The following is a 230,686-nucleotide window of genomic DNA, read 5'->3' on the forward strand; positions in this document are numbered from 1 at the left end:
AAAACACCCAAGAGCTATCAAAGGTGTTACTTCGCCTGTTCAATCTCATACAGCAAAACGGGCGGAAATCTCATCGATATGAGAAAAAAACGGTCTTTGATATATTAGGTGTCGTTTACAATTGTACCATGTCTGATAAACAAGCCGCTTAATTCAAAAAAGTGAAACCCGTTAGGGTTTATTTCGTATGCAAATCTTTCAATCAACTAAATTTACCCTTTAGAAAAAAGAAACAATCTAGCCTAAAATTGACTTTGTATAAGCTTAGCTTGATGGTGATGTGGCGGTACCCCATTGCTATCAAGTTAAAAAATCTGTTGTTCCCCAAAACGATAAAAATAAACTTCGGTGCTATAAAAACACAAAATTTCCATTTAGGGGGTACTTTAAAATATTAGCTTGATGGGCATGGGGTAGCGTCAGGAAAATGCGAATTTACAACGTTAAGGAAATTTCAATATTAAAAAGCCTAATTTCTCAATTTAATGTGAAGAAATTAGACTTTTTTCATTGCTCCATTCTATTTATCAGATCGGGTGCTTAACCTGTTCCCCCAGCCGATAAGAGATATAAACTATTCTTCTGTATAAAGCATATCCTTATTGGTCGACTTAATCTCCATAAAAAGTCCCTCCAATAAATTTCTTAATAAAGGGATTCATCTAAGATAGTAAATTTCACCGGTGATTAGCTCAACTTAATGATGACGGGATCTGTCCCCACTTAGTGATGAAACCCATTATCACATTTCGTATCATGTGGCATAGGCCCGTCCAGGGAATCCAGAAAGGCAACGGCCTGTTTGAGGTTCCTCAAAAATAAATGCGCGAGATCCATGGAAAATCCATTTCGAACCACAACGCGCATAATCGTCACCGCTTCCATATCTGGAGGCAATGGATAGGCGGGTACTTGCCAGCCGAACACACGTAATTGTCGAGATAAATCATAAAGATTCCAGTTTAATGTGTAACCATCTTTCAATCGCCAAGCGAAAACCGGAATATCCGAACCATCGGACAAAAGTTCGAACGGTTCCATCTTCTGAATCGCCTTGCTAAGAAAAAGAGCGACTTTCTGAGAAGCCCTTTGGACATCATAGTACCCACTTTTCCCCAAACGCAGGTAATTGTAATATTGCAGGAGCACTTGTGCGCCAGGACGAGAGAAATTCAGGGCAAAAGTCGGCATGTTCCCGCCCAAATAGGAGACGCGGAAGATTAGATCCTCAGGGAGATCTTCAGCTTCCCGCCAAATTATCCAACCCAACCCAGGGTAGACTAATCCATATTTATGTCCGGATACATTGATGGACTTCACCCTCGGTAATTGAAAATCCCAGACTAAATCTGGTTGAAGAAACGGTGCTATAAATCCCCCCGAAGCAGCATCCACATGCATGGGAATGTCGAGGCCCGTCCTCTCCTGTAAATCGTCCAACGCTTTCGCAATGGCGGCAACCGGTTCGTAAAGCCCGGTATAAGTCTCACCGAGAATCGGTACCACACCAATCGTATTTTCATCCACGGCAGCGAGGACCCCCTGAGGATCCAATCGGGGATGCTCTGGGCTAACCTTCACATAGCGCGGTTCAACCTCCCAATAGTTCGCGAATTTTTCCCAAACGACTTGAACAGCAGAACTAAACACAATATTAGGCCGATCCACCGGCTTCCCTTCGCTTTTGCGTGCGTTTTGCCAGCGTCTCTTTAACGCAAGCCCCCCGAGCATACATGCTTCCGACGATCCAGTTGTTGAAACGCCCATAGTCGTAAGGGGGGTGGGCGAATGCCAGAGGTTGGCTAAAATACGGACACACCGCTCCTCAATTTCGGCTGTCTGTGGATATTCATCCTTGTCAATCATGTTCTTGTCGAAAGATTTGGCATATAAGTGCTCTGCGGCAGGCTCCATCCATGTGCTAACGAATGTTGCAAGATTCAAGCGGGCATTGCCATCAAGAGCAATTTCATCATGGACGATTTGATACGCTGTTTCTGGTAACATGCCTTCATCACGCATGTGAAAGCGCGGAACGACTGATTCTCCTTCGCGGGCAAACAGAGGATTTACAGAAAATTCGTGAGGCAGCTCCATTTGCACGTGACGCGGTAGATATTGTGGATTATCTGGCATGATCTCTTTTCCTTCGTATGCATCGTTTTGAACTTCTGCTTTTCGATCCTGTGGCATACAAGTCCCCCTTAATTAATTGTTTAACAAACATATTATTTACCAAAAAGCATTTGTTAAACCAAGGGGACAATTCTAATAAAAGGTACTGCCACCATTCAAATTAAAGGAACATATTAACGTTAGTCATTCAAATAACAAAACAGCACCTCTCCAACAAATTAGAGGGTGCTGTTGTTTTTTCGCTAAAACCTCATTTACTTATGATACGGTTCACCACTATTAATGCTGGACTATATCCTCTACAACCTGCCCTAAACATGAAACAGGCACGCGCGTTCATCTTTCGATAATCGCGTTAAAATATTAACTACCCCCAAGAGTAAAAATGCTATCCCTTCTTTATATTTTTACTAAAAGAATAGCGTTTTTTCATTATTTAAATATGATTTCATCTGAATTTGATGGAGATTTCTCCTACAAAAGTAGTAGAATTTTCATTTGAATTTGCTACCTCAGTTGGGTTTATCATATTTCAATTTCGATAGAATAGTAAATAGGTATATCGGATATGGAGATACATTACAATGATTATACATACTTCAGATTTAGAATTACAGTAACTACTCAACCCGTAGTTACTAATAAAGAAAGGAAGGAATAAGCAGAATGATACAGAACATATACGAAACTCATTTACATGTAAGAGATTTAGAAAAGGCGATAGATTTCTATCAAAATAAGTTAGGGTTAGCATTAGCAAGAAAACTATCCAAAAGAAAAGTGGCTTTCTTTTGGGTAGGAGAAAGTAAAGAGCAAATGCTTGGACTATGGGAAGTACATAATATTGAAGATTTTGAGATGAAACACTTTGCTTTTGGTGTAGATTTAGAATTTCTAAAGACTTCTAAATTGTGGTTAGAGAATCGTGGAATAGAAGTGGTAGGAAGCCAAGGAAAAGGAAATCAAGAGCCAATTGTCCAAAGATGGATGCCAGCTGCGAGTGTATACTTTCTGGATTGTGATGGAAATAAATTAGAGTTTATTTCTATGTTACATGATAATCCAGATGAATTAGAATATGCATCCTATTTAAGTGAATGGGATGTGGAACACCAAGAAAAATAAATGAGATTGTATCTATAAAACGAAAAAAACGTTATTCTTTTTGTAAAAATATACAGAAAAAATAGCGTATTTTTTCATTTCAAGGAAATTTAGTTTTGCTAGCTTGATAGCGATGGGGTGGTACCCCATGCCCATCAAGCTAATATTTTGAGAAACCTCCCATAACAAAAATTTTACCTTTTCACAGTTATTTATAAGAGTTCGGCTCAATTTTTCTTTTTTGGGGGTATTTGCTCTTCTTAACTTGATGGTGATAGGGTAGCACCATCAAAACGCAGATTTCATACGCTAAGTAAAATTTTATAATGGCTTGTTAAACTAAAATAATGATAACTAGTTTCTTTTAACTAAACGGCAATACATTTTCGTATTACCTTGAAATATTATATTAAAATTTTAATTTATTTTTTCTAAGGTACTCTTCCATACTATTTATATTTTGAGTTTCATCTGCCAATGCGATATAACCGTCCGGTCTAATTAGAAAAGCAGAACCAAATTTAATTCCTGCTTTCTGTACTCCTTGGCTATACGGGAATGTATGCAAAAGAAGATTATTTTCTTTTGCAAAGTTACTTAAATCAGGAGTTACATCTCCATATACATGTAACTGCCAATCAAAAGATTCAAGTGGTGCAAAATTATCTGTATCATCAAAAGGAATCCATGGTAAACGATCGCCTCCATGAATTTTACCTACATTCCCTTTAGCGAGCTTACTGTTTCGATAGTTAATCCGTATTTGCGAAACAACTTTAAACATCATTTTCCTAACTATTGAAAACTTAGTCATCTTAGGGATAATAACTGGAATTAAGTATTGGCGATTGAACTTTTTACATACGCCGTTACCAACAATAGAAGTAAATACTCTATCTGTCGTTGCGACTAAAGTTTTGGCAAATTGTATTCTTTCTTGTTCATAAGAATCTAGAATAGATTCATCAGCCTTTCCTTGAATCACAGCCCCAAGTTTCCATGATAAATTTACTGCATCACCAATACCCGTATTCATTCCTTGTCCCCCTGCTGGACTATGTATATGTCCAGCGTCTCCTGCAATAAAAACACGTCCTTTTCTAAAATGTTCACTTACCCTATGGTGTACTTTGTATGTTGAATACCAATTCAATTTCGTAATCTTTAACTCCGTGTTTTTCTTTATATATGGTTCAATTAAAGAAAAGCCGGATTCCTTGTTTTCTTCTTTCATTAAATCCTCAGGTATTATTCCAATTAAACGTAAAGATCCAGAAGTACGAATCGGCATAACAATCATCAATCCATCTTCAAAAAGCCTCATTTGAAAACCAATATTTTCGCTGTTTTCAGTTTGTACATCTGCTACATAAAAGGTTTGTTTGTATGTGCCACCAGGAAAAGTCAAGTCTAATCCCTTTCTTACTGAACTATGTGCACCATCACATCCACACAAATAACTATAAACATTTTTTTCTTCAACACCATTCTGTATTGTAACGACGTTCACATGATCATCTTTCTGATTAAATGATACAAGCTCAGTATTCCATTCTACATGGACCCCTTTAGCTTCTAACTGTTCAATTAAAAACTTTTCATGTTCATCTTGTGGGAAGCTTAGCATAAAGGGATAACGACTTTGGCCTTTCCCCATATTCTCAAAGTTGAATTTAGCCTTCAATGTTGTATTCCTATAAAATTGCATATTAACAAATTTAATTCCTTTTTGTACGACCTGATCTGCAAACCCAAACTGACGATAGAACTCTAATGTTCTTGCTTGCACACCCATAGCTCTTGAAGTTTCTCCCGGGCCTTTATTTTTATCGATAATTCTAAAAGGGATTCCTTGTTTTGTAAGTCCAATAGCTAAAACTAATCCAGTTGGTCCAGCTCCAACAATTAACAATTGATTCTTCATAAACTTCCCTCCCCATTTCCAAGCGAAATAATGAACAACGTGTTGTTTTATTTTATTTCAAATTATAATCTTGAATAAAACTCTTAACAATAATCAAAAATGATGGATGTGTCGTATATCCGACATATATTCTTAATGTGTTTAAAAAATTCAGATGGAATATTGCTTGCGTAATATATATAGCGATTTACGAGTCGTTCGTACAAAAGAAGCCATCTGAGATGCATTTGTGGAATTGATGGAAGAAAAAGCAACTATACCGTGAAGGGTCACCCTATCATTTCAGGAAACTGTGACACAAATTAACCGGTACCTTATACGTCAGGAACCGGTTAATGAAATGAATGAGCCAAGATTATTTATATTGTATAAACTTCAGAAAACATATGGTTACACTCTTCTTACACATAACCCATTTCTTCCCTTGCTAATTTAACTTCAACACTGCACTAACCGGATTATGATCACTGTTTTCAAACTTCAAATCATGCCCTTGTACGCTTACAATCTCCACATTTGGAGAGACTAAAAAACCATCAATAATCGTAACAAAGTTCTCACCTTCAACATAGCTCTTCACATTGTCACGAACTGTCCAAACGGTGTTATCAACAGCCCACTGGAACCCACCATCAGTGAAATCTTCTGGTAACTGTACTAACCACTCTGGCCAGTCTTCTTTAAACCTCGGATCCTTTAACTGCACATCAGATAATAGTTGATTCCAGTCTCCACCAAGCACAATATAATCGCCATTTATGTAATGTTTATTCATATACTCTTTCAAAAACTCAACTTGTTGCTTTCGAATGTTTCCACCCTTATCATATGCAGATAAATGAACGTTCACCATTCGTAAATATTTTCCGTTATTAACTGGAACCTTATGCTCAACAATCGCTCGATCTACGTCGAATAATTGACGAAGCCACATTTCTCTTCCAGGAAGCTGATATCTCGTCACTTCTTCTACTTTATATTTTGAAAACGAACCAAGTCCACTGTTCGTATATCCGTGAGGCTTCTTAATTGGTACCGGCACCCACTGCACATTAAAGTTATCACCAAACGTAGACGTATGATCTTTCAGTCCATCTTGAAACACCTTATACTGATTCACATCAAATGAACGAAGTGACTTCTCATCCATCTCTTGCATTAATATAAAATCAGAATCTTCCTTTTGCAAGAAAGTCAGCATACTGCTAATATTCTTTTCTGTTTGTTCTTTACTACTAGAACGCGAACCTTTCCCTCCGTCTAAGAAAAAATCTTGATCTTTATCTAAACCGCCGTAGCCAATATTAAACGTTGTCACCTTAAACTCTTTCCCGACTTTAAGAACGCGCTCGTTATTATTGGTCACCTTCAATTTCTCAACATCCTTATGCTTCACATTCTTAATTGCCACATAAGTAATAAATGCTGTGAAAGCACCAAATACCGAGCCTGTCCCCCATAATAAACATTTCATTGTCTTTTTCAATCTCATGGCTCCTTTATTCTCTTTTTATAGTTTGTATATGTAATATTTTAATATGTTTCTACATTTAAAATATATAACGTAACTCTAAAGGATTCAAATACGATAAAAGGGATTGAAACGATTCACGCATTAAATAAACGAAGTCGAACTCTGATTTGTTCGCAATTTCAATCGCTTGTTCGTCAGAAGAAACAGCTGTGCCGAGAAATAAATATATATAATATCCCCTATAGAATAGACACTAAAAAAAATCTATCCTATAGGGGATTTCTTGTGTAATAAGAGGATTCGATTGACTGAAGATACATATATACGTTCAGGTCTAAAAAAGAATTCAAATTAACCCCAAACAACACCTCGTCTCTCGTATTCCATTCTGTATTCAACGGCAGCTGCAATTTTGGAGCTTGCGAACCTTTCCGTGATCCAAAGTCCCAAATCAAGTCCTGAAGTGACTCCTCTTGCAGTAATAATATTCCCTTGATCCACAATTCTGTAATGAAGAAGCTCTGCCCCGTATTCACTCATTTCATTCTGCGCCAAATGGTGCATCGTTGCCTTTTTACCATCCAATATGCCAGAGGCAGCTAGTAACATACCTCCTGTACAAACTCCAGCAACGATCGTTCCTTCGTTGTGCATCTCTCTAATCATTTTGGTCAAGGCTCCAAGCTCAGCTTGCTTTCGTGCCCCATGTTCAGCTTTATGATTCCAGCCACCACCAGGTACAATTAGCAGATCTGGACGATTATCCATTCGTAAAAAATCATTTAATTTGACCGTAACTCCAAACGAAGTAGTAATTTCTTGTTTTGGTTCACTTGCTATTAGTTCAACCGTAAATGGAGCCCCTTCTTCTATCGCTCTTTTAAGTACCTCAAAAGGTGCGAAAGAAACAAGCTCTCCGAAGCCGTCAAACAATACAATTTGTATTTTCATTTTTAGAACACCTCATATGCTTTCTTTTGTGAATCGTAGACATATAAAACGATTCGGCGATTATTTAATTAAATTACAAAAAACTCATCCAATAGAAAAAGCAATACCTCTATAAGCACAATAGATCATAGTTAAAAATAGAAGTAAGTCTATGAGAAGCTTGCAAGGCACGCCTAAATTATTCAAATGAAAAATAATATCCTACATAATTAAACACATTTGCAAACCCTACATTTTCTACAACTGCGACAGAAGGCTTGTTTAATTCCATACAGTCCCAATATGGAATTATGTCATTCTCCAAACAGTCTTTTACAAAACTATGAGTTATCTTTTGAGCTAATTTTCTTCCCTGATGACCTTCTATCGTTTCAATATCTATACAATGTATATTTTCAAAGATAAATCCTGAAAAACAAATACTTACAATCATATTGTCATAAACAATACAATAGCCAATTCCCTCATTGAAAAAGCGTTACGGTGAAGACCAAAACTCTAAAATTTTTGATTGTAAAAATTCAATGTTCTTAAATGAATTTCCATTATTTTCATAGAGAGTTTTACTCACTTTCAATACTGTATACCCTTGTTCAGTTTTAGGTTCATAATTATCTTTATAATCCTCTTTTTTTAGCGTATACACTCTTTGATCCCAACTTTTTAATTGACGATGCTGAAATATTCTTTCGATTGTTTTATTCCACTCTGAATGATTACCGATTTCTTCAAAGCAATTTAGTCCAACCTTTCTCGCTTCAGGTACTATTACATTATCAATAAAACTATTAATTTCTTTATTAAACTCTTCATTTTCTGCATTTCCAATAAAAAAGAAGCCATCATTATTTCCTAACCAAATAAGTCCTGAATTAGGAGAAGAAATGTTATCTACAAATATACGACCAGGATTAATCCCTACAATTACAGCTTTTACTTCTAATTGCCCTTGTTCATTTACTTAACCGCTATATTTACAAATTTTTTTTTTGCTCAATTCAGAAATCATAAGTTAAACCGCCTTTCTGAAATCGTTCTATTCTAACTTTATCATCCCGACAGAATATTCTCTATTTTTTTCGATAGTTTGTGTAAACCAATGCAGTAGTGACTATGTATAGTAAAAAGAGCCAATCTCCTATACAATAGAAGATTGGCTCTTTACTTTATTTATTCACCGGTTTCAGAAAATCGTTTAATCCGTTCACCGATTTCATTACGAACACGTTGAAACTCAGACCACTCTTTTCCTGCCGGATCATCAAATCCCCAATGAACACGATTCACATGCGGAGGTGTAGAAGGACACACAGAATCAGCATGACTACAAAGAGTAACAACTAAATCAGCATTATTTAAAATGTTTGAATCAATCATATCTGATGTTTGATTTGTTATGTCGATATTTACTTCATTCATCGCTTTAATAGCATTTGGATTTACTCCATGCGCTTCAATCCCAGCAGAGTATACATTCCACTTATCTCCTAAGTATTGTTTGCCCCAAGCTTCTGCCATTTGGCTTCGGCATGAATTTCCTGTGCATAAAAAGTAGATCGTCTTTTTGTTTTCCATGTTGTTTTCCACCTTTGTTTTTAATTTCATACTGGTTGATCATTAAAATATTTACGTTTAAACCAAAAAGCGACATTTACAAGTGCAATCATTACAGGTACTTCAACTAACGGTCCGATGACGGCTGCAAATGCCGCACCTGAATGAATACCAAACACACCAACTGCTACAGCAATCGCTAATTCAAAGTTATTACTACCTGCTGTAAATGCTAACGTTGTTGTTACCGGATAATTTGCACCAATTTTTCTTCCCATAAAGAAAGAAACGAAAAACATCACGATAAAATAAATGAATAACGGAATTGCTATTCTTACTACATCTAGTGGTACGCTAACAATCATTTCTCCTTTTAAAGAGAACATAACGATGATCGTAAATAGCAATGCAATTAATGTAATTGGACTAATCTTAGGTATAAACACCTTTTCATACCACTGTCTTCCTTTTAGCTTCACTAGTACAAAGCGTGTCAACATACCTGCAATAAAAGGAATTCCCAAATAGATAAATACTGATTTCGCAACTTCTACCATTGTAATACTAACGATAGCCCCTTCAATTCCTAACCATTCTGGGATTACTGTTACAAATACGTATGCATAAATCGAGAAAAATAACATTTGAAATACCGAATTAAAAGCAACTAAACCTGCTGCATATTCTTTATCACCATCAGCAAGATCGTTCCAAACAATTACCATTGCAATACAACGTGCTAAACCAATCATAATGAGCCCGACCATGTATTCTGGTTTATCAGGAAGAAAAATAATTGCTAAAACAAACATAAGTACAGGCCCAATAATCCAGTTTTGTACTAATGATAGAACTAACACTTTTACATCTTTAAATACCCGGCCCATTTCTTCATAACGAACCTTCGCCAATGGTGGATACATCATTAAAATTAAACCAACAGCAAGCGGAATAGACGTCGTTCCAACTTGTAATGTATTCAGTCCGTCTACTACACTAGGAAACATAAATCCTATACCAATTCCAACAGCCATAGCTAGAAAGATCCATAGTGTTAAATATCGATCTAGAAAAGATAAACGTTTCATTTTATCCCCCTTCTCTCATTAACAACACGAATTTTTATCTACTACGTTAGAAGTCGTACAACACGATGAATCTTCTATTTTATGAACATCACTATCTGCTTTTGTATAAAAGAACTCCCACTCATTACCATCAGGATCCGTTACCCAAAACTTATCTTGTACCGCATAGCAACAAGTAGTATCCATTTCATCACGTGCAAAGAAACCTTCTTTCTCTAATCTTTTTTTATGAAATGTAATTTCTTCAGCTGTATCCACTTGGAAACCAAAATGATTTACCTGATTTCCATTCACTTCATCTCGTACATTCAGCGTGAAATTAAGTCCTGGCGTCTCTAATAAAAATTTTGCATAATCTGTTTTCACTTTAACTGGTGATACACCAAATACCTTTTCGTAAAATTCAACAGACTTCTCTAGATTAGTAATATTTATACCAACATGAACATATCTCATAGCTTATTCCTCTCCTTAAAATGCTATTAATCAATTTTTTTTGATTAATAGCGCAAAATTTTAACAACAGCTACCTTTGCCTGTTTTTCTAAAGATACAGCACAATTCTTCTGATAATAAATTATTTACTGCCGCATCATTTAAATCATAATAACTCCACGTACCTTTTGTTTCTTTTACAATTAAACCTGCATCTAATAAAATTTTCAAATGATATGACAACTTAGATTGCGTCATTTCAAAAACCTCTGTTAAATCACATACACACGTCTGTCCTCGTTGACAAAGTTCATACATAATCTCTAAACGCTTCTGATCAGCCAATGCTTTAAATTTTTTCTCATACAATTGAAAATCTTGTGCCACTATAATTCACTTCCCTTCATCAATTTTTTTTGATGTTTATAGTATATACGCTGGTGAGTTATTTATGCAACTGGTTAATCAATTTTTTTTGTTTAATATACAAACCTTTTCTCCTATCATAAATTTTCTGCAAATAAAAAGAACCGTAGCCTTCCCGAAATGGAAAAATTATGGTTCATATCGTAATTTGATCTATTTCCAAACGGTAGTGCTCCATAACTATCAAACTAATAAAATGCGAAATCTAAAGCTGATGGTTATGAAGCGCCCCCCCTTTTCTATAGACAAAACCCTCCAGAAACATCTAAAATCTGTCCCGTTACCCAACGACTATCAGAAGAAGCAAGGAATGCTACTGCATCTGCAATATCTTCAACTTGCCCTATTCGTCCAAAAACAGATGAATTCGTAGCAAAATTTCGTATTTCTGGATTATCTAGCAATTTCGCATTAATATCTGTCTTCGTATATCCGGGCATAATTGTATTAACAGTTATACCTCTTTCTCCAAGATGTTTAGCTAGAGGAAGTGTCATCGTATTTAGTGCACCTTTACTTAAACCATATGCAATTGATCCCGTAAAACCAAGTCGTACTTCGGCTGATGAAATGTTGATAATGCGCCCTTCTGCTCGTAGTAATGGTAATGTTTGCTGGATTAAGAAGAACGGTGCCTTCATATTTACGGCCATAATTTCATCAAAAACTTCTTCTGTCGTATCTTCAATTGTCCCTTGCGTACCTATACCTGCATTGTTAACTAAAATATCAATCTCTGATGTACCAACTCTTGTTTGCAGTTCATTCTTTAATTGATCTACTAACTTGTTGACACCATCAATTGAATTGAGCTCAGCTTCAATTAAGAACGCTTTTCCTCCATTAGATTCAATCTCTCTAACCGTTTCATCTGCAGCTGTTTTATTTCGGCCGTAGTGAATCACAACTAATGCCCCATCTTTCGCCAATCTCATTGCAATGGCACGACCGATTCCACGACTCGCCCCTGTTACTAACGCTATTTTCCCATCAAGATTTTTCATTTTTTCCATCCTTCCTAAATTTCCGTTTAATAAATCCTATACTTATATTTTTATTCAAACACCAATAATTTTAAATATAGATTTATAGGGAATTCAGTTTGTTAACTTATGATATTATAGTTATAATTCACTATTTACTTTAGAAAATAAAACAAGGAGGCTACACAATGCAAAATGCAGTAAAACTGGATGAAATCGATCATAAAATTATGAACCTGTTATATGAAAATGCGAGAATTTCCGTTTCAGAAATAGGACGGATTATATCCATGACGCAACCTGCTGTAAAAGAACGGATTAACAAGCTTGAAGATCAAGGCGTTATAGCTGCTTACCGAACGAAATTTGAGCCTTCCAAAATTAATAAAAACATTCAAGCTTTCATTATGTTTAAAACAAGCCAATGCTCTGATTTTATCCAATTTTGTAATGCCGCTCCTGAAGTAACAGATTTATATCGAATTAGCGGGGAATTTAATTATATGATGAAGGTCATGAGCGATTCGATGGATTCTCTCGCTACATTTTTAGATTCTTTAATGCAATTTGGATTATCGTCTCCTTTAATTGTTTTAAAGAGTGAATTTGAAGAGAAATTGTCGTTCTGATAAAGGGATAAGAGAATTAACACCTCAATGTGAAAATGAACAATTTATTTAAGGTGATAAGCACAAACTTTCCTCAAAAAAGAAAAAGGAGTGGGTCATCCACTCCCTTTAATCCCCTATCCCTGATTCCTCTGCTCCTCCCTAAACTCCTCCTTCACCTTCTCTAACAACCCTTCTTCCGTAATTAATCGATACGCTGTATTTGCTAATGCCTTTGCCGATGTAATTAACGCTTTGTCTCCTAGTTCTGAACGAGCTGCTTCTCTGAATTCATTCGTATGCGCAATTAAATCGTCTGGTCCGATTTTAATGTACGGATGAATTGTCGGTACGACTTGGCTTACGTTTCCTGCGTCGGTTGAACCGATGCCGATTCTTTCTTTGCGATGTACGTCTTCACCTAATAGTTCTAGTTCTTCGGCTACGACGGCATTAAATGTTTTTGTTACGAGTAATTCATCGATTTCATTTTGGAATTGATGAATTTTCACTTTTGTACCTGTTGCTAATGCTGCCCCTTGCGCGATGTTTCTTACTTTTTCCGTTACTTCCGCACATCTTTCTCTCGTTGCTGCGCGAATAAAGAAGCGTGCCGCAGCATAATCCGGAATAATGTTAGGTGCTTTTCCGCCCTCTGTAATGACTCCGTGAATTTTCACATCTGACGGAAGTTGTTGGCGAAGTGCATTAATGCTGTTATACAGCTGGATAATCGCATCTAATGCGTTAATCCCTTCTTCTGGCGAAGCTGCGGCGTGAGCTGTTTTCCCATAAAAATGAAAATCAAGTGGATCAACTGCTAGTGAAGGGCTCGTTGGAGCTGTTTTTCCGCTCGGATGAATCATAAGCGCCGCATCAATGTTTTTAAATAAACCTGCCTTTACATAACTTGCTTTCGCACTACCGTTTGGTCCCCCTTCTTCAGCTGGTGTCCCGAACACTACAACTTCCCCGCCGATTTCTTCAAGTGTTTCTGACAATGCGATCGCTGCTGCAACGCTAATTGTTCCGATTAAATTGTGACCACACGCATGGCCTAATCCTGGTAAAGCATCATACTCAGCTAAAAATGCAATAACTGGTCCTTGTTTCCCTGAACTTTTTCGCGCAATAAAACCTGTTTCATGACCAGCTATATTATGTTGCAGCTGAAAACCTGCACTTCCTAGCAATAAACTTAACGTTCTTGATGCGTAAAATTCTTGATTACCAATCTCCGGATTCGCATGAATATCATGACTTGTTTTTATGTACTTTTCCTTATTTCTTTCTATACTCCGGGCAATTGTTTTTCTTTGTGACGTTACTCCTGTCGCTCCCATTTTTCTTCCTCCTTTATTTTCACGTAAAAAAGCCTCTTTCTAAAAGATAGAAAGAGGCTTTGGCATATACAGTCAAAATGAGCTTCTTTCTTATCTTTCAAGTTAACTTGCTGGAATTGGCACAGTATTCATATAGAATCCGCTGCCGAGGTTTCGTAGGGCCAGTCCCTCCACCTCTCGTGATAAGAATTTTCATAAAATTGTATTAAATTATTTTCATTCTAAGTTTATTCCGACTAAAAGTCAAGGAATTCCTATCCGAATTTACCGAATATCTAAAAACCCTTTTAATACACCAATTGTTTCAGGTGCTTGTAGTCTTGCACATATATACGGAAATTCCGTACTACCTTCAAACATCATTTGAGCTGTTAACGGTGCTCCTGCCCAAAAAATTTCATCATCGATTAATATAAACGGGAACGATTTGTTTTGCCTTTGTAACTTTACATTTTTTAATGGAACTGGTCCATCACTATATACCGTTACTTGTGCATTCGTACGCATTAACGCTTGCCATACTCGTTTATCAACTTGCCTTGTACTTGGAAGTGAAATGATAATTTTTCGCTTTGCCGCTAAAATATCTTTTAATAGTCCTTTCGGCTCCTCAAGATTCATTTCCATAAACCAGCGTAAACGTTTCGAAATTTTTCGCTCCCACACTTGTCTTGATGTCGTGCGATCATACACATCTCCGTGACGTTCTATATGAGCTGTTAATTGTGATAACGCTTGTTTTCTCGAAAGATTTTTACGCATGTAGTGGCAATCTGATAATTGAATGAACTTCCCTCTCGCCCTCGTTACTGCTACATTGACGAGACGATGGTTTTTATGATCAAAGAATAACACGCCAGGGCGTTCTTGCGGATAACTATCCACCGTATCAAAGATCATCATATCTCTTTCAGAACCTTGAAACTTATGAACTGTTGCGGCTAAAACTGGTACGTGTTGATATTTCGTTCTCTGCAACATTTCTCTAATACACGTTGATAAAAAGCGGGACTGTGCTCGGTACGGCGTAACAACACCGATAGATTGAACACCGTCTAACAGTCCAATTAAAATCATTTGCATCGCTACTAAGCCAGACATAATATTAAAACGCGAACCTGAAGCAGCGTCTTTTAAAGAAAATGCTCCCATTAAGCTCGTATCAAATAAAACATTCGCCTCATTTGCGAACGGTTGTAGTTTCGCAAGTTCTTGACGCTCTGAAACAGATGGATGATCATACACTCTATTTTTATAAATAAATGAGTTTGTAAACTTAGATATATCTGCATGCATACGTCTTTGTTCCTGCAACATAAAAAGGTTGGGATGTGCTTCTGATTTATTTACAGAATCAACAATCCCTGCGTGATAAAACATATCTTCACCGAGCCATTTTCGAACGAGTTCGTGGTTCGCCATTGCAATTGGAGGTAACTGTAAAAAGTCGCCACAAACGACAATACGTTTTCCAAGAGAAGCAGCTAATGCGATTTGCGGAACATATGCCATACTCACTTCATCTACGACAACTAGATCAAATGTACGCTCATAAATAAGCGCATCAATTGCACATTTCGATAAAGTCGCACCGATTACTTTCGCATTTTCAATGTATTCTTTTTCTACTTCTTTAATTTTCGCTTTTTGTTTTCGAAGTTCACTTTCTATTTCTTGCATACGCTTCTTATCAGAAGACGTCGCCTTATACGATAGAATTTTTTCACGAAGATCTTGGCGTGTTTCTTCTAAATAAAGCCTTTCCTCTCCCCATGATCCATTCGTCGTTTCTACTAGCCTCGATGCAAGTAACGTTTCATGATTTCGTATATGTTCATGTTGGCTAAAGCCGTAACGAACGATTTCACCAGGTGTCCATTTCTTTTTCTTTTCAATTTGCTTCGTAACTTCGCTCATTAATACGTCTACTGCCGCATTACTATGAGCTAACACAAGTACCGATTTTCCTTTTTGATAATGAGCCGAAATAATACGTGATAAATTGTAAGACTTCCCTGTTCCGGGCGGTCCCCAAACGTACGTTGTCGGATTGTAAAATGAGCGATACGCCAATTCATTTTTCGTATTTTTCATCTTCTCAATATGCTTCGGACTGCTCGTTCCATCTACAAGACGCTTTATACGATTACGTTTCAGCTTATCTTTACGAGCTTCTTTCAATCTCTCTTGCAGTTGTTCTAGCAATTGCCACGGTTCACTGTATAAAACAGCTTCTCTTATTTCACCTTGTATATAATCATTTAACTTCAGTTCTATTTCTAATCCATGTACAGATAATACTTCCCCCGTCGCTTCCTCACCATCGAACTCAATTCGAATTGGTGATCCTTCAGGTAAGCTCACTTCCGAAATAAGCTGAAATACGTATACTGTACTTTCATAATCTGTATATAAGAAACGACCGTTAATGATAGAGATTTTACTACCACCTATCGTTTTCCAATGTTTAATTTCATATGCTAATGCATAATGCCACTCTTTCATCGTTTCCGTTAATGAAGGAGTTTGAGTAGTTGTATTCATAAAATAATCTCCTTCCTTCTCCCCAAACATACTTTCTCACTATACCATATAACGCTCTAAAATTTGTAACAATTATATCTTGCTTATTTTCTTAATTTTCAATATTATGTAATGTATATAATTTTCAGAAAGAAGGATTACATATGCCAGTCAGAAGAATTGAACACGTCGGACTTATGGTCTCAAACTTAGAAACATCCATCTCATTTTATGAAGAAGTAGTCGGCTTACAACTTATTAAGCGTATGGGACATCCAAACCCAGACTTAAAACTCGCTTTTTTAGGCGTAGAAGAATCAAAAGAAACGATACTCGAATTAATTGAAGGCTACAACTCTTCTCTTCCGGCAGAAGGAAAAGTACATCACATTTGTTTTAAAGTAGATTCATTAGAAGATGAAATCGAAAGACTACGAAAACACGAAGTAACCTTTTTACTAGGAGAAGAAATCGAAACATTACCGGATGGAACACGTTACATATTTTTCGCTGGCCCTGACGGGGAGTGGATTGAGTTTTTTAAAACGGAGAGATAAAGTGAAACTTTAATCAGAGGGGGTTTTGTCCATCCCCTCTGATTATTAGTTGAACCAATCGGGCTTTTACGGGCAGTTAATCTCCCACCTAACTTCCTCGCATGTGCCGAATTTTGAGGTGGGAGTCTTACTGCCCGTTAATGCGGGATAAAAAGGAGCCGGAATTCTGGCTCTTTTTTTATTACAAGTTAAAACCAGCAATAAATTAACATATATTCCAGTTCCTTACACAACGAAATTAGAATAAAATGTAAGCAAGCAGAAATAAGCATTGAGTTAGGGAGATAGACTGATGAATATAGTCTATATTGCTGTTTTTTGGGTACTTATACTAATTCCAATCCTTTACTTAATCAAGATAAAAAATTGGAGTATAAAAGTGGCAGCCGTATTAGTTGGAAGAATCATATTGAGTATCGCCTTTTTCTTCAATGGAATTGATTTAGGACTGCGACGCAATTGGATAGATCCTCCCTATGAAAAAGAGTGGGATTTCTTTATAAAATCTTTGCAAAACGGGAAAACTGAAGCACTTATACACTTGTTACTTCTAATTATTGTTGTAACTTATGACTCAATTATTCTTATTTACTATAGAAATAAAAAGAAATAGGGTGTTTTCCCCTATTTCTTTCCTTACTGGGGTTCATCAAGCTAATATTTTGAAGTATCCCCTAAACTGAAATTTTGTGTTTTTTTAAAGCTTTTATTTATTTTTCGTATATGACGTAATACTTTTTAAGAAGATTCCCAACCCTGCAAAGAAGAATCCTAAGCATAATAAGCTGGCTGGCGTTCCCCAAGTAATTTGATCTAGCATTTTTATCCCATCCCATTTATTATTATATAGTGTTTATTAGGGTTTTTCCAGATTTCCCCTTAAAACATCCGAAAATAATAAAAAAAGAGCCTATTCAGATCACATCAAAATCCGAATAGGCCAACTCAAGAAGATGTATTAGGCTAAAATATCCATGTTTAACTAATCAACAAAAAGAACTTGTAGGAATCATTATCTAGAGTTTTGTTTTGCTCTACCGATTTAACTTCTCGACAGCTTCCGCGCTTGTATCTACACGTTTAACGAAAAAAACTAATAGTAGTGCAACAACATTCATGCCAAGCGCTACATAGAATGAATATTGAATTCCAGCTAATAAAGCTTTCTGAGTTAGTAATGCCTTTGTGGCTGCTGTAAAGGTTGTTGGATCTACATCAGACATTAAACTTTCAGCTTTTGTTTTTGTTACAGAATTCATAATCGTAACAAGAATAGCCGTACCAATCGAACCGGACACTTGTTGAGCAGTATTATTAATAGCTGTACCGTGCGGATTTAAGCGAGTTGGCAATTGATTAAGGCCATTTGTCATAAGTGGCATCATCACCATTGCCATCCCAAACATACGCAAAGTGTAAACAAGAATAATATGTGTGTGACTAGAGCCGAGTTGCAGGTTTGCCAACATGTAAGTTGAAACTGCTGTAATGCTAAGTCCTACTATACCAAGAATCCTGGGGCCATATTTATCAAATAGTTTACCTGTAATTGGTGACATAACTCCCATTATTATCGCACCCGGAAGCATCATTAGCCCAGAGTTCAGCGGTGAAATACCGCGGATGTTTTGTACATAAGCTGGTGTTAGAATCATACCCGAAAACATGGCCACCGCGTTGACAATTGCAATTACAGACGCAAGTGCAAACATTGGGTACTTGTAAACACGTAGATTTAATAAAGGCTCATTCATTTTTAATTGACGGATAATGAAGGCAATTAGGGTAATAGCGCCTATGATTAAGGTTGTTAAGACAATTTTATCCGTCCAACCATTTGAGCTTGCAGAACTGAATCCATATAGCAAACCGCCAAAACCGATAGAAGATAATAGTACTGAGAGATAATCAAGTTTTGCATTTTTGTTTTGTTTCATGACATTCTCAGATTTCCAAATCCCTAACAGTAAGCTAATGATCGCTAACGGTAAAATCATTTCAAAAAGCAAACGCCAGTCATAATATTCTACAATATAACCTGATAGTGTCGGTCCAATTGCTGGAGCTGTAATCATAACTAATCCAAAAATCCCCATTGCTGTTCCCCGTTTTTCTCTCGGGAAACTTACTAGCATAATATTCATTAACAAAGGCCCCATGACCGAAGAACCTGCTGCTTGAACCATCCGGCCGGTAAGTAATAAACCAAAGTTCGGCGCTAAAGCCGCTAAGGCAGTACCTAGAATAAAAATCACCATGGATGTAATAAATAAGCTCCTATTTGAGAAGCGGGTTATTAAAAATGCTGATGCCGGAATTAATATACCACTAACAAGCATATAGCCTGTAGAAAGCCACTGGATCGTTGAATAATCTTTAATGTTTAAATCTTTCATAATTGATGGCAAGGCTACATTTAAAAGCGAGTTATTTAGAAATGAAACAAATGCCCCAATAAAAAGAATTACAAGCATTAAATATGGTGGTTTTCTTTTATGTAATGTTTCACTCATATATTTGTTTGCTCCTCCATTATAAACTTCATCGATTAGTTTAGATCGTTTGCGTATCTGTACAAAAATACTTTATCCTTGCAGTATTTTGCCAAACTCTTTAAATAGATATTCTCTTTTTAGCAATTCCATTTGCTCAACATAACATTTTAACGAATTTATCGAAAGAATTCTCCTTCCTCAAGCGTGTGAAGGGCGATAGCCCAACGGTAGGTGGGAGATGAATTTCGGTTTAGCATAGCCAAAAACTTTTGATAAACTAGCTATATGAAGTTCCTTGATAACTTGATATAGGAGGTTACAGGAAGAAAATAGAGTGCGAGGACCAAGCCATTTGGTTCCTATGTAAAATATCAACCGTACGAAAGTAACGCTCAGGGAGACGAAGGGTTACTTTCGTCGTGGAACTGAGAAGCTCCCACTTCAAGCTTTGCTAAGTGGCGAGTAGTTCACAAAAGCGTTATTGTTCAAAACGATGACCTTATCCATTTGGACACATTTACCAGTATTTTTACCAAAAAATTCATGATATGGTTAATTAGTCGAGTACGTCATTACTTGACGATTACCCTTAGAAGCCCCGCAGACAATCGGGGTTTCTTTTATTAACATTTTAATTTTAATATATAGTTGTTAAAATAATCAGTTAAGTATCAAAATGTCATAGATACTCCTAAGGGAGCTCTCATGTAATTAAGCAAGAGTTTAAAAATTATCGAATCTTAGCCCCTTGGAGCGCCCTTCAAGGGGCTGAGTCAATTAAAATAAGGATTTTATTTAAACTTCATAAAGCCTCTCTTTACCTAAATAGGTTCAAAATTACCTATTTAGCATATATAATACTTTTAAGCAATTTAAATTCTATAATTAGTAATGGAGGCATCAAAATGGGTAGCATCCCAAATTTACCACAACAACAATCTATCCCTAAAAAACAAATGAATCCTGATAAGTACCTACAAACGAATAAAAAGCTACGACGTCGTCTTTTATTAGCGCTAGCTTTTATGCTACCTATGGTTATTTCCATTCAAATCTCCATTTATAAGCAAGAACAAATGATTAAAGGAAAACAAATTATACTTAATAATGAAAAACAAAAATTATCTTATTTAAAGAATGTTGGACATTTTTTTGAAAATGATATTAAGACCTTAACAGGAAGTGAAGAAGGTATTTTAAAGTTCGCAAGGAAATTATATGGATTTTCTAAACCTGATGAAACTATATTTCATATAGCCGAGTAACCTTTCAATATATAAGCAATTATTAAATAGTGATTTTGTTCACTTTTTCGTTACATTTATGAAACATCCATATGTTATCTTTAATAAGCCCTTTTAAGAATCATATTCATTCTGTCAAAAAGTCCTAGTCCCTCTAGGGCTTTTTACATTCAAATAGCATTTTTATCCATTTCTATTGTATATATAATTATATATCCTCACATTAAATTATTAGTGTGATTCTAATGTAGTTTCACATACGACTTTTTCTCTGTTTATGGAGCTCTTACGTAATAGTACGAGCCCTTTCTTTATTCAATTATCATTTTCACCTCTTCGCATTCTACAATTCGATAAGCAATATTACATATTCTGTATGTTCGATTCACAAACATGAAATAATTATTTTATAAGAATATTTAAAGTTAATATTGAGAGGGAGAGAAATTCAATATAAAACCAATAATGTGTTGTACAACATCCTATATTTAGGTATCATTGCTATTATTATTTTTCAATCGATAGATATTGTTCCTTCAGAATTTCTACCTGATTTATTGTTATATTTTGTACTTTCATTAAGTGTGCTAGGCAGTATTTTTATATTTATCAACAGAAACAGGAAAAATTACTAATATGAGTTAGGCTTTTTATCTTGTTCTGTTAGGTGATTGAACAAAATGTTTCTTTTAAAAATTGAAATTTATATGCTATATCATGAAGGAATATAGTTAAACTGAAAACTGTATTTATTTAAGTAGGCCACATAAAATGATCAATCTTTTTTATAAAAACTTAAGGAATCCAAAATTAAAACCCACACATTTTGATCAAACTTTTTCAAAGTGTGTGGGTTTCTTCTATTTATAAAATCAATATTTGCAGCAATACTTTGATCAAACTTTAATTCAAACTAACATCTATAACTTATTGAATTTCATTGGATTTATTTCATGCTAATATAGTAATAGAATACTGAATACCAAACAAAATAGTAGCAAGCAGAACGAACTTTATACATACTAAGATCCATCCAACAATATTTTGAGGTAATTGATTATGATATATGAGTATCGTATATACGATCTATTTTAAATTTGAACTCATATAATCCTCCTCTCACCCCCCTTTCAATTCCAGTATATAACAAAAAACATTGGATACCCAATGCTTTTTTACACTTACGCAAATAGAGACGTATTCGCATATAAAGCTGGTGAACCACCTGAATGCACGAATAAAATGTTGTCTTCTTTATTAAATTTACCTTTTCTAATTAAGTCGATTAATCCTGCTACTGCTTTACCTGTATACACTGGATCAAGTAAAATACCTTCTGTTTTCGCAAGTAACTGAACTGCTTCCACCATTTCCGGTGTTGGTAAAGCGTAACCTGGTCCTACATATTCATCAAAGCATGTAACTGCTTCGCGAGGAATAAAGTTTGGAATACCAACGTGAGCTGAAGTTTCATCTACAAGTTTTGCTACTTTCTCTTCTTGTTCCGCTTTTCCTCTACTTACATTTATTCCGATTACCGGGATTTTACTTTGTGTTCCAGAAAAACCAGTAATTAAACCTGCATGCATACCAGCGCTACCACTTACACAAACAACTGAACTGAAATCAATTCCTTGCTCAAATGATTGCGCCATAATTTCTTGCGCACAAGCAATGTACCCCATTGCGCCAGTAGGATTTGATCCACCAACTGGAATTACGTACGGTGTATTCCCTTTTTCACTTACTTCTTTCGCGACTTTATGCATTTCTTCCATAAGGTCTGTTCCGTTCGGTACAACAATTACGTTTTCAGCACCTAATAAGTGATATAAGAAATAGTTTCCGTTAAAGTCAGGCTTTTCTTCTGGCTCAAGCCCTTCTTCTAATACAAGGATACATTTCATTTTTTCTTTTACCGCAGCTGCAAGTGTTAGACGGCAATGGTTTGACTGAATACCACCAGCTGTAATTAACGTATCTGCACCTTTTTCCTGCGCATCCGCAACTAGAAACTCTAACTTTCTCGTCTTATTACCGCCAGCTGTTAAACCAAGTAAATCATCTCGTTTAAAATAAATAGTAGGTCCACCAAGTGCTTCAGAAAAATTGTTTAACTTTTCAATTGGTGTATATGATTCTGTATATTTTTTTCTCGGAAATTTAGCTAAATTCATCAATAACGCTCCTTTTATACTCTTTCACAGTAAATGTAACCATACTATTATTACATGGAAAAATGATGAAGTCATCTTTCCTGATTAAAAATGTAGAGAATTACAGTAGCGGTATTACTATTTTCAAGCAAACCCTCTCTTTATCCAAACAATAGATAAAAAATAGACATAGAGATTTCTCCCCATGCCTACTTAGTTTTCTACCTCTTCACCGCATGAACATAATGCACCGTCTCAAAAGCTTCTAAATAATCGTTTCGTCCTTCAAAATATAATTTATTAATGTCCTCTGGTGATAAGTGCTCATAAATGAGTAAGCCCGATTTCTCTAACAGTGCTTCCATTTCCGCATAAGAAAAACATGATTTCATCGGTTCTCCGCCTACTTCAGCCATTTTCACCATGTTTTCAACTCGATTGGACAACCCTTTTTCCGTAAATAAGTTTTCATCAGGGTAATCGAAAACGATAGAACTCCCTGCTGGAACCATCGCAAATAAACAGTCTATTAAACTAGAAAGTTCCTCTTTCGTTAAGTAATAAGTAACACCTAAAAGACTAAAGAAAGTCTTCTTATTTTCAAATCCTTCATTTACTAATTCTTGCTTAGAGAAACCCTTAGTGAAATCCATCGAAACAAAATGAAGATTATTTGGAACTTCAAGTTCTGCTTCTTTCACTCTTTGCTTCTTAAACTCCTGCGTAGAAGGATGATCCACTTCAAATATTTCAATACTGTTTTCTAATTCTCGGTGTCTGAAACTGAACGTGTCCAGACCTGCACCAAGTATGACGTATTGTTTTGCTCCTAGTGTAACTTCATGTAACAATACTCTTTCACAATATGCCGCACGTGCCAAAGGTGTTGGTGACAACTGAACTTGTGTAATCCATTTTAATATTTCTTTCGGATTGTCTTGAAACCGCTCTGCAATGTCTTTATTGAAAAAATGTATCCCTTGAACCATGTTCATTTCAATATCATTACGTTCTTTTTTTGAAATTAAATCTTTAGCTACATAATCATCAAAAATTTTAGGGGTATCAGATTCACTATGATACGCCCTTCCGAAAGCTGATACTAACGACGTTATACTTGCTTCACCTTTTTTCACGCACATACACTCCTTCATTTTCACAACAAAAATAGGGTTCCCCTGGCCAGGAGAACCCTATTATACACCTTATTTCTATATTGGTAAATTATAGCATAAATAAGTTTTTTTGTCAAGTTTTCAGCCCGCCACCACTCCAACAATTTGCATATTCTCTAGCAGGAAGATTTCATCCTACACAGAATATTCCTGTTTATAACAATATAAATGGAGGCCATTATGAAAAGATTAGTCATTATTACAGTAGGAAAAACACACAGCGGGAAAACTACATTTGCAAGGACGCTAGAAAAAGAGTTACCAAACTCTTTCGTTATGGATCAAGATAACCACGCTGAATTTATTAACACATATTATGAAAAATTACAGCCAACAGAAGGACCGAATACACTAAAGCATGGTCTTTCAAAATTCATTGTTGATTATGCAAAAGAATATACAAATTTACATCTTATTATTTGCAACTCAAATAGAAGCCGAAACGGACGAATGTATTTGCTGAATGAATTGTTTAAGAAAGAGGAATATGTACGCATATTAGTTCATTTTGACATTCCAGATGATGTACTTTATGAAAGAGTGGCACGTAGTCAGCGAAGTACAAATATATTTAGAGGTAACTATTCCAGTTTTGAGGAAGTACTCGTTCGGCAACAGGACGAATCACTGCACGAGGATGTAGTAGATCCTGTAGAAAATGAGGCTGATTATTTGTTTGTTATTCGCAATTGTAAGGATGTAAACTCTACTATAGAAGAAATTATTCATCTTGCTGAAGATTTGTCCCCTACCCCCAAATAAGAGATTATAAAAATTTCATAATCATAGATTATTATGCAAATACTTCCTCTTGGCGACACACATGGTATATAATGATAAAATAATCTACTTCTATATGCTCAAGTCTACACAAAAAAGCTCACGCATATGAAAGAAAAGAGGTACAAAAATATGAAAACAAAACAAACGATTGCTGCGTCTACACTAGCTTTAGCAATGATTGCTGGCTCTAACTCAGCTCATGCGGAAGTAAATGATACTACTGCTCAGCAAAGTACTGGAGATCGATTAGCTGAAATTAAGCAACATAGACAAGAATTAGATGCAAAACTTCAGCAACACAAAGAAAATGTGGATCAAACGTTAAATGAACTTAACCAAGTTAAGAAAAATGCTGATGAAAAAGTAAACGAAATTAAGCAGCATAAACAAGTTGCTGATGAAAAAATCGGCGAAATTAAACAACATAAACAAGAGTTAGATGCAAAACTTCAGCAAGACAAACAAATCGCCGATGAGAAAATCGCTGAAATTAAAGAGCATAAAAAACAAGTAGATGACAAAGTTGCTGAAATTAAAGAGCATAAGCAAAATATCGATGACAAGGTTAATGAACTTAAAGATCATAAACAAACAGTCGATGAAAAAGTGAATGAAATTAAGCAGCATAAAGAGAACATCGATCAGAAGGTTAATGAACTTAAGGAAGTAAAAAAACAGGTAGATGAAAAATTAGCTGAGTTAAAGAAAGCGAAACAAACTGCTGAGGAGAAACTTGCTGAGCTAAAAGAAAATAAACCGAATACTGGTAACACGTTAGAGGAACTTAAGAAAATTAAACAAAATTTAGATAGTCTTTCATCTAACTTAGAACTAGCTAAACAAGATGTAAAAAATAAACTAGCTGAGTTACAAGAGGCTAGACAGAACTTAATAAATAAATTGAACGAAATTAAACAATCAAAACAAACTGTTTCAGATGATTTAACAAAGAAAAAACAAGACTTAGATATCAAAATAAACGATTTTAAACATACTGAGAAAAAAATTGACGACAAATTAGCTGAGTTACATACAACGAAGCAAAATGTAGATAACAAAATTAATGAAGTATCACAATCGAAACAAACAGAGACAAATACTGGTACTACAAATGCAAACAATAACACTAGAGAACTTCCTAAAGCTGGTAGTGAACAATCAAGTAACGTGCCACTAGGAATGTTATCCATCATTGGTGGACTTTTATTATTAACACGCAATAAAATTAAAATGTTTTTCTCAAAATAAAGCAATTATAACTATTTTAAAATAATCTATGAAAATGACAACCGCACATATATATACGGTTGTCATTTTTTCTTTATATTAACTTTTTATATTAACTGTCCATCTCTAAGTGTCAATATACGATCACATACATCAAGCATTCTTTCATCATGTGTAATCATAATTGCTGCTTTTTGGCTTTCTTTCACTTCACGTTTCATCATTTCAACGACTTCACGTGCGCGCTTTGAGTCTAAGCTTGCAGTTGGTTCATCAGCTAATATTAAATCTGGGTTGTTCATGAAAGCACGAGCGATTGCTACCCTTTGTTTTTCCCCACCAGATAGTTGATTTGGATAATGATTTTTTCTTTCCCCTAATCCAAATGCCGCTAGTAAGTGATCCGCACGTTTTTCAGATTCTTTTTTGTTTTCTTTTTTTAGCTTTGCAATGTAAAGCAGTTGTTCTTTTACATTTAAATATGGAACAAGATTTGCGAACTGGAAAATGAAGCCGATTTTTTTCAAACGAATGTCTGTCATTTCCTTTTCTGATAACTTCGTAATATTTTGCTCACGAATGTAAATATCCCCATTTGACGGTGATAATAATGCACCCGCGATTGATAATAATGTACTTTTTCCTGATCCAGAAGGACCAACAATTCCGATAAACTCTCCAGCTTTCACATCAAGCGACATCGGATGAAGGGCCGTTACTTCAGTATTCCCTTCTCCGTACACTTTACTTACTTTGTCTAATTTTAATAATGAAGTCATTACATCCCGCCTCCAATTGCTTCTAATGCATCAACTTTTAATACTTGGTATAACGAAATAAGTGTTCCTAAAATACTAATTACGATAAAGATTGCTGCATATTGTGCAATCATCGGTGTTGTTAATAAGAACGGCATACTCGCTGGTAAGATTTGTTCCAATCCTTGCACAAGAACAATACTGATTACCATCGCAACAACTGATAAGAATAACGCCTGCACGACTAAGCTATTTGCTAAATAAGAATTTTTCGTACCGATTGCTTTTAATACACCTAATTGCTGTGTTTTTTGTAGTGTAATTACGTAGAAGAATACACCGATTAGTAACGCAGCGATAACAAGTAAGAATGCAATGATCATCGTTAATGTTCCTTGCTCTTCTTTAAATCCTGGAATGCTTTGTAATACTTCTTTTTTGTCGATAACATGTGCATTTTTAATTTCTTTATCTGTATTAAGCGCAATTGCACTATAATCTTTTTGGTTTGGTTGTGAAATATCACCCCATACATTTTCATTTACATAAACGACCGGTGTATGGCTAAACATTTGATCTTTCGTAAATCCAACGATTTTAAATTCTTTCTTTGAAACAGGATCGATAATTGTATCCCCAATATCGACTCCTTTTTCTTTAATTGATTCGTCAGCAACCATTTCGTTATTTGCTGTACCTAATTTCTCACCTTTTACAATTTTCGGTTCTAAAAATGAATCACGTTCACTTGAGAAAATAGCGACATCAACTTTTTTCGAGCTATCTTTCTTTTCATAAGTTGAAACTTTCACGCGAAACGGAACTGCCTCTTTCTCGCCTGCTTGATTTACTACGTTATCTACATCTTCTTTCTTAATTTGTGAACGAAGTAATTTATTTTCCGCATCATCTGCTAATACAAACTTATTCGCATCCATATTTTGAATTGACGATGCATTATCATACGACAACCCATTTGCTAATCCTGAAATTACAAGGACTAAAAATGATAATAACACCATAATAAGTCCGATTAATCCGTATCTTAATTTTGATTGTTTTAATTCACGCAGAGCTAAAAACATTTCGCTCGCTCCTTCCTCTTTCTTTCTATGCACTTATAATAAAAAAGAAATATGAACGGAATATGAACAGAAGATTACAGAGTGAAAATTAAATTTTCAGAAAGTATTGAAAACAAATAGAATCCTTGATACAATTCAGTCAAATAATATTGACCGAGTAATTTAATTTGAGGAGTTGATCATTTTGAAGCCCATGTTAACACTAACTACTTATAGCCAACTAAAAGCAATCAGCGATCCACTACGTGTCGAAATGATGATGCGTCTATGCGAACGTCCTTATACAGGACAACTACTATCTGAGAAATTCGGCATTCCAAGGGCGAAAATTCATTATCATTTAAAAGAATTAGAAAAGAATGGTTTTATAGAGATTGTTTATACAGAAGAAAAGAATGGCATCGTTCAAAAGTTTTATCAATCTGTCGCTAGAGGCTTCACCCCTGCCGCGGACCTATTACCTCATTTAGAAATATTAAGCGAATCAGGTCGCCAAATCTTTTTACAAATGACGGAAAGAACGAAAAGCCATATTCTCGCTGCACCAGAAGAAGCTTTTACATTACGAAAAGTAAGTGAAGACCCAGCTGAGTGGAATTACGTTTCATCCTGCTGGGAGTTTGATGCCACGCCAGAACAATTTCAAGTGTGGGTGAAAAAGTTTTATGAATTGATGGCTGAATTAAACGAGATCGCAAAAGACGCGGATAAAGATCCAAATAGTAAATCTTATTACATTTCTACTACTGCACTACAAATCGACGAACGAGCAATGCAGCGATTTGTTAAAAAAGAAGAAAAATCGTAATACGATTTTTTTTACATAAACGGTCAATTTTATTTTACCGAATAAATTTATTATAAAGGAGTAGATAAAGTGGACGTATTAAAAAACCGGAATTTCCTCTTATTATTTTTAGGGAGAATTTTTACAAACATCGGAGATAGTTTGTATTATGTAGCAGCGATGTGGCTCGTATATAAGCTGAGTGGTAATCCTTTTTATTCTGGATTAGCAGGTTTTCTTACGTTATTACCTTCTGCACTTCAATTTCTTACTGGTCCATTCGTTGATAGATGGTCGATTAAAAACACCCTCGTAATCACACAAGTTCTGCAATGCATTCTTATTTTGATTATTCCTATTACACACTACTTCGACCTACTAACAGTCCAACTACTACTCATCATTATGCCAATCGTAGCCTTTATCGAACAATTCGCCTATCCCGCACAATCAAAAGCTTTACCACTTCTACTGAATAAAACACAATTATTAAAAGGAAATTCACTCTTCTCATTTGCGTATCAAGGCATTGATTTAATTTGCACGACTCTTTCTGGAATATTAGTAGCACTACTTGGCGCAATCACTTTATATGTGATCGACTCCTTTACATTCGCGATTACTGCCATTTTGTTTATTTCATTAAAAATACCGAAACAAACAGACACCAATACAGGTTTCCCTTCTGAAGATAATACATCATTTTCGGTTAAACAATATTTCTCTGATTTAAAAGAAGGTTTTTCGATCGTCTTTCGTTCATTAATGGGCGTATTCTTAATCGGTTCAGTTGTCGCTAATTTTTCAATTGGTATGACGATGGCAATACTTCCTTCTTTCGCTGATTCTTTAGGAGGCGTGAAATCATATGGCTTCTTCTTAGCTGCTATATCAGCAGGAAGTCTCATCGGTGCATTATTCAGTTCATGGGTTGGCAAACGTAATGTTGGCCGTGTCTCCATTATTAGCTTTGCGACTGGCGCTGTCCTTTGGTTTCTCTCTACGCTTGTACCGTTTCAATGGCTATCTATTTTCTTATTCGGCCTAGCTTGGATTCCAATTGGTGCCACCAACATATTATTTGCGACAATTAGTCAAATTGTAATTCCAAATCAATATATTGGACGCATCAATTCAGTCATGCGAAGTATGGGCACAATTGCTATGCCGTTTGGTTCTTTAATTGGTGGATATACTGCAAATGTATTTAGTAGCCAACTCATTTTCGCGCTCGCTAGCATCGGCATTTTATTTATTTCTATAGTATGGCTACTTCATCCGAAATTACGTTCATTACCGAAAGCTAATGAAATTACAGCGGATACTTTTGGGGTTCGGTTTAAGGAAGAACACGGGAAAGGTGCGGCTTTATAGCGGAAAGACAATATTATCTAATCCGTAATGTGTAGAGATAGTAAAATTATTTTATTTTAAAAGCTCAAACAAGCATAACCCCGTTCTAAATTTGGGACGGGGTTAAAAATATAGTTATTTAATTTTGGATGTAAGATACTTCACTAAAAATATAACAATAAAGTCGTTTAAAAATCTAAGTTTTATTCAACAATAGCGCCCTTTAATGGAATAACTAAAACGTTCAGTTAACGATTTGATGGCCAATACCCCTGCATTTTCCTTAATTGAATAATTTGGCCTGTATGATAAGCATCATGAAGCATGATGTCCAGTAATTTCCCCTCAAGTGAATTTTGCTCAAGCTCTCTTTCGGAAATTACACTTAATACCTGTCTTAAATTACGTTGAGCACTTTCAGAACGTTCAACGACTTCCTTCCATTCCTTATCATCATTGGATTGTTCGGTAAGATAAAAGGTTTCATCACCGTCGAGATTATGTGTCCATTCACGGCCTTCCAAGTTTGCAGCAAGTCTCTCTTTGTAATAAATGAGATGATTAACGTTCTCCCAAATGGTTTTCGTTCCCTCTCCAGATGGTTTCCAGATAGCCTGTTCGGCTGTAAGTCCTTCTATAGCATGTTTAAACGGTGCATACCAACTCTCTTTATCGAATGTTGAATCTAGCACGTTTAACAACAAGTCAATTCGCTTCAAAGTAATCTCCTCCCTAAAAAGTTAAAGTTTCAAAAAAATCCTTATAACTCTGTAGAGATTCTACATTTTTAAATAATCTTCCTGCTAGTCTTTTCCCCACAAACTGGCTCAATTATGGAATAGAATGACTCGCATTTTTCAAACAACTTTTTTCACTTTACACGTAAGTGAAAATACATCGGTGATTTTTCAAATATATCGACCAATCGAAAAAAAAATTAACTACAAAAAGAAGAGGCTGTTCCAAAAACAGCCTCTTCTTTTTCATTTATTTAGGAAGCTCAACCTGAACAGTCGTCCCTTCCCCTTTCGTGCTATATACCGAAACGTTTCCGTTATGAAGTTCGACGATTTTCTGTACGATGGACAATCCTAAACCGCTACCTTCTATATTTCTCGTTCTTGCTGTATCCACTTTATAAAAACGATCAAATATACGGTCCATCTCTTCTTTTTCCATACCAATTCCGTTATCTGATATAGAGATCATAACGCTAGACTCTAATTCTTCTACAACAAATTCAATCGTACCGCCATCGTTTGAAAACTTAATGCTATTCGTAAAAATATTACTCCATACTTGATGAAGTAAGTTTTCATCACCTTTTATGACGATGTCCGGCACATCAAATTCAACGGCTATATCTTTCTCACGCCACTTCCATTCAAGCATAAAAATGACGTCTTTAATTTGCTTCTGTAGATGGAATTCTTTTATTTGTAGAACTTTCTCTTCTTTATCTAAAGAAGCTAGCGTAAGTAACTGTTTACATAAACTAGACATTCGCTTACTTTCGCCCTCAATAATTTTCAAATAACGTTTTCTTTCATCTTCACTCATACTTTCTGACTGTAATGTTTTCGAAAAACCTTGTATCGAAGAAAGTGGCGATTGGAATTCATGAGAAACGTTAGAAACGAACTCTTGTCTCATTTGGTCTAATTCTTTTATACTTTTCGTCATCTTTTGAAAATTAGTTGCTAGCGTACCAATTTCATCTTTTCGATTTTCATCTAATTCGATATCATATTCACCACTTGCAATCTTTTTGGTAGCTTTCGTAAATGTTCGAATTGGACGAACGATATAACCTGCTGCAATCGCTATAAAAATGATACTTAATACAACGATAAAACCGAGTAGTACCGCTAGAAAAATTCTCATTTCACCAAATTGTTGCTGAATGTCAGGGCGAATGAATAAAGCATACTGTTTATCACCATGTTTTAATGGGACACCTACACTATTAATTAATTCATTATCGAAAAACCCTGTAATAAACAAGCGGGTTGGATATGTGGAAACGCCATTAAACGTTTCACCTTGCAATACTTTATGAACTGTATCATCACTAATAGTTATCTTACGAAACGCATTCCCGATACGCTTTCCATTCTTTTGATCATCTACAATATAAATTTCATATCCTAACTTCGCAATAGATTGTAAGTATGCCTCTTTATTTTCTTCGCTTTGCTTTTCGTATAATGATTTGACTTCTTCAGCATACTTTAAAATCTTTTCACTATTATAAGGCTTTAACTTCACTTGATAATATACATTCGTTAATAAAAAGCCAATTATACTACTAAGTAGCATAATGCCAACTGTCATAAAAACAAATCTAGAATACAGTGATTTCATCTTATTTCAACTCCAACTTATAACCGAGTCCACGTACTGTTGTAATTTGAAAATCATCTGTTCGTTTTGAGAAACGATCTCTAAGTCGTTTCACATGAACGTCAACTGTCCGTTCATCCCCTTCAAAGTCCATTCCCCACACTAACTCAATTAATTCTTCTCTCGAAAATGTTCTTCCAGGATAACTAGCAAGTTGCGATAATAATTCGAATTCCTTTAATGGAAGCAAAATCGTCTGACCGTTACACTTCACTTCAAACCCTTTTCGATCAATTGTCGTTCCGTGCAGCGTAATAATATCGGCACTAAGCATTTGATAACGACGTAATAAAGCTTTCATACGGAAAATTACTTCAGCTGGCTCAAATGGTTTTACAATATAATCGTCGGTACCAGAAATGAATCCTTTTTCTTTATCAACTAACTGATCTTTTGCAGTTAATAAAATAACAGGTATATCATGATACTTTCGAATTTCTTCGCATAACGTATAGCCATCAATAAACGGCATCATAATATCCACTATCGCAAGGTGAATATTTTCTTCCTCTAATATGGACTGTGCTACCTTTCCATCTTCAGCCTCAAAAACTTTAAACCCCTCTTTTTGTACATGGTAATGTAATAACTCTCTAATATGTTTGTCATCATCAGCTAATAAAATATGTATCATCTTCATTAAACCCTCTCTTGTTCATCCTTCTACATTCTTACATTAAGAAAGAATTGTACTTTTTGCAAGAAAAAGAAAAACGGATTCCTGTGAAAAAGTTGTTGGTTTGGAATAAGGTTGATTAAAAGTATGTTAAAAGCGTTGATTTATAAAGCAGTATATCAAAAAAGATGTAATATTCATGAAACAAATTCCTTTTCAAGTTTCTCCCATCGAATTATTACATCTTTTTCCTTTGATCCCTCAGCCTAATGATTAAAGAATTATTCCTGAAAAACTTCCCTTTAACACTTCTTTTTCAAGTTGGTTCATACATGTAAACGCCGCAGTAATTTTTGTACGATTTTTTTCATCTGGTTCAAATCGTTCAATCATTACGTCACAACGAATCGTATCACCGCTAAAAACAGGACGTAAAAATTCAAAATCCATTTTACGGGCCAATACATTATAATCACCACCAACTTTTGTAGGCAGTGTTGATGTTAAAAGGCCTTGTACAACAAATCGCCCTTGTTCATCTGGTGTAACATGATGAATTCCCTCATCCTTAGATACCTCTGTGAATAAGACAACATCCTCTTTTGTAAAAGTTCGCTCAAAGGTAATTTTTTCGCCTACTTGTAATGCCATCAATCTTCCTCCTCAAAAATATTCTCGAATACACAGTTAACTAAAATAATGTTTCATTTGGTAAATAAGAAAACCCGAAATTCAAAATCATTTCGGGTTTTCAAAACTACAGAGGTCTATTTTTCTATATTTACTTTAACGAATGAATAAACAACCCACTACGAAGTTTCGGTTCAAACCACGTTGATTTCGGCGGCATAACTTCTCCGGCATCTGCAATCGCTAATAAATCTTCCATTGATGTTGGATATAATGCGAATGCTACTGTATAATCACCGCTATTCACGAGACGCTCTAGTTCTTCTAACCCGCGTATTCCACCGACGAAATCAATGCGTGAATCTGAGCGCGGATCATGTATTTCAAGCACCTGGCTTAATAAATGATCTTGTAAAATAGATACATCTAAACGTCTAACAAGATCATTCGCATCAAATGTTTCCTCTTTCACAGTGAGCTTATACCATTTCTCGTTTACATACATTCCAAATGATTTTGGCTCATTTGGTTTATATGGAGAAACAGTTGCTTCTTCCACATAAAAATATTGCGCAATTTGCTTTAAAAATTGTTCTATTGATAAGCCATTTAAATCTTTCACAACACGATTATAATCCCAAATAGATAGTTCATCATGAGGGAATAAAACAGATAGGAAGAAATTAAACTCCTCTTCTCCTGTATAATCCGGATATTGTTCTCTTCGCATTAGCCCAACTTTTGCCGCGGATGCTGAGCGATGATGCCCATCCGCAATATAAAGATTAGGAATCTCTTCAAATGCTGCTACTAATTTCGCAATCGCATCTTCATCTACAATCTTCCATGCTACATGCTCGACTCCGTCTTCTGCCGTAAATTTATAAATTGGTGCATGTTCCTCTTTCCAACTTGCAATAAATTGCGTCACTTCTTCTTTTGTACGATACGTTAAGAAGATAGGACCTGTATTTGCGTCACACACATCTACGTGGCGAATACGATCTTGTTCTTTTTCATGGCGTGTTCGCTCATGTTTTTTAATTGTATCATCCTCATACTCATCAATTGATGTACAAACAACAAGTCCAGACTGTGTTCTACCTTGCATCGTAAGTTGATAAATATACAGTGCTGGCTCCTCATCTTGAATGAATACTTCTTCTCGTATAAAGCGTTGTAAATTCTCGCTCGCTTTTTCGTATACACTACTATCGTACGGTGAAATCTCCGGGTTTAAATCAATTTCTGCTTTATCAACGTGTAAAAAAGAATATGAATTTCCCTTTACAACTTCTCTCGCTTCTTCACTATTTAATACATCGTAAGGTAAAGCTGCAACTCGCACTGCTTTTTCTTCTACTGGACGGATGGCCCGAAATGGTCGGATATTTGCCAAGTTCCTCTCCCCTTTATACAATCATTCGAACGGCTACAACACCTGTAATTTTTCTTATATTCTCAACAATGTTTTCTTTTATTATATCATCAATTCCATTATCAATATCAATCATTGTGTATGCCCATGAATGCTTACTACGATTAATCATATCAGCAATATTAATATGATGTTCTGCTAAGCACCCTGTAATTTGTCCTACCATGTTCGGAACATTTTCATGCATAATCGTAATTCTTTTCTTTCCAATGTACGGAAGTTCTACGTTTGGATAATTTACTGAATTACGAATATTACCTGTCTCTAAATATTCACGTAATTGGCGTGCAGCCATTACCGCACAATTTTCTTCAGACTCAGACGTAGATGCACCAAGATGAGGAGTCGCTATTACATTTTTCATCTTTATAACATTTTCATTTGGGAAATCCGTTACGTATTGTTTAACAATCTCTTCATCTAGCGCTTTTCGAAGGGCTGTTTCATCAACTAGTTCTCCTCTTGAGAAATTGAATAAACGCATCCCTTTTTTCATTGTTTCTATAGCGTGTTCACCAATAATCCCCTTCGTTTGATTCGTAAGAGGAATATGTAATGTAATATAATCACATGTTGCGAAAATTTCATCTAAGCTAAATGCTCTCTGCACCTGCGTAGAAAGGCGCCATGCTGTTTCAACTGATATATATGGATCAAATCCAACAACGTCCATACCTAAAGATAACGCATCATTTGCAACGAGGGCACCAATTGCACCAAGGCCGATAACCCCTAAACGTTTCCCTGCAATCTCTGATCCAACGAATTGTTTTTTCCCAGCTTCAACAAGTTGTGGTACTTCTTCTCCGTCTAATCCTTTCGTCCAGCTCACTCCGTTTATAATATTACGTGAAGACATAATAAGACTTGCGATAATAAGTTCCTTTACTGCATTCGCATTAGCTCCTGGCGTGTTAAACACTACAATTCCCTTTTCCGTACAACGCTCTACAGGAATATTATTTACACCTGCACCAGCTCTTGCAATCGCCTTTAAATCTGCTGAAAACTCCTCTTGATGTAAAGAATAACTGCGAAGTAACATACCATCTGGGTGCGCTACTTCGTCTCCTATTTCATAGCGATTTCCATCAAAAATTTGCAAACCCTTTTCCGCAATTTGATTTAACGTTTGAACACGAAACATATTCCCATCTCCCTATCTATTCTCAAGCTCAAATTCCTTCATATAATCTACTAATTTTTGTACACCTTCAATCGGCATTGCATTGTAAATACTAGCGCGCATACCTCCAACTGATCGGTGGCCTTTCAACGTAACAAGTCCATGACCTTTTGCTCTTTGTAAAAACTGTTCATTAAGCTCTTCTGACGGTGTTGTAAATGGAATATTCATAAGTGATCGATACGTAGGATCAACAGGTGAAGTGAATAATTGGGATTCATCTAAAAAACTATAAAGAAGTGACGCTTTCTTTCTATTTTGTTCTTCAATCGCAGATACCCCGCCTTGTTCTTTCAACCACTCTAGTACAAGTTTCGTTACGTAAATACTAAAGGATGGCGGCGTATTATATAAGGAGTTATTTTTACTGTAAGTTTCATAGTTTAACATCGTAGGACAAGAGCTATTTGCACGGCCAATCAAGTCTCTTTTTATAATTGCAATCGTTAAACCAGCTGGCCCTAAATTCTTTTGCGCACCTGCATATATAAGGCCAAATTTCGTAACATCATATTGCTCTGATAAAATATTTGAGGACATATCCGCAACGAGCGGAATCATTTCTACATGCGGTAACTCCACATACTTTGTCCCTTCAATTGTATTATTCGTTGTAATATGTACATAATCTAGTTCTAAATCATTATTTAAAACATCTATTGTAGGAATGGCTGAAAACTTCTCTTTTTCAGAAGAAGCAATTATTTGCACTTCCCCTACTCTCTCCGCCTCTTGCAGTGCCTTTTTAGACCATGAGCCTGTCAGTACGTACCCAGCTCTTTTATACGTACTCATTAAATTTAACGGTATCATAGAGAACTGTAATGACGCACCACCTTGTAAAAATAAAACTTCATAATCATCAGGTATGTTCATTAATTCACGAAGCAAACTACTCGCTTCATCAATAATACTTTGAAAATAAGAAGATCGATGACTCATTTCCATAATAGACATGCCTGTCCCATTATAATTTACAAGCTCCTTTTGCACCTTCTCTAAAACTGGCAAAGGGAGTATAGATGGTCCTGCTGAAAAATTATACACTCTCTCCATCACCCGGATAACCTCCCTAATTATAATTTTTATTAATTTTAAACTTTCTGAATTATAACCCATATACAATATACGGTCAATTTGTTTTCCATTATTACGGCGTAAGACGCAATGGAATCGCTTGCAGTTACATTGCATTTTTTATAAACATACAAAAAAGTGTTAAGTACATAATCGTACTTAACACTCTAGTAATAAAAGTATAATAGCTACTCGTTCATAAAGAACCGATCAAAAATTTGATAAATAGCTGAAAGACCAAAGAGCCAATAAATGGTATCCACAAGCGCCGGCATAGAACCAAACCATTTCTCAACTACGTTATAATCTAACGCTACAAATAACCAATTCAAACCGCCAAGAATCACCAATATAACTGTAAGGTAAGACAAAAATTTCATTATGATTGCCCCCTAGGTGATAAGATGGTGAAAGGCCTTTCACTAAAATATATGTAACCGATTTTAAAACTTACCTATTTTTTGAAAATTATTTTTTATACCAGCCATTAATAACTGTCTCTGCTTCTTTACTATGTATTTGATATGAATGATCGCTATCATTAGAGCCAATAAACCAAATTGAAAATCCTTTAAAATATGGCTTCGGTTCTAATACATCTCGGTAAGCACGCCATCCGTTAAGTTGTACATCTTTTGAAAATACATTCGTAACATCTGGATTCCATGGGTTTTGTAGTCCTAGTTCACGTGCCGGAACGTTAAATCCACCAAAATAAACTGGCTTTCCTGTTGTTTTATGTAATTGCTCAAGTTGCTGAACGACGTTTTGGCCACGATTATATACTGTCGTCGCAAATAAACTTTGTTTCACTTCTTCGTATGATGGATTTCTTTTTCCTGAAACTTCAAACCAACTATCAATACTTACAATGTCCACCTTTTTTAAATACGGACGATTGATTTTTCCGATAAACTTCACTTCATAAGATGGATCCCAACTTGCAGTTAACCACCAGTTCATCTGATACAAAATATTTCCTTTATACTGCTGGCGAACAAAATCGATTGTATCATTCCAGTACCCTTCTGCGTATTCCATATTGACGAAATTAGAAGCAATCTTTAACCCGTAAATATTGTATTTACTTGTAATTGAATTAAAAATATCTTGTAAAACAACCGTTTTCCAATTCCAGAAGAAATCGTTAATATTACTCGGGTTCCACTCCGTTTCTCCAATATTTCCTTGCTGAATATATGGGAACGGTTCCACTATAACTTGTATATTACGCTTTAATAATTCTTGAATTAAAATAATAGCTTGTTTCTTTTGCGCCTGATTGATTACCATATTAGCAGAATTCACATTCGGAATATCAACTTGAATAGGTACATTCACAGTATTTAAATTTAAGCGCTCCACATCTTCTAACACTTTCGCTACATTTCCAACTTCCCACACCGTTACGTTTCCTGACTTAATTTTTCCGGATTGAACAGTATTTACATCTGCCTGTACATTTCCTTGAAAACTAAAAGAAAACAGCATAATTAACACTCCTAAAACACTTATTAAACTCTTACTTTTCTTCATAAGCTTCCCCCTATAATTTTTGGCTTTCTTGATTATTTTATACAAATTTTCACATATATTCCAGAAGAAAAACAATTCAAAAAAAGAGCGGTTCTCCCGCTCCTTTACAAACCATTCCAACTCAAAATATCCACACATTATTTAGGGACTAAATTTAACACTTTTCCTTCAATCCCATCTGTATTAAGTGTAGTTGTATGATACTCTCCATTCACCCAGTCATCTATTTGATCATGATACCAATCACTTCTAAAATGTCCTGATTGTCCCGGCCCCACTATATGATAACCATTTGACATATCTTTCGTATCAATGACGAATCTCCAAGAAGCCCCATGATAGACAATACCGTTCTCTCCGTAACTCGCTGCTTGAACCGTAACTTGACTTCCTCCAATCGGAACTGGTTTCTCACGATTAAATGCGAGTAATGCTAATATGCTAGATGATCTCGAAACTGGATGTGTAAAAGCCAGTTGATGGTAATCGCCCCACTTCCACTCCGCTACATTCGATCCATACTCCTTCTGTAATTTTTTCATTACATTTGCGTACGATGTATGCACAACTTCTGTGAAGCCTCCGTACTTCGTAAACCAAGCGCTATTTTTACCGTTTACTTGCTTACGAATTAATTCATCGACAACTTGTTGTTTCCCTTCAAATAACTCCATCACATCTTTCGGTATTTCTTTTGAAAATAACGTATTAGAAATCTCTTTCATTAACAAATGAAAAATTAATGGGGCTGCTTCATCTTTACTATCGTAAAAATTCCACTTCGCTAACTCTTTCACCCCTTCTTTCTCTACTTCAGTTAAAGCTGTTTTATTTAACTCCTTTAAAAATATTGGGGCAAACTCTTTCCCGTATAAATTTTTTTGATCCATCTGTAATTCTTCTAAATCTTTCACCGTATACTTATCCTTCTCTTGCAAAAACTCTTGAATACGCATTTGCCGATATGGCTGCGCCCACGTATTACTAATATGGTACGGGTAATCATCATCAACAATTTTATTGTTCGCAGTCGAAATAAACCCTTGTTTTGGATTGATTACTTTCGGAAGCTGATCAAACGGGATATACCCCTCCCATTCATATTCATCTGTCCATCCAGGTACAGGTAGACTACCATCACCTTTTTTACGAATTGGTATATTTCCATTCGCTTTATACGCAATTGTTCCATCGTTTGATGCAAACAAAAAGTTTTGAGTCGGTGTGTGAAAATCTTGAAGGGCAGCTTCAAACTCATTCCAGTTTTTTGCTTTATTCATATTTAAAACTGCCTTTAATTCAGCTGAAGGTTCTAAAGCAGTCCATTTCAGAGCGAATACTGTTTTCGTCTTCTCCTTACCCTTATCCGCAAATTCCGAAATAACTGGACCATGCCTCGTAATTGTAACGTTATAAGGAATTGTTTTTCCGTCCTTCACTTTAATAGATTCATCAACAACAGTAGCCTTTTCCCACTTATCGTTATACAAAAATTCATTTTCATTATTAGGATTTCGCTTTTCAATATATAAATCTTGTACATCTGGTCCTGTATTCGTAACGCCCCATGCAATTTCCTTATTATGCCCTAGCATAACACCAGGAACACCTGCGAAAATAACTCCACTCACATTTACATCTTTCATTTCTAACTCTGTTTGATACCAAATGGACGGTGTTGCGAGAGAAAGATGCGGATCATCCGCTAAAATAGGCTTACCGGAAGCGCTCTTCTCACCACTCACGACCCAGTTATTACTCCCATTAAACTCTGGCGGAATAACCGTCTTTGAAAAACTTTGCGCTACATTCACATTTGTATTTTTTAGTTCAGCTAGTAATCTAGGTGCATCTTTCGGATATGTAGGAAATAGCTCATTTGCTTGCTCTTTCGGAAGATCTTTCAGCGCCCAATATCGAAACGCCTGCCCGTGCCAATGCCCTCCTAAATCAAAGGCCATATACTTTCCAATCGTTAAAGAATCAACGATTGACCATTCAGCAGGTTCATAACCTAATAGAGTAAACTCAACTGGCAATTTCTTTTCCTCTTTTGCCTCACGTATAAAGGCATTCACCCCATCGGCAAATGACTGTAAAGCGTATTTTGCTTCCCCATCATATTGACTTACAGAAGCTTCTGCCGCTCGCCGTAAACCAAGTGTTCGAAACAACTTATCTCTATCAACAGCCGCTTCACCAACAACTTCACTTAACGTCCCGGAAGCTTGTCTTCTACTTAAATCCATTTGAAACAAACGATCTTGCGCTTGTACATATCCTTGCGAAAAATATAAATCATGTGCATTTTCCGCTTTAATATGTGGTACACCTTTACTATCTCGCTTCACCGCAACAGCATGTTGTAAATCATCGAGGCTTATCGTTCCATCTATCTTTGGCATAGATCTCAGCGTATATACGTTCACAAAAATCGCAGCGCAAATAAACAAAAAAAGAACGATACTACTAGACCAAATAAAAATCCTTTTTCCCCTATTTCGTTTCTTCTTTATGGCGATTTCCATAAAACCCCCTCCTTTCTCAAACTATTCGCTTCTATTACGGAAGAACCTTTAAGAAAAAGAAAGAAACCTTACTTGCTCCTGCTATGGATCATACAAACTGAATAATCCTTTCTTACGCACTACATCCTTTACTTCACTGAACTTTACACATCCTTCCCTATACCAATCCCTCAAGATCCCCTTTACATAAGCAAGTGTTCCCTTATTATTTTCAAACGCAATTTTTAGTGCCTCTAGTACTGTATCTACTGAAATCCTTTGCATCCATTCCTTTAATTCCTTCACGATATATGGAGATAGGCTACTTATATTTTGTTCGTAAAACTTGTAAACTTCACTATGTGAAGTGGCCTCCTCTATTCTTTCTACCTCTTCCACATCTTCCTTCTCTTGAATAACTGCTTGTGAACTACTATTAACCTCTTCTTTTGGCATACCAAAATGCTGCAGTAATAATGGAATCTTGCATTCTTCTTCAAGACATTTACGTAAAAACATATGTATGAACTCTTTACTTTTCACCGCTTTCAGCTCACGTAATACACATTTCTCTACGTTCGTATTTAAAATAGGATTATAGCGTAGCCAATTTATAATGAATAACTCTTTCGTTTCCGCATTATATAAAATCTTCCCGTATTCAACAAACCGGTTCAATAGCTTCTCAACAGTCTCCATACTGTAACCAGTTTCTAACTCTGCTAAACGCTTCGGTAATATGTAAATACCACATTGCTTCGTTTTCGTACCAGTTAACAAATATATGTAAAAATAACGCTCTTCTGGCGTTAAATCTAAGATGAATTCATCTTGCCAAAACTTCACCTGCATATTACGGTACACCGCCATATGTTCCCCTCCTCCCTTTATTAGCAAATAGGAAAATTTCAATCCTTCAATATAAATATAGGGATGAGCAAACGGTTTTGGCATTCGAATTTCAAATTTTTTTACTACTACGACGACGGTTTATTTTTTTTCGCGCTTTTTTGTTCTTGTAGTTGTTTTTGTTTTGTTTTTTCTTAGTGATTTATTACTTGGTAGGTGCTTATGAAGGGCTTGGAAGGGGCTTATATAGTGTTTTTTAATAAAAAGTTAAATTTTCATCTCCTGTATGGTTTCTAATTACGTATGCCTCCTATACTCTTCTTACAATGTACAAAAATATATTTACTGGATTTATTAATCTTCTTAAAACCTCGCTATTTTGAACTCTCTCACTTAACACTCTAACGAAATGATGATAGATGGAAATAGATGTATTTATAGACGCTGATGAAACTCTTTATCGTGTACAAGGGACTTCGGAAAACTATTTCATATACAAAAGTCGATTTCTTACTTCAATAAGAAATCGACTTTCAAATAAAGAGAAACTTGAATCAGCGAGGTTTTTGTTCCTCCCCACTGATTATTAGCCCGTACCAATCCGGCGTTTACGGGTAGTCTGACTCCCACCTAACTTCTTTGCGCCAACCCCATTTTGAGATGTGAGTCTTATTGCCCCAAAATAGCGGGATACATCATATATGCTTTCTATTACCGACATGCATATATTACAAATTACCTTTAACTTGTCCGACAATCTCATTTATCGTATTTCGATCAAACTTGTCACTAATTTCGTATGGCTTACGATCTCCTACGAATTGCACGCCTACTATATCATTACGATCCTTACCGTATTGCACTTCAATAATAGATCCACGCTCTAGTTGTTTCCAAATATGGCTTGCTTCTTCTTTATTATTCAAAGTAATACAGTCCTCGATATTTTCATCAATTCCAATTAACATGTTATCGTCAATATACCCAATCTCGTATTGTTGACGTTCTTTCGCTTTTCCGCTTACTAATATACCCGCGCTACCATATGAGTAATCCATATAGTCCTTTTTATCCGTTTGTACCGCTTTCGGCTCTTGTGCTTCAGTTTTTTCAGCATTCGCACAACCAGTAATAAGACCGATTGGCACAACCACAGTTAATACTACTCTAGTAAATTTTTTTATCATTTATAACCAACCTCACATACTTAATGTAAAACTCCATTTATTACCTTATTAAAGAATAACATGATACTACAGAGAAAGTGCCAAAGATAACACATTTTTTTACATTCCGGCACTTCAAAAATCTATGTGGAAAGCTATACATTTGTATTGTCCCCCCGTTTATTTTCATGTTGTATCCTCACAATTATAAATAGCTAGACTTTCAAAAGCACTAACTGAATTGTCGAGGAATTATAGAAAGTAGACATCCTACTCACATACAATTAGTATTAAAATTGAGAAGTATGGAAGACTTGATAAAAAATATAAATTAGATAATTACAATTAAAAGGGTCTTTATATTAAGGAAGGAAGTGCACAGCTATGGATTTTAAAACAGTTATGCAAGAACTTGAATCCCTCGGTAAAGAGCGAACGAAAAAAATATACATATCTAATGGTGCGCACGAACCGGTTTTTGGCGTAGCTACAGGGGCTATGAAACCGATCGCTAAGAAAATAAAATTAAATCAAGAGTTAGCTGAAGAACTTTATTCCACAGGCAACTACGATGCTATGTACTTTGCAGGTATTATTGCAGATCCAAAAGCTATGAATGAGTCGGATTTTAATCGTTGGATAGATGAGGCTTATTTTTATAGGCTTTCTGATTATGTAGTAGCAGTAACTTTATCAGAATCAGATATTGCACAAGACGTTTCCGATAAATGGATTGCAAGTGGGGACGAGCTGAGAATGTCAGCAGGCTGGAGCTGTTACTGCTGGCTTTTAGGGAATCGCAAAGACAATGAATTTTCCGAAAGCAAAATTTCCGCTATGCTTGAAATTGTGAAAAATACAATTCATGATTCGCCAGAACGAACAAAATCCGCTATGAATAATTTTCTAAACACTGTGGCAATTTCATATGTGCCACTACACGAAAAGGCAGTCGAGACAGCAAAAGAAGTTGGTATAGTAGAAATAAAACGTGACAATAAAAAAAGCAGTTTGCTAAATGCTCACGAAAGTATTCAGAAAGAACTTGATAGAGGAAGACTTGGTTTCAAACGTAAATATGTAAGATGTTAAAAGTATAAAGGTGTCAATCTAGGAAAGATTGACACCTTTTTGTGGAAATTACTGAACTGGCGGTACTGAAAGTTAAAGATAACCAATCATTCATTTCCCTCAGTACATCTTATACTTCTTCTTTCAATTTATATACCCTATCTCTTTTCTCATCATTTTTGATAAAAGTAAGCTTTCCTTCTGTAACAAAGCCTTCTAATATTAAGCATACTTGTCCATATGCTTTCGGCTTATTCGTTGTAAATCTTTCATCTGATATTTTACCAGATCGTATTAATTCTTCGCATAGCTCTAATGCACTTATTTCTTCAGAATTAAATAATCCCAATATATCTTTTTGCAGTGGCGATAAAGGTACTGGTATCTCAGCTACCTCCACCTTTTCTTTTTCTTCTTCAAATAAATCTTCAAATGAAATTTGATTCATTACATCTTTTCCTTCCTAACAATGGATTTGTATAACATGAACTGAATTCTATATGTACTGGAACTTTTTAATTTAGTTATTGTCATGAATTCCTTATCTCATTACATGAATTCCATAAACTATGCACATCGTTTCAAGTAGTATGTTTCGATTATACCAAATATACGTTCTACTATCTATTGTAGAATTCTTTATAGCAGAAATGAAAGTAGTAGTGAACATTATCTTATTTATTAGTTGCATAAAACATGTAACCAAATAAAAAAACACTGCCAATCGCAGTGTTTCAAATCTTTCTCTATTACTCAATTCGTCCGTAGTTTTTGAACATATTCATTTAAATTGTTGCTTGAGAGAAAGACCAATTCTTTCTTATCTCGTCAACAACTATTTCAGGATAATCCCAATGAAGCATATGGGTAGAATCTGGGATTCGTTTTACTGTCCCCTTTGTTTTTTCTTCAAAAATTTTAGCTGTTTTACTTCTATATTCATTCCAGCTATTAGGCTCAGTCGCTCTTAATAGAATGATAGAAGAAGGTAACTTTTCATAGATGCCTATCGTCTCATGCTTGTGCATAGCTTTAATAATATTAACTGCGGTAGTGCCACTTGCATGCCAATGAACTTTTCCTTCCTTTTCAACAGCAAGATCTTTTACTGCTGCTTCAATCATTCGTGACCACCGTGTATACGCTGCTTTTTCGGTTTTGAAGAAATCATCCCAACTATCAAATATGTATTCATCAAAGTCTTTTTCATAATGAGCTACTTCTTCTTCCAATGTTTGAACTTTTAACCTCTTCGTTTGATACCCGCCATCAATAAGCATTGTACCTTTGACCCTGTGCGGATATTTCATTACATAAAACAAGGATACAAAACTCCCCCAAGAATGCGATAAAGAGTAAAATTGGTCAATCTCAAGAATATCTACTATTTCATTCAACCAATCTATTATATTTAGCATCTCATATTCTTCAGTTAACTCTAATGGTTCTGTTTTCCCATGACCTGGTGCATCTATTGCAACAAATCTATACTCATCTTTTAGTTTGTCAGCTACTTCTTTGAACTACCCCCACTTAACACTCTAACGAGCTGTTTGAAGTGGGGGATTCCTACGAACACCAAGGTATCCCTCAGTTTTATGAGTAGGCGATCCCCGTAGTCCCTACGGTTAGGAGCCTTACGGCCTCTTTTCTCAGATTTTCCGCTGCGTTCACATCTCTATCATGATACATACCACAAGAATGACACTTCCATTCACGCAGGTTCAGGCTTTTCACGTCTTTGTTTTTGTAGTCGCAATGCGAACAAGTTTGGGAACTAGCGAATGTTTTCGACACCACAATCACTTGTTTCCCATACCAGCGTGCCTTATACAACAACATCGCTTTGAATTGTGACCATGATACTTCTTGAATCGCTTTCGCTAGTTTGTGATTCTGTAACATATTCGAGACTTGCAAATCTTCTATCCCAATCACATCGTGGTTTTTGATGATCCTAGTAGAGAGTTTTTGCAAATAGTCCGTTCTTGCCTGTTTAATTCGTTCATGAATACGAGCGACTTTCATTCGCTGTTTCTGCCAGTTCGTTCCACCTTTTGTACGTCTAGATAGAATACGCTGGGCATGAGCAAGTTTCTTTTCTAATACCCGAAACCATTTTGGATTACCGAATACCTCACCTGTTGAAAGAATAGCAAAGTTTTTCACACCAACATCTATACCAACAGTGGAATCGGTCTTCGGTAATTCTTGTACTTCTGCTTCAGCAAGAATCGAGACAAAATATTTTCCACTTGGATTCCTTCTGACAGTAGCACTCAAAATTCGTCCTTCTACCTCACGACTTTTGACAAATTTGACAAGACCAAGTTTCGGTAACTTCAATTTATTATCTATAATCGCAATGTTTCCGTTTGTATGTTTCGTTGTATAGGATTGGACTTTATTGTTTTTCGATTTAAACCGAGGAGCTGTGTTTTGTTTTTTGAAGAATCTTGCATACGAGTCAGCAAGGTTGTGAAGAGAAGATTGAAGAGCGATACTGTCCACTTCTTTTAGCCATACAAATTCTTTTTTGAGAGTAGGTAATTGCGAAGAACAAGTGCCATAGGATAACCCTTTTCCTGTTTCTTTATATCTATCATTCCACTTTTCCAAAAAATAGTTAAATACAAAACGTGAACAACCAATTGTTTTCGTAATAGCTATTTTTTGTTCTAAACTAGGATAGATCCGAAACTGATACGCTTTATGGGTAAGCACCGCTTTTCACCTCACTTCCTTTTTTTATTTGTTTACAATCTTTTTCATGATATGTATGAGAACGATATCATGATGTAGCAAAAAAATACTGATCACGTATCATTTCTTCTTTTTTGTCGAAAGTCCTCTGTCCCTTTCAAAAAAATATACAAATGAAAGAACTTTTACAATGAAACAATTTCGTAGATGTAAAAATGCCTCGGAGCTGCAACATTTTCTTTCTATAGGAACGAACTGATTACGATACCAGTACCTTATACTGATTCTTCACCAAGAAGAACCTTTAGGCTTTTGCCTAACCGCCATTCAGCTCCCACCTACTCATTGGACCATGTCCTACCCATTCCTTGAGGTGGGAGTTTTCTGTCGGGAAATGATAAATTTAAGTTCTTGATACATACATCGCTTCACACGAGGTTGCTATTTACTAGTACACGATAACCGGTTCATACGTGCTTAAATTATCATACACAGTTTTTGCAATACTAGGAGGAAGATTAACACATCCTCCTAATCCGCCTTTTCCGGTAGCAGTGCATAATTTATTTCCTTTGAGGAAGGGAATAATGTCCACTGGCTTTTTAATAAAATCAAATTGTATTTTTACTTGTCAGACTTAATTTTTTGGCAATACTCTTCTAAAGTTAACCCATTTTCTTTTAGATAAATAGCAACTTCTTTTCCTACATAACGATAGTGCCATGGCTCATACTTAATGCCAGTAATATTCTCTTTATCTTTTGGATAGCGGAGAGTAAACCCATACTCTGCAGCATTCTTATCTAACCATTTGAATGCATCGGTAGTATCAAATTTTGCATTTAAATCTTCCACAGTATTCTGCCATTCAACTGAAATAATGTCTAATGCTAATCCAGTGTGATGTTCACTTGCCCCAGGATACTGAAGATATTCCAATGCCTTAGCACTAGCCTCTTCATCCGACAACCCCTGAGATTTATAGCTTTTAACTGACGCATCATAATAAGTTTGTTGTAATTTTATAGCTCGATAACCTGACCTTAAATAAAGATTGATCCCCTCTTTTTTTGCAGCTGTTACCATATCCTGATAGCTAGTTGCAATTCTGCTATCTATTTTCATATTTGGCTTAGCATTTTGGGTGATACTTGTTAATTCAATCCCTAGTTCCTTTGATAACATTTGTTCTCTATTTACAAGAATAATTCTCCAATCATTAAGATCAGAGATAGGTAAAACCTCTTTTTTATTTGCATTTATCTCATTTTTATTGTTATTTTTAGTATTTTCCTGAGATATTTGTTTTCCACTACAAGCAGCAAAACTCCATCCCAATGCTAATACCAATGCTAACATTATAAATTTTTTAATTGTATCTCATTCCCTTTTTGTTTATTAGTCTTTATACCAATTTCCCAACACATCTCTAGGAATATCCTTGAAATCCTTCAAAGAAACGGGGCCGACAAATTCTTTAATCCCATGATTTTTAGAATTTTCATCCGAATAATCTTTTAAAAATTGAATTTTAAAATGTTTCTTACCATCAGCATAGTCGGTTACTGTCGGTACGACTGCCGCTTGTCGTATACCAAAAGTTTTATCTTCATACTTGACGAATTGTATATAAGATAGTCCTCCAACCAATGTTTCTAATTTTTCTTGAGCAGAAATAAGATTTCCAAGAGAATAATAGATTAGCGTTTGATGTCCATCTTTATTTTGTTTCCACTCAATTGGTTGAATTACATGTGGATGATTTCCAATTACTACATCTACACCTAAATCTGTTAAATATTGAGCAACTTCTTTTTGTTGCTTTGAAGGTGTAGATGTATATTCAACTCCCCAATGCACCATAACAATCACCATATCAGAGCTATTCTTTGCCTTTTCCACATCATTTTGTATCGCTTTTTTATCAATTAAATTTAATGCCCAAGACTTATCAGCTGGAATTTTAATTCCATTCGTACCATATGTATAATTAAGTAGCGCAAAACGAATACCATTTTTTGTAATCGTTTTTATTTCATTACGTTCGTTTTGACTCTCATTAATGCCTACCGGGATAACATCCGGATATTTCTTCCAGTATTCTCTTGTATTCATAACACCTTTGATACCCATATCCATAGCATGATTTGTCGCTTGAGTCACTATATTGAATCCAGTGTCCACTAAAGATTGCCCTACTTCTTCAGGTGTATTGAAAGTTGGATATCCCTGTACTTTTAAATTATTTCCTGCAATTGGAGTCTCTTGATTCACTATAGCAAGATCACTTGATTGAACAGCACCTTTTATATTTTCATAAATATAGTGATAATCATATGAACCGTCTTTTTGTTTGCCATCTGTAATTACTGCGTCATGATATAAATTATCACCCGTTGCTATTAAATTCACAACCGATTTTACTTTTTTATCTTCAATAAAATTAGGAGACTGTTGAATAGGACTTTTATCTACCCAATTTGGCGCTTTTAATGATTTATCTGTATTTGATTGAGACGGTGCTAATGAAGCTTTAGATGTCTTAACATCTGTATTACCACAAGCGGTTAAAAGCACTAAAAAAATAAGACATAATAAAAAAAATTTTTCACTTCTCTGTAAATTATCTAACATGTGATCCTCTTTTCTGTTTTATTACTTATAACCAGTTCTAACAAATAACTTTTTAAAACAGCGTATTTTGGTTTTACACTTAATTATGGAAGGACAATCTGTTACATCTGCTTCGGAATATGCGGATAATCGTTTTCCACTTTCTAACAATCTATCGATTCCATCAGAATTGATAGATTGCTAGAAAAACATTATCCACCAGGATGTCGACTAGATTCTAATCAGCATCCTCCAGATATTGAATTTGATATACCTGTTCCAATTGTAGTAGCTGGTTAATCTATACAAGAGAGGAGAATAGTTCATATAGCCTCCTCTCTTGCTTTACGTTTGTGAGTGGCTCCAAAAAGAGGGAATCGTTGCCGTACCCCCTTTAGATATTGCGAAATCTTTGTAACTAATTTCTTTATGTTGAGCGACAATCATTATACTGATAACAACAAGTAAGACCCAAGAACTTATTTTACCAATATCCGAGAAAAGTAGCAATATTTTCTGCGATTCATATAAAGAAGCCAATTAGGAAAAATGAAAAAGGAAGTGGCGTTACGATATTGAAGTTTTCTTTCAAACGACAAAATCGATGCAATAGAGATTAAGAAACAAACGGTGGACTTTACAACTGCAAAGTTTAAATAGCAAATTATTATAGTCATGGCTCTATAATTCATATCCCAACTCCAAAATTCTATAAATTTAGCATTCTCCGGATTACTTTTAGATTTTTGTTTAGTAAGCCCCTCTCCGTACCACCTTTATTAACGAAGCTAGAACAATTAATGTCTTTTCGTTCTTCCCAGAAAATATATTTTCCTTCACTGATCAATTGTAAAAAAACAAGCCATCCAACTCATAAAGGATGAATTGGATGACTTGTTCTGTATCAAAAAGAAAATCTGTTATTTGATTACTTCAATTTCCCCTCAAAAACAATTTTTCTACCGCACGGTTCAACTTCTGTTTTCCCGTCTTTCTTCACTTCATGAAAGATTGGCTCTTCCATACGACGAGAAGGTGCATATCCTTCTTGTTCCATACGTGCTAAGCAATCTGTAATTGTTTCGTTTTCTAGTACTTCAAATTTTTTCTTATTAGGTTGTTTTGTCATGCCCTAACCTACTTTCTATTTTTCTTGATGCGAATTGATTTTTCATGTGAATAATATATAACAGTGCGAGAATTCCCATTATAATCATAACCGCAATAAAAAAGCTTGTATACTGTATTTTTTCTATAAATACGCCTCCTAATACAGGCCCCATAATACTTCCTATACTAAAGGCGATTCCGCATAATATATTACCTGCTGGTAGTAAGTGTCTCGGTAATAAATCGGTCATAAATCCAAGACCTAATGAGAAACATGATCCAATGACCATACCTGCTATAAGCATACATGCAAAGACAATCCAATAATATTGATCAAATACTGCTGCGAGTAAGAAAATGCCGGTGCTTATGCTAAATGTCCACGTTAAAATACGGTCTCTTCCGTATTTATCACTTAACATGCCGAGCGGAATTTGTGTAATAATGCCCCCAACTGCGAATGCTGGTAATAAGAAGGAAACATCTGATATAGACCACCCTTTACGAAGTGCGTATACTGGTAAGTTACTATTTAGCATCGCTTCAAGCACACCGTATGCGAGCGGACCGATTAATGCAATCCAAGCTAATCCAACGACTTGTTTATAACGAGAAAATGATGATTCACTTTCAGCTTTCGTTTCATCTTGTGCTGGAAATGCATTTTTCGTTGGTAGTAGTAAAAGCCATCCTATTAAGCAAAGTATAGTAGATACAATAAATGGTGTTGCTAGACCGTACTGAACAGTGCTTGCTAAATACGGGCCAACTGCAAAACCAATTCCGAAGAATACACCGTATATCGATACTTGCCTACCTATTTTACTCGGATCTGACGTTGTCGTAATCCAAGTTTGTGTTCCGACATGAAGCATATGGTCTCCAACGCCAACTAGGAATCTAAGAATAAACCATACCCAAAATGAAAATGTTTGTGTAAAAAAGAATAATGAAATAATAACGAGAAAACCACCAATTACAATAATTGGTTTCATTCCAAACCTTTGCATCGGTTTTTCAAGAAACGGTGAAATAAATAATATCCCAATGTATAATGCCGTCGCATGAATACCATTAACGCTCGATCCGACTCCTTCTTGTTCGAATATCATGGCAATCGCAGGTAGTAACATTCCTTGTGATAAACCGGAAATTGCTACAATCCCAACCATAATCCAAAATGTAAATCGTATTGACATCCCTAACCTCTCCCTTTTCCAATTCACCATACTCATTATAAACGTTTTATTATATAATAAGAAAGAAGTTAGATATGTTTTATCTAACTTCTTTGCCATACCTATTTTTTAATTTTCCAACCAATTCTCCACATGTTGTATAAATACATCTAAACAATCAATAAACGGTGAATGTCCACAATCTTCTAATATCGTCAATTTCGCGGTTGGCAAATGTTTTGCCAATTCCTCGCCAACTACTTGCGGGACAACATAATCGCGGTCACCTTGTATAACGAGGGTTGGAGCTTGAATACGATGAATATGCCCATTTCCTTGTACAACACCATTATGTTCATCTGAAATATTAAATGTAACTAACGAATAATTTACATCAACGAAATTGCGCTGCGTTAACATATCATCTAAATACTTTTCATAACGCTCTGATTCAGGTTGATTATGTGTATATATTAATAGATTCCATACTGTACGGTAATATACTTTATTCATATTTTTTATCGCATCTACAACTGGTACGATTTGCACTGGATCTTGCGCGATTTCTTCTTTCGTTTTTAATAAACTCGATACAATTGGTTGCCCATTAATATCTTTTTTAAAGATTGGATATCCTTTCATTCCTACCGATTCTACTAAAATTAGTTTTTCTACAAAAGTTGGGTGACTCGCTGTAAACTCCATCGCCACACCGCCACCCATTGACCATCCCATTAATGAAAATTTCTCTAGCTTTAATTGATCTGTAAATAGCTTCACATCTTCTGCAAAGTCTTGTAATGAATCTATCGACTTATTATACGTTGATTGTCCAAATCCTCTTAAATCAATTGCGTAAATATGATATTGATCTTGCAGTTGCTCAATAACTAAATCCCAATGTTGTGACGATGTCATATTCCCATGAATGAGTACAAGTATTTCTTTATTTTGCCTTCCAACCTCTTGATATGCAATCGTTTCTCCATTCGATAATGAAACAAACTCCATCGTTGCAGGCTTAATCATCACAAGTCCCCCCATTCTTTTAATAGAAAGAAAATTATTTACTTATTTCAAGGATACCATGTAGAATGTATGTTCTCAATATAAAATCTATACGAAATTTTTACATAAAACAACATGTCTATTACTAGACAATTATTATAAAAAAGTATATAGTTAGCTAGGTAACTAATTTGAAAGGATCAAACTACATGGACGAAAAACAACATTTTTTTCACATCGTCAGTCAAACTTCTCGTAAGTTTACGAAGAAATTTAATGAACGTGTATCTCCAACTGGATTATTTAGCGCACAATGGGCTGTTATTTTCCGCATTAATCAAACTGGATCTTGTACCCAAACAGAATTATGCCAGTATTTAAATGTTGAATCCCCAACGATGACTCGCACGTTAACACGTATGGAAACGATGGGCTGGATTATTCGTACAGAAGGAAAAGATCGCCGTGAGAAACTCATTTCCTTATCGGAAACAGCAATAGAAATGATTCCAGTATGGCAAGAAGAAGTTGATGCCTTTGAAGAAAAAACTCTAGAAGGTATTAAAGAAGAAGACTTACATCAAGCATTTCAATTGTTACAACAAATTATCAAAAACTTAGATCATTAATATGGAGGGATGACGATGCAAAGTGAGAGACTTTGGACGAAGGATTTCCTCGGAACTTGTTTTAGTAGTCTGTTTCTCTTTTTAACGTTTTACATGCTTATGACTACTCTGCCTGTCTATGTTATAGACGGCCTAAAAGGAAAACCTGAGGAAATTGGTTTAGTTGCAACTGTTTTTCTTATTTCTTCTGTTTTATGTAGACCATTCACAGGAAAATGGCTCGATGATTTAGGAAGAAAAAAAATATTATTCATTTCACTTTCATTATTTTTAGCCGCTACTGTTATGTATTTCGGAGCGCAAAGTTTATTTTTATTACTTGCCCTTCGCTTCTTACATGGTATTGGCTTCGGAATGGCAACGACAGCAACTGGAACCATTGTAACTGATGTTGCACCCGCTCATAGACGCGGTGAAGCACTTGCTTATTACGGCGTATTCATGAGTCTGCCGATGGTAATTGGTCCTTTTTTAGGTTTAACAATTATTTCTCATTTTTCATTTACTGCACTATTTATTGTTTGTTCGGTATTTTCATTACTCGCATTTTTATTAGGATTAGTAGTAAATATTCCACATGAAAAACCAGTAAGTAAACACAAACGCGAAAAAATGAAATGGAAAGACTTAATTGAACCATCCTCTATTCCGATTGCTCTGACAGGATTTGTTTTAGCCTTTTCTTATAGTGGTATTTTATCCTTTATTCCTATTTATGCGAAAGAGCTCGGTTTAGGAGAAGTTGCTAGTTACTTCTTTATTTTATACGCACTTGTTGTTGTAATTTCTCGTCCATTCACAGGAAAAATCTTTGATCGTTTCGGTGAAAATGTACTTATTTATCCAGCTATTATTATTTTCACAATTGGAATGTTCATTTTAAGCCAAGCGCAAACTTCATTTTGGTTCCTTGGCGCAGGTATGTTAATCGGTTTAGGTTACGGAACATTAATTCCAAGTTTCCAAACGATTGCAATTTCTGCCGCTCCAAACCATCGACGTGGTTCTGCGACAGCTACTTACTTCTCGTTCTTTGATAGTGGTATCGGCTTTGGTTCTTTCATTTTAGGTATAGTCGCCGCCAAATCAAGTTATCATAATATGTATTTTATCGCAGCTATTATCGTTGCGTTCACTTTACTTCTTTATTATGGATTACACGGACGAAAACAAAAATTCAAAAAGCAACGTACAGACGGACAAATATCCGCGTAACGTTAATAAGGAAAGTAAACTTCCCCGTTTACTTTCCTTATTTTGTATTTCTTTCAAGACGAGCGTATACTTATAATAGAAACAAAAGGAGGTACATACATGAATATAAAGAAATCTCCCCTGCTATTATTGCTATTAGTATTACTATTCGTAGTTACAGGGCTTGGGTTTACTTTCTTCAAACATAATAAAACGACTCCAACTAAAGATAATGTCACGAAAGAAAACTGGTTAAATGACCCTTACTTACGTTGGTCGTATACACATATGAAAGAATTCACTTTAATTAATGAAGTAAAAAACAATCCTGACCAAATTGCTCACTTCCCTACTGCGTTACAGAACTTAGACAATTTTGCAGTTGAACGCGGATTTGGAAATACGATCCCTCTAAAGAAGCTTTTAGACGAAAACAAAACAGATGCTTTTGTCGTTGTACATAATGGACAACTTGTTTATGAACGATATTTCAATGGATATAACGGGAGCGAACCTCATGGAATGGCATCGTTAGCAAAGATGTTTACTGGTGCAATCATACAATCTCTCGCTGAAGAAAATCGTATTGATGTAGAGAAAACGGCTGATACGTACATAAAAGAATTAAAAAATACACCGTTCGGCAAAGCAACACTTCAGCAATTAATGGATATGCAAGTTTCTGTAGAATACCCTACTCACGGATATGTACAGCCTGGACTAGAAAATCAAGATGCACAACTATATTTAGCTAGTAATATTTTACCCCGAGGTCAAAGCTACAGCGGTCCTATGAAAATTTATGATATGTTACTAGAAGCAGAAGAAACTGCACCGCCTGGTTCAGCTTTTTCTTACAATAACGGATCAACAGAAACACTCGCTTGGATTATTCGAACAATCACTGGTAAATCGTTAGCTGAAAATGTAAGCGAACGAATTTGGTCTCAAATAGGTATGGAAGAAAACGCTTATTACGTTACAGATGAAACAAAAGTAGAACAAGCAAGCGCTGGTTTAAATGCAACTGCTAGAGATATGGCCAAGTTCGGTCAACTACTATTAAATAACGGTCAATATAACGGCAAACAAATCATCCCTTCTTCTATAACAGAAAGTTTGAAAAATGTACAAGAAGGTGAACTCGCAATTGACCGTGGTGCTTCTATTTCTTATCATAATCAGTGGTGGATTCCCCACAATGAACAAGGTGCTTTCGAAGTGTTAGGCAGTTACGGACAAACACTTTACATCGACCCGAAAGCAAATATGGTGATCGTCCACTTCTCTTCTAACGCTACGCCAAGTAATGAAATACATTCGATTTATTCAAATATGTATGTTGATATCGCAAATCATTTAGAGAAGCTTTCACAATAGTGGAAGCTTTCTTCTTATTGGAGTGTTTTATTTACACCAATCCTATTCCAGTTATCATTTCGCTATTAGGAGATGCTGAAAGAATTACTATTCGAAACACGCCAATCCCCCATTAATATTGATAATATTTTATAAATTTGAAAACACTAGTACTTAGGAAAGGAGGGATTGCGAATGTCTGTGAAAAAGAAATTAACTGTATTGATCATTTCACTTGCGATGATTGTAGTTATGACTACTTTAGGATCACTCCGTTTATTTGCCGAATCCGACGTTGTAACACAGCCTATTGAGGTCGAATTGAATGATGATTACTTTAATCCGAATGTCATCACTGTTCCGGTTGGAAAGACGACAACTTTACTATTGAAAAACAAAGGAAATAGAGATCACACCTTTACGGTGAAAAAGCTCGGAATCGACGCCGAAGTCCCGTCAGGAGAAGAAAAAAACATTACCATAAAACCTGAAACTCCCGGTACATATGAACTAATCTGTCGGTTCCACTACCTGAAAGGAATGGATGGAAAAGTAATAGTCAAATAACAAGCAGTACCAATTGATCCTCTCTTTTTAATAAGGTGAAACTTAGATTAGCGGAAAAAGTCAAAGAAAAGTAATAAATAATTCATCGTCCATACTTATAAAACCAACAACTGATACAAAAGAAATTCAACAGGATCAAAAGAAAAATGTTTAATTAAAAAAGTCAGGGGAAGACACTCATATAGGAGTGTCTTTTCTTTATTTTCAAAAGGACCTGCTCAATTAACGCGTAAAAACATAAAGTAAAGTGAATCCATTAAAAAACATGAGTGAACCCTAGTTTTCCCCTCTTATCTAAAGGAGGAACTATTATGGGCTTTGGTGGTAGTTGTGGCTGCGGCTTTTCTGGAGGATTTGCTTTATTAGTTGTATTATTTATTTTATTAATCATAGTTGGAGCTGCTTGCTTCTGCTAAAAAAACTATCGGAAAAGACACCCATATAAGGGTGTCTTTTCTTCATAGGGTGCTGACGTATCGCCATCAAGCTAAAAGAACGAGTTATCCCCAAACAATAAATACGAGTAAAATGCACAAACTTTTCGTTCTCAGGGTGGTATGAGATTTTAACTTGATGGGCATGGGGTACAGCCGTCATTTCAAAGGTTTGCGTATCAAAAATTGTGATTAAGTATGAATTTACTAAAGCCGACAGCAATCAGATAATATTCATCCCCCCGATTGCTGTCGGCTTTAATTTTAAAGTTTAATTAAAAAATTTTTTCTTGTTATTTTTGATGTAGCTAACGACAATTACAAAGTAAATAACAGCTATGAGATTAATTATGCTTAATGTTAGACCTGATGGATTGGACCAAGGAAGTACAAAAAGCCAAAATACTACTAAAATTGAACTCAGTACATATAACCATTTGAATTGATCTGTCATTTTTAATTCCCCCATTTTTCCTTCTTTGATGATTTTATTTTTCAAGAAATCATCTCCTTTAATTAATTCATCAATGCTAATATTGAATAAATCACTTAATGTAATAAGTGTTTCAATATTTGGATAACCTTTTTCAAGCTCCCATTTAGAAACTGATTGTCTACTTATGTTTAATTTAAGAGCTAGTTCTTCTTGGGATAAGTTATGCTTTAAGCGTTCTTCTTTTAGCTTTTTATAGAATTCCATGATTTCAACTCCTCTAATTTTATTTTTACTATAAATTACAAAAAATCGTAAGAATCAAAAAGTAGAATGATGTAACCTACGAGTAGCAAATGTTTGAAACAGGTGGTTGCATTATGTGTTAAAGATATTTATTATCTTCCGCAATCGAGCGCTTTGGCGGAACAACAAATTTTGAGGTTCTTACAAAATTCTTTATTTGATGGGCATGTAGCTTTATCCTCCTTTGAAATACTCCAACGCAAAATGAAATAACATTTCGACATAGAATATCAATCTATACATTATGACAATTACCTTTAATATCTGAATTTTCCGTAAATTGGAGGATATCACTCAAACAACCTCGAATATTGTAATAAATATACATAAGGAGGTTGATTTATTTTGTTTCGTTCCTTTACAAATGGTTGCGTCGCCTTAGTGCAACGCTTCTTACCAGAACCGTTTATTTTATCCTGTTTATTGACGGTTTTCGTTATCTTCTTCGGCATGTTTGCAACACATCAAACACCAGTTGAAATGATTACCCACTGGGGTAATGGTATTTGGGGCTTACTTGCCTTTTCTATGCAAATGGCTCTTGTACTCGTGACAGGATCTGCTTTAGCAAACGCTCCTCTTATTAAAAAAGGATTAACGAAAGCGGCGAAACTACCCAAAACAAATGGCCAAGGTATTATTGCCATTTCTATTATTAGTTTACTAGGAGCATATATAAACTGGGGATTTGGCATTGTTGTATCTGTTTTATATGCAAAGGAAGTCGCAAGGCAGTTAGACGGACTTGATTATAGACTAGCAATCGCTTCTTCTTACTCCGGATTTCTCATTTGGCATGCAGGTCTTTCTGCTTCTATCCCTCTTACGTTAGCTACAGGCGGCGAAACGTTAATCAAAACGACAGCTGGAAGTATTAAAGAAGCGATTCCAATAACAGAAACGTTATTCTCACCATACGCTCTCGTTCCAGTTATTATCTTTTTAATTACGATGCCTCTCATTAATAAAGCAATGCATCCAGATGAAAAACATACGATTACAGTAGATCCAAGTGTGTTCCATGAAGAAGCTGCTGCTCAAGAAGTAGAGCAAAACACATTCGCTGAAAAAATGGAGAATAGTATTGTCATTACACTTTGCATCGGATTATTAGGTCTTATTTATATTTTTAACTATTTTAGTACGAAAGGCTTTAACCTTACGCTTGATATCGTCATTTTTATGTTATTAATTGCGGGACTTATTTTCCACCGTACTCCGATTCAATATATTCGTGCTTTTTCTGACTCAACAAAAAGCGCTTCTGGTATTTTACTTCAGTTTCCGTTCTACGCAGGAATTATGGGGATGATGATTGGAGTGAATAGTGAAGGTCTTTCACTTGGAGGAGCTATTTCTACTTTCTTTATTAGCATTTCAAATGAAAACACATTCCCGCTCTTTACATTTTTAAGTGCTGGAATTGTTAATATTTTCGTTCCATCTGGAGGCGGTCAATGGGCAGTGCAAGCACCAATCATGATTCCAGCTGGAGCTGAACTTGGTGTACCTGCTGCAAAAACAGCGATGGCAATCGCATGGGGCGATGCTTGGACAAATTTAATTCAACCTTTCTGGGCGTTACCAGCATTAGCGATAGCTGGTTTAGGAGCTCGTGATATTATGGGATTTTGTGTTGTTAATTTACTTTATGCCGGCGTAATTATAAGCCTATGTTTCCTTTTCATTTAAATAATTAATTACCCGAAAAGCTAGTTTTATACTAGCTTTTTTATATGATAAATCATTCACTTTCTATACAATTTATTATCTTTCTCCACACTATCTCTGTATGATTTAACGCTTTATATGCAAACAAATCTTCGCACACTTTTTCAATCATATGAGGATTGTTCTTCAAGAAATTCCACCGTAGCACTTTAGGAAGAAAATATTTTTCATATTCTTTACTTCCCCTTATCACCTCATCAACTTCTCTTTCACAAATCCCTCTTATTAGATAATCATTTCTTAATTGTATCTGAATTTGTTTAAACGTTTCGCTGCATTTCTTCAATTGGACTAAACACTTTATATATGTACGAAAAAGTTCGTCCTCATAATTACAACACTTTATAATACGATCGATTTCATTCATAATTTACGAGCCTCTCCTTCTATTTGTAACAGCCATTTTTCACGCTTCGTTACTTTACTCGTTTTCACAGATTGAAAAACAGAACGCTTTATATTACGAATGCCACAAAAGCGTAAAACTCCTCTTTTCATCATAATCCAATCCGCCGATCGATATAATAGTGCCACGTACCATAACGGTGAGTCTAACGTGTTAATAACCCACGCCTTCTTTCCTTTAAATAAACCTTTCGGTAATGCCCCCTCATATTTATAAGCAAATCCAGCTACAAAAATACGATCGATAAATCCTTTTAAAATAGCAGGCATGCCCCACCACCATATCGGATATATGAATAGAAGAGTATCGGCCTTCTGTACTAATTCCCTATATCGCTCTGTCTCTTCTTCATATAGTAAATCACGTCTTTTCTTCTCCTCATTAAATACAAGTACTGGATCGAATTGTTCCTTATATAAATCGAGTAGTGTAACAGAATGATTTGTTTCTTGCAGTCCTTTTTGAACATGCTCCAAAATCGATGCATTAAAACTTGAAGGACTAGGATGAGCGTATATAATTAATATATTCACTACAAAGCACCCCCTTCTACAGTTAAATTTACCCTTTCTTTAACATCTTCTCTACGATTTGCACATTTTTAGAACTTTGTAATAAACGATTTAATACCGTTAGTAACTCTTCTTTTTCTAAACCTTTCAGTTGCTCTTTAACTGTACTCTCGCCAGCATCTTGAATTTCATAAACAACCGCCACCATATGCTTGCAATAATTTTCATAAGGACACTCGCAGCTACTTTCTGTAAAATCTTCAAGATCAATAATCACTTCATAATTCCCTGCATTTCCAGTAACGAAAGCAAATACTTTCTTGTCGTGTATTTCAACATCTTCTACATGTCCATCTTCATAATATTCATAGCCTCTATCTATAATGTACTTTGGAATCCATTTCGTTATATCTTTTAATAAATAAGCATACATAACAGCACCTCTTCCTTTAATTCCCTTTTGACTTCCAAAACCCTGCGTGTTATTCTAATTACTGTCAAGTAGCAAGTCTACGTGACAAAACAACTGACACCTATTCGGCGAAGGTGTCTATTTTTATTTGTAGCCGATATGAAGTGCCTCTTTCAGGCACATTCAATTTTTGACACTACACACTCAACACCATTCCCTTGTATCAGGCTGCTTTAGCAGTCTTTTACTCTACATACTTCGTTATTCCAAGAAAAAAAAGAGAGCTTAGCTCCCTTTTCTCGCTTTATAAAATACCCCTTTTTCAGCATAGAGATATTCATCAGAAGCTAAAGTAATTTTCCCATCCAGTTTGAGTTCATCTAATAGTCTTGATAAATAAAATTGATGTAACATTTTTTTCGTGAATTTTCCTTCATGATGCGAAACGATATGTTCTTGAATATCTAACAATGATATTGGCTTATCTTGCTCTATCATATATTCATAAACTGCATTACGCAGTTTTACGTATTTTTCGAGTGTCACAGTACTTCGCAACCCCTTTCTTCTTATTATGTATTTTCGTAATCGGTTTTTTTGCAACAAAAAAACCTCTCCGATAAGAAGAAGTTACGTATATATCTTCGTCTTATCTCCCAGAACAAATATGTTCTGCTGGAATTAGCACCTGCATCGCGGTTGCTGGGTTTCATCGGGCCAGTCCCTCCACCTCTCTGGATAAGAAAATATTCACTTTGAATCTAACTATACGTATCTTTATTGTAATTGTCAAATAAATTATATTTTCTTCTTTATTGTTCATACTACAAACAGATGTACAAAAGGAGGTTACTACGTTGCAAAAGAACGCCCGTGGATACGTACAAGATTCATTTCATTCGCTACAAGAAGCGAAGCATTGTTTAGAAGATGCATTACAAACTGTTGAAAAAGAAAGTAATCGCGCACGTATTGAACAATCCCTTTATGCTGTAGAAGAAGCATTACAAAGATGTGATTATACCGTTCATATTTTAGAACAAGAATGAAAACTTCCCATCAAAAGATGGGAAGTTTTTTTCAAATGGCATACTTCATCATTATTGCCGTTATTATTAAAAAATATACAGAATTAACAATTTCCAAAATCCCTACTTTTAATATAGAAATTTTTTTACCATACAACATAATTGCTCGAATGACACTTGGTACGAATATGAGAGAACACCATGGATTTATAGCAAATACGATTACCGTTAATACAATATGATATCCCCAAGATATATAACGATACTTCGGATTATTTTTTTCACGAATCATTGTTTTCACGTAAAACGTGCTTCCTAAAAAATATAAGAATGAAATAAGCGCAATGAATACTGCTGTTCTATCAATAAATTTCATTGAGAAATAATAACTGATTAAGCCGCCTATACAAAACACAACAATCGCGCAAATGTCATTTAGTAATGCTCTTTCATTTTTTTGACGAGCGTAATACATGTTTACAATAAACAAAGGAATCAGTAATACTACGAATAAAAGAATTCGCCATTCATATAATAAAGAAATCATCCCAAATACGAATGCACAAATAAAATATACAATTGCAGCGTGTAGAAACTCTTTTTTTCTTCTTTGCTTTATGTACATGAGAAATGGATACGTAGCTAAATAGATAAAAAACCAAGCTAAAAACAATGGAATATGATAAAAAGTAGGTTTGCCAAGTAATAAACTTAATAGAAATGGAATGACAAGCATCGCCCATGCTCCATGCTGTTTCGGAATAACTAACTTCATTAACTATACACCTCCCTTTTGAAAATAATTCTCACCTATTATTATACAAATAACTTCATATAAAAACGAAGATATATTAAATCTATTCTTTGACACTTTTACAATAAAGTGAAACTTTAATTAGTGGGGGTTTTGTTCGTCCCCCACTGATTATTAGCCCACACCAATCGGGCGTTTACGGGATAAAAAAATGCTTCTTACAATTTGTAAGAAGCATGAAAGAGGCAAACGAATATGTAAGTCGCGACCCTACCTTATATGAGTATGCTTTTCTATGTCACCTTATGCTCATCTAATATACCATATTTCTTTTTAAATCTTGTGAGGATCGTAATCCATGAAGTACTGAATAGCAGTAGGAAAATAACATTCGATATCGCATGACTAAGATCGAAAGAAAAACTTGCGACATAGTAGGCAATAACTGTTTCCCACGTTGCTTCTCGTATAAAACCAAGAAGCCCCCAGAAATTCATAATCCATCCAAAAACGAATCCAACGACAAAGCCATATATGAGCCTTCCCCAAAGCTTTTTCATTAAAAATGTGTTGCGCAATAGTCCAGCTATAAATCCAATCATGCCCCATGAAAACATTTGCCACGGTGTCCACGGACCTTGTCCTAAAAAAATATTAGATACAATGGCCGCTGTTGCACCAATCATAAAGCCAGTTTCACTCCCAAAAACAATTGCAGAAACGATAATGACAAAGGAAGTCGGTTGTACACTCGGTAAAATAGAAAATGGTACTCGACTAACCGCTGCGATTGCTGCTAACACGGCAACGATAACAATTTCACGTGAAACAAACGCTTTCCGTTCAAAGCGGACATAGAAAGGTAACATAATGACAGCTAATAAAAACAAACTACTTACCATGTAATAACCATCCATAATAAGAGTGGTAAAGAGTAGTGTACATATTACAACAGTAAAAATAAATGTTATGAATGCAACATATCGTTTGGACACGCTTCGTACACATCCTCCCACGTTAATGCAAATGGCAACTCTTTTCGAATGAATCGATTAATAGATGTTGTATAAAAGAAATTGCCACTAAAGAACTCTTTCGGTGTATCATTCATAATGACTTTCCCATCAAATAACATCATGCATTGATCTACATATTTTGCTGCAAACTCAATATCATGCGTTGCCATCACAATCGTTGTACCTTCTTTTTGCAACTGCTTAAATAGCTCTCCTACTCTTGCTTTCTTCCATGGATCCAGGCCTTTCGTTGGCTCATCAAGTAATAATAAAGTTGGCTTTGATAATAACGTTGTACATAATGCGAGTAGTTGCTGCTCTCCCCCGCTACAATCATGCGGATGCCGATCGATAAGTGCTTCTAGCCAAAAATTCTTTAACATTTCTTCTGCTATTGCTTTTCCCTCTTCGCCATATAATTCACGAGCACGCTCATAAACCTCTTCCCACACTGTATCAAATGTGAAATGATAGTACGGATGTTGTGATACATATCCTATACTTTTAAATCGTTCTTTCGAATCGATTTTATGTATCACTTTTCCACTCCACTTTACTTTCCCCCTTCGAGCTTTTTGTAATCCTGCTAAAATCGTTAACAGTGTAGACTTCCCGGTACCATTTTTTCCAACGAGAGCTGTCCATTTTCCTTTTTCGATATTCACTGTCAAATCTCGCAAAATGATTGGACTATTTTTTTCATATTGAAAAGATATATGTTCTGCACTTAAAATTACTTCTTGCTTCTCACGTTGTTCCACTTGCTGATCCGTATATTGTATCGCCTTAAAATCATTCATTTTCATTTGTGCTTCTCGCACTGTAAACGGAATATCTTTCACATTCCACTCTAAAAACAATCTTGGAATTTGCGGAATGAATGGACGGAATTTGTCTACTTCCCACATTTTCGCTATCACACTTTTAGGCGTACCATCATAAATGATTCTTCCGTTATCCATACAAACGACACGAGTTGCTAGCGGTATCACTTCATCTAAACGATGTTCACTTAAAATAATCGTAATTCCAAGTTCTTCATTAATACGCTTTAACAATCCTAAAAACTCTTTCGCAGCAATCGGATCTAGTTGTGCTGTCGGTTCATCCAGTAATAATAGCTTCGGCTGCATGACTAATACCGCAGCCAAATTTACTAGTTGTTTTTGCCCACCAGATAAAGTATGGACAGATTGGTGTAACAAATCTTGAAACCCTAAAAAACTAATGAGCTCCGCTATTCTTTTTTGAATAATATGTGATGGTAATCCGATATTTTCTAAAGAAAATGCTAGTTCTTGAATCACTGTATCCATTACGAGCTGATTTTCTGGATTTTGAAATACCATACCAATTTCTTGTGCAGATAATAAATCTGGTACATTTTCTAATAAAGCACCATCATAATATGTATGTCCAGAACGCGTGCCAATTGGAAGTAACTCCTTTTTGAAATGTTTTAATAAAGTTGTCTTCCCAGAACCTGAACCGCCAGCAAGTACGATAAATTCTCCTTTTTGAACAGAAAGAGAAATATGCTGTAACGCTCCTTCATTTTCATCAGTATATATAAATGATAAATTCTTTATTTCTGCATGCGCCACCATATCCATTCCCACCCTTCCATTACAAGCGGTAAGCTAATAAACATCATAAATAACAAAAACATAATTCCATCGTATTGCTGGAATAGTATTGATTCCACTTTCGGATAAATGATCAATTTCCCTCCGCCGTAATAACTACATATGAATGAAGTTATTAATAGAAAAACTAAATAACTCAACGTATACCAGTCACGTCTTTCCATTCTATATCGAATATATGTAGTACGCTTCGTTACACCAAACCCACGAGCTTGCATAGAATCCGCCGTTTGAAGTGCATCTTCTAGTGAACAAATTAATAATACTTGCAGTAACTTCATCCCATTTTTTATACGCTCAATGAGTGAACCTGAATCTAATTGTACACCTTTCGTTTTTTGGACGAGTGTAATTTTCTTTAACCGCCTAATAAATAAAGGAACAAATCGCACTGTAATCATCGTTAATAGTGAAACTTTCGGTGAAATTCTTGAAAACAAATATAAAAATTTATGACTTGAAATAATATCGTTATAAGATGCAAAAGTAAACATTACCGCAACTAATAATAATCCCATAACAAGTCCATACATACAGGCCTCAAGCTTAATCCGGCTATCTCCTAAATGAAATAACGTAGTCGCTCCTCTATGTGTTAATAAAGAATTAAATAAAATAACCATTAAAAAGAATACAATAGTACTCGGTAGCATCTTTCTTATTTTCTCGCCATTCCCTTGTACTATATTTATGGTTACTATTAGTACAATCGCTCCAATTAAAAAAAGAGGATGAAGACACATCATACATAGTATCATCACCCCAATATAATAGAAAAAATTCACAAAAGGATGTAAAGAAGAAAAGCTTATTTTCATAGTCCTTTACCGAAGATCCTTTCCTATTTTAATACAAACACCCACTCAATTGTATCTCCTGGTTTTACTTTAACTACACCAGCACTATAATTTGGAAAAGCACCGTTCACACGATATTTCCACCCACTAGTAGCAGTAATATCTTTTTCGTACAAATCATTAATACCTTTTACATAAATACTGTCTTTAGAGCCCATTGCATCAACCTCTAGTCCTGTACTCTGTAGCACACTGTAAACTGTATCGCCTTCTTGTACGTCAACCTTTTTCGCACCTAATAAGTATCCTTCATGACCTTTTACGGAGATAGTAACTTGTTTCGCTTGCGGTTTCGGTGGTTCTGGCGGATTAGGTGGCACTGGTTTCGGTAGTTCTGGAACAGTTACGTCTTTTCCACCTTTATTCGGATCAACTTTTTGCTCCTGCTTTGGTGTTTCTTTCGGCTGATTAACAACCTTTGCTTCTTCTTTAACCTCTGGAGCTTTCGGTTGCTGCTTATCTTCTTGTACTTTTTGTTGTTCCGGTTGTTTATTTGCAGCAGGTTGTTCTTTCGGTTTCTCTTCTTTCTTTACTTCAGGCTGTTCCTGCGCTTTTTCTTCTTTTTGTTCTTGCTTATCTTTCTGCTCTTCTTGTTGTTTCTGTTCCGGCTCAGTTTGTTTCTCTTCCGGTTTCGTTTCATCTTTTTGTTCTTCTTGTTTCGCTACTTCTTTTTGCTCTTCTTGCTTTGGTTCTGCCTTCTTCTCAGGCTTTACAGCCGTTTCTTCACATCCGGCTAATAATCCCAAAGAAAGAAATAAAGAAATGAACCATTTCATCTTACTCATGCTGCCCCTCACCTTTCATAATAAAATTAGGAGCAAATAATTGCTCCTAATTTTTGTTAAGCTACTTTACGTCTCCATAATACATATGCAGAAGCAATACATAATACACCCATACCTACTTCTGTAGCTGTACTATGAGAAGATGCTCCTGTTTGTGGTAATTGATTCTTATTCTTGTTTGTTTCTTTATTAACTCGTTCGTTATCTACAACAACTTTCAGATTTTCATCTTTTGGTTGTTTTTGTAACTCTTCTTGTTGTTTCGGCTGTTCTACAACTTCTTTTTCTTCTACAGTTGTTTCTGGTTCTACAATTGGTTTCGTATCGATTTCATTACCTGATACATTTGACAAATCATAAATCGATTTCCCAAGATCTTTAAACTGAAGTAAAGCTAAAAATGCTTGCTCTGTAGCCATTCCGCTACCTTTTTGATCTTTTGGTAACCATTTGAACTCACCATTTGGAAGCTGGTATGACAGTAAATTTTGTACTGCTTTATTAAGACGATCGTGATCTACATCTTTAACTAGCGATAGTCCAATAATTGCTTGTGCAGTACTATTAGAATTCTCTTGTCCATCAGCAGCAAAGCCACCATTGTCTAACTGCTGCTTGTATAAGTAATCAACAGCTTTTTGAATAACTGGCTTAACATCTTGTTGTTCTTGGTAAGGAGCTAATGCTGCTAACACCATACCTGTTACATCAATGTTACTAGCACTTTCTTTTTTACTTGAACTATCATACGTCCAGCCGCCATCTGTATGTTGCGCCTGTAAAAGTGCTTGTACTAATGCAGCTCGATTCCATTTCGCTTCAACTGGAACCTCATATTTCTTTGTATCAAATGCAAGTAAAGCAAATGCGTATCCTGTAACAGAATCCACTTTATCTGATTCAAACAAATTTTGTACTAAGTTTTGTCCCTCTATCTTTGTAGGATCTACATTCATTGCATTCATCATGATAATCGTTCTAGCTAAATCTGTTGCTGAAAAACGATTTAAACGCTTCTTAACCTTTTCGGCTACTGGCTTAACATAGTTTACTTTCGTTTCCACCGGAATGTTCACACCTGAACGAGCAAGCCCAATCGCTACCCAATCACTACCAATTCCATCTTGTAACATCTTTTCTGACGTTTTAGAAATTGCTTCGTTTAATTGTGCTGCTGGAATTTGAATATTCTCTTGCTTTGGTTGTTCTGTTGTTTTATCATTTGTTTGCGTTCCGTCTGTCGGTTTACCATTTTCGCCTTCTGGTTTTGTTTCGCCTGTTGGTTTACCATTTTCGCCTTCTGGCTTTGTTTCGCCTGTCGGTTTACCATTTTCACCTTCTGGTTTTGTTTCGCCTGTCGGTTTACCATTTTCGCCTTCTGGTTTTGTTCCGCCGTTAGGTTCTTCCGTTTTACAAGTTCCGAACTTATCTAACGTTTCTTTCAATGTTTCTTGACTCATATTGCTCCAGTCTGAAACGAAACGGAATACAACAACATCCCCAGATTTTAATTTATAACTATCTGCTCCAACTTCTGCAGATTTATCATTTACATCGTACACCCAACCGCTTGTAGCCCCAGCCGTTAAGCCGTCAATGCCTTTTACATACGTTCCAAACGACATCGTTTCAGATGCCACTTTGTCCCCCATGACTTTTTGTAGCAAACTTAAAGCTGTTTCCCCATCTTTAATTTTCGCTTCTTTCGGACATAACATAATGCCCTTTTGTGATTCACCAATAATTGCAAGTTTTGCTGTATTTCCTTCAGCAAACGTAATATGTACTGAATTCGTAAAAGAAACAAATACAAGTGCCACTGCCATTAATGATGTAAGCAGCCATTTCTTTAACATTGCCATCCTCAATTATTCCTCCCTTTACTAACATTTACACAAAAAAAGACCCTTCAAGGGCGTGCGATTGACACTCTCATTTTGTAAGTGTCGAACAAAAAGCGCACAACACCTCCTATCCGCATTATTCGCGGCTATATTTGTATAGGAAAAATAATTTCGTTTATGAACGCACCATTGTGATAACATTCACTTTTCTAGGCAAAATTTACTTCCATTTCAAGTTATCGTAAAACAATAAACCTATACATTCTGTAAATTATAAATTTCTGTATTATTTTACTATTGACAAAGGATTTTGTCCATGTTTTATTAGATTTATTTCCCTAGAATACTATCTTATTAAGTTCTAATTAATAGAACTCACTACTTACTATGTAAGCTCTTTTCACTAACAATGACTCCATCTTCATCCACATAAACATATTCATTCGGTTTCCATTCAACTTCTCCAAAATTTAATGGAATCTCTCTTTCTCCTTTTCCTTCTTTTATACTTCTATTTGGCATCGTCCCTAATGCTAAAATACCGATATTGATATTTTTCAGCTCTCTAGAATCACGAACATAGCCATTTACAATAATTCCTGCTAAGTTTCTTTCTTCCGCAATAGCCGCTAAATTATCACCGAGTAGCGCACAATTTGTAGAGCCCTCACCATCAACAACTAATACCGTTCCTTCTGGTAGTGTTTGTAATCCTTCTTTTACTAGTACATTATCATCCTTCACTTTCACCGTTGCGATTTTTCCATAGAATTGCTCTTTCTTCCCATAAGACTGAAAAGACTGGCGACATATTTGTAATTCATTTTCAAATTCATCACATAGATCAGTAGTTTTCCACATCTCTTTCCCTCTTTTCCTATTTCTTTTTATATTACATATTCTTGGATTTTTTTCGTTTCCCTGTCTAATGTTGTAATAATTTGCATATGAAGTAAAAGCCAAATAAGAAAACAAAGTAGTTTTAAAAACTATTGCTTTAAGGAGAAAGCTTTATTATAATCTATCACACATAAGAAAATTCAGAATATTAAAACTTAACCATGTGAAAGAAGGAGGGATTTCATGCAACTACAAACTGAAACGAAAAAACAACCTAGTCAATCAAGATTTAAAATGCCTGATGCATATGTTCTATTATTTTTTATCGCTTTACTTTGTGCAATTGCAACTTACTTTGTTCCTGCTGGGGAATTCAAAAGAGTTACAAAAGGCGCCATTACCACAACAATACCAGGAAGCTATCATTCTGTTCCGCAATCTCCTGTAGGGTTTGTTTCTTTTTTTACTGCTATTGAAAAAGGAATGACACTTGCTGCCCCAATTATCTTTTTAATTTTATTCACTGGTGGTACAATAGCTATTCTCGAAAAAACAGGAGCTCTAGATGGCTTAATCTATCATGTTATTAACAAATTCCGTAATCAGCAACTACTTTTCATTTGTATTGTCGCAGCACTCTTTTCCATTCTTGGAACGACTGGCATTATCGTTAACTCAGTTATCGGCTTTATCCCCATCGGCATCATCGTTGCACGCACATTAAAATGGGACGCTATCGTAGGCGTAGCGATTATTTATTTAGGCACTTATGCTGGCTTTAATGCTACTTTATTATCTCCCTCACCTTTAGGCATTTCACAAAAAATCGCAGAACTTCCGATGTTTTCGGGAATTGGTTTACGTGTCGCAATCTATATATCTTTTTTAATTGCTACGATTTTGTATATACATTTTTATGTCAAACGTTTAAAGAAACCGAATAAAGGCAGTATCCTCGGAAACGACTGGTTTCCAAGCAACGCACTTTCAAATAATAATGAAGAAACACATAAAACAGATGTCTCTTGGACAATTCGCCATAAATTAATATTACTAGTTACGTCATTATCTTTAATTGCATTTTTAATAGGGGCTTTTCGTCTACATTGGTCGGATTCAGAAATGACTGCCACTTTTATCTTTATAGCAATTGCAGCTGGAATCATTGGTGGTATGAAAGCAAATGATATCGCTTCTACCTTTCTAGCAGGATGTCAAAAACTTATATACGGTGCGTTAATCGTTGGAATGGCTCGTTGTATTTCAGTCATTTTAGAACAAGGAAAACTGCTTGATACAATCGTTAACCAACTCGCACATTTTCTTGAAGGGCAAAGTCCTGTATTCGGCGTCATGGGAATGTATATTGGAAGTGCCGCACTACATTTCCTTATTTCATCAGGAACAGGAGAATCTGTTATTTTCATTCCTATTCTAGCGCCTCTAGCAGACTTAATGCATATTACACGCCAAGTGACTGTAGAAGCGGTTATGCTTGGAGAAGGCGTAGTAAACTGCCTAAATCCAACCTCTGGCGTATTAATGGGCGTACTCGCAGCAAGTGGCATTTCTTACGGGAAATGGATTCGTTTTATGGCTCCCCTTGCACTCATTTGGTTTATAATTGGACTTATTTTTCTTATTGTTGGCGTGAATATTGAGTGGGGACCTTATTAAATAATAAAACATATGAAGCTATCACTATTCAAAAGTGATAGCTTCATATGTTTCTATAACTGCTCGGCTTTAAAACATTACACCATTATTTATAGGCTGTTATTGTAAATTTTCTTACCTTTTTAGAAAAGATCAATTCGATAAATTGTAATTTTATGTAAGATAAATTACAATTTAAGTAGAATAATTGATTTAAGAATACATTCTTAATAATAATTAATTGTATACATATTATAAGAAAGGATGTGATTAACTAATGACTTTCAGCTCAAAAGTGGACATCTTTTTTATAACTTTTATATTTTTAACCGTTTTTCTAATGAGTTCACTACCACTGCTTCCCCAGTTCATTTATGGAGAAACGTCATTATCTATTGTAATTATTTTATCTGCTATTTTTGTTATTTCAGTAGGTCTAATATTTTGGTACGCAACTTCTATTAAATATGTTTTCAATGAAGATTATCTTTTAATTAAAGGCGGCCCATTCAAATGTAAAATTCCGTATGAAAACATAATAGAAGTTTCTCCAACGAATGAGAGATTCACTGGTTATCGAATTTCAGATTCTGATAAAGGATTTGAAATATTGCTCACATCAGGTCCCCTTAGAAATGTAAAGGTTTTACCAAAAGATAAAATAAAGTTCATCACCGAATTAAGCAAACGATGTCCTAATGCACTGATTCAATAACTCAAATAAATGGCGCTAAACATTTTAAAATGTCCTTTACACAGGGTATAGATTATTATGATTTATGAATAAGGCGAAACTTAATCAGTGGGGGTGCCCCTCCCCACTGATTATTAGGCCACATCAATTGGTTATTTACAGGCAGTTACTCTCCCTTTCAGCTTCCTCACATTCGCTGGATTTTGATGTAGGAACCTTACTGCCCACATATAGCGAGATAAAATGCGTATCCATCCAATTCACAATTATTTCTTCCAGGTTCGGATGAAGTGGCTTAGCTGCTCCTTCCGCATAAATCTTTTTAAATTCCAACGCTTTAAAATCACCTTCAAAATATTTTAAGGTATGATCCATATTTTTTATTACATGTACTTCAGAATTACCCTTAACATAATTATCAATTCGCTTCGCTTTTTCGGGATCTGTCTGAAAGTCCTTATCACCAGCAATTGCTAATACTGGACATGTTACTTTCATTAAATCTTTATAAATGTCATGCTGAAAATGCTCTCTAAGCCATTTTGCATTCATTGGCTTAAATCCAATTTTAACAATATCTTTTTTGGAGTTTATCATTTTCTCTGTTGCTTTTTGTGCCTGCTTTTCACCTCGTTTCTCAATATTGAGAAGACGCATTAGCTTTCCTTTTATTCCTTTCTGCTCTTTTAACTCCTTATAAATAATCTCTCTTTGTCTTTTAGTAGCTTCTTCTAACGATTCCGCAGCTCCCGTAAGTAATATAAGCCCATTAACTGGTGTTTTTGCATTGACTACCGTCGCTAACATACATCCTTCACTATGACCAGCTAAAATGATTTTTTCCGAATCTACAAAAGGTTGCTCTTTCAAATACGCAATAACAGCTTCTATATCGGATACTAAATCCCACATCCCAGCTTTCATAAATTCACCCTCACTTGCTCCAACACCACGTTTATCAAAACGTAATGTAACTACTCCGAGGTTCGAAATTAAATGTGCCAAATCTTTATACATATTCACTTTCATATTCAGTGGCACTATTGTTCCATCGCGATCAACTTCGCCAGATCCAGCGATAATTAACACAGCGGGATATTTCCCAACACTTCTTGGCTTTGTAATTGTAGCTTGTAACGTTACACCGTTATTTATGACTACTTCATATTCCTCAAAACTCATATTTTCATCCCCTTCTATTTTGGTCCATTTATTAATAAAATCCCAATAACATATCTATTCTTTTATACTTAATTTAAACTTCAATGACGCTACGATACTTTTATAAGCTGACAATTCCTTCAAAGGAGTAAAGAGTGGATTCTCTATAATACTTTGCATCATGCTTTCTTTAATAACGGATTCACTTCTAACCGTTTTCGCTCCAAGTGGAAACTCCTCAAACCACGAATCAATTGCATCGAAATATGAATCTCCGTGTAATTGTAGACTATTTAATGTAAAACTAGCACCACAAACGGTCGCATATTTACGTAACATTTCCAACGCACTTTCATAGTTTTCTTGCATACAGTATACTTGTGCAGCAGCGTAGTAGAGCTTCAAAGTCATATTAGGATGTAAATTTTCTAGATTATAAATTTCTATAAGTATAAATGCTCTATTTAAAATGATGTCTACCCTTTCCACACTTGATGCATTTAATAGTAAATAGTTTGGTATTACCCCAACTAGTCGCATTAAATGCTGATACATACTAATTTGCATCACTTCCTTCGCCTTTGGCGCATTCCCAAGCATTTGATACGCCTGCGCTATTAGCTCTTCATCTGGAAGGTTAGGACGTATCGTTTCACCGAGCAAATGTAGAACTTCATTCGGCCTTTGTAATATAAGATTACATGTCGCTTCTAACGAGGCTGCCTCTTTAGCAAGAGAAACATCCTGACTTTCTTCCTGTACTCGATTAAAAAGATGAATCGTCTCTTCTATTATTTCAATTCTTTCATCCGTATCTTCCGTCAGCATATGGTGATTAATAAATAGTACGCCCATCTGAAGTAATAAAGGAAAACAGGAATAATATTTTTTTATCATTTCTCTACACTCCATCATTACTTCATCAAACGGCTTTTCACTAAAGGCTTGCGCAAGTCTATGATATAAATTTTTAATATCTTCCTGTGTCATTTGTGGTGCATACCCTATTAATTCATCTACACTTATATTAAAGTACGAGGCTAACTTTGGTAAAAATGTAATATCCGGATAACTTTGCCCCGTTTCCCATTTTGAAACAGACGCCTTCGTAATCCCTATATATGCTGCCAATTCTTCCTGTGTAATGCCTTTTTCTTTCCTCTTAGCCGCAATTATTTTATGAATATTTATCTCTTTCACATCATCACCTCATACTTTTATTATATGCTTTTATTTCAGACAAAATATGGATTTGAAGTCAACTTTAATTAACAAAATCAACCATTAGGAAACATCCTCATAAAATAAAAAGAAGTTCCAATAAACTAGAACTTCTTTTTCTAAGTATATTTATTTCGTTACTTCACCAAATTTTGCTTTCGTTACTTTCGCCAAATCTTCAACTTTAAGCTCAATTTGCACACCAATTTTCCCGCCACTAACGATCATCGTTTCAAGTGATTGGGCGCTCTCATCAATGCATGTAGCAAATAACTTTTTCATTCCTACTGGTGAACAACCGCCGCGAATATATCCTGAAACTTTCGTAATATCTTTAACGGGAATCATTTCTATTTTCTTTTCACCAACCGCTTTTGCGGCTGCTTTTAAATTCAGTTCCTCATCGACCGGAATGATAAAAACATGATAATCTTTACTATTCCCTTGAGCGACAAGCGTTTTATATACTTCTCTCACTTCTCTACCAATTTTCCCCGCAACTGAAACACCATCAATTTTCCCATCGTCCGGATCATATGACATCATCGAATATTCAATTTTTTCTTTATCTAATATTCGCATCGCATTTGTTTTATCTTTTTTCATGAGTTTCTCCTTAAAAAATTATTTCATATTATTAAGATTTCTTTTATTATACACCTTTTTTAAATTACCCTGCATAACTTCACTCATTTTTCAAAACTGAAAATATTGATATTTCAAAAATCTTCTGTTATACTTTTGAAAAAACTTATTAAGGAGAGATTTGTAATGCGAACTTTTAATACTTCTTTCCAACTTCATCATCATACGTAACGCCGTGTATCCGAAGAAAAATTTTTCTTCGTGGGTACAGGGCTTTTCCTGTTGACCCACGAAGCGTTCATAAAGCTATGTGGGTATTTTTATACCTGCATAGCTTTTTTTAATTTAAAAGAGGAGTGATAACAATGGAAATGAAAAATGTAAAAGGGACAAAAGACTATTTACCTGAGGAACAAGTATTACGAAATAAAATTAAAAGAGCGTGTGAAGACACATTTGAACGATATGGATGTAAACCTTTAGAAACTCCAACATTAAATATGTACGAACTTATGGCATATAAATATGGTGGTGGCGATGAGATTTTGAAAGAAATTTACACACTTCAAGATCAAGGAAAACGCGAGCTTGCCTTACGTTACGATTTAACCATTCCATTCGCTAAAGTTGTTGCGATGAATCCAAACATTCGCCTTCCGTTTAAACGATATGAAATTGGAAAAGTATTTCGAGATGGTCCAATTAAACAAGGGCGATTTCGTGAGTTCATACAATGCGATGTTGATATAGTTGGTGTAGAGTCTGTAATTGCAGAAGCTGAATTAATGGGCATGGCATTTGAACTTTTTCGTACATTAAACTTAGATGTACAGATTCAATATAATAATCGAAAATTATTAACTGGTATTCTCGAGTCTATAAACATCCCTACTGAATTAACGAATGATGTTATCTTGTCATTAGACAAAATTGAAAAGATCGGCATTGATGGTGTACGAAAAGATGTATTGGACCGTGGAATTACTGTGGAAATGGCCGATACAATCTGTAATACCGTTTTATCTTGCCTAAAGCTCACTATTGCCGACTTTAAAGAAGCTTTCAATAATGCACTTGTTGACGATGGTGTAAACGAATTACTACAATTACAGCAATATTTACTCGCTCTCGGAATTAAAGAAAGTACTATATTCAACCCGTTTTTAGCAAGAGGACTCACAATGTATACAGGAACTATATATGAAATCTTTTTAAAAGATGGAAGTATCACATCGAGTATTGGTAGTGGTGGTCGCTATGACAATATAATCGGAGCCTTCCGTGATGATAATATGAGCTATCCAACTGTAGGGATTTCATTCGGTTTAGATGTTATTTATACAGCGCTGCAAAAACAAGAAACGATAGCATCTACGGCAGATATTTTTATCATTCCACTCGGGACAGAATTACAATGTTTACAAATCGCCCAAAAACTACGTGCTACAACTTCCTTAAAAGTTGAACTTGAACTAGCTGGTCGTAAGTTAAAGCGTGCCCTTAATTACGCCAATAAAGAAAATATCCCGTATGTACTTATTATTGGAGAAGAGGAAATTACTACAGAAACCATTGTGCTGCGTAATATGAAGGAAGGCACTGAAGTAAAGATTCCCCTTTCTTCTTTAGAAAATAACACATTTAAAAACTATATATAATAAGAGCCACCCTCCTTTGGGTGGTTTTTCTAATGAATAAATAAAAAACGAATTAGTTTACATAACATAATTATCGTTATACTTTAACGTAAATCACAAAAACATATCTACAAACACAAAAGAAGTTTATAATTCATAGTGAATTGAAAAATAGAAGTTAGAGAAAGATTTTTCAACCCTATACAAAAAAGAGGGCAGATATGCATCTCCCTCTTTTTTCTAACTATTTTTATTATTATTCTTGTTCTTGCTCGTCCATAATCTTCTCAAACGCCGCAGATACTTTTTCAAATTCCTCATCACTTTCAATGTATGAGAATTCGTCATCTTCTTCTACTTTTAAAAAGAAGATATCAACGTCTTCCTCTGTTTCCGCTTGGATGTCTTCTACAAAGGCAACTGCAATGTATTCTGCTCCTTCGACATCCATCGCTCCAAGCACTTCAACTTCCTGCTCTTCATTATTCTCGTCGCTAAGGCTAAAAATTTCGCCTACTTCAATATCTGACATATTCATTCTCCTCCTATCACACTCTAAAAAATAGAACGTTCAAATCGTATACTCACTAACATATCTTTCCATAAAAAAGTTGAATTCATACAGAAAGAACAACAAATTCTTGTTGATTCAGCATAAGTATGCAAATAATACTATACGCGATAATTGTAAATTTTTATACTAAAGTGACTTATGCAACAATTCCAGTACATCTTTCATCACATAAGGACCATCTTTTTTTACGTGCTCTGCAAATTCAGAAACGAGACGCAATGTTTTCACACTTTCAATTGGATGATCACCTGACGCACTTTCAGCAGAAAGCATAACTGCATTCGTTCCATCCAGTACAGCTTGAAATACATCCGTCACCTCAGCTCTTGTAGGAATAGAATGATCTACCATAGATTGAAGCATTTGTGTCGCTGTAATTACATACGTATTCGTTCGATTGCACTCGCGAATCAGCATTTTTTGTAAAAGCGGAATAAATTGATAGGGCAATTCCACTCCTAGATCTCCCCTTGCAATCATAATTCCATCCGCTTCTTTACATATATCTTGAAAATTTTCAATCGCTTCCATCGTTTCTATTTTTGCAATTAAATTAGGTGAAGTTTCTGTGTACCCTTGTATAAAATTTCGTATTTCCTTTATATGACTAAGTTTTCGAACGAAAGAACACGCAATAAAATCAACACCCTCTTCTAGAAGAAACTGAATGTCTTTTTTATCCTTCTCTGTAATAGCTGGTAAACTTACGATTGTACCTGGTAAGTTCACCCCTTTATGAGAGGAAATATTGCCACCTGTTTTTACCCTTGTTTCTATTTTTTCCATACTTACCTTTTCAACAATTAATTCAACTTCTCCATCATTAATAAGAATTCTACTTCCAACTTTTACGTCATTCGCAATCCCTACATAATCAACACTTACTTCTTCTTTATTCCCTTGAACTGGATTGGTATGTAAAGTAAATAACTCCCCTGCTTCAAGGGTAATTTGTTCCTCTTTCATTTCACCCAATCTTATTTTAGGACCTTGTACATCCCCTAAAATTTTAATAGAATCGTCTAACGATTTTACTAAACGAATGATATCTTTATGACTTTCATGCGTGCCATGTGATAAATTTAACCGAACAATTTTCATACCATTGTCTATTAACTGAGCTAATGTCTCTTTATTATTGCTTGCTGGTCCAATTGTACAAACGCGATCGATTGTCATTCTTCCCACCATCCTTTTTTTAATGTTTCCCATAAAATAAAGAGAAGATTCTTTTTATAGGAAAGACCGTACTACTTAAGGATACAAAAAGATTTTATGTGATGAGAAGATTTTTCTGAAGAAGTAGCCTAAATTTAACTTTTTGTGTTCAACATTTTGACTCAATAATCATTGTTAGTTTCGTGGCAATGGGGTACTACTAACAAATAGTAAAAAATCAAAACTATGTTTACATACGAATATTAGATTGGGATGCCGAAAACAATCTATGGAGGGACAACAATGACTAATCTTCGTAAAAAGATAATGGGATTAACTTTAGCCAGTACTATAACACTAGGTTCATTAGCTGCAGGAGGCATGATGAGTGGTAATGAAGTAAAAGCTGCGGCGAAAAAAGCAGAGAAACAACCAAAAAACGTAATTATCATGGTTATGGATGGGACAAGCTCTTCTGTCACAACATTGGCTCGATGGTATAAAGGGGCACCTCTTGCACTAGATCAAATTGTATCAGGAGGTATTCGTACGTATTCGGCAGAATCAGCTATTACGGATTCTGCACCAGCAGCCACAGCTTTAGCGACAGGCAATAAATCAAATTCAGGCTATGTGGGCGTATTACCTTCTGTTGTGAATTCGCCTGGCTTAGAACCCGTCAAAGAAGAATGCAAGTTTCGTCCAGTTGCCAACGTCTTAGAAGGTGCCAAACGTTCAGGCCGCGCAACAGGAATTATTGCTACATCAGAAATTCAGCATGCTACTCCTGCTGGTTTCTCTGCCCACCATGCTAACCGCAAAAATTTTGAAGTAATTGGTGAACAGCAAGTTTATCAAAATATAGACGTTGTATTAGGCGGTGGAAAGGCAGCACTTCTGCCTCCGACCAGCAATGGAATTCGTAAAGACAACGAAGATTTAGTAAAAGTGATTCAAGATAAAGGATACGACTTCGTCGAAACAAAGGATGCATTATTAAATTCCAAATCAAATAAAATCTGGGGCTCTTTCTCCAGCAATGCACTTGCGTTCGATATGGATCGTGCAGCAACCAATCCTGAACAGCCAACACTTTCCCAGATGACGGGCAAAGCAATTCAAACTTTATCAAAAGATAAAGATGGTTTCTTCTTATTCGTAGAAGGCAGTAAGGCAGATTGGGCAGCACATGCAAATGATCCAATCGGGATGATTAGCGATGTATTGGCATTTGATGATGCGGTTACGGAAGCGTTAGAGTTCGCGAAGAAAGATCGTAATACTATGGTCATCGCTTTAACCGATCATGGAAATAGCGGTATTTCCATTGGTAACAGCAATACTACAAAAGGATATGATACCACACCAGTATCAGCCTTCATTACCCCACTGAAAAAGGCGAAAATGACACTTGAAGGTGCTACAAATAAACTAAAAGACGATTTATCTAATATAAAAGAAGTCGCTGCTCTTTACGGTTTAGATAACCTAACTGATGATGAAGGTGAAAAGTTAAAAGCTACTTATAAGAAAGCTGATGTAGGTCCAATCCTTACTACATTATTGGCTAACCGTGCGAACCTCGGTTTTACAACTGGTGGTCATACGGGTGAAGATGTATTCTTATACTCTTACGGGCCTCAAAAGCCATACGGTTTAGTTCAAAATACGGACATTGCAAAGACAATGGCCAGAGCAATGGGCTTCCAATTAGGAGACATAACGAAGAAATTATTTTTAGATGCCGAAACATCCTTTAAAAAAATTGGTGCGATTGTAACGATTGATAAAAAAGATGTAGCAAACCCTGTACTTGTAGTAAAACGCAATAATACGGAGGCAAAGTTGTCTGTTAATAAAAACATTATCTGTATCGATGGAAAAGATTATGAACTAGGAAGCATCGTTGTAGAAAGTAACGGGAAATTCTATGTACCTGAACAAGTAATTCAACTATTTTTAAGACATTCTCGCTAAAAAAAGATTGCCTCTTATGAGGCAATCTTTTTTATTTTATTTAAGTATGAAATGTATGTTTTTGTAGTCTAGCTCCACATATCCATCAAACTAATATTCTGAAGTACTCCGAAAACGAGATTTTTATCCTTTGATATTTATCAATGTAGATTCTGTCCGTTTTTTGGAACAACAGGTACCTGAACTTAATAGGGATAGGTGCTATCCCACTTTTTTATTATTTTTTTATTTTTAATAACGCATTATAAATATTTGCTTCTCCAGATCCAAATAATGCATCATGTCCTGGTTTACCGAAATCTTTTGCTGTTTGTTTAATTAAGTTCTCTACTTGTGCAGGAGAATATGTCGGATGAGCCGCTTTAATAACCCCCGCAATTCCCGCTACTTTTGGCGAGGCCATTGATGTTCCATGCATTAAAGCATAGTTATGCAGATCTGAAGTGAAATATGGTTCCAAATAAGTTGGCCATGTACTTAATGTACGATAATGGAAATCTCGCTGTGCTAAATCGCCTGTTTCAGCATATACAGGACCGTTATCACCGCCTGGTGCTGCCACATCAATAAAACTGTTTCCATAGTTTGAGTAAAATGCAATTTTATCAGTTGACCATTGATTAGAAGAAGATACATTAATTACACCCGGAATTTGACCCGGAGTTTCTACATAAGGCCCTTTAAAGATAAGATCGTCTGAGCCATACTCCTTATTTAAATAATCTGTTATCATTTTCTTATCATTCATATTGAGTGATTCGTTTCCACTTGCCGCTACGACTGTTACATTTTTTTGTACGGCATATTGAATTGCACGCTTCCAAATAAGAACATCCGCATTATCGCTATATTTTTTTCCGTTATCATAGTATTTCATGCTATCAAATCCACCGATAGACATGTTTATAACGTCAACATTATCATTTGCAGCCGCAACAATAGCGTCTACAATCCAAGCTGTCGGTGCACTACCAGATTCAGGGAAAACGCGATATGAACGAACTTTAAGATCTGGTCCAACCCCTTTTATTTTGCCATTTGCTGCAATTGAGCCTGCTACATGAGTTCCATGTCCTCCCCTATCCTTCACATCAGCAGGATCACCTTTCTCAGTTTCATCCGCACCAGCTGGTACGAAATTCTGACCACCACTATAGTTTTTTATTAAATCAGGATGATTCGCATCGATACCGCTGTCGATTACACCGACTGTTGCTCCTTTTCCTGTTCCTCCATTCAGCTTATAAGACGCACCATCATTTGTTATATTTTTGATGTCCCATTGATAATTCCAATAGCTGTCTATATTTTCTGGCTGTGGGATATCCGTTACTGGCTTTCCGTCCGCTGCGGTTGGCCTTATTTCTTCTTTATCTAAAGCGTGGAAAACTTCTTGATTTGCAGCTTGGATAGATGAAACCCCTTTCAAGTTATCCAAGAAGGAAGGGTTACTTGACTTTACTTCCATTGCTCCGATGGCAGGAATGACGCGGAGAATTTGCCCACCTGCATTCGAAATAATAGATTGATAATTGCTAGGTAAATCTTTCTTAAAGGCAATCAAATAACTTTTTTCTGTTTGAGTTGAGCTAGATGTTGTTTTTGTTTCCGCAGACACATTGTTTCCTGCTAGAGTACCGAATGTTAAGGCTGTAGCTAATGTCAAAGTGGTGATCCTTAATTTCATTACAATTCCCCCTAAAAAAATTAGTAATGCTTGGATAAGATTCTATTCCACATTAGGAATAGTAAAACCTTCGATAAACTACCTATGTGAAAATATTTTTTTGCTGCTCCTCCCCCATAGCTATCAAGCTAACAAAATAAATATGACGGTCTTAATGAACTCTCTTCAACCAGGACAAACATGTAAAATATCCAATGCTTATGTAGGAATGACTGATAAAGTGCCAATCCATGTGATTATTCGTCAGCTAACAAAAGAACAAAAAAAGATTACAAGATCAAACAATCTCGCTTATCATTGACGTTATATGAGTTTAGCTTGATGGCAATGTCCTATCCCCATCAAGCTAAAAAGGTTTTTGTTCCCATCAAAGAGCTATTTCTGTTTGTCATTGTTCGCTATAAAACATATACAGTTTCATACAGTAACGATCAAAAATAAATTCCATCCTTGTATAATCTACATCATGTAATACGATTGTGATGGGTAATACGACTGTGATGGGCAATACGATTGTGATGGATAATACGACTGTGATGGGTAATACGATTGTGATGGATAATACGACTGTGATGGGTAATACGATTGTGATGGATAATACGATTGTGATGGGTAATACGACTGTGATGGGTAATACGATTGTGATGGGTAATAACTTTGTTGCATTTGTTGTGATTGTAATGCTTGTTGCTGTGCTTGTATAGCCTGATGAACAGCTTGAATAGTACTTTGTGCAGGTCCCTGCCCTCCTAAAGGACGCATTTGCGTTTCATTGTAAAAATACTTGGAAAGCATTCTTTATTCACCTCACCTCTGCAGATATTTTTGTCTTCATGTTTCATACTATGAATATTTAATTAAAGTGGATAATTCATGAAACTTTTCATCTTCCCAGCTAGTTGCTTTTCCATTTCCTTATAAAGTGAGTAAAGAAAATTATGTCATTCAACAAGCGTTCGATTCATTTCGTATCATAATTGAAAAGAACAATAAATAACGAGCCCACACACTACTTCAACAAACTAAAAAGGCCTACTCACACGAGTAGGCTTTTGAAACTATGAAAGCTTCGTTAATAATTGATTTAAATCTTGTTTCGTTTTTGTCGTTAATGACTTCATTTTCTTAACATCTATCTTTTCTTTTTCCGCTCCTACAATTAACGGGTACATACTTTGACCGATTGTTTTAGAATCAGTCGGATGTGATGCTTCTAACTCTTTTTCAATTACATCCCACTTCTCATTAATTTGCTTTCCAAGTTTGTTAACTGTTTCAAATTTAGGGTTTGCCGCTAATTGCTTGTCTAAGCTTTCAATTAGTACAACTACTTCTTTCACATTTGTTTTCACTGCAACGTTTTTCTTCGGATCTTTCGTTGTTTTCCCATTATTGTCTGTACTTGTACTTGCGCTTGTGCTTTGATCTGTTGCTTTTCCACTAGTAGTTTGATCATTCGTTTTTCCTGTTGTTTCTTTTTCTTTCGTTTTGCCATTTTGATTTTGAGTAGACGTTTTGCCGTTACTTTCTGTGCTTGATGATTCTTTCGTATTTTTTGAATCCTTATCTGTTTTTTCATTCGAAGAAGTATTTGTGTCTTTTTCAGTATCTTTCGTTGTTTTTGACGCTTCATCTGCACTTGTCGTTTTTGATTGTTCCTCATTTTGTGCAGTTGCTTGGTCCTTCTTCGCTGCATCTTTATCCGTGGAGGTACTACAAGCTGCCATAGTAAGCATTGTACCAATTGTAATCGAAGCAATAGCGACTTTTTTCATTTTCATAAAAATCCCCCTATGTTTACAATTTTATCCTCCTCTTTACGATTCTATTTTCCATTAAAAAATTCCTTTTCACACGAATCACCATCTTTCCGACAGTAATCTTCATAATAATACGTACAAAAAATGATAAAATGATTTTAATATTCGAGTTTCTTCTACCCTATTTTTCTACTACGTAATAAAAGAAAAAGAGTATATTGTCACATAAAGAATTGTAATCTACATGTGGCAATATACTCTCATATCAACTTTTTCTCTTTTTTGACATTTTATTTATACAAAAAAAATAAAATAAGCCAACTTTTTTTGTTTCTCAACTTTGTTAACATAATATTTTTATGAATAACCACCATTCGAATGAATCACTTGCCCAGTAACCCACTTCGCTTCATCATCTACTAAAAAGGAAATTAAGCGCGCAACATCCATTGATTCTCCAACTCTTCCTTGCGGGAATTTCCATACTAAATGATGTTGTAATTCTTCAGTAATCCATCCTGTATTCGTTGGTCCTGGATCCACAGCATTGACTGTAATCCCCTTCTCCATAGCAACTGGTGCTACTGACTTTGTAAATGCTTCTATTGCTCCTTTCGTTGCTGCGTATGCAAGTTCATCTGGCATTGGCCCCAATGACTGACCTGAAGTAAGATTAATAATGCTTCCACTCGTTTTGAGTGAAAAATGTTTAATAAATAATGAACTTAATAACATAGTAGCGCGAACATTAACCGTATAATGTTTATCTAACTGTTCTACATCTAGCTCTTCAATTTTCGTATGAGTAGAATAAGCTGCATTATTAATAAGAATAGATGGTTCGCCTAATCGTTCTGATACCATATACAATACACGATTAGGCGAATAAGACTGCGATAAGTTGATTTCTGCCATTTCACATCGAACGCCATAACTTTCAATTTCCTTTTTCAATAAAAAAGGTTCTTGATCATTCATTCCCCACGGCATTGCTTTATCATACCGAGGCCAGTACGTGAAAAAAATGTCTATCCCCTTTTGAGCAAGCACCTTGCATACAGCTGCACCAATTCCATTAAGACGAGTTGCCCCTGTTACAATTGCTATTTTCTTCACCTTTTCTCCTCCATCTATGGATAAATCCTCTGTACGAATACAGAGGATCTATCTTCTTAATTAATATTTGACAATATACGTTCTGCACTTAATTTTAAAATTCTAATTAAAATTAAATTGGCAATGGTAAACAGTATAAATAAAATAATAAACATAACCCACAGTCCTACATGAAGGACAAAGTATAATACACTTACTCCCGCTACAATAATTAAAGCTATTAAAATATTAGCTAAAAAATTCCACAAAGTTGTATATCGGCTTTTAAATAATTTCTGTTCTGTATCCCAATGAATATCTGCAGTTTGTGCATCCCAGCGTGTACCGATTAAATTGATTAACAATAAACCGTTCGCACTTAGTAAGAACCATAGTACCATAAATACTGGAGAAACCCCCGCTACAACTGCCATCGTAATACCGAATACTGCTAAAATTGATATATTAATTAGCCAAGCTGTTAATGTTTTTGCGAAAAAGATATCGGAAGCCTTTACTGGTAAGTAACGATTCACAAACCAAGAGCTTCCATCTCGAGAAAATGACGTTGTTGCAATTACGTTATTTCCCATTAAAAATAACGATGCACAAAGGCCAACACCAATTGCGAAACCTGCTGATTCCGGATTATCAATATACCCCGTAATCCATTTTAAATTTCCATCTTGTACAAATAAAACAAAAAACAGCATAATCGGCATTACAAAAGTTTGCACAATGCAGTTTAAGAAAAATTGCGGTGTACGGAATAACGTTTTAAATTCTTTTTTCACATATGCTTTTAAATGAGAACTTTGTACAGTTGATTTCTGTAAACCTTCTGCTGAAATTACCTCTTTCTTTGCTGTACTCGTTGAAAGTCCAATAACCCCTTTCAAATATGTGCGCTCTGCAATGTAATAAAACAGCCCGAAAAACGCGATAGAAATAAGAATGTAAATAAGAACGTATAATAGGCCTTTCCACGATGCACTTTCTACTAATCCCATCGCTCCAAAATATGTAGTTGGAAAATAATTTGTCATTTGTATGAAAAGTGAGGATTCATTATTTGCAAGATAATTCGCAACCGAATCTCCAGCTCCAGATACTGCACTTTTATTTCTCCATTGCATAAACACATTAATTCCTACGATAAATAGTATACTTACAATTCCAATGAAAATATTTCCTCGATCTTTATTTTTCGCTATATTCGTATACCTCATAATAATTGTCATAATTAACGAAGCTAAAACTAGCGGAATGATCGGGAAGAATATGTAAATGACAATCATATAAATGTAGTATGTAATGAAAGCACCACTCTTTAAACCGTAAGTAATAAAGATAGGCAATAAAATAAACGAGCTCATTACGTATTGTGTAATTAACACTGTAAAGAACTTTGCCGAAATAATTTGCGCTGGTTTTAACGGTAACGGTAGCAACATTTCAACATCATTACTATAGTAAAACACTGTTAAAATGTTCATAATACTCATCAAAAATACCCATATACTAGCAACTGCTAATCCCATCGCAATAACAATTCCTGGATTCTGTCCGAGGTGTATCATTCCTTCATATATTCCATGGGTCATCGAACCGAATATTAAAAAACCTACAAATAAAATGGCTGCAAATGAAAATAAATACGCCCATCGTTTCTTTTTATCTGTTAAGAAATCCGCATAATTTAATTTCAATAATACTTTCGTTAACGTCCAAATTTTACTCATTGCCCGTCATCTCCAAGAACATTTTTTCAAGTGATTCATTGGATTTAAAATGATCTCTCATTTCAGCTAAATTCCCTTTAAACTGCAAATTCCCCTTATTAATTATAGCAACGCGGTCACATATTTTTTCCGCTACCTCTAATACGTGTGTAGAGAAAAATACAATCTTCCCTTTATCTGCATGTTCTCTCATCATTTCTTTTAAAATATAGGCAGATTTCGGATCAAGCCCCGTTAATGGCTCATCTAAAATCCACACATCCGGTTCGTGTAAAAGCACACCAATAATAACAATCTTTTGTCTCATACCGTGTGAATAACTTTGAATTTGATCGGATAAAGCATTATAAAGATCAAATTTCTTCGCTAAAGACTCTATTCGTTCTTGTCGTACTTCTTTCGGCACTTCATACATATCTGCCATAAAGTTTAAATATTCAATTCCTTTTAATCGTAAAAACATATCTGGACTATCTGGAACATAACCAAACGTCTTTTTCGCTTCCATCGGCTCTTTCATAATATCTTTGCCGTTAATCGTAATGGTCCCTTTGTCCACCCCATGAATACCAGTAATCATCTTAATTGTCGTTGATTTACCGGCACCATTCGGTCCTAAAAAACCAAAGATTTCTCCGCTAGGTACTGTTAAACTTAAATCTTTTACTGCATAGGTAGATCCATTATAACTTTTTGACACATTCGTAATTTCAATCATTCCATCCAATCCTTTCCTTAATTACCAAATAACTATATTAACATTATAGCATACTTATATTTTTAGATTTTTATTATTTTTCAGTTTTATCGGGTTGTACTTTTATCCTTTAAAATAAATATAAGCACCAAGTCCAACTATTAAAACAATAGCTAATATAATATAAATCATCGTAAGCCGTGTAATATTTCCTTTTGTCGCTTTACTATAATTCGCATCACCATTTCGCCCAATTAATACCGTTCCAATGACAGTAATAACTACAAGTAATATAACGATCATTATCCAAGTTAGCATTTTTTTCCCCCTCCTTACAAATATTTTACGATATTTCCCTTTTAATTTTACAGAATATTTATCCTTTTTTACTATTATTATGAAACTAACCGTAAAACTATTATTACCATTCATTTCTATATGTTATATATTTATAACATATAGTGAGTTATTTCTAATACTGAAAGGAGAATCCATCGTGAAAACAACTTGGATTAAATATTTAGGATTTCTCGGTTTCTTTGGTTTCCTAGGCTTTTTTTATGATTTTTATCACTACATTCATCAAAGTGACAAATATGTTGCTTTGAAGTAATGTTGTTTCTTTAATTTTTAAAGAAATTACGTTATGGGATAGCACACATCGCCATCAAGCGAAGAAATGCAAATACCCCCAAAACGAGAAAATCTACACCATCATGTGAAATTGTCCCTGAAAAAAATTGGAGTATCTTGTGAAACATAACTGAATTTCTGCCTCCATTCTTCTACATGTATATTTTTATAACATATATCATCTAATAAAATATCTCCTTTAGTTGGATCATAAAATCTTTCTATTAACGAAAATACCGTACTTTTTCCAGGACCACATAAAAAATACCGGCATCCTTCCCATGAAGAATACCGGTACTTCTCATTTATCCCGCTATTTGTGGACAGTAAGACTCCCACCTCAAAATTCAGCTGGAGCGAAGAAGTTAGATGGGAGATCAATTGCCCGTAAACGCCCGATTGGTGCGGGCTGATAATCAGTGGGGGGTGAACACCCCCCACTGATTAAAGTTTCACTTTATCACCCATACAAAACCGCATGAAATACGCCTAACAGTAAGTATTGATCTTGTATATAATTATCATCATATACATTCATCTCGATGTAATACATATCTTCCTCAAGACGAATATTCCAATCTGCAATTACATAGCCGTTTCGTAATAACTTTCCAAGCCCAAGTGAAGTTTTGTGAACAACATATTCTTCTGTGTTATATGTAAAGGTAAATAAGAAATTTGCATCCAATAACTTTCCGTCACATACAAGCATTTCATGCTCTGCATCATTATTATCGATGTACGTTACTAAAATCTTTCTTTGGCGCTGCCTACTTACATCCTTTGCAATGACGCGAATATTGTCCTTACTATCCTTTATTTCGTAGATGATATTACTACCAACTTTCGGAATGAAGTCCAGCACTTTCATCAACGTATTTTTATAATAGCCCCGTACTACGCCTACTTGTTTACTTCCATTGTAAACCTCTATCGGCGTCATGTCCGCTTTACTATCACACGGTCGTTTGTAAGAAAGCTGCATAATTCGCTCTCCTCTTAAATACTGATCAAACGTCACAGGATATTCTATAGCACGCAGTTCCTTATTTAGCCCATACAAATAGCGTTGAACACTCTCTACTAATATTGCAGTTGATATACGTTCTTGAAGTTCAAATTCTTGCCAACTGGACGAAATCTTCCATTGATTGTCCTCTTCATAGAAGAAACCAAGAATTACCTCTTCACGGTCAGTCGTTTCATAATTCATATGTACGTTCTGCCCGTGTTGAACTTGTTCCATCCACTGTCCTAAATAAATGCCCAGCTCTGCGACCTTCATACATGGCTTCTGAAAAAATACTCTGTCACCCACACAAATCGTCAAATCCCCTTCGATAAAGCCATTTGTATAAGCAACATACCGTGGCTCATCCTTTTGTGGAATACCCTTGTCTAACTCAAATAAAAACGTTAACATCCTTCACTCACCTCTAGTTGTTACATCGATCATACATGACAGCGCATCACTTTAAGAAACTATATATACGTACATTTAATTAACGCATTATAAAACGTGAATGACCTTAGTATAGTAGCGCTATTTTTGCTTCGCGAACTCCCTCAAAACAACATGTATTTACTGTTAATTCAAGCCTCAAACTTTATTTCTTTTTTCTTTCAGTAAAAATGTTTTGACTTGGTACCATCTTTTTTGTTCCATTTCTTAGTATATGAAATTATATAAACGATTTTTCAAGTATATCTACCGTAACTTAAAACATATCAACTAATCTAAAAATCTCAACACGATTAAAATGAGGCTACCTTTTCTTCCGCCACTTCCGCAATTTCTAAAATTTGTAGCAGGCTCTCCACTTCATAAGTCGGCTTAACACTCGTCGTGTTTTCTTTCAAATTCGGGTTATACCAACACGTATCAATACCGTAATCTTCTCCGCCTTTCATATCAGAAGTTAGCGAATCTCCAACCATTAGTACACTTGATTTATCAGTAATTCCAAGCTTTTCAAATGCATAGTCAAAAATCTCACGAGCTGGTTTTTGATGGCCTACTTCTTCTGAAATAATAATATGATCAAAGAAGTTACTTAAAGGCGAATTTCCAATTCTAGATTGTTGCACTTTTGTATATCCATTCGTAATGATACCTAACTTGCAATCTTGAAGATTCTCGCATAATTGCACTGCACCTTCTATAAGATGTACTTCTTTCCCCAAGTTTTCAAGGTATACATCACTAAATTGCTGTGCATCTACTTCTAGATTATGAAGAGCAAATAATTGTCTAAATCGATCTACCGCTAATTCACCTAGCGTAATCATTTTATTTTCTAAATCTCTCCATAATCCATTACTAATCTCTTTATAACTTGCAAGATAATCATCATACCCTGTAGGCATGCCGAATTGTACAAACGCATTATGTAATGCGTTTCTTTCTGTTTCAGGAAAATCTAATAATGTATCGTCTACGTCAAATAATATAACTTTGTATTTCATGATGTTCTCCTCAATTCCTATTTTAAAAGCTTTATTCTCATAGCTTATAAGCTTTTATATATTTCATTATAAAGTGTTTTGACTCGCTCTTTATAGAATACACCTTTATCTTCTATTTTCAAATGTGCTATAAATAAGTTTGCAAGCATGACCGCTGTATCTAATCTATAAAACAAACTAACGATATGAGGAGTAGCGTTAAAGATATTATCATTCTTATATCCATCTTTAAATTCATCCCAACTAACCTCATCCGTTTCAGCTATTCTCATAAGCTCCAATAATGGATGACCGATTAGAGCGTTATCCCAATCAACTATCGCTTTAACTTCTCCGTTATATCCAATTATATTTGCTGGTCGAATGTCCATATGCAATAAACTTTTTGTATGATCAGCCCTACTAAGAATATGTTCAATTGTTTGTGCATCTGGAAGTTTAATACTACAGTTCGTAATTGTATTAAAACCTTCTACTCTTTTCACAATTCGTTCCGCTATACGCTTACTAATTGGCTCTCTAATGTTCTGTTCATACTTTAAATCTTCAATTTGCATACTATGAAGCTTGTTAACTAGCTCTCCTATTTTATACGCAGAAATAGGCATATGATCCGTAGCCATATAATCCGAAATTAAAAAATCAAGTTCGGTAGAAAGATGCAATCCGTATATCCTTGGTACTGGAATACTTTTTGAATGACAAAACTTAGAAAGCTCTGCTTCCTTTTGCAACGAAAGTCGACTATTAAATAAATCTTCATTTATATTTTCCACTTCACGTTCCCACGGCACTCGAAATGCTAAAGGTCCTTTTTCTGAATCTCCTCGAAAAACAATATTTTGCACTCCTGTTCCAATCACCTTTAAATCCTGAACAGCTAAATCCTTATATTCTTGACTTAATATTGTTGTTAGCTTTCCCCTTAACTCTTCTGCTTTTAAACGTGTATGAATCATTTTATCCCCCGATTCGTAAGTTCTTTTCATCCATTTCCCCTCGGTGCACAACATCCTCATAAACGAAATTATATCAACAATAATAAAGGGAGGCTAATGTAAATCAGCCTCCCTTCTTGTTATTTATCTTCCAAAAGTAATTCTTTCATTTCCTCTAACGATTCTTTCGTAAAGCCAAGTCCTTTTTCAGCATATGCTTCAATAGATCCATACTGCGTTTTAATTTCATCAATCGCAGCCTGTAAATATTCCGCGCGTGCTTCAAACATCGCTCCTAATATTGCTCTACTTTCATCGTTTTGTAATTTTGCACCTAAAAATGCCATCATTTTTTCATTTAACTTTTCACGGAAACCGTTACTTAGTAAATAGTCTTGCATTACCGTTTCTTCTGATACACCTAATAGAAGTAATAATAATGCTGAACCAAAGCCAGTGCGATCTTTTCCGGCTGTACAGTGATTCACTAACGGTAAGTTTTCTGGATTTTGTGCTAACTGTAAAAAGCTCACAAACGCCTCATTGCCACTCACAAAATCTTGATTCATTTTCACTAAATATTCACCAGGTTTTCCTAATACTGATAGGTCACCAACTTGGAAAAACTCATTTATATTTAAATCTTTCGCTAAGTCTTGCATAACTGGTATGCATACTTGACGAGCACCCTTAATGCCTGGGTTCGGCTTATGCTTCACTTCAAAATCTGTACGGTAATCACAAATTAATTTTAATCCCGACTTCTGTAAATACTCAATATCCCATTCTGTTAATCCTGCTAACTCTTCAGAACGATACAATTTGCCCCATTTTACTTTACGGCCTTCAGTCGTTTCATATCCGCCCATATCACGGAAGTTAAATGCTCCTTGTAATGGCAATCTACGCTCCGCTACAGTTACCACTTGTCCATCATTTCCTACTAACCTAAAATATGGACGCTCATTTTCACTCGGGTTTTCAATTGTACATGATGACTCTCCAATTACCGTTACAAGTAATTCTCCATTTTCTTCAATATGTTCTGGTGAAGTACTCCAATAAATTCGAACTTCTTCTATATTATTTTCCCACTCTATATGTAACGTATTATCTTCATTTCGTTTTACAGTTGCTTGTAACCATTTTTTTTGTTGCTTCATACTTTCACCAACGCTTTCTTCGTATAGTCAAATCCTTCTCTATTGTATTATAGGAAAGCTTATTTTGTCGTTTTGATTTTTCTTTTTATCTTACAAACATACAAAAAGTTCTTTTATTTGTTCATAAGTTGTACACGGATTGCCGCGAAAAACATAAGCGATTTGCTCATCACCCAAATCTTCATATACAACTGTGCCTCGGTCCTGGTGTGAATAAAACTCTAAACCATTTACTACTTGTTTCGCGCCATAATTCGTTGTCCATGAAGAAATAGGATAGTACGCTTGGTTTTTATGCCTACAAACCCAAAGTGCATATAGTTTATTCTCTTCGTCCCAGTATACATACTGCATTTCATCATTTCCGAATCCAATCGATTCGAGCTTCCAACTTAACTTTTTATGAATTGGCAATTGCGAATATGATACGTCATCTGGAGAATTCCATTCATGACATCTTCCTATCTCACCAACTTCACCTCTTTTCGCTTGAAAGCTTAAATGGTGAAACGGTGTATGTAATATCTTTTTCGCAAACTCCATATTTACCGGCTGTAACTCGAATAAGAACCTTTCCATTTGATCTTGATTTACATATCCAAGATCAATAGAAATTTCAATTTGCGTTTTCCATTTAGATGTTACATAACTTTCTTTCCCCTTATAATTTACACCTTTCCAATACACAAGCCCTTTATATTGAAAACAATCACCTTTTGCCTGAGAAAGACAACTATCTGGAAACACCGGCTCCATTATATCAAGAAAAAATCCCTTAACTCGAAACTTGCTAGTTGGGGTAATAACTTGGAACCAAAAAGTTCCCCATTTTCCCCCTTCATTACGTTCTGAAACTTTTTCTACTCTCCAGCCTTCTAACAATACTTTTGGATACAGTAAAGCGAATGAATGCAATGTTTGCTTCAACATATATACTCCCTCCCGCTAAATGAGTTCGAGTAAGTATGTCATTCATCCTTCTAAAACTTTCTCACATATCGCTCCGTAGAACTTAGCAGCTGACATCCGTTCTTTTCAAAAATATCCTTCATCCACTCATTTTTTACATTTGTCTCGCCAATATAATAAGAAGCTCCTATTTCTTTTAAGACAAACATCGCCCCTGTAAATAATGCTGCTTCATACCCTTTATTTCGCATATTTGGAGCAACTGCGAAATACATGAGTCTCCCTTCTTCTAACGTACCTCTCTCAATATACGGGATTACAATTCCTATTGGCTCTTCACCTACAACCGCTGTTAAACAATGTTCTTTCCATTGCCCACCAATTTCTTGTTCCATCATATTTACAAATTGATCATACGCTACTTGTTCTGCCGTCACTTCATTCCAAAGAGAGTGAAAAGCATCTTCTCTTACTTCTTCCATTAGTTTAAAATCAATTTCACTTTCTAAATCTTCTACTTCGTATATATCTTTAAACACAATAATGTTCTCAGCAATATATTCAAATGAATACATTTCGAAACATTTCTTATACACATCATAATTTGGACTTTTTGAAGAAATCTCAAAATGTAAATTTTCTAATCCATCTTTTTCTACCTCAGCAACGCAACGTTGCATCATCTCTTCTAATTGCTCTTCTGTCAAAACCTCTGCATTATTTTCTTTTATCACTATAGAAGAAGCACTTCTTCTTATTTTGAAATATTTTTCTAACTGTTCTATATTCGTCATATTCTTCCCTCATCTATATCATACTCGAATTTCTAATTGTTCTCCTTGCATGAGCAGGATTGTCCTTGAATATCTAGAATACTAGAAAAGATCGCATCTTTAAAGTGCGGAGGAGGTTCTCCATTGGATATTACAGCGCTGCAACAACGGCAAGAGCTTATACAACAAAATGATTATTCGCAAATGTAACATATAGATACAAATGAGCTAACAATCAATATGCTTCAGCATATCGAAACGACTGATAGTTACGTTCGTTATCAGCTTATTTATAAATATTTTTCTCCCTTTATTCACAATGAAGTACTTCTCGACGATCAACTTAAATTACTTTTACATACTTGTCTAAGCGATGAATACTTATACTGTGATATTAATTCCCCATATACAGATGGGGTTTTCACGCATTCTTATACTGTTTCTTTAATTGCCTTAATACTCCAATTTGCCAACTCTCATTACTTTCTAACAGAGAAGGATATTGCAGAAATAAAACAAAAACTCATTACATATACAAATTTGGAAACTGATTTCCGGGGTTATATTGAAGAGAAAGGTTGGGCTCATTGCATTGCACATGTTTCCGATGCATTTAATGAAGTAGTCCATAATTCCTATATTACCTTTGAATGTTACGAAGACATGATACATTGTTTATTAGATAAAATCTTCACCCCATCGGATATTTACCATAACAATGAAGATGAGAGAATTGTTACCCCCTTAGTATCGATGTTGTATCATGACTTTGCGCAAGAGGATTTAACGCATTATCCGAAAGAAGTCTCCTTCCTCAAACGTTGTAAAGGACAATAGTCCAACGGTAGGTGGGAGATGAATTTCGGTTTGGTGTAGCCAAAAAAATTGTTTTTTCTATTTATTTTGCCCCTGATATAATCAGTCTTATAAGAGATAAAGTTTGGTATAACAATGAAATTAGATAATAATGACGCAGTGTTCATGTTGTGCTATCACCTTTGGTGGCTCGCCATAGATAAAGTAAAACAGTTTATGGGAAATCAAGGCGAAAAGTGAGATGAACTGATATGACAAAGCATAATAAGGCGTACAAATTTCGTCTATATCCAACAGAAGAACAAGCCTATCTGATACGTAAAACTTTCGGGTGTGTACGCTTTGTGTATAACAAGATGCTGGCTGAACGGAAAGAAGTATACGAAAAGTACAAAGAGAACAAGGAAGAGCTAAAGAAACAAAAATTTCCTACTCCTGCGAAATACAAAGCAGAGTATGAATGGTTGAAAGAAGTCGATTCATTAGCGTTGGCAAACGCTCAACTAAACTTGCAAACCGCGTATAAGAATTTTTTTAGTGGGCAAAGTGATTTTCCTACATTCAAAAGTAGAAAAAGTAGAAAATCATATACAACGAATAGGGTAAACGGAAATATTATGTTATTTCATGGTTATATCAAATTACCGAAATTGAAACTGGTGCGACTGAAGCAACATAGAGAGATACCGCAAAACTATATCATCAAATCATGCACGATTTCGATGACACCAACTGGTAAGTATTACGTGTCTATCTTGACTGAATATGAAAAGGAAATCGTTCAAAAAGAAGTAGAAAGTGTGGTTGGGTTAGACTTCGCAATGGCTGAATTGTACGTGAGTAGCGAAGATGAGAAAGCCAATTATCCTCGCTTTTATCGTCAGATGTTAGACCGATTAGCAAACGCACAACGAGTATTAGCAAGACGTGTCAAAGGTTCAGAGCGTTGGAATAAACAACGCATTCGTGTAGCTAAGTTGCATGAAAAGGTCGCAAATCAGCGTAAGAATTTCCTTCATCATAAGTCTAAAGAATTGGCTACTCATTTTGATGTTGTAGCAATAGAAGACCTAAATATGAAAGGAATGTCACGAGCACTTCGCTTTGGTAAAAGTGTTGCGGACAACGGTTGGAGGATGTTCACGACATTTTTAGCATATAAGCTACAAGAACAAGGAAAACAGCTTGTAAAAATAGATAAGTGGTTTCCTTCTACGAAGATGTGTAGTAGTTGTGGAAACAGAAAAGATATGTCACTATCTGAACGTACGTATGAGTGTTCTTGTGGACTAAAAATCAGTCGTGACTATAATGCAGCTATCAATATCAAAAAGGAAGCCATACGCTTATTAGCGTTGGCATAAATAGTAACAAAATAACCTTTGGAACAAGGGAGTTAGCTCGGCTGTCCTAAGACGAATTCGTTAGCTATCAAAAGTAACGATTAACCGAGAAGCCCCCCACTTCAAGTAAGCTCGCAAGAGATACTAAGTGGTGGGTAGTTCACTTTCAATTATTCATAAAAAAATAAAAAGGCTTCCTCAAATTAGAAAACGCCTTTCGCTTAATGAGTATTGTATTTTATGTGCCAACATTAAAACCTTTTTACGCACATTATACTTTAGAACAAAAGATGATCATAACTTAATTTTTTCTACACATAAGGCGGAAAGAATGTTAAAAGAACTTCCTAACTATTATTAAATACAAGGAGAAAAGATATGGGCTATATTGAAGACATGAGAAAACGAGTAGGAAATCATCCACTTATTTTAATCGGTTCACACGCAATTATATTAAATGAAAAAAATGAAATATTATTGCAGCTCCGTACAGATTTTAACCGCTGGGGTATTATCGGCGGGGCCTTAGAATATAACGAAACATTAGAAGACGCTTTAAAACGAGAAGTATTTGAAGAAACTGGGCTTATTATCAAAAATCCAGAAATGTTCCGTACATATTCTGGCCCAGAATTTTTTCAAATCTATCCAAACGGTGATCAAGTGCATGGTGTACTCGTTGTTTATATTTGCCGCGAATTCCAAGGTGAGCTTGTATGCGACTATACTGAATCGAAAGAACTGCACTTCTTTTCACTTGATGAGTTACCTAGTAATCTTCCTCCTGTAATCGAAAGAGTTATTACAGATTTCAAACAAAAACAAGGGAACGCTTAATGTTCCCTCTCAAACCCAATCCGTTTTTTAATTCCCGCTAAATTTGCATTCGCAATAGCCCGTGCCCTCTCAGCACCTCTTTCTAACGCTTCATATAATAAGTGCGGCTCATTCATATACGTTGCGTATTTTTCCCTAGGGCCTGCTAATTCACGGTCTACAACACGAAATAGTTCTTTTTTCACATCGCCCCATCCAATTCCGGTCTCATACTTTTCACGCATCGACTGAATTTCATCTTCTGTTGCAAATTCTTTATAAATCGTAAATAACGTTTCTAGTTCTTTCGGTTCATTTGGAAGTGAAGAATCTGTTTTTATTTTAAAAATGAGCTTTCGGAGTTTTTCTTGCTCTGCAAATAGTGGGATAACATTTCCATAGCTCTTGCTCATCTTTCTTCCATCAAGTCCGGGTAAAATTGCCCCTTCTTCTTGTATCACATACTCTGGAAGCGTAAATGTCGTGCCGAATGTATGATTAAAGTACGTCGCAATATCACGAGCGATTTCAATATGCTGAATTTGATCTTTTCCGACTGGTACATGAGTAGCTTGAAATAATAATATGTCAGCCGCCATTAAAATCGGGTACGTATATAACCCCATATTAACTCCTGCATCGATTTCTAAACCCACTTCTTTATTTTGCTCTACCTTCGCTTTATACGCATGAGCACGGTTCATAAGTCCTTTCGGAGTTAGACAAGCTAATATCCAAGCTAATTCTAAAATCTCTGGTACTTCTGTTTGTCGATAGAAAATCACATCTTCTCCAAGTCCAAGTGATAACCAAGTAGCTGCTACCTCTTTCGTATAACTATTGAACTTCTCTGGATCATGCACAGCATTTAATGCATGATAATCTGCTATGAAATATAATGCCTTTCCTTCTTTGTTTTTAGCCATTTGTAATGCTGGTTTAATTGCACCAATATAGTTGCCTAAGTGCGGATAACCTGTTGGCTTAATTCCTGTAATCACAATTTTCTCTTTCATCCTAACTCCTCCTTTCTCAAAACAAAAAGAGCCCCTCATCCTAAAAAAAGGACGAGAGACTCCCGCGGTACCACCTTAATTAGCTATCATTATAGCTCACTTCAACTTCTTAACGTGAAGTAACCGTCTTCGCCTACTCATTTCGGCTAGAAGCTCCAGAACCCATTCCATATCCATCCCTTACTGATTTCCACCACACATCAGCTCTCTGAAAAGTTTCGAATATGTACTCTTCTCTTTCATAGCTTTTTCATTTATTTTTTACAGTTTATCACATTTCACTTCCAAATAAACCCGAATTTTTCAGTTTTATATAGCAGGAATTTCCACTTTAATTGTTTAATAATATATAGATTTGTAGAAATACTCGAAACATCTTTAAAGGTTTTTTCATGGTAAAATATATATCAATTTCAAGATCAATTGGTACATCTGCATTAGAGGCAGATCAATGGCACGTACATATGTTAATGAAAAAGAGCTAAAACAGAACTCGTCTGTTTCAGCTCTTTTTTCACGTATTCAACTTAACAAATCTATAACCATGCGTCACTAACACTTTTAGTATCGCATATCCCGGAATTGCTAAAATAATCCCCATAATTCCAAATAAATTACCTGCGGTTAAAATGATAAATATGATTGTAATGGGATGAATATCTAGCTTTTTCCCCATTACTTGTGGTGAAATAAATTTCCCTTCTGCTAGTTGTACAACCATCATTACGATAATTACTTTTAAAATCATTGCTGGTGAGTCAATAAATGCGATAATTAATGCTGGTGTTATCGCAATAACAGGGCCTACATACGGAACAACGTTTACAATCATCGCCAAAATAGCGAGTAATACGGCGTATTTAATTCCAATGATTAAATACCCGATAAATAACATAATTCCGATAAATAGACTAACAATGATTTGTCCCCTAATATACGAACTAATCGCATAATGCATATCATCTAGTATTCTCTTCGCAGCTGGTTGCCTTTGCTCAGATATAAACTTTAAAAAGTGATTCGGTAACTGTTCGCCATCCTTTAAAAGATAGAACAATATAAAGGGAACCATCACAAATGTTAAGACGACCTCAGTTACTGTACTTAAAAATCCTGTTACATTTCCCGTTACTGATGATAACGATTTTGTAAAATCTACTGTGTAGTCTTTTACTATATTCGCAACATCAACATTTAAATTCTCTTGAATTTTACCAAGTAAATTACTTTCTCCAAGTCTACGTGCTGCTCTCTCAATCTCATGACCAAAATACGGTAAGTTACTTATTAACGCATCAATTTGGTCTCTAATGATCGGGATAACCGTTACAACTAAAAACACAAATAGCCCTAGTACAAGTATATATATGGAAGCTATCGATACAATTCTTGAAACACCCTTCTTTTCTAGAAATGAAACGAAAGGATGCAAGATGTAAAATAGGACTCCCGCCAGTAACACTGGGAAGAAGATTGTTTTCAAAAAGACAATAAACGGTGTAAAGACAAATGAAATTTTTGTTAGCAACAATATGTTAATGAACAATAATGCAAATCCGAGTAACACCGCTAAATAATTTTGTTCTTTAAAAAACTTTTTCAGCTTATCTCTTTTTCTCAAATTTACTTTCTCCAACTATACCACCTCAGTTAATGATGAAAAGCCCTTATAAAGGGCTTTTCATCATTGTATATATTATAAATTTATCTTCTTGTGACCTTTACGATAAATGATACAATGAGAATTAGAACAATTGCCCCTATGTATACACACCATCTAACGAAGGACACTAAGTACAATCATTCATCACCTAGCCAAACTCCTAGTAAACAAGCGATTATATTTCCAAACATACGAGCAGGAAAATCTTTACCTGTTATAGAAACTGCAATTGTACCTATAATAGTATGACTCTATTTAACTACCAACTTATTACTTAAACCTTATATTTATTATATCCAGAAAAGAAAAATCTTGTCAAACGCATGAAAAAACAGCCTAAAAGGAGATTATAAACTATGATTCAAAAATTAATAGTAAACTCTTATGATACAGCTACGTCTATTTTAAAAATTCAAATTCCCGCTTATGAAATTGAGGCAAAATATATAAATAGTACAGCCATCCCCCGTTTATATGACACTGTAACTGACATTCAAAATTGTGATGAAACTTTTTACGGATATTTTCATGAAGACTTACTCACCGGATTTATTTCTTTTAAAGTTGATGAAGATGTAGTTGATATTCATCGTTTAGTAGTCTCACCCGATCATTTTCATAAAGGGATTGCAACGAAGCTGCTCCTACATATATTTGACATGTTCTCCTCTTCTGAAACGTATATTGTACGAACAGGTAAGGCAAATACTCCCGCTATCGCATTATATAAAAAACACGGCTTCATTGAAGTAACAGATACAACACTCCCTGATGGTATGATTCTTACACAACTGAAAAAACAGAAAATACGAAATAATTTGACTTAGTTATTTCTTTATGTTATTTTTTACTTTATACAACCTTTTGCTGAGTCCATTTTTTTGGAGCGGGGGAACCATTTATGTAGCTTTTTGCTACTTGGGGCGAATCTTTTTAAGTAGGGAAACTCTCACTTCCCGAGTCCGACAGCTAACCTCGTAAGCGTAATGGGAGAGGAAGGTGCTTTTTGCCTATGTTACACAGTATACCTCCTTAACTATAAATTATGGAATCGATATCAAACAGAAACCTATATTTATAGAAAAGGAGACATGTATAATGTTACGTTTATCAGATCACGAAGTAAAAATGATGGAGCAACGCATTCGATTAGAACAACAACGTACGTATCAAGCAAACAAAATGGTCGATAATTTACATCACAAATACTTTTTCCAACATATTTTTCAGCCGAAAAGATAAATAGATTATACGTACGATATAATGTAATACAAAAGGCTTTGCAATTTATAATTGCAAAGCCTTTTGTATTACCACTAAAAATAATCTTGCATTAATTTATTCATCCAATCTGGAACACGTACATTTTCCCTTGCATCAAAAGCAGCAATGTATGGTTTTATATCTAAAATAGCCGTTCGATCATTAGCGTCTAATCCTTGCACAGTAATAACATTATTTTTAATCGACAATATTTCAACAGTAGTTATTCCAATAGGGTTTGGACGATACTTTGTCCGTTGCGCAAAACATCCCTTTTCATCAAAATCACTTAATCCCCTTGGCTTTCTAACCCACGACTCGTTATTTTCTTCCTGGAAATCATTCATATAAAAAATAACAATTGCATGAGAATAATCCTCAAGGCCAGCTAATCCTCCAATATACTCTGGATATATTTTAATGTTAGAAATAACACTTCCCCAATTACTGTACACTTTTTCATCTATAGAAGATCGCACTTCACCAATCTTCACCATATTAATATGATCCATTTCTTCCCCTTCTTTATGTAGCACTAGTTACTTCCTCGCCTTCACAATAAAAGTAGTCGGCACCATTCTAGCTTTATATAAAGAATAGTATTTTGTAGAAGGCTCTGCCATTTCTTCATCAAACCTACTGGCTGGTTCAGGTTCTTCTATTCTCTCAATTGTAAATCCGGCTCTATTTAACTCATTTATGTATGTACTCATTTTTCTTTTATATAATGTCGCTTGTACTTCTTCCCCTTTAAATGTTTCAAACGTAATAGGAGTTTCTTCATGATAGGAAGACTTTAAACCAATTTCTTCTGTACCATACTGTAAGTTTGAATATACCGGATGCTCCCAGCTAAAAATAAAACTCCCTCCTGGCTTTAAATATGAATAAATAATTTCTAATGTTCTCCCTAAATCTGAAGTCCATCCTAATGCATAGATGGAGTATACAATATCAAAATACCCTTTCGGAATATTTACTTCCTCTTCCATTGCTCCGCATATTAACTTCGGATTCCAAGACTTTAACGTTTCATTCGCTGTTTTAATTTGCGTACTCGAAAGGTCAAGTCCCCATAATTCCTTTGCACCATGTTCCGCCATGTATCGCAAAGAATGCCCACTACCACATCCAATATCGAGAACAGTTTTATTCTCAATTGAATCAAATAAATGGATTTCGTCCTCTGATGCCGTATACGGTCCATATTTAGGTAAACAATCTACTTGAAAAAAATGAGGTGCTACTACGTCCCAGCACTTTTTATTTAGCTCTAACATTTTTGTTTGTTCCACCACTTTTACATTCCCCTCTCTTTTTTCTTCTCCTATACGAATTAACCGTTATAACCTGATCTTCCTTTTCTTTTAGCTCGATAATTTTTCACTTTTGCGATTGTACCACAAGCTCTGCCTTCTTCCCCTCCAGCATACATGCCACACCATCTTTTACTTCCATTACGGGAATGGTCGTAAAAGACCCAGCGGCAATCTGGACACGCTTTTAATCGCCTCCATTGTTTTTGATTAATAGCCTTCAAAATAATTTGTAACATCTTCGTATACAAATTATTTTCTCCTATCGGTTCATATGCGATATCCTCCATATTTTCTGCCACACATACTCGGAATGGATATTTCTCAAACCACTTTTGCAACATTCCCTGCTCTTCAACAGTACGACGAATATCCTCTCTAAATTGCTTTAACTCGTCCAAGGTATGAAACGAAAGCTCCTCTGTCCAATATTTCTCCCTAAATGTTATAACATCATCTATCGTCTGAAACTGATCTAAAGGATCTCTTGTATCATTTGGTATTCTCCATGTATTTAAAAACTCTCTCATTATCTCAAGTTGATCAGGTGCCTCTTGATTTTGGCTCAAAGATATTCACCATCTTTCTAAAATTTACTTTTTTCTGACTTTATGTATAATTATAATATAAAATTGTTAACCAGTAATTAATTTTAATGGTTACATAATTAGGAGGAGTTCTATGAAAAATTTCTCAATGCCGATTCGTTTTATGCTCATTTCTTCATTTTTTATGGCTTTTGGGTATTTTGCGGTATATGCATTTTTAACTATTTATCTATTAAATTTTCTACACTTTTCAGCTGTACAAGTCGGAACAGTTTTAACGATTATGACAATTACATCTAGAGTTATCCCTTTATTCTCAGGATTAATCGCTGACAAAATAGGCTATATCTTTATGATGATAGCCGGATTATTTTTAAGAGGAATCGGATTTATTTTCTTAGGAATATGCTCAGATTTCTATACAATTTCTATTTCTTCCGCTCTCATTGGATTTGGGACTGCATTTTACGAACCTGCAGCTCGCGCCATATTCGGTTCACAACCAACTCATATGAGAAAAAGTTTATTTACATACTTAAATCTTAGTTTTAATTGCGGTGCGATAATCGGACCAATTGCAGGTGGTTTCTTACTCCTATTAGATCCGATATATGCTTTCGCACTAGCCGGATTTCTCATGCTATTATTTGCTCTTATTTTTTATTTTCTTAAAAACCACTTCCAAGTTTCTACTGAAAACACGTCTATTACATTAGGAATACAAGCCATCTTACAAAATAAAAATTTTCTTTTATTTTCACTTATTATGATTTTCTTCTACATTATGTTTACTCAGCTTACTGTCGCACTTCCACTTCATATGAAAAACATTAGTCATAGTAACCAACTCGCTACTTTAGTTATTACGATAAATGCAATAACAGGCGTCATATTTATGATATTATTCCGAAAGATTTTTCATAAATACAATACACTCTCTATTATTAAATACGGTGTTTTATTAATGGGAATTTCCTTTTCACTCATTCCTTTATTCCAGCACCCATATTGGCTATTTATTTGTGTAATTTTATTTACAATTGGAGAAACACTCGTATTACCTAACGCTGACATCGCTATTGCGAATCACAGTAACGAATCATACACAGCTACGTATTTTGGATTTTATCAACTTTCACTCGCATTTGGTTTTATTATTGGTAATTATACAGGGACATGGTTTACATCGAACTTACAGAAAACGTTCGTACCATGGGTTATTTTCGGGGTATGTGGATTGATTGGCTTTCTTTCACTTCATGGTTTAAATAAGAAAAAACTCATCTCTAAAGAAAACATGTCTCTATGTAAAGGTACGGAACATCATTAATAAATTACAATTTGGGTAGAATCACATCGCTATCAAGCAAAGATTTTAAAGTAGCCTCTAAATGAAAATTTTCTTTCTTCACAGTTAGTTATTTTGAGAAGTCGGCTCATTTTTTTGTTTTAGGAATGTTTATTTTTCTTAAGTTGATAGGCATGTGACGGGATTCCATGCCCATCAAGCAAAGATTGTAAAGTACCCCCATAACAAAAATTTCACCTTATATATACTCCAAAGATAGATTAAAAAATATAATAGTTGTTTAAAAAAGATGGTGTGAATTTGGAAATCATTCCATCTTTTATTATTATCCTATACAATGAAGAAAGAATATTTCGGTAATTCGATTGGGAAACGGGTAGAAAAGGAGAGAAACTCCTGCCCCTATTCCCCACTTAGTCCAATTTAAATACGTAATAAATAAAACCGACTCCGATTACAGAGCCGGTTTCTACTGCGTTAGCCTACATTTACATAGGAGTTCTAATACGTGTGTCCTTTCGAATCTCCTATTTAGAGTCGATATTTTACGTTTTCTTTCATTTTCAATCATTCTAATGCTCGATGATATTACGCATATTTTTAGATTTTCCATTTGTAGCTATATTAATCGAGACATTAAAATCTATTTCTTTATTTTGAAGGGATATTCTCCCCTCTTTTTTATATTTTTTCCACAAATTAAAATTCTGACGATATAATGTTTGTGATAACTGATACGTGTCAATCCCTTTTTCGATTCCTTTTCGGTACGTTTTTTTAATTTCTTTTTCAACTTGGTCCTCTGCAATTTTTTTTAAATTATTTACAGGCATAGAATTTATTAATTGATAAATATCAGCATCGAAATGGATGTTCATAAGTATGTGCAACTTCCCTTTTTTTGTAAAAAATTTTGTATCTACCTTTGGGTTTTTTAATATTATTTGTCCAATTATTTTTTTATTAAATTTTAATAGCAATGGAGCTCGTTTTGTATTTTCATCCGTCCATCGAACTCCAGCAATATCGTGGCTGTTTAGATGATTTATATAGGATTTATCACTTATAAAACCATAACCATTAAATTTTAACATCGGAAATGATGTATGCCCTTTTTTCCAATTTGTTTTAGTCGTAGCTAAGAAAGGAATTCGAGTTGTCATCCCAGGTTCATAATAATTTCTTTGGAATTTATATAAAGGTAAAGGATCTATAATTGAATATTGCTTGGTTATTTCTTGTGGCAAATTAATAATTGTATATAATTGAGAAATATTTAAAATATTATTGCTCGCTAATATATTTTCTAAAGGCTCCTTAGTTCCAAATATCCACATAGTATCTCGAAACTGAAAAAAACGAGAGAAAAAATCATTAAATTGATTAAAATCACCATGTTTTAGAAACCTCTCTGTTACAACAATCGTTTTGATATGTTCCCATGAGATCTCTTGTTGAACACTCTTATAAAAATCAAATGTTGCCTCATCTAAAATGAGTCCTTTTCCCTTTCCAATATAAGCCGGGCTATAATTACGGGTAGTGCTCCCTTCTTGTTTAGCTATGTTAGAAAAATTAATAAATTGTGGACGGATGATATAATTATTATCTTTAAAATCGATGCCTAGACTATTTATATACAAGACGTGATGCAACTCTCTTTGATCCCAACACCCTGTTAGAAATGTACACAACATAAAAAGAAATAAAATAATTCTTTTATTTTTTTTCATCAGTACTCTCTCTTTTCCTTGTATTATCTTGAGTATGCAATTCTTTAGGTCTTCTATTCATATACGTGAAAGGAATTCTAAATGTGGCTGCTAGCATACTTTTAAACACAGGGGGAGAATATGGTGTAAAGAAAGGAACTCCAAAAGAACGTAAATTTACTACATGTATCACAATCACAAAGATACAGAATATAAATCCTACTATTCCTAATAAAGAAGATATCAAGAATACTACATATCGCAATATACTTATTATCCCTGTTACTGACTGATTAGTTAAAGCAAATGTCGAAACAACCGAGATTGCTATTATAATGACCATAGATGCTGAGACAATTCCTGCACTAATAGCAGCTTGTCCAATAATTAATCCCCCTACAACAGATAATGTTTGACCAAATACGGCAGGAACACGCAATCCTGCTTGCCTCAAAACTTCAAATAAGGTCATCATAATTAGCCCTTCTAAAGGAGCAGGAAAAGGAATCCCTTCTCTTGATAAACTTAATGTAGCTAACAACGTATAGGGAATCTGATCTGGATGATATGTAATTAGTGCTATCCAAATTCCTGGAAGAAATATAGAAATTACTATCCCCAAAAGACTTACAAGTCGTACAAAGCTACCGAATATATAGAAAAGGTCTTGATCTTCAGATGTATTCACAAAAAAAGGAAATGTAACTGGTGCAATAGTGGCTGTTGGTGACCCTTCAACTAGTAAAATAAAACGCCCATACAACAAACAATTCACAGCATAATCAGGGCGCCCTGTATATTCAACTAAAGGAAATACACTAAATTGATTGTTTGTGATTAATTCTTCAATTTGTGCACTTGAAACAATCCCGTCTATTTTAATTTGTCTTAATTTTAATCGAGCTTGATTAATGATATCTTGGGATGCGATATCTTTTAAATACAAGAGTGCTACTTTAGTTCGTGTTCTTTCTCCAATAATAAATTCTTCATAACTAAGAGAACTCGTTTTTAGTCTTTTTCTAATTAATCCTATATTTGTGTTTAACTCTTCAACAAATCCATCACGTCCACCACGAATGGTCATCTCTGTATTTGTTTGTTCAACGGATCTTGTAGGTATTTGGGCAATATCAACTATATATCCTTGTTTAGATTCTTCAAAAATAATGAGGAGGTTACCTTCAAATATAATCTGAGAGATTGTTTCATTCGAATTTACTATATCTAATTTCTTTACTGATAACTGGGGAATTAATGTTGAAAGGTTAAATTCTTCTATCGAATTACTTAAAAGCTCTTTGCAAACTTGAGATGATGTGGCTTGTTTTAATTTTGTATTGTCAATTAAGTTTTGACAATACATAAACAATACTGACCTCGTTTTTTCTTTCTCATCCAATTCACGCTTTATTACTTTTACATCGTTGCATCCTTCAAACCACTCTAGTATTATCTTCTCGTTTAATTCTACTCGTTTGTTCATCTACGTTGTCTCCTTCAAACTCAGCAACCTTATATAAAATACATTCTCATACTCTTTCAAGAGCTTTTCTTATATGTAACAACCCATACAAACACTATTAGTAAGATAGAAAACAAAAATAGCCCTAATGCTGAAACTGGTAAAACAATTTGAGATACAAACCAATAGAAACTAGAGTCACTGATGGGTAGTATACTTATTAATAAAATACATGAAAGTATTGCAAACATAACCCCATTTCTCGTTTTTCGATTTGTAATTGATAACAAATCTGGAATAAGAAAAACAACAAGTGACAGACGAATAAAGATCCCTACAAGCCACTGATACACGGAGAGAAAGTCTAAATTTTCAATATACCTTCCTATTGACACAAGTCTCCATTCTTCAAATGCTGGATATCGTTGGTTTGCTGCTACGAAAGGACCAAATTCTATAATAGCTGCCATAACTGGGCCTATTGTGATACCAATAATAACAATACCCAAAGCAATCAGTTGATATAATTTGACTTTTGAACAAATGTGATGTTGTAAAAAAAGAATAAAAATTAACTCTAGAAATCCTGCTGCAGGATAAACCATCCCCCTAAATACTGGCTTCATTCCATTTTCCATCATTGGCTGAAGTAAAGAATAATCTTTATGTGGAACATTTGCAAACATTACAAAAAAACCAAGTAGAAATACAATAGGTAACAAAACACCTGTTGTAAGTGCAATAGATTGAATTCCTCTTTCAGCATTGTAGAAACAAATCATTGAAAAAAGTATTCCTAATACAAACCGAGGTGTTTCTGGTAAATAAAAAGAGAAAAAGGTTAATGTTTCTTTTAGTGCAACGACACCAATTGTTATCAAATAAAGTACAACTATGAATATTATTGGATATATAATGAATTTCCCAAAATTAATTTTTAACCACAAAAACAAATGTTCATTTTTTATGTTTTTATAAATGATGAATATTAATGAAGTCCAAATCAAGTATATAACGCTTAATAATAAGATTGAAATCCATGAATCTCTACCCGAGCTATCTAATATCATAGGAATCATAATGACATGGTTGATTATCCCGATACTACCAATGAGTATCATAGAAACTTGAAATAAAGTAATTGTTTGCTTAGTCATACTTACCACCATATTTTGTAATGAAGAAATATTACATAGTATAACTGATACATGACATCTTTATTCGCAATGGTTAGCACTTAGAGGCATGAACAATCAAACTTTCTCAACAGTGTAAAGATATATTGAAACTATTAGAAATTCCACTACAGTTAAACAATTCGTTACATCGAAATTTAAAATAAAAGAAAGTAAGAGATAGTATAATACACCCCTTACTTCCTTTTTTATTTTACTTTCGCCTTTTCTTCAGCAATTTGATTAAGTACAGTCCCTCACGCAGGTCCCACAGCAGCTAAAATCATTCCAATCGTCTCCAAAGACCATTATGTTACCCATAGAAATGTTATTTTGAGTGCAGATTTCCCTTACAGCTCGTTCTTTAGAAACGCCTTTTGCCGTGATTGGAGCAGTTAGCTTTTAGTTTTACACCGAAGATGACTTATCAAAAGCACTAGGCTCCTCTTATTGCCTTTCTTTAATTCATTCTACTAACTTATATTTCAATTTTTTCATTAATAATTAAATATGCCCAAGGGAAACATATTGAAACCGCTTCAATTTTTATTGTCTTTTGCAAAAAGATTGCTATAGACCCACTGTATTTTGAACTGATAACATAAAAAATAATTAATAAAGGGTAGGAGGAATATGTAACAATGAATTCATCAAAAGTAGCTTTTTTGTCAGTATTAAGTAACTCTTTTGTTGTTATTTTAAAAGTTGTTATTGGTATATTTACTGGTTCAGTAGCTATTCTTTCCGAAGCCATTCATTCCTCTTTAGATTTATTAGCTTCAATCATCGCTTTCTTTTCTGTCCGAATTTCAAATAAACCGGCGGATAAATTACATCCCTATGGACATGGAAAAGTAGAAAATATTTCTGGAACAATCGAAACATTACTAATTTTTATAGCTGGTTTTTGGATTATTTATGAATGTATCCTTAAATTGATACACCCCGAACCAATTCGGTTCCCATTTTTAGGAATAGTTGTTATGTTGATTGGAGCACTCATCAATTTTGTAGTATCACGAATTGTTAACAAAACTGCTGAAAAAACAAATTCTATTGCAATGAAATCTAATGCACTACATTTACTCACTGATGTTTACACTTCCTTAGGTGTTGCAATTAGCTTATTTCTAGTTAGTCTAACTGAATGGAGTTTTCTAGACCCAATCATTGGAATTATTTTAGCTGTTTATATTATGACTGAAGCCTTCAAATTAATGAAAGAGTCCTTTCCCCCATTAATTGATGCACGTTTATTACCAGAAGAAGAACAAAAAATCATAAAAATTATAGAATATTATAAAGATGAATATATTGAGTTTCATGATTTTCGTTCAAGGCGTTCAGGTCCAACTGAATACATAGATTTTCATCTTGTCGTTTCATCTCACTATAACATTGAAACAGCACATGAGTTATGTGATCGGATAGAGCAAAATATTAAGAAACAATTTGATCGTGCTCACATACTAATACATTTAGAACCAGAACATGAAATTTTAATATATTAACTTGAAAAGCCATTAAAAAGTAATTAGAAAAAAGAACGCTTATAGGGTATTGTAGGTCGTGTAGGTACTATTCTCACGACCTACAATACCCTATATAATAGTAAAACGCTTATCACCTTCTCACTTTCTGCTAAAATGAAATTTTTATTATAACTTTAACTATCTTCTTAAACTCTGGACTATAATCGAATTTATTGTTTTATTCAGCAGCCTAATTAGGTTAATTTGAAAATCCCCTTAATCCGTTCATTTTGTTCTTTTTTATCTAAGTATTCAAAAAATCCTAGTCGATTCCCCCACGGCTCACTAAATGTTCCGCATTTTACAGGTACTTCTTTACGAGAATGAATCTCGAATTTTGCTACATTTAATTCCCTGACTATCCTTGTCCGTTCAGCCTCAATATCCATTATCGCTAAACGAAGAGGTCCACTACCTGCAGAAGGTATGCCTTCTGCAATCTGTATCCAGCAGCCTTGAATGCGTTCCCATTCTGCAAATCCTTCGTGCGGGAAAAAGTCTGATTCCTTATTGAACAAAGTTTTGTACCACTTAAATGGCTGGAAACAACAAAACGGAAAGTTTTACTTTTATGTTAATGGTAAACTTTAAACAGGTTAGATATACAGTTGTAAAAGCGCAAAGTCCTGACGCTACCCCCAATTAAATTATTGAATGACCGCTAGTTTATATAAAATAAAAGGGAGCAGCTTTTCAGCTGCTCCCTTTTATTTACGATGCATGATGATCTTTTTTCTTCATTAACGCTCTTTTTTTCATCGCTTTCGTTAAATATCCACCTTTAAATGAACGGATTTCATAAGAAGACATAAACGCTTTCGGTGCAATTTCATTAATAATTTCTAACAGTTCTTTCTCTCTTGAACGTTTTGCAACGATATCTAAGCGATAACGTACAGAATTAATTCCTTCGCCTTCAAATACTGTAACGCCAAATCCAGAGTGACGTAATTCATCTACTAATTCATTACAACGGTCTAGTAAACTAACTTGATACGTAATATATCCAATTGCTAATTTATTCTCTATATAACCGCCTAATAATAGTCCCGCACTAAAGCCAATGACATAGGCGACAATGTTCATCCAATTTGATAAATCTTGAAACACAATACCTAAACTGACAATGTAAATAGCTCCTTCTAACAATCCTACACCAGCAGCGGATCTTGTTTGATTCTTTACAAGCAAAATCGTACGGATTGTTAAAACTGGAACATAAATAATTTGAAGCACAAAAATAAGTAACGCTTGTAACATTGGTATCCACCTCTTTCGCAAATTCTTTTGTCATGATAACATACATAAGCTTTAGAAATCGATGGGTTTTTAAATTTTTTTTTATTATTTTTCATACTATTGAAAAACCTAAAAAAGGAGCGTATTATATTTATCTTTAATTCGATTGCACCATTGAATCGTACATATTATATTAACTATTGTGCAATTTATTATCAAACTCAAAAAAGGAACCCGCTAAGGTTCCTTTCATTATAACTCTATTTTTTGTGAAGCATTCTTCTTTTGCTTCTCTTCTTCTTTCACTAGCTGCATATTCGCATAGGCTAAATTCGCAATCATTAAAAAGTGCCCACCTAAAATCCCTGTACCAAATGCCCACATTTCCATTTCATGCTCAATTTCATACATAATGATAGCCCCTAATATCGCGGCTGCAAATCGGTTTAAAACTCCTAATCCAGGAGCCTTTTCTTTCAGCACAATACTTCTTCCTATTTTCTCCACTCTGCGAGCTAATAACCAAAGACAATATGCACTTACCGCTAAACCGATACCAAACCCTGTCACTTGTTTTCCAAACGGAGTAACCGCCCACATTAGTAGTAAACCACTAAAGATCGTATACAATTGTAATCGATATACACGTAAGGCTACTTGAATCAAAATATCCGCTCCTAATTTCACATTTTATTATGTGTCAGAAGAAAAGCAGCAACTTACACAGTTACTGCTTTCTCTTGTTGATGGTCCATTTTCCGAATTTCAACACGTTTAATTTGATAAGCATCTTTTTCTAACACTTTAAATTCATAGCCTTCTGCTTCAACGTATTGTCCTTCTTCAATTTCATGATTTTGCATCATAATCCATCCACCGATTGTATCCACATCGTCTTCTTCAATGTGTAATCCAAACAAATCTTTCACTTCTGTGATGAGCACTTTTCCATCAACAATTTTATGGTACTCGTTCACATGCTGAATTGGTGGTGCTTCATCTTCATCATATTCATCACGAATTTCGCCGACGATTTCCTCCAATATATCTTCAAGCGTTACAATTCCAGCTGTCCCTCCGTACTCATCGTATAAAACAGCCATTGGAATTCGCTTCTTCTGCATTTGCAGTAATAAATCATGAATTGGAGTTGTTTCCATAACTTCAATAATCGGACGCATATACGTGCGAATCGATGATAAATCTTCTTTATCGTTGTTCATATATCGAATAAAGAAATCTTTTACATTGACCATACCGATAATATCATCTTTATCTTCTCCAAAAATCGGATATCGTGTGTATCGTTCATTTTGGATTACTTTCATGTGTTCTTCTACTGAATCTTCAAGATAGAAACCAACGATTTCTGTACGTGGTACCATTATCTCTTTCGCAATGCGATTATCAAATTCAAAGATATTATTTACATACTTGTATTCAGCTTGATTAATTTCTCCACTTTCGTAACTCTCTGAAAGAATAAGACGTAACTCTTCTTCTGTATGAGCTACTTCATGTTCAGAAGCTGGTTTCAAACCGAATAAGCCAGTTACAACGCGAGCAGAACTATTCAATACCCAAATAAATGGATACATAACTTTATAGAACATCATTAACGGACCCGCAAATAACAATGTCACTTTTTCAGCTTTTTGAATTGCCATCGTTTTCGGAGCTAATTCCCCGACTACAACGTGCAAGTACGTCATCGTCATAAATGCAAGACCAAACGTTAATACTTGTGAAATAGAAGGATTTAAATTCAATTTCTCAAATAACGGGTGTAATAATTTTTCTATCGTCGGTTCACCTAACCAACCAAGTCCCATCGCTGTAACTGTAATACCTAATTGACAAGCAGATAAATATTCGTCTAAATTTGTTGTTACCTTTTTCGCTGCTAATGCACCGCGTTTTCCTTCCGCAACAAGCTGATCAATGCGACTTGAACGTACTTTTACAATCGCAAACTCTGCTGCTACGAAAAATCCAGTAAATGCGATTAAAATCGCAACCATGACTAAATTAAATATTTCCAATGAATACCCTTAGTTAAAAAACTAAGGTGTCCACCTCCTGTATACTATAATGTTTTCTTATTTGTTCGTTAGAAAACATAGCCCGATACAAAAATTAAAGAGGTCGGATTTCACTTTTTCTATAATAATAGAGCAAGTGTCTGTATTAAAGCTGTCGTTTGACCTGATAAAGATTTCGATATTTTTTCACGTTGTGAATCAGTCAATTCATCTAAAAGAGGCTTTAATTCCGTTAGCTCTGCTTCTAATCTATGAATATGGTCTGTCACTTCATTCACTTGTTTCGAAACGTGTTCATTGATACCGAGCAGCTTCTTCTTCTCCTCGATTTTCTCTTTAATCTCACAAAGCGGCATATGCATTTCTTTGCACTTCTCAATAAATTGTAATGTTTCAAATGCTGTTTCGTCGTAATAGCGATAATTAGATTGAGATCGCTCCGCTTTTAAGATACCTAGATTCGTATAATAATCAATCGTTCGTTTCGACACGTGAGCCATGAGAGCCAACTGTCCGATTCGATACACCTTCCCAACGATCTTCCCCCCTTGTTTATAGTACTAACATCATACAATACATAAACTGTACAGTCAAACGTGACGGTTTCTTATTCACAATCTATACAAAAGAACTTTCGTATGTTTCAAATATACGAAAGTTCTTTTAAATAATTTCAGCTCCTATCTTTCTATTAAACTCAAATTCCCTCTACTTATCACATACTAAAAACCAATCCACCTTTTCTAAACAGATAGGATCTTGATAATTGTTCACATGCGAATTCATAACAATATATTGCATAACACCTTAAAAAATCAGAAAATTAAGTTATAATATCATTATAAAATAAGAAGGAGGAATATGCATATGTACTACAAGACTTCATTCGAAAACGATCAACCTGTAGGCCGTCTATAAACTAAGACGGGCATTCATATAACACATACACTATGCCTCGTCTTAGGGAATTTATCATCACCCTAAAAATAGACGGAGGTAATTCAAATGAAACAAACAATTTTAGGAGCTATATGTTTATCACTAGCAGCAAGTATTTGGGGCGGTATGTATGTTGTTAGCAAATATGTACTCGACTTTATCCCGCCACTAACACTCGTTTGGCTACGCTTTATTATCGCTTTTGTTGTTTTATACGTGCTTTTGAAAACAACAGAAAGAAAGCAAAAGAAAAAAATAACCATCCAGAAAAAAGATTGGTTACTATTCGCTTGGATTGGATTCATCGGGTACTTCATTTCGATCACATGTCAATTTATCGGAACAAAATTATCCGACGCTCATACAGGCTCTTTAGTAACGTCAGCTACACCTGCATTTATGGTCATATTTGCAGCGCTCATTTTAAAAGAAAAACTAACTGCTCGTAGACTGTTATCAACTATCATCGCAACAATCGGTGTCATTATCGTTATCGGATGGGATATTGAAATTGGCTCCTATTTTATCGGTACAATCATTTTAGTTGGAGCCGCTATTACATGGGCTTTACTATCCATTTATGTAAAAATCGCTTCAGCTCGATTTTCATCTTTAGTTATTACAACGTACGCTATATTCTTTTCACTCTTTTTTATAACACCTTGTATGGTGTGGGAATTTCAATCAACTCCTATTGAACATGTGAACATGTACGTATTATTAGGCGTACTCTATTTAGGAATCGTCTCAACCGCAGGTGCATTTTTCCTTTGGAATAAAGGGTTAGAGTTAATGGATGCTAGCATCGGTTCATTATTTTTCTTCTTCCAACCTATCGTTGGATCATTACTCGGCTGGCTTCTTTTAAATGAGACGTTAAGCAGTAACTTTTTCATTGGTGGTATTCTTATTATATGCAGCGTTATAATTACTACTCTTGAAAAGAAAAAACAGGCAGAGATTTAATCTCTGCCTGTTCGTATAATTGGATCTTGATCATGTAATCCAATACAAATTGGTATATTACTTTGCAAACCACTACATGCAATTTACGCAGTCCAATGCGCTGGACGAGACAATAATTTCGGCAATTTTGTATGTTTGTCCCCTCTTGCTGCATTAATCTGGACTTGCGTAAGAAAAATACTATTTGTAAAATCTGCTCCTCTAATATCTGCATCTCGCAAATCTGCTCCTATGAGGTCAGCACCTCGTAAATTAGCATCTCGTAAATTTGCCGCAATAAGATAAGCACCTCGTAAATTCGCTCCTTGTAAATCTTTCTTTTTAAGATTTGCTCCCATAAGATCTGCACCTCGGTGACTAATTCTTTTCTTATTTGCAGTATTTATTTCCTTCCAAACGAGTTCACTCGTTTCCAGAAGGAGAACATTCACTTCTGCACGATGTAATGGAACATTTACTTTCATTAACTCATCTGCACTTAAATTTGAAAGTCGTTCCGTCTCTTCAATCGCTTTACTAAGCTCATGATGAATCGTTTGCGTCGCCTTAAAAAGAACGGCTTCCTTCAAATACCAAAGCATTTCATGAAGCTGATGCATAACCGGAAAAGCATCATACATTTTTCTAGCATGACTAGCATCTTTCCGCCAATCAATTCCATTAAACGTAACTTGAGAAATCTTTTGCCCAGCGCCGAAACATTCAAATACAGTACAACCTTTATACCCTTTTCCTCTAAGACTTTTATGTATACTACATTTATAATCTGATTGTAAATTTGAACAAGGTTTACCACCATCTTTATTCACCGCAAAATCTACTGATGCCGCGAAAGGTAATGCTACACAGCATAGACCAAAACATTTTTCACAGTCTGCTTTTAAACTATTGTAAGTTATATTCTCTTCTACATAAAAATAATCGTTATTATTAGTCAAAATATATACCCCCTGTTGTCTTTTGACTATTTCATAATATTCCAACTGCACTAAATAATCAATTTTAAAATAAACCGGCATATTTCATCTCAAACAACAACTTAATCCGTTTATTTCCTTTCATTTAAAAAGGACTTCCTCTACAATATTAATTATAATTAAATTAAGAACTTTCAAACAACAAGGAGAGATACTATGGCACTAGAAATGAAAACAAACTGTCAAATTTGCGACGATTCCCTTCAGCCCGATTCCGAAGCATACATATGCGTGTATGAATGTACATTTTGTGCACCATGTACAGAGGAAAGACAAAATGTTTGCCCGAACTGTGGTGGGGAGTTAGTACGTAGACCAAAAAAGAAACAATAAAAAGCAAAGCGATGATCGCTTTGCTTTTTACGTTTCTTTTTTGATATATGAAATTATATCGACGTTTCGACAAAGAACTACATTTCTACATGAATTGAGCTTCCATCCCTTGCCCTTTATCAACGCACGTTAAACATTTAAAAATTTAACACAAACAGGCTCTGGTACAACAGCATCCGATTGTAAAAGAGTTAGCTTCCCTGTAGTTTCATTTCTTGAAAATAGCACAAGACTATGTGACTTTTCATTTGTAGCAACAAGAAACTTTTCAGTAGGATCTAATACAAAATCCCTCGGCCAATTTCCTTCTGTAGATGTATGTTCAACAAATGTAAGCTGACCTGAATTTTGATCCACATTGAAAACAGCAATACTATTATGACCACGATTCGCTGCATACACAAATCGACCGTCAGAAGAGATGTGTATGGCACTTCCTTGACTATTTTCATCAAATTCTTCTGGAACAGTAGTAATATACTGTAATTCTGTAAAGGCCCCTTCTTCCGAGTGATATGATAATACAATGACTTCAGAACTAAGCTCTGTCATCACATAGGCGTATTTTCCATTCGGGTGAAAAGTAATATGCCTTGGGCCACTTCCTGGGTTCACAGACAAGCTATTAACTTCTATTAGAGTACTATCTTTTATTTCATACGTAATTAATTTATCAATCCCTAAATCAACACCCACCACATATTTTTCATCAGGAGTATATCCCGCATAATGTGCGTGTGGTTTTTCTTGTCTTTCTTTATTCGGACCTGAACCTTTGTGTGTAATAATAGAGACAGCAGGATTTACAGTTCCATTTTCTTCATTTACTACAAAAGACTCAATCGTTCCTTTATGGTAATTTGCTGTAACTACCGTACGATTTCTACTATCAACACTAATATGACAAGGAGAGGCACCTTCTACTATTTGTCTGTTTTCTGCCTTAAGCTCTCCAGTATGATTGTCAATCGAATAAGCAGCTACACCACCAGCTTCTCCTTCTTTTATAACAGAATAGAGATATTGATTATTTCGGTTAATGGTTAAATATGTAGGGTTATCCAGCTTGGCCGCAAGTGTTACATTACTAATTTTTTTTGCTTCCGTATCTAAAGTAAAAGTATATATTCCTTCACTATTTTCTTTCGTGTAAGTTCCAACATATCCAATAAACTTTTTGTTATCCATCATTTTCATAACCCTCTCCCTATAGTTTTCGTTCTTCATACTTCTTACTAAGCAGCCTTAATCTATTTTATATTGAAAGAATATCCTAAAAAATCGGAGTACCTCTTTATAAGTTACCACATTTTTCTGCGAAACAGCCTCTAAACCCATTTTTTCTGAAAAGCTGCTATACTTTCATATTCTTCTTCCAAGTGACGGGATAGACGAATATAGATTGGTGTTAAATCTTTATATTTTTCCACACTTTCCATGTTTGGCTCATGATAAAAATTTGCACCTACCATTTCAGAAACTACGTGTAATGTATCTATTTCACCTAGACTATATAAACCGAGGATAGCAGCTCCTAAGCAAGAGCTTTCGAAACTTTCAGGAACATATACGTCTTGATGAAAGATATCCGCCATCATCTGTCTCCAAAGTTCTGACCTTGCAAAGCCTCCAGTTGCTTGAATTTTTCTCGGTTCGCCAATGAGCTCTTTTAAAGCAAGAAGAACAGTATACAAGTTATAAATGATCCCCTCTAAAACAGCACGGATAAGGTGTTCTTTCTTATGATGCAATCCTAGTCCAAAGAAAGAACCTCGCGCATTTGCATTCCATAAAGGAGCTCTTTCCCCTGCTAAATACGGATGAAATAATAAACCGTCAGATCCAGGGTTAACTTTTGCTGCTATTTCAGTAAGCACTTCATATGGATCTTTTCCTAAACGCTTCGCATGTTCAACCTCTATAGTACTCAGCTGGTCACGGGCCCACCTGAAAATCATACCACCGTTATTAACTGGCCCACCAATTACCCAATGTTCCTCAGTTAACGCATAACAAAAAATCCTACCCTTTGGATCTGTTACAGGATGATTTGTGACGGCACGTATCGCACCGCTCGTACCAATTGTAACAGCAACAACCCCAGGCTCTATCGCATTTACCCCTAAATTCGATAGTACGCCATCACTAGCTCCTACTACAAAAGGAGTAGAAACGTGTATGTTCATTTCTCTTGCAAGCTCTTCATTTAACCCTCTCAAGCTGTGCGTCGTTGGAACTAGTTTAGAAAGCTTTTCATCTGAAATTCCTGCAACATGTAGAGCTTCCTCATCCCATTTTAAAGATTTTAAATTGAACATTCCTGTTGCTGATGCTATAGAATAATCAATTACATATTCCTTATATAACTTATAAAAAACATACTCTTTAATAGAAATGAATTTATAGCTTTTTGCGAACAATTCTGCATGCTCATTCTGAAGCCAAACTAATTTCGAAAGTGGTGACATAGGATGAATTGGTGTCCCAGTACGAAGGTAAATTTCATGACCATTCATATCATTCTTTATTTTCTCTGCCCAGCTTGCGCTTCTATTATCAGCCCAAGTGATACATCTCGTTAACGGACTCCCCTCTTCGTCTACAGCAATGACGCTATGCATTGCCGAACTAAAAGAGACGCAAAGAATATCAATCGGCTGTATATTACTTGATTGTACAGTTTCTTTTATAGTATGTATCACTGCTTGAAAAATCTCTTCTGGATCTTGTTCTGCTGTTTCTGGCGCGGGAGAATATAAAGGGTATTCAATCCCGTGGCTTGCAATAACAGACCCATCAATCGAAAACAAAACTGATTTTGTACTAGTTGTTCCAATATCTACACCAATCATATATTTTGAACTCACAATGTAACCCCTTTCAAAATATTCCTATAAAAAAAGAGCACCCACAAAGTTCTTCCTTAATTAAATATACATACTTGAGAGCACCATGATTTATACAAAAAAAGACTCTCCCTTATGAGAGCTACGTGCTAACAAACTTTACTCTCATAAGGAGGTCCTTTTCATAACTATTGTGCTATTTTGAAAATGAATCGTTTCTTTTTATATTGCCGTTTTCACGTAATAAGATGCCAAACTCGAGATTAAGTTTACAGGATGAAGTCACATAGAGAGTAGTCCTCTCGTGAAAAAGCAATTGGTGAAAACTTCACTTCATTATAATTTAGGCGCTTTCGCCCAATCCGCAGCAAACTTTTCAATACCTTGGTCTGTTAATGGATGCATAGCAAGTTGTTCAATTACTTTATAAGGAATTGTTGCAATGTGAGCACCTGCCATCGCTACACGAGTTACATGATCCGGGTGCCTGACAGAAGCCGCAATGATTTGTGTATCTAATTGATGAATAAAGAATAATTCAGCAATTTTAGCAACCAATAGTACGCCATCTTCAGAAATATCATCTAAGCGACCTAAAAATGGAGAAACATACGTTGCACCTGCTCGAGCAGCTAAAAGAGCTTGGTTCACAGTGAAAATAAGTGTAACGTTCGTTTTAACACCTTTTTCAGTAAGATAGCGACAAGCTTCTAATCCTGCTAGCGTCATCGGAAGTTTTATCGTGATGTTTTTATCGCCACCGTTAATTTTAATCAATTCTTCTGCTTGGGCAATCATCTCTTCCGCTGTAACAACATCTGGAGTTACTTCTGCCGAAACAGACTCGACTTTAGGTACTGCCTGACAAATTTCTGCAATACGATCTTCAAACTTGATGCCCTCTTTTGCTACTAAAGAAGGATTGGTTGTAACACCAGCTAAAACTCCCAGTTTATATGCTTTTTTTATGTCCTCAAGATTTGCAGTATCAATAAAAAACTTCATGATCAATTCCCTCCATTTTTTAAACGTTACGAGTTATAACTTTAGGATTTTTATTTCTTTTCGACTGCATGTCCGCCAAATTCATTGCGCAGGGCTGCTACAACTTTTCCTGTAAACGTATCATTGTCTAATGAGCGGTAGCGCATTAATAGAGACATTGCGATAACAGGAGTTGCTGCTTGAAGGTCTAATGCTGTTTCTACTGTCCATTTTCCTTCACCAGAAGAATGCATAACTCCCTTAATTTCATCTAGTTTTGCATCTTTAGAAAATGCATTTTCAGTCAATTCCATTAACCATGAGCGAATTACTGAACCGTTGTTCCATACTCTTGATACTTTTTCATAATCGTAGTCAAATTCACTTTTCTCTAAAATCTCAAACCCTTCACCAATAGCAGCCATCATACCGTATTCAATTCCGTTGTGAACCATTTTTAAAAAGTGACCACTACCAGCTTTTCCAGCATATAAGTATCCATTTTCTACAGCTGTATCGCGGAAAATAGGTTCAACGATTTCCCAAGCTTCTTGATCTCCTCCGATCATGTAACAAGCACCATTACGAGCGCCTTCCATTCCGCCAGAAGTTCCTGCATCCATAAAGTGAATACCCTCTGTCTTTAATTGCTCATATCGGCGGATAGACTCTTTATAATGTGAATTACCAGCTTCAATTAATATATCTCCTTTTGATAACAGCGGTGTAACCTCATTAATAACAGAATCAACAACAGCGTGCGGAACCATAACCCAAAGAATTCTTGGTGATTCTAATGACTGAACAAGTTCATTTAAACTAGATACACCTGTAGCCCCATACTCTTTCATTTCTTCCACTGCACTCGTATTTAAATCAAATGCTGCTACTTGATGTTTATGATCAATTAAATTTTTCCCTAAATTTAATCCCATTTTACCTAAACCAATTAATCCTACTTGCATAATATAATTCCTCCTCAAATCACCTTTTATTAAAAATAGATATCACTATAATCTTGAATACCTTTTTGACATATCATTTTCAACACTTATAAGTTGGTATTTTCAGAAAGGTATTCACAGTCATAGTTTAAGAATTCAATACATTTTGTGTAATTTGAACAACATTTTCTGTCGTAAATCCAAATAGATTCATGACTTCAGCCCCAGTTCCTGAAGCTCCAAATGTTTCAATCGATAGTACTTTTCCTTCCTGTCCTACATAACGCTCCCAGCCAAGGGATACGCCCATCTCAAGAGATACTCGTTTTGTTATAGAAGACGGAAGAATTGATTCTTTATATTCTTTCGATTGACGATCGAATAACTCCCAGCTCGGCATTGCAACGATACGAACAGAAACATGTTCTTCTTCTAATTTCGCTTTCGCACTAACAGCCAAGGATACTTCAGAACCTGTCGCAATTAAAATCACATCCGGATTTTCATTTGTTTGCGTTAGTATATAAGCTCCTTTAGAAAGATTCTCTATGTTTGCTTTCGTTTCATCAAACACCGGTAAATTTTGACGGCTTAATACTAAGACCACTGGACCATCCGTTTGCTGTAAAGCATAAGCCCAAGCACTGGCTGTTTCATTTGCGTCTGATGGACGAATAACTGTTAGACCAGGAATTGCCCGAAGAGCAGCCAAGTGTTCAATTGGTTCATGCGTTGGACCATCTTCTCCCACAGCAATCGAATCATGCGTAAATACATAAGTAACAGGTAACTTTTGCAATGCAGCAAGTCGAATTGATGGACGAAGATAATCATTAAATACGAAGAATGTACTTACGAAAGGTTTTACTCCTCCATGAAGTGCCATCCCATTCGCTGCCGCTCCCATTGCATGCTCACGTACACCGAAGTATATATTTCGGCCAGCAAACGATTCTACTGCATACACTGCTTCACCTTTTATATCTGTCATAGTGGAATGCGACAGATCTGCACTTCCACCAAAAATAGAAGGTATCGATTTCACATAATGATTAACAGCTTCTCCACTTGCAACACGAGTTGAAATAGCTTTTTCCGTATCAAAGGATAAAATGTCATTCGCTTCGATTAAAACCTCACCTGTAATCGCTTTTTCTAGTTCATCTGCTAATGCAGGATTCGATTCTCTGTATAAGTTGAACTGCTCGTTCCAGTGGTTCTCTTTTTCAATACCTTTTTGTTTAAGTTCATTAAAATGAACTTTAACTTCTTCAGGTACAAAGAAATCTTCCTCATAATGCCAACCATACACTTGTTTTGTCGCTGTCGCCTCTTCTACTCCAAGCGGGTTACCATGTGCTTTGTTTGTTCCAGCAACTTTTGGACTTCCATAACCTATAATTGTTCTAATTTCTATAAGAGTAGGTTTGTCCGTATTTTCTTTCGCTAATTTAATGGCTCTTGTAATAGCCTCAACATCGTTTCCATCCTCAACCCTTACATACTGCCACTGTGCAGATTCTACCCTTTTCTGAATGTCTTCAGAGAAAGCAATGTTTAATTCACCATCAAGTGAAATTTCATTTGAATCATATAGTACAATTAACTTACCAAGTTTCATATGCCCTGCCATTGACATCGCTTCATAAGAAATACCCTCCATTAAATCACCATCTCCAACTAAAGCATAGGTATTGTGATCTATAATAGAGTGACCATCCTTATTAAACTTCGCTGCTAAATGCGCTTCTGCCATTGCCATTCCTACAGCATTTGCAATCCCTTGTCCTAACGGGCCTGTAGTTGCTTCAACTCCAGGAGTATGACCAAATTCGGGATGTCCCGGTGTTCTACTATTTAACTTTCTGAAACTTTTCAAGTCATCAATTGTAACGTCATATCCAGCTAAATGAAGTAGGCTATATAGCAGACTAGATCCATGTCCCGCCGATAAAACGAAACGATCACGGTTAAACCATTCTGGATTATTAGGATTGTAATTTAAATGATTCGCCCATAATGCATAAGCCATTGGTGCTGCTCCCATCGGAAGACCTGGATGACCTGAATTTGCCTCGTTAATAGCATCAATCGATAAAGTACGAAGTGTATTAACTGCTAATTGATTCATGTTTTGTGCCATAGTAATTGTCCCCCTAAATACCTTCATTTCAGAATGTGCTTATTTTTCCGTTTTTTGATCTAACCACCATTTAAATTCACTTTCTTGTAATAGTTTATTAGCCGCATCTGGACCATATGAACCAGACTGATATTCATGAAGCGGCAATAAGTTTTCCTCGAATGCTTCAAGAATTGGCTGTACCCATTCCCATGACAATTCAACTTCTTTCCAATGTGCAAAGAATGTAGAATCTCCACTCACAGCATCATGGATGAGTCTTTCATAAGCTTCAGGTACCCCCAATTCAACTTGCTCGCAAGTAAAATTAATACGAATCGGTTCAATCTCTCCATTTTTCAATGGATTTTTACTATTTAACTGTAGTGAAACATTCTCACCTGGGCTAATTTCAATTATTAATAAGTTAGGCTCTGCCTTTGGATTATTATCTTGATATTGCTGTTTTAACGTATTTTTAAATTCGATTACAATACGAGTAGACTTTTCTTTCATTCTTTTACCTGTTCGTATATAAAAGGGAACGCCAGTCCAAAATGGATTATCGATCCATAAGCGAGCGGCAACAAATGTGTCTGTGTTAGAAGAAGGATTTACTCCTGGTTCCTCTTTATATGCTACAACTTGTTGACCATTTATTTCTCCTGAAACGTATTGTCCGCGTACGATATGGTTCTGAACGTCTTCTTGTTTCACTTTACGAAGCGCCTCCATTACCTTTCGTTTTTCCTCTCGAATTTCAGATGCACTAATCTTTTCCGGCAGATTCATTGCAGTCATCATTAATATTTGTAATATATGATTTTGAACCATATCACGAATGGCTCCCGCCTGATCATAATATCCGGCTCTTTCTTCAACCCCAACCGTTTCACTAGCTGTGATTTGTACATTCGCTATATGTTCTTTGTTCCAAATCGATTGGAGAACAGGATTTGCAAATTCTAGTGCCTCAAGGTTTTGAATCATCGGCTTACCTAAATAATGATCAATACGGTATATCTCATCTTCTTCAAACGTTCGACTCAGCTTATCATTAAGCTCACGAGCAGATTTGAGGTCGTGTCCAAACGGTTTCTCAATCATCAGGCGTTTCCATCCATCCGTTCTATCAAGTCCGCTTTCCTTAATATTTAAAGCAATTGTCTCGAAAAAATCAGGTGCAACTGAAAGATAGAACATTCTATTACCTTTTATATTTAGTTCTTCTTCCCTTTCACGAACTACTTGTAATAACCTCTCATAGTCTTCCGGCTTACTCACATCTAATGGACAATAGCGAAAATTATCTAAAAAACCTTCAAGTTCTGGAGTACCTTCTTCCCTATGACGGGAAAACGTCTCTATTGATTCTTTTATTCTTTCTTGAAAATCTACATGAGATACTTGACGTCTCCCAAGCCCGATAACGGATATTTGCTTTGGAAGCTTTTGATCTCTATATAAGTTATATAGTGCGGGGTAAATTTTTCTTTTAGCTAAGTCCCCTGTCGCTCCAAATAAAACAAAGGTCATTGATTCCAATTTCAGTCCCCCCTCGTGGTGTATAATCATTGTCAATATATTAAAAATGAATTGTACAGAAGCTAATACTCTTGTTGATTCATTCTTGCTTCTTCTTATCTTCTAACTTCATGTTTTTACAAAAAAACAAAGAGTTATCAAATTCCAATTCTTTTTATACTTTTCGCTTTCTAATTGTCCCCAATATTAATAGTGGCAATTCAAAGCATTTCTACCACAACTTACTTATTTATCGAATTAAACTTAATAATATATATCTAATTACTTTTTATTATTAAATAACCTTTCATCTAGCGTATTAACTACATAAATTATTATCGTCAAGAAAAATATCTTGAATTAAAGATTTTTAAATTCATAATATTTTTCAGTTTTTGTCTATTTATTAAATGATGTACCCATATTAACTTCATCACTCGCAAAATCTTGAATACAAATCTATATAAAGAATGCTTTTTTGCGTATTGCTATAATATATCCATTCATTTTCAAAGATAATGATCAATACAATAAATATCAGCTTCGTCAAAACCTTTACTTAGCTTTGCATTTAACTCGCAAGTGGATTTAAAATTATGACTAAACGGCTTCTCGATAATAAGACGTTTCAATCCTTTTGTAGTCCACAATCCAATCTCCTTAATATTTAAAGCAATCACATCAAAAAGCTCTGGTGCAACAGATAGGTAAAACATGCGCTTTTCAGGAATGTTTAATTCTGTTTCACGTCGCTTTACAAGCCCCAATAAATCTCGATAGCCATCTGTATTCGCTGCATCTAATTGACAATAACGAAATGCGCTAATAAATTCTTTTACTCCTGACTGATCATCAGTAGATCGTCTAGAAAATGTAGCAAGGGATTGTTCTACTCTTGTTTGAAATTCCACATCTGACATTGCCCTTCTACCAATAATAGAAAAAGATTGCGGTATATTTTGATTACTAAATATTGTATAAAGCAGGGTAAATTTTACGTTTCGCTAAATCCCCTGTCGCTCCGAATAAAAGAAATGTCATTGAATCCATTTGCTATCTCCCTTTTTAAAACAATTTCTAGAAAAGAATATATAAGCTCAGTCGCTACTTAGCACAATACTGTCTCTAAAATCTCATACTTTACCAATGTTTCTTTAATACAATTTTGCCAAGAACACGTTCTGACTCACTTAAACGATGTGCTTCTTTTACACCTTCTACATGTAAAGGTAACACATGCGTTACAACAGGCTTAATCTTCCCACTCTCAATTAATTCTGTTATAAGAGAAAGTTCATATCCGTTAGGTTCAGTAAATATATGATCAGTCTGAATGTTTTTCTCTATAGATATTTCAGTTTGCGGGATTTCTATGCCTTTCGGACCATAAATGGACGCTAACTTTCCATTTGGTGCAAGTACTTTATAACTGTCCCTTAGTACATCTTCACCTAATACATCAAATACAATATTGTAATTATGCAGAAGCAGAGAAAAGTCTTCTGTTCTGTAATCGATGGCAGTATCAGCGCCTAGCTCCTTTACAAACTGTATATTTTTTGTACTAGTCGTAGTTGCAACATGTGCGCCAAAGCTTTTTGCTAACTGAATAGCAAACGTGCCAATTCCTCCCGATCCAGCATGAATTAAGACTCTTTCATCTTTTTGAACATTAGCGAATTTCACTAAACTTTGCCAACTTGTCAACCCTACAAGAGGGATTGATGCTGCCTCTTCAAAGGATAGATTTCTCGGTTTTTTCACTACATACTTCTCATCTACAGCCACGTACTCTGCATAAGTGCCGTTTCTTTCAATATCCGGACGACTATATACTTCATCACCCACTTTAAATGCTGTTACTTTTGGCCCTATGGCAATAACTTTACCTGCAACGTCCCATCCTAAAACGAGCGGGAAGTCATAAGAAATTACGTCTTGAAGTAAACCTTCACGTATTTTCCAATCCACGGGATTTACACCAGCTGCATATACTTCAATCAGTACATCGTTGTCTCCCAATAGAGGTGTTTGCATTTCCATCTCTTGTAGTACACTTTCATCTCCATATTGCATAAGTCCTATCGCTTTCATTCTTTCCACTCCTTTACAATGCAGGGAAATGAGGAAGTACTTCTTCCCCTAGCTCATCCAACACTTCATTAGCCGGGCGTTTACCATCAAATAGAGCAAGGAATAAATGATTCACACCAATACTTCGGTATACATCTAACAATTCAATTAGTGCCTTACGCCCTGTACGGTAGCCTAAACGTATTGGTGTAGGACGTTCATTTGGATCTTCAGATAAGTCTAAATGCATCGGTTGTATAAATGGTTTGAATACATCTGGATGATAATCCTCTACTAGTTCTCGCCATTGTCCAATTGCTGCCGCCTGATGTACCGGACTACGTGGATAATACATCCATCCATCACCATGTTCAGCAAACCACTCCATATTTTGCTGACTAAAACCTGTGATAAAGGTCGGAACACGCTTAGACGGTTTTGGAACTAAATTTGCACCATGAACTTCTCCTAGTGTCGATTGGATAAATGGGAAGTTTTTATACAAAATATCTTCCAAGTAAGCAAACGCTTCTCTAAATTTTTCACCTCGTGTTTCATGACTAACACCTAACGCCTTAAAATCAGCACGTCGGTCACCGGATGAAACACCGAGCATAATTCTTTCTGGAAATAGTTGATCCAATGTAGCAATTTCTTTCGCTACACGCAGCGGATGACGAAGTGACAATACAGTTGCCGACGTTCCAAATGCGATTTTCTCTGTTTGGCTTGCTAAATACGTCAAATAAATCATCATATCGTAAATTTGACCTGTTGCAGGATCATCAAAGTCAGGGTCTTGCAGCAAAACATCTCGAAGCCATACGCCTGTAAAACCATATTGTTCCGCTTTTTGTACCAATTCTACTTGTTTTTCCATTGTTGGTGCATGAAACTGATAATTTTCAATAGGAATGTGAACTCCTAATGTAAGTCGTTCTTTCGCAAACATACGATTATATCCAAAATGATTCGCAAACTTTTCCATGTGTTTCACTCACTTTCTTTCATTAATATAAATCTATAATTTTTTTTATTTTTGGTCTTTCTTCTCAAAATTCATAGTTAATCCTGTACACCACAGCCCTAAAAATTTGTTGCAGTTTTGTCTAAATAAAATACGATTGTAATCGTAATATCTAAAACGTAATCGTTATAACTTTGTGCTACGAATGTCATTATAAAACGGTCATAACATTAATAACAGTACGTACTTTAAAGTGATGTAGGCACTTTAAAGTACCTATACCAAATGACTGATTATAAATGTAATCAACAAATCATGCTGCACGAAATGACAACTTCCCTTCCTTCAAAAAGCTTTAAAGTTGCTTTTGCAAGTGCGTTACACTATTTCACGCAATCTCCTCTTCTTTATATAAACTCCTCAAACAAAATGATTGACTTGGAGTTAACTCCAAGTAATACACTTGTAGTGAAAGGAGAGCAATTACAAATGAACGATATATTCACAATATCTGATGTTGCAAAGAAAACAGGATTAAGCACAGATACAATTAGGTACTACGAAAAAATCAACCTTCTTCCCCCAGCTAAAAGAAATGAGAATAATAATAGGCAGTATGTTCAATTAGATATAGATCGAATACTTTTCATTAATCATCTAAAGAGAACACAAATGCCCTTAAATACAATACAAGAATATATGAAATTCTCACGAGCCAAAAACGATGAAGCTTGTAAAGCGATACTTGAGGAACATAAAAACCAAATCACAATCCAGCTAACGAATTTGCAAGCGACTTTGGCCCGCTTTAGTCAAAGCTAATGGAGCAAGGGTTGTATCAGTTAGTTCGCGCGGTCATCGTATTTGTGATATTGATTTTAACGACCCAAACTTTAAAAATCGTCATTACAACAAATGGCAAGCCTACGGACAATCCAAAACAGCAAATGCCTTATTTGCTGTTGAATTAGATAAACGCGGTAAAGAATTTAATGTACGTGCATTCTCTGCCCACCCTGGAACGATTGTCACAAGTTTATCTCGAAATTTAACTGATGAAGAAATGCGTTCAATGGGAGCATTGGACGAGCATGGAAGTCGAGCTTTAGTAAAATATGATGAAGAATTTAAAAGCATTACAGAAGGAGCCGCTACAATTGTATGGTGTGCGGTAAATAGCCAACTTGCTGATCAAGGTGGCGTGTATTGCGAAAATGTTGATATTGCGGAAGCTGTTTCTGCCGAAAATCCAGAACCATCAGGAGTTAGACCTTGGGCTAGTAATACAGAATATGCAGAAATGCTTTGGAAACTAAGTGAAACTCTAACTGGAGTTAACTTTTTGACTAAATCATAATATTATACTTATTTTTTGTACTTTGCTATGCTATAACCACGAACAGGAGGTAATAAACAATGAAAGCACAAATCATCCATTCTTTTGGGAATTCATCTGTATTTCAATTAGAAGAGTTTTCAAAACCGATACTTTTACCAGGACATGTTCTAATCCATGTAAAAGCGACAAGTGTAAATCCAATCGATACGAAAATACGCAGTGGCGCTGTTTCATCAGTTGCTCCTGAATTTCCAGCTATATTGCACGGGGATATAGCTGGTATTGTTATAGAAGTAGGCGAAGGTGTTTCGAAATTCAAACTTGGCGATGAAGTATATGGGTGTGCCGGAGGTTTTAAAGGAACTACTGGTGGTGCACTTGCAGAGTTTATGCTTGCTGATATTCGATTAATTGCTCACAAACCTAAAAATTTAACAATGGAAGAAGCAGCTGCTCTACCATTAGTTGCAATTACGGCTTGGGAATCTTTATTTGATCGTGCAAATATTAAACCTGGTCAAAATGTCCTCATTCATGGAGCTACTGGTGGCGTAGGACACGTAGCCATTCAACTGGCTAAATGGGCAGGTGCTAAAGTTTTTACAACAGCTTCTCAGCAGAACAAAATTGAAATAGCCCATCATCTAGGAGCCGACATAGCTATTAATTATAAAGAAGAATCTGTTCAAGAATATGTGCAAAAACATACGAATGGAAACGGATTTGAAGTTATATTTGATACGGTAGGTAGCAAGAATCTCGATAATTCTTTTGAAGCTGCCGCGGTCAATGGAACTGTCGTAACTATTGCAGCTCGTTCAACCCATGATCTCTCTTCTTTACACGCAAAAGGACTCTCTCTGCACGTTACTTTTATGGCGTTAAAAATATTACATAAAGATAAACGTGACGCTTGCGGGGAGATTTTAACTAAACTAACTCAAATAGTAGAAGAAGGAAAACTTCGACCATTGCTAGATTCTAAAACTTTTACGTTTGATGAAGTTGCACAAGCACATGAGTATATGGAGTCGAATGAAGCAATAGGAAAAATAGTGTTGAAAAACGTTTGGTAACAATGACTCGATAATAAAAATTAATCCGTGTTGGTAAGTAACAGAGTGCTAAAAACTCCTTTATTGCTAGTTTAAGAATTTAGATTATTAACCTTACGGGCTAATAAATATTTGCATTATAAATTGTACAAATGTTAAACAAGGCGATCAAAAATGATCGCCTTGTTCTTTTAGAAAATACAATAGTGTTTTTAGCGAATTTCACCAATGACAAATATATCCCCCATTACTAAAAAGAGCGAATACATCTGTTGTAACTAGACGCTTTATTTTCAAACCACATTTAAGTTATTAAATTAGAATATTACTTATGAAATTTCACACGCTCTTCAAGCGGTTGGAATTCTTTTTCACCTGGTTCAGCTGTTGGATTACCAAATGGCATTTGTGCAATAAGTTTCCAATTAGCAGGGATATCCCATTCTTTTTTCACTTCATCGTCAATTAATGGATTATAGTGTTGTAAAGATGCTCCTAATCCCTCTGCTTCTAATGCCGTCCACACAACTAATTGGTGCATACCTGATGCTTGGTTTGACCAAATCGGGAAGTTTTCAGCATATGCAGCAAATTTTTCTTGAAGTGATTTAACTACAGCTTCATCTTCAAAGAATAGTACTGTTCCATAACCAGCTTTAAAGGAATCCATTTTTTGTTGCGTTCCTGAGAAATCCCTATCTCCAACTACTTTTCTTAATGTTTCAGTTGTAATATCCCATAATTTATTATGAGCTTCACCAAATAATACAACTAATCGCGCAGTTTGAGAATTGAAAGCTGATGGAGTATATTTCACAGCAAACTCCACGATTTCTTTAATTCTTTCATCTGATACTTGTACCTCTTTATTAATCCCATAGTAAGTACGTCTTTCTTTCAGTGCAGTATAAAAATCTTTTGTCATAACTTTATCTCCTCCTAAGTTCTAATATCCTTCAAAATAATATATCTCGAAGATAATATGATTTGAATTTTTTAATCATTAGACTCCCTAGCACCAATTGTTAATCATTCTGAATCTAAGTCTTATAAAATCATTGATAAAATCTAGTCATCGTTTGGTACTATTTTATCCATTCTCTATTAATGTATCCTGCTTGTTTCATATTTACACAAATATGAACTGTAGCTACTTTGATCATCAAATTTCATCTGGATTCGGAGTACCTTCAATAAAAGATATTAACATTTAAATTTAACTAAACATTTCTAATGAATAATAGTAAAAACTATTCCCGCCGATTATTTAATAATTAACATCTCATAAGGATGTTGTGCCATAAATCTTTTCTCCCAAGGAATCTCTAATGATGTCCAATTTGAACCGCCATCTAATGACTGATAAACTCCTTTATTGCTAAACAGATAGAACGTTCCATCGTTTGTTGCCTTTAAAACTGGTATGATTGTGCCTTTAGGAGCTGGTAAACCTGAACTCATTTCTGTCCAAGACTGTTTTTTTTCTTTTCTATAAATAAATGATTCACAATTTCCATTATTGTAATCATGCGCTACGTGTGGATTTGAAGATGTCGCAATAATAATATTTTCTGGATCAGTTGAGTTAACTGCCATTTGATATGCGTAATGATGCTTTAACCCACTACAAATATAGCTCCAAGTCTTACCTCCATCACAACTCTCCGCATACTCTTGACCTGGTTCCTTCAAGAATGAATCACCTAAAACCCCGTATAAACGATTTGGCGCATTGTGATGCGATTTAAGAACGTGGATATCTTGAGGATAGTTCCCCTCTTTTTCCTCAGTCCATGTAATACCGCCATCTACACTTTTGATTAATCCCCCTACCTCAATAGTCGTATAAATGGTTTGTGGATTAGTAGCATCAATTTCAATATGTTTTACATGGTGTGTATATGTTCTTTGAGGAAAGAACCACGATGAATACGATGGCATTTGTCGATAATCGGTTAGTAACTCAAAACTGTCTCCTCCATTCTTGGATACAAACATTGCACTTGGTTCAGTTCCTACATATACTATCCCGTTACCGTCATCACCCTTCGATGGAGATACAGAAACTGCTGTAATAGATCTCATATTAATAGTATTAGCTGGAAACACTTCACCAAAAGAAGGTAACGTACCAATTGCTTCCCATGAACTTCCTCCATCTATACTTCTCCATAATCCTCTATCAAAAGTACCACAATACATTCTTTTTGGGTCGTATGGATCAGAAGCTAACGCAACTGGATTAGCACCTACAAACTGCGAGTGAACGCTCCATGTTGAGTCTTTTTTTTCTGCAATTACAAGTTCTCTATCAAACGCTAATATGAATTTTTCCATAACTAAAATCTCCTCGTTTCATAATATATCTACTGTATTATTTAGATTTTGGACGTTACAAGTTAAGAGATGGCATTTATGTGCTATAGCACATAAATGGTAAATTTTATTCCTTATAAAATTATTTTATAAGGAATATCTGACTAATAACTTACATTATATAATTTATTTAACAATACCTTTAACTGTTGAACCTCTTCACTAGTTAAACTACTTGTTACAAAATCGTTAGCATTTTTAACTACAGGTAAAATATCTTTTTTTATCTCTTCACCCTTTTCAGTCAAAAAAATGTAATGTGAACGTTTATCTTGTTCATTAAAATTCTTCACGACAAACCCTTTTCTTTCCATGGAATGTATCATCCTTACAATCGTACTATGATCTTTATCAATTGTTTGGGCTAGATCCTTTTGGGTCATACCTCTTTGACTATCAAGAATACTAATAAGACTCCATTGTTCCGGAGTAACACCATAAGGCTTTAATTGTTTCATGAAATAATTTGTTAACTTCACATCAGTGCGATGAACAAGATATCCTGTTAAATCATATAGGTCCATATGCCACCTCCAAATAACTCGCAATATACGTGCTATAGCACATATATTATAGAATGCATTATTATATGTCAAACTTTATACTGTCCCCATTCATTCTGTTTTAGAATCAAATCTCTAGATAGCGTAACGCAATTTAAAAGTTATGATATAAACGATATTCAAATAAACAGAAACACTTTCTTGAATAAAAAATATAAAAAAAGAGTGCAACTTTTGCACTCTTTTTTCTCATTTTTATTAGAAATCGAAGTTATCAGGATCTGGACCAACGCGGTGGTTTTCGTTTAACGCATCGATTTTTTCCATATCTTCTTTTGTTAATTCAAAATTAAATACATCAGCATTTGCAATAATGCGGTGTTCTTTCGTTGATTTTGGAATTGTGATCACTCCATTTTGTAGATCCCAACGTAAAATAACTTGCGCTGTTGTTTTACCGTGTTTATCAGCAATTTCTTGTAATGTTTCGTTATCTAATAATTGACCTTGCATAAGTGGTGACCATGCTTCCATTTGAATACCTTCCTCTTTACAGAAAGCTTGTAATTCTTTTTGTGTTAAACGAGGGTGGTATTCTACTTGGTTAATCATCGGTTTAATTTCTGCATCTTTCATTACATCTTGCAGGTGATGAATTTGGAAATTACTTACGCCAATTGCACGTACGCGCTCTTCTTTATAAAGTGTCTCTAATGCTCTCCACGTATCTTTATATTTCCCTTCTACAGGCCAGTGAACAAGATATAAATCTAAATAATCTAGTTCTAATTTTTTTAAGCTCTCTTCATATGCAGCAAGTGTTGCTTCATATCCTTGATCTGCGTTCCATACTTTTGAAGTGATAAATAATTCTTCTCTTGAAATCCCAGCTGCTTCGATTCCTGCACGGATCCCTTCACCTACTGCTTTTTCATTTCCATAAATCGCAGCTGTATCGATGCTGCGGTATCCTGCTTTAATCGCTGCTTTTACAGCTTCTACAAGTTCTGGTCCCTCTTCTACTTTAAATACACCTAAACCGAACCAAGGCATTTCTACACCGTTATGCAATGTTGTTTTACTTTGTAAATTTTTCATTTTATTTTCTCTCCTTTTATTTTACTTGATCTCGTTTTTCTAATGCCATACTCCACGTTGTTAAAATAACAGCTCCTACTACCATAATGCCACCTACCCAAGCTGTATGAATTAACCCTAACGAGTTCGTTACAAGACCACCTAAATAAGCACCAAGAGCAATCCCAGCATTAAACGCCGCAATATTAATTGCCGATGCAACATCGACAGCACTCGGTACAAATCGTTCAGCTAACATTACGACATATACTTGTAGCCCTGGAACATTCATAAATGCGAATAGTCCCATAAAAATAATTGTGATTAACCCAGCAACTTTAAATGGCGCTGTAAATGTTAAAACAAATAATATAATCGCTTGAATAAAGAACATGTAAAATAGCGCTCGAATTGGATTATGGTTCGATAATTTCCCGCCAATTACATTCCCTATCGCGATTGCGATTCCATACACTAACAAAATGATAGTAACCGTATTTGCTTTAAACCCTGTTACCTCTTGTAATAACGGAGATAAATACGTAAATGTTACGAATGTTCCCCCATATCCTAATGCGGTAATGATGAATACAAGTAATAGTCTTCCGTTCGTAATCAGTTTAAATTGATCACGACATGATACAGACGTACCTTTTTTCATATTAGAAGGAATTAGAATACTATTTGCGATTAAGGCAATGATTCCAATTACCACAATTGCCAAAAATGATGTTCTCCAGCCAAATTGTTGACCAATAAACGTTCCAATTGGTGCACCTGTAATAGTTGCTACTGTTACTCCAGTAAACATAATGGCAATTGCGCTAGCACGTTTATTCTCTGGTACAAGTGCCGCAGCAATCGTTGAGCCAATTGACATAAACACACCATGCGAAAGCGCAGACACAATTCTCGCAATAAGTAATACAGTGAAGCTTGTTGCTACCGCTGCGATTCCATTACCAATAATGAAAATAATCATAATCCACATTAATAACGTTTTTCGCGACATATTAGCTGTTAACGACGTTAATACTGGAGCACCAAACGCTACTCCTAACGCATATAAAGAAACAGTTAAACCAGCTGTTGTAACCGAGACATTTAAATCTTCTGAAATGGATGGTAATAAACCGACACTTACAAATTCAGTTGTCCCAATCCCGAATGCACTAATTGCTAGCGCTAATAACGCAAACATACTTCTTCTATTTGTTTGAGCTGCTGAAGAAGATACTGTATATGAATTCAATTGAGTTTCCCCTCTTCCCTATAATTCCTATCATAATAGTGCGATAAAAACACCTTTTTATCTTCTAAAAAATATATTTAATCTCTACAAACACTATTATGAATGGTTTCATTCTTTTTTAAAGAACGCACTTTGAAGTACTATAGGTACTTTTTAGTACCGTACTTTTCGCTTTTCTCTTACATGTACTATTATGAAATGTATTTAATATAATGAATAGTACAAACTTTAAAGTATTATAGATACTAAAAAATAACATAGTTAACTAGTATCGTAAGGCTTGTTTCGTTCTTACATGTGCTATTATGAATGATATTCAACATAATAAAAAGTACGTACTTTAAAGTACTATAGGTACTAAAAAGTAACATTTGCACAGTCTAACTTATTTTGTTCAAAAACTGAAATCTGCATTCACCAAAGGAAGGTTTCATATGTGGAAATACAATCTTCCTATAGAGGCAACGTTAGATGGTATCGCTTGAAAATGTAAGTTTGTTCTCCTTTGTTACTTAACAAAAGGACAACAAACGAACAAGCGGAAATAGAATATTCTTTAACTGATTACAATTGATTTTTAGAGCCCATATTAGATTCTCATTGTACTTTTGGAGAATGTCATCTCGAACAGACTGGAAATACATCCATGCTCATTACCGCAGACCAATAATAAAAAAGGCAAAAACGAACAGAAATATGTTCATTTTTGCCTTTTTTATTTAACGATTAAAATGTACGACTTTTGGAAAGGAAATCTTTATCGGCTCCCGTTACACCACTTTGTCCCCAGTTTCCTGGAATCATTTCGCGAATAAGAATAAGGACTTTATCCAAAGGTGCATGAGTATATTTAGATGTTAGTTGTGTAAGCTCTTTTACCCACTTATCCTTTGTATCTTGATCAAATGTATTCCATATATCAATCTTGATAATAGCCATTCCATCAACGGTACTATCCAGTGTATAGTAAGACTCTTCTGTCTCCCAATTGGACACTCTACTTTTTTCAGCAAAGGTAGCATCACTTGCTACAGCCCCAGCTTTTCCCCAATTTTCTTTCTCAAGTTCCGTTATCAACACTTGAATTTTGTCAGGGACAATTTTTAATAATTTTGTTGTAAGTTCAGTTACTGCATAAATGAATTCCTGTTTTTCTTCTGTTGACATGGTCGGCCAAGTATTTAGCTCGATTAATGGCATAGTATTGCCCCCCTAAAATTGATTATCTACTCACTAACTACAACTACTGGTTTAAATGGTTTTTAACTGCTCTTATAACCAATTCATGATCTTCTTCTGGTGGTAATCCTGAGACTGTAACCATTCCAATAACCCCCACGTTTTTTATTTGGATAGGAAAGCATCCCCCAAACGCAGCGTATTCTGAAGCATCTAAAAGATATTTTTCATTATATGGAATTCCAGTTATTTCACTTTGTATCTGCATATAATACGAGCTATGATTATGCAGGGAAACGACCCGTTTTTTACGCTCAATCCATTTCGTATTTTCCTCAGTTGTCCCTGTCATCTTGAAATGAAATAATTGCACACCATTTTTGGTTATATCAACAGCAATCAATTTCCCCTCTTGTTTTGCTGTTTCAACGATAAATAAACCTAGTTGCAAAGCATCTTCATTTGTAAAAGAAGAAAATTGAAGTGTTTCCTCCTCTATTAAAATTTGTTTACTTATTTCACTCAAATTTGAAGTGCTCATATCTTCAACCTCCATAATCGTTCCATGCCATATTGGCATTTTTTGGAATTATCGCATTCTAAAGTATTAACTTTCAATTATTCTGAATCTAAATAAACTGCTGTAACATCGAGTAACTAATACCGTAAAGCTTACTTTCTTCTTACAGGTGCTATTATGAATGATATTCAATGTTATAAAAAGTACGCACTTTAAAGTGCTATAGGTACTTTAAAGTACTTTTCTACTTATCCCCCTCTTACAGAGACTATTATGAAATATATTTAACATATTAAAAATGTATGTACTAAAGAATAATATTTTCAATAATTAACTTTTTTGCTCAATGGTTGTAATCCAATTTCATCAAAGTTTTTTATCAAGTGAAACAAAAAGAACCTAGTAGGTATTAGATTCTTTTCTGGCCGAAAAACAACTTTTATATTTTCCTTTTCTTTATTCATAATAAAAACATTCATTCACGATACATTTACATAAATGCACAAACTCTTTCCTGTCTTGTTACAAAAGACTTAGAATAGAACTACTATTAAAGGCTCATTTTAATTACAGTAAAACATTGATGAAAAGAATACATTTTTAAAGGAAAATCGTTTGTCATGTTATCATTGGAAATCTATTTTTATAACTTTTACAATTATGCTATCAAAAAATAGGAGGCAACAAAGATGAGTGAAAAAACAGCAGGCTTCTCACAAGTAAATCACGTCGGAATTACCGTAAGTAATTTAGAAAAATCTATCGTTTTTTATGAAGCATTAACAGGTAAAAAAGTATCGAACATCGATGAAATCGGCGGAAAAAGAATGGCGCAAACCCAAGGACTTGAAGATACTCGTATTAAGTATGCAAACCTTCACTTAGACAATTTGAATATCGACATTCTAGAATATGTTATCCCTAAATCAGATAAAGCATCTTACTCAAATGATCAAATTAGTGCGATGCATCTTTGTTTTGAAGTAGAAGATATTGATGCCGCTGTGGAACGTCTAAAAGCAATTGGGGTACAACCAGATGGTGAGCCGATTGTCTTCCAGGAAGAAGATGGCTTGAGATCTGGATTTGGTACAGGCGTTGCCTACTTCCGTGATCCAGCTTATCGCTCCAAAAGGTCCATTTAGACGTGACTAATTAATATAAATCAAGGTGTTTGCATTTTTTGCAGTATTACAATGGCCTTGCGAAAAGATACTATATTTCACTCATATGAATACCGAAAAAGCCACCTTATGTGAAAGGTGGCTTTTTGTCGCTAATCGCGAAAAAATGGGACTTTTTAAAACCAAAGAATTGATTTTATCACAATTAAAGATTCCGAAAGAAATTATATTTATAATAATTTTTAAACTCCTCCATTAACTAGCTCGTTTATCGAGTTTAATTTTGAAGAAAGTCCGATAAACCATTCTTCATCTCCTGTTAATAATGCTAGATCTATAAGAAAAAGGATTTGCTCCTTGTTTATTGCCTTTGATTCAGGAAGTTTTTTTACGTGTTTACTTAAAAAGGACATTGTTTTACTTATTGTGTCTTTGTTGTCACATTTAACAACATTAACCTTAACTACTTCCCCTACGTTATCAAATGATTCAATGTAACCAAGTATTAGTTCACCCTCTACTGATATTCCTCGAACCCAATCTCCTACTTTTAAAACAGGATTATTATTTGACATCATACTTTTTCACCTTCTTACAAATGATTTTAGTATTAAAACAATAAGAATAGTTCTCCATTTTTAAATAACAGTAAACAAGATATATAAAATAAATTAAACTGTAATGTTTTTCATTACATTTCGACATTAGAACTCCACGGCTATATAACAATTAAGCCGTTTATCGTTCTTGATTGATAAGATCAACTACTTCTTTCATTGTATAGTTCTTTAAATATTCACCTAGATGTTCTTCAGCGCCTAAGAAAATAGTAAAAAGGACTTTTCGCATATTCGAACCTACAATACACTGATCGTTCGATTCTGGACATTTAGGTTGCAAAGCACCTTCTGAGGTTATTTGATAAATATGCCAAAGGTTAACTTCACTTAAATCTTGAGCGAAAATAAATCCTCCACCAATCCCCTCTTTTGATTGTATAAACTTATGTTTTTTTAACAAACTTAGCACTTTGCGAATGCGTACTGGGTGAACACCTGCACTTTCTGAAATAGCATTACTTGTTGACATCCGATCTGGCTGTAGAGCTAGATAAGTTAAACTGTGAATGGCCAAGGTAAAGTCACTGTTCATGGTCTTCCTCCTACGATATAAATTGCTAATCACTTTTCAACATACTGTAACTATAAATATTACAGATAGGTTTGTCAAACGTTAAGATATATATAATTCTTACCCTGAAGAAATACATTCCATTATATTCTATACGAGCTCACCAATGTCTATTAGCTTCATTTAGCTTTTTGAACTATCTTTTATCATTTATGCTTTTTAAGTCTGAAAATAAATTTAAAGATTCCATTGTTTCTTGACTTGTTCTTCTGCCAACTGTTTAATTTTTGTCCATATCGTATCCTTACTCACTATAACATTTGTTTGGTAATTTCTATTTTTATAATTAACTGTAACAAATACTTCAATCATCTCCTGTTTCCTCCTCTCAAAAAAACTTTTCCTTACAAAATATTACTTATTAATTAGCCAATTTTTGCAATTCAATGTTCAAAAATGTCCGAACGCTACGTGGTAAAAATTTGCGAATTTCTTCCTCGTTAAAACCAATCTGTAATCTTTTTTCGTCCAGCATAATTGGCCGACGTAACATTTGAGGATACTCAATTATTAATTTATAAAATTCATTAAGCGAAAGTGCCTCGATATTTATATTTAATTCCTGAAAAGTTTTAGATCTAGTTGAAATAATTTCAGTAGCACCATCTTCAGTTAAACGAAGAATCGATTTAAGTTCATCGACTGTCATAGAATTTGATACGATGTTTTTTTCAATATAATCAATTTGATGTTCCTCGAGCCATGCTTTTGCTTTTCGGCATGAACCACAGCTTGCTGTCGTATATAGAATTACCATATTTTAAACACTCCTTTAATGTTTTGTATCAAATACACAATTATTTCAAGTATGGGTTATTGAAATGTATTAAAAAAAATTACAGTTTAGAATCAAATTTACGTAATATTATTTATTCGGCAATATTTAATTTATCTTAACTATCCATTTCTTTTTAAAATGATGCTTTAATAAAATTACTGTAACTACATTTTACAGACGGTGGCAATATGCCTATACCTCACACAATTCACTTCCAAAAACCATACTGTAAATTTAAACTTTACAGTTCTATTAATCAACTGTTAAATGTTGGATTTATTCTATCGACATAACAAATAGTTTTCTTTTGTGTGACTTTCCTCATAAAGTTGATGCAAACTAATTCAATTGGACCCATTCCAAATGTACTTTAAAGTACATTTTATTCATTTCTTGCTTACATGTGCTATTATGGAATATATTTAGCATAATAAAAAGTACGCACTTTAAAGTATTATAGGTACTAAAAAGTAACATATGAACTTTCTAGTATAGTTCTGCTCACTTCCCTCTTACATGAGTTATTATGAATTATATTTAGCACAATAAATAGTACGCACTTTAAAGTGTTATAGGCACTAAAAAGGAATATTTTTAGTACCAAAACGTATTTAGCCCCAAAACTGAAATCTAAATTCATCAAAGGAGGGTTTTTTATGAAGACATACAATATTCCTGTAGAGGCGACTTTAGAAGTTATTGGTGGAAAGTGGAAAGTTGTTATTCTTTGTCATTTAAAGAAAGGAACAAAAAGAACGAGTGAATTAAAACGTTTAATGCCTGGTATTACACAAAAAATGCTAACACAGCAATTACGTGAACTAGAAGAAGACGATGTAATCCAAAGAAAAGTATATAACCAAGTACCACCGAAAGTAGAGTATTCTTTAACTGATTATGGTTGGTCTTTAGGAGCAATACTAGATTCCCTCTGCACTTGGGGAGAAGTTCATCTTGAAAAAAATAGGAACACGTCCATGCTTATTACAGCCGATGAATAATAACTGTTCCTACTATATGTGTAAATTCTATCGAAGACATAAAAAAAAAACGGTTGAGACAATACTTGCCTCAACCGTTTTTTATGACTCTTTATAACTTTTTGCCGTAATCACTGTTTCAAATTCAAAGGTTTCTGGCAGATGATCGGCGTAAGAATATTCGAATGTTCGTCCATCCGTCAAGTAGGCCACTTGTTCGACTCGCATTAGGAAATCCTGATTTGTTAAATTCATAAACTGCTTTTCTCTATCATCTGGACGAATTCCTTTGATCCTAACAACGGATGTTCCCACTTCTAGACCAAGTTTATTTTGAATGTGCGAGTATATCGACACCTCTAAAACCGAAGCTTCAACACCTGGGATGACCGAAATAGGCATCCATGTATGCTCCATAATCGTCGGAATACTATGGATGATGCGGAGGCGGATGATTTTATAGACGAAATCACCGACTGAAACCCCTAATTTTTCAGCAATTATTTCATCGGCACCGACAATCGTAAACTCGATAATTTTACTTTCTACCTCACTGCCGTAAATGGCTTTTGTACCTGTTAAGGTTTGAATCATTCGTGCCTTTTCCTGCTGACGCCAATCTTGAACCACTGTTCCGCTTCCGCGCCGGCGGATGATGTAGCCGTCTCTAACTAACAGATCCAGCGCTTTTTTTATAGTAAGGGCTGAAACGCCAAATGCTTCAGCAAGGACGGGGCTACTCGGAATTTTTCCGTTGATTTTATATTCACCGTCTAAAATTTGCTGTTTAATTTTTTGATAAATGCCGAGGTATTTTACTTGAGTTGATCCACTTGCCACTTCCCTACCTCCTTTTATACTTAACTACCTTCTATTCGTTCCAATTTAAAGCTTCAAGTTTGTAAACTGAAGGTGATGGTACAGCAAATCCGTTTTCCAAGATTTCAATATTCGTTATCGCTTCTTCGTCTTTCACAAGTTTTGTTGCACCATTTACGATTGTTTCGTACGCTGCATCATAGAAACGACCGTAATCACCAAGCGGCGTTTTAATTTGTTTTTCAATCCAGTCACCGTTTGCGTTACGATATTTAGCAACTCCATAGTACATCGGTGAATCTTCACCAAATCCTGCACTCTCAGGCATAATACCCGCCTTCAGATCATTTTCCTGCTGATCTTCACCGTATTTAATAAATGATCCATTTGTTCCATGAACGATAAAGCGTGGATAATCTTTCGCTACAACATGATTGGTTTTCAATTTAATTTTCAGTTGATTTCCGTAATGTAGACCAACATCGAAATAGTTATCAACCGCACCTTCCACTTCATTATTACGAATATCGTATGTCACCGTATCCGGACGGCCGAATAGTGAAATCATGCGGTCCATCGTATGAATACCTAAACTGTAAAATGAACCTTCTTCTTTTGGACCTTCGTGAGTGATTGAACCAGGACGGAAATAATCAATATGTGATTCAACCTCAACAATATCACCGAGGAATCCTTGTTCAACAACTTGCTTCATAGCTAAGAAATCACCATCAAAACGGCGGTTTTGGTAAGGCATAACTACCACACCTTTTTCTCGGCCTAAAGCTAATAATTCTTTAGCATGTTCAACTGTATCGCAAAATGGTTTTTCAACGATAACTGATTTCTCAGCAAGTATAACTTTTTTCGCCAATTCGTAGTGCGTATGCGCTGGCGTGCAGATCGTCACCACTTGAATTTCTTTGTCATTCAACAATTCGTCCAAATCAGTAGTGAAGTAAACACCTTTTTCCTCATATGGAGCCGCTAATTCTTCATTAATTTGGCGTGCAAAAATCATTTTTACTTTTATATTTTTACGTGTTTTTACATAAGGTAGGTGATAACGGTTCGCTGATTTTCCAAATCCAATAAAGCCCATTGTTAATGTCATGTTCTTCAACTTCCTTGCTAATAAATTTTCGTCCCTATATTTATTATATATTTTTACAATCAAAAGTATATAGTTTTGTTTTTAAAGTTATATATTAAATGAACCTTTTGACATGCTCATTTCATTACATACTTTTTCAGTTTTATTCTCCATAGCTCTTATAGTTATAGAAATCCCATTCCACGAGAAATCGCAAAAGCAATTTATATTTTCAACATGCTGAAAAGCATCTAAAATATTAAATGAAAAAGTCGAGATAGAAATCATTTTCTGATTTCTATCTCGACTTTAAGTTATGGACTTATGTCCTACCATCATTTTATTTAAACTTGATGAGTAAAGAGCTATTAGATTACATGCTCTTATTCATACATATAAGAACGTGTCATAGGAATTGTATCATTAATGCCTTTTGTAAATACAAATTGATGTAAATCAATATTACCTGTAAAGAATGAAGCTGCACATGCATTTAAATATAAGCGCCACATACGAATGAATCGCTCATCTTTCGTTTTGTGAACTTCCTCCAGTACGTTTTCAAAATTTCGAGCCCAATGCTGTAATGTTTTACCGTAATGTCTACGTAAGCTTTCAACATCAACAATGAAAAATTGTTCGTTTGTCATGTTCGTGATTAATTCGTTAACAGCAGGAACATATCCACCAGGGAATATATATTTTTCAATCCAACCATTAGTAGCCCCACCATTAGTTGGCGAAGTAATACAATGAAGAAGAGAAATCCCACCGTCGTTTAGTAGTTTATTAACTGAAAAACACCACCTCGTCATTAGGTGGTGTTTTCAATATTACATATAGAGATTTCACTTAACTTTATTGTTTTTTCTATCTATGCATCGTTCTCCCCATGCGGTTAATAAATTTAATACATTTTGTAAAGACCACCCATAATCAGTTAGGGAATATTCTACTCGAGGGGGAATTTGTTTGTAAATTTTACGTGTAATCACACCGTCTTCTTCCAGCTCACGTAGTTGCTGCGTCAACATTCTAACAGAAATTTCAGGAATCAGCCGTTGTAACTCGCTCGTTCGCTTCGTTCCTTTAGTTAAGTGACATAAAATGACGACCTTCCACTTCCCACCGATTATTTCTAAAGTTGCTTCTATAGGTATATTATATTGTTTCACGCAATCTCCTCTCCTTTTTTATAAATTCCTTATCTATTGTTGCGTAAAACTAAATAATTTTCTATACGGCACATTTTAGTTCCTACAGTACAAAAAAGTACCTATATTACCGAAAAGTAATTATGCCACTTAAAAACGCATTTATAAAATCTCCTTCTATAGACATTGCAAAACAAAAAGGAAAAAACGAACATATTTCTGTTCGTTTTTTCCTTTTTTATTATTCGGCTGCTGTAATAAGCATGGACGTGTTCCCATTCTTCTCGAGATGGTATTCTCCCCAATTACAAAGGGAATCGAGTATAGAATCTAAAGAACGACCGTAATCAGTTAAAGAATATTCTACTTTTGGTGGTACTTGGTTATACACTTCTCTATGGATTACACCATCTTCTTCTAGTTCACGTAATTGTTGTGTTAACATCTCTTGTGTAATACCAGACATTAATTGTTTTAATTCACACGTTCTCTTTTTGCCTTTCTTTAAATGACACAGTATAACTACTTTCCACTTTCCACCGATAACCTCTAAAGTTGCCTCCACAGGAATATTGTATGTTTTCATATAAAATCTCCTTTAATAATTTCATAAAACAATTCAGCCAAAAGTTTAAATATTACTTTTAAGTATCTATAGCACCTTAAAGTACGTACTTTTTATTGTGTTAAACATGTTTCATAATAGCATACGTAAACAGTAAATGAGTAGTACGGCACTAAAAAGTACCTGTATTACTTTTTAGTATCTATAACACTTTAAAGTACGTACTTTTTATTATGTAAAATACATTTCATAATAGCATATGTAAGAGTTTAGTGAGCAATACAGTATTAGAAATTACCTATGTTACCTTTAAGTACCCATCGTACTTTAAAGTGCGTACTTTTTTAACTGTTTCAATACTTTTATAATGCATTTTATCAGGCGATGAAATGACATGTATTGATTTGATCAGTTTTTGTTTTTCACATCCATTCACACTGATTAATCAATTTTTAAATAAATTTTAGGAGGATATCTTTAATGAGTAATTTACTACAAGAAAAAATTGGTTTTGGTACAGCACCACTAGGTAATATGTACCGTAATATCCCAGAAGAAGAAGCAATCGCTACAGTGGATGCTGCTTGGGAAAATGGCGTTCGTTATTTTGATACAGCTCCACTTTATGGATCTGGCTTAGCGGAGATTCGTCTTGGTGAAGCACTGTCGAAAAGAAATCGGGATGATTACTTTTTAAGTACAAAAGTAGGTCGAACTATTTCGGATGAACTTGAAGATCCATCTGCACGTGATTTAGGTGAAAAAGGCGGACTTTTCGAATTTGGTCGTAAAAATAAAATGATCAATGACTATAGCGCAGATGCAACCCTTCGCTCTATTGAGCAAAGTTTGAAACGTTTAAAAACGGATCGTCTAGACTTTGTTTTTATTCATGATTTAGCACAAGACTTTTATGGCGACGAGTGGATTTCACAATTTGAAACGGCTCGAACAGGAGCATTCCGTACGCTAACACGTTTACGTGAAGAAGGAGTCATTAAAGGTTGGGGACTTGGAGTAAACAAAGTAGAATCAATTGAACTTATGCTTGATTTGGAAGAAGCGAAGCCAAATATATCCTTGTTAGCTGGTCGTTATTCATTATTAGACCACGAGCGTGCCTTACAACGAGTAATGCCTGCAGCTGTAAAGCATAATATGGATATTGTTGTTGGCGGCCCATACAGCTCAGGTGTTCTTGCTGGAGGTACTCACTTCGAATACCAAAAAGCGTCACCAGAAATTATTGCAAAAGTTGAGAAAATCAAAGCTCTTACAGACCGTCACGAAATCAGCATCAAGGCTGCTGCATTGCAATTTTCACTAGCTAATCCAGCAGTTGCTGCTGTTGTTCCTGGTGCAAGTAAACCTGAACGAATTGCAGAAGACCAAGCTGCATTGAACACAGTGATTCCAGCAGCATTCTGGGAAGAAATGCGCGAACAAAAACTAGTAGCACCTAATGCACCACTACCAATCAACGTGAAATAAAGTGAAACTTTAATCAGTGGGGATTTTACGGGCAGACCGACTCCCCACCTCATATTCGCTGAATTTTGAGGTGAGAGTCTTATTACCCGCAAATAGCGAGATAAAAGGAGCGTAATGGATATGGCACATACTACTACATCTATGACAATTTTTGCTTCACCTGAACAAGTATGGCAATTAATTGGAGGTTTCAACTCCCTTCCAGACTGGTTACCTTATATACCTAGCAGTAAAGTAACTGAAGGCGGTCGTGTACGTCATCTAGCTAATCCAGATGGTGATACGATTATAGAGCGCTTAGAAGTATTCAATGATAAGGAGCGCTACTACACGTATTCAATTATGAATGCACCATTCCCAGTCACTAATTATCAATCCACGATCCAGGTTAAAGAAGGTACTGAAAGTAACACATCGTTAGTAGAGTGGTCTGGTAATTTCACTCCTGTAGGGGTTAGTGATGAAGAGGCAATTAATCTGTTTCATGGAATCTACAACGATGGTCTGAAGGCATTGCAACAAGTATTTCTAGATTGATTCCTTTAAAAAGAAACCGTAAAAAGCAAAGCGATATCGCTTTGCTTTTTATAAAATCCCTTTTAACTTTTCACCAATTAACTTCGCTAAATACTCATAACCTTCCGGTCCAAAGTGTAATCCATCTTTTTCATCATCTTCTACGAAGCTTTTATAATTCGATTCTTGAATCATTTCAGCATACAAATTTAGAAAATGACTTCCTGTTTCTTTCGCCACTTCCTCTACTACTTCTGCATACTGACCGAGTATTTTGTTTGTTCTATTATACTGTCTTTCTTCATCAACTGGTGCAGGACTAATGAGTAGTACTTTTTCTGATGAAATCTGATCCACAATCTTCTCTAAGTTTTCTTTGTATGCTTGTAATGGCACTTGAGCAAAAGAGACTGCATCATTCGTACCTAGAAAAATTGTTACAAAGTCTGGTTTATATGATAATACATCCTCTTCAATACGTTTTAACGCATCAAATGTATTATCCCCTGGAACACCCGCATTAACTACCTTCAAATTAGGAAACACCTCTTGCAAACGTGGTGTTAATCTCGGCGTTCCATCGAAAAATATTTCATCAGCTGTAATACTATCCCCAAAGCATACTAACGTTTTCATTAATCTAGCACTCCTTTACGTATGAAATAGCTTTCCTTCTATCGCTTTAATATATCTTTCCGCAGAACGTTCAACTGCCTCATTTGCATTTTCTTTTACTACTCGGTGAAAAGCATTATATAGACGATTAAATTGTAACGGTTTCACTCGATTCGCCATTTCCTCAACTTTTCTCGCCGGTAATGGAATTAAGTTTGGATAGCTATACATGAAGCTTACCCACTGCTGATCCGCTACAACTTGAATAATATCACCTGTTAGTAAAATACCTTTCCCATCATTTCCTTCTTTCCAATGTAATACAGAACCACCGCTAAAATGTCCTCCGAGACGATGTACAGTTATTCCATCCGCTAATTGTAAAGACTCGCCAGACCAATAAATAATACGACTACTCGGGCGCATAACCCACTCTTTATCGTCTTCATGTATATAAATTGGTACATCAAATGTTTCTGCCCATTCTACTTGAGTTGAATAATAATGCGGATGAGATAGTGCAATCGCATCTAATCCGCCCCACTCTTTTATCTTCTCAATTGTCGTTTCATCTAAATAAGTAATACAATCCCATAGTAAACGATACGATTCCGTTTTTACTACATATCCCGTTTGACCGATCGCAAATTCTGGTTTTGTCGTAATACTATAAAGCCCATTTTCTTCCCAGGTAATTTCATTTTTATATGTATCACTAGTTTGCAAGTTTTCTAAAGTTGTCCAAGACTGGCCTTTCGGATTAATATACTGTCTCTCCTCATTACAAATGAGACAACTTACCGGTTCCTCTGCACTTGCTGCATATTGTACGCCACACGTTGTACAAACGAAATTTTTCATAGTTATTCTCCTATCCCTAAAGTTTTATTAAGCTGATAATTGATATACTAAATCTCATTAATCCAATAACGCCAAGCCACTAAGTAATCTTCTAAATCTTTCGGGTGGTGCCTTAAACACGTATCTATACGCAAAAATAAACCTATTATTATTTCTTCGTATAATTCCTTATCTCTTTTATGAAATACACATTGTTTCATCACATATTGAATTGTTTCTTTCGTTAAATCTTCCGGAGTCGAACAGAACGCGTATATTAAATCGTATATAGGATTTCCTAAGACTGGTAAAGGATCTATCACACCATATAACTTATTATCTCGAAATATAAAGTTATGGAATCCAAGATCACCATGTAATAAAAACGGCCTATCTATTCCATTACCTCTTTTTGGACTATTTACAAGTGTAAGAACAAGCTGATGTTCTTCATCACTTATGCACTGCCCCAAATTTTCACGAGCTTCCATTACATTTGTTAATAAAAACTCTGTCCAAGATTGAACCGGACTATCTTTCCATCCCCATCCATCTACCTTTGGAACTATTTCATACGTATTAATTACTTCTTTTACAAGTGTACAAAGTGTGCTCCTCTTATACCCAAGTTCGCACGAAGTAGTCCCTACAAGAAAGGAATACACAATATATCTGTTTAAAGGATCCTTAAACAAAAGTGTTGAAAATAAAGTATTCCCATCATAAATAGAAAGAAAATCAGCTTCTTCACGTACCACTTCCGATTTATTCAACTTTACAACGTATTTTTCGTCCAACAAATATACAGTACTTGTCGTTCCCCCGTTCAACACTTTAATGCTTTTCGGATAATATGAAATAATCTTCTCATTAACTAGTTGTTCAACGATTATTGAAATGTCCATTTCTCCCACCCTTAATTCCGAAGATTCCCTCAATTCAAAAGACACCCCTACTATTATTTGACAAATATAAAGAAAAACCTCCTAAAATCTTAATATAACAAAGATTGATTTTCATTTTATTAAGACTGCCTCTTTCAATATTTCATCACATAATTCATTCCATTTATGATAATGCGATGCGACTTCTTCTACTCTAACAAACATCCTTTTATCGGACTCATATTCACCATCAAACTCATATACTTCGGTTATATCCATTCGATAGAACGGCTGATATCCTACTTTCGGATACGGGCTACCTTCATTCCAATTTGGATTATCACTATGATCAACGATAATATATCCAAATAAAGTACATTCTCCTTTTACATACCCTTCTTCCCACGCTTCTCTTTTAAAACATTCTTCGGGTAGTTCTCCTTCTTCTATATGTCCACCAGGAAATTCCCAACCACGATTATGATGATCAATGAGCAACACTTTATCATGATAAAAACAAAAGCCATGCACGCTCGTAATCTTTTCGTACTCGGGTAATGTACAATCTTTTTTCCACGTTAATTTCACTTTTGCTTCCCCATAATTGGCGTATATTGTGACCATTTTCTTTACTCCAAATGCTCTTCATTTAATCTAGTAATTTCAATTGTAGAATCTCTTCCTTTTAATTTACGAGCTAAACTTTCTACACCAAATACTTCTGTAAACGTATGGCTACCTACAATCAAATTAATCCCCTTAAATTTTGCATGTTGCACTGTATATAATGTTTTTTCTCCTGTTATGTACGTATCACAACCTTTTGCTAGTGCACGCTCAATAAGATTTGTATTGTTCCCTGCACCCGTTAAAATCGCAATTCGTTTCACTGGTCTATCGTGATTTTCCCAACTCTTCACACTCTCTTCCATTCTCTCTTCAAGTTTTTCAACTAAGTTTGAAAATAGAATCGCTTCTTCATATTCTCCTATTCCCGGTAGCTCTTCCTCCTCATACGTGGAATATTCCAGTATTGTATCTATCCCAATTTCTTTAAACAACGACGTACACGTGCCAAACTTTACGAAATCTAACGGCAAATGAATCCAAAAATGATTCATTTCATATTGTTTTAGTTTCTCAATACAAGCCTCTTCCATACCGAATAAAAAGCTCCATGGTGCATGATGTGTAAGTATCATATCGACACCATTTCTGTATGCTTCTTCAATTGTTTCTAGCGTCAAATTTGTTGTGTAACCTATTTTGTGAAATTCCTCTTTACTTATGTGAGTAAAACCATACTCATCATCACCGTATTTATTAAGGTGTTCTTGAAAAAGTGATGTAATATGTTCATTAAACTGCGTTATATTCATTTTCATTTCTCCTTTCATTTACTTTTATATTTCATAAATAAGGAAATACTAAATAACAACGTTACATACATATAGGAGGACATTATGAAACCAGAATTTTTAAAAGCTATACATGAAGCGATTGGAAATGTCGAACATATTCATATAGAAGAAAGTGGTGCAGATAGTTTACTCATTCACCATGATGATGCACAGCAATTAAAACAAGTTGCTGAAACATTAGAAAATAACAATTTCCGCTCTACTATAAGAACAACAGGAGACGCTTCGTATATTGAAGTGTTGAACAGATAAGGAAGCCGGCTATACGACCGGCTTTTCTCTTTTAAATTGAAACTTCAAACTCCTTCACATACACAGCAGTTCCAGCAATATCTATTTGTAACTTCTCATTTTCTACATCTTTCGTTACATAAACCGTTACACGACCATCTTTATTTATTTCCTGTCCCTGCTCAACGATTAACTCCAATTCGTGGTCAAAATCTTTCTCCAAATACGTCGCATAATACGCTCCCATTACACCTGAAGCCGTTCCTGTCACTGGATCTTCAATCGTTCCAGAATAAGGTGATGAAAAATGACGACCGTGCATTTTTGCTTCTGCATCATATGTTTCTATGCAAAGTGGATGAATAGAGACATTTGGTATTTCTTTTAATACCGATGGAAATTCATCATTATTAGGTTTCATCCTCTCACATGAATCAAGATTTTTAATAGGTACAATTAAAGTCCAATTACCTGTACTTCCATAAATAATTGGTAACCTTGCATCTAAATCATGAACTTTCAAACCAATACAATGAGCTAATTCTTCTTTTGAACCTGTAAAGTTCTGAAACTGAGGTGTTGCCTGCCTCATTTTAATAATAGTTTCTCCATTTCCATTCACACCTATATGTATTGGTAAAATTCCAACTCTTGTTTCAATCGTAAGATTTGTTTTCTGTTCTAATAAACCTCTTTCACGCAAGGCATATATAGTACCCACTGTCCCATGTCCACATAAATCCATTTCATGACCAGGGGTAAAATAGCGAATCTTTATATCTGCTTCTTCTGAGGAAAGAACAAAAGATGTTTCGTTAAATCCAACTTTTTCAGCAATACGCTGCATTTCCTCTTCAGTTAATCCATCCGCTTCCAATACAATACCTGCGGGATTTCCCATATTTGGTTTATTAGTAAATGCATCGTAATGAAATATGTTTATGTTTTTCATTTTCTTATCCTCTAATCTTCTTTAAAAATTTTATAATATAATTCAATTTCATTTTTAATGGAACAACCATTTTTCAGAAATACTTTTACTAACTGTAACCCTAATCCACGATTTCCACCTGTAATAAGGACTCTCATATATCCATCTCCTTATTTTTATAATAAATAAGAAAATCTGCCCACTTACCATTTTCAAGAGAAAAAGCCTTTCTCTTACATTCAAAGGAAAATCCTGCTCTTTCTGCAAGACGAATGGATGGCTCATTATCAATATGTATATGTAATTCGATTCTATGAAATTGAAGGATATAAAAAAATAACGGTAGCGCAGCTATTACACTTTCTACTCCGTATCCATTTTTCCAATATTGATTATGAATAGAGTAGCCCATCATTGCCCATTGATAGTCCATACGTAAAATTTTTATAAGTTCTAGCTTTCCAATATTGGCGCCATCTTCTTTCTGAAAAATACCTAGAATGTACATTTCATCCCGTCGTGCCGCCTCATCAAATCCTCTTATCCACTCCGTGAACCATTCTTTTGTTGAAGACGACATGTCATGATAGCCATCATCGTATTTATATTGAGATGGTAACCTCTTATTGAATCCATCTAACCAACTTTCATAATCCTCTTTTTGAAATGGACGAATAATAAGTCTCTCTGTCTCTACTTGTAATAGTGGCAGCTTCATTTATATCTCTTCCCTCAATTATTAATTGAATATTCTTTATTATCTTACACAAAATACAAAATCTAGTAAATTATTATGTTCTTTATAAACAAAAATCCAGTTATGCTTTGTACATAACTGGATTCCTCATCGTTTAATCATTTTTTATTTTACAAGTACAATTCCTCTTAATTCCCTCTTCAGCACTTTCCCTAAAGCGTTTTTCGGTAATTCGTCCATAAATACAACTTCTGGTATTTTATAATTTGCTAGTTTTTCTTTACAATGTTGAATAATTTCTTCTTCTGTTAAAGATGTTTTAATGTCTTTTACAGTGTAAGCTGTTGGAACCTCCCCCCAAAAGTCATTTGGGACTCCAACTACTGCAACTTCTAGAACACCATTTATTTCATGAATTACATCTTCTACTTGATCTGGATATACGTTGTCACCACCGTGCACAATAACATCTTTATATCTTCCCATAATATGTAGGAATCCATCATCATCTATCATGCCGGCATCACCCATGTTAAACCAATTATCTTTCACTACCTTCTCTGTCGCCTTTTCGTTGTTCCAATATCCTTTAAACATGTAAGGACTTCTTACGTGGATCTCTCCAACTTCATTCGTTGCTAATTCATCACCCGTTTCTGGATGAACAATTTTTAACTCTACATGTTTAAGTGTTTTCCCTACAGAAGACATTTTTTCTTTCCCCATATTTGGATGCCATGAGGTTACTACCCAACCTTCTGTACTACCATAGCCTTGCACCATATATATTCCTTTTTCCATATATTTTTGAATGAGCGTTTCTGGTACTTTTGTACCACCGCTTTGTGCCACTTTCAAAGTCGAGATGTTACGCTCTTTTTTATTAAGTTCATCAAGCATATAACTATAAACAGCTGGGAACGCAAGCATCGTAGTAATTTTCTCTTCTTCAATCTTATCCCAAATAAGAGTAGGATTCGAATCAGCTAAGAAGATCATCGTAATGCCATGATAAATACAATTTAAAATAGAAAGCACGCCACTCATATGAAACAATGGATGCACTGATAAAAAGCGTTCACCTGCTGGAATTTCTCTTTGCCCCGCAATCTCAGTAAAATAATGATGTAAGTTTTTATGACCAATTACACATGCTTTTGCCTGTCCAGTCGTTCCTGAAGTAAATAAGAAAATAGCATCATCATCTTCATGAACTGCCACGTTCGGTTCTGTTATTGGCTGTTCTTGTAGTTTTAATTCAAAAGCACCGAAACCTTCTTTTGTTGTTTCAATTACATTAGGAATTTCTTTAACTGCATCAACCTTTAATACAACTTCACTAAATTCATCATCAATAACTAATACTTTTAATCTCGCTTCTTTTACAATCGATTCTAATTCATAAGCAGTAAGCTGATGATTAAGCGGAATAAATACCGCTCCAATTTTTAAACTTGCCATCATAATTGTTGGAAGCGGGGGATTGTTTTTACATAAAACTCCTATGTGATCCCCTTTTTGCACACCGCTATGTAACAAGTAATGCGCAAGTTGATTTACTCGTTCATTATATTGTTGAAACGAATATCTTTTCTCTCTCCCAACAAGCGCTTCCAAATTTGGTGATTGCATGGATCTTTTTTGTAATAATTGCTGCATCGTTCTCAAGTAAAACTCCCCTTTATATATGTTAGGTTTTTTATTTTACCAGATTAATTATTAATTTACTAAAGATTACACTTAGTTAATATAAAGTGAATAAAAAATAACCATCTACTTAACAAGTAAATGGCTATTTCCTCTTATATATTAGAATACTCCTTATTCATCACATATCGCACATACTCCGGTGCACTTTTATTAATCTCTTCATCACTTAGTTTATACTCCGCTCCGTATAAATAAAATGAAGGCATAAATTCCATTCCTGTATATAAGCACGTAGCGTGAAATGGTTTCGTCAACTCATCCATCGTAATTCCGCTATTTTTATAGTCTTTTTCTAATCCACCTATAGAGATAGCTACACCAAATTCTTTCCCCTTCACTTTATCCCCTTTTGATCCGTAGGCAAATCCATATGTTAATACATCATCGAACCATTTTTTTAATAATGGTGGTGAGCTATACCAGTAGAGCGGAAATTGAAATATATATCGGTCGTGCTCTACTAACAACTTTTGTTCTTCTTCAACATTAAACTCCCAATTTGGTGCCACTTTATATAGTTCATGCACGGTTATTTCATCCGAATATTTCTCAAGTTCTTCTACCCATCTTTTATTAATTCGAGAATTTTCAATATCAGGATGTGCTACAATTACAAGTGTTTTCATATATTTTCTTCCCCCTTATAAATAATTCAAACCCTTTAGTATTAGTATGAATGAGTCACATATAATTGGAAAGTACGTACTTTCAAGTGCTATAGGAACCTTAAAGTACCTTTGGAGGTGTTATATGAATCAAAATGATGATTGTCCAATCGCAACGACACTCGAAGTAATCGGTGGAAAATGGAAAGTTCATATATTATGTGTTTTGATGGATGGAAAAATGCGAACGAATGAAATAAAACGAGAAGTCCCAAACATTACGCAAAAAGTTCTTACACAACAACTTCGGCAACTTGAAGCTGATGGAATTATCCATCGTACTGTATATCAAGAAGTACCACCAAAGGTCGAGTACACAATAAGCGAATATGGAAAATCTTTAATGCAAATTATGGATGAACTATTTGAATGGGGAAAAGATCATCAGATAAAAAGATTAAATGACTAAAAGAACCCTATCAACTTTGTTACATCTTCTATGTCAAGATTTTTTCTGAAATTCTACACTAGGGGTACCTTCATATCACTATTAAGCTAACAAAAAACACCCCTAAAATAAACAAAAGCTGACTTCTCAAAGGAATTAACTGTAGTGAAAAAAATTACATATACTTATAAATATAGCCCTTGTATCAAAGTCTTAAAAATTATAGCCACAGTATAGCTTTAGTATCTTCTTAATTTTAAAGTTTAGAAAGTCAACATTTAAGCCAAACTTAATAATATTGCTTTTGTACGATTGTCCGTTACTTCATAATAAATTTCTAATCCTTTCCGAGTACCTGTAACGATTTTAGCAGCTTTTAGTTTGGATAAATGTTGACTAATTGTACTTTGGGGCATTTGTAAATTCCCATACATTGTTGTTACATTAGTAGGGCCTTTTGCAAGCATTATTTTTACTAAGGATAAACGGACAGGATGCGCCAATACCTTTAATACTTCAGCGTTTTCTTCATACATTTCTTTTGTTTCTTTCATATTTTTTCTCCCCTTTTATATAAATATTAATGATATCCATATATATAATTCGAAAGGATATACGATTTTGTGTCCGTCATTTAAAAAATTTAAATAATAAGAATTTCTTTAGTTTGAAACTAGAGGGATTTATTAACATGAAACGAATCCCCATCTTCAATATTTTATAGATTCTTCTTTCCATTCCCTTGATGTTATGTGGCAGGAATGTTTTCGTCCTCATTTGCAGACCCGTTATTTTCGTTTATGTTACCTTTATTTCCTTGCTGATTCTCATTATTTTCTTGTTTATATCCCCTACCGTTGTTTTCTTGCTGATGTCCATTATTTCCTTGCTGAAATCCTCTTCCGTTGTTCTCTTGCTGGTTTCCATTATTTCCTTGCTGAGATCCCCTACCGTTGTTCTCTTGCTGATGTCCATTATTTCCTTGCTGAGATCCCCTACCGTTGTTCTCTTGCTGATGTCCATTATTTCCTTGCTGAGATCCCCTACCATTGTTCTCTTGCTGATGTCCATTATTTCCTTGCTGAGATCCCCTACCATTGTTCTCTTGCTGAGATCCTCTTCCGTTGTTTTCTTGCTGGTTTCCATTATTTCCTTGCTGAGACCCTCTACCATTGTTTTCTTGCTGGTTTCCATTACTTCCTTGCTGAGACCCTCTACCGTTGTTCTCTTGCTGGGTTCCATTATTTCCTTGCTGAGATCCCCTACCATTGTTCTCTTGCTGATGTCTATTATTTTCTTTTATTTGCTTAGGTTGCTGTTCCTTGGATTGCTTTTGTTCTATATACTTTTGCTTCTCGTATCTTTCTTCTTTTACAGGAGACGAATTCGATGATGCATCAGGAGATGACTTTTGTTGCGAATGTATCTCCTCATCGCGCTCCTCTTGATTAGACGGCGGCGCAGGAGGAGTAAGTGATTTCCGCTTCTCATTCTCTTGCTTTATATAAACACCTGTGCCAACCCCTGCTTTCTTGGCATTCTCTCGCATTTGCATCGTACTGCTTTGATATACGACTGTAATATGTTTTATCTCATACTCTTTCTTTAATTCTTGCATAGCCTTTTCCAACTGTGGTTCTAGCGACTTGTCCTTTGTAACAGCTGTTAGCATAACTTGCTTATCATTCGTTAAGTACTTATCCTCTTGACTCTTCTTTATAATAGTACGTATTACGTCTTGCAGGTGTTTATTTTCCCATCGCTTCATTTCATTTAAAATACGCCTTCCATCATCATTACAAGCTCGCAAATCTATAACACGAAGATCCTTTGTTACGCTCACCTCTAAACTTGGATTTATATCAACTGAGACATAAGCAAATACTTTTTCTTCCGGTTGGTTGTAGAAAAACAGCAACACACATAGAAAACAAGGAACAAGTAATGATGCAGGCTTTAAGAAAGAAGGGATTGAAAAGTGCGGTGCTCTTTGTTCTTGTTCGTTAAACGAGATTTCCTCTCCAATCATGTAAGAGTGCGCTTTTCTTTTAAACGAAATAAATTCTCCATTTGGAGTTAAGACAACTACGCTATGTTTTTTTATATCCATCACAATTCCTTTATTCATCATGCTACCCCTCTTATATAATCAAGAATATATGTATAGTTGTTTGCAAAGATAATACACATTGCAATAATGTATTTTCTATGCCGCTCTAACGTTTTACGACTTACTCTAACACGCGGTTCAATATGTTTAAGCGGTAACTTTTTCTTTCGGAACAGCTCTTCCATCATTTTCTCATCTTTTATAATAATCTTTACAATTTCTATTAAGTGCTCACGCGTATCACGATGCTTAGGAGATTCCTTAGCAAGCTCTGAAAATGTGATTTTAAACTCAGCTAGCACACTTTGAAAATGAAGAATTTCCTCCTTACGGTTACTATTTTCTATCTCTTTCATATACTCCGTAAGCGATACTTGCATTTCTAACATTTCCTCTTGCTTATCTTCTTTTAAAAAGACAAGATTATGCTTAGACTCCTTGCGTATATAGTCAATTACGTCTCTTTTTATAAGAAGATCAGCAAACGCTAGAAAAGATTTTCCTTTTTTATATGAATACTGTTCAATTGCTTGGTTAAACGCAAACAATCCAATGCTATATTCATCATCCTGTTCTGTAATATATCGGCGGCAGACAGACGAAATTGATTTTCTAATAAAAGGCTGATACTGTACGATAAAAGCTTCCTTATCTCCTCCGTTGTTTTGTATGTTATATACGATATCTTCTATTTTCGTTTTTTTTAAGATCTTCATTACTAAACTCAACACTAGTAATCTCCCTGCCTCCTTCTGCTTCAAATAGCAAAATGGTCACTAAACAAGTGACCATTTAACCACATTTTCTTAGTACTTTTTTTGGGCTTGTCTTCTTGCTGTTGCTCATATTTTTCGAGGCCGACTTTTTTCACCGTTTTCTTAATGATTATTCTTTTCTGTTTGTGCTAGAGTTAAGTCTGCATTTTGATCTACCTTCTTATTCTCTTTCGCAATAGCGTCCGCTTGTTTTGCTTGCTCTTTTTCTATTTTAGCTGCAATCTTTGAATAACTCTTCTCTATATTTTCGGTAATTTCATCCATTTATTTCGGATTCCCCGTTTGATCTAGCAATTTTATTAATGCTTCAATGTTATTTTCGATGTGTACTTTTACTTTTATTGCTTCTTTTTCTTCTTTGTCAAAAGCTTATCTTACTTCCCTAAGTCTTCTGTCACTTTTTTCTAATGTTTCTTGTGTAAAATTTCTTTTTAATCGTGTTTTTTCATAATCATTTTTCTTCCATTTTCTTTACTATATATATATATTCGAAGGAACAAAAAAATTTATCGGGGTCAAAAAAACATTTTTTATAAAATAGCTATTTATTTCAAAAATAAAAACCATCAATTTGAAAAAAGATTAATCAAATTGATGGTTTTCTTGTTATATTTATTTATTAATTTTTTATAACTAAGGTTAATCATATAAGCCTTTAATTGTAGTTATCCTTTTTTCTGTTTCTTCTACTGCAAGCATGATACAAGTTTTTATCGGCTACCCATCCACTAAAAGAGTATCAGCTGTTCTCACTATTCCCTGCCGATTTTCTCCATTGTTATCTTTCTTGGTTATCATAATAGGTTTTATCTGCGTATTTTTTATCATTTCCTTTTAGATAGGCTAAGATTACTTTTGGATTTTTAAGTAAAGCCCAGTCTCCATATTTATCAAATCTTCTGCATGAAGTTATCATTCCATTTTTAATTGTACCGAATTTCTTATTATTTTGCTTCCCCAATTCTTTTAACCGTTTAGCGAAATCAGCATCTTCTGCCATAAGCATATTTTCATTAAATCCGTTGATTGCCATAAAGTCTTTTTTATAGCACCAAAAAATCCCTACAGATATAGCTCCATACTTAAAAAGTAAGGGGATTATTATTAACATTGCGGAAAGGAATATTCCTAAAGATATTCTTTCAAACTTCCCAGTTACCCCACCACCAATGTATTTACCTGAGGCTAAATATTTATCTACATTAGACAACATAGACTCTGTCATTTGGGTATCAGCGTCTATAGTAATGATTATTTCTCCACTAGCTATTTTAGCCCCTGCATTTCGGATTTTAGATAAGTTTTTATCGTTATTTTTTAATGTAATACAGTTATAAGATTTTGCTATTTCCTCTGTTTTATCTGTGCAACGATTTAAAACAACTATGACTTCAGTTTGATCTTTATATGCCTCTGATGCCTTTGCAATTGAATCTAAACATTTTCTAATGTACTTTTCTTCATTGTGTGCAGGGATTATAATAGAAAACTTCACATCTTTTTCTAGATTGGCTCCTGAAGATTCGTTTGTTTCAGTCATAATATTCCCCCTTATTTTATAAAGAAAATATCTATTATACATAACATATATTACCATTTATTAGGTTATATTATAGAAACTGAAGGTAAACTATTATATAAATTTCTTATCGTTCATTTTATCACGAGTGTGGAGAGAAAAGATTAACATTACGTACTATTATCGGTAGCAAAGAAAAGGCAGATCCCTACTCTTACAAGAAATCAGCCTTTCTCTATTACTTTATTCATTTTTTCACATTATTTATCCTGATATGGGTTTTAGCTTTTTAATTGTTACAGTATAAAAAAGGCTAACAATTCAAGATCGTTAGCCACACCTTCCATAATCGCGCCTGTTAAAATAAAACAAACGACTAGGTTCTTTAACTTACACTATATTCTCCTTTTATTACAAAAAACGACCCCCGAATTGTTCCAGCTAATTTAGACTTCTGCCTAGCAAACTTAAACTTCTCTGCTAACTCCGTTGGTATCTCCATTCCTTCAGAAAGCTTAAATCCGACAGCCCGCTTCTTCGGGTTATCCAATGTATACATGACGTTGACTGCAAGACCATCCTCATAAAAGACGTAGGTAAATTTAATATTTTCCACTTGAAAACAAGATGTTTCTATAGGTTTTGCCGCAAACTCAATATTACGCTCTTCTTTCAAAATGCGGTTCACATAATCAAGATTCTCCTTACTTTCACTAGCTGGGACAACCGTAAATTCATACTTGTATTTGTTCATAAAGTAACGGGCCTCATGGGCACGTAAACCAGCAAGCGCTTCTGCTACAGGTGAAGACTCTAAGCCAGCTGTAGTTACATTTTTAAAATCAACGACGTTGGACAATTCTATCTCTCCTTTTAACTCTTTACTTCCTAACAACCGGAATCCACATTTCACCAAATACTAAGCCATTTCGCTGCCCCATCTCAACTGTTGCATTTGGCCCACCAACATAGGCAAAATCCTTTGCTTCTCGTAAAACTTGACCAAAGGCAATTCCAGTAAGCTTATTACTTAACTCCTCAGCTGTCTTGCCTTCCCCCTTAACTACTAAGTATTCTCCCATAGGAAACTGGATAACTCTAGATTCTTCTTGTATCGTTTCCTCTGTCATGACACCAGCATAATACATCATCTTGTTATTTACCGCTTCGCTCACGGAAAAAATGTAATCATTTGTAGCTATAGCTTTTAAAGTATCCAGCCTTCCATCTTGTTTAACGGCCCACCAAAAGTCTTCCTTTTCTTTATTTATTCCAGCAAAGTCTGTGTATTCGCTCTTAAGTTCAGTTCCAATACCTAACACGATAAAGCTATCTTTTTCTTCTAAAGTATAATTTTTCATATTCAAAACCTTCCTCTTTTTTAAATTAATCAAATGATTTATCTTTTCATCTGCTGAGTTTATAATATCCTTAAATCATGTCAAAAAATGATACTGTTTAGGAGACCAAAATGAAAAAAGTTGAACGGATTAATACCATCATGCGGTATATCAACAACCGCTCCCACTTTACAATTTCTGAAATCATACGAGAATTTAACATCTCACGATCGACAGCTATTAGAGACATTAGAGAGATTGAAGCCATGGGGATGCCACTTGTCGCTGAAGTTGGAAGGGCTGGGGGATATTTTGTTATGCATAACTCTATCCTGCCCGTTGTTCGCTTTACTGATAATGAGGTTAAAGCTCTTTTTATTGCCTTTATGGCCACAAGAAATCAACAACTCCCCTATCTAAAGAGTCGTCAGTCTTTAGCTGAAAAACTACTAGGACTCATCTCAGAAATCCAGCAGGAGGACCTTGTTCTTTTAAATCAAATCTTGCTTTTTGGAGGGACTAATCCCCATAATCCCGATTTACTTGAGCTTTCCGACCTCCCCCATCCCATGTTAGAAAAACTCATCCAAATCCTTCTTTTGGATAGCCATTTATTGGTTACCACCAAAGAAGAGGAGGAAATCAAGTCTTATCCAATTTATCTACTACACCTTTATCAAGAAAAAAGCCATTGGATAATTGAAGGCTTTGACATAAAAGAAGAAAAAAAGAAGATGCTCCCTGTCGATCATCTCATTAATGTCGAGCCCTATAAGACGAAAAAGAGAGTAAGTAAGAAAAAGATTTTGGAAAAATTAAGTAAGAAAGACGAAGCAATCAACCTTGTACTTGAACTTGGTCCAAAAGCGATTGCCCAGTTCAAAAAGTATCATCCTTTAAAAGTTTCTATTTCTTATACAAACCCTTATCAATCCACAGCCATTCTAAAGACGTTTATCAACGTTAACAATCTCGATGAATTAACGGAAATAACAAATTGGCTACTTTTCCTAGGTAAAGATATCAAAATCAAGGAAGTGCCTGAAGAAGTGTTAGAAGGTTTACAAGAGAGATTATGTTTATACTGTCCATAAGCAGTGACCAGTTACTTCTATTCAAATATCTAGTAAAACCATTTTATTCGCTACGGCTGCTTTAAACGCTCTTCTAGGAATAGCGCCAACACAAAAAAGACATGAACTAATCTTTGTTCATGTCTTTTTATATTAGAGTTTAACCCTCATTAAATTGCTTGTTTAAGTTTCGAATGTGGATTTATCTTATCCATAATCTCTTTCGTTCTTTTTTCATATCCCACTATTTTTGGACTAGAACCAACAATAGTGAATTAGAATAATGACTTAATACTTGCTAGGACAGTAAGTATACCTATAACAATGACAAATACATTGCTCATTTTCCCTCTGTATTTAGCTAGTACTGGTACTTTACGGATCGCATACATTGGTAATATACATAAAATAGCAGCAACTAACGGACCGCTAAGGGCATCAATGATTCCAAGAATACTTGGATTTGCATAGGCCACATACCAGCATGTTAATACGACAAAAGTAAGAATCATTGTCTTAACTGTTTTTTCTCCTATATTTTTCCCACGTTTTTTACCGGACTTCATAATCATGTCACGCATTACCTCATACGCTCCTATATAATGGCCAAGGAAAGACTTTGTAATAGCCACAAAAGCAATGATAGGAGCTGCAATAGTGATTACAGGCGAATTAAGCTCATTAGCAAGATATGATAGGATTGACAAGTTCTGTTCTTTTGCCATCTTAAGATCATCTGGAGTCAAACTTAAAGTACTGCTCCAAACAAAGAACATAACAACAACGAATGTCATGATATAACAAACTTTTTGTATTTGAGCACACTTGGCATCAGTAGCGTCTATTCCATAGGTAGCTCTCTGTTTCATAACGAATGACGAAATCATAGGAGAATGATTAAACGAGAACACTATGATTGGTAGTATCATCCATATCGTTCCAAAATATCCTGTTCCTGTTGAAGCAGTAGAAACACTTGAAAAACTAAGCATTGACGTATTCCACTGTGGAATTAAAGATATTGCGATAAAAAGTAGAGAAGCTATGAAAGGATATACTAGCATGCTCATTATCTTTACAGTGATATCTTGACCAAAATTTAGTATAGCGATAAGACCGAGTACTAATACAAGCGATAAAATGGCCCTTGGAGGCTCCGGCATGTGCAATTGATGCACGATAAAACTACTCGCAGTATTTGTAAGTGCAACCGAATACATCAACACGATCGTATAAATTGAGACGAAATATACTATGTTAAAAATGATACTTGCCTTATTTCCGAAATACTCTCTTATCGTGCCTGTAATCCCCTCATCAGCAGAATTTGAAGCGTATATCATTTTAGCAAGCGCCCTATGTGAATAATACATAACAGGATATGCAAGTATGGTAATTAACAGTAATGATAATAAACCACCTGAACCTGCATTAATAGGTAAAAAGAGTACTCCTGCTCCAATTGCTGTTCCAAAAAGGCTCAATGCCCAGGTAGTATCTTGTTTATGCCACTTTTTAGGATCTAGATATTCCTCATTTTTTACTGCAGTATTTTCAGCTTGAAATTCTATATTTTTTGCAGTATTCCCATTCATATAATTATTCCCCCTTGTATCCTATTCTTACGTCTCTTTTTAGGCTTAGGAATATAGAACATTTTTGAAAAATGAATCGCTTACAAAATTTTCTACATTGTAATCGATTCCACCTAAACCTGTCTGTCTCTCTTAATTTGCGAGGCATTTATCCTCCAACCAACCCTATACATCGCTTCAATAACTTCGCCAGTAGCTTTGATATTATTTACGCTAGCTAATGCGATGTCCACTGTTGCTGAACTATTTTGAATAAATCCCCCTTCTAAGCACACACCTTTCTTAAAGTAATCGTGTCAGTCTGTCCAATTTTAAAATGTTTGATATTTTCTCCGTCGGTAATAGATTACCTCTCGACGCCCTCATTATAACGTTAATATTTACGAGTCTAATGTTTTTTTATTTTTAGAAAGATTGAATAATCAGAATTATGAATAGATAATTAATTCCAAGTGGTATGTAGCAATTGTGTCCATCGTTTGAAGCTGTATTAGTCGGTAGAAAAGCAAAAATAATACAGATTTCCTTTTGTTAACACATTGATTATATTAGGAACTCGTTATAAAGATACTTATATTCTCCTTTGTTGAAGCACCTTATTTTAGACGTGAAAACTGTTATACTAAATGACCCATGCAGATGTAAAGAAATAAATTAAGAAAACATAAAAATATTTTTACGAATATTTATTATATATAATGAATTTATATTCATTTTTCAGAAAAAAGGAACTTCTCCCCCCAAGGAGCCACCACAACTTCTATAATGATTGACATGTTACGCCTTTTAAAAGAATAACTCCACAGGATATCTTTTACAATATGTAATATTTATTAAGTGTAGTTTTATCTAAATATGCATAATTACATAAAGTTTATGAAAAAAAGAGAGTATACTTTTGTATTGTGTAATAAAGATAAAGCCCACCTACGGAAATAGGTGGGCTTTTCACATATAAAAATTGCATTAATTATATGACGATTAGAATTGAGTTCAAAATATTATTTCTTCCCCTTCAACTCTCTCAGTCTGCTTTTTTTCAACGTCTGAACCTACATACGTACCAACTGTGTAACCAGTAAAAATACCAACAACTATAGCAATAACTAAGATTAATGTGATTTTAATCCACTTTTCCAAACATATATTTTATTTCGGAAAATTTAGTTGTCACGAGACACCGAACCGATGGTGTACTTACCCTAACTGACGTTTAAATGCTTTATTGGCGAAGAAGTAAGCGATGACCATGATGCCGACGCACCAAGCAAGCGCGATCCAGATATCGTTGCTAACAGACCCTTCATACAAGAGGGCACGAATCGCATTCACGATTGAAGTCACGGGCTGGTTCTCAGCGAACGCACGAACAATTTTAGGCATAGTTTCGGTAGGAACAAAGGCCGAACTAATAAACGGCAGGAAAATTAGCGGGTACGAGTAGGCTGTCGCCCCTTCCATAGACTTCGCTGTCAATCCGGGAATGACAGCGAGCCATGTCAGCGCCAGCGTAAACATCCCGAGTATCCCAGCTACCGCGAGCCAATCTAGAATATTAGCGCTGGAACGGAAGCCCATTAAGAGTGCAACGAGGATAACCACCACGATAGTAAGCACATTAGCAACAAGTGAAGTTAATACGTGAGCCCACAATACAGACGAACGCTTGATGGGCATAGTAATGAAACGCGCCATCAGCCCGCTCTTTACATCCGTAAACAGCCGTACGGAAGTGTAAGCGACACCGGATGCGATAGCCATCAACAAGATTCCCGGTAATAAATAATTGACGTAGTTATCTGTTCCTGTCTCTATGGCACCACCAAATACGTAAACAAACAACAGCATCATCATAATTGGTGTAATTGCTACCGTAATAATCGTATCTGGACTGCGCATGATGTTTCGCATTAACCGTCCTAATAACACCCCTGTTTTGCTTTTCATTTACATCTCCTCCTTTTTACCGATGATCGCGAGGAAAATTTCCTCCAATGTCGGCTGCTTCTCGATGTACTCCACTTTTGCTGGTGGAAACATCTCTTTAAGTTCAGTAAGAGTACCAGTCGTAATAATTTTTCCGCCATGCAAGATAGCGATACGGTCGGCCAGTTGTTCTGCTTCCTCCAAGTACTGAGTTGTCAACAAGATTGTTGTGCCACCGCCAGCAAGTTCCTTGACGGTATCCCACACTTCAATCCGCGCTTCGGGGTCAAGCCCTGTCGTCGGTTCGTCGAGAAAAATGACTGCTGGCGTCCCGATCAAGCTCATGGCGATATCTAACCGGCGCTTCATCCCTCCCGAATACTGGTCTGCCCTCTGGTTAGCTGCATCTGTCAGGCTAAATCTTGCAAGCAAATTGTCGGCAACTTGAGCGGGATTGGAAACTCCACGCAACTTGGCGATCATTATCAAGTTTTCTCTCCCCGTGAGCATACCGTCTAAAGCTGCGAACTGTCCTGTCAGACTGATACTTTGACGAACATGATCCGGTTGACGCTGAACGTCAAAACCGCAAATACCTACTTCACCACCATCTTGCTTCATCAGTGTCGAGAGGATGTTGACCGTCGTCGTCTTGCCAGCTCCATTTGAGCCCAGCAGTGCGAAAATTTCGCCACGCTGCACCTCAAAATCCACCCCCTTTAACACCTCCTTGTCTTTAAAGGATTTTTTTAATCCTTTTACAGAAATCGCTGCATTGGTCATACTTTTTTCCTCCTTATAAAAAATGTTTTGCAAAACTAGACTGCCTACACCATCTATTTAGTATTACTGATAATCTGTATTACTTAGTACCAGTTTAAAAATATAACTGAATAGCGATGGCGGCAATTCACATTTGTAACCAGCTAATCAGTCGGTATTACCTATTGCATTTATTTTTTTCTTAATTGTTTCATGATACTTTGATTCAAATCTTCACGATACTTGGAGACATAAGTTTTAGCATTTGCCACTAGTTCGTCAGCAAAAGATGCCACGTCCTCCCCAGTGATTTCAAGCACTTGTCTGCCTTCCGCCGCACCGGCTTCGAACAAATCGATTAATTCATACTGTATGTGTAGCATATCCATCCCGTTGCCCGCCGAGAAATTCCACATGTAGTTTTGAATTTTCTTAAACACAAACTGGTAGTCCTCTGGCAGAGCCCCAACTCGTGCCATCATCATTTTGTACTCTTTTTTATCACCAATTAATTTTTTGAACATTTCCATCATATTGTTTTTCCTCCTTTTTTATAAAGCAGAACAAGAAACTCCAAAAACATTAGATGCAATAACTTATCTTATGAAGCTAGTTTGACTTCAAGACGTTAATTTTTGATGATACAAAATCCCATTTTTCCCAAAACAATTCAAGCTCCTGGCGGCCAGCATCATTAAGTGAATAAAACTTACGAGGTGGCCCCATATCTGACGGTTTCTTTTCAATATTCACAAGCTTTTTCTTCTCTAATCGTACGAGGATGGTATACACAGTTCCTTCCACGACTTCGGTAAATCCAAGATCATTCAGGTGACGTGTAATCTCATAGCCATAAGTTTCACGGCGACTGATGATTTCCAACACACAACCTTCCAGCGAACCTTTCAGCATTTCAGTTAAATTTTCCATATTCTGATCCTCCTCTACCCCCTATTCTGTCTGACTTATATTCAGTATCACAGAGTACTAAGGCGAATTTTTACTGAATAGCTTTTGAGAAACCGTACTATTCAGTATTACTTATTACAAGTACATTGTATGACTAAGTAGAGAGAATGTCAACTGGATTTTAAAAAAAATTTAAAAATCAGCTATATCCCCATTGGATAAAGACGATTTTCTTTATGAAGAGGTCTCACCACATACTTATCAAGGTTAGAAAAGCAAATATCCCCAAACGAGAAAATGTGCACTTTCTCGTTTGGGGAGTGTTATAAAATTCTGAAGCTGATGGATGTAGCAGATTCCCTTTATTAATAAGATAGATTATTTTTGTGTTCCTCTACTAATGCACCTACGAATGTAATACATAAGTTTTCGAATACATACAAACTCTTTATACAGTCACCTCTAAATATAGGACATCCTTTTTGTTACGATAACATCATATTCATATCTTCTGCTGCAGTTGTAATTAGTTTTAAACCAAATGTTTCTTGTAATACATCAAGCACACCAGGTGAAATAAATTCAGGGGCCTTTGGACCAATGCGAATATCTTGAATCCCAAGACTAAATAGCCCAAGTAAAATGGCAACCGCTTTTTGTTCAAACCATGATAGAACAATACTCACTGGCAATTCATTCACTTCACATTGGAAGGCATCTGCTAAAGCAGCTGCTATTTTCACTGTAGAAATTGAATTATTGCATTGTCCTAAATCAATGTAACGTGGAATCTCCGTACCAGGTACAACACCATAATTTACATCATTAAAGCGGAATTTCCCGCAAGAAGTTGTTAAAATAACGGTTTCTGGCGGAAGTGACGTTGCTAATTCACGATAATATTCTCCGCCTTTTCCCGGCGCATCGCAACCGGCGATAACAAAGAAACGCTTTATTTTCCCTTCCTTTACTGCCTCAATAATTTCTGGAGCTAATGATAATACTGTATCGTGATGAAAACCCGTCACTAACTGTTCATCCGACTCCATATGTACTTCTGGAAGTTCTAGCGCTTTTTGAATCAATGGTGCAAAATCATCATTTTCAATTTTCTGTACGCCCTCTAAGCCTGCAATATCATATGAAAAGAATCGATCAGAATACGATCCTTTAATCGGCATAACACAGTTCGTTGTAGCCAATATGGCACCAGTGAATTTTTCGAAAAGGCGTCTTTGATCATACCATGCCTTACCAATATTTCCTTTTAAATGTTTATATTTTTTCAGCCTTGGATAACCGTGTGCTGGTAGCATTTCAGAATGCGTATAAATATTAATTTCTTTGCCTTCTGTTTGCTTTAATAATTCCTCTAATGCAAATAAATTATGACCAGTAACAACAATTGCCTTACCTTCTACATGATTTTGTGTAATTTGAACAGGTTCTGGAACACCAAAATGATTCGTATGTGCCTCATCTAATAACTCCATCACCCGTAAAGCTGATTTCCCTACTTTCATAGCCATATCAATATGTTCTTGTTCATTAAAGTTAGAATTTGTTAATGTCATATATAACGCTTCTTGCGTTGTAGCATCAACAAATGCATCTGTATACCCTAGCTGAGCAGCATGGGTACGATAAGCAGCAATTCCTTTTAACCCAAATACAATCGTATCTTGTAAACTTGCAATTGTTTCATTCTTACCGCAAACACCCATTACTTTACATCCGCCTGTTGGCGTTTGTTCACATTGATAGCAAAACATTTCATCCCCCCCTTTCCCAATCACTCATTACAAACTAAGCATAATATTCATTGAGAAAAAGGGATGTGATATCAATCACAATAATATATAAAAATTTGTGACACTTTTCATTGTTAACATAATATTTTTGCTGTAAACTTAAATTAATGCCTGCACATGAGCATTTACTTGCATAATATATCGAAATTCTTTTAAGGAATACAAATGTGTTAATCCTTTCCTAGCATTAATAAATCCAGTGTATGTAAAAGCAATCCTTTGTCACCTACATCACCGTGATCAGGTACTACTAATTTCATATTTTCATATCGTTTCAACACATTTTCAATTGATGTAGACCACTCATTTACATACGCATCAGCAACATTTCCTAAATCTTTCGAATCAGCTGATTTTACTAAACAACCTCCAGCTAAAATATTATATTATGGCAGCCATACGACAATATTATCTTCTGTATGCCCTTTCCCTGGATAAATTGTTTCTACTTTTATATTTCCAAACTTCATATTCGTAATCGTTTGTAAGTCTCCAAGCGGCTCTTCATACCCACTTTTCTTTGCTAGTTCAGCAGTTAAAGCCGTACTATGTGCTTTAATTCCGCCAATTCGATCTGCATGTGCATGTGTAATAATGACATCAGTTACTCGCTTTTGAAACTTCTCTTCTACCATCCCTATTAATTCTTTCGTTAACTTATCATCCCAAGAAGAGTCTACAAGCACTAAACCCTTAGAAGTATGTAAGACTAAACCATGTGAAGGAACTGCAACTCTGTTAAAATAACCTAACTCAGTATGAACCCATACATGTTTGTTTAGCTGAGAAATTGAAATTGTTCCTGCCTCATTTTTTATTACTTTCTGTTTCACCTTTTATTCTGCTTGTACTGGGGATATTGCAGTAGCAAATTGACTTGCTCCTAGTAAACTGACACATAGTCCTACTTTTAATAACGTGTTCTTCTTCATTCTCTCCATCCCCTTCAATATGATTTCCCGTATCGTTCAAACTCTTCCTCATTCCCGTAAAATACATTCAGGTCAATGTATTTTTCTTTCCCATTATACCCTCTTAATCTTCCACGGTTCGTGTATTGCCAAAACGTCCATTTTCTCTCATCAGATAAACTCGGCTTTGTAAGAACACTACGAATCCATATATCACATTCAGGATACGCATCTTTTATGTACAAATCATACGCCTCTTGAGTTGCATACAATATCACGTTCTTATCATAATATTTTTCTAACATTTTTATCATTACCGTCAACTCTTTCGTAACATCTTCACGCTTAGGAGGGTTGCCTTTTTTATCACCGTAAAACTCAACATCTATAACTGGTGGCAATGCTCGTTCATGTTTTGGAACAGTTCTTATGTATTGCTCTGCTTGCATTTCACCCTTACTATCAAAACTAAAAAAATGATACGCTCCTATACGTATATTTGTCTTATCCGCATTAGTCCAATTTTCCGAAAAGTACTCATCCACAAATGAGCTCCCTTCAGTAGCCTTTATAAACGCAAACTTCATATTCTGTTTTTCTAACTCTCTCCAATCTATCTCTCCTTGATAAGATGCGACATCTACACCTTTTACCTCATACTTATCCGCACTTAATTGATTCGGAATGAATATACCTTGAAAAACTAAGTAAGCGACAACACCTATTACACTTATTAAGGTAAGAGCCCCTCCTATAATAAATTTCTTTTTCATTCGTATCCCCCATCTTTAAACATTAAAATTCCACTTACCATTCACGCTCTTTATTAATCATCATTTTTTCTTCAAACGCCTTCTCTAAATCAATTTCTAATTTATTAGCTAAATCACATACATTCCAAATTACATCAAACATTTCTAAACCGATTTCTCTTTTCGGATCTTGTATTTTATCACGCTTTAATATAACTTCTGTTAATTCACCTAATTCCGCCATTGCATACATCGTACGCTCTTCGATTGTTGTATCTTGAAACCCTTTTTCTTTACTAAAACCTAATACATATTGCTGGAACTCCGAAATATTCATATTCGATCTCCTCCCATTTTATATGTGGATACTTCTATCTTTTCTATTATTCTCTCCTTCTATTAAAACTCACCTTTTTATTCCATTCACAACACTTCTCTTTATTTACTAGTGTATAATAAAGTTAATATTCCGTTTTATTAGAAGGGAGATACTATGAACTTATTAAGTAGAAATATATACGAGCAAATGAAACAATATTCTGTTGCCGGTTTAAGCCTTGCTGTTATACGTGATGGCAAACTAGACGAAGCGACAGCCTTCGGAACACTTGAATCTGGAACAACTAGAAATATTACTACAAATTCCATCCTCAATTCTTGTTCTATTAGCAAATTCATCATCGCAATGCTCGTACTAACATTGTCAGATCAAGAAATCGTACATTTAGATGAAGACGTAAATGATAGACTCACATCTTGGAATATCCCTACCAATCTATTTACTTCAAAGAAAAAAATCACTTTACGAAATTTATTAAGTCATCAATCTGGAATTACTGATCCTCCTAATAGTTTTGAACATTATACACTCGCAAAAGGACTACCTAAAATGTCCGAACTCCTTGCCGGTGATACATTATATTGCCCAGTACCTATTGAAGCAACTTATAAACCAGAAAGTGAATTTCACTACTCAGACGCAAACTTTTGTATAATCGAACAACTACTAGAAGATATTACAGGAAAATCATTTAGTCAGTTACTAGAAGAATTTATCTTCCAGCCACTACAAATGAAAAATAGTACACTCTTCTCTCCCGAGGACATAGATAAAACCAACGCTTTCGCTTGCGGACATAATAAGGATGGAACTGTAACAAATGAAAAGTATCCATTTTATCCATTCGCAGCTGCTTCAGGAATTTGGACAACACCATCCGATTTATCAACTTTAGTAATCGAACTCATTCATTCCTTGCAAGAAAATGGAAAACTAAAACTTTCTCAAAAAACAGTACAGGACATGATTTCTCCTCAAGGCTGCTCAAAATGGACTGGGTTAGGTGTTTTTCTAGATGATTCTAATGAAGACTTACAAATTTATTCACTTGGCTGGGGCGTTGGATTCCAATGTATGATGGTTTGTTATCCTTATAGAGGTAATGGGGCTGTTATTATGACAAATACAGACTTAGGTGTTCATCAAATGGAGGGCGTCATTGGTGAAGTTTTAAAAATGCTATCTTTATAATGAATTAGACATATATAAAGAAAGAAGCTGATCCCCAGCCTCTTTCTTTATATAACATTTTTCGCAACAATTTTTATATGTTCCGGCGCGATAATTTCCGTTATACTTTCTTGGAAATCTTCATGCAACAGTTCTTCAATATGTTCTAACTGCACTTCGACATGTGTACATTCTAAATTATGTATATTCAATAGTGCATAATGATCTTTTTTCTTAATTATTAAATATTGATTTTCTTCTGTTACGAGTACAGAACCCAATCGTACTCCTAATAGGCGTTGATCATCAAACTTCACAATCACTTCCCCTTTCTATTCCGAAATATAATTACTATGTAAAAAATCAAATTTTAGGAAATAACCCTTGTATAGACTATATCATAATTTACTAAAATATAAATATCATATTTTCTTTCAATGAAAATCTCCATTTTTTTATATTTCGATACAAAAAACTTTCTCAACATGAAAATATGAATTTTCAGTTTTTTATTCCGTAAAAATCTATTATAATAAGGCTAATAAATGATTGACCTCTCCTAATTCATGTACATATGGATGATCAGTAGTTGCTGCTACTGATCTATTTTTTTGATTTCAGAAAGCAAATACGCCGCATCCTTTCCTACGCCACAAATAAGCGCAGACCCCCTTTGAGATTGCCACGGTAAACCGATATAATACAATCCTCTTACTGGACTTATTCCCTTTACATGATTAGGAAATCCATTCTCATTCACTGCATTTTCTATTTCAATCCATTTATAATCTTGAGCAAAACCAGTTGACCATATAATACTTTGTGCACTATACGTGTCACCATTTTGAAACGTAATATTATTTCCTGATGCACTTACCACTTTTTCTTGTATTTTTATTGCTCCATTACGAATAAGTTCCTTACCTTCAAAACCAAAAATGGGGTCCTTTTTCCCCTGAAACCACCTTCCCCTCTTTGTATTTATTTCGGCATACAATAAACCCGTTTTTTCTAGCCAATAAAAAATACTTTTTCCTAATAGTTGTAACGGTAAAAACGTTAAAGGATGACTGATAGCCATTGTAACTTCATGAGTTTTTGCAAGTTCTACTGCTATTTGCATTCCTGAATTCCCACCACCTACTACAAGTGCCTTTCCCTTTGGAACTTGCGATGGTGACTTGTATTGTGATGAATGTATTTGAAAAATTTGTGATGAAAGATGTTGTGAAAATGAGGGGATGAATGGTTGTTGAAAACCACCTGATGCGATAATAACTTTTTTCGATTGTAAAATTTCTGTAGGAGTGTGTAATTCAAATATTTCTTTCTCTGTCCTTATTTTTAAAACTTCAGTTTGCAATTGTACGGGTAATTGAAAATGCCTTGCATATTCTTCTAAATAATTTGCAATCTCATCTTTATATGGAAACCCGTTTTCCTCTCCTATTAATACCATACCTGGCAAGCTACTATATATCCTTGGTGTAAAAAGTTGTAGTGATTCATAGCGTTCTTTCCATGAGTCACCAATCCGGTTTCCCACCTCAATTAATAAAAAATTATATCCTTCCTGCCTCAAATAGTATCCCATTGCTAATCCAGCTTGACCAGCTCCAACGATAATTATATCTTTCACTCCAATCCCTCCTTCTCACAAACACATGAATACATGTTCATATATTCATGTGTTTCCGTAATCATAACATTTTATTTTTATATAATTCAATATTTATCCAAAAATAAAAAGAGCAGCTCACTATAAAGTAAACTCCCCCTTCATTCTACCTTCCCAGTCCTTAAAGCTCTAGCCCAATCATGCCTTTCCTGTTGAACAGCTACTCGAGCAGCTCCTTCCCAATTATAAGGTACTGAAATTTGTTCAATTATCCATTCTCCCAACATTTTTTCTATCACTACATATTTTGCATGCGGTGTTCCCGATTCCATTTTATGCACAACCGGTAGCTCATCTTTGTATGCCGGAAGTCCTACACTCCCCGGATTTATAATGACCTTTCCATTTGTTAAATAAACAACTCTAGGAATATGCGTATGGCCACATATTATTATTTTTTGTTCAATATTTTGGAGTTGATCCATTATAATTTTTTCATTCTTTAATACCGCACCATTTTCACCTATCTCTTCTAATAAATACACCTCATCTGAAATCGGTGTACCATGACAAAATAAAATATCGTCTACAATAAATTGTGAAGGATGTTGTTTTAACCAATCTATATGATTATTTGTTAATTGATTTTGAACAAAAGTTAGTGTAGTAGATTGCTCTTGTATAGGTTCCCAAAGCATGCGATCACAATTGCCCTTAATATGTATCATCTCGCTACTCATTAATATTTCAATTGTCCCTAACGGATCTAACGGCCCATACACACTATCACCTAAATTTATTATCATTTCGACCTTGCGACGTGCAATATCTTTTAATACCGCTTTTAAAGCGTGACTATTTCCATGAACATCTGAAATTATAGCTATTTTCATCTAAATCCCCACTTTAATATATTATTTATCCCTCTGCTTATTTATAAACATCCGCCGCCAATTCCCTCAAAACATCTACATTCATCACTTCAAAGCAACCATTATTTTTCTTTATAATCTCTTTATCACAAAACGTATTCAATGTGCGTAATAAATGCCGATAACTCGTTCCTAACAATTCAGCTGTTTCCGTTAAATTCCCACTAAATACAATTCTGTTTCCGTGCTGAACCGCTCTTTCCCCTGCTGCTAACATGTAACTCGCAAGTCGATTTTCAAGTGGATATAGTAAATTAATTGTACTATTTTTTGAAAGTCTATTTAATTTGTGAGCTAATGATCCACAAATACATCTTAAAAATTTCGCATCATGAAATAATTGGTTTCTCACTTTTCCTAAAGGTAGGCCAACACAATAAGAATCTGCCATTACTTGTACGTTTGAAGTAATTCTTTGAGAGTGAATTAACTCAACATCTCCTAGTAACTGCAAACTATCATAAAAACATAGTAATACAGATTTCCCGTTACTTAATGTGTTAAATGCTTTTGCTTTTCCTTCAACAAAAAAATATAAATAGTCTATCTCCTCATTTTCCCTGCAAATGAACTCATTCTTTTTAAAAAATATAAGTTCCATATACGGCTTCATATCACTACTAAAAAATGAATCAATATTATTTCGCTTCATATACTCTGCTAATTTATTAGAATTACATACTTTCTTCATATTCCCCCGCCTTTACAACTACTCCCTATTGTAATCAAAATTTTCTTCTTCCACTATGACATATGTCATAGTAATACACAATTTCAGCGTGATACAGTCATTACAAATACGAAATTTAAAGGGGATATTACATTGTATAACTTTCTTTCTGTCTTTATTGGTGTGCTCATTGCCATTATGCTCCCATTGAACGGGATTTTATCTGAAATAATCGGTAATTATACAGCGAGTGTTGTCATTCACCTTGTCGGTTTAATAGCAGTTATTTTTGTTTTAATCATTAACAAAAATAAAATCCATTTTGATAAAGGCATTCCACTTTTTTTATATAGCGCTGGAGCGATTGGAGTATTCACTGTTCTTTTTAACAACATAAGTTTCTCCGTCCTTGGTGCCTCTATTACCATCGCATTAAGTTTACTCGGTCAATCCATTGCTTCAATAGTTATTGATCATTTCGGTTTATTAGGAATGAAAGTCTCGAAGTTTGAAAAGAAAAAACTAATTGGATTATTATTTATCTCTTCTGGAATTATAATCATGACAATTTATTAATGGGGGTAAGAAAATGTTATATATTTGTATCGCTATTTTAGCTGGTGTTTCTATCGTTGTTGCTAGAATTATTAACGCGAATTTAGCAAAGAAAATTGGAAATTGGGAAGGTACATTTTTCAATTATATTACTGGATTATTTTTCTCTATGTTATTTTTAATTTTCAGTTCAGATTCATTGTATATTTCTAGTCATACGTTGCAGTCGATTCCTATCGTTGTATACTTAGGTGGATTAGTAGGTGTTATCGTCATTTCATTATCAAACTATATTACTCCTAAAATATCAGCATTTTATTTAACGTTACTCATCTTTATCGGACAACTGTTTACTGGGACTATTATTGATTTCTTCTTGTCACACGAACTCTCAATGGGCAAAGTTGTCGGTGGAATTTTCGTATTAATAGGGCTCACTTACAATTTACTCGTTGATCGCCCTATAAAAACTGTGAAGCATAACCACGTTCAACTATAATACTTTACGCTTACCTATCATATATTAATAGAAAAACTCTTCACACGAAGTAATAGAGAGGAGAATATCCTATTAAGAAAATCATTTTACTGCTAGGTAGTGCATTGATTATTTTTGGAATCGTATGGTTTTTCAACTCTGGAAAATCTATTCAAGATTTCTATACAGCAAGTAAACCAAAGAAGAAAGCTACTATTATTTCAACCCAAAGAGATCCTAATGAGCCCCCTGTTTTTTTAGGAAAACAGGAAATAAAAGATATACACGTAGAGTCAATTAAAACAAAAAAATCTATCTTTCTTACAAAGACAGATGAGTTGAAAACATTTATTAAAGGTATGGACACAGCAAAAAAAGGCGATTTAACGCTAGATGAAGAAGGCTCTGATTTAGTAGATTGTAACATGTGGATTACTTTCCAAGATGGAACTTATAAACAATATTTAATTTGGATAGTAGATAACAACAGTAGTGAAGTGATGATTGCTCATCAAAACACTCCTGATGATTTAAACCTTACTTATTATCAATTAAATGAAGGCAATTCAAAAAAAGTATATAGCTTATTCAAGAAAATCATTTAATAGTGCATATAAAAAAGTCATGAGCTAACGAGCTCATGACTTTTTTATGCATTATCACAAATACTCTGGGAACACTTTACAGTCCTTTTCCTGCTCTATATCATGCCCAAAGAAAATAATTGGGTTCTCTTTCACAACAACATCTTTTAAACGTTTTATTGAAGATAAAGCTAATTCCGGATCAAATCCAGCAAACGGTACTTCATCTTCAAAGTTTTCTTTCGTATATGATGCATCAATCGTTAGTAATACTGGACCTGATTTTTCCGTCTCAATTAATAGTGACTGATGCCCTGGCGAATGTCCCGGTGTATACAATAATTGAACACCTGGTACTACTTCATAATCCCCTTCAATAATTTTGTAGTTTAAATTCGGTAATATACATTCTTTCAAATATTCTTCTCTATGCTGCGCCGCCTCATATTCAGCACGCTGTACAATAATAGGTGTATTCGTAAAAGCGCCATTTCCTCCCGCATGATCAAAATGCAAGTGGGAACTAATAATATACAGAAGATCTTCTGGCACATACCCTGCACGTTTTAAAATATTCACGATTCTATCTTCTTCAGTCATTTTCGGTAAAATCTGCCCTTCAACAAATGTACCGTTAAAAAGACCTTCATTATTAACCGCACTTTCTGGCATACCTGTATCTACTAAAATAGGCCCTTCTTCCGTCTCCAAAAGATAACACCAAACCGGCAAGTCTAATAGTTTCCCTGGAGTTAAAGTACTGTTAACAGACGAATGATCCAACATACAACGACCTGCTGGGACGAAATAAAGCTTCTTTACTGTCATTATGTATCCACCTTTACATTTAGTTTGGGATAAAGTAATACAGTAAAGCATTCCGCCTGTTAGGAATAAACTCCTTCTCTTCTTTCATTGTTTCAACTATTTTTTCAGGTTGTTCACAAATTCTTCATTACAGCATTACTTATCAGTTTTTAATTTCCGAATAACAAAAAACAATAAAACAGCCGTGATATAACATATAGCAATTCCTACAAAACTAATGCTAAATCCATTTTGTTGAATAGCCATAACTTTTAAAACATCTAAATTTAATACGTGACCAATTAACGAATACATAATGATAATTGCCATTACGATGAAAGAATCGCTTTTGCTTAGTTTTGCTGTCACTAGTCATTCACCTCGCATTGTTTTCTATACCGATTGCGCATTATTTATCAGAATTTTAAAACTAAACAAACGACAGCATAAAAAGGAGTCTACTTTTTTACATAACGACACATTACCCACTATAATAAAAAAGAATAGACTCTTACTTTAATGGAGGGAATAGAAATGAAAGCAATTGGTTTACATGAATACTTACCTATTGAAGAAGAAAACAGTTTGATTGATGTTGAAGTTGAAAAACCTGTTGCTACAGGAAGAGATATACTCGTTAAAGTTAACGCGATTTCCGTTAACCCAGTTGATACAAAAGTTCGCTCACCGAAAGATAAAAAAGAAGACGCACCGAAAATACTCGGCTGGGATGCTAGTGGTATTGTCGTACAAACTGGCGAAGGTTGTACATTATTTAAAGAAGGCGATGAAGTATTTTACGCTGGAAGCATTACGAGACAAGGTACATATAGTGAATACCATTTAGTTGATGAAAGAATTGTTGGTAAAAAACCAAAAACTTTAACTGACGCTGAATCTGCAGCACTTCCTTTAACAGCTATTACAGCGTGGGAAGGTTTGTTTGAACGTTTAGGGATTGATTATAATAAGAAAGATGAGAATTCATTTAAAAATATTTTAATTATCGGGGGAGCTGGTGGTGTTGGCTCAATTGCTATTCAACTCGCAAAATGGGCTGGACTGAATGTAATCGCAACCGCATCTCGCAGTGAAACCATTCACTGGGTTGAAAAATTCGGTGCCGATTATATAGTTAACCATCACCAACCTTTAAAAGATCAAATATTAGAATTTGGGCTAAAAGATGTAGATTATATCTTCTGCTTAAATAATACAGATCAACATTGGCACGCGATGGGTGATATCATTAAACCACAAGGAAAAATTTGCTCTATCGTAGAAAATGAATACCCTCTTGAGATGGGGATTTTAAAAAGTAAAAGTGCTACATTCGTTTGGGAGTTTATGTTTACAAAAGCGATGTATGAAACTGGTGATATGATTACACAGCACGAACTTTTAAATAAAGTAAGCGAGCTATTAGATGAAGGTATTCTTCAAACAACTTTAAACGATACGCTAACACCGATCAATGCAGAAAACCTTAAAAAGGCACATGCATTGCTTGAGAGTGGACGTACAATTGGGAAGATTGTATTAGAGGAATTTTAATTATGTAACACATTTTTAAACAGTACGACAGTAATTAAAATTATATCGGCGATTTTCAGTATATATCGATTTACCGACAAAAACTGACAACTCTAATATTCTTATAATAAAAAGATGCTGTCCCAAATTTTTTTTGGACAGCATCTTTTTCATTCTCTCTATTTACTTGAAATCTCTTGATCATTTTGAACGTCTAACGGTACACGCTTCCCTATTCCGAAAGCATAGAAACTAATTGTTACAATAGCCAAGAAAACAATACCTACAATTAGTGAAATACGAGTATCATCGTTAAACCACATACCGATTAACACCATAATTAAAAAGGCAATCGTTAAATAGTTTGTAACAGGAGCAAATGGCATTTTGAATGGATGATCTTTCATCGCTGCTCCCTTTTCTTTTCTAAAACGAATTTGACTAATTAAAATAACAAACCATGGTACCATACCAGGAAGGACACTCGCACTATATACATATACGAATAAGTTTTTTGGTGCAATATAACTTAAAACAACACCAACCGCTAAACCGATAATTACACCAACTGTACCGAACAAAGGAACACCGTTACTAGAAATCTTCGTAAAGTATTTCGGTGCTTGTCCATTTACACCTAACGTATAAAGCATACGTCCAGCACTATAAATACCACTATTACAACCAGACATTGCCGCTGTAATAACAACGAAGTTAATAAGTCCAGCTGCTGCCGTAATACCAACCTTCGCAAAAGTTGCGACGAATGGACTACCAATTGAACTTAATTGATCCCAAGGATACACCGTTACAATCACGAAAATAGCACCAATATAGAAAATTAATATACGCCAAATTGTGCTTTGAATTGCTCTTGTAAGTGTCTTCTTCGGATCTTTCGCTTCACCAGCAGTAATCCCGATTAATTCCACACCTTGATATGCCCCAACTACAAGTGATAGTGCAAAGAAGAATCCTGAAAAACCACCTGTAAAGAAACCGCCGTTTGCCCAAAGATTAGATATGCCGATTGCTTCTCCACCGTTACCAATTCCGAAGAAAATAAGACCGAACCCCGCAATAATCATTAATAAAATCGTAACGATTTTAATCATCGCAAACCAAAATTCAAATTCACCAAATGACTTAACAGAAATTAAATTAGCTGCACCAAGAATAACCATTGCGATAACACCTGGTATCCAAGCTGGTAAATCTGGGAACCAATATTGCATATACGCTCCAACCGCGATAATCTCTGACATCCCAACGATAACCCACTGGAACCAGTTACTCCACGCTGTCATATAACCTGCTAACGGGTGTATATACTTATGACCGAACGTCGCAAATGAACCTGTACTTGGCTCCATATACAACATTTCTCCCATGGCACGCATAATGAAGAAGATAAAAATACCAGCGATTGCATATGCAAGCATTACTGACGGACCTGTCCATTTAATCGTGCTGGCTGACCCCATAAACAAACCAACACCAATCGTTCCGCCTAAAGCAATCATTTGAATATGACGTGCTTCTAAACCTCGTTTCAATTCTTTGTTTGCCACTTCACTTCCCCCTCTTAGATGATTCATAGCCGCATTTTAAAGCAAGATGCTGTACCCTAATTCCTCTTTGGTCTGAAAATGATGAGACGAGTATCATTTTTAGCGCACTTAAAAGTTGTTCTTTACTTTTTATTAAGTCGTAAAAGCCTCTTCATTTTCCTCCCTTTTTACAATTATAAAATTGTAAAATTGCTTATTTTATAATAATTCATTTATCTGAAAAATACAATTACTTTTTCTGGTAGATTATTATATACAAATCGAATACAATCCATTACTATATTAGTAACTAAAAACATAAATTCAATATTATTGAAAAATAAAGGTTTTTTTCCAAAACCCTCTATTAAATAATAAACTATTGTAACGCATTTTTATTCAACAAAACCTTAACTATCTCTCCCCTGTAAACTCCTTTTCGTTTCATTCACTTTATCCCTGCACGTTGTTTTTCTTTAATTATTTCTCAAAGGACCTGCTCATTCATTATAAAAACATAAAGTAATGTAAAACCGTTAAAACAAAAGAGTGAAATTACTAGCTCTTTTACTAGAATGTTGAAAAACAAGATCTGGAAGACTATTGTTTTTTTGTTATTTTTTCTTTTTCCCATCCCCGTCTTCATCTTCAGCTACTAAAACCTTCTGTTCCTCGTGAAATTCTGAAATTGTTTGACCGGTAATATTATCGAATGGAGTATAGAAAGAAGTTATATTTTTCTTTTTAATAAATAATTTATAGAAGCCAATTATCACTAAGATAACAATTGTTAGCGGTAATCCTATAATAGCCATAAGTAAAGGATCCATGGTTAACCTCCTTTTTATATCTAGTTTAGAATACATGATTATTTCTGAACCAAGTTTACGATATGCAAAAAAATAAGCAAAATAAAACATAGAAATTCTCCTAGTATATACATTTCAATGTATGGCTTACTTTTTCCTAAATGAAAGCTTATTTTTCACTTCCAATAACGGGAATTATGTAAAAAAGCTAGCAGGGATCTAGCTTTTTCTTTTTTTGTCCACGATGCTCTAACCTATTTATTTGTTGTGTTTTGAATGCATACTTTTGTTATGTATTTTGAGGATATTAGGGGATTTGGTGAGGGGTCAATGTTTTCAGGGATTTGAATATAAACTAATATTTAAAAGTTTACATTCAATATTATCATAAGGAATTATTTCATATTAGAGGGTACTTTAAAGTCTTAGCTTGATGGCAATGTGTCGGGACCCCACATGCCCATCAAGTTAAGAAATCCATTCTTCCCCAAAACGAAAAAAAATGAATTGAATTCTCATAAATAACCGTAGGGATATAAAATTTTCGTTTTGGAGATATTTCAAAATCTTAGCTTGATGGATACCATTCGTTATCAAGAGTTTATTTTTAAAATTTATACAAACAAATAATATAAAAAAAGCTAATCGTCTATTTATATTTTTTAGATAGACGATTAGCTTTTTGATTTTTAAAGATACTATATTTAGTCGATCTTTAATTGTTTCAATAAATCCTTAATTTCCTTTAAGTCACCTTCTATACGGTGAAGATGACTTTGCATATCATCAATCTCTTGCTCTGCTTTATAATTAATCGCAAAATCAATGACAGATTCGTGCTTGTCACGCGCCGCTTGACGGTTCTGACTCATCATAATAACAGGAGCCTGAAACGCTGCTATAAAAGATAAACATAAGTTCAATAAAATGAATGGCGGAGCATCAAAATGTGCTCCTTTTGTGATAGACAGGCTATTCCAAATAATCCAGACACCAAGAAACAATGCAAACCAGGTGATGAATCGCCAGCTACCTCCAAATTGGGCAATTTTATCAGCTAGTCGATCTGCCCACTTTGTTCGTTGGATATATGCACTATCAAGTTGACGAAGAATTTCTGACTCGTAACGATCTACAAGTCGGTCAATACGTGTTAAGCTTTCTTGGTTTAAGTCAATATCAAAGCCTTGGATTTTCGTAGCTTCTTTTTTTGATCCTTTAATTTGATTCCAAATTTTTTGTACCATTGTACAAACCTCCTCACTTATAGAGGAAGTCATCTTTCCAAAATTCACATGAAGCGGTAACTATTTCTATAGGGTAATCCGCTTCGAATATTCAGTTGTATGACTGCCTCTGATGTCGATTCTATATCCGACTCTCCTATACTCGGATTACTCATAAAACAGTTCCACCTCACCTTTTTTAAAATCCTTTCTCATTATATGTTATCTTGTCTCTTCTGACTATGCGATTATTGAAAACTACATTTTAATTATCTTACATTGTCATATAAAGAAAACTCATATAAACAACGGTTTATGAATACACCCTTGATTATATATTTCCATCATGCTTTAAGTAACCTTGCTGTTTAGTAAATAATTTTTCTTCAATTCTTTTTATCTAACCCACTCATTTTTCATTACTTTAAAATACAGCTTTTCAAATCCCCTAAAATACTTACTGTAAACGCCTAACGTTTCAATATATGTATTTATAACTTCGCTTAAATCAAAATGAACACCATCTTTAGCTAAGTCATAGCTATCATCCAGACTATATAAACCAAAATATTCATCTTCCCAATACAACCCCATTGCCATCAAGCTAGAAGTTTATAGTACCCCCAGAATGAGATTTTGTCCTAACTTGTAATAAAAAGCTCATTTTTTCATTTTGAGGTGGATTTGTTTTTGGGTGTAACTTGTTTTCTTAAGTTGATGGCGATGTGACGAGACCCCATAATAAAAAGGTAGGAACATTTTGTACATATCAAATATGTTCCTACCTTTGATTTTATTGAGTTTAACATCTATGACCTAAATATAAACGATTAATTCCCCCTTTTACGTAAAGGAGGAATTATTATGGGATATGGTGGTAGTTGCGGTGGATTCAGTTGCTAAAAAAAGACACTCTTATGAGTGTCTTTTTTTATGCATTCATTTTAGATTGTAATACTACTTATATTATTTTAAGTATTACCGTCCTAGGTTTCGCTACATATCCATCAGGCTAATAAATTCAAATAACCCGAAACGAAAAGATTGACATCTCCAACAGAAAGATTTGATATCTTTATAACCCCATATATATACCCCCATCCATATGGATAGGGGGTACATATATAGCATCATTCTTTACTTAATACTTTCTAATTCCCATTGGTGATAATTACCCGGTGAAGTTGTATGCTCAGATCTTAAAACACGCTCACCAGCACCCACAAGCGGGGCAATACCGTTATCTGCAACAGAACTAGTCCACTGATTTTCTCTAGATGTTATATAATTAGAATCAGATTTTATATAGAAGTTCTTCTGATTAGTAAGCTTGTCTAATTTAATAGCAGATTTATTGTGTTCAGTATCTAACCAACTATAGTCATAACCATTTCCAATGTTTAAATACTGATAATTACTATGACTACTATTCGTGAACTTAAGAAATACTTCTTCATCTTTTTTGAATGGTTCTTCAGGTTTAGATTTCCCTTTTCTTTCAATCAATACTGGTGTTGCTTGAATGTCTGGTCCATGTATTGCTTGTTGGATAGGACCGAGTCTCAATCCATCCCAATTATTCCCCTTAAGTGAAAAATGTACATATCTCCCATTAATTGATTGGCTTAAAGTACCAGCGCTCCAAGATTCGTTTACACCGTTAGCGAAGTTAGTAGCTGATTTCAAATAATACTGTTTTCCTTCTACTATAGGTTCTCCCGAATTATCTACTACTAATTTATCGATAGCTTCTAGATAGCTTTTATTTGAAACAAGAGGCGTGAAGACTTCTGTTTTATTGTCTTTTGCATCAATGAGTTCAAACTTTGCCTGATATTCCCCAAGAGATGCACGGTTTACTGCTATGTCTACAGGTTCATTTTCTTTAGATTCATACACATTTGAATTCTGATTTCGAACTAATGTTACCTTTTGGCTCTCACCTTTTTTATTACGAACCGTAACAAATATTTCTTCACCCAAATTAAATATCCCTGGTATAACCGATGCGTAAATCTTTTTCTTGCTATAATCATAACTGCTATATGATAGCGTTGGTTGTAGTGCACGATTATCAAAGAAACCAAGGTTCTTACCTCGTTCTAAAAGAGTCCGACTCGGACCATAACGAACTCGGTCTTCGTTTAGGCGACCATTTACTACATAATTCGCTACCCAACCTTTATCAGCTATCCCAGTATGTGCAAAGAATTCGTCTAGTGAAAGATTATGATTAATGTTAGCAGGCCTTTCCTTGCCCGTTCTTGGTGTATAGACTCTATATTTTGGTATAGAACCGTAGTTTGTTTCTACTAATGTAGTAGAAGCATTTACATTTGATGCAAAATGCGACCAATCTCCTAAATTTACAAATTGTCCATCTTTCATTGTATACACATTCATCGTACTAGTAGGCAAGACTTCAATAGAAAGGGGTGCCCCTTGTTCTACTGCTTTTAATTCATCCAGTGTTAGGGAAATTTTCACATCCGCTTGACCTTCTATACTATCCATTAGAATTTCAGTTTTATTGTTTCCACCTTTTGCTGTAGTTAACAAGTTGGCTTTATAACGATCTTGTGTTGCCTTTACAGTATTAATAATTTTATTTCCTAATCGAATGTTAAAGTGCGGTGAAACATCTCCAGCAGATGCAGTACCCGTATTTTTATATTCTAGATGAAGTCTCACATTTGCTGCTTTAGATGAATCAACAGTGGTTGCTGTCGACCAGTCAAAGCTATTAGAGATGCTTTCTGTTTCTGTTTTTGTATTGGAATAACCATACCCCACGTTTATCGATCCCTTACCCGATGGTACAGGACCCGCTGCTGATCCTTCAGCACCACCTTCACCAGCTAAACCAACATTAAAAGAATGTTGTACAGATAAGCTTTTTTCCCAAGTATTAGTACGGGACTCACCATTTGAATCTGTAATACTAGCAACAGGAGTAATATCGATACGTTTTACAGCAATTTGCAGATTTGGTACATTCGCGATCATGGGGTTAAAATCTATATCAGAATCACTATCATAATGCTCCACTTCATAGCTATCTGTAAAAGGGTCTCCATCTGAGTTTGCACTCTTAGGATTTGTTATAAATCTCTTTTTCCCAAAGTCTTGCACTAGGTCATATAACTGGGCTTCATTTTTCCCTGTCTTTTCATTAAATACAATTTTAAATCCTTTTTCTTCCACATCATTAGGAATACCATCTTCGTCCCAATCATTATTTTCCTGAGGCTCTTCCATAATCATGACTCCCTTTTTTCCAGAATCACCATAGATTATATTCTGTCCTTCCTTTAAATTTGTATCTTCTTTAAAGGTTTCCACTTTTCCGTCTTGTTCAGGCTTTGTTTCAGCTAAAACAGGGGCTGTTATCGTCAATGCCATAGTTAAACTACTTACTGCACCAAGTATTGGCTTTAATTTTTTCATCTTAGTTTTCCTCCATATTTCCTATACGTGTTTGAACATCTACTAGTAAGATTGATTTCATAATATCTCACAAGTCTTTCATTTCTCTTTCGCAAATGTTACAAAAGTCTTTCACAAATCTTTTTTCTTTATCATTTCCCGACAGAAAACTCCCACCTCAAGGAATGGGTAGGACATGGTCCAATGAGTAGGTGGGAGCTGAATGGCGGTTAGGCAAAAGCCTAAAGGTTCTTCTTGGTGAAGAATCAGTATAAGGTACCGGTATCGTAATCAGTTCGTTCCTATAGAAAGAAAATGTTGCAGCTCCGAGGCATTTTTACATCTACGAAATTGTTTCATTGTAAAAGTTCTTTCATTTGTATATTTTTTTGAAAGGGACAGAGGACTTTCGATAAAAAAGAAGAAATGATACGCGATCAGTATTTTTTTGCTATATCATGAAAAAGATTGTAAACAAATAAAAAAAGGAAGTGAGGTGAAAAACGGTGCTTACCCATAGAGCGTATCAGTTTCGGATCTATCCTAGTGTAGAACAAAAAATAGCTATTACGAAAACAATTGGTTGTTCACGTTTTGTATTTAACTACTTTTTGGAAAAGTGGAATGATAGATATAAAGAAACAGGAAAAGGGTTATCCTATGGCACTTGTTCTTCGCAATTACCTACTCTCAAAAAAGAATTTGTATGGCTAAAAGAAGTGGACAGTATCGCTCTTCAATCTTCTCTTCACAACCTCGCTGAATCGTATGCAAGATTCTTCAAAAAACAAAACAAAGCTCCTCGGTTTAAATCGAAAAACAATAAAGTCCAATCCTATACAACGAAACATACAAATGGAAACATTGCGATTATAGATAATAAATTGAAGTTACCGAAACTTGGTCTTGTCAAATTTGTCAAAAGTCGTGAGGTAGAAGGCCGAATTTTGAGTGCTACTGTCAGAAGGAATCCAAGTGGAAAATATTTTGTCTCGATTCTTGCTGAAGCAGAAGTACAAGAATTACCGAAGACCGATTCCACTGTTGGTATAGATGTTGGTGTGAAAAACTTTGCCATTCTTTCAACAGGTGAGGTATTCGGTAATCCAAAATGGTTTCGGGTATTAGAAATGATATAAATGGTTCTGTCGCAGCATTTCTTAACACATAGAAAGGCGAGGAAATTGCAGAAACGAATTTTACAAATCATATCCTCACCAAAAAAAGGAAGAAGAAATTTTCTATGCTTGCTCCCTGTTTTACTTTGCTATTTAATAAATTGTAAATCTGATAGGTGACAAAAATAAAAGGAACACTACTTTTTTAAAGTTGTGTTCCTTTTATTGATAAACTATTTAATTATAAAAGATAAAACCCCTATAATTATACATGCAATTCCGCTTAAGAATTGTCCCAGTCCCGCTGTTTCTCCTAAAATAAAGAAATTAAAATATAATCACCTTCGATACAGTCATCTTACTATATATATCTTTCAATTCATTTTCGTAAATGTTACAAAAGTCTTTCAACCGCCTCATTTCTTCTCTGATGTAACAGGAAGAGTAAACCAAAATTCACATCCCTGTTTCCCGTCTTGGCGATCCCGAACACCAATTTGTCCTTTATGCAGTTCAACTAGCGACTTTGCAATGGCTAAACCAAGCCCAGAACCTCCGGATTGTGAACTTCTTGATGGATCCGTTCTAAAGAAACGGTCAAATATACGCAATTGATCATCTGGAGAAATCCCTTCTCCTTCATCACACAAAGTGAATTGAACTTGCTGTTTCTGTTTATTTTCCTCGACAATTAATTCGATTGTTCCACATGTAGGAGAATGCCGAATCGCGTTATGCAACAAATTATTGATAACTCGCGCTATTTTACATGGCATAATCCAAATTCGTGGTAATGTCTCAGAAACGTGCAATTGCAAATCAATCTCTTTATCTTGCAATAAGATAGCATGTGAATCTATTACTTTTAATAGAATGCTATCTACATGTATTAAGCTTGGATGAAAAACTTCTTGTCCAAGTTCTAACTTAGAAAGATCAAATAAGTCATTAATTAATCCACTTAATCGTTGTATATCATTTAGGATTGTCTTTAAATATTGTTGTTTCATATCAGGGTCTTCAATTAATCCATCTTGTAACGCTTCTATCATCAATTGTATGCTAGCCATGGGAGTTCGTAGATCGTGGGAAATATTCGCAATCAGCTCTGTACGTGCTTTTTCTCCTTTTTCTAATTTAGCAAAACTTTCGTTTAGTTTTTTGGCCATTTCTTGAAAAGCTTCCGCTAATTCTTTAAACTCTTCCGGCTCTTTCCCTATTATGTACATCGTTCCAAATTGTCTATCACTAAATTGTTTGGTTAAGGCAATTAAATTTTGAATAGATCTCATAATAGGGCGTGTCATTAACCAGTAAATAATCGTAGAAATAATCATGGCTACAATTACAATTACTATTAATAATCGTGTCTGTTCTGGTCTAAGTAACATTTGCCTTTCACTGTACCATATAGAAATTACCATGATACCCGTGCTTAATAAATTCATCAATAAAAGTTGATATCGTAACTTCATTTATCGTTTCCTCCAGCTGGTTCAAAACAATAACCGATGCCCCAAACCGTATGAACCCAACGGTTCTTTGTTGTATGCTTCTCCAATTTCTCACGTAAACGACTCATTAATACAGTTACTGCATTTGTGCAACCTTCATACTCAAATCCCCAAATTTGTTCAAGAAGTTGGGACCGTGAAAACACCTGTTTAGGATGTTTTGCCATGAGATACAGCACCTCAAACTCTTTCACCGTTAGCTCTATTTCATATTGACAAACAAATACACGTCTTTTCGTTGGATCAATTTTCAAATCTAGAAACTCTATCATTCCTGATGCGGGCTCTATTCCTTGAGGTGTTACTTGACTTCCTCTTCTTAATATAATTTGTACCCTTAATACTAATTCACGAGGTGAAAAGGGTTTTGTTACATAATCATCCGCTCCCATTGTTAATCCTAAAATCCGCTCTCTTTCTTCTCCTCTCGCGGTTAACATAATAATCGGCACATTGGAATGTTGGCGAATTTCCTCACACAGTTCCCATCCATCTTTTTCTGGCATCATCAAATCTAAAATAATTAAATCTGGTTGAAATTGTTGAAATACATTCCATCCTTCTGTTCCGTTCACAGCAGTGTATACTTCATACCCTTCTCTTTCTAAGTACCGTTTACATATCTCCCGTATATTATCTTCATCTTCTATAATTGCAATTCTTGTTTTCATACATTAAATCTCCTCTATTCCTTCATCAATGGCGAATGATATAAAATCAATGTTCGTAAGCTTATCTTAGTTTATATACATTGCATTTTTCTTTCAAAAATATAACAAAACCCTTTCACAAATATCATAAAAAATTATCACTCAAGTAAAAAAGTTTCTTTTTCTATAGCTGAGAAAAAGAAACTTTTCACTTTTTAGATATACATGCAACTTAACCTAAATGGTATTTAGGGCAAGCTTCTTTTCCCTAAATTATTTTTTTATCTTCCGTTACATTATGAATTATCAATCTAACTTTTTAAGTGAATTTTGAAAGGAGCCTCTTACTTCTATACATAAAATATAACGTCTACTGAAACTAGGAATTGTCTTCAAATTCAAGTTACATTATCCCTATTAAATCCATTTTTCTTTGCCTAATCAAATTACTTCAGACCACCTATGTTTCTACAAGATAATAGCTTGATCTTTCATTTTCAGAGATTTATTTGCTAGTTATGATTACATGCTATTTGCACTAACATCACCAACTGAGTCACCATTATAAATTGGGAAAAACAGAGTAACAGTAGTTCCTTTCCCAACTTGACTTTTTATACTTATTTTTCCACCATGACTTTCAATAATTCGGTAACTCATCATGAGCCCAACACCCGTCCCCTTTTCTTTTGTACTATAAAAAGGTTCACCTAGTCTTTTAATTCTTTCTGAAGGAATACCTACTCCTTTATCTAAAATACAAATCTTAACCTCGGTACTATTATGTTTTTTCACGCTAATGATGATTTCTTGACCATTTTGTATAGCCTCAATAGAATTTTGTAAAATACTATAGAAAACTTGTTTTAATTGAATTTCGCAACACTCAACCAATAAGTTTTCAACATCCATATTTAATGCAATACGAATATTCTTCATAATTGCTTGTGTACTTATTAAGTCGACTACATTATCTAATATAGTACAAAGGTTTTTGGGTTCAAATACTGCAGCATTCGGTTTTGCAATAGATAAAAATTCTTGAATAACTTTTTCTATACTACTGATTTCAGAAAGTATTAGGCTTAAATATTCTTTATCCTTCCCTACTTCCTGTTGCAATAATTGCATGAACCCTTTAATTACTGTTAATGGGTTACGAACTTTATGAGCGATCCCAGCTGCCAATTGCCCTACTGCATTAAGGGTATCTGATTTCTTTAATAATTCCGTCGTTATTGTACGCTCTGTAATATCACGTACAATAATCATAATTTCATCCTCAAAAAGCGGTAAAAGTCTTGCTTCAAAATAATAAATTTCATCATCTAGTTGTAGAGAATAATCTATTAATACAGGAGCGGCTGAAGTTTTTATTTGATTAATAGCCTTCTCAAATTGCTTTATGATAGGAACTGGTAATATCTCTTGGAATTTCTTCCCTATAAATTCTTCAATTGGAACATAAAATTTGGATATAGAATTAACTTTACAATCCTTAATGGTCCCATCAAGTTCTGACAAAAAATACAAATCAGGAATTGCTTTAAAAATTAATTCTAGTTCAGTCGAGGTTTGTTTAAGTTTTTCTTCCATCCTCTTACGCTTAGTTATATCAATTCCAATTGCTCCAATACTCCATCCTAAATTTGGAATACTATGTAAAATGTTTGACCACATAATAGTTTTTATCTCTCCACTTTTACATGTTATATTCACCTCCCAATCTCTAAATTCGTGACCATTATGCAACAACTCATTACATAACTGATTTCTATAAGATTTATGAGGGTGTAGCAATTCCATCATTTTTGGATTGTTAATTACTTCATCTGCATTATATCCAGTTACTAATTCACATTCCCGATTCCACATAATGATATTTCCTTTTTCATCAATAGCATTAATCATAATCGGCATATTTTGTAATACACTGCCTAAACAATTTTCTTCATGATTTGTTATCGTCTTTATTTGTGAATCTTTTTCATGAAATTTTTTAAGGTGTAATTGTTGTGTTGCCATCTCTTCAATTAGATTTGCAATGCATTTAAAATGTGTTATATAAGAATCCGCAATAACTTCTTTATTAATACTTGTTCCTATAACAAAGGTTGCTATATGCTCCTCCTCAATAATGATGGGAATATGCATTTCTTGAGACAATTGGATTTTCTGATTATGAAAAAAATGGTCACCTTTGGAAAATATAACATTTTGATTATTATCAAGGAGACAGAATGGAACTTTAGTTAAATTATAAAATTGCTCTGTTATATTCTTAAACTCATTTATATTTATAAGATCTTTAAGTGTGTATTTCACTATTTAACCCATCTCCTTTATATTTACTATATCTTTAAGACTCCCCATATAAATTTTCCAACTAGAAGCAATAAACAATTACCTATTACAATGATGATATTGTTCTGAAATACCATAGGATCAACCGCGTACTTGTATAGAGTAATAAAACAAGAGTTTAAAATATAAAAAGACCGCAAAGCTTTCTTAAAAAACGCTCCGTGGCCTTATACTTTCTTGTTTCACCTAAATAAAAATCAATTGTATTTCTTTCTGAATCAACGGCACGCTATAGATAAACTTATTATCCTCTTACTTTTATATAAACTATTTAATTCTAAATCGTACTGATAAACCTAGTTTATAATCATCGTACAAACAAAAAACAATCTATATTTCCCTATTATCTTTACTAAGTCGCTTACCGTTTACAACATAATACTTAGCTGATAGTATCAACATTTACAAACTAAGCAATTACTGATAACGTTGTAATCTAAAACGTTATACCGTTTCATCATCCCTATCAAATCTCAAAATCTTATGTTGCATCATACCTGCCATCTTAAAATGAGCATAAATATCTGGTTAATAATGTTCTCATTAAAAAGCCAGCGGTTTACTCATACTTTTTCCCTTCATTATTAGATTCATAACATGAGTATGTCCAAGTTTAATAACACATTTTTAATGATTCACAATTTTTATTCACCGAATTTTTTCGTCCCCTCCTAAAGACATTTTTTTCATGCTCTCCTCCGTAATATAAGACTATTTAGACAACAAAAATAGTTTTTGTAACTTTTGTAACTGATTTTGTAATTAAAGAAACCAAACATAAGACAAACGAAAAGTATACATAAACCAAACATAAACCAAATACAAACCAAATATAAACCAAATATCAGTTTTTTGGGATAAAACCTTATTTCAAACCTCCTCCATCTACAAATCTGTTTAAAAATATAAATGTAGTATTTTATTTACAATCTACTCGCCCTATTTTTATACAGCAAACATTTAATTACACTCCCACATGACGACTATATTCACAATTTATTGGAGATGATAAAAAAACAGTTGCTAAAGAAATCTCTTGTTTAATAAATAAATTTTATAAAACTGTAGTACTAAAAATCATTAACACGAATGATAACTTTTATAAAAAAGAGAGTCTCATTTTTCAATGAGACTCTCTTTACTTTATATATATTTAAATAGAATTTTCAGCTCTATCATTCCAAATAAATACTCGAGTGAAAACTACCATAATTACTACAATAACTAAAAAATATAGGGGCATGACTATTAAGGAACCTGTATGAAGCTGGCTCATTCCCCAAATCGTCATCGTCACTATTATGTAATAGCCTAGGCTAAACAATGCACCTGCTGTACCAATGACATCTTGAAAATCTACTAACGCTAAGCTTAGACAGTTAGGTAACGCCATCCCAATTCCTAGTAGCAATATAAACATCGCTACTAAAAATCCAATCATATATAGTATGTTTGGATTTGATCCACCAGAAGTAATAACAGATAAAATGACTGCTCCTCCTGTCATTACAATACAACCTATATATATGATTTTCCCCGGTTTATAAATAGGTAGTAACCGTTTTGAAACTTTCGCCCCAATAATAGAGGCAGACGCAACTACAATTCCTAGAAATCCGTACATACTAGGTGATAACTGAAAGTATTCAATAAAGATAAACGGCGCTTCTGCATAATAGCTAAATAAAACACCATTTGCTCCTCCAATTAATAACCCATATGTTACTACTTTCGGATTTGTAATCAACCGTTTTAGTACAGAAAAAACATTGATTTTATCCGTTACTGCGTCCGTTTTTGTTTCCGGAAGAGAAACAAAGGTATAAAGCAAAATCCCGACACTCATAACAACTAAACTCAAAAATACTATTTTAAATCCAAACATTTGATCAAGAAAGCCCCCGATTAGCGGGCCTATCGCTGGTGTAAAGGCAATAACTGCTGAAATTTGAGCAAACATAACATGACGTTTATGTCCATCTACACTTTCACGAAGAATCGTTTGTGTAACAACTGAGCCAGCACTTGCTCCAAACGCTTGAATAAAACGACCTACCAATAAAAATTCAATAGAATTTGCAATATAGCATAAGAAACTTCCTACACCATATACTACAATTCCAAATAACATTGCTGGACGACGACCAATTATATCTGATAACCATCCAATAAAAAATACACCTAAAGCAAATCCAGCAAAATAAACACTAAGCGTTAACTGTACCTCATTATTACTTACGTGCAACGCCTTTGAAATGTCAGGTAAAGACGGTGTGTAAATCGTTTCACTAATTTGCGGAAATGCCACAAGAATTATCATTAACAAAAGCGATGGTACTGAGACTTTTTTCATTTTTAATACCCTCCTATAACTTTGAAAATCTCAGAAATAAAAAGACTTTCTTAGCTACGGAACAGGAGGGGCCATTATAGAAATTCGATCATAAAACAACAAAGAAAACACCTCAATTACGCATGTTAATACTTATAGGAGGGTAATATTAACATTGATTTTAAAATATAGTCTTTCCATTATATGATAGGTTGTGTTCGTTTTCTAGTGTTCATGATCTGACTCTTTGTTAGTAGACGAATATCCTTTTTATTCTCTCAGAAAATTAATGCGTTTCAAAAAAGGGAACAACTCGATACAATTACCTTATTATGAAATAATTCTTACATTCGTACCTTAACGATTATGAATTGACCAATCAAAAACATAATGCAGTGACCATTGTCAATTAGACAGGTTTTAAAAATCTCAACTAAGCAACTGAACTCCCCCTCCAATTGTTAAACACAGTCTAACAATTGAAGGGGGAGTTTTTTATGGCTAAATTTTCACTGACTGTTCTTCTTGATAGATAATTTCACCATCAATAATTGTTGTTTCTACTTTTATATCTTTAATTTGATTTGGATTGACACTTAAAATGCTGTCACTTAATATAACTAAATCCGCCAACTTTCCGACCTCTATGCTTCCTTTTATCTCTTCTTCAAAACTAGCATAAGCGCCATTCCATGTGTATAGTTTAATAGCTTCCATTACGCTTATAGATTGATTAGCACCAACCTCTATTCCAGACTTGGTTTTTCTATTGACAGCAACATGAATTCCTAATAAAGGATTATAGTCAGTAACTGGTGCATCCGAACTACCTGCTGCAATGATGCCACGATCAATAAAATCACGAGCAGCGTACATGTGATTAACACGATCACCATAATGCCGGACATATATCTCTCCAAATTCATATGGAAATGGAGGGTTTGGAATTGGAACCATCTCTAGTTTTTTCATTCTCTCTTGTAAATCCGGTGAAGAGATTCCCGCGTGCTCGATTCGATGACGATGATTTTTTCTTGGTGATTCCTCTAGCGCCCTTTCTACACAATTTAAATACATTTCAATAGCTTTATCACCTTGTGCATGTACAGTGATTTGATAACCTTTTTTATGCGCTTCACCTAAAACCTTATAGATTTCTTCCTCACTATAATAAAGAATACCGTAATTGTTAGGGTCACTTGAATATGACTTACGGGTTGCAATTGTAGGGCCAGTACTACTCCCATCTGTAAATAATTTAGCCGGTCCAACTTTGAATCTCTCATCTCCGGTACCAGTTATCACACCAGCTTCGATCATTTTATTAACAAATTCATGAGAGTTATTTATTTGACATATCATTGCATATATTCGGACACGAATATCCCTACTCTTCACAGCTCGTTGTAGTAAACGGTAACTCTCAGGTCCATCTCCACCTGCGTCATGTATACTTGTTATGCCAGCTGCAACGAAATGATCTGATGCGATTTTCACAGCCTTCATCATTTCACTTTCTGTATAACTTGCAACCTCGCTCATTCTCATATTTGCTGCTTCAATTAACTTTCCTGTAAGCCTTCCTGCCTGATTTTTTTCAATAACTCCCCCACTCGGATCCGGTGTGTTCTCGTTAATTTGCGCAATTTCTAATGCTTTGCTGTTCACCACGCTTATGTGGTGGCAAGTACGAGTTATAATAATAGGGTGTTCAACTGAAATTTCATCCAGCTCAGTAATTGTTGGATAACGCTTTTCCTTCACAGCTGTTTCATTAAAGCCCCAAGCACGTATCCATTCACCTTTTGGCGTCTCTGATGCCTTCTTTTTCAGATCATCTAACAAAGCCTCGATAGAATCAATATGTTCAGCTTTACAACTGACAGCCAACTGATTTAGTCCATAAGAAATGAGATGAAGATGGGAATCAATGAATCCAGGAAGAAGCGTTTTTCCTTGCAGGTCAATTACATCCGTTTTTTCTCCTATAAAACTCTTAACCTCCTGATTCGAACCAACAACTGCGATGCGATTATCTTTTATTGCTACAGCTTCGACTACTGCATTCTTTTGGTCGACTGTAATAACTTCTCCATTTATCAAGACAACATCAGCTTTCATAAACTCAACCCTTTCGGAATTACCCTTTTCGAGTAATTCATTCAGTATTTAAAATTACATCTCTCAATAGGACCTTCCGCTTTTTAATAAATTAAAGTTGAGCTAAACACTCTTTTATGGTTTTAACGATAAAAGTAAAATCTTCCTCTGTAATGCTTAATGGAGGTGCAAGTTGTAAAATATTATTGTAACCTGCAACAGTGTCACCATTTTTACCAATAATTAAGCCTTTTTCTTTACAAGCATTGATGACCTTGTTCACCTTTTCAATGGCAGCTGGTTCTTTCGTTTGTTTATCTTCCACTAGTTCAATCCCTAAAAGAAGTCCTTTTCCGCGAACATCTCCTACGTTTGGATGCTCTTTTACATCCTCTAATTCATATAACAGTCGTTCACCCAATTCTTTGGAACGGTCAATGAGTTTCTCATTCTCCATAATTTCTAAATTCTTCAAAGCTAAGGCGCAAGCAGCAGGATTTCCTCCGAAAGTATTTACATGGCGGAAGCGATCATAATCTTCACTGCCTATGTATGCCTCATAAACCTCTCGTCTAACTGCTGTTGCTGACAAAGGAAGATACGCACTTGTAATGCCTTTTGCCATTGTAATGATATCTGGTTTGACGCCATAATTCATAAATCCAAACGGCTTCCCTGTCCGGCCAAATCCACATATAACTTCATCACAAATGAGTAACGCACCGTGCTTCTCGCAAATTTCTTTTACTTTTGCCATATATCCATCAGGAGGCATTAAAATTCCGCCCCCGGTAATAATGGGCTCCATAATCACGCCGGCTACTGTTTGGCTTAACTCCCATGTCATGACACGATCGATTTCATCCGCACTTGCCAGTGTATGAACATCCTCTGGGTTGCGATACGTATCAGGTGGTGCTACATGTAGAAATCCTTGCCCTAATGGTTCATATTTAAACTTTCGCTGTGCTTGACCTGTTGCTGCAAGAGCCCCCATTGAGTTGCCGTGGTAAGCGCGATAGCGTGAAATAAACTTATAGCGTCCATGATCACCTTTTTGTTGATGATATTGACGAGCAATTTTAAACGCTGTTTCGTTCGCTTCTGATCCACTGTTAGAAAAGAAAATGACGTATTCATCATCAAGCCATTCATTCAATTTCTCTGCTAATTTAATGGCAGGAACATGACTCTGTGTCAGAGGGAAATATGGCATTTCTTCAAGCTGTTCAAAAGCTGCTCTTGCAAGCTCTTTTCGGCCATATCCAACATTCACGCACCATAGACCGGACATACCGTCTAAATAACGGTTTCCATCAATATCCGTCACCCATGCACCTTCTGCTTTCGTGATAATTAAATTCGTTGGACTAGGGGCTGCTCCTCTCATTGCATGCCAAAGGTACTTTTCATCTGCTTGTTTCAAACTTTGTGTTTGTTCTGTCGCTTGCACAATCACCAACTCCATTCTATCCTTTTATAATTTCACATCACTCTTTCAATAACGAGCCGTAAGCATTTTCTTGCGAGTATAGAATTCTACGCCATCTTTTCCATTTGCATGGAGATCACCATAGAATGATTTTTTATAACCTGAGAATGGGAAGAATGCCATTGGAGCTGGAACTCCAAGATTGATTCCTAGCATACCTGCATCAATTTCTTCACGGAATTCACGAATGGCTTTAGCGCTATCGGTATACAAGCATGCACCATTTGCGAATGGTGATGCATTAGCAACATGAATCGCTTCCATTAAGTTTTTTACGCGTACAATAGAAAGAACCGGTGCGAAAATTTCATCTTTCCAGATTTTCATTTCCTGTGTCACATTGTCAAAAATCGTTGGGCCAACAAAATAACCTTGATCGTTTGTTGCATCGTCTTCACGTCCGTCACGAATAAGTGTCGCTCCCTGCTCTACACCAGATTGAATGTATCCGAGTGTTCGCTCTTTATGTCCTTCACGAATAACGGGGCCAAGGAAAACATCTTCTTCCAATCCATTACCCATCGTAATAGCATTAGCCTCTTGAAGCAGTCTATTAACGAGCTCATCTGCAACATCTTCTTCCACTACAACAACAGCCGCCGCCATGCATCGTTCACCGGCTGAACCGAAAGCAGCATTTGTAATTTCTTTCGCTGCAGAACTAAGGTCCGCATCTTTTAATACGATCGAATGATTTTTTGCCCCTGCAAGAGCTTGTACACGTTTGCCATTAGCTGCTGCTGTTTTATAAATATACTCAGCGACTGGTTGAGAACCAACGAAAGATACAGCCTTCACATCCTCATTGTCAAGAATGCCATTAACGACGTCATGTGCACCATGCACAACATTTAGTACTCCATCTGGAAGACCTGCTTCTTTAAATAGTTCGGCTATACGATTAGCCAATAACGGTGTTCTTTCAGATGGTTTTAATACAAACGTATTTCCACATGCAATCGCAAGTGGAAACATCCAACATGGAACCATCATCGGAAAATTAAATGGCGTTATTCCTGCGATTACTCCGATCGGATAACGATACATCCCTGATTCAACACCTGTAGCAATATCGGGAAGTTGCTCTCCCATCATTAAAGTGGGTGCACCTGCGGCAAATTCAACACATTCAATCCCTCGCTGTACTTCACCGTAAGCTTCTTTATAACTTTTTCCGTTTTCCAAGGTAACGAGTTTAGCTAACTCTTCCCAGTTTTCAATCAATAGCTGTTGATAGCGAAATAGAATTCGAGCACGTCGAGGTACAGCAACCTTTCTCCATGTTTGGAATGCTTCTTTCGCAGTTGCTACGGCTCTATTTAAATCTTCTTTAGTCGACAGCGGCACACGGGCAATGATTTCTCCTGTAGCTGGATTTGGTACATCTTCAACCTGTTTACTTGTGGATTCTATCCATTGTCCGCCAATATAATTTTTCAACGTTTGTACATTTTTCGTTACTACCATGGTGAAACCTCCTATTTTCAGATAACCGCCCTACGTATAAAGAAAGCGCATTCATAAGGCGGTATGTAAACTTATCTTCATAAATCCCACTACATTTCTTCAACATCTCTATTCTGAATTTTCAATCTTTTCAACGCGCAGGAGTAGTTATCTACTTAGCATTTGCCCACTTCCCATTTCACATTGATCTCATGGTTCATCTTATAATTCTTTTTCAAAAATACTGGGCAATCCCATTCACAAACAAGATCCTTAGCCAAGGAAACAACCCAATCTTTTGTAATATGATATTTTTTTCCATCAACAGTAATAAACACTTCACCGTCTGTCACATAGAAAACTTCCTGTTCTTCTACATGCCACGTTCCTTTATTCGGTTCGCCTACCCATGGTTCCCATGTGTAGGCACCTAGTTGCTCAGCTTCTTCTGCTGTAAGTTTTTTCGCAAAAAACATGATAATTCCCTCTCTTTCTTATTGGTAATTTTGAAGAAATTAATTCTATAAATCTACCATCTTAACATTTGTATCTTTTAAACATTTGAACTCTTTTCTCATAAAGTATATGGCAATGAGAACGCCTGGAATTTCTGCAGCAGGACCTGCGTACCATACACCTTCCACACCCCAGAATTTCGGGAAAATAAATAGAAATGGGAACAAGAACAACAGCATTTTGCTAACATTAATAAACGTTGCGATCCAATTTCTCTCTTGTGATTCGAAATAACCGGAGATAAGCAAACTGACTGCATTAAGCATAAACAAAGAATTAAATACAACTGTCGTCCAAATGCCCAGTTTCTGCAATTCAGGATTACCACCGGAGAAAAATGACACAACTGGATCTGCAAAAATGATTAGTAGAGCTGTCACAATCACAAAGAAGGAAACTGTAAAAATGAGCCCCATCTTAATTGCTTGCTTAACACGATCAAGGTTGCCCGCACCGTAATTATAACTAATAATCGGTTGAAGTCCTGTCATCCCACCGAGCGCTGCTAAGGCGAGCAAATTTGTAATATAACCGTTTTGAATCGTGAAAGCTGCAACGTGCAGCCCACCACCGTAGCTTTGTAGTAAGTTGTTGAAGATAATAATGGCAAAAAACATCATAAACTGACTCGAGAAAGATGCAAAGCCCGTCCAAGCTACTTCACCAATCGTCTTTAGATTAATCATCATATCTTTCATTTTTGGCTTAAGTTTCGTTTTACCAAACCAGAAATAAAAGATTAGAAGAACTGGAATCGATTGCGAAATCGTATTAGCCCATGAAGAACCCATCATCCCCATGTCATACTTCACTACCATAATCCATTCTGTAATCCCAGCAACAACTGCTGCGACTAACCAACTGTTCATTGATAATCCAGGTTTTTCATCGATATTAGTTAAAATACTTAATACAACGGCCAATATCGTTAATGGCAATGAAATCCATAGTAGTCGACTATATTGCACCGCATACGGGAGCGCTTCATCACTTGCCCCGAATAAAATCATAATTTCATTTTCAAAGACCAATCCCAGTACAGCTATTAAAGTGGAAAGAAAAAGAGTAAACCATAAGGTTTGACCCATAATACCTCTAGCTTCTTCGATATTCCCTTTTCCAAGTCGAAGTGAAATGACCGCTCCGGCCCCCACACCCAAAAGAACACCAATCATACGGGTAATAACCATGACCGTAAATCCAATTCCGATCCCTTCGATTTCTAGCTCCTGAAAGCCACTGACGAAATAGCCATCGATAACCGATACAACTCCTAGAATTACGTTAGCCATAATTCCTGCCAAAGCAAACCGTAAATATAGTAACGGAATACTTTTGGTTCCAAGCACTGAATCATCCACCGGCGTATTCATTACTTCTGGTTGCTCTATTTTCGATGACGGACGGTTGTCCACTATTTTCATGAGCATATCCCCTTATAAATAATTTATATAGCAAGTTAAGCTCAATTAATTCGCATACCAACCTACAGGCTTGGCATGCTGGTGGATATTGATTTGCTTCGTTTCCATAAAATGCTCCAGCCCAACAGTACCTAACGCCCTGCCGATTCCACTTTGCTTATACCCGCCCCAAGGACCTTCCACATAAGCAAGATGATAACTATTAATCCAAGTAATTCCCGCACGTAATTTACTAATAACACGTTTCGCTCGGTCCATATCTTCAGTAAATACAGCACCGGCTAATCCATAAATGGAATCATTCGCTTTTTGGATCGCATCTTCCTCATCTTTAAATTTCTGTACAACAAGGACTGGGCCAAAAATCTCTTCCTTAACAATACACATATTCGCATTTACATCAGCAAATATTGTTGGTGCGATGAAAAATCCTCGATCAAGCCCATTTTCTGTTAAGCGCTGACCACCGCAAACTAATTTTGCACCTTCTTCGATTCCTCTCTGGATATAATGTAACACTTCATTCATATGAGATTCGTTTGTGAGAGCTCCCATTTCAATGTTCTCATTTTCTCCGTTGCCAACTACAATTTTGTTCGCACGCTCGGCCAATCTTTCAACAAACTTATCGTAAATAGTCTCTTGTACAAGCAAACGAGATGCCGCTGAACAAACTTGCCCAGCATTGTGGAAAATACCAAACATCGCATTATCAACTGCGGTTTCAAAATCCACATCGTCGAACACAATAAGTGGAGATTTACCACCTAGTTCAAGTGTGATTTTTTTCATATTGCCAGCAGCTGCGCGCATAATACTTTGGCCTGTTGTTGTTCCACCGGTAAAGGCAACTTTATCAACATCATGGCTCTCTGCAAGCTCATTCCCAACCTTTGAGCCAGGTCCCAATACTAAGTTTGCCACTCCGTCAGGAAGCCCAACTTCTTCGATAATTTCAAACAATTTGTATACGCTTACAGGAGTGACATCAGCAGGTTTAATTACAATTGTATTCCCTGCGGCAAGTGCCGGAGCAATTTGCCAAACGGCCAGCATAAGTGGGAAGTTCCAAGGTACAATAAGTCCACAAACACCAATCGGTTCATGAATAATAATTGTTTCCGAAGAATCAGCACGAGTGTAAGATTCCTTCTTCATACCTTTAATCAAGTCTGCATAATAGCGGAAGCATTCAATCGATACCGGGATATCTACATAGGTTGTTGCACGAATAACTTTACCGTTATTTGCAGTTTCCAAACGTGCAATTTCAGCTGTCTTCTCTTCAAGACGGTCTGCAATTTTATATAAATAGTCAGCTCTTTCATCCGCCGATAAATTCGACCATATTCCGCTGTCAAATGCTTTACGAGCTGCCTTAATTGCTATCTTCGCATCGTCTGCTGATCCATGAGCAGACGTTGCGATAACCTCTCCGGTTGCAGGGTTAATAATGTTTCGTCTATCACCGGATAACGCTTCTACCCATTTCCCGTCAATGAACATGTTAATTTCCATAAACACCTCTCCTTTATGCAATAATATCTACTAGTTTGAAACCAATATGTGCTATATTGACCAGCATCGTTTTCTGATTATAGAACGGGAATGATTTGAGGCGTTCCTTTTCAAATCGATATCCACCTGCACTCCCCGTTGTGATCCATTGTGCCAATAACTTACCAAACAATGTTGAGAGAGACGCGCCGTGGCCCGTATAACCCGTTGCGAAATATGCGCCTTCTTTGGATCTGCCGATAACCGGGAACGTATCAATTGTCACGCCGATAAATCCACCCCACCTGTAATCAATCTTGCTTCCTGCTAGTTTTGGCATTATTTTAACCATGGCATCGTAAACACTTTGATACACGCCATCGCCTAAGTTTGGACGAATGTCACCACCGCCAAATACGATCCGATTATCTGGTGTACGTCTGAAATAGTAAAGGAAACTGCTTGTATCAAAAACCATGCGATCTTTAGGAATGACGGTATTCACCAGTGATTCTGGAAGCTGTTCAGTAGCAATAATACGTGCCGAAATTGGCAGTACGCCTTTATTCAATTCAGTCATGATTTTTCCGGAGTAACCATCTGTAGCAACAATAATGTCTTTCGCAGTAACAGTACCTTTTTTTGTTACAACTTTCACACTGTTTCGACCGTACTCAATAGATAATGCTTTTGAATGCTCAAAGATTTTTGCACCGATCGATTTAGCTGCTTCTCCCAAACCAATTGCATAATTCAGTGGTTGGAACGAGTAACTCGAGTCGTCGACTAGGCAACCATAATATTGCGGGGAATCGATTTCTTGATGCAACTGACTTCGATTAAGCACGCTTGATTCGTATCCAAAATTTTTGTTTAAATATTCGCTTTCATGTTTCAATCCTTCAAAATGCTTCGCTTTGTAAGCCGCCACAATGTGACCTGTCTTTCTAAAGTTACAGTTGATTTGATGCTCGTCGATGATGTTTTTAACCAGTTCAACACTTAGCAGAGAAAGATCGTTAAGTTGTCTCGCCTCGTCGTCACCATACTTCTTGGCAAGCTCCTGCATCGTTGGTTTATAGCCTGGTAATACCATTCCGCCGTTACGACCGCTCGCGCCATATCCGATTGTTTCCTGCTCCAGGACAATGACACTCTTCCCTAATTTTTGCAAATGATATGCAGAAGAAAGACCTGTGAAACCTGCACCAATAATGACAACATCCGCCTCTTCATTTCCTTCAAGAAGTTTTCCTTTGTCATAGCTGTTTGCAGTCGCTGTCCACAATGAGAGAGTATCCATTCGATCCATCTTATCCATAGCTAATCCTTCTCCTTTCGTGACATGTATGTTACAATACAGACAAAAAATATTCAAAATATTCACACTTATTGAATTAATAATATGACTTGGAGCTTCCTCCAAGTCAATAGCCATTTGAGGGGTTTTTGAATTCATTTTGCGAAAAAAGTGGAGTAACTCCACTTTTTTTCATCGGGGGGACATCTATGAAGATTGGTACATTTGCAAAGCTTTTTCATGTTACGACTGATACCGTTCGTTATTACATTGAACTTGGATTATTAATACCAGACAAAAAAAACACTCAGTATCAAATGAACCAATTGTGCTTCGACGACATGACTTTTATTACTGAGCTAAAAAAATTTCATTTTTCATTGCTAGAAATCCAACGAATTTTATCGTATCGGCGTGTCACAAACTTCTCGGATCATGAGGATATCGACTACTACAACAACTTGCTCATTGATAAAAAGAACGAGCTGGCCAAGAAAAAAGAAGACATATCAAAAGCCATCCAATTAATTGAAAAAGCGGTTCAAACTAGCTCGCCTTCATCTGAAGAAGAGAATCTTACAGGGATCCCACTTTCCTTTGTAGATCTGCTCTATTGTCCGAAGTGCCACATTCCACTTGAAATGAAAGATGTAACGATTAAAAAAGTTTACATTCACACGGGGAGTTTAACTTGTTCCTGTGGATATGAGGCAGCTATCGAGGATGGTATTATCATTACCGCAAACTTGTACGAGACGTCCCCTTATCCATCTTATTTTTACGATAAAGAAACGATTAAAGAGATCAATCCCAAAATGATTAACTTATTTGAAAAAATTAATTTTCAGTTTCAAAAAGTTCTACAAAATATAGATTTGAAAAACAAATTAATCGTGGAAACAAACGTTGACGCTTTTGTGTCACTACCCAAATATATCGATGTTCTTGAAACGAGCGCGTCCTATGTATTCAGTGGCTATTCGCTTGCGATGCTCAAGAAGGTTAGAAACAGAATTGAGCGTATGAATCCGAAACCACGTGTCCTTTATATTTTGAATTCTGATTTAAATCTGCCATTAAAACCGCTTAGCATCGATGTTTTTGTGGATAGTTTTTCAGTAACTGATTTTTCACTGCTCAATCCGAAGTTCCCAATTCACGTTCTAAAAAACTATTTACATAGCAGTTCAACAATTGTCGGCGGATACTCGTATTATGATAGCTCGGCCAAATCCTTGAAAAATATTTCATCCTTATATCCAAATTCCCACAAGCGTATTTTATATCCAAAATACTTAGAAGAAAATTTATCAGTCAACGGATTTCAAATCATGCAAAGTGAAAATATCGGTTACTGTACAGATCCAGGACCTTATTTTGATTATCATGTAATAGACGAAAAATTCCACATGCTAATGTATTTGGCTAGTACGAAAAAATAGCACACAAAAAGAGGTTGTCCGAAAAGTAGGCTAGTTCACGGATGAGACAGCACCCTTGTAGCTAAAATCATGGTTAATCTGAAAAATGATAGCACAGGCATAAGCAGCTTTGAACTTCTTGAGCCAATCATGATAATTCACCAGATACAGGGATATACATACATTCGTACCTTAAAGATTATGGATTGACTAATCAACAAACATAACACACCACACTTCAACAAGAAAAAGCGCCATCACAAGTGACGGCGCTTTTTCTATGTAAGAGCTACTAGAAGGTATCCTTCTAGCCTACTCCCATTTATAAGTCCAAAATTGTTCAAGTTGCAGCCATTTTAATGTTGCTGCATCTTTATTTTTTATTTTTGCATGCGTGTCTTCAAGCATTGCTTCTGTTTGTGAACGGTGCGCGCCTAGTGCAGCTAACTTATGTTCAAATACTTCACTAATATTATTTACAACATCCGGTTCACCTAGTACAGCTTCACGATTTTTTGTAATTGCAACTGCATGAATGACTGGTCGCTCTTCTTTTGGCATACGTGATACAGCGCGAACTACAGCACGGCCAAATGCATCATGGTCTGGATGTACACCGTGCTCAGGATAAAATGTAATAATTCGAGATGGATTTACTTCTTGAATGATTGCTTCAATTTTGTCTGCAACGAAATCAACATCTTCAAATTCTAACGTTTTATCATGGAAACCGAGCATTCTTAAATCTTGAATCCCCATCGCTTCACATGCATCTTTTAATTCTTTTTCACGGATATTTGGAATCGTTTCACGGTTAGCGAATACATTCTTACCCATGTTACGTCCCATTTGTCCAAGAGTACCACATGCATACGTTACAGGTACTCCTTGATCTGTTAATAAGCGAATTGTTCCTCCCGCAGCAAATGCTTCATCATCTGGATGCGGAAATACAACAAGTACATGTCTCTCCATTCTTTTCCCCTCCTTCTTATTTAAATGGCGTTAAGCTTAATTCAAGCGCAACTGCTAGGCGGCCTAAATTATCATGTCCAGCTAGTAATAAACGCTCTTGATCATCTACTTCCCAATGCGTAATACCTTCAGCATATACCCATCCGTGATCCATTTTCAGACCAACTCGGTATGGGTTTGTTCCAGTTATCTTCCCGCGTTCAAAGCGGATAATTGCATTTCGAATGAAAGCACCAACTGTCATCATCTTTTCATTTATGTGTGATGCATACGCCCCGTTCGTCGTTTCTAAATGAATATATACATCTTTATTTACAAAACGTTCAATTTCATTTTGAATAAGAGAACTATCTTTTACTATTTCCATCGGAATTCACCTCTTTAGACCATTTTACGCAAAAATAATGTAAATTGCTATCTCTATATTAGAGGACAACGCTCACTTTTCCTAATAATTTGCACTGTGTTTTTTTTATTTTTTATATGATATGTAAAATCATCATTTTTTCTTTCACTTTGTTAAACAGTTTTCTTTCTTTTTTGAATTTGCTACAATATATTTTATGTAGAGGGATACATTTCGACAATTGAATACATAATTTAAAGAAGGTGACATGCTTGGAACATTCAGTACATGAAGTAGCAAATTGGCAATATTATTTTGCAATTGCCGTATTTTTAGTCACATACGGTTTTATTATTTCTGAGAAATTGAATCGTGCTGTAATCGCACTATTCGGTGCTGCTATTATGATTATTTTTGGAATCGTAGATTTACATACTGCTTTCACATCACATATTCAATGGGAAACAATCACTCTTTTAATCGGGATGATGATTCTCGTACATATTACGAGTCAATCAGGCGTATTTGAATTTGTAGCCATTAAAGCAGCAAAAGCAGCTGGCGGAAAACCGATCCGCATTTTATTATTACTATCCCTATTAACCGCTGTCGGTTCTGCATTTTTGGACAACGTAACGACCGTATTATTAATCGTGCCTGTTACACTATCCATTACACGTATTTTAAAAGTAAATCCTGTGCCTTATTTGATTTCAGAAGTACTATTTTCAAATATAGGCGGCACAGCAACACTAATCGGTGATCCACCGAACATTATGATTGGATCGGCTAATAAGCATTTAGACTTTAATGCCTTTTTATTAAACTTAGCTCCAATCGTACTTATTATTTCTATCGTTACATTAGGAATTATTTACTTCATGTATCGTAACAAACTAAAAACGACATCTGAGCAAATCGAAAAACTAATGGCATTAAATGAAAAGGATTACATTAAGGATCAAAGCCTCCTTTTAAAATCCATTACGATTTTAGGACTAACCATTTTAGGCTTTGTACTTCATTCTATTATTCATGTAGACGCTGCAGTTATTGCGATGACAGGTGCTACACTTCTTATGTTAATCGGCGCGAAAGAACATGAAATAGAAGATATATTTGCTCACGTTGAATGGGTAACAATTTTCTTCTTCGCTGGACTATTCGTTCTCGTTGGCGGGTTAATTGATATCGGACTTATTTCTTCACTCGCAAAAGAAGTACTTAACGTAACAAATGGTGATATCGGTTTCGCTGCTATACTTATCTTATGGGTATCTGGCATCGCATCTGCGACAATTGACAATATCCCATTTGTCGCAACGATGATCCCTCTTATTCAAGATTTAGCTACAGGACTCGGACTATCTGTCGATTCTCCGCAAATCGAAGTACTATGGTGGGCGTTATCTCTTGGAGCTTGCTTAGGAGGAAACGGAACGTTAATTGGAGCATCAGCAAACGTAGTCGTTGCTGGTATTGCAAAACGTGAAGGACATGGATTTTCTTATATGGACTTCTTAAAAATCGGCTTACCACTAACAATCATCGCATTATTATTATCACATGTTTACATATATTTACGTTACTTAATGTAAAGGACATGCTATTTACTTACCAACAAATGACGAAAAACTTTCAAACAATACAAAAAGGTATGCAGCACTACGCCGCATACCTTTTTCCATCACCAAAATATACCTATAATTGCTAATCCACCTAAAATAATCCCACCAATTTGTCCGATAATTGCTGGCGATAATTGAACACCTTTTCTCACTTCAACAACTGGTCTTTCGTGCCTTAGTTGCTGCACTTCACTTTGAAGTTGGTGTACACTTCCGTGCAATTCTTTAATTAGTTCTTTTAATTCAGCGACCTCTTCATTTACTGGTTTTGCTTTTTCTAAGTTCATTTTGCATAACTCCTTATAAGTTCAATCAGTACACTGTAAAAATTCGCCAATTATTGTTATATCTCCTGCATACTACATATATAATATGGAATGTATTTTTAATCTTGCAGCTCTATCCATTCATCCCGTAATATCCCCATAATCATACGATCAAAGCACTTTCCATCTCGCTGAACTGCTTCTCTCATACACCCTTCCATCTGAAAACCCATCTGTTTATACAGTGCAATGGCTGCTTTATTATAAGAAATAACGTCGAGGCCGACCCGGTGTAAATTCATTTCATAGAAAGCATACCTTAAAATAAGATGTATTGCTTCTCTTCCATATCCTTTTCCCCTATCATTTGCATCTCCTATTCCAATTGCTAATAAACCTGTTCTGTTATTCCACTCTATGCCATGAATTGCAACAAAACCAATTAAACGATCATCTTGAACCGTTCTTAACATGAAAGAAATACTATTTGATCTCCGCCCCTTTAATAGCTCATCAGTTGATATTTCATGTAAAGATTGCGGGAATGCTAAGTCTGTATCTACATTTCTTAAATACTCACTATCCTCTTGCCACACAGCCATTACTTCAGCATCAGTTCCTCTAATAGCTGATAATTTAATTGTTTTATCTTGAAAAAGATTCATTGTCATTTGAAACTCCCCTTTTTTTAAATAGCGGGGATAATTATTCTAACCTATTTATCCCCTTGTCCTTTGAACTGTTGTATGAACAGGATACTTACAATAAGCGCTGACATTGGCACATCTCCTCTACATTGAATTAACTTTATTGTATAGTTTTTTATTTATTCTAACAATAATAACAATAAAAAGACCCTCAAATTTAGAGGGCCTTTCCTAGCAACGAAACGATATTATTTTGTAAACATTTTCTCTGCTTCATCCATTGCCATTTTGCGACCTTTTTACGTGCTTGAAACAAGAATATAATATTATTTACATTAAAAAATCTTTTTGGAGGAAACGCCCCATGCAAGAAAGATATGAAAGAAAAAGATTTACTTATCTTTCTCCATATATTCTTTAATCTTTCGTTCTTCCCATTCTTTTCTGAATATCCCTAATGGAAGAGTTGTCAAACCATGTATAACAATACCTATTCCCCAACCTCCAAGTGGATATAAAAACCATAATTTACTTGAATCAGAGATTACATTTATTAAAAAAAGCATCAGATTAACTAGTATATAGAGCGTTAAATGAACGTAAAATGCTTTTAAATTCTCCACCCTTTTTTTAGCTCGTAAATAAATCTCATCTTGCTCCATCTTTAAACACCTCTTTCATAATTGTAATTTTTTACACTCGCTTCGATTTTAATATCATATTCTAATCGAAAATCTCTTATTCTCAAAAATTCACAAAATAAAAAAGATCGACTTCATTGTATATTTTTTGTTTATTCTAACAATAACAATGATAAAAAGACCCTCCAAATTTAGAGGGCCTTCCTAACAACAAGACGATATTACTTCGTAAACATTTTCTCTGCTTCATCCATTGCCATTTTGTTTCCTAAAGCCGAATAGTCAAGCCATGGTTGGTCATTAATAATGTATACGTGCTTACCTTTAACAGCTTTTAAGTCTTTCCAAATTGGTGTTTCTTGTAGTTGTTTAAATGCTGCTTTTGCTTTATCGTCTCTATTTACGACAACGAAAATCGCATCTGCGTCAAAGTCAGGTAATACTTCTTGTGAAATGACTTCGAAAGGACGGTTTCCATCAATTTTCTCTACACCATTTGCGGGTTGTAATCCTAAGTCTTGGAATAAAATTGGTCCCATCGGTCTTTTCGTACTAAATACACGTAATTCTTTTGCAGTAACGCGAATTGCCATTACTTTTTCGTTATTACCTAGTTCTTTATCTATTAAACTTTTTACTCGTTTTGATTGCTCTTCATAGCCTTGAATATATTTATCTGCTTCTTTCTCACGGTTTACAAGCTTACCAACTTCTTTTAAATGATCTCTCCACGTACCTTCATCTAAATTGAAAGCATGTGTTTTTGCAATCTTTTCGTATTTCGCTAAATCTTTGCCAGCATATTTTTCATCAACATAAATTTCAGATGGCTTTAATTGAAGCAATGCTTCCATATTTGGATCTGTTACAACACCGAGTTTCTTCGTATCTTTCAACTGCTCTTTCGCGTGTGGTAAGAAATCTTTTAAATCTCCACCAATAACAGAACCTACTGGTGTAATTCCTAATGCAAGTAAATCATTCGTTAAATGAATAGACATAGAAGCAATTTTTGGATCATTACTTTTTTCAGTTTTTTTAGTTGCCTCTTCACTAGATTTCGTTTGACCACATGCTGATAATACTAAAATACACATAATGCTAAATAAAATAGTAAGTTTCTTTTTCATATGTTCTCCTCTTTGAAGTGTTTATTTTGTTTTTGTAAGTAAATAAAGAAAATACGGTGCTCCTAAAGCCGCTACTACTACACCCGCTGGAATAGAATTTGGCTCGAATAAAGATCGACCTATCGTATCTGCGAGTACTAAAATAATCATTCCAATTATGCCAGCTAACGGAAGGGAATGTTGATATGTAGTACCTACTAACTTTCTTGCGATATGTGGAGACACTAAGCCAATAAAGCCAATCCCTCCTGCCATCGATACACTTGCGCAAGATAATCCAACCGCTGTAGCTAAAAGTAATAAACGTTCTTTTTGAACAGAAACACCAAGTCCTGCCGCTACACTATCACCTAGTGACAGTGCATTTAACGTTTTAGATTTTAGCCACGCGTACGGAGTTAGTATAAAAATCCAAGGTAATAGCGCAAGGACATGAATCCAATCTCTTCCCCACACGTTACCAACTAGCCATCTAGAAGCGAACGTATACGTCTCATCATTTAACTTGAGAGAGAAAAATAACGAAATCGCACTAAATCCAGCTGAAACTGCAATACCAACGAGAATAAGTCTAATGGGAAGTAAACCTTTTGACCGGTCACTCGCAAGTATAATAATAAGAAATGCAGCAAGCACTCCTCCGCCAAATGTAAATAACGGTATTAAAATTGATGCGCTCTCATTAATAGAATGAAAGAGAGTAACGAATACAATAAGCCCGAAAGATGCACCTGAATGCAGTCCAAGAATACCTGGATCTGCGAGTACATTACGAGATAATCCTTGCAAAATCGCACCGGAAACTCCAAGGCCGATACCTGCTAACATTGTGATTATAATTCTTGGCATACGATAATCGTATAGCACGGTTGCACTCTCAAAATCACCATAACCAAAAAGCGTTTGAATCACTTTGAGCGGTGCAATACTCAGCGTCCCCGTATTTAAGCTAATCAAAATTACAGCGATACTTATACATCCGAAAATTGTAGTTACAGTAATAGCCCTCTTTTTATCCGTGTTAAAAAGATCTTTCACTTATAGCTCCCTCCCAACTTTACGTGCTATATAGAGGAAGAACGGAACCCCAACAAGAGCTACCATAATTCCTATCGCAAGTTCTTTAGGAGGATTTACTGTTCTTGCCCCTAAATCAGCTAAAACTAATAACATAGCACCTAATAATGCTGACATAGGAATAATAAGCCGATAATTAACACCTACTAATTTTCTAGCGATGTGCGGAATTACAAGTCCTACAAACCCAATGGAACCAACAGCTGAAACAGATACACCTGCAAGAATGACTACTATAATCATCCCAAGTATTCTCGTTCGGTTCGTTTTTACTCCTAAATTCGTAGCAACATCATCCCCCATTGATATAAGTGAAATAGACCGCCCTAGCACTGTCGCAAAAACAATCGTTATGAGAATAATAGGCACTAAAAATTTCAAGTGGTCCCACTTTACTCCTGCAACACCACCAGCGTACCAAAACGCTAAATCTTGGCTTAGATCATAATAAATCGCGATACCTGAACTTAACGAATGTAAAAGCGCTGCCATAACTGCTCCTGCAATCGTTAGCCTCATCGGTGTTAACCCACCTGATGTTGCCGATCCGATAATAAAAATGAGTACTGTACTTAAAACAGCTCCCATAAAGGAGACAATCATTAAATAGGAATACGGCATATGCGGGAAAAAAGCAAAACTAAGTGCTACTACAAACATCGCACCAGCATTTATTCCGAGTACACCTGCATCAGCTAAAGGGTTTCGTGTTACCCCTTGCATAACAGCCCCAGCGACTGCAAAAGCAGCTCCTACAACTGCCGCGCCAATTACCCTCGGGAGCCTTAATTCATAAATAATTTGATGCTGCGTTAATTTTGGATTGTAATCAAAAACCGCTGCCCACACCATTTGTAAATGAATATCCTTTGCACCGAATGCAATAGCTAAAAATATAGACCCAATTAAACATAAAATTGTTAAGCTCATAAAACATACGAACTTAATATGTATCCAGCGATTATTGCCAGCATGTACAGTAGACTTATGTAACATGTTTCATTTCATCCTTTATATTCAGTTGTTTTTTATAATAATTTTTTATTTATAATCATTATTGATAATAATTATCATTTTCATTTAGATATTATATCCCCACTTTTTTTAAATAGCAAACTATTTTTTTACTTTGTTAAAATATTAAAATACTTATTACAATTCCCTTCTAAAACTTACAAATACATGCAAAATAGCGCGGTGTTATATTTTCAAATTTATAGTATACTAAGTTATTATTTTAATTTTCCAAATACGTATATCGAAGGTGAAAAAATGTTTTATGTAAAACAACTACTACACTTTACTTACGAACAAGCGTTATCCTGTTTGTTCCCTGTCGTTATTTTTTTAACACTCGCTGTATCAAAACTCGTTTCCATTCCAGGGTTATATCGCTATGACTTCATACTCATTGTATGTCTTCTTATGCAATATATAATGTATAAAACCGGACTTGAAACGAAAGATGAGCTGAAAGTAATTACTGTTTTTCATTTGATTGGACTTTTACTAGAAATATATAAAGTGCACTTTGGATCATGGAGTTATCCTGAAGAGGCGTATTCAAAAGTTTTAGGTGTTCCGCTTTACAGTGGTTTTATGTATGCGAGTGTCGCAAGTTACATATGCCAAGCGTGGAGAAGATTGCATTTACAAATGTATAATTGGCCGAGGGCTATTTTTGCAATACCGTTAGGAGCTATGATTTACTTCAATTTTTTCACACATCATTTTCTATATGACTTTAGATGGGTATTAACCTTACTTTTATTCATTGTATTCTTTCGCACATTTGTAGAATTTTCGTTACAAGGAGTTACATATAAAATGCCGCTCGTACTCTCATTTTTCCTTATTGGATTCTTTATTTGGATTGCAGAAAACATCGCAACATTTTTCGGGGCGTGGCAATATCCAAATCAACGGGAGGCATGGAATCTCGTTCACCTTAGTAAAATTAGCTCATGGTTTTTACTCGTTGTCATTAGTATTATGATTGTTACGCAGCTCAAGCATTTGAAGCAGTCAAGGGGATAATGCTTATTATATAAATACATATTATAAACAACTAACTTTCTTTGCTTGCTCAATAAAAAAACGAAATCCTAGACGGATTTCGTTTTTTTTGCTTTTTCAAATCTATAGAGCTTTAATAATACGTTCCATCGCTTTCATTTGACCAATATGATCCGCTTCATGATAAAGCATCATACCGTAAAGCTCTCCTACTGTTTCCAACCCTAAAAATGGCTCTGGAAGTTTATTTTCAAATGCTTCTTCTGGAATTGCATTAATACGCTCTGCTTGTTCTTTTAATTGAGACGTTAACACTTCTAATGATGGCCCTTCTGTTTCCCATTTAGATGGTCTTGATCCATATCCAAACATACCTGGATATTCAGTTGGTAAGTGTTTAAACTCTCTTCCAAACATGAAAGTTTCTGCTGCACTTAACACGTGACCGATATGCCAACGGATTGTGTTATTAAAGCCATCTGGCTGCGTATCCGCAGTTTTATCATCTAACGTTTCCATAAATTTAATTAATGCTCCACGTGTAATTTCAAATTGTTTCAAACCAACTATTCTATTCACTCTATCGTTCCCCTTTTTTATATACAATTTATTTATAAATCTACCAGAAACAATTAAGAAATACACTTAATATGCTTAGCGCACTCCGGCAATACGATAAAAAGGTACAACCCTCGTAAATATAGAATTACTTACCGTACAAACATTTCAGTAAACAAAAGAGGAGTGTAATTGCATGCTAGATGTTTTAAAACAACAATATAATCTTATTAGTTCTACAAGAGAAACTCTATTTACGTTTTTAGAAGAAATCCCATTAGAAAAATTGCACAGCACAGTTCCGAATTTCGGAAACGGTAGCATTATAAAAACTCATATTCATGTAGCTGATTGCTATCGATACTGGCTCGGATCATTCGCATTTAAGCAAAAACGAGCAGATTTTTCATTTGCTAGCGATTATGAAATTGAACATGCAAATGTCGAAAAGGTTCGCGCTAGATTTAAGTTAGTAGATGAGACTGTACAACGCTTTTTAGATGAATACAATGACCGTTGGCTCGAAAATATAGCAAATGAAGTAAAATGGCAAAAAGGACCTTGGAGTACAACTCCGCTATGGCTTTTAACTCATACGGAAACACATGAGTTTCATCATAAAGGACAAATTGTATCGATGGCTCGTCACCTTGGATTCAATCCTCCCGACACAGACCTTAGTTAGTTCAATGTTTCTAAAAAATGAACTACTATAACTGTCGCTAACATTATTTATGTAAGTGACAAGCCCCTTCATTACTTTTAATATTGTTTTATAGTTTTGTAAATTTTCTTGCGGCACAAACTTGTATTATATTTTAATTATGTTTGTGTCGTGTTCTTATTGCTTAGTTTCATATCCATAAAAAAATATATTAATATGTTTCCTTTTATTATTTCAGTTACCTAATCAATAAGAGTTTTTTTCTTCTTATTACCACTTTATACACAATAAAAACAAAAATTCCGAAAATAAAAGTTGAAAATGCTGGTAAAACTTTATCATTTGGCACGTACACACTCCAAAAAGAATTAAGAAGCGCATGAAAAATTAGACACATAAAAATACTTTTAGTTGCATTAAAAATTGTAGTGAATAAGAAAGATACGGCAATTGTCGTAATTATAAAGGCTATAAAATCCCTTTGAGTTTGATTCGTACCTGGAATAAACCATAACGGCCAGTGCCAAATAGCCCATATAACGCTCACAATAACCGTACTAAAAAATGCCGAAAACCTTTTCTGAAGGGCAGGTTGTAAGAACCCTCTCCATCCAATTTCTTCAAGTCCGCCACCAATGATCATTATTGGAAAACTAAGTAATGCCACGTATAATGGTTTTTGCATCGTTGCTCCACCAAATATCGTTGGAAGATAACAGCTAATAAAAGCTAGAACAACGATTAGAACATACCATACAAAGTGATGCCCAGAATTAACAATATTTTTAATAAACACTCTGAATTCTTCTTTTGATCCATATTTTTTCTTTAAACTAATTGCAATGATTGCCGGCATGTTTCCTCCGAAAACAAATAATATCATCGCTAACGGTGTACCAAATGTCGTAATGTTTAATTTTATTAAGCTAATTAATAACCCCCATAGTATCCATGTAAATATAAAAGTGCATATTACATATCGTTTAATCTCATTCCCCATTTACTTGCCTCCTTTATTTTAATTAGAGCATAAATTTAGAGATCTGAAAATCATTTATGCTAAATTATCCCAAAAATTAAAGAAACCTCCATAATTTATCAGTTTTTTATGGATAGGTCTACTCCCACCTACAGTCAAGGTTCGAAGTTGGAGTCTCACTATCCGTTAATACGGGATAAACGAACAAAAAGAAAGAGCATGTTTTGATGGGTTCTCAAAACATGCTCTTGTAAAGTGACAATAACGTTATTTAATTATTGTTTAACTGCGATGCAAATTAGTAGGAAATGCTTATTTCCCACTAAAAATATCTATAAAAAATTCATGTTCATTTAAAAACGGAATGAAAAGCAATAATAATAGTATTAGCAAAAAATTGGATAGTTCATTTTATTGTGTATAAAACATTTATTATTTGTTTTAGGTATACCATGCCATTATAAAATCTATGTAATATTGAAATAAGTTTAACCGTTCATAAAAATGATGTAGTGAAATAAACCTTTCATCCCATTTAGAGCAAGAATGTTTATATATTTAATTACTAACCTTAAGGAGAAATTTATAATGAGATTAGAGAGTGAAAGAATTTATTTAAGGCCTCTTTGTGAACTAGACGCGCCCGTTATATTAGAAAGTACAACGGATAAAGAAATACGATATATGACTGGAACCAAACCTACTTTTTCATTGGAGCAAATTAGGACACATATAGATAATATAAATAATGATTCAAGTCGCTATGATTTCGCTATTTGTCTAAAAGGCACTGACGAAATGATTGGAGAGTTGTCGATTTTAAATATCGATGAGGAGAACCAAAAAGCAGTATTCAGAATATCGATGATTTCTATTTCATTAACAGGAAAGGGATACGGAACTGAAGCTATAAAAATAGTTCTAAAGTTTGTTTTTGAGCAACTCACATTAAATCGTTTACAGTTAGAAGTATTTAGCCATAATTTACGTGGAATTAAAGCTTATGAAAAGGTTGGGTTTGTAAAAGAAGGAACCTTACGTCAATCCTTATTTTATAACGATACGTACTCGGATGAAATTATTATGTCAATACTCAAAAGTGATTATAAAAATATGCTATAAAAAACCGATACTTGTTTCATTCAAGCATCGGTTCTCTCTATACAAAAGTGCCATTTTTTCTTTCATATAAAACATATATTTCTCCACTTAATTCGTTGTAAAAAACTCCCTCGTTACATCAATAAATTGTTGTAAAGGAGCTGTCATCCATTTATCTTTATGCCAAGCGATTTGTGTATAGATTGGAGAGATTGAATCCTTTAAAACTAACTCCTTTATCGTCCCCTCTCGTATATCCTTTTCTACTACTATTGCCGGTAAAACGGCTATACCTAAATCTGCAATGACACATTGTTTAATTGCCTCGACACTAACAAACTCAATCTTATTTGCTGGGTATACATCTTCAGCACGAAATAGATCTTCAAATAAAGTTCGATACGAGCAACCTAGTTCTGTTAATAAAAGTGTTTCACTCTCTAAATCTTTTGTAGAAACGGAAGGTTGTTCAAGTAAACGATGCCCCGGAGCAGCTACTACTTTTAATTCTTCTTTCATAAGTGGCTCCACATGTAAAACATCTTCTGTTTTACATTCGTCCAAAATAAATACAAGATCTACTTTCCCCTCCATCAGTTGTTCCTTCGCATCTTTATTGGAATGAGCAGGTTTAAATATAAGCTTTATTTGAGGGGATTGTGCTTTAAACCTTTTTAATATGGAAGGAAGCCTGTATGTACATTGACTTTCTTGCGCACCAATTATTAACGTACCTGCTATTTCCTCATCATCTTTCACAGCCATTTTCGCTTCGTTACTGAGCGCAATCATCTTATCCGCATATAATTGAAACTTCCTCCCCGCTTCAGTTAAGAAAAGACGTTTTCCTAATCTCTCAAACAATGGCGTACCGAGCTCAGCCTCTAACGTTTTAATTTGTGCTGTTACGCTCGATTGGGCAAAGTTTAATTTCTTCGCAGTTTGGGTAAAATTCAAGCTTTCTGCAGCTACTTTAAATGTAATTAATTGTTTTATCTCCATTTATCATCCCTCTTTTCAATCGAAATTCCCGATTGATTCCATCGAAATAATCCTCTTTGTCTATTGATATTTGTATTGTATGATAAAAAATATATACAAACAATATAAATGGAGGTATTCCATATGAAAGCACTTTGTTTCGAAACATTCGGAGACGCTAATGTACTACAATATAAAGAAATACCTGATCCAATCATAAATCCAAATGAAATCCTTGTTCGTACGAAAGCAATTGGCTTAAATTTCGCTGATATTTATAGACGCCGTGGCGATTATCATCTCGCGGGCAACCCGCCTTATATATTAGGTTATGAAGGGGCTGGTATTGTTGAAAAAGTAGGAGCCGGCGTTACTACAATCAATCCTGGAGACCGCATTGCATTTGCTGATGTCCCATTTGCAAATGCAGAATTAGTTGCCGTTCCTTCAGAAAAAGCAATTCCACTTCCAGATTCTATTTCTTTTGAAACAGCCGCTTCTGTACTATTACAAGGATTAACTGCACATTATTTAACGAAAGATAGCTATCAAATAAAACAAGGTGATACAGCTTTAGTACACGCTGCAGCTGGTGGTGTTGGTCAACTTCTCGTTCAAATGATTAAACTACAAGGCGGAAAAGTGATCGGTCTAACGTCATCAAAAGAAAAAGCAAAGATAGCAACGTTAGCTGGTGCCGATCACGTATTTTTATATACAGAGGCATGGCATACGAATGCACTTGAAGTGACTAATGGTGCCGGGGTAAATGTTGTGTATGAATCAGTAGGTTCTACATTAGAAGACAGCTTTAAGGCTACTAAAACTGGTGGTACTGTCGTATTTTACGGAATGGCTGGAGGTAATCCTGCGCTAGTTGATCCACGTATGCTTATGGATACTTCAAAAACTTTAACTGGCGGAGACCTTTGGAATGTACTTACATCTTACGAAGAGCGCAAAGAACGTTCCTCTCAGCTATTCGAATGGATTACAACTGGGAAAGTAACAATCGCAAGTCCTACTACATTCTCTTTACAAGACGGTGCACGTGCACATGAATTATTAGAAAGCCGTAAAAGCACTGGAAAGATTTTATTAATCCCATAATCGTCCCAACTAAAAAAGGAAGCTAGATTTTTCTAGCCTCCTTTTCTTATTTCTAATTGAGATATTATTATATTTCCACGCTTTCTTTTCCTTTTTCAACATAACTCATATCTCCAACCGATTCGACGGTGTATATTCCATCTTGATATAAAATCTTCGTCACACTAGCATTTTCTACTCCAAGTTTTGTTTTGCTACGATCTAGCATTTCTATTAATGTGGTAATCATTAGTCCATGAACTACAACTAAAACGTTACCACCACCATTTTTAGCAGCTTCTTCACTAATTTTGTTAATCTCTTTTTTTATGCGAGTAGAAAATACTTCCCAATCTTCCGCCTGTTTTGTAGGATCTGCTGCCCTAATCAGATTAATAACTTCTTCAACAGAATACTTCATGAGTTCGTCTGCTGATGTAACACCCGCAGCTTTTCCGATAGCATCCCACATAATTTCAACTTTTTCACCTTCAAAAGTACCAAAGTTCAATTCACGTAAATCTTTTCTTTTCTCAAGCTTTAACTTTGATTGCACATTATATTTTAATACTAAATTAGCAGTTTCAATCGCTCGACCGCTATCACTACTATATACTCTAGTAAAATGAATATCTTTTAATCCAGTTCCTAAGTTTTCGGCAACTTCAACGCCTTTTTCTACTAATGGAGAATCTGCCCAACCTTGCACGCGATGATTAGCATTTAATATAGTTTTACCGTGTCTTGTAACATATAACGTAACTTGATTATCTTTATTTTCATTTAATACATTACTATCAGTTGCTTGCTTCTTCATATTATTCTCTCCCCTTAGGTTTCTATATCAATTTTAACATCTCGATTATCCATAGAGCAAAACATACGTAAGCGGATCCTCTTCATAAAAAAGACGCCATCCTTTCTGTATATTCCTACAAAAAGATAGCGTCTTTTATGATTATATTTCCTTTACCTTAATGGCTATTCTTATCCAGAAAAAGCTTCCGAATATTGTACAACTCCTTCAACACCTTGAAGAGCATTCTCTCTTAATTCCATTGCCATAAACACTTCATCCGGCACTTCAAATGGCGCTTTTATATTCCAATCACTTGCTTTCTTAAAACCGAATCTCGGATAGTACTCTTGATATCCTAACACAACAACTGATCCATACCCAAGTTCTTTCGCTTTTTCTATAGCAGCTGCGATAAGCTTTCCACCAATTCCTTTCTTCTGATGGCTTGGGGCAACTGAAACTGGTGCAAGTGCTAATGATTCTACAGAAGTTCCATCCTGTTCTATCGTAATTTTTGATAACATAATGTGACCAACTATTTCTTTATCTACCGCAACGATTGATAATTCAGGAATAAACGCATCACATTTTCTAATACGACTAACAAGTTCATGTTCTGTTTTATCGCTAAATTCTTCATTTAAAAATGCTTGTTTTACAACTTCTTCTGTTTTGCTATAATCGTTTTGTTGTTCTTGTCTAATCGTTACCATTCTATATTATCCTCTATTCTTTCTAATTTCTTTTTCAATTTTACGAAGTGCTTTTTTCGATCCGCGCTCTAGATCATGCTGCATTTTTCTTTCTTTATAATCGACAAATAACGTATTTAAATCGTATCCTTCTGGGTATAATTCCTTCGCTGCTACCTCTAAAGTAATACGTTTCACATTCACTTCCATAAATTCACCGTTATAATATACAACGACATTATAGAAATTATCTTTTTCCTTATAGACGATTCCGAAGTCGTTATGATCTAATAATTTCACACGGTCCCCTTTTTTGTATTCATAGTGCTCTTCTCTTTTTTCTTGCACGAATTTCGGTTTTCTAATTTTACTTTCATTCACTCGCTCTAAACGATACTCTTTATTTCCCATATACTCTTTCGCTCTTTGCAATACATGTTCTTTTACGTTCATTTTATTTGCAATCCAAAGTGCATTACTTTCACCAGATTTACCGATAACTAATCTATAAAGCGGCTCTAACGTCTCACTATTAAACTGCATTGCTGCGTTCATAAAATCACTATGCATTTCTGAAAATCGTTTAATTTCACCGTAATGCGTACTCGCAATTGTAATACATCCTGCAAGATAAAATTCTTCTAAAATAGATATCGCAAGCGCCGCACCTTCATTCGGTTCCGTACCGCTTCCTATTTCATCAAATAATAGTAGCGTATTATTATTTGATAACCTCATGATCTCAGAAAGATTTTTCATATGAGATGAAAATGTACTCAGTGCATTTTCGATACTTTGATTATCACCAATGTCTACAAACACGTTTTCGAAAATAGCAATTTCTGTTTCTTTATCTCCGGCAATATGAAGGCCTGACATTGTCGCTAATGTTAACAATCCGATTGTTTTTAGCACAATTGTTTTCCCGCCTGCATTCGGCCCAGTAATAATTAAACTGCGATATTCTTGACCGATTTCGAAATTTAACGGTACAACTTTCCCTGTTAAAAGTGGATGCTTACAATTCACTAAATGAATGTGGCCATGATCGTTTAACTTCGGTTCTATTCCATCGATAGATTTACTAAACTTCGCTTTCGCAAATACCATATCATATTGGCTAATAAGTTCCATATTAATTTTTATTTGATAAATGTTTTCTAGTACCATTCCTGATAATGTCGCTAAAATTTGATACTCTTCCATCGCTTCTTCTGCTTTTAAACTAGCCAATTCTACATTTAACTTTGTAACCGTATGTGGTTCTATAAATACAGTAGAACCTTTTGCAGATACTTCAACAATACTTCCCGCAACTTGATTTTTATATGAAGATTTAATTGGAATCGTATATCTATCATCCTTTTTACTAATAAAGAACTCCTGAATATATTTCTTATTTGCACTATTATTTAAAAACTTCGTTAAACGTTCTTTTATTTTTCCATCTACAGAATCGATATTATTTCGAATTCTTTTTAACTCTTTACTAGCAGCTGCATCAATACTATTTCCTTTTATTGAAAAGTTAATTTCCTCTTCAATACTTTTAAATTCAGTCATTGAATTTGCATAAGAAGCTAATACTGGCGCAAAAAATTCTTTATCCAGCATAAATTTTTTAATCTTTCTACATCCACGTAAAAAGTCTGAAACACTCACTAATTCTTCTGGATCTAAAATCATCCCTTTTTCTAATTTTTGAATTGTACTAGCGATATTAGAAATTCCGAAGAAAGGCACATGCCCTTCTGCATCTAATATAGCCCGTGCTTCTGTCGTTTCATTTAAGCGATTTCTCACTACTTTTATACTCGTACTCGGCTCTAATTTATTTAATAATTCTTTTCCTAATCCACTTACACAATATGATTTCACTATTTCCTTTAATTCGTTATATTGTAACTTTTCAAAAGTCATCGTATTCATTTTGTTTCTCCTCACTATGATTGATTCTTATCATAAATGAAGATACCTACTCATTAGATTCCAATGAGCTCTACATTATCCAATTTCCATTTTTATACATTAAAATTATATACAAAAAAGCTGCGGGGATACCGCAGCTTTTACATTTACAAGGCAAGTGTAATAACGTATAAGGAAATAAGCCATTAAAAAAGTATATGGCAACCCCTTTATCACACGCTTTATAAAGTATTGTAGGTATCTTCATAGGTATCGAAATAAATCCATGACAAAATTAGGGGTATGATTTACATAAAAATCCCCTGGTCTTATCTGATTTATTTCATTAAATTTTTCCTATTTAGTACCTACCGCACTCACAAAAAGCACCTCTCATTAATTTATATTATAGTCATTGAAATCTAATTTTAATGAAATCATCATACTATATGTTTTGCAAGAAGTAAAGGTGTCATGCTTTAGTCGTACGCACATTTACAGACTAGTCCCCCGACTTATTGTAGATGTTTTCTCGTACAAAATTACATACAATTAGTTTGTAGAACATATTACGGAGGGATTTATATGACAGACTTTCAAAAACAATTTTTCACTAGATTATATATACAAGAAAAAGAATCTGTTTCATTCGATGATGTAAATGATATTATGTACGCGATGGCACAAGCCGTCCCTTTTGAAAATTTAAATATTCTTCAAAATACTTTTACTGAAATCTCAAAAGACAGCCTTCAACAGAAAATTTTATTAAACAACCGTGGTGGACTTTGCTATGAATTAAATCCCACTATGTATTACTTCCTTAAAGACTCTGAATTCGATGTTCATCTCGTTTCAGGAACAGTTTATAACGCTGCAAATTCGATATGGGCTGTTGATTCAGGACACATCGCAACTGTTTTACAACATCAAAATGAACTTTACTTAATTGAAGTAGGTTTCGGATCATATTTACCTCTTGCCCCTGTTCCATTCTCAGGTAAAGTTGTTCATTCTGTAACCGGCGATTATCGTATTCGTAAAGAAACGACTGAAAAAGGTAATTATATTTTAGAAATGCGCAAAAACAATGAGTTTCTAGATCAATCTTCTACAGATGATTGGACAGTAGGCTATGCATTTTACTTAGAAGAAGTGAATGAAACAAAGGTAAATGCAGCGCAAAAAATTATTGTAGAGCACGAGAAATCACCTTTCAATAAAGTCCCTTTAATAGTAAAGCTAACTCATGATGGGCATGCTTCATTAACGAAAGATAGCCTCACTATAATAAAGCAAGGCAAGAAACTTAAAGAATCACTTACAGAAGAACAATATACAAATCTTTTACATTCAACGTTTGGTATTTCCTTATAACATTTAAAGCCTTGTCATTTCCGGCAAGGCTTTTCATTTTTCAGCAGGGATTTTTTGCAATTTGTTGTATTTCATAGTTATATAGGAATATAACTACATATCTAGAAAGGAAATGATTATGACAGAACTTAAAGATCGATTACAAGTAGCTGATAAAGAAAAATGGGATTTAACGGATATTTACCATACAATTGAAGATTGGGAAAGTGATTATAACAAAATTGAAGTATTAACAAATGAATTGAACGAGTTTAATGGAAATATTCATGATGGCAGTAGCCTACTTGCTTACTTAACAAAAAGTGAAGAAATATCTAGTATTTTATCAATAATGTTTGCTTATGCAAGACTACAATCTGACCTTGATACACGTGATACTGCCTCCCAAGCTCTTGTCGATAAAGTATCACAGTTACACGTAAAAGTAAGTGCGGCTAAATCTTTCTTTTCTCCATTCTTACTTAGTGTAGATGAAAACACATTACATTCTTACATAGAAGAAACAGAAGGCTTACAATATTATAAAGAAGATTTATTCGAATTATACCGTTATAAAAAACACGTTTTAAATAAGGACCAAGAAGAAATTTTATCACAAATGGGTGAAGCACTTTCCTCTCCGCAGCATACATTTGGTATGTTAAATAATGCAGATATAATATTTGGTGAAGTGACGACTGATGATGGAGAGAAAGTAAATTTAACGCGTGGAATGTATTCAAAGCTAATAGAAGATGAGAATCGTGAGAAACGTAAAGAAGCTTATAAAGCGTATTACAAACCATATGTTCAGTTAAAGAACTCCATTGCTTCTACTTTATCCGCAGCTATTAAAAATAATGTTACTGTTTCAAAGCTAAGAAACTATCCATCCGCTTTAGAAAAATCATTATTTGGCGATATGGTTCCGAAAGAAGTTTATGAAAATTTAATCGATACAACAAAAAAAAATATTCAATCACTACATACTTATAATCATTTGCGCAAAGAAAAATTAAACGTAGATGAACTAAGACAATACGACTTAAGCGTTGATTTAGTAAAAGGTGTAAAACAAGATATTCCATATGACGAAGCGTTTGACATAATGATCGCGTCACTAGCTCCTTTAGGTGAAGAATATATTGAAACATTAAAAGGCTTTAAAGATAAGCGATATATAGACGTGAGAGAAACACCAGGAAAACGTTCTGGTGCTTATAACTTTGGTGTATACGGTGTCCATCCTTTCATTCTTTTAAATCATCACGATGATTTAAATAGCCTTTTCACCCTTACTCATGAATGTGGTCACGGTATGCATACGCACTACTCACACGGTTACCAACCAAGAATTTCCGCACACTATTCCATTTTTGTCGCAGAAGTCGCTTCTACAGTAAATGAAGTGCTATTAATTCATCATTTATTAAAAGAAGCAAAAAATACGGATGTACGTAATCATTTAGTAAATCATTTCATCGAGAAATTTAAAGGTACCTTCTTTACACAAATCATGTTCGCAGAGTTTGAAAAAATCACACATGAAATGGCTCAGCAAGGTAAACCATTAAACGCACAAGTCTTTAGCGAAGTTTATGAAAACTTATTTAGAGAATATAATGGCGACTCCCTCGTATTTGACGAAGAAGTAAAATACGGCTGGGCTAGAATACCACATTTCTATCGTCCATTTTACGTGTACAAATACGCAACTGGATTTGCTTCTGCAATCCAAATTGCTGATAAACTTTTAAGCGGTGACCCAGATGTTCAGAAAAACTATATCGAATTCCTTAAAGGTGGCAGTTCAGACTACCCACTAAATCTTTTAAAGAAAACTGGTGTAGATTTAACAACGCCAGAACCAATTGAAAGTGCATTAATTCGCTTCAATACACTAGTTGAAGAATTTTCAGCATTATAGAAAAAAAGAATGCAGATATACTCTGCATTCTTTTTCATTTAAACCACTCACTTTATTCCAAGTGCTGTTGCGTTACACAGTGAATCATGCCACCATACGCATACAATTCATTTACATTAATACCAACAATTCTTCTACCTGGAAATTGCCCTTCAATAATTCGAAGTCCTAACCTGGCATGTTCATCACCGTATATAGGGACCAATACAACTTCGTTTCCAAATTATATACAACAATATGCACATTCTCTCCATAATGAAGCTCCTTTGCCATCGTTACCCAAATATCATCTAACTTAGCTCTGTAACCTTCACCTCTATGAGTTCTATCATGAGGCCATTGGATCCATGTCCCCTCATGTTTTTCCCATTCCGCAGGCATATAAAACAAACTACTTTCTATATTTCCCATACTTGTTCACCCCTTCTATGAATGTACGTCCAGTCTATACTTTGACATAGTGTTAAGGTCAACTATTATTCGGATTACATTTTAGTAACTGGAATGCAAATTTGCGTCACATACTCCTCTACTGAACATTCACATTCAGGCCCTTTTACATACACTTCATATGGCGGCGCATCAGTTATATAACCATTCTTTTCAATCCACTCTTCTAATGCCATATAACCGTAGCCTATATAATCATAACTTCCATAATGCATCGTAGTAACAGTTTGATGCTCTACTAGCTTTTTCATCTCACATTCTCGGGAAGATTCTTCATTGTTCTCATACATAATCGGAATTCTTAATTCAATATCACTGCGATTTGGAATATACTCTTCATCGTAGAATACAGCAGAAGGTGAACCGATTACTGTAAAACAATTCATTTGTACTTTTTCATATAAAGAATGAAAATAGTCGTCCATATCATTTATATCGATTTGTAACCTTTGAGTAATTACAGTTATTTCTCCTCTCATTCCAATGAATATATCGTATGTTCTATGCTGAATTGCATGTAAATCTCTATTCATATTTATCATTTCATTCATTTCAGAAATAACCTGTAAGTGTTGTTTCACTTCATGAGACAACTCTATAATTTGCGATCGCATATGTTTAATAAATGAATCTTGATCTGATGACTGAAGAATTATTTTAATTTTCGAGAGAGGAAACTTATACTCTCTTAATTTTTTAATTCTTAACGCTACTTCTAATTGCTCCTGCTCATAATATCTATATCCATTTACCGGATTAACATATGCCGGTTTTAATATCTCCTCTTGGTCATAATGTCTTAACATCCGCGTACTCATTTTACAAATCCGAGAAAATCCAGTGATTGTGTACATATACATGCTCCTTTAATACTTTATCTTTTATAAGCCTATAAACACCTTCTACCCTTTTAAGCAAGTACACCTGTAAACATGTATTAAAACCAATCAAAAAATTTCCTAATTGAAAATTCTTCATTTTGATTCTTCAATCTTTTTATTTTTGAAGGTAACAAATGATTAGGACAATACCACGTTAAACAATTAATGACTCCTCCCATTGTTGATATCTCTCCTACATGAACTTGAATGACATGTTTATCAGTATGTTTTTGAATATATTGAAATACTTCTTTATCCCTAGCTAATCCAAACTTAGGAACATAAATAGTATCATTTGTTTCTAACATATTTATATATAAACCTTTTGCTGATGCTATCTCTTGATCATATTGCCCTTTCTCTGTATATGAGGAAGGAACAACTATAAATTCAGCTTCTGGCATTTGTTCTTGAATGATTTCTTGAACGCTATGCCTAAATTCATGATCCCCTAGAAAATCACTAATAAACATTGTATGATCATCAATAAATTTCACCATACCATCCGCATGAGCAAGTACATCTCCCGGTTCAGCAGGAATGATAATAACACGACTGACATCTAAATCCCATTCCAATTGCTCTATAATCTCTTCTTCCGTCCAATCATAATTATCATCAAATATGCGTTCCGTTAGTATAACAGTATCTTTTTTATTCCAAATAAGATTTCCGCCGTCTAATATCAATGGGGATGTCACATATTTAAAGTCATTTTCTCCTAACCACTTATTAAATTGTTGATTTAAATATTGTCCTTGATTTTTTGGTAAGTAATTTGGTTGATATTTAAATTTAACAAGGTGATTTGTTACAACTGGTGCAACATCTCTCAGCCAAATATCGTCATACTCAAAATGGCTTGTATGAAATTCTTGTTCTTCAATAGATAAAGATATAAGTTGATCTGTATATGCTTTATTTTCATTTAAGTTCTCATTAAAATAAATAAGATCTTCATAAAATGGTCGATAATATTCATTCGATTTATCTGGTATTGCAGTAAAAATAATCCCGCCCTGTATGTGCTCCATATTGTTCCCCTCACTTTTTATGATTAATTAGAAAAACGTCTTTATCACGATAAAAACTGCTATCCCTCTATTCAAATCTCCTATGCTTACTTGTTTTTTTGAAACGTGCACATTTCATGAATGGATTATAGCACGGGGTAATATTATATATTTATATAAAAAATATAAAGCCGTGGTTGAGCGATAAATTGACTCTTGACAGACTTTTTTATAATAAATTTTTATTTAATAAAAACTAAAAAACAAAGATGTAATTATAAATTCATAGAAACTTTGTTACAGAAAATAAAACAAGGCAAAATAGATACCACGTTATCTATTTTGCCTATGATTAAACTCCCATTTATTACTTCAAACTAACGGGTTGTTGTTGTGTAATACAATGTATCATACCGCCATTTTTATAAAGTTCTCTCACATCAATACCTACTACTTTACGATCAGGATATAGTTTTTGAATGGTTTCATTTGCTATTTTGTCATTTGGATCATTATAATTAGGCACCAACACAACTTTATTCCCAATATAATAATTCACATATGACCCCTTATAATCGAGAGTTTTCCCACTTTCTAACGTAACCTTATTTTTACTTAGCGGCAGGTATACATATTTATATTTCCCACCTGCAGCATTTTTTGCACGCATCAATGTATCAATATCTTTATTTGACAATCCCCATTCCACCAAATCATCTTCAGCCAGCGTTATAATGGTAGATTTATCGTGAAATTTTGCAAATCCATCAATATGAAAATCAGTAATATCTATGTTTGGTACCCCGTCTAACCAAATAAAATTCGTTACTCCAAGTTCACTAATATATTTCTCAATTTCCGCTTCTGATAATTTCGAGTTTCTGTTTTTATTCGTTACAGCGCTTCTAGTTAATAAAGCCGTACCGTTACCGTCTAATTCAATTGCCCCGCCTTCAAGTACAAATTTATGCCAATCAATTCTTTCCACCCCTAATTGTTTACTAAGGTTTTCACGAATACGGGCATCATTTTTATAAGGCGTTTTCTTCCCCCAACCATTAAATCCTGGATCCAATATTTTTAAATTTTTATTGTTGTCATAAACAAAAATTGGCCCGCTATCTCTTGTCCATACATCATCAGTAGGAGCGATAAAAAAATCAATTTTCTCCATATTCAGCCCTTCATCTGTTAAAAGTTGATTGATTCTTTCTTTTTCTTCTTGATCATATGCAACAATGTGAACTTTTTCACCTTCAGTTAATGCACTTACCATTTCAATCCAAATAGGTTCTACTTCTTTTTTATACTCCTGTCCATATGTGTAATCATGTGGCCATTGC

222 protein-coding genes, 16 pseudogenes, 3 riboswitches and 1 other annotated feature (1 of these 242 cut by a window edge) are annotated in these 230,686 nt (G+C 35.1%); of the genes and pseudogenes, 59 read left to right on the forward strand and 179 right to left on the reverse strand.

The genetic code is table 11. The features are described 5' to 3' along the window. Positions 1-152: pseudogene (locus ACTFQM_RS11550) on the forward strand (IS4 family transposase); the annotation flags it as partial. Between the two features lie 571 nt (positions 153-723). On the opposite strand, the gene ACTFQM_RS11555 reads toward ACTFQM_RS11550, so the two are convergent. Beyond that, positions 724-2,193 carry a glutamate decarboxylase gene (locus ACTFQM_RS11555; protein WP_440034419.1) on the reverse strand — a complete coding sequence of 490 codons (1,470 nt, stop codon included), beginning with the start codon at positions 2,191-2,193 and terminating at the stop codon, positions 724-726. 609 nt (positions 2,194-2,802) lie between these two features. Here ACTFQM_RS11555 and ACTFQM_RS11560 point away from each other — a divergent pair. Next, the gene (locus ACTFQM_RS11560; RefSeq protein WP_440034420.1) at positions 2,803-3,261 is read left to right on the forward strand and encodes a VOC family protein; all 459 of its coding nucleotides are present in this window, start codon (positions 2,803-2,805) and stop codon (positions 3,259-3,261) included. Positions 3,262-3,649: 388 nt separating this feature from the next. On the opposite strand, the gene ACTFQM_RS11565 is transcribed toward ACTFQM_RS11560, so the two are convergent. The 9 genes and pseudogenes from ACTFQM_RS11565 to ACTFQM_RS11605 form a co-directional block, all read right to left on the reverse strand. Further along, complete coding sequence (locus ACTFQM_RS11565) at positions 3,650-5,164, reverse strand: FAD-dependent monooxygenase (protein ID WP_440034421.1); 1,515 nt, start codon at positions 5,162-5,164, stop codon at positions 3,650-3,652. A gap of 427 nt (positions 5,165-5,591) precedes the next feature. After that, positions 5,592-6,650 carry an endonuclease/exonuclease/phosphatase family protein gene (locus tag ACTFQM_RS11570; RefSeq protein ID WP_440034422.1) on the reverse strand — a complete coding sequence of 353 codons (1,059 nt, stop codon included), beginning with the start codon at positions 6,648-6,650 and terminating at the stop codon, positions 5,592-5,594. Between the two features lie 339 nt (positions 6,651-6,989). Continuing rightward, a complete protein-coding gene (locus tag ACTFQM_RS11575; RefSeq protein WP_440034423.1) occupies positions 6,990-7,589 on the reverse strand; it encodes a DJ-1/PfpI family protein in 600 nt (199 codons plus the stop codon). Between the two features lie 178 nt (positions 7,590-7,767). Beyond that, positions 7,768-8,598, reverse strand: a pseudogene (locus tag ACTFQM_RS11580) (GNAT family N-acetyltransferase). A 161-nt stretch (positions 8,599-8,759) separates the two neighbouring features. Continuing rightward, on the reverse strand, positions 8,760-9,164 hold the full coding sequence (gene arsC, locus ACTFQM_RS11585; protein WP_025148599.1) for an arsenate reductase (thioredoxin): 405 nt from the start codon (positions 9,162-9,164) through the stop codon (positions 8,760-8,762). Positions 9,165-9,190: 26 nt separating this feature from the next. Next, complete coding sequence (arsB, locus tag ACTFQM_RS11590) at positions 9,191-10,231, reverse strand: ACR3 family arsenite efflux transporter (protein ID WP_025148600.1); 1,041 nt, start codon at positions 10,229-10,231, stop codon at positions 9,191-9,193. An 18-nt stretch (positions 10,232-10,249) separates the two neighbouring features. Beyond that, the gene (locus ACTFQM_RS11595; protein WP_440034424.1) at positions 10,250-10,687 is read right to left on the reverse strand and encodes an ArsI/CadI family heavy metal resistance metalloenzyme; all 438 of its coding nucleotides are present in this window, start codon (positions 10,685-10,687) and stop codon (positions 10,250-10,252) included. A gap of 60 nt (positions 10,688-10,747) precedes the next feature. Beyond that, positions 10,748-11,053, reverse strand: coding sequence for an arsenical resistance operon transcriptional regulator ArsR (gene arsR / locus ACTFQM_RS11600; protein WP_071718984.1), 306 nt, complete (start codon positions 11,051-11,053; stop codon positions 10,748-10,750). Between the two features lie 278 nt (positions 11,054-11,331). Beyond that, complete coding sequence (locus ACTFQM_RS11605) at positions 11,332-12,096, reverse strand: SDR family oxidoreductase (protein ID WP_071718986.1); 765 nt, start codon at positions 12,094-12,096, stop codon at positions 11,332-11,334. Positions 12,097-12,263: 167 nt separating this feature from the next. Between ACTFQM_RS11605 and ACTFQM_RS11610 the strand changes: the two genes are divergently transcribed. Beyond that, positions 12,264-12,704, forward strand: a complete 441-nt coding sequence (locus ACTFQM_RS11610; RefSeq protein ID WP_001178566.1) for an Lrp/AsnC family transcriptional regulator — start codon at positions 12,264-12,266, stop codon at positions 12,702-12,704. Between the two features lie 116 nt (positions 12,705-12,820). Here the strand turns inward: ACTFQM_RS11610 and ACTFQM_RS11615 are convergent, their stop codons facing one another. Next, positions 12,821-14,026: a M20 family metallopeptidase gene (locus ACTFQM_RS11615; RefSeq protein WP_440034425.1), complete on the reverse strand. Its 1,206-nt coding sequence runs from the start codon at positions 14,024-14,026 to the stop codon at positions 12,821-12,823. Positions 14,027-14,113: 87 nt separating this feature from the next. After that, positions 14,114-14,215, reverse strand: a riboswitch (SAM riboswitch). A gap of 75 nt (positions 14,216-14,290) precedes the next feature. After that, entirely contained in the window at positions 14,291-16,600 is a 2,310-nt protein-coding gene (locus tag ACTFQM_RS11620) for an AAA domain-containing protein (RefSeq protein ID WP_440034426.1), read from the reverse strand. A 113-nt stretch (positions 16,601-16,713) separates the two neighbouring features. Here ACTFQM_RS11620 and ACTFQM_RS11625 point away from each other — a divergent pair, with 113 nt between their 5' ends. Together ACTFQM_RS11625 and ACTFQM_RS11630 are read left to right on the forward strand one after the other, a co-directional pair. After that, a complete protein-coding gene (locus ACTFQM_RS11625) occupies positions 16,714-17,106 on the forward strand; it encodes a VOC family protein (protein ID WP_440034427.1) in 393 nt (130 codons plus the stop codon). A gap of 292 nt (positions 17,107-17,398) precedes the next feature. Beyond that, entirely contained in the window at positions 17,399-17,719 is a 321-nt protein-coding gene (locus ACTFQM_RS11630; protein WP_440034428.1) for a hypothetical protein, read from the forward strand. A gap of 421 nt (positions 17,720-18,140) precedes the next feature. On the opposite strand, the gene ACTFQM_RS11635 is transcribed toward ACTFQM_RS11630, so the two are convergent. Then, the gene (locus ACTFQM_RS11635) at positions 18,141-19,619 is read right to left on the reverse strand and encodes a DHA2 family efflux MFS transporter permease subunit (RefSeq protein WP_440034429.1); all 1,479 of its coding nucleotides are present in this window, start codon (positions 19,617-19,619) and stop codon (positions 18,141-18,143) included. A gap of 887 nt (positions 19,620-20,506) precedes the next feature. Between ACTFQM_RS11635 and ACTFQM_RS11640 the strand changes: the two genes are divergently transcribed. Both ACTFQM_RS11640 and ACTFQM_RS11645 read left to right on the forward strand, forming a co-directional pair. Beyond that, the gene (locus ACTFQM_RS11640; protein WP_440034430.1) at positions 20,507-20,866 is read left to right on the forward strand and encodes a septum formation initiator family protein; all 360 of its coding nucleotides are present in this window, start codon (positions 20,507-20,509) and stop codon (positions 20,864-20,866) included. Positions 20,867-21,273: 407 nt separating this feature from the next. Then, on the forward strand, positions 21,274-21,480 hold the full coding sequence (locus ACTFQM_RS11645) for a hypothetical protein (RefSeq protein WP_400530002.1): 207 nt from the start codon (positions 21,274-21,276) through the stop codon (positions 21,478-21,480). A gap of 546 nt (positions 21,481-22,026) precedes the next feature. Here the strand turns inward: ACTFQM_RS11645 and ACTFQM_RS11650 are convergent. Both ACTFQM_RS11650 and ACTFQM_RS11655 read right to left on the reverse strand, forming a co-directional pair. Further along, a complete protein-coding gene (locus tag ACTFQM_RS11650; RefSeq protein ID WP_400528987.1) occupies positions 22,027-23,022 on the reverse strand; it encodes a D-cysteine desulfhydrase in 996 nt (331 codons plus the stop codon). A 200-nt stretch (positions 23,023-23,222) separates the two neighbouring features. After that, positions 23,223-24,143, reverse strand: coding sequence for a class I SAM-dependent methyltransferase (locus tag ACTFQM_RS11655; RefSeq protein ID WP_440035751.1), 921 nt, complete (start codon positions 24,141-24,143; stop codon positions 23,223-23,225). Between the two features lie 213 nt (positions 24,144-24,356). On the opposite strand from ACTFQM_RS11655, the gene ACTFQM_RS11660 reads away from it, so the two are divergent. Next, positions 24,357-24,938: an ATP-binding protein gene (locus tag ACTFQM_RS11660; protein ID WP_440034431.1), complete on the forward strand. Its 582-nt coding sequence runs from the start codon at positions 24,357-24,359 to the stop codon at positions 24,936-24,938. 150 nt (positions 24,939-25,088) lie between these two features. Then, complete coding sequence (locus ACTFQM_RS11665; RefSeq protein WP_440034432.1) at positions 25,089-26,207, forward strand: LPXTG cell wall anchor domain-containing protein; 1,119 nt, start codon at positions 25,089-25,091, stop codon at positions 26,205-26,207. An 86-nt stretch (positions 26,208-26,293) separates the two neighbouring features. Here ACTFQM_RS11665 and ACTFQM_RS11670 read toward each other — a convergent pair whose 3' ends face one another. After that, positions 26,294-26,965, reverse strand: a complete 672-nt coding sequence (locus tag ACTFQM_RS11670; protein WP_440034433.1) for an ABC transporter ATP-binding protein — start codon at positions 26,963-26,965, stop codon at positions 26,294-26,296. Further along, entirely contained in the window at positions 26,965-28,029 is a 1,065-nt protein-coding gene (locus ACTFQM_RS11675; protein WP_440034434.1) for an ABC transporter permease, read from the reverse strand. Before ACTFQM_RS11675 ends, ACTFQM_RS11670 begins: the two co-directional genes overlap by 1 nt. A gap of 184 nt (positions 28,030-28,213) precedes the next feature. Here ACTFQM_RS11675 and ACTFQM_RS11680 point away from each other — a divergent pair, with 184 nt between their 5' ends. Beyond that, positions 28,214-28,837 carry an ArsR/SmtB family transcription factor gene (locus tag ACTFQM_RS11680; protein WP_002172626.1) on the forward strand — a complete coding sequence of 208 codons (624 nt, stop codon included), beginning with the start codon at positions 28,214-28,216 and terminating at the stop codon, positions 28,835-28,837. A 69-nt stretch (positions 28,838-28,906) separates the two neighbouring features. Then, positions 28,907-30,190 carry an MFS transporter gene (locus tag ACTFQM_RS11685; RefSeq protein WP_440034435.1) on the forward strand — a complete coding sequence of 428 codons (1,284 nt, stop codon included), beginning with the start codon at positions 28,907-28,909 and terminating at the stop codon, positions 30,188-30,190. Positions 30,191-30,417: 227 nt separating this feature from the next. Here the strand turns inward: ACTFQM_RS11685 and ACTFQM_RS11690 are convergent, their stop codons facing one another. The 12 genes from ACTFQM_RS11690 to ACTFQM_RS11745 all read right to left on the reverse strand — a co-directional run bounded on the left by ACTFQM_RS11690 (position 30,418) and on the right by ACTFQM_RS11745 (position 43,598). Continuing rightward, positions 30,418-30,888: a DinB family protein gene (locus ACTFQM_RS11690; protein WP_440034436.1), complete on the reverse strand. Its 471-nt coding sequence runs from the start codon at positions 30,886-30,888 to the stop codon at positions 30,418-30,420. Between the two features lie 268 nt (positions 30,889-31,156). Further along, a complete protein-coding gene (locus tag ACTFQM_RS11695; RefSeq protein ID WP_440034437.1) occupies positions 31,157-32,533 on the reverse strand; it encodes a sensor histidine kinase in 1,377 nt (458 codons plus the stop codon). A gap of 1 nt (position 32,534) precedes the next feature. Then, positions 32,535-33,212: a response regulator transcription factor gene (locus ACTFQM_RS11700; protein ID WP_440034438.1), complete on the reverse strand. Its 678-nt coding sequence runs from the start codon at positions 33,210-33,212 to the stop codon at positions 32,535-32,537. A gap of 249 nt (positions 33,213-33,461) precedes the next feature. Further along, on the reverse strand, positions 33,462-33,839 hold the full coding sequence (locus ACTFQM_RS11705) for an enoyl-CoA hydratase (protein ID WP_440034439.1): 378 nt from the start codon (positions 33,837-33,839) through the stop codon (positions 33,462-33,464). A gap of 130 nt (positions 33,840-33,969) precedes the next feature. Further along, positions 33,970-35,217 carry a DUF1015 domain-containing protein gene (locus ACTFQM_RS11710; RefSeq protein ID WP_440034440.1) on the reverse strand — a complete coding sequence of 416 codons (1,248 nt, stop codon included), beginning with the start codon at positions 35,215-35,217 and terminating at the stop codon, positions 33,970-33,972. A gap of 13 nt (positions 35,218-35,230) precedes the next feature. Beyond that, complete coding sequence (locus tag ACTFQM_RS11715) at positions 35,231-36,403, reverse strand: phosphoglycerate dehydrogenase (RefSeq protein WP_440034441.1); 1,173 nt, start codon at positions 36,401-36,403, stop codon at positions 35,231-35,233. Positions 36,404-36,415: 12 nt separating this feature from the next. After that, a complete protein-coding gene (gene serC / locus ACTFQM_RS11720) occupies positions 36,416-37,498 on the reverse strand; it encodes a 3-phosphoserine/phosphohydroxythreonine transaminase (RefSeq protein WP_440034442.1) in 1,083 nt (360 codons plus the stop codon). Between the two features lie 209 nt (positions 37,499-37,707). After that, positions 37,708-37,899: a DUF378 domain-containing protein gene (locus tag ACTFQM_RS11725; RefSeq protein WP_002172636.1), complete on the reverse strand. Its 192-nt coding sequence runs from the start codon at positions 37,897-37,899 to the stop codon at positions 37,708-37,710. Positions 37,900-37,987: 88 nt separating this feature from the next. Beyond that, positions 37,988-39,055, reverse strand: a complete 1,068-nt coding sequence (locus ACTFQM_RS11730) for a glycoside hydrolase family 113 (protein ID WP_440034443.1) — start codon at positions 39,053-39,055, stop codon at positions 37,988-37,990. Positions 39,056-39,192: 137 nt separating this feature from the next. Further along, the gene (locus ACTFQM_RS11735; RefSeq protein ID WP_440034444.1) at positions 39,193-41,583 is read right to left on the reverse strand and encodes a penicillin acylase family protein; all 2,391 of its coding nucleotides are present in this window, start codon (positions 41,581-41,583) and stop codon (positions 39,193-39,195) included. Between the two features lie 81 nt (positions 41,584-41,664). Beyond that, a complete protein-coding gene (locus ACTFQM_RS11740; protein ID WP_440034445.1) occupies positions 41,665-42,516 on the reverse strand; it encodes a DnaD domain-containing protein in 852 nt (283 codons plus the stop codon). A gap of 623 nt (positions 42,517-43,139) precedes the next feature. Continuing rightward, complete coding sequence (locus ACTFQM_RS11745; RefSeq protein ID WP_048373083.1) at positions 43,140-43,598, reverse strand: hypothetical protein; 459 nt, start codon at positions 43,596-43,598, stop codon at positions 43,140-43,142. A gap of 363 nt (positions 43,599-43,961) precedes the next feature. Here ACTFQM_RS11745 and ACTFQM_RS11750 point away from each other — a divergent pair, with 363 nt between their 5' ends. Beyond that, positions 43,962-44,669, forward strand: coding sequence for a DNA alkylation repair protein (locus ACTFQM_RS11750; protein WP_440034446.1), 708 nt, complete (start codon positions 43,962-43,964; stop codon positions 44,667-44,669). A 109-nt stretch (positions 44,670-44,778) separates the two neighbouring features. Here ACTFQM_RS11750 and ACTFQM_RS11755 read toward each other — a convergent pair whose 3' ends face one another. The 8 genes and pseudogenes from ACTFQM_RS11755 to phaZ form a co-directional block, all read right to left on the reverse strand. Further along, a complete protein-coding gene (locus ACTFQM_RS11755; protein WP_071719014.1) occupies positions 44,779-45,096 on the reverse strand; it encodes a DUF3895 domain-containing protein in 318 nt (105 codons plus the stop codon). Positions 45,097-45,433: 337 nt separating this feature from the next. Then, positions 45,434-46,171: pseudogene (locus ACTFQM_RS11760) on the reverse strand (alpha/beta hydrolase family protein); the annotation flags it as partial. A gap of 73 nt (positions 46,172-46,244) precedes the next feature. Beyond that, positions 46,245-47,372 carry an IS200/IS605 family element RNA-guided endonuclease TnpB gene (gene tnpB, locus ACTFQM_RS11765; protein WP_440034447.1) on the reverse strand — a complete coding sequence of 376 codons (1,128 nt, stop codon included), beginning with the start codon at positions 47,370-47,372 and terminating at the stop codon, positions 46,245-46,247. A 603-nt stretch (positions 47,373-47,975) separates the two neighbouring features. Then, positions 47,976-48,701 (reverse strand): M15 family metallopeptidase, encoded by a 726-nt coding sequence (locus tag ACTFQM_RS11770; protein WP_328046021.1) that lies wholly within the window; start codon positions 48,699-48,701, stop codon positions 47,976-47,978. Positions 48,702-48,749: 48 nt separating this feature from the next. Further along, the gene (locus ACTFQM_RS11775) at positions 48,750-49,985 is read right to left on the reverse strand and encodes a CapA family protein (RefSeq protein ID WP_440034448.1); all 1,236 of its coding nucleotides are present in this window, start codon (positions 49,983-49,985) and stop codon (positions 48,750-48,752) included. A gap of 907 nt (positions 49,986-50,892) precedes the next feature. Next, the gene (locus ACTFQM_RS11780) at positions 50,893-51,093 is read right to left on the reverse strand and encodes an NETI motif-containing protein (RefSeq protein ID WP_000166302.1); all 201 of its coding nucleotides are present in this window, start codon (positions 51,091-51,093) and stop codon (positions 50,893-50,895) included. After that, complete coding sequence (locus ACTFQM_RS11785; RefSeq protein WP_440034449.1) at positions 51,077-52,273, reverse strand: MFS transporter; 1,197 nt, start codon at positions 52,271-52,273, stop codon at positions 51,077-51,079. Before ACTFQM_RS11785 ends, ACTFQM_RS11780 begins: the two co-directional genes overlap by 17 nt. 108 nt (positions 52,274-52,381) lie before the next feature. Next, positions 52,382-53,281, reverse strand: coding sequence for an intracellular short-chain-length polyhydroxyalkanoate depolymerase (gene phaZ / locus ACTFQM_RS11790; RefSeq protein WP_440034450.1), 900 nt, complete (start codon positions 53,279-53,281; stop codon positions 52,382-52,384). Between the two features lie 188 nt (positions 53,282-53,469). Here phaZ and ACTFQM_RS11795 point away from each other — a divergent pair, with 188 nt between their 5' ends. The 5 genes from ACTFQM_RS11795 (at position 53,470) to ACTFQM_RS11815 (ending at position 57,425) form a co-directional block, all read left to right on the forward strand. Then, positions 53,470-53,889, forward strand: a complete 420-nt coding sequence (locus ACTFQM_RS11795; protein WP_002172648.1) for a MarR family winged helix-turn-helix transcriptional regulator — start codon at positions 53,470-53,472, stop codon at positions 53,887-53,889. 15 nt (positions 53,890-53,904) lie between these two features. Beyond that, a complete protein-coding gene (locus ACTFQM_RS11800; RefSeq protein ID WP_048373097.1) occupies positions 53,905-55,104 on the forward strand; it encodes an MFS transporter in 1,200 nt (399 codons plus the stop codon). 99 nt (positions 55,105-55,203) lie between these two features. Then, a complete protein-coding gene (locus tag ACTFQM_RS11805) occupies positions 55,204-56,463 on the forward strand; it encodes a serine hydrolase domain-containing protein (protein WP_440034451.1) in 1,260 nt (419 codons plus the stop codon). Between the two features lie 174 nt (positions 56,464-56,637). After that, a complete protein-coding gene (locus tag ACTFQM_RS11810) occupies positions 56,638-57,009 on the forward strand; it encodes a cupredoxin domain-containing protein (RefSeq protein WP_440034452.1) in 372 nt (123 codons plus the stop codon). Between the two features lie 311 nt (positions 57,010-57,320). Beyond that, complete coding sequence (locus tag ACTFQM_RS11815; protein WP_081806744.1) at positions 57,321-57,425, forward strand: YjcZ family sporulation protein; 105 nt, start codon at positions 57,321-57,323, stop codon at positions 57,423-57,425. Between the two features lie 289 nt (positions 57,426-57,714). Here the strand turns inward: ACTFQM_RS11815 and ACTFQM_RS11820 are convergent, their stop codons facing one another. Then, positions 57,715-58,143: a helix-turn-helix domain-containing protein gene (locus ACTFQM_RS11820; RefSeq protein WP_440034453.1), complete on the reverse strand. Its 429-nt coding sequence runs from the start codon at positions 58,141-58,143 to the stop codon at positions 57,715-57,717. A gap of 384 nt (positions 58,144-58,527) precedes the next feature. Between ACTFQM_RS11820 and ACTFQM_RS11825 the strand changes: the two genes are divergently transcribed. Then, on the forward strand, positions 58,528-59,874 hold the full coding sequence (locus ACTFQM_RS11825) for a short-chain fatty acid transporter (RefSeq protein WP_048373104.1): 1,347 nt from the start codon (positions 58,528-58,530) through the stop codon (positions 59,872-59,874). Positions 59,875-59,926: 52 nt separating this feature from the next. Here the strand turns inward: ACTFQM_RS11825 and ACTFQM_RS11830 are convergent, their stop codons facing one another. From ACTFQM_RS11830 to ACTFQM_RS11845, 4 genes are all read right to left on the reverse strand, one after another. Then, positions 59,927-60,280, reverse strand: a complete 354-nt coding sequence (locus ACTFQM_RS11830; RefSeq protein WP_440034454.1) for a group-specific protein — start codon at positions 60,278-60,280, stop codon at positions 59,927-59,929. Then, positions 60,277-60,852, reverse strand: coding sequence for an NAD(P)H-dependent oxidoreductase (locus tag ACTFQM_RS11835; RefSeq protein ID WP_440034455.1), 576 nt, complete (start codon positions 60,850-60,852; stop codon positions 60,277-60,279). Before ACTFQM_RS11835 ends, ACTFQM_RS11830 begins: the two co-directional genes overlap by 4 nt. Before the next feature lie 28 nt (positions 60,853-60,880). After that, the gene (locus tag ACTFQM_RS11840) at positions 60,881-61,264 is read right to left on the reverse strand and encodes an SWIM zinc finger family protein (protein WP_440034456.1); all 384 of its coding nucleotides are present in this window, start codon (positions 61,262-61,264) and stop codon (positions 60,881-60,883) included. A gap of 264 nt (positions 61,265-61,528) precedes the next feature. Further along, positions 61,529-61,849 carry a hypothetical protein gene (locus ACTFQM_RS11845; RefSeq protein ID WP_002172659.1) on the reverse strand — a complete coding sequence of 107 codons (321 nt, stop codon included), beginning with the start codon at positions 61,847-61,849 and terminating at the stop codon, positions 61,529-61,531. Between the two features lie 40 nt (positions 61,850-61,889). Then, positions 61,890-61,988: riboswitch (SAM riboswitch) on the reverse strand. Positions 61,989-62,100: 112 nt separating this feature from the next. Between ACTFQM_RS11845 and ACTFQM_RS11850 the strand changes: the two genes are divergently transcribed. Continuing rightward, entirely contained in the window at positions 62,101-62,292 is a 192-nt protein-coding gene (locus tag ACTFQM_RS11850) for a hypothetical protein (protein ID WP_002172660.1), read from the forward strand. 31 nt (positions 62,293-62,323) lie between these two features. On the opposite strand, the gene ACTFQM_RS11855 is transcribed toward ACTFQM_RS11850, so the two are convergent. The 7 genes from ACTFQM_RS11855 to rraA form a co-directional block, all read right to left on the reverse strand. Beyond that, positions 62,324-63,046, reverse strand: a complete 723-nt coding sequence (locus ACTFQM_RS11855; protein WP_440034457.1) for a YwiC-like family protein — start codon at positions 63,044-63,046, stop codon at positions 62,324-62,326. 272 nt (positions 63,047-63,318) lie between these two features. Continuing rightward, positions 63,319-64,020, reverse strand: coding sequence for an ECF transporter S component (locus ACTFQM_RS11860; protein WP_440034458.1), 702 nt, complete (start codon positions 64,018-64,020; stop codon positions 63,319-63,321). Beyond that, positions 63,993-65,654: an ABC transporter ATP-binding protein gene (locus tag ACTFQM_RS11865; RefSeq protein ID WP_440034459.1), complete on the reverse strand. Its 1,662-nt coding sequence runs from the start codon at positions 65,652-65,654 to the stop codon at positions 63,993-63,995. Before ACTFQM_RS11865 ends, ACTFQM_RS11860 begins: the two co-directional genes overlap by 28 nt. After that, positions 65,627-66,505 (reverse strand): energy-coupling factor transporter transmembrane component T, encoded by an 879-nt coding sequence (locus ACTFQM_RS11870; RefSeq protein WP_440034460.1) that lies wholly within the window; start codon positions 66,503-66,505, stop codon positions 65,627-65,629. The genes ACTFQM_RS11865 and ACTFQM_RS11870 overlap by 28 nt, the downstream gene beginning before the upstream one ends. A gap of 23 nt (positions 66,506-66,528) precedes the next feature. Continuing rightward, positions 66,529-67,329, reverse strand: a complete 801-nt coding sequence (locus ACTFQM_RS11875) for a DUF4430 domain-containing protein (protein WP_440034461.1) — start codon at positions 67,327-67,329, stop codon at positions 66,529-66,531. 56 nt (positions 67,330-67,385) lie between these two features. After that, positions 67,386-69,191 carry a DUF4430 domain-containing protein gene (locus ACTFQM_RS11880; RefSeq protein WP_440034462.1) on the reverse strand — a complete coding sequence of 602 codons (1,806 nt, stop codon included), beginning with the start codon at positions 69,189-69,191 and terminating at the stop codon, positions 67,386-67,388. A gap of 360 nt (positions 69,192-69,551) precedes the next feature. Then, positions 69,552-70,034: a ribonuclease E activity regulator RraA gene (rraA, locus tag ACTFQM_RS11885; protein WP_002172667.1), complete on the reverse strand. Its 483-nt coding sequence runs from the start codon at positions 70,032-70,034 to the stop codon at positions 69,552-69,554. Positions 70,035-70,256: 222 nt separating this feature from the next. On the opposite strand from rraA, the gene ACTFQM_RS11890 reads away from it, so the two are divergent. Then, entirely contained in the window at positions 70,257-71,690 is a 1,434-nt protein-coding gene (locus ACTFQM_RS11890; RefSeq protein ID WP_440034463.1) for a YfcC family protein, read from the forward strand. 256 nt (positions 71,691-71,946) lie between these two features. Then, entirely contained in the window at positions 71,947-72,384 is a 438-nt protein-coding gene (locus ACTFQM_RS11895) for a PH domain-containing protein (RefSeq protein ID WP_440034464.1), read from the forward strand. Positions 72,385-72,519: 135 nt separating this feature from the next. Here ACTFQM_RS11895 and ACTFQM_RS11900 read toward each other — a convergent pair whose 3' ends face one another. The 3 genes from ACTFQM_RS11900 to ybaK all read right to left on the reverse strand — a co-directional run bounded on the left by ACTFQM_RS11900 (position 72,520) and on the right by ybaK (position 75,351). Further along, on the reverse strand, positions 72,520-73,545 hold the full coding sequence (locus ACTFQM_RS11900) for an alpha/beta hydrolase family protein (protein ID WP_440034465.1): 1,026 nt from the start codon (positions 73,543-73,545) through the stop codon (positions 72,520-72,522). 54 nt (positions 73,546-73,599) lie between these two features. Then, positions 73,600-74,724, reverse strand: a complete 1,125-nt coding sequence (locus ACTFQM_RS11905; protein ID WP_440034466.1) for a helix-turn-helix domain-containing protein — start codon at positions 74,722-74,724, stop codon at positions 73,600-73,602. Positions 74,725-74,874: 150 nt separating this feature from the next. Then, entirely contained in the window at positions 74,875-75,351 is a 477-nt protein-coding gene (gene ybaK / locus ACTFQM_RS11910; protein WP_002172672.1) for a Cys-tRNA(Pro) deacylase, read from the reverse strand. A gap of 344 nt (positions 75,352-75,695) precedes the next feature. On the opposite strand from ybaK, the gene ACTFQM_RS11915 reads away from it, so the two are divergent. Continuing rightward, positions 75,696-76,988, forward strand: coding sequence for a histidine--tRNA ligase (locus ACTFQM_RS11915; protein ID WP_440034467.1), 1,293 nt, complete (start codon positions 75,696-75,698; stop codon positions 76,986-76,988). Between the two features lie 235 nt (positions 76,989-77,223). Here ACTFQM_RS11915 and ACTFQM_RS11920 read toward each other — a convergent pair whose 3' ends face one another. Together ACTFQM_RS11920 and ACTFQM_RS11925 are read right to left on the reverse strand one after the other, a co-directional pair. Continuing rightward, a complete protein-coding gene (locus tag ACTFQM_RS11920; RefSeq protein WP_002172676.1) occupies positions 77,224-77,499 on the reverse strand; it encodes a DUF1292 domain-containing protein in 276 nt (91 codons plus the stop codon). 168 nt (positions 77,500-77,667) lie between these two features. Beyond that, positions 77,668-78,720, reverse strand: a complete 1,053-nt coding sequence (locus ACTFQM_RS11925; RefSeq protein ID WP_440034468.1) for a pyruvate kinase — start codon at positions 78,718-78,720, stop codon at positions 77,668-77,670. Positions 78,721-79,002: 282 nt separating this feature from the next. Here ACTFQM_RS11925 and ACTFQM_RS11930 point away from each other — a divergent pair, with 282 nt between their 5' ends. Then, positions 79,003-80,676 carry an alkaline phosphatase gene (locus ACTFQM_RS11930; protein ID WP_440034469.1) on the forward strand — a complete coding sequence of 558 codons (1,674 nt, stop codon included), beginning with the start codon at positions 79,003-79,005 and terminating at the stop codon, positions 80,674-80,676. Between the two features lie 217 nt (positions 80,677-80,893). Here ACTFQM_RS11930 and ACTFQM_RS11935 read toward each other — a convergent pair whose 3' ends face one another. The 7 genes from ACTFQM_RS11935 to ACTFQM_RS11965 all read right to left on the reverse strand — a co-directional run bounded on the left by ACTFQM_RS11935 (position 80,894) and on the right by ACTFQM_RS11965 (position 87,975). Next, positions 80,894-82,363, reverse strand: coding sequence for a S8 family serine peptidase (locus ACTFQM_RS11935; RefSeq protein ID WP_002172679.1), 1,470 nt, complete (start codon positions 82,361-82,363; stop codon positions 80,894-80,896). A gap of 459 nt (positions 82,364-82,822) precedes the next feature. Next, positions 82,823-83,158: a hypothetical protein gene (locus ACTFQM_RS11940; RefSeq protein WP_427310377.1), complete on the reverse strand. Its 336-nt coding sequence runs from the start codon at positions 83,156-83,158 to the stop codon at positions 82,823-82,825. Between the two features lie 263 nt (positions 83,159-83,421). Next, positions 83,422-84,144 carry a hypothetical protein gene (locus tag ACTFQM_RS11945; protein WP_440034470.1) on the reverse strand — a complete coding sequence of 241 codons (723 nt, stop codon included), beginning with the start codon at positions 84,142-84,144 and terminating at the stop codon, positions 83,422-83,424. 336 nt (positions 84,145-84,480) lie between these two features. Beyond that, complete coding sequence (locus ACTFQM_RS11950) at positions 84,481-85,239, reverse strand: SDR family oxidoreductase (RefSeq protein WP_440034471.1); 759 nt, start codon at positions 85,237-85,239, stop codon at positions 84,481-84,483. Positions 85,240-85,295: 56 nt separating this feature from the next. After that, positions 85,296-86,960 carry a putative ABC transporter permease subunit gene (locus ACTFQM_RS11955; protein ID WP_071719044.1) on the reverse strand — a complete coding sequence of 555 codons (1,665 nt, stop codon included), beginning with the start codon at positions 86,958-86,960 and terminating at the stop codon, positions 85,296-85,298. After that, positions 86,953-87,678, reverse strand: coding sequence for an ABC transporter ATP-binding protein (locus ACTFQM_RS11960; RefSeq protein WP_002172684.1), 726 nt, complete (start codon positions 87,676-87,678; stop codon positions 86,953-86,955). Before ACTFQM_RS11960 ends, ACTFQM_RS11955 begins: the two co-directional genes overlap by 8 nt. A 102-nt stretch (positions 87,679-87,780) precedes the next feature. Next, positions 87,781-87,975 carry a hypothetical protein gene (locus ACTFQM_RS11965; RefSeq protein ID WP_071719045.1) on the reverse strand — a complete coding sequence of 65 codons (195 nt, stop codon included), beginning with the start codon at positions 87,973-87,975 and terminating at the stop codon, positions 87,781-87,783. 178 nt (positions 87,976-88,153) lie between these two features. On the opposite strand from ACTFQM_RS11965, the gene ACTFQM_RS11970 reads away from it, so the two are divergent. Continuing rightward, positions 88,154-88,270: a DUF3796 domain-containing protein gene (locus tag ACTFQM_RS11970; protein WP_440034472.1), complete on the forward strand. Its 117-nt coding sequence runs from the start codon at positions 88,154-88,156 to the stop codon at positions 88,268-88,270. Positions 88,271-88,371: 101 nt separating this feature from the next. Here ACTFQM_RS11970 and ACTFQM_RS11975 read toward each other — a convergent pair whose 3' ends face one another. From ACTFQM_RS11975 to ACTFQM_RS12005, 7 genes are all read right to left on the reverse strand, one after another. Beyond that, the gene (locus tag ACTFQM_RS11975; RefSeq protein WP_440034473.1) at positions 88,372-88,731 is read right to left on the reverse strand and encodes an ATP-binding cassette domain-containing protein; all 360 of its coding nucleotides are present in this window, start codon (positions 88,729-88,731) and stop codon (positions 88,372-88,374) included. A 19-nt stretch (positions 88,732-88,750) separates the two neighbouring features. Next, on the reverse strand, positions 88,751-89,713 hold the full coding sequence (locus ACTFQM_RS11980) for a tubby C-terminal domain-like protein (protein WP_440034474.1): 963 nt from the start codon (positions 89,711-89,713) through the stop codon (positions 88,751-88,753). 332 nt (positions 89,714-90,045) lie between these two features. Then, positions 90,046-90,756 carry a YjjG family noncanonical pyrimidine nucleotidase gene (locus tag ACTFQM_RS11985; RefSeq protein ID WP_440034475.1) on the reverse strand — a complete coding sequence of 237 codons (711 nt, stop codon included), beginning with the start codon at positions 90,754-90,756 and terminating at the stop codon, positions 90,046-90,048. 44 nt (positions 90,757-90,800) lie between these two features. Further along, positions 90,801-91,745 carry a phosphotransferase family protein gene (locus tag ACTFQM_RS11990; RefSeq protein ID WP_440034476.1) on the reverse strand — a complete coding sequence of 315 codons (945 nt, stop codon included), beginning with the start codon at positions 91,743-91,745 and terminating at the stop codon, positions 90,801-90,803. A gap of 89 nt (positions 91,746-91,834) precedes the next feature. Then, positions 91,835-92,857 carry a tyrosine-protein phosphatase gene (locus tag ACTFQM_RS11995; RefSeq protein WP_440034477.1) on the reverse strand — a complete coding sequence of 341 codons (1,023 nt, stop codon included), beginning with the start codon at positions 92,855-92,857 and terminating at the stop codon, positions 91,835-91,837. Between the two features lie 90 nt (positions 92,858-92,947). Continuing rightward, on the reverse strand, positions 92,948-93,787 hold the full coding sequence (locus ACTFQM_RS12000; protein WP_440034478.1) for a hypothetical protein: 840 nt from the start codon (positions 93,785-93,787) through the stop codon (positions 92,948-92,950). Positions 93,788-93,837: 50 nt separating this feature from the next. Next, positions 93,838-94,560 (reverse strand): GNAT family N-acetyltransferase, encoded by a 723-nt coding sequence (locus ACTFQM_RS12005; RefSeq protein WP_440034480.1) that lies wholly within the window; start codon positions 94,558-94,560, stop codon positions 93,838-93,840. A gap of 123 nt (positions 94,561-94,683) precedes the next feature. Here ACTFQM_RS12005 and ACTFQM_RS12010 point away from each other — a divergent pair. The 4 genes and pseudogenes from ACTFQM_RS12010 to ACTFQM_RS12025 all read left to right on the forward strand — a co-directional run. After that, positions 94,684-95,325: pseudogene (locus ACTFQM_RS12010) on the forward strand (DUF2785 domain-containing protein); the annotation flags it as partial. Between the two features lie 281 nt (positions 95,326-95,606). After that, on the forward strand, positions 95,607-96,719 hold the full coding sequence (locus ACTFQM_RS12015) for an RNA-guided endonuclease TnpB family protein (RefSeq protein ID WP_440034481.1): 1,113 nt from the start codon (positions 95,607-95,609) through the stop codon (positions 96,717-96,719). A 142-nt stretch (positions 96,720-96,861) separates the two neighbouring features. Then, positions 96,862-97,059: pseudogene (locus tag ACTFQM_RS12020) on the forward strand (DUF2785 domain-containing protein); the annotation flags it as partial. Between the two features lie 17 nt (positions 97,060-97,076). Next, entirely contained in the window at positions 97,077-97,535 is a 459-nt protein-coding gene (locus tag ACTFQM_RS12025; protein WP_440034483.1) for an NUDIX hydrolase, read from the forward strand. Here ACTFQM_RS12025 and ACTFQM_RS12030 read toward each other — a convergent pair. The 3 genes and pseudogenes from ACTFQM_RS12030 to ACTFQM_RS12040 form a co-directional block, all read right to left on the reverse strand. Then, a complete protein-coding gene (locus ACTFQM_RS12030; protein WP_440034485.1) occupies positions 97,532-98,530 on the reverse strand; it encodes a tryptophan--tRNA ligase in 999 nt (332 codons plus the stop codon). The two genes, ACTFQM_RS12025 and ACTFQM_RS12030, sit on opposite strands and share 4 nt — an antisense overlap. Positions 98,531-98,574: 44 nt before the next feature. After that, positions 98,575-98,782 (reverse strand) — a binding site (T-box leader). 262 nt (positions 98,783-99,044) lie between these two features. Continuing rightward, entirely contained in the window at positions 99,045-100,166 is a 1,122-nt protein-coding gene (locus tag ACTFQM_RS12035; protein ID WP_098475624.1) for an AI-2E family transporter, read from the reverse strand. Positions 100,167-100,234: 68 nt separating this feature from the next. Beyond that, positions 100,235-100,435: pseudogene (locus ACTFQM_RS12040) on the reverse strand (GlsB/YeaQ/YmgE family stress response membrane protein). A gap of 114 nt (positions 100,436-100,549) precedes the next feature. On the opposite strand from ACTFQM_RS12040, the gene ACTFQM_RS12045 reads away from it, so the two are divergent. Both ACTFQM_RS12045 and ACTFQM_RS12050 read left to right on the forward strand, forming a co-directional pair. Further along, complete coding sequence (locus ACTFQM_RS12045; protein WP_048373171.1) at positions 100,550-101,020, forward strand: GNAT family N-acetyltransferase; 471 nt, start codon at positions 100,550-100,552, stop codon at positions 101,018-101,020. Positions 101,021-101,048: 28 nt separating this feature from the next. Beyond that, positions 101,049-101,193, forward strand: a riboswitch (cyclic di-AMP (ydaO/yuaA leader). 98 nt (positions 101,194-101,291) lie between these two features. Next, positions 101,292-101,435 carry a hypothetical protein gene (locus ACTFQM_RS12050; RefSeq protein WP_002172701.1) on the forward strand — a complete coding sequence of 48 codons (144 nt, stop codon included), beginning with the start codon at positions 101,292-101,294 and terminating at the stop codon, positions 101,433-101,435. Positions 101,436-101,509: 74 nt separating this feature from the next. Here the strand turns inward: ACTFQM_RS12050 and tsaA are convergent, their stop codons facing one another. Genes tsaA through ACTFQM_RS12065 form a run of 3 tightly spaced genes read right to left on the reverse strand, consistent with a single transcriptional unit; the run spans position 101,510 to position 103,302 of the window. Continuing rightward, the gene (tsaA, locus tag ACTFQM_RS12055) at positions 101,510-101,968 is read right to left on the reverse strand and encodes a tRNA (N6-threonylcarbamoyladenosine(37)-N6)-methyltransferase TrmO (RefSeq protein ID WP_098307994.1); all 459 of its coding nucleotides are present in this window, start codon (positions 101,966-101,968) and stop codon (positions 101,510-101,512) included. A 27-nt stretch (positions 101,969-101,995) separates the two neighbouring features. Beyond that, positions 101,996-102,751, reverse strand: coding sequence for a class I SAM-dependent methyltransferase (locus ACTFQM_RS12060; protein ID WP_440035754.1), 756 nt, complete (start codon positions 102,749-102,751; stop codon positions 101,996-101,998). Between the two features lie 41 nt (positions 102,752-102,792). Next, positions 102,793-103,302 carry a CGNR zinc finger domain-containing protein gene (locus tag ACTFQM_RS12065; protein ID WP_440035757.1) on the reverse strand — a complete coding sequence of 170 codons (510 nt, stop codon included), beginning with the start codon at positions 103,300-103,302 and terminating at the stop codon, positions 102,793-102,795. 151 nt (positions 103,303-103,453) lie between these two features. On the opposite strand from ACTFQM_RS12065, the gene ACTFQM_RS12070 reads away from it, so the two are divergent. Next, positions 103,454-104,650: an MDR family MFS transporter gene (locus ACTFQM_RS12070; protein ID WP_440034488.1), complete on the forward strand. Its 1,197-nt coding sequence runs from the start codon at positions 103,454-103,456 to the stop codon at positions 104,648-104,650. Between the two features lie 551 nt (positions 104,651-105,201). Here the strand turns inward: ACTFQM_RS12070 and ACTFQM_RS12075 are convergent. The 4 genes from ACTFQM_RS12075 to ACTFQM_RS12090 all read right to left on the reverse strand — a co-directional run bounded on the left by ACTFQM_RS12075 (position 105,202) and on the right by ACTFQM_RS12090 (position 109,368). Next, positions 105,202-106,362: a Ger(x)C family spore germination protein gene (locus ACTFQM_RS12075; RefSeq protein WP_440034490.1), complete on the reverse strand. Its 1,161-nt coding sequence runs from the start codon at positions 106,360-106,362 to the stop codon at positions 105,202-105,204. After that, positions 106,349-107,827, reverse strand: coding sequence for a spore germination protein (locus tag ACTFQM_RS12080; RefSeq protein ID WP_440034492.1), 1,479 nt, complete (start codon positions 107,825-107,827; stop codon positions 106,349-106,351). Before ACTFQM_RS12080 ends, ACTFQM_RS12075 begins: the two co-directional genes overlap by 14 nt. A gap of 56 nt (positions 107,828-107,883) precedes the next feature. Continuing rightward, on the reverse strand, positions 107,884-108,963 hold the full coding sequence (locus tag ACTFQM_RS12085; RefSeq protein WP_440034493.1) for an endospore germination permease: 1,080 nt from the start codon (positions 108,961-108,963) through the stop codon (positions 107,884-107,886). Positions 108,964-109,224: 261 nt separating this feature from the next. Beyond that, positions 109,225-109,368 (reverse strand): HAD hydrolase family protein, encoded by a 144-nt coding sequence (locus ACTFQM_RS12090; protein WP_269719656.1) that lies wholly within the window; start codon positions 109,366-109,368, stop codon positions 109,225-109,227. A gap of 254 nt (positions 109,369-109,622) precedes the next feature. Between ACTFQM_RS12090 and ACTFQM_RS12095 the strand changes: the two genes are divergently transcribed. Continuing rightward, positions 109,623-110,492 carry a cation diffusion facilitator family transporter gene (locus tag ACTFQM_RS12095; RefSeq protein WP_440034495.1) on the forward strand — a complete coding sequence of 290 codons (870 nt, stop codon included), beginning with the start codon at positions 109,623-109,625 and terminating at the stop codon, positions 110,490-110,492. A 215-nt stretch (positions 110,493-110,707) separates the two neighbouring features. Here the strand turns inward: ACTFQM_RS12095 and ACTFQM_RS12100 are convergent, their stop codons facing one another. The 5 genes from ACTFQM_RS12100 to ACTFQM_RS12120 all read right to left on the reverse strand — a co-directional run bounded on the left by ACTFQM_RS12100 (position 110,708) and on the right by ACTFQM_RS12120 (position 114,321). Then, positions 110,708-111,031, reverse strand: coding sequence for a VOC family protein (locus ACTFQM_RS12100; protein ID WP_440034497.1), 324 nt, complete (start codon positions 111,029-111,031; stop codon positions 110,708-110,710). A 193-nt stretch (positions 111,032-111,224) separates the two neighbouring features. After that, positions 111,225-111,773, reverse strand: coding sequence for a DUF2179 domain-containing protein (locus tag ACTFQM_RS12105; RefSeq protein ID WP_098308576.1), 549 nt, complete (start codon positions 111,771-111,773; stop codon positions 111,225-111,227). A 231-nt stretch (positions 111,774-112,004) separates the two neighbouring features. Beyond that, entirely contained in the window at positions 112,005-112,418 is a 414-nt protein-coding gene (locus ACTFQM_RS12110; RefSeq protein WP_002172713.1) for an ATP synthase subunit I, read from the reverse strand. Positions 112,419-112,471: 53 nt separating this feature from the next. Continuing rightward, positions 112,472-113,794, reverse strand: coding sequence for a hemolysin family protein (locus tag ACTFQM_RS12115; protein WP_025149266.1), 1,323 nt, complete (start codon positions 113,792-113,794; stop codon positions 112,472-112,474). Positions 113,795-113,913: 119 nt separating this feature from the next. After that, positions 113,914-114,321: a MerR family transcriptional regulator gene (locus tag ACTFQM_RS12120; RefSeq protein ID WP_025149265.1), complete on the reverse strand. Its 408-nt coding sequence runs from the start codon at positions 114,319-114,321 to the stop codon at positions 113,914-113,916. A 478-nt stretch (positions 114,322-114,799) separates the two neighbouring features. On the opposite strand from ACTFQM_RS12120, the gene ACTFQM_RS12125 reads away from it, so the two are divergent. Next, positions 114,800-115,699: a DMT family transporter gene (locus ACTFQM_RS12125; RefSeq protein ID WP_048373185.1), complete on the forward strand. Its 900-nt coding sequence runs from the start codon at positions 114,800-114,802 to the stop codon at positions 115,697-115,699. Positions 115,700-115,782: 83 nt separating this feature from the next. Here ACTFQM_RS12125 and ACTFQM_RS12130 read toward each other — a convergent pair whose 3' ends face one another. Beyond that, positions 115,783-116,637: a pentapeptide repeat-containing protein gene (locus tag ACTFQM_RS12130; RefSeq protein ID WP_440034500.1), complete on the reverse strand. Its 855-nt coding sequence runs from the start codon at positions 116,635-116,637 to the stop codon at positions 115,783-115,785. 195 nt (positions 116,638-116,832) lie between these two features. Here ACTFQM_RS12130 and ACTFQM_RS12135 point away from each other — a divergent pair, with 195 nt between their 5' ends. Beyond that, complete coding sequence (locus ACTFQM_RS12135) at positions 116,833-117,009, forward strand: DUF1272 domain-containing protein (protein WP_002172718.1); 177 nt, start codon at positions 116,833-116,835, stop codon at positions 117,007-117,009. 129 nt (positions 117,010-117,138) lie between these two features. Here ACTFQM_RS12135 and ACTFQM_RS12140 read toward each other — a convergent pair whose 3' ends face one another. From ACTFQM_RS12140 to ACTFQM_RS12180, 9 genes are all read right to left on the reverse strand, one after another. After that, positions 117,139-118,206, reverse strand: coding sequence for a lactonase family protein (locus ACTFQM_RS12140; protein WP_440034501.1), 1,068 nt, complete (start codon positions 118,204-118,206; stop codon positions 117,139-117,141). Positions 118,207-118,337: 131 nt separating this feature from the next. Next, positions 118,338-119,879: a gluconokinase gene (gene gntK / locus ACTFQM_RS12145; protein ID WP_440035760.1), complete on the reverse strand. Its 1,542-nt coding sequence runs from the start codon at positions 119,877-119,879 to the stop codon at positions 118,338-118,340. Between the two features lie 312 nt (positions 119,880-120,191). Continuing rightward, positions 120,192-120,860 (reverse strand): fructose-6-phosphate aldolase, encoded by a 669-nt coding sequence (fsa, locus tag ACTFQM_RS12150; protein ID WP_440034503.1) that lies wholly within the window; start codon positions 120,858-120,860, stop codon positions 120,192-120,194. Positions 120,861-120,910: 50 nt separating this feature from the next. Beyond that, positions 120,911-121,804 carry a phosphogluconate dehydrogenase (NAD(+)-dependent, decarboxylating) gene (gene gnd / locus ACTFQM_RS12155; RefSeq protein ID WP_400485253.1) on the reverse strand — a complete coding sequence of 298 codons (894 nt, stop codon included), beginning with the start codon at positions 121,802-121,804 and terminating at the stop codon, positions 120,911-120,913. Between the two features lie 127 nt (positions 121,805-121,931). After that, positions 121,932-123,926 (reverse strand): transketolase, encoded by a 1,995-nt coding sequence (gene tkt, locus ACTFQM_RS12160; protein ID WP_440034504.1) that lies wholly within the window; start codon positions 123,924-123,926, stop codon positions 121,932-121,934. Between the two features lie 39 nt (positions 123,927-123,965). Next, complete coding sequence (gene zwf, locus ACTFQM_RS12165) at positions 123,966-125,450, reverse strand: glucose-6-phosphate dehydrogenase (protein ID WP_440034506.1); 1,485 nt, start codon at positions 125,448-125,450, stop codon at positions 123,966-123,968. Between the two features lie 488 nt (positions 125,451-125,938). After that, on the reverse strand, positions 125,939-126,403 hold the full coding sequence (locus ACTFQM_RS12170) for a glucose-6-phosphate dehydrogenase (protein WP_440035763.1): 465 nt from the start codon (positions 126,401-126,403) through the stop codon (positions 125,939-125,941). A gap of 166 nt (positions 126,404-126,569) precedes the next feature. Beyond that, on the reverse strand, positions 126,570-127,523 hold the full coding sequence (locus ACTFQM_RS12175; protein ID WP_440034507.1) for an NADP-dependent oxidoreductase: 954 nt from the start codon (positions 127,521-127,523) through the stop codon (positions 126,570-126,572). A 13-nt stretch (positions 127,524-127,536) separates the two neighbouring features. Further along, entirely contained in the window at positions 127,537-128,490 is a 954-nt protein-coding gene (locus ACTFQM_RS12180) for an LLM class oxidoreductase (RefSeq protein ID WP_440034509.1), read from the reverse strand. Positions 128,491-128,754: 264 nt separating this feature from the next. On the opposite strand from ACTFQM_RS12180, the gene ACTFQM_RS12185 reads away from it, so the two are divergent. The 3 genes from ACTFQM_RS12185 to ACTFQM_RS12195 all read left to right on the forward strand — a co-directional run bounded on the left by ACTFQM_RS12185 (position 128,755) and on the right by ACTFQM_RS12195 (position 130,884). Beyond that, the gene (locus ACTFQM_RS12185) at positions 128,755-129,291 is read left to right on the forward strand and encodes a MerR family transcriptional regulator (RefSeq protein WP_440034510.1); all 537 of its coding nucleotides are present in this window, start codon (positions 128,755-128,757) and stop codon (positions 129,289-129,291) included. Positions 129,292-129,541: 250 nt separating this feature from the next. After that, on the forward strand, positions 129,542-129,826 hold the full coding sequence (locus ACTFQM_RS12190) for a hypothetical protein (RefSeq protein WP_440034511.1): 285 nt from the start codon (positions 129,542-129,544) through the stop codon (positions 129,824-129,826). Positions 129,827-129,885: 59 nt separating this feature from the next. Continuing rightward, positions 129,886-130,884 carry a zinc-dependent alcohol dehydrogenase family protein gene (locus ACTFQM_RS12195; RefSeq protein WP_440034513.1) on the forward strand — a complete coding sequence of 333 codons (999 nt, stop codon included), beginning with the start codon at positions 129,886-129,888 and terminating at the stop codon, positions 130,882-130,884. 304 nt (positions 130,885-131,188) lie between these two features. On the opposite strand, the gene ACTFQM_RS12200 is transcribed toward ACTFQM_RS12195, so the two are convergent. From ACTFQM_RS12200 to ACTFQM_RS12220, 5 genes are all read right to left on the reverse strand, one after another. Further along, a complete protein-coding gene (locus ACTFQM_RS12200) occupies positions 131,189-131,788 on the reverse strand; it encodes a nitroreductase family protein (RefSeq protein WP_071719073.1) in 600 nt (199 codons plus the stop codon). Positions 131,789-132,126: 338 nt separating this feature from the next. Then, complete coding sequence (locus tag ACTFQM_RS12205; protein ID WP_440034515.1) at positions 132,127-133,200, reverse strand: WD40/YVTN/BNR-like repeat-containing protein; 1,074 nt, start codon at positions 133,198-133,200, stop codon at positions 132,127-132,129. 143 nt (positions 133,201-133,343) lie between these two features. After that, positions 133,344-133,763 carry a MarR family winged helix-turn-helix transcriptional regulator gene (locus tag ACTFQM_RS12210; RefSeq protein WP_440034517.1) on the reverse strand — a complete coding sequence of 140 codons (420 nt, stop codon included), beginning with the start codon at positions 133,761-133,763 and terminating at the stop codon, positions 133,344-133,346. A gap of 237 nt (positions 133,764-134,000) precedes the next feature. Next, complete coding sequence (locus ACTFQM_RS12215) at positions 134,001-134,840, reverse strand: aldo/keto reductase (RefSeq protein ID WP_440034519.1); 840 nt, start codon at positions 134,838-134,840, stop codon at positions 134,001-134,003. Positions 134,841-134,856: 16 nt separating this feature from the next. Then, complete coding sequence (locus ACTFQM_RS12220; RefSeq protein WP_440035767.1) at positions 134,857-136,020, reverse strand: MFS transporter; 1,164 nt, start codon at positions 136,018-136,020, stop codon at positions 134,857-134,859. A gap of 485 nt (positions 136,021-136,505) precedes the next feature. On the opposite strand from ACTFQM_RS12220, the pseudogene ACTFQM_RS12225 reads away from it, so the two are divergent. After that, positions 136,506-136,741 (forward strand): annotated as a pseudogene (locus ACTFQM_RS12225) (hypothetical protein). 56 nt (positions 136,742-136,797) lie between these two features. Here the strand turns inward: ACTFQM_RS12225 and ACTFQM_RS12230 are convergent. Further along, the gene (locus ACTFQM_RS12230; protein WP_440034520.1) at positions 136,798-137,271 is read right to left on the reverse strand and encodes a tautomerase family protein; all 474 of its coding nucleotides are present in this window, start codon (positions 137,269-137,271) and stop codon (positions 136,798-136,800) included. 43 nt (positions 137,272-137,314) lie between these two features. Then, a complete protein-coding gene (locus ACTFQM_RS12235; RefSeq protein WP_440034522.1) occupies positions 137,315-137,830 on the reverse strand; it encodes a heme-degrading domain-containing protein in 516 nt (171 codons plus the stop codon). Positions 137,831-138,459: 629 nt separating this feature from the next. Here ACTFQM_RS12235 and ACTFQM_RS12240 point away from each other — a divergent pair. Then, positions 138,460-138,925 (forward strand): annotated as a pseudogene (locus ACTFQM_RS12240) (VOC family protein). A 211-nt stretch (positions 138,926-139,136) separates the two neighbouring features. Here ACTFQM_RS12240 and ACTFQM_RS12245 read toward each other — a convergent pair. The 4 genes from ACTFQM_RS12245 to spxA all read right to left on the reverse strand — a co-directional run bounded on the left by ACTFQM_RS12245 (position 139,137) and on the right by spxA (position 140,842). Further along, the gene (locus ACTFQM_RS12245; RefSeq protein ID WP_025149242.1) at positions 139,137-139,469 is read right to left on the reverse strand and encodes an IDEAL domain-containing protein; all 333 of its coding nucleotides are present in this window, start codon (positions 139,467-139,469) and stop codon (positions 139,137-139,139) included. 163 nt (positions 139,470-139,632) lie between these two features. Then, a complete protein-coding gene (gene saiR, locus ACTFQM_RS12250) occupies positions 139,633-140,046 on the reverse strand; it encodes an Rrf2-family transcriptional regulator SaiR (protein ID WP_025149241.1) in 414 nt (137 codons plus the stop codon). Between the two features lie 216 nt (positions 140,047-140,262). Continuing rightward, a complete protein-coding gene (locus tag ACTFQM_RS12255; RefSeq protein ID WP_025149240.1) occupies positions 140,263-140,397 on the reverse strand; it encodes a BA3454 family stress response protein in 135 nt (44 codons plus the stop codon). Between the two features lie 49 nt (positions 140,398-140,446). Then, positions 140,447-140,842: a transcriptional regulator SpxA gene (gene spxA / locus ACTFQM_RS12260; protein ID WP_071719078.1), complete on the reverse strand. Its 396-nt coding sequence runs from the start codon at positions 140,840-140,842 to the stop codon at positions 140,447-140,449. A gap of 677 nt (positions 140,843-141,519) precedes the next feature. Here spxA and ACTFQM_RS12265 point away from each other — a divergent pair. Next, complete coding sequence (locus ACTFQM_RS12265) at positions 141,520-141,864, forward strand: winged helix-turn-helix transcriptional regulator (protein WP_440034525.1); 345 nt, start codon at positions 141,520-141,522, stop codon at positions 141,862-141,864. A gap of 81 nt (positions 141,865-141,945) precedes the next feature. Here ACTFQM_RS12265 and ACTFQM_RS12270 read toward each other — a convergent pair whose 3' ends face one another. The 5 genes from ACTFQM_RS12270 to ACTFQM_RS12290 form a co-directional block, all read right to left on the reverse strand. After that, complete coding sequence (locus tag ACTFQM_RS12270; RefSeq protein ID WP_327901725.1) at positions 141,946-142,683, reverse strand: GntR family transcriptional regulator; 738 nt, start codon at positions 142,681-142,683, stop codon at positions 141,946-141,948. 31 nt (positions 142,684-142,714) lie between these two features. Next, complete coding sequence (locus tag ACTFQM_RS12275; RefSeq protein ID WP_071719080.1) at positions 142,715-143,776, reverse strand: oxidoreductase; 1,062 nt, start codon at positions 143,774-143,776, stop codon at positions 142,715-142,717. Positions 143,777-144,138: 362 nt separating this feature from the next. Further along, entirely contained in the window at positions 144,139-144,570 is a 432-nt protein-coding gene (locus ACTFQM_RS12280) for a class I SAM-dependent methyltransferase (protein WP_420271285.1), read from the reverse strand. A gap of 33 nt (positions 144,571-144,603) precedes the next feature. Next, positions 144,604-144,930: a winged helix-turn-helix transcriptional regulator gene (locus ACTFQM_RS12285; protein WP_025149234.1), complete on the reverse strand. Its 327-nt coding sequence runs from the start codon at positions 144,928-144,930 to the stop codon at positions 144,604-144,606. Positions 144,931-145,150: 220 nt separating this feature from the next. Then, positions 145,151-145,495 carry a winged helix-turn-helix transcriptional regulator gene (locus ACTFQM_RS12290; protein WP_440034528.1) on the reverse strand — a complete coding sequence of 115 codons (345 nt, stop codon included), beginning with the start codon at positions 145,493-145,495 and terminating at the stop codon, positions 145,151-145,153. A gap of 459 nt (positions 145,496-145,954) precedes the next feature. On the opposite strand from ACTFQM_RS12290, the gene ACTFQM_RS12295 reads away from it, so the two are divergent. Together ACTFQM_RS12295 and ACTFQM_RS12300 are read left to right on the forward strand one after the other, a co-directional pair. Then, a complete protein-coding gene (locus ACTFQM_RS12295; protein ID WP_071719081.1) occupies positions 145,955-146,965 on the forward strand; it encodes an aldo/keto reductase in 1,011 nt (336 codons plus the stop codon). 120 nt (positions 146,966-147,085) lie between these two features. Further along, positions 147,086-147,502, forward strand: a complete 417-nt coding sequence (locus tag ACTFQM_RS12300; protein ID WP_440034530.1) for an SRPBCC family protein — start codon at positions 147,086-147,088, stop codon at positions 147,500-147,502. A 48-nt stretch (positions 147,503-147,550) separates the two neighbouring features. Here ACTFQM_RS12300 and ACTFQM_RS12305 read toward each other — a convergent pair whose 3' ends face one another. From ACTFQM_RS12305 to ACTFQM_RS12325, 5 genes are all read right to left on the reverse strand, one after another. Beyond that, a complete protein-coding gene (locus ACTFQM_RS12305) occupies positions 147,551-148,117 on the reverse strand; it encodes an SGNH/GDSL hydrolase family protein (protein ID WP_400531696.1) in 567 nt (188 codons plus the stop codon). Positions 148,118-148,132: 15 nt separating this feature from the next. Then, positions 148,133-148,957 (reverse strand): hypothetical protein, encoded by an 825-nt coding sequence (locus tag ACTFQM_RS12310; protein WP_440034531.1) that lies wholly within the window; start codon positions 148,955-148,957, stop codon positions 148,133-148,135. Between the two features lie 47 nt (positions 148,958-149,004). Beyond that, a complete protein-coding gene (locus ACTFQM_RS12315; protein WP_440034533.1) occupies positions 149,005-149,841 on the reverse strand; it encodes an aminoglycoside phosphotransferase family protein in 837 nt (278 codons plus the stop codon). Between the two features lie 111 nt (positions 149,842-149,952). Continuing rightward, positions 149,953-150,444: an NUDIX domain-containing protein gene (locus ACTFQM_RS12320; RefSeq protein WP_400531701.1), complete on the reverse strand. Its 492-nt coding sequence runs from the start codon at positions 150,442-150,444 to the stop codon at positions 149,953-149,955. Between the two features lie 5 nt (positions 150,445-150,449). After that, the gene (locus tag ACTFQM_RS12325; RefSeq protein ID WP_098304935.1) at positions 150,450-151,199 is read right to left on the reverse strand and encodes a Nif3-like dinuclear metal center hexameric protein; all 750 of its coding nucleotides are present in this window, start codon (positions 151,197-151,199) and stop codon (positions 150,450-150,452) included. 84 nt (positions 151,200-151,283) lie between these two features. On the opposite strand from ACTFQM_RS12325, the gene ACTFQM_RS12330 reads away from it, so the two are divergent. After that, the gene (locus tag ACTFQM_RS12330) at positions 151,284-151,493 is read left to right on the forward strand and encodes a hypothetical protein (RefSeq protein ID WP_025149224.1); all 210 of its coding nucleotides are present in this window, start codon (positions 151,284-151,286) and stop codon (positions 151,491-151,493) included. A 31-nt stretch (positions 151,494-151,524) separates the two neighbouring features. Here ACTFQM_RS12330 and ACTFQM_RS12335 read toward each other — a convergent pair whose 3' ends face one another. From ACTFQM_RS12335 to ACTFQM_RS12355, 5 genes and pseudogenes are all read right to left on the reverse strand, one after another. Further along, positions 151,525-152,424 (reverse strand): PhzF family phenazine biosynthesis isomerase, encoded by a 900-nt coding sequence (locus ACTFQM_RS12335; RefSeq protein WP_440034535.1) that lies wholly within the window; start codon positions 152,422-152,424, stop codon positions 151,525-151,527. A 65-nt stretch (positions 152,425-152,489) separates the two neighbouring features. Next, a pseudogene (locus ACTFQM_RS12340) lies at positions 152,490-152,561 on the reverse strand (SDR family NAD(P)-dependent oxidoreductase); the annotation flags it as partial. After that, positions 152,558-153,121: a GNAT family N-acetyltransferase gene (locus ACTFQM_RS12345; RefSeq protein WP_440034536.1), complete on the reverse strand. Its 564-nt coding sequence runs from the start codon at positions 153,119-153,121 to the stop codon at positions 152,558-152,560. The pseudogene ACTFQM_RS12340 and the gene ACTFQM_RS12345, both read right to left, overlap by 4 nt. Positions 153,122-153,265: 144 nt before the next feature. Continuing rightward, positions 153,266-154,768 carry a class I adenylate-forming enzyme family protein gene (locus tag ACTFQM_RS12350; RefSeq protein WP_440034538.1) on the reverse strand — a complete coding sequence of 501 codons (1,503 nt, stop codon included), beginning with the start codon at positions 154,766-154,768 and terminating at the stop codon, positions 153,266-153,268. Positions 154,769-154,902: 134 nt separating this feature from the next. Then, positions 154,903-155,436 (reverse strand): NAD(P)H-dependent oxidoreductase, encoded by a 534-nt coding sequence (locus ACTFQM_RS12355; protein ID WP_440034539.1) that lies wholly within the window; start codon positions 155,434-155,436, stop codon positions 154,903-154,905. Between the two features lie 124 nt (positions 155,437-155,560). On the opposite strand from ACTFQM_RS12355, the gene ACTFQM_RS12360 reads away from it, so the two are divergent. Then, complete coding sequence (locus ACTFQM_RS12360) at positions 155,561-155,884, forward strand: winged helix-turn-helix transcriptional regulator (protein ID WP_440034541.1); 324 nt, start codon at positions 155,561-155,563, stop codon at positions 155,882-155,884. A gap of 257 nt (positions 155,885-156,141) precedes the next feature. Here the strand turns inward: ACTFQM_RS12360 and ACTFQM_RS12365 are convergent, their stop codons facing one another. The 7 genes from ACTFQM_RS12365 to ACTFQM_RS12395 form a co-directional block, all read right to left on the reverse strand. Further along, positions 156,142-156,417: an ArsR/SmtB family transcription factor gene (locus tag ACTFQM_RS12365; protein ID WP_327921734.1), complete on the reverse strand. Its 276-nt coding sequence runs from the start codon at positions 156,415-156,417 to the stop codon at positions 156,142-156,144. 194 nt (positions 156,418-156,611) lie between these two features. Beyond that, entirely contained in the window at positions 156,612-157,991 is a 1,380-nt protein-coding gene (locus ACTFQM_RS12370) for an anti-sigma-I factor RsgI family protein (RefSeq protein ID WP_440035770.1), read from the reverse strand. Continuing rightward, positions 157,991-158,704 carry an RNA polymerase sigma factor SigI gene (sigI, locus tag ACTFQM_RS12375; RefSeq protein ID WP_440034543.1) on the reverse strand — a complete coding sequence of 238 codons (714 nt, stop codon included), beginning with the start codon at positions 158,702-158,704 and terminating at the stop codon, positions 157,991-157,993. Before sigI ends, ACTFQM_RS12370 begins: the two co-directional genes overlap by 1 nt. Positions 158,705-158,851: 147 nt before the next feature. After that, a complete protein-coding gene (locus ACTFQM_RS12380) occupies positions 158,852-159,013 on the reverse strand; it encodes a hypothetical protein (protein WP_440034544.1) in 162 nt (53 codons plus the stop codon). A 514-nt stretch (positions 159,014-159,527) separates the two neighbouring features. Further along, complete coding sequence (locus tag ACTFQM_RS12385; RefSeq protein ID WP_440034546.1) at positions 159,528-160,289, reverse strand: glycosyltransferase; 762 nt, start codon at positions 160,287-160,289, stop codon at positions 159,528-159,530. Positions 160,290-160,653: 364 nt separating this feature from the next. After that, positions 160,654-161,163, reverse strand: coding sequence for a phage tail protein (locus tag ACTFQM_RS12390; protein ID WP_440034547.1), 510 nt, complete (start codon positions 161,161-161,163; stop codon positions 160,654-160,656). Beyond that, on the reverse strand, positions 161,150-161,629 hold the full coding sequence (locus ACTFQM_RS12395; RefSeq protein WP_440034548.1) for a GyrI-like domain-containing protein: 480 nt from the start codon (positions 161,627-161,629) through the stop codon (positions 161,150-161,152). Before ACTFQM_RS12395 ends, ACTFQM_RS12390 begins: the two co-directional genes overlap by 14 nt. 110 nt (positions 161,630-161,739) lie before the next feature. Between ACTFQM_RS12395 and ACTFQM_RS12400 the strand changes: the two genes are divergently transcribed. Next, entirely contained in the window at positions 161,740-162,702 is a 963-nt protein-coding gene (locus tag ACTFQM_RS12400) for a helix-turn-helix transcriptional regulator (RefSeq protein ID WP_440034549.1), read from the forward strand. A gap of 254 nt (positions 162,703-162,956) precedes the next feature. Here the strand turns inward: ACTFQM_RS12400 and ACTFQM_RS12405 are convergent, their stop codons facing one another. The 11 genes and pseudogenes from ACTFQM_RS12405 to ACTFQM_RS12455 all read right to left on the reverse strand — a co-directional run bounded on the left by ACTFQM_RS12405 (position 162,957) and on the right by ACTFQM_RS12455 (position 171,684). Beyond that, the gene (locus ACTFQM_RS12405; protein WP_178939431.1) at positions 162,957-164,276 is read right to left on the reverse strand and encodes an aromatic amino acid transport family protein; all 1,320 of its coding nucleotides are present in this window, start codon (positions 164,274-164,276) and stop codon (positions 162,957-162,959) included. Between the two features lie 124 nt (positions 164,277-164,400). After that, positions 164,401-164,524, reverse strand: a pseudogene (locus ACTFQM_RS12410) (L-serine ammonia-lyase, iron-sulfur-dependent, subunit alpha); the annotation flags it as partial. A 711-nt stretch (positions 164,525-165,235) separates the two neighbouring features. Next, a pseudogene (locus tag ACTFQM_RS12415) lies at positions 165,236-165,416 on the reverse strand (PRK06770 family protein); the annotation flags it as partial. A gap of 57 nt (positions 165,417-165,473) precedes the next feature. Further along, entirely contained in the window at positions 165,474-166,223 is a 750-nt protein-coding gene (locus tag ACTFQM_RS12420) for an ABC transporter permease (RefSeq protein ID WP_098476073.1), read from the reverse strand. Beyond that, complete coding sequence (locus tag ACTFQM_RS12425) at positions 166,224-166,985, reverse strand: ABC transporter ATP-binding protein (RefSeq protein ID WP_427288141.1); 762 nt, start codon at positions 166,983-166,985, stop codon at positions 166,224-166,226. A 170-nt stretch (positions 166,986-167,155) separates the two neighbouring features. Continuing rightward, positions 167,156-167,497: a DUF1048 domain-containing protein gene (locus ACTFQM_RS12430; protein WP_178939428.1), complete on the reverse strand. Its 342-nt coding sequence runs from the start codon at positions 167,495-167,497 to the stop codon at positions 167,156-167,158. Positions 167,498-167,573: 76 nt separating this feature from the next. Continuing rightward, positions 167,574-167,894 carry a PadR family transcriptional regulator gene (locus tag ACTFQM_RS12435; RefSeq protein ID WP_000429482.1) on the reverse strand — a complete coding sequence of 107 codons (321 nt, stop codon included), beginning with the start codon at positions 167,892-167,894 and terminating at the stop codon, positions 167,574-167,576. Between the two features lie 464 nt (positions 167,895-168,358). Then, positions 168,359-169,645, reverse strand: coding sequence for a hydroxylamine reductase (gene hcp, locus ACTFQM_RS12440; RefSeq protein WP_440034553.1), 1,287 nt, complete (start codon positions 169,643-169,645; stop codon positions 168,359-168,361). Between the two features lie 209 nt (positions 169,646-169,854). Beyond that, positions 169,855-170,616 (reverse strand): annotated as a pseudogene (bla, locus tag ACTFQM_RS12445) (subclass B1 metallo-beta-lactamase). A 14-nt stretch (positions 170,617-170,630) separates the two neighbouring features. Then, positions 170,631-171,368 (reverse strand): glycoside hydrolase family 25 protein, encoded by a 738-nt coding sequence (locus tag ACTFQM_RS12450; protein WP_440034554.1) that lies wholly within the window; start codon positions 171,366-171,368, stop codon positions 170,631-170,633. A 34-nt stretch (positions 171,369-171,402) separates the two neighbouring features. Beyond that, positions 171,403-171,684 carry a MazG nucleotide pyrophosphohydrolase domain-containing protein gene (locus ACTFQM_RS12455; protein ID WP_440034556.1) on the reverse strand — a complete coding sequence of 94 codons (282 nt, stop codon included), beginning with the start codon at positions 171,682-171,684 and terminating at the stop codon, positions 171,403-171,405. 156 nt (positions 171,685-171,840) lie between these two features. On the opposite strand from ACTFQM_RS12455, the gene ACTFQM_RS12460 reads away from it, so the two are divergent. Then, a complete protein-coding gene (locus ACTFQM_RS12460; protein ID WP_440034558.1) occupies positions 171,841-172,878 on the forward strand; it encodes a serine hydrolase domain-containing protein in 1,038 nt (345 codons plus the stop codon). A 47-nt stretch (positions 172,879-172,925) separates the two neighbouring features. Here ACTFQM_RS12460 and ACTFQM_RS12465 read toward each other — a convergent pair whose 3' ends face one another. From ACTFQM_RS12465 to yeiL, 4 genes are all read right to left on the reverse strand, one after another. Beyond that, positions 172,926-173,174, reverse strand: a complete 249-nt coding sequence (locus ACTFQM_RS12465; protein ID WP_427288146.1) for a hypothetical protein — start codon at positions 173,172-173,174, stop codon at positions 172,926-172,928. A gap of 278 nt (positions 173,175-173,452) precedes the next feature. Continuing rightward, positions 173,453-174,496, reverse strand: coding sequence for a flavin-containing monooxygenase (locus ACTFQM_RS12470; RefSeq protein ID WP_440034560.1), 1,044 nt, complete (start codon positions 174,494-174,496; stop codon positions 173,453-173,455). Positions 174,497-174,636: 140 nt separating this feature from the next. Then, on the reverse strand, positions 174,637-175,368 hold the full coding sequence (locus ACTFQM_RS12475; protein ID WP_440034562.1) for a metallophosphoesterase family protein: 732 nt from the start codon (positions 175,366-175,368) through the stop codon (positions 174,637-174,639). Between the two features lie 37 nt (positions 175,369-175,405). Next, positions 175,406-176,098, reverse strand: coding sequence for a transcriptional regulator YeiL (gene yeiL / locus ACTFQM_RS12480; RefSeq protein ID WP_440034564.1), 693 nt, complete (start codon positions 176,096-176,098; stop codon positions 175,406-175,408). Between the two features lie 132 nt (positions 176,099-176,230). Here yeiL and ACTFQM_RS12485 point away from each other — a divergent pair, with 132 nt between their 5' ends. The 3 genes from ACTFQM_RS12485 to ACTFQM_RS12495 all read left to right on the forward strand — a co-directional run bounded on the left by ACTFQM_RS12485 (position 176,231) and on the right by ACTFQM_RS12495 (position 177,715). Further along, positions 176,231-176,653, forward strand: a complete 423-nt coding sequence (locus tag ACTFQM_RS12485) for a DMT family transporter (protein WP_440034565.1) — start codon at positions 176,231-176,233, stop codon at positions 176,651-176,653. Between the two features lie 13 nt (positions 176,654-176,666). Next, positions 176,667-177,131, forward strand: a complete 465-nt coding sequence (locus ACTFQM_RS12490) for a DMT family transporter (protein WP_440034567.1) — start codon at positions 176,667-176,669, stop codon at positions 177,129-177,131. Between the two features lie 104 nt (positions 177,132-177,235). Beyond that, a complete protein-coding gene (locus ACTFQM_RS12495; RefSeq protein ID WP_440034568.1) occupies positions 177,236-177,715 on the forward strand; it encodes a hypothetical protein in 480 nt (159 codons plus the stop codon). Between the two features lie 54 nt (positions 177,716-177,769). Here ACTFQM_RS12495 and aiiA read toward each other — a convergent pair whose 3' ends face one another. Together aiiA and ACTFQM_RS12505 are read right to left on the reverse strand one after the other, a co-directional pair. After that, entirely contained in the window at positions 177,770-178,522 is a 753-nt protein-coding gene (gene aiiA / locus ACTFQM_RS12500) for a quorum-quenching N-acyl homoserine lactonase AiiA (RefSeq protein ID WP_440034570.1), read from the reverse strand. A gap of 135 nt (positions 178,523-178,657) precedes the next feature. After that, positions 178,658-178,870 carry a hypothetical protein gene (locus ACTFQM_RS12505; protein ID WP_440034571.1) on the reverse strand — a complete coding sequence of 71 codons (213 nt, stop codon included), beginning with the start codon at positions 178,868-178,870 and terminating at the stop codon, positions 178,658-178,660. 165 nt (positions 178,871-179,035) lie between these two features. Between ACTFQM_RS12505 and ACTFQM_RS12510 the strand changes: the two genes are divergently transcribed. Next, entirely contained in the window at positions 179,036-180,055 is a 1,020-nt protein-coding gene (locus tag ACTFQM_RS12510) for a zinc-binding alcohol dehydrogenase family protein (protein ID WP_440034572.1), read from the forward strand. Positions 180,056-180,213: 158 nt separating this feature from the next. On the opposite strand, the gene ACTFQM_RS12515 is transcribed toward ACTFQM_RS12510, so the two are convergent. The 5 genes and pseudogenes from ACTFQM_RS12515 to ACTFQM_RS12535 form a co-directional block, all read right to left on the reverse strand. Further along, positions 180,214-181,605 carry an amino acid permease gene (locus ACTFQM_RS12515; protein WP_440034574.1) on the reverse strand — a complete coding sequence of 464 codons (1,392 nt, stop codon included), beginning with the start codon at positions 181,603-181,605 and terminating at the stop codon, positions 180,214-180,216. A gap of 593 nt (positions 181,606-182,198) precedes the next feature. Next, positions 182,199-182,414, reverse strand: coding sequence for a DUF3951 domain-containing protein (locus tag ACTFQM_RS12520; RefSeq protein ID WP_440034576.1), 216 nt, complete (start codon positions 182,412-182,414; stop codon positions 182,199-182,201). A 683-nt stretch (positions 182,415-183,097) separates the two neighbouring features. Beyond that, positions 183,098-183,640, reverse strand: coding sequence for a DUF1003 domain-containing protein (locus tag ACTFQM_RS12525; protein ID WP_265623632.1), 543 nt, complete (start codon positions 183,638-183,640; stop codon positions 183,098-183,100). 375 nt (positions 183,641-184,015) lie between these two features. Continuing rightward, positions 184,016-184,204 (reverse strand): annotated as a pseudogene (locus ACTFQM_RS12530) (protein kinase); the annotation flags it as partial. A gap of 552 nt (positions 184,205-184,756) precedes the next feature. Then, on the reverse strand, positions 184,757-187,066 hold the full coding sequence (locus ACTFQM_RS12535; protein ID WP_440034578.1) for a binary toxin-like calcium binding domain-containing protein: 2,310 nt from the start codon (positions 187,064-187,066) through the stop codon (positions 184,757-184,759). 485 nt (positions 187,067-187,551) lie between these two features. Between ACTFQM_RS12535 and ACTFQM_RS12540 the strand changes: the two are divergent. Continuing rightward, a pseudogene (locus ACTFQM_RS12540) lies at positions 187,552-188,175 on the forward strand (RNA-guided endonuclease TnpB family protein); the annotation flags it as partial. Between the two features lie 404 nt (positions 188,176-188,579). Here ACTFQM_RS12540 and ACTFQM_RS12545 read toward each other — a convergent pair. From ACTFQM_RS12545 to ACTFQM_RS12600, 12 genes and pseudogenes are all read right to left on the reverse strand, one after another. Then, positions 188,580-189,638, reverse strand: a complete 1,059-nt coding sequence (locus tag ACTFQM_RS12545) for a sensor histidine kinase (RefSeq protein WP_440034580.1) — start codon at positions 189,636-189,638, stop codon at positions 188,580-188,582. Next, a complete protein-coding gene (locus ACTFQM_RS12550) occupies positions 189,635-190,348 on the reverse strand; it encodes a response regulator transcription factor (protein ID WP_440034582.1) in 714 nt (237 codons plus the stop codon). The genes ACTFQM_RS12545 and ACTFQM_RS12550 overlap by 4 nt, the downstream gene beginning before the upstream one ends. A gap of 501 nt (positions 190,349-190,849) precedes the next feature. Next, a complete protein-coding gene (locus ACTFQM_RS12555; protein WP_440034584.1) occupies positions 190,850-192,652 on the reverse strand; it encodes an ATP-binding protein in 1,803 nt (600 codons plus the stop codon). Between the two features lie 166 nt (positions 192,653-192,818). Beyond that, a pseudogene (locus ACTFQM_RS12560) lies at positions 192,819-192,920 on the reverse strand (DDE-type integrase/transposase/recombinase); the annotation flags it as partial. 924 nt (positions 192,921-193,844) lie between these two features. Continuing rightward, positions 193,845-195,044: a multidrug effflux MFS transporter gene (locus ACTFQM_RS12565; protein ID WP_440034586.1), complete on the reverse strand. Its 1,200-nt coding sequence runs from the start codon at positions 195,042-195,044 to the stop codon at positions 193,845-193,847. Between the two features lie 480 nt (positions 195,045-195,524). Beyond that, complete coding sequence (locus ACTFQM_RS12570; RefSeq protein WP_440034588.1) at positions 195,525-197,144, reverse strand: amidohydrolase; 1,620 nt, start codon at positions 197,142-197,144, stop codon at positions 195,525-195,527. A 91-nt stretch (positions 197,145-197,235) separates the two neighbouring features. After that, positions 197,236-198,591, reverse strand: coding sequence for an aspartate aminotransferase family protein (locus tag ACTFQM_RS12575; protein WP_440034589.1), 1,356 nt, complete (start codon positions 198,589-198,591; stop codon positions 197,236-197,238). A 30-nt stretch (positions 198,592-198,621) separates the two neighbouring features. Next, positions 198,622-200,082 carry a CoA-acylating methylmalonate-semialdehyde dehydrogenase gene (locus tag ACTFQM_RS12580; protein WP_440034591.1) on the reverse strand — a complete coding sequence of 487 codons (1,461 nt, stop codon included), beginning with the start codon at positions 200,080-200,082 and terminating at the stop codon, positions 198,622-198,624. Positions 200,083-200,237: 155 nt separating this feature from the next. Continuing rightward, positions 200,238-200,537 (reverse strand): cupin domain-containing protein, encoded by a 300-nt coding sequence (locus ACTFQM_RS12585; RefSeq protein WP_265622689.1) that lies wholly within the window; start codon positions 200,535-200,537, stop codon positions 200,238-200,240. 45 nt (positions 200,538-200,582) lie between these two features. Continuing rightward, complete coding sequence (locus tag ACTFQM_RS12590; protein WP_440034593.1) at positions 200,583-202,001, reverse strand: MATE family efflux transporter; 1,419 nt, start codon at positions 201,999-202,001, stop codon at positions 200,583-200,585. 45 nt (positions 202,002-202,046) lie between these two features. Beyond that, positions 202,047-203,519 (reverse strand): aldehyde dehydrogenase family protein, encoded by a 1,473-nt coding sequence (locus ACTFQM_RS12595; protein WP_440034595.1) that lies wholly within the window; start codon positions 203,517-203,519, stop codon positions 202,047-202,049. A gap of 13 nt (positions 203,520-203,532) precedes the next feature. Continuing rightward, entirely contained in the window at positions 203,533-204,819 is a 1,287-nt protein-coding gene (locus tag ACTFQM_RS12600) for an NAD(P)/FAD-dependent oxidoreductase (protein ID WP_440034597.1), read from the reverse strand. A gap of 188 nt (positions 204,820-205,007) precedes the next feature. On the opposite strand from ACTFQM_RS12600, the gene ACTFQM_RS12605 reads away from it, so the two are divergent. Then, positions 205,008-206,240: a MerR family transcriptional regulator gene (locus ACTFQM_RS12605; RefSeq protein WP_440034599.1), complete on the forward strand. Its 1,233-nt coding sequence runs from the start codon at positions 205,008-205,010 to the stop codon at positions 206,238-206,240. 291 nt (positions 206,241-206,531) lie between these two features. Here ACTFQM_RS12605 and bshB2 read toward each other — a convergent pair whose 3' ends face one another. Together bshB2 and ACTFQM_RS12615 are read right to left on the reverse strand one after the other, a co-directional pair. Next, a complete protein-coding gene (gene bshB2 / locus ACTFQM_RS12610; protein ID WP_025150465.1) occupies positions 206,532-207,194 on the reverse strand; it encodes a bacillithiol biosynthesis deacetylase BshB2 in 663 nt (220 codons plus the stop codon). A gap of 16 nt (positions 207,195-207,210) precedes the next feature. Next, entirely contained in the window at positions 207,211-207,561 is a 351-nt protein-coding gene (locus tag ACTFQM_RS12615) for a YojF family protein (RefSeq protein ID WP_000407045.1), read from the reverse strand. A gap of 251 nt (positions 207,562-207,812) precedes the next feature. Here ACTFQM_RS12615 and ACTFQM_RS12620 point away from each other — a divergent pair, with 251 nt between their 5' ends. After that, on the forward strand, positions 207,813-209,138 hold the full coding sequence (locus ACTFQM_RS12620; RefSeq protein ID WP_242270412.1) for an ArsB/NhaD family transporter: 1,326 nt from the start codon (positions 207,813-207,815) through the stop codon (positions 209,136-209,138). A gap of 89 nt (positions 209,139-209,227) precedes the next feature. On the opposite strand, the gene ACTFQM_RS12625 is transcribed toward ACTFQM_RS12620, so the two are convergent. From ACTFQM_RS12625 to ACTFQM_RS12650, 6 genes are all read right to left on the reverse strand, one after another. Beyond that, positions 209,228-209,455: a hypothetical protein gene (locus ACTFQM_RS12625; protein WP_002172778.1), complete on the reverse strand. Its 228-nt coding sequence runs from the start codon at positions 209,453-209,455 to the stop codon at positions 209,228-209,230. Positions 209,456-209,553: 98 nt separating this feature from the next. Continuing rightward, positions 209,554-210,105, reverse strand: coding sequence for a GNAT family N-acetyltransferase (locus tag ACTFQM_RS12630; RefSeq protein WP_440034602.1), 552 nt, complete (start codon positions 210,103-210,105; stop codon positions 209,554-209,556). Between the two features lie 368 nt (positions 210,106-210,473). Beyond that, positions 210,474-210,743 (reverse strand): 2TM domain-containing protein, encoded by a 270-nt coding sequence (locus ACTFQM_RS12635; RefSeq protein ID WP_427294714.1) that lies wholly within the window; start codon positions 210,741-210,743, stop codon positions 210,474-210,476. 200 nt (positions 210,744-210,943) lie between these two features. Next, positions 210,944-211,852 carry an iron-hydroxamate ABC transporter substrate-binding protein gene (locus tag ACTFQM_RS12640; protein ID WP_440034604.1) on the reverse strand — a complete coding sequence of 303 codons (909 nt, stop codon included), beginning with the start codon at positions 211,850-211,852 and terminating at the stop codon, positions 210,944-210,946. 21 nt (positions 211,853-211,873) lie between these two features. Further along, the gene (locus ACTFQM_RS12645; protein ID WP_440034606.1) at positions 211,874-212,890 is read right to left on the reverse strand and encodes a FecCD family ABC transporter permease; all 1,017 of its coding nucleotides are present in this window, start codon (positions 212,888-212,890) and stop codon (positions 211,874-211,876) included. Beyond that, complete coding sequence (locus ACTFQM_RS12650) at positions 212,891-213,925, reverse strand: FecCD family ABC transporter permease (RefSeq protein ID WP_440034608.1); 1,035 nt, start codon at positions 213,923-213,925, stop codon at positions 212,891-212,893. Between the two features lie 276 nt (positions 213,926-214,201). On the opposite strand from ACTFQM_RS12650, the gene ACTFQM_RS12655 reads away from it, so the two are divergent. Beyond that, complete coding sequence (locus ACTFQM_RS12655) at positions 214,202-214,966, forward strand: DUF817 domain-containing protein (protein ID WP_025150456.1); 765 nt, start codon at positions 214,202-214,204, stop codon at positions 214,964-214,966. A gap of 102 nt (positions 214,967-215,068) precedes the next feature. Here the strand turns inward: ACTFQM_RS12655 and ACTFQM_RS12660 are convergent, their stop codons facing one another. Beyond that, on the reverse strand, positions 215,069-215,524 hold the full coding sequence (locus ACTFQM_RS12660) for a DinB family protein (protein ID WP_025150455.1): 456 nt from the start codon (positions 215,522-215,524) through the stop codon (positions 215,069-215,071). Between the two features lie 175 nt (positions 215,525-215,699). On the opposite strand from ACTFQM_RS12660, the gene ACTFQM_RS12665 reads away from it, so the two are divergent. Continuing rightward, positions 215,700-216,188: a DinB family protein gene (locus tag ACTFQM_RS12665; RefSeq protein ID WP_440034610.1), complete on the forward strand. Its 489-nt coding sequence runs from the start codon at positions 215,700-215,702 to the stop codon at positions 216,186-216,188. 217 nt (positions 216,189-216,405) lie between these two features. Here ACTFQM_RS12665 and ACTFQM_RS12670 read toward each other — a convergent pair whose 3' ends face one another. Further along, positions 216,406-217,167: a CPBP family intramembrane glutamic endopeptidase gene (locus ACTFQM_RS12670; protein ID WP_328061665.1), complete on the reverse strand. Its 762-nt coding sequence runs from the start codon at positions 217,165-217,167 to the stop codon at positions 216,406-216,408. A 567-nt stretch (positions 217,168-217,734) separates the two neighbouring features. On the opposite strand from ACTFQM_RS12670, the gene ACTFQM_RS12675 reads away from it, so the two are divergent. Then, the gene (locus tag ACTFQM_RS12675; protein ID WP_440034612.1) at positions 217,735-218,268 is read left to right on the forward strand and encodes a GNAT family N-acetyltransferase; all 534 of its coding nucleotides are present in this window, start codon (positions 217,735-217,737) and stop codon (positions 218,266-218,268) included. A gap of 87 nt (positions 218,269-218,355) precedes the next feature. Here ACTFQM_RS12675 and ACTFQM_RS12680 read toward each other — a convergent pair whose 3' ends face one another. Continuing rightward, on the reverse strand, positions 218,356-219,249 hold the full coding sequence (locus tag ACTFQM_RS12680; RefSeq protein WP_440034614.1) for a LysR family transcriptional regulator: 894 nt from the start codon (positions 219,247-219,249) through the stop codon (positions 218,356-218,358). A 123-nt stretch (positions 219,250-219,372) separates the two neighbouring features. Between ACTFQM_RS12680 and ACTFQM_RS12685 the strand changes: the two genes are divergently transcribed. After that, positions 219,373-220,338 (forward strand): quinone oxidoreductase family protein, encoded by a 966-nt coding sequence (locus tag ACTFQM_RS12685; protein WP_440034616.1) that lies wholly within the window; start codon positions 219,373-219,375, stop codon positions 220,336-220,338. A gap of 67 nt (positions 220,339-220,405) precedes the next feature. On the opposite strand, the gene ACTFQM_RS12690 is transcribed toward ACTFQM_RS12685, so the two are convergent. From ACTFQM_RS12690 to ACTFQM_RS12700, 3 genes are all read right to left on the reverse strand, one after another. Beyond that, positions 220,406-221,134, reverse strand: coding sequence for a histidine phosphatase family protein (locus ACTFQM_RS12690; protein WP_440034617.1), 729 nt, complete (start codon positions 221,132-221,134; stop codon positions 220,406-220,408). A 170-nt stretch (positions 221,135-221,304) separates the two neighbouring features. Continuing rightward, entirely contained in the window at positions 221,305-221,829 is a 525-nt protein-coding gene (locus ACTFQM_RS12695; protein ID WP_440034618.1) for a GNAT family N-acetyltransferase, read from the reverse strand. A gap of 6 nt (positions 221,830-221,835) precedes the next feature. Continuing rightward, entirely contained in the window at positions 221,836-223,737 is a 1,902-nt protein-coding gene (locus tag ACTFQM_RS12700) for an endonuclease MutS2 (RefSeq protein ID WP_440034620.1), read from the reverse strand. A gap of 564 nt (positions 223,738-224,301) precedes the next feature. On the opposite strand from ACTFQM_RS12700, the gene ACTFQM_RS12705 reads away from it, so the two are divergent. Together ACTFQM_RS12705 and pepF are read left to right on the forward strand one after the other, a co-directional pair. Further along, positions 224,302-225,093, forward strand: a complete 792-nt coding sequence (locus ACTFQM_RS12705; protein WP_440034623.1) for an arylamine N-acetyltransferase family protein — start codon at positions 224,302-224,304, stop codon at positions 225,091-225,093. A gap of 118 nt (positions 225,094-225,211) precedes the next feature. After that, positions 225,212-226,999 carry an oligoendopeptidase F gene (gene pepF, locus ACTFQM_RS12710; RefSeq protein ID WP_440034625.1) on the forward strand — a complete coding sequence of 596 codons (1,788 nt, stop codon included), beginning with the start codon at positions 225,212-225,214 and terminating at the stop codon, positions 226,997-226,999. Between the two features lie 52 nt (positions 227,000-227,051). On the opposite strand, the gene ACTFQM_RS12715 is transcribed toward pepF, so the two are convergent. The 5 genes and pseudogenes from ACTFQM_RS12715 to ACTFQM_RS12735 all read right to left on the reverse strand — a co-directional run. Next, complete coding sequence (locus tag ACTFQM_RS12715) at positions 227,052-227,204, reverse strand: agmatine deiminase family protein (protein ID WP_440034627.1); 153 nt, start codon at positions 227,202-227,204, stop codon at positions 227,052-227,054. After that, positions 227,204-227,410 (reverse strand): annotated as a pseudogene (locus ACTFQM_RS12720) (agmatine deiminase family protein); the annotation flags it as partial. The gene ACTFQM_RS12715 and the pseudogene ACTFQM_RS12720, both read right to left, overlap by 1 nt. 74 nt (positions 227,411-227,484) lie before the next feature. Then, the gene (locus ACTFQM_RS12725; protein WP_440034629.1) at positions 227,485-228,303 is read right to left on the reverse strand and encodes a MerR family transcriptional regulator; all 819 of its coding nucleotides are present in this window, start codon (positions 228,301-228,303) and stop codon (positions 227,485-227,487) included. 83 nt (positions 228,304-228,386) lie between these two features. Then, a complete protein-coding gene (locus ACTFQM_RS12730) occupies positions 228,387-229,364 on the reverse strand; it encodes an agmatine deiminase family protein (RefSeq protein WP_440034630.1) in 978 nt (325 codons plus the stop codon). Between the two features lie 346 nt (positions 229,365-229,710). Continuing rightward, on the reverse strand, positions 229,711-230,686 hold the 3' portion of the coding sequence (locus ACTFQM_RS12735) for an agmatine deiminase family protein (RefSeq protein WP_440034631.1). It continues 182 nt past the right edge of the window; only the last 976 of its 1,158 coding nucleotides appear in the window; the start codon falls outside the window, past its right edge — the gene reads right to left on this strand; it ends in the stop codon at positions 229,711-229,713.

Origin of the sequence: Bacillus cereus group sp. MYBK30-2 (genome assembly GCF_051915945.1) — a bacterium.
GTDB classification, from domain to species: domain Bacteria; phylum Bacillota; class Bacilli; order Bacillales; family Bacillaceae_G; genus Bacillus_A; species Bacillus_A paramycoides.

What these genes read in the sequence shown, in the direction of transcription:
- ACTFQM_RS11555 (WP_440034419.1), bottom strand. Translation starts at nt 2,193, where the DNA reads ATGCCACAGGATCGAAAAGCAGAAGTTCAAAACGATGCATACGAAGGA.
- ACTFQM_RS11560 (WP_440034420.1), top strand. Translation starts at nt 2,803, where the DNA reads ATGATACAGAACATATACGAAACTCATTTACATGTAAGAGATTTAGAA.
- ACTFQM_RS11565 (WP_440034421.1), bottom strand. Translation starts at nt 5,164, where the DNA reads ATGAAGAATCAATTGTTAATTGTTGGAGCTGGACCAACTGGATTAGTT.
- ACTFQM_RS11575 (WP_440034423.1), bottom strand. Translation starts at nt 7,589, where the DNA reads ATGAAAATACAAATTGTATTGTTTGACGGCTTCGGAGAGCTTGTTTCT.
- arsC (WP_025148599.1), bottom strand. Translation starts at nt 9,164, where the DNA reads ATGGAAAACAAAAAGACGATCTACTTTTTATGCACAGGAAATTCATGC.
- arsB (WP_025148600.1), bottom strand. Translation starts at nt 10,231, where the DNA reads ATGAAACGTTTATCTTTTCTAGATCGATATTTAACACTATGGATCTTT.
- ACTFQM_RS11595 (WP_440034424.1), bottom strand. Translation starts at nt 10,687, where the DNA reads ATGAGATATGTTCATGTTGGTATAAATATTACTAATCTAGAGAAGTCT.
- ACTFQM_RS11605 (WP_071718986.1), bottom strand. Translation starts at nt 12,096, where the DNA reads ATGAAAAATCTTGATGGGAAAATAGCGTTAGTAACAGGGGCGAGTCGT.
- ACTFQM_RS11610 (WP_001178566.1), top strand. Translation starts at nt 12,264, where the DNA reads ATGCAAAATGCAGTAAAACTGGATGAAATCGATCATAAAATTATGAAC.
- ACTFQM_RS11615 (WP_440034425.1), bottom strand. Translation starts at nt 14,026, where the DNA reads ATGGGAGCGACAGGAGTAACGTCACAAAGAAAAACAATTGCCCGGAGT.
- ACTFQM_RS11620 (WP_440034426.1), bottom strand. Translation starts at nt 16,600, where the DNA reads ATGTTTGGGGAGAAGGAAGGAGATTATTTTATGAATACAACTACTCAA.
- ACTFQM_RS11625 (WP_440034427.1), top strand. Translation starts at nt 16,714, where the DNA reads ATGCCAGTCAGAAGAATTGAACACGTCGGACTTATGGTCTCAAACTTA.
- ACTFQM_RS11630 (WP_440034428.1), top strand. Translation starts at nt 17,399, where the DNA reads ATGAATATAGTCTATATTGCTGTTTTTTGGGTACTTATACTAATTCCA.
- ACTFQM_RS11635 (WP_440034429.1), bottom strand. Translation starts at nt 19,619, where the DNA reads ATGAGTGAAACATTACATAAAAGAAAACCACCATATTTAATGCTTGTA.
- ACTFQM_RS11640 (WP_440034430.1), top strand. Translation starts at nt 20,507, where the DNA reads ATGGGTAGCATCCCAAATTTACCACAACAACAATCTATCCCTAAAAAA.
- ACTFQM_RS11650 (WP_400528987.1), bottom strand. Translation starts at nt 23,022, where the DNA reads ATGAATTTAGCTAAATTTCCGAGAAAAAAATATACAGAATCATATACA.
- ACTFQM_RS11655 (WP_440035751.1), bottom strand. Translation starts at nt 24,143, where the DNA reads ATGTGCGTGAAAAAAGGTGAAGCAAGTATAACGTCGTTAGTATCAGCT.
- ACTFQM_RS11660 (WP_440034431.1), top strand. Translation starts at nt 24,357, where the DNA reads ATGAAAAGATTAGTCATTATTACAGTAGGAAAAACACACAGCGGGAAA.
- ACTFQM_RS11665 (WP_440034432.1), top strand. Translation starts at nt 25,089, where the DNA reads ATGAAAACAAAACAAACGATTGCTGCGTCTACACTAGCTTTAGCAATG.
- ACTFQM_RS11670 (WP_440034433.1), bottom strand. Translation starts at nt 26,965, where the DNA reads ATGACTTCATTATTAAAATTAGACAAAGTAAGTAAAGTGTACGGAGAA.
- ACTFQM_RS11675 (WP_440034434.1), bottom strand. Translation starts at nt 28,029, where the DNA reads ATGTTTTTAGCTCTGCGTGAATTAAAACAATCAAAATTAAGATACGGA.
- ACTFQM_RS11695 (WP_440034437.1), bottom strand. Translation starts at nt 32,533, where the DNA reads ATGAAATCACTGTATTCTAGATTTGTTTTTATGACAGTTGGCATTATG.
- ACTFQM_RS11700 (WP_440034438.1), bottom strand. Translation starts at nt 33,212, where the DNA reads ATGAAGATGATACATATTTTATTAGCTGATGATGACAAACATATTAGA.
- ACTFQM_RS11705 (WP_440034439.1), bottom strand. Translation starts at nt 33,839, where the DNA reads ATGGCATTACAAGTAGGCGAAAAAATTACCTTTGAGCGAACTTTTACA.
- ACTFQM_RS11715 (WP_440034441.1), bottom strand. Translation starts at nt 36,403, where the DNA reads ATGTTTCGTGTTCAAACGTTAAATCAAATTGCGGAAAAGGGTTTGCAA.
- serC (WP_440034442.1), bottom strand. Translation starts at nt 37,498, where the DNA reads ATGGAGAGAGTGTATAATTTTTCAGCAGGACCATCTATACTCCCTTTG.
- ACTFQM_RS11725 (WP_002172636.1), bottom strand. Translation starts at nt 37,899, where the DNA reads ATGAAATTTTTGTCTTACCTTACAGTTATATTGGTGATTCTTGGCGGT.
- ACTFQM_RS11730 (WP_440034443.1), bottom strand. Translation starts at nt 39,055, where the DNA reads ATGAAGAAAAGTAAGAGTTTAATAAGTGTTTTAGGAGTGTTAATTATG.
- ACTFQM_RS11735 (WP_440034444.1), bottom strand. Translation starts at nt 41,583, where the DNA reads ATGGAAATCGCCATAAAGAAGAAACGAAATAGGGGAAAAAGGATTTTT.
- ACTFQM_RS11740 (WP_440034445.1), bottom strand. Translation starts at nt 42,516, where the DNA reads ATGCCAAAACCGTTTGCTCATCCCTATATTTATATTGAAGGATTGAAA.
- ACTFQM_RS11745 (WP_048373083.1), bottom strand. Translation starts at nt 43,598, where the DNA reads ATGATAAAAAAATTTACTAGAGTAGTATTAACTGTGGTTGTGCCAATC.
- ACTFQM_RS11750 (WP_440034446.1), top strand. Translation starts at nt 43,962, where the DNA reads ATGGATTTTAAAACAGTTATGCAAGAACTTGAATCCCTCGGTAAAGAG.
- ACTFQM_RS11755 (WP_071719014.1), bottom strand. Translation starts at nt 45,096, where the DNA reads ATGAATCAAATTTCATTTGAAGATTTATTTGAAGAAGAAAAAGAAAAG.
- ACTFQM_RS11775 (WP_440034448.1), bottom strand. Translation starts at nt 49,985, where the DNA reads ATGTTAGATAATTTACAGAGAAGTGAAAAATTTTTTTTATTATGTCTT.
- ACTFQM_RS11780 (WP_000166302.1), bottom strand. Translation starts at nt 51,093, where the DNA reads ATGACAAAACAACCTAATAAGAAAAAATTTGAAGTACTAGAAAACGAA.
- ACTFQM_RS11785 (WP_440034449.1), bottom strand. Translation starts at nt 52,273, where the DNA reads ATGTCAATACGATTTACATTTTGGATTATGGTTGGGATTGTAGCAATT.
- phaZ (WP_440034450.1), bottom strand. Translation starts at nt 53,281, where the DNA reads ATGATTAAGCCTGCAACGATGGAGTTTGTTTCATTATCGAATGGAGAA.
- ACTFQM_RS11795 (WP_002172648.1), top strand. Translation starts at nt 53,470, where the DNA reads ATGGACGAAAAACAACATTTTTTTCACATCGTCAGTCAAACTTCTCGT.
- ACTFQM_RS11800 (WP_048373097.1), top strand. Translation starts at nt 53,905, where the DNA reads ATGCAAAGTGAGAGACTTTGGACGAAGGATTTCCTCGGAACTTGTTTT.
- ACTFQM_RS11805 (WP_440034451.1), top strand. Translation starts at nt 55,204, where the DNA reads ATGAATATAAAGAAATCTCCCCTGCTATTATTGCTATTAGTATTACTA.
- ACTFQM_RS11810 (WP_440034452.1), top strand. Translation starts at nt 56,638, where the DNA reads ATGTCTGTGAAAAAGAAATTAACTGTATTGATCATTTCACTTGCGATG.
- ACTFQM_RS11815 (WP_081806744.1), top strand. Translation starts at nt 57,321, where the DNA reads ATGGGCTTTGGTGGTAGTTGTGGCTGCGGCTTTTCTGGAGGATTTGCT.
- ACTFQM_RS11820 (WP_440034453.1), bottom strand. Translation starts at nt 58,143, where the DNA reads ATGGAATTCTATAAAAAGCTAAAAGAAGAACGCTTAAAGCATAACTTA.
- ACTFQM_RS11830 (WP_440034454.1), bottom strand. Translation starts at nt 60,280, where the DNA reads ATGAATGAAATCGATCGTATTATAAAGTGTTGTAATTATGAGGACGAA.
- ACTFQM_RS11840 (WP_440034456.1), bottom strand. Translation starts at nt 61,264, where the DNA reads ATGTATGCTTATTTATTAAAAGATATAACGAAATGGATTCCAAAGTAC.
- ACTFQM_RS11855 (WP_440034457.1), bottom strand. Translation starts at nt 63,046, where the DNA reads ATGAAGTTAGTTATTCCGAAACAGCATGGAGCATGGGCGATGCTTGTC.
- ACTFQM_RS11865 (WP_440034459.1), bottom strand. Translation starts at nt 65,654, where the DNA reads ATGGATATGGTGGCGCATGCAGAAATAAAGAATTTATCATTTATATAT.
- ACTFQM_RS11870 (WP_440034460.1), bottom strand. Translation starts at nt 66,505, where the DNA reads ATGAAAATAAGCTTTTCTTCTTTACATCCTTTTGTGAATTTTTTCTAT.
- ACTFQM_RS11875 (WP_440034461.1), bottom strand. Translation starts at nt 67,329, where the DNA reads ATGAGTAAGATGAAATGGTTCATTTCTTTATTTCTTTCTTTGGGATTA.
- ACTFQM_RS11880 (WP_440034462.1), bottom strand. Translation starts at nt 69,191, where the DNA reads ATGGCAATGTTAAAGAAATGGCTGCTTACATCATTAATGGCAGTGGCA.
- rraA (WP_002172667.1), bottom strand. Translation starts at nt 70,034, where the DNA reads ATGTGGAAAACTACTGATCTATGTGATGAATTTGAAAATGAATTACAA.
- ACTFQM_RS11890 (WP_440034463.1), top strand. Translation starts at nt 70,257, where the DNA reads ATGCAACTACAAACTGAAACGAAAAAACAACCTAGTCAATCAAGATTT.
- ACTFQM_RS11895 (WP_440034464.1), top strand. Translation starts at nt 71,947, where the DNA reads ATGACTTTCAGCTCAAAAGTGGACATCTTTTTTATAACTTTTATATTT.
- ACTFQM_RS11900 (WP_440034465.1), bottom strand. Translation starts at nt 73,545, where the DNA reads ATGAGTTTTGAGGAATATGAAGTAGTCATAAATAACGGTGTAACGTTA.
- ybaK (WP_002172672.1), bottom strand. Translation starts at nt 75,351, where the DNA reads ATGAAAAAAGATAAAACAAATGCGATGCGAATATTAGATAAAGAAAAA.
- ACTFQM_RS11915 (WP_440034467.1), top strand. Translation starts at nt 75,696, where the DNA reads ATGGAAATGAAAAATGTAAAAGGGACAAAAGACTATTTACCTGAGGAA.
- ACTFQM_RS11920 (WP_002172676.1), bottom strand. Translation starts at nt 77,499, where the DNA reads ATGTCAGATATTGAAGTAGGCGAAATTTTTAGCCTTAGCGACGAGAAT.
- ACTFQM_RS11925 (WP_440034468.1), bottom strand. Translation starts at nt 78,720, where the DNA reads ATGACAATCGATCGCGTTTGTACAATTGGACCAGCAAGCAATAATAAA.
- ACTFQM_RS11930 (WP_440034469.1), top strand. Translation starts at nt 79,003, where the DNA reads ATGACTAATCTTCGTAAAAAGATAATGGGATTAACTTTAGCCAGTACT.
- ACTFQM_RS11935 (WP_002172679.1), bottom strand. Translation starts at nt 82,363, where the DNA reads ATGAAATTAAGGATCACCACTTTGACATTAGCTACAGCCTTAACATTC.
- ACTFQM_RS11940 (WP_427310377.1), bottom strand. Translation starts at nt 83,158, where the DNA reads ATGCTTTCCAAGTATTTTTACAATGAAACGCAAATGCGTCCTTTAGGA.
- ACTFQM_RS11945 (WP_440034470.1), bottom strand. Translation starts at nt 84,144, where the DNA reads ATGAAAATGAAAAAAGTCGCTATTGCTTCGATTACAATTGGTACAATG.
- ACTFQM_RS11955 (WP_071719044.1), bottom strand. Translation starts at nt 86,960, where the DNA reads ATGAGTAAAATTTGGACGTTAACGAAAGTATTATTGAAATTAAATTAT.
- ACTFQM_RS11960 (WP_002172684.1), bottom strand. Translation starts at nt 87,678, where the DNA reads ATGATTGAAATTACGAATGTGTCAAAAAGTTATAATGGATCTACCTAT.
- ACTFQM_RS11965 (WP_071719045.1), bottom strand. Translation starts at nt 87,975, where the DNA reads ATGCTAACTTGGATAATGATCGTTATATTACTTGTAGTTATTACTGTC.
- ACTFQM_RS11980 (WP_440034474.1), bottom strand. Translation starts at nt 89,713, where the DNA reads ATGTTAACGTTTTTATTTGAGTTAGACAAGGGTATTCCACAAAAGGAT.
- ACTFQM_RS11985 (WP_440034475.1), bottom strand. Translation starts at nt 90,756, where the DNA reads ATGAAATACAAAGTTATATTATTTGACGTAGACGATACATTATTAGAT.
- ACTFQM_RS11990 (WP_440034476.1), bottom strand. Translation starts at nt 91,745, where the DNA reads ATGAAAAGAACTTACGAATCGGGGGATAAAATGATTCATACACGTTTA.
- ACTFQM_RS11995 (WP_440034477.1), bottom strand. Translation starts at nt 92,857, where the DNA reads ATGAAGCAACAAAAAAAATGGTTACAAGCAACTGTAAAACGAAATGAA.
- ACTFQM_RS12000 (WP_440034478.1), bottom strand. Translation starts at nt 93,787, where the DNA reads ATGTTGAAGCAAACATTGCATTCATTCGCTTTACTGTATCCAAAAGTA.
- ACTFQM_RS12005 (WP_440034480.1), bottom strand. Translation starts at nt 94,560, where the DNA reads ATGACGAATATAGAACAGTTAGAAAAATATTTCAAAATAAGAAGAAGT.
- ACTFQM_RS12015 (WP_440034481.1), top strand. Translation starts at nt 95,607, where the DNA reads ATGACAAAGCATAATAAGGCGTACAAATTTCGTCTATATCCAACAGAA.
- ACTFQM_RS12025 (WP_440034483.1), top strand. Translation starts at nt 97,077, where the DNA reads ATGGGCTATATTGAAGACATGAGAAAACGAGTAGGAAATCATCCACTT.
- ACTFQM_RS12030 (WP_440034485.1), bottom strand. Translation starts at nt 98,530, where the DNA reads ATGAAAGAGAAAATTGTGATTACAGGAATTAAGCCAACAGGTTATCCG.
- ACTFQM_RS12045 (WP_048373171.1), top strand. Translation starts at nt 100,550, where the DNA reads ATGATTCAAAAATTAATAGTAAACTCTTATGATACAGCTACGTCTATT.
- ACTFQM_RS12050 (WP_002172701.1), top strand. Translation starts at nt 101,292, where the DNA reads ATGTTACGTTTATCAGATCACGAAGTAAAAATGATGGAGCAACGCATT.
- tsaA (WP_098307994.1), bottom strand. Translation starts at nt 101,968, where the DNA reads ATGGATCATATTAATATGGTGAAGATTGGTGAAGTGCGATCTTCTATA.
- ACTFQM_RS12065 (WP_440035757.1), bottom strand. Translation starts at nt 103,302, where the DNA reads ATGAGAGAGTTTTTAAATACATGGAGAATACCAAATGATACAAGAGAT.
- ACTFQM_RS12070 (WP_440034488.1), top strand. Translation starts at nt 103,454, where the DNA reads ATGAAAAATTTCTCAATGCCGATTCGTTTTATGCTCATTTCTTCATTT.
- ACTFQM_RS12075 (WP_440034490.1), bottom strand. Translation starts at nt 106,362, where the DNA reads ATGAAAAAAAATAAAAGAATTATTTTATTTCTTTTTATGTTGTGTACA.
- ACTFQM_RS12080 (WP_440034492.1), bottom strand. Translation starts at nt 107,827, where the DNA reads ATGAACAAACGAGTAGAATTAAACGAGAAGATAATACTAGAGTGGTTT.
- ACTFQM_RS12085 (WP_440034493.1), bottom strand. Translation starts at nt 108,963, where the DNA reads ATGACTAAGCAAACAATTACTTTATTTCAAGTTTCTATGATACTCATT.
- ACTFQM_RS12095 (WP_440034495.1), top strand. Translation starts at nt 109,623, where the DNA reads ATGAATTCATCAAAAGTAGCTTTTTTGTCAGTATTAAGTAACTCTTTT.
- ACTFQM_RS12105 (WP_098308576.1), bottom strand. Translation starts at nt 111,773, where the DNA reads ATGTTACAAGCGTTACTTATTTTTGTGCTTCAAATTATTTATGTTCCA.
- ACTFQM_RS12125 (WP_048373185.1), top strand. Translation starts at nt 114,800, where the DNA reads ATGAAACAAACAATTTTAGGAGCTATATGTTTATCACTAGCAGCAAGT.
- ACTFQM_RS12135 (WP_002172718.1), top strand. Translation starts at nt 116,833, where the DNA reads ATGGCACTAGAAATGAAAACAAACTGTCAAATTTGCGACGATTCCCTT.
- ACTFQM_RS12140 (WP_440034501.1), bottom strand. Translation starts at nt 118,206, where the DNA reads ATGAAAATGATGGATAACAAAAAGTTTATTGGATATGTTGGAACTTAC.
- fsa (WP_440034503.1), bottom strand. Translation starts at nt 120,860, where the DNA reads ATGAAGTTTTTTATTGATACTGCAAATCTTGAGGACATAAAAAAAGCA.
- gnd (WP_400485253.1), bottom strand. Translation starts at nt 121,804, where the DNA reads ATGCAAGTAGGATTAATTGGTTTAGGTAAAATGGGATTAAATTTAGGG.
- tkt (WP_440034504.1), bottom strand. Translation starts at nt 123,926, where the DNA reads ATGGCACAAAACATGAATCAATTAGCAGTTAATACACTTCGTACTTTA.
- ACTFQM_RS12175 (WP_440034507.1), bottom strand. Translation starts at nt 127,523, where the DNA reads ATGAAAGCGATAGGACTTATGCAATATGGAGATGAAAGTGTACTACAA.
- ACTFQM_RS12180 (WP_440034509.1), bottom strand. Translation starts at nt 128,490, where the DNA reads ATGGAAAAGTTTGCGAATCATTTTGGATATAATCGTATGTTTGCGAAA.
- ACTFQM_RS12185 (WP_440034510.1), top strand. Translation starts at nt 128,755, where the DNA reads ATGACTGATTATAAATGTAATCAACAAATCATGCTGCACGAAATGACA.
- ACTFQM_RS12190 (WP_440034511.1), top strand. Translation starts at nt 129,542, where the DNA reads ATGGGAGCATTGGACGAGCATGGAAGTCGAGCTTTAGTAAAATATGAT.
- ACTFQM_RS12195 (WP_440034513.1), top strand. Translation starts at nt 129,886, where the DNA reads ATGAAAGCACAAATCATCCATTCTTTTGGGAATTCATCTGTATTTCAA.
- ACTFQM_RS12200 (WP_071719073.1), bottom strand. Translation starts at nt 131,788, where the DNA reads ATGACAAAAGATTTTTATACTGCACTGAAAGAAAGACGTACTTACTAT.
- ACTFQM_RS12205 (WP_440034515.1), bottom strand. Translation starts at nt 133,200, where the DNA reads ATGGAAAAATTCATATTAGCGTTTGATAGAGAACTTGTAATTGCAGAA.
- ACTFQM_RS12210 (WP_440034517.1), bottom strand. Translation starts at nt 133,763, where the DNA reads ATGGACCTATATGATTTAACAGGATATCTTGTTCATCGCACTGATGTG.
- ACTFQM_RS12215 (WP_440034519.1), bottom strand. Translation starts at nt 134,840, where the DNA reads ATGAAAAATTTACAAAGTAAAACAACATTGCATAACGGTGTAGAAATG.
- ACTFQM_RS12220 (WP_440035767.1), bottom strand. Translation starts at nt 136,020, where the DNA reads ATGTTTGCGTTATTAGCGCTAGCAATTAGTGCATTCGGGATTGGGACA.
- ACTFQM_RS12230 (WP_440034520.1), bottom strand. Translation starts at nt 137,271, where the DNA reads ATGCCATTAATCGAGCTAAATACTTGGCCGACCATGTCAACAGAAGAA.
- ACTFQM_RS12235 (WP_440034522.1), bottom strand. Translation starts at nt 137,830, where the DNA reads ATGCCAATATGGCATGGAACGATTATGGAGGTTGAAGATATGAGCACT.
- ACTFQM_RS12245 (WP_025149242.1), bottom strand. Translation starts at nt 139,469, where the DNA reads ATGTCAAATAATAATCCTGTTTTAAAAGTAGGAGATTGGGTTCGAGGA.
- saiR (WP_025149241.1), bottom strand. Translation starts at nt 140,046, where the DNA reads ATGAACAGTGACTTTACCTTGGCCATTCACAGTTTAACTTATCTAGCT.
- ACTFQM_RS12255 (WP_025149240.1), bottom strand. Translation starts at nt 140,397, where the DNA reads ATGATTGAAGTATTTGTTACAGTTAATTATAAAAATAGAAATTACCAA.
- spxA (WP_071719078.1), bottom strand. Translation starts at nt 140,842, where the DNA reads ATGGTAATTCTATATACGACAGCAAGCTGTGGTTCATGCCGAAAAGCA.
- ACTFQM_RS12265 (WP_440034525.1), top strand. Translation starts at nt 141,520, where the DNA reads ATGAAGACATACAATATTCCTGTAGAGGCGACTTTAGAAGTTATTGGT.
- ACTFQM_RS12275 (WP_071719080.1), bottom strand. Translation starts at nt 143,776, where the DNA reads ATGACATTAACAATGGGCTTTATTGGATTTGGAAAATCAGCGAACCGT.
- ACTFQM_RS12280 (WP_420271285.1), bottom strand. Translation starts at nt 144,570, where the DNA reads ATGACGAGGTGGTGTTTTTCAGTTAATAAACTACTAAACGACGGTGGG.
- ACTFQM_RS12290 (WP_440034528.1), bottom strand. Translation starts at nt 145,495, where the DNA reads ATGAAAACATACAATATTCCTGTGGAGGCAACTTTAGAGGTTATCGGT.
- ACTFQM_RS12295 (WP_071719081.1), top strand. Translation starts at nt 145,955, where the DNA reads ATGAGTAATTTACTACAAGAAAAAATTGGTTTTGGTACAGCACCACTA.
- ACTFQM_RS12300 (WP_440034530.1), top strand. Translation starts at nt 147,086, where the DNA reads ATGGCACATACTACTACATCTATGACAATTTTTGCTTCACCTGAACAA.
- ACTFQM_RS12305 (WP_400531696.1), bottom strand. Translation starts at nt 148,117, where the DNA reads ATGAAAACGTTAGTATGCTTTGGGGATAGTATTACAGCTGATGAAATA.
- ACTFQM_RS12310 (WP_440034531.1), bottom strand. Translation starts at nt 148,957, where the DNA reads ATGAAAAATTTCGTTTGTACAACGTGTGGCGTACAATATGCAGCAAGT.
- ACTFQM_RS12315 (WP_440034533.1), bottom strand. Translation starts at nt 149,841, where the DNA reads ATGGACATTTCAATAATCGTTGAACAACTAGTTAATGAGAAGATTATT.
- ACTFQM_RS12320 (WP_400531701.1), bottom strand. Translation starts at nt 150,444, where the DNA reads ATGGTCACAATATACGCCAATTATGGGGAAGCAAAAGTGAAATTAACG.
- ACTFQM_RS12325 (WP_098304935.1), bottom strand. Translation starts at nt 151,199, where the DNA reads ATGAATATAACGCAGTTTAATGAACATATTACATCACTTTTTCAAGAA.
- ACTFQM_RS12330 (WP_025149224.1), top strand. Translation starts at nt 151,284, where the DNA reads ATGAAACCAGAATTTTTAAAAGCTATACATGAAGCGATTGGAAATGTC.
- ACTFQM_RS12335 (WP_440034535.1), bottom strand. Translation starts at nt 152,424, where the DNA reads ATGAAAAACATAAACATATTTCATTACGATGCATTTACTAATAAACCA.
- ACTFQM_RS12345 (WP_440034536.1), bottom strand. Translation starts at nt 153,121, where the DNA reads ATGAAGCTGCCACTATTACAAGTAGAGACAGAGAGACTTATTATTCGT.
- ACTFQM_RS12355 (WP_440034539.1), bottom strand. Translation starts at nt 155,436, where the DNA reads ATGAAAACACTTGTAATTGTAGCACATCCTGATATTGAAAATTCTCGA.
- ACTFQM_RS12360 (WP_440034541.1), top strand. Translation starts at nt 155,561, where the DNA reads ATGAATCAAAATGATGATTGTCCAATCGCAACGACACTCGAAGTAATC.
- ACTFQM_RS12365 (WP_327921734.1), bottom strand. Translation starts at nt 156,417, where the DNA reads ATGAAAGAAACAAAAGAAATGTATGAAGAAAACGCTGAAGTATTAAAG.
- ACTFQM_RS12370 (WP_440035770.1), bottom strand. Translation starts at nt 157,991, where the DNA reads ATGAATAAAGGAATTGTGATGGATATAAAAAAACATAGCGTAGTTGTC.
- ACTFQM_RS12380 (WP_440034544.1), bottom strand. Translation starts at nt 159,013, where the DNA reads ATGGATGAAATTACCGAAAATATAGAGAAGAGTTATTCAAAGATTGCA.
- ACTFQM_RS12385 (WP_440034546.1), bottom strand. Translation starts at nt 160,289, where the DNA reads ATGACTGAAACAAACGAATCTTCAGGAGCCAATCTAGAAAAAGATGTG.
- ACTFQM_RS12395 (WP_440034548.1), bottom strand. Translation starts at nt 161,629, where the DNA reads ATGAAAAATTATACTTTAGAAGAAAAAGATAGCTTTATCGTGTTAGGT.
- ACTFQM_RS12400 (WP_440034549.1), top strand. Translation starts at nt 161,740, where the DNA reads ATGAAAAAAGTTGAACGGATTAATACCATCATGCGGTATATCAACAAC.
- ACTFQM_RS12405 (WP_178939431.1), bottom strand. Translation starts at nt 164,276, where the DNA reads ATGAATGGGAATACTGCAAAAAATATAGAATTTCAAGCTGAAAATACT.
- ACTFQM_RS12420 (WP_098476073.1), bottom strand. Translation starts at nt 166,223, where the DNA reads ATGAAAAGCAAAACAGGGGTGTTATTAGGACGGTTAATGCGAAACATC.
- ACTFQM_RS12425 (WP_427288141.1), bottom strand. Translation starts at nt 166,985, where the DNA reads ATGACCAATGCAGCGATTTCTGTAAAAGGATTAAAAAAATCCTTTAAA.
- ACTFQM_RS12430 (WP_178939428.1), bottom strand. Translation starts at nt 167,497, where the DNA reads ATGATGGAAATGTTCAAAAAATTAATTGGTGATAAAAAAGAGTACAAA.
- ACTFQM_RS12435 (WP_000429482.1), bottom strand. Translation starts at nt 167,894, where the DNA reads ATGGAAAATTTAACTGAAATGCTGAAAGGTTCGCTGGAAGGTTGTGTG.
- hcp (WP_440034553.1), bottom strand. Translation starts at nt 169,645, where the DNA reads ATGTTTTGCTATCAATGTGAACAAACGCCAACAGGCGGATGTAAAGTA.
- ACTFQM_RS12450 (WP_440034554.1), bottom strand. Translation starts at nt 171,368, where the DNA reads ATGAAAAAGAAATTTATTATAGGAGGGGCTCTTACCTTAATAAGTGTA.
- ACTFQM_RS12455 (WP_440034556.1), bottom strand. Translation starts at nt 171,684, where the DNA reads ATGAATATTTCGGAGTTCCAGCAATATGTATTAGGTTTTAGTAAAGAA.
- ACTFQM_RS12460 (WP_440034558.1), top strand. Translation starts at nt 171,841, where the DNA reads ATGAACTTATTAAGTAGAAATATATACGAGCAAATGAAACAATATTCT.
- ACTFQM_RS12475 (WP_440034562.1), bottom strand. Translation starts at nt 175,368, where the DNA reads ATGAAAATAGCTATAATTTCAGATGTTCATGGAAATAGTCACGCTTTA.
- yeiL (WP_440034564.1), bottom strand. Translation starts at nt 176,098, where the DNA reads ATGAAGAAAGTATGTAATTCTAATAAATTAGCAGAGTATATGAAGCGA.
- ACTFQM_RS12490 (WP_440034567.1), top strand. Translation starts at nt 176,667, where the DNA reads ATGTTATATATTTGTATCGCTATTTTAGCTGGTGTTTCTATCGTTGTT.
- aiiA (WP_440034570.1), bottom strand. Translation starts at nt 178,522, where the DNA reads ATGACAGTAAAGAAGCTTTATTTCGTCCCAGCAGGTCGTTGTATGTTG.
- ACTFQM_RS12510 (WP_440034572.1), top strand. Translation starts at nt 179,036, where the DNA reads ATGAAAGCAATTGGTTTACATGAATACTTACCTATTGAAGAAGAAAAC.
- ACTFQM_RS12520 (WP_440034576.1), bottom strand. Translation starts at nt 182,414, where the DNA reads ATGGATCCTTTACTTATGGCTATTATAGGATTACCGCTAACAATTGTT.
- ACTFQM_RS12525 (WP_265623632.1), bottom strand. Translation starts at nt 183,640, where the DNA reads ATGGTACAAAAAATTTGGAATCAAATTAAAGGATCAAAAAAAGAAGCT.
- ACTFQM_RS12535 (WP_440034578.1), bottom strand. Translation starts at nt 187,066, where the DNA reads ATGAAAAAATTAAAGCCAATACTTGGTGCAGTAAGTAGTTTAACTATG.
- ACTFQM_RS12545 (WP_440034580.1), bottom strand. Translation starts at nt 189,638, where the DNA reads ATGAAGTTACGATATCAACTTTTATTGATGAATTTATTAAGCACGGGT.
- ACTFQM_RS12550 (WP_440034582.1), bottom strand. Translation starts at nt 190,348, where the DNA reads ATGAAAACAAGAATTGCAATTATAGAAGATGAAGATAATATACGGGAG.
- ACTFQM_RS12565 (WP_440034586.1), bottom strand. Translation starts at nt 195,044, where the DNA reads ATGAAAAAAGTCTCAGTACCATCGCTTTTGTTAATGATAATTCTTGTG.
- ACTFQM_RS12570 (WP_440034588.1), bottom strand. Translation starts at nt 197,144, where the DNA reads ATGAAAGCTGATGTTGTCTTGATAAATGGAGAAGTTATTACAGTCGAC.
- ACTFQM_RS12575 (WP_440034589.1), bottom strand. Translation starts at nt 198,591, where the DNA reads ATGGAGTTGGTGATTGTGCAAGCGACAGAACAAACACAAAGTTTGAAA.
- ACTFQM_RS12580 (WP_440034591.1), bottom strand. Translation starts at nt 200,082, where the DNA reads ATGGTAGTAACGAAAAATGTACAAACGTTGAAAAATTATATTGGCGGA.
- ACTFQM_RS12585 (WP_265622689.1), bottom strand. Translation starts at nt 200,537, where the DNA reads ATGTTTTTTGCGAAAAAACTTACAGCAGAAGAAGCTGAGCAACTAGGT.
- ACTFQM_RS12590 (WP_440034593.1), bottom strand. Translation starts at nt 202,001, where the DNA reads ATGAAAATAGTGGACAACCGTCCGTCATCGAAAATAGAGCAACCAGAA.
- ACTFQM_RS12595 (WP_440034595.1), bottom strand. Translation starts at nt 203,519, where the DNA reads ATGGAAATTAACATGTTCATTGACGGGAAATGGGTAGAAGCGTTATCC.
- ACTFQM_RS12600 (WP_440034597.1), bottom strand. Translation starts at nt 204,819, where the DNA reads ATGGATAAGATGGATCGAATGGATACTCTCTCATTGTGGACAGCGACT.
- ACTFQM_RS12605 (WP_440034599.1), top strand. Translation starts at nt 205,008, where the DNA reads ATGAAGATTGGTACATTTGCAAAGCTTTTTCATGTTACGACTGATACC.
- bshB2 (WP_025150465.1), bottom strand. Translation starts at nt 207,194, where the DNA reads ATGGAGAGACATGTACTTGTTGTATTTCCGCATCCAGATGATGAAGCA.
- ACTFQM_RS12615 (WP_000407045.1), bottom strand. Translation starts at nt 207,561, where the DNA reads ATGGAAATAGTAAAAGATAGTTCTCTTATTCAAAATGAAATTGAACGT.
- ACTFQM_RS12625 (WP_002172778.1), bottom strand. Translation starts at nt 209,455, where the DNA reads ATGAACTTAGAAAAAGCAAAACCAGTAAATGAAGAGGTCGCTGAATTA.
- ACTFQM_RS12630 (WP_440034602.1), bottom strand. Translation starts at nt 210,105, where the DNA reads ATGACAATGAATCTTTTTCAAGATAAAACAATTAAATTATCAGCTATT.
- ACTFQM_RS12635 (WP_427294714.1), bottom strand. Translation starts at nt 210,743, where the DNA reads ATGGAGCAAGATGAGATTTATTTACGAGCTAAAAAAAGGGTGGAGAAT.
- ACTFQM_RS12640 (WP_440034604.1), bottom strand. Translation starts at nt 211,852, where the DNA reads ATGAAAAAGAAACTTACTATTTTATTTAGCATTATGTGTATTTTAGTA.
- ACTFQM_RS12650 (WP_440034608.1), bottom strand. Translation starts at nt 213,925, where the DNA reads ATGTTACATAAGTCTACTGTACATGCTGGCAATAATCGCTGGATACAT.
- ACTFQM_RS12655 (WP_025150456.1), top strand. Translation starts at nt 214,202, where the DNA reads ATGTTTTATGTAAAACAACTACTACACTTTACTTACGAACAAGCGTTA.
- ACTFQM_RS12665 (WP_440034610.1), top strand. Translation starts at nt 215,700, where the DNA reads ATGCTAGATGTTTTAAAACAACAATATAATCTTATTAGTTCTACAAGA.
- ACTFQM_RS12670 (WP_328061665.1), bottom strand. Translation starts at nt 217,167, where the DNA reads ATGGGGAATGAGATTAAACGATATGTAATATGCACTTTTATATTTACA.
- ACTFQM_RS12675 (WP_440034612.1), top strand. Translation starts at nt 217,735, where the DNA reads ATGAGATTAGAGAGTGAAAGAATTTATTTAAGGCCTCTTTGTGAACTA.
- ACTFQM_RS12680 (WP_440034614.1), bottom strand. Translation starts at nt 219,249, where the DNA reads ATGGAGATAAAACAATTAATTACATTTAAAGTAGCTGCAGAAAGCTTG.
- ACTFQM_RS12685 (WP_440034616.1), top strand. Translation starts at nt 219,373, where the DNA reads ATGAAAGCACTTTGTTTCGAAACATTCGGAGACGCTAATGTACTACAA.
- ACTFQM_RS12690 (WP_440034617.1), bottom strand. Translation starts at nt 221,134, where the DNA reads ATGAAGAAGCAAGCAACTGATAGTAATGTATTAAATGAAAATAAAGAT.
- ACTFQM_RS12695 (WP_440034618.1), bottom strand. Translation starts at nt 221,829, where the DNA reads ATGGTAACGATTAGACAAGAACAACAAAACGATTATAGCAAAACAGAA.
- ACTFQM_RS12700 (WP_440034620.1), bottom strand. Translation starts at nt 223,737, where the DNA reads ATGAATACGATGACTTTTGAAAAGTTACAATATAACGAATTAAAGGAA.
- ACTFQM_RS12705 (WP_440034623.1), top strand. Translation starts at nt 224,302, where the DNA reads ATGACAGACTTTCAAAAACAATTTTTCACTAGATTATATATACAAGAA.
- pepF (WP_440034625.1), top strand. Translation starts at nt 225,212, where the DNA reads ATGACAGAACTTAAAGATCGATTACAAGTAGCTGATAAAGAAAAATGG.
- ACTFQM_RS12725 (WP_440034629.1), bottom strand. Translation starts at nt 228,303, where the DNA reads ATGTACACAATCACTGGATTTTCTCGGATTTGTAAAATGAGTACGCGG.
- ACTFQM_RS12730 (WP_440034630.1), bottom strand. Translation starts at nt 229,364, where the DNA reads ATGGAGCACATACAGGGCGGGATTATTTTTACTGCAATACCAGATAAA.